Source organism: Achromobacter sp. SD115 (genome assembly GCF_017355315.1).
In the GTDB taxonomy this organism is placed as follows: domain Bacteria; phylum Pseudomonadota; class Gammaproteobacteria; order Burkholderiales; family Burkholderiaceae_B; genus Achromobacter; species Achromobacter xylosoxidans_B.
In genome coordinates this window covers 1-162,809 of sequence record NZ_JADIJM010000017.1, presented here as the reverse complement: position 1 = coordinate 162,809, position 162,809 = coordinate 1, and the positions used below count along the sequence as shown (strand labels likewise).

153 protein-coding genes, 5 tRNA genes and 1 riboswitch are annotated in these 162,809 nt (G+C 65.7%); of the genes, 85 read left to right on the top strand and 73 right to left on the bottom strand.

Going from position 1 to position 162,809, the window contains the following annotated elements; genetic code table 11:
• Together IPU70_RS22710 and IPU70_RS22705 are read left to right on the top strand one after the other, a co-directional pair.
• A partial coding sequence (locus tag IPU70_RS22710; protein ID WP_207470542.1) for a hypothetical protein occupies positions 1 to 236 on the top strand: 236 nt, incomplete at its 5' end.
• A gap of 3 nt (positions 237 to 239) precedes the next feature.
• Positions 240 to 1,139 (top strand): 4-hydroxy-tetrahydrodipicolinate synthase, encoded by a 900-nt coding sequence (locus tag IPU70_RS22705; protein WP_207470540.1) that lies wholly within the window; start codon positions 240 to 242, stop codon positions 1,137 to 1,139.
• On the opposite strand, the gene IPU70_RS22700 is transcribed toward IPU70_RS22705, so the two are convergent.
• From IPU70_RS22700 to icd, 3 genes are all read right to left on the bottom strand, one after another.
• Positions 1,117 to 2,658 carry a methyl-accepting chemotaxis protein gene (locus tag IPU70_RS22700; RefSeq protein WP_207470539.1) on the bottom strand — a complete coding sequence of 514 codons (1,542 nt, stop codon included), beginning with the start codon at positions 2,656 to 2,658 and terminating at the stop codon, positions 1,117 to 1,119. The genes IPU70_RS22705 and IPU70_RS22700 overlap by 23 nt on opposite strands.
• Positions 2,659 to 2,878: 220 nt before the next feature.
• Complete coding sequence (locus tag IPU70_RS22695; RefSeq protein WP_207470537.1) at positions 2,879 to 4,138, bottom strand: O-antigen ligase family protein; 1,260 nt, start codon at positions 4,136 to 4,138, stop codon at positions 2,879 to 2,881.
• A gap of 131 nt (positions 4,139 to 4,269) precedes the next feature.
• Positions 4,270 to 5,526, bottom strand: coding sequence for an NADP-dependent isocitrate dehydrogenase (gene icd / locus IPU70_RS22690; RefSeq protein WP_207470535.1), 1,257 nt, complete (start codon positions 5,524 to 5,526; stop codon positions 4,270 to 4,272).
• A gap of 202 nt (positions 5,527 to 5,728) precedes the next feature.
• Here icd and IPU70_RS22685 point away from each other — a divergent pair, with 202 nt between their 5' ends.
• A complete protein-coding gene (locus IPU70_RS22685) occupies positions 5,729 to 6,154 on the top strand; it encodes a DUF1841 family protein (protein WP_207470533.1) in 426 nt (141 codons plus the stop codon).
• A gap of 72 nt (positions 6,155 to 6,226) precedes the next feature.
• Here the strand turns inward: IPU70_RS22685 and IPU70_RS22680 are convergent, their stop codons facing one another.
• Positions 6,227 to 6,589: a cytochrome c gene (locus IPU70_RS22680; RefSeq protein WP_013391873.1), complete on the bottom strand. Its 363-nt coding sequence runs from the start codon at positions 6,587 to 6,589 to the stop codon at positions 6,227 to 6,229.
• Positions 6,590 to 6,601: 12 nt separating this feature from the next.
• The gene (locus IPU70_RS22675; protein ID WP_207470531.1) at positions 6,602 to 6,955 is read right to left on the bottom strand and encodes a cytochrome c; all 354 of its coding nucleotides are present in this window, start codon (positions 6,953 to 6,955) and stop codon (positions 6,602 to 6,604) included.
• A gap of 175 nt (positions 6,956 to 7,130) precedes the next feature.
• Between IPU70_RS22675 and IPU70_RS22670 the strand changes: the two genes are divergently transcribed.
• Positions 7,131 to 8,012, top strand: coding sequence for a MoxR family ATPase (locus IPU70_RS22670; protein WP_207470529.1), 882 nt, complete (start codon positions 7,131 to 7,133; stop codon positions 8,010 to 8,012).
• A gap of 28 nt (positions 8,013 to 8,040) precedes the next feature.
• Positions 8,041 to 9,213 (top strand): VWA domain-containing protein, encoded by a 1,173-nt coding sequence (locus tag IPU70_RS22665; RefSeq protein ID WP_013391870.1) that lies wholly within the window; start codon positions 8,041 to 8,043, stop codon positions 9,211 to 9,213.
• 20 nt (positions 9,214 to 9,233) lie between these two features.
• On the opposite strand, the gene IPU70_RS22660 is transcribed toward IPU70_RS22665, so the two are convergent.
• The 3 genes from IPU70_RS22660 to IPU70_RS22650 form a co-directional block, all read right to left on the bottom strand.
• Positions 9,234 to 9,791 (bottom strand): GNAT family N-acetyltransferase, encoded by a 558-nt coding sequence (locus IPU70_RS22660; protein ID WP_013391869.1) that lies wholly within the window; start codon positions 9,789 to 9,791, stop codon positions 9,234 to 9,236.
• A gap of 115 nt (positions 9,792 to 9,906) precedes the next feature.
• The gene (locus tag IPU70_RS22655) at positions 9,907 to 10,284 is read right to left on the bottom strand and encodes a hypothetical protein (protein ID WP_207470528.1); all 378 of its coding nucleotides are present in this window, start codon (positions 10,282 to 10,284) and stop codon (positions 9,907 to 9,909) included.
• A gap of 249 nt (positions 10,285 to 10,533) precedes the next feature.
• Positions 10,534 to 11,133, bottom strand: a complete 600-nt coding sequence (locus tag IPU70_RS22650) for a GNAT family N-acetyltransferase (RefSeq protein WP_207470526.1) — start codon at positions 11,131 to 11,133, stop codon at positions 10,534 to 10,536.
• A gap of 123 nt (positions 11,134 to 11,256) precedes the next feature.
• On the opposite strand from IPU70_RS22650, the gene IPU70_RS22645 reads away from it, so the two are divergent.
• Both IPU70_RS22645 and IPU70_RS22640 read left to right on the top strand, forming a co-directional pair.
• Complete coding sequence (locus tag IPU70_RS22645; protein ID WP_207470524.1) at positions 11,257 to 14,013, top strand: pitrilysin family protein; 2,757 nt, start codon at positions 11,257 to 11,259, stop codon at positions 14,011 to 14,013.
• A 286-nt stretch (positions 14,014 to 14,299) separates the two neighbouring features.
• A complete protein-coding gene (locus IPU70_RS22640) occupies positions 14,300 to 14,689 on the top strand; it encodes a DUF4148 domain-containing protein (protein WP_207470522.1) in 390 nt (129 codons plus the stop codon).
• Positions 14,690 to 15,016: 327 nt separating this feature from the next.
• Here the strand turns inward: IPU70_RS22640 and dnaJ are convergent, their stop codons facing one another.
• The 7 genes from dnaJ to hrcA form a co-directional block, all read right to left on the bottom strand.
• Positions 15,017 to 16,147, bottom strand: a complete 1,131-nt coding sequence (gene dnaJ / locus IPU70_RS22635) for a molecular chaperone DnaJ (RefSeq protein WP_013391864.1) — start codon at positions 16,145 to 16,147, stop codon at positions 15,017 to 15,019.
• A 109-nt stretch (positions 16,148 to 16,256) separates the two neighbouring features.
• The gene (dnaK, locus tag IPU70_RS22630; protein ID WP_013391863.1) at positions 16,257 to 18,182 is read right to left on the bottom strand and encodes a molecular chaperone DnaK; all 1,926 of its coding nucleotides are present in this window, start codon (positions 18,180 to 18,182) and stop codon (positions 16,257 to 16,259) included.
• Between the two features lie 80 nt (positions 18,183 to 18,262).
• Positions 18,263 to 18,667, bottom strand: a complete 405-nt coding sequence (locus IPU70_RS22625; protein WP_207470520.1) for a thioredoxin family protein — start codon at positions 18,665 to 18,667, stop codon at positions 18,263 to 18,265.
• A gap of 14 nt (positions 18,668 to 18,681) precedes the next feature.
• The gene (gene grpE / locus IPU70_RS22620) at positions 18,682 to 19,239 is read right to left on the bottom strand and encodes a nucleotide exchange factor GrpE (protein ID WP_013391861.1); all 558 of its coding nucleotides are present in this window, start codon (positions 19,237 to 19,239) and stop codon (positions 18,682 to 18,684) included.
• Positions 19,240 to 19,469: 230 nt separating this feature from the next.
• On the bottom strand, positions 19,470 to 19,703 hold the full coding sequence (locus IPU70_RS22615; RefSeq protein WP_207470518.1) for a hypothetical protein: 234 nt from the start codon (positions 19,701 to 19,703) through the stop codon (positions 19,470 to 19,472).
• Positions 19,693 to 20,808 carry a ferrochelatase gene (gene hemH / locus IPU70_RS22610; protein WP_207470550.1) on the bottom strand — a complete coding sequence of 372 codons (1,116 nt, stop codon included), beginning with the start codon at positions 20,806 to 20,808 and terminating at the stop codon, positions 19,693 to 19,695. Before hemH ends, IPU70_RS22615 begins: the two co-directional genes overlap by 11 nt.
• A 45-nt stretch (positions 20,809 to 20,853) precedes the next feature.
• Positions 20,854 to 21,858, bottom strand: a complete 1,005-nt coding sequence (hrcA, locus tag IPU70_RS22605) for a heat-inducible transcriptional repressor HrcA (protein WP_013391858.1) — start codon at positions 21,856 to 21,858, stop codon at positions 20,854 to 20,856.
• Between the two features lie 140 nt (positions 21,859 to 21,998).
• On the opposite strand from hrcA, the gene IPU70_RS22600 reads away from it, so the two are divergent.
• Together IPU70_RS22600 and recN are read left to right on the top strand one after the other, a co-directional pair.
• On the top strand, positions 21,999 to 22,898 hold the full coding sequence (locus tag IPU70_RS22600; protein ID WP_013391857.1) for an NAD kinase: 900 nt from the start codon (positions 21,999 to 22,001) through the stop codon (positions 22,896 to 22,898).
• 13 nt (positions 22,899 to 22,911) lie between these two features.
• Entirely contained in the window at positions 22,912 to 24,567 is a 1,656-nt protein-coding gene (recN, locus tag IPU70_RS22595; RefSeq protein ID WP_207470516.1) for a DNA repair protein RecN, read from the top strand.
• A 137-nt stretch (positions 24,568 to 24,704) separates the two neighbouring features.
• Here recN and fur read toward each other — a convergent pair whose 3' ends face one another.
• On the bottom strand, positions 24,705 to 25,124 hold the full coding sequence (gene fur, locus IPU70_RS22590; RefSeq protein WP_013391855.1) for a ferric iron uptake transcriptional regulator: 420 nt from the start codon (positions 25,122 to 25,124) through the stop codon (positions 24,705 to 24,707).
• A gap of 152 nt (positions 25,125 to 25,276) precedes the next feature.
• Between fur and IPU70_RS22585 the strand changes: the two genes are divergently transcribed.
• The gene (locus IPU70_RS22585) at positions 25,277 to 25,813 is read left to right on the top strand and encodes an outer membrane protein assembly factor BamE (RefSeq protein ID WP_013391854.1); all 537 of its coding nucleotides are present in this window, start codon (positions 25,277 to 25,279) and stop codon (positions 25,811 to 25,813) included.
• A 15-nt stretch (positions 25,814 to 25,828) separates the two neighbouring features.
• Positions 25,829 to 26,620: a 4-hydroxy-tetrahydrodipicolinate reductase gene (dapB, locus tag IPU70_RS22580; RefSeq protein WP_207470514.1), complete on the top strand. Its 792-nt coding sequence runs from the start codon at positions 25,829 to 25,831 to the stop codon at positions 26,618 to 26,620.
• 63 nt (positions 26,621 to 26,683) lie between these two features.
• Here dapB and murB read toward each other — a convergent pair whose 3' ends face one another.
• Positions 26,684 to 27,730 (bottom strand): UDP-N-acetylmuramate dehydrogenase, encoded by a 1,047-nt coding sequence (gene murB / locus IPU70_RS22575; RefSeq protein WP_207470512.1) that lies wholly within the window; start codon positions 27,728 to 27,730, stop codon positions 26,684 to 26,686.
• Positions 27,731 to 27,959: 229 nt separating this feature from the next.
• Here murB and IPU70_RS22570 point away from each other — a divergent pair.
• The 6 genes from IPU70_RS22570 to IPU70_RS22545 all read left to right on the top strand — a co-directional run bounded on the left by IPU70_RS22570 (position 27,960) and on the right by IPU70_RS22545 (position 33,045).
• A tRNA-Gly gene (locus IPU70_RS22570) sits at positions 27,960 to 28,035 on the top strand.
• Between the two features lie 274 nt (positions 28,036 to 28,309).
• Positions 28,310 to 28,383, top strand: a tRNA-Cys gene (locus tag IPU70_RS22565).
• Between the two features lie 77 nt (positions 28,384 to 28,460).
• Positions 28,461 to 28,694, top strand: coding sequence for a hypothetical protein (locus IPU70_RS22560; protein ID WP_207470505.1), 234 nt, complete (start codon positions 28,461 to 28,463; stop codon positions 28,692 to 28,694).
• An 83-nt stretch (positions 28,695 to 28,777) separates the two neighbouring features.
• Positions 28,778 to 30,238: a catalase gene (locus IPU70_RS22555; protein ID WP_207470503.1), complete on the top strand. Its 1,461-nt coding sequence runs from the start codon at positions 28,778 to 28,780 to the stop codon at positions 30,236 to 30,238.
• 126 nt (positions 30,239 to 30,364) lie between these two features.
• The gene (locus IPU70_RS22550; protein WP_242702646.1) at positions 30,365 to 31,981 is read left to right on the top strand and encodes a thiamine pyrophosphate-binding protein; all 1,617 of its coding nucleotides are present in this window, start codon (positions 30,365 to 30,367) and stop codon (positions 31,979 to 31,981) included.
• 62 nt (positions 31,982 to 32,043) lie between these two features.
• Positions 32,044 to 33,045, top strand: coding sequence for a tripartite tricarboxylate transporter substrate binding protein (locus tag IPU70_RS22545; RefSeq protein WP_207470499.1), 1,002 nt, complete (start codon positions 32,044 to 32,046; stop codon positions 33,043 to 33,045).
• Here the strand turns inward: IPU70_RS22545 and IPU70_RS22540 are convergent.
• Entirely contained in the window at positions 33,042 to 34,007 is a 966-nt protein-coding gene (locus IPU70_RS22540; RefSeq protein WP_207470497.1) for a LysR family transcriptional regulator, read from the bottom strand. The two genes, IPU70_RS22545 and IPU70_RS22540, sit on opposite strands and share 4 nt — an antisense overlap.
• Before the next feature lie 119 nt (positions 34,008 to 34,126).
• Between IPU70_RS22540 and IPU70_RS22535 the strand changes: the two genes are divergently transcribed.
• Positions 34,127 to 35,656, top strand: a complete 1,530-nt coding sequence (locus IPU70_RS22535) for a CoA-acylating methylmalonate-semialdehyde dehydrogenase (RefSeq protein ID WP_207470495.1) — start codon at positions 34,127 to 34,129, stop codon at positions 35,654 to 35,656.
• Between the two features lie 12 nt (positions 35,657 to 35,668).
• On the opposite strand, the gene IPU70_RS22530 is transcribed toward IPU70_RS22535, so the two are convergent.
• The 10 genes from IPU70_RS22530 to IPU70_RS22485 all read right to left on the bottom strand — a co-directional run bounded on the left by IPU70_RS22530 (position 35,669) and on the right by IPU70_RS22485 (position 44,279).
• A complete protein-coding gene (locus tag IPU70_RS22530; protein ID WP_207470493.1) occupies positions 35,669 to 36,418 on the bottom strand; it encodes a sulfite exporter TauE/SafE family protein in 750 nt (249 codons plus the stop codon).
• Positions 36,419 to 36,485: 67 nt separating this feature from the next.
• Positions 36,486 to 37,487 (bottom strand): tripartite tricarboxylate transporter substrate binding protein, encoded by a 1,002-nt coding sequence (locus IPU70_RS22525; RefSeq protein WP_207470491.1) that lies wholly within the window; start codon positions 37,485 to 37,487, stop codon positions 36,486 to 36,488.
• 171 nt (positions 37,488 to 37,658) lie between these two features.
• Positions 37,659 to 38,564: a LysR substrate-binding domain-containing protein gene (locus IPU70_RS22520; protein WP_207470489.1), complete on the bottom strand. Its 906-nt coding sequence runs from the start codon at positions 38,562 to 38,564 to the stop codon at positions 37,659 to 37,661.
• 53 nt (positions 38,565 to 38,617) lie between these two features.
• Positions 38,618 to 39,451, bottom strand: coding sequence for an amidohydrolase family protein (locus IPU70_RS22515; RefSeq protein WP_207470487.1), 834 nt, complete (start codon positions 39,449 to 39,451; stop codon positions 38,618 to 38,620).
• Between the two features lie 51 nt (positions 39,452 to 39,502).
• On the bottom strand, positions 39,503 to 40,183 hold the full coding sequence (locus IPU70_RS22510) for a fumarate hydratase C-terminal domain-containing protein (protein ID WP_207470485.1): 681 nt from the start codon (positions 40,181 to 40,183) through the stop codon (positions 39,503 to 39,505).
• Positions 40,177 to 41,112, bottom strand: coding sequence for a fumarate hydratase (locus IPU70_RS22505; RefSeq protein WP_013391840.1), 936 nt, complete (start codon positions 41,110 to 41,112; stop codon positions 40,177 to 40,179). Before IPU70_RS22505 ends, IPU70_RS22510 begins: the two co-directional genes overlap by 7 nt.
• A gap of 13 nt (positions 41,113 to 41,125) precedes the next feature.
• A complete protein-coding gene (locus IPU70_RS22500) occupies positions 41,126 to 42,865 on the bottom strand; it encodes an L-aspartate oxidase (RefSeq protein ID WP_207470483.1) in 1,740 nt (579 codons plus the stop codon).
• A gap of 1 nt (position 42,866) precedes the next feature.
• A complete protein-coding gene (locus IPU70_RS22495) occupies positions 42,867 to 43,211 on the bottom strand; it encodes a succinate dehydrogenase (protein ID WP_013391838.1) in 345 nt (114 codons plus the stop codon).
• Positions 43,208 to 43,543, bottom strand: a complete 336-nt coding sequence (locus IPU70_RS22490) for a succinate dehydrogenase (protein WP_207470481.1) — start codon at positions 43,541 to 43,543, stop codon at positions 43,208 to 43,210. Before IPU70_RS22490 ends, IPU70_RS22495 begins: the two co-directional genes overlap by 4 nt.
• A 1-nt stretch (position 43,544) precedes the next feature.
• Positions 43,545 to 44,279 carry a succinate dehydrogenase/fumarate reductase iron-sulfur subunit gene (locus IPU70_RS22485; protein ID WP_013391836.1) on the bottom strand — a complete coding sequence of 245 codons (735 nt, stop codon included), beginning with the start codon at positions 44,277 to 44,279 and terminating at the stop codon, positions 43,545 to 43,547.
• Positions 44,280 to 44,333: 54 nt separating this feature from the next.
• Here IPU70_RS22485 and IPU70_RS22480 point away from each other — a divergent pair, with 54 nt between their 5' ends.
• The 3 genes from IPU70_RS22480 (at position 44,334) to IPU70_RS22470 (ending at position 45,412) form a co-directional block, all read left to right on the top strand.
• Positions 44,334 to 44,531, top strand: coding sequence for a hypothetical protein (locus IPU70_RS22480; RefSeq protein WP_207470479.1), 198 nt, complete (start codon positions 44,334 to 44,336; stop codon positions 44,529 to 44,531).
• 79 nt (positions 44,532 to 44,610) lie between these two features.
• Positions 44,611 to 44,686 (top strand) — tRNA-Gly (locus IPU70_RS22475).
• A 111-nt stretch (positions 44,687 to 44,797) separates the two neighbouring features.
• Positions 44,798 to 45,412: a hypothetical protein gene (locus IPU70_RS22470; RefSeq protein ID WP_013391778.1), complete on the top strand. Its 615-nt coding sequence runs from the start codon at positions 44,798 to 44,800 to the stop codon at positions 45,410 to 45,412.
• A gap of 173 nt (positions 45,413 to 45,585) precedes the next feature.
• Here IPU70_RS22470 and IPU70_RS22465 read toward each other — a convergent pair whose 3' ends face one another.
• Together IPU70_RS22465 and IPU70_RS22460 are read right to left on the bottom strand one after the other, a co-directional pair.
• The gene (locus tag IPU70_RS22465; protein ID WP_207470477.1) at positions 45,586 to 48,582 is read right to left on the bottom strand and encodes an autotransporter outer membrane beta-barrel domain-containing protein; all 2,997 of its coding nucleotides are present in this window, start codon (positions 48,580 to 48,582) and stop codon (positions 45,586 to 45,588) included.
• A 185-nt stretch (positions 48,583 to 48,767) separates the two neighbouring features.
• On the bottom strand, positions 48,768 to 49,043 hold the full coding sequence (locus tag IPU70_RS22460) for a hypothetical protein (protein WP_207470469.1): 276 nt from the start codon (positions 49,041 to 49,043) through the stop codon (positions 48,768 to 48,770).
• A 31-nt stretch (positions 49,044 to 49,074) separates the two neighbouring features.
• On the opposite strand from IPU70_RS22460, the gene IPU70_RS22455 reads away from it, so the two are divergent.
• The 14 genes from IPU70_RS22455 to IPU70_RS22390 all read left to right on the top strand — a co-directional run bounded on the left by IPU70_RS22455 (position 49,075) and on the right by IPU70_RS22390 (position 64,324).
• Positions 49,075 to 51,870 carry an ATP-binding protein gene (locus tag IPU70_RS22455; protein ID WP_242702645.1) on the top strand — a complete coding sequence of 932 codons (2,796 nt, stop codon included), beginning with the start codon at positions 49,075 to 49,077 and terminating at the stop codon, positions 51,868 to 51,870.
• Between the two features lie 6 nt (positions 51,871 to 51,876).
• Complete coding sequence (locus IPU70_RS22450; protein WP_207470468.1) at positions 51,877 to 53,121, top strand: EAL domain-containing protein; 1,245 nt, start codon at positions 51,877 to 51,879, stop codon at positions 53,119 to 53,121.
• Positions 53,122 to 53,155: 34 nt separating this feature from the next.
• Positions 53,156 to 55,600: an ATP-binding protein gene (locus IPU70_RS22445; RefSeq protein ID WP_207470465.1), complete on the top strand. Its 2,445-nt coding sequence runs from the start codon at positions 53,156 to 53,158 to the stop codon at positions 55,598 to 55,600.
• 299 nt (positions 55,601 to 55,899) lie between these two features.
• Complete coding sequence (locus IPU70_RS22440; protein ID WP_207470463.1) at positions 55,900 to 56,592, top strand: hypothetical protein; 693 nt, start codon at positions 55,900 to 55,902, stop codon at positions 56,590 to 56,592.
• Between the two features lie 170 nt (positions 56,593 to 56,762).
• Positions 56,763 to 57,281, top strand: coding sequence for a fimbrial assembly protein (locus tag IPU70_RS22435; protein WP_207470461.1), 519 nt, complete (start codon positions 56,763 to 56,765; stop codon positions 57,279 to 57,281).
• 115 nt (positions 57,282 to 57,396) lie between these two features.
• On the top strand, positions 57,397 to 59,607 hold the full coding sequence (locus IPU70_RS22430) for a TcfC E-set like domain-containing protein (protein WP_371819047.1): 2,211 nt from the start codon (positions 57,397 to 57,399) through the stop codon (positions 59,605 to 59,607).
• 25 nt (positions 59,608 to 59,632) lie between these two features.
• Positions 59,633 to 60,319, top strand: coding sequence for a pilus assembly protein (locus tag IPU70_RS22425; protein ID WP_207470459.1), 687 nt, complete (start codon positions 59,633 to 59,635; stop codon positions 60,317 to 60,319).
• 29 nt (positions 60,320 to 60,348) lie between these two features.
• Positions 60,349 to 61,428 carry a hypothetical protein gene (locus IPU70_RS22420; protein ID WP_207470457.1) on the top strand — a complete coding sequence of 360 codons (1,080 nt, stop codon included), beginning with the start codon at positions 60,349 to 60,351 and terminating at the stop codon, positions 61,426 to 61,428.
• 8 nt (positions 61,429 to 61,436) lie between these two features.
• Complete coding sequence (locus IPU70_RS22415) at positions 61,437 to 61,940, top strand: hypothetical protein (RefSeq protein ID WP_207470455.1); 504 nt, start codon at positions 61,437 to 61,439, stop codon at positions 61,938 to 61,940.
• An 88-nt stretch (positions 61,941 to 62,028) separates the two neighbouring features.
• Positions 62,029 to 62,511, top strand: a complete 483-nt coding sequence (locus tag IPU70_RS22410; protein ID WP_242702644.1) for a hypothetical protein — start codon at positions 62,029 to 62,031, stop codon at positions 62,509 to 62,511.
• A gap of 33 nt (positions 62,512 to 62,544) precedes the next feature.
• Positions 62,545 to 63,198: a hypothetical protein gene (locus tag IPU70_RS22405; protein ID WP_207470450.1), complete on the top strand. Its 654-nt coding sequence runs from the start codon at positions 62,545 to 62,547 to the stop codon at positions 63,196 to 63,198.
• Positions 63,199 to 63,332: 134 nt separating this feature from the next.
• A complete protein-coding gene (locus tag IPU70_RS22400) occupies positions 63,333 to 63,968 on the top strand; it encodes a ProQ/FINO family protein (protein WP_207470448.1) in 636 nt (211 codons plus the stop codon).
• A 151-nt stretch (positions 63,969 to 64,119) separates the two neighbouring features.
• Positions 64,120 to 64,195 (top strand) — tRNA-Gly (locus IPU70_RS22395).
• A gap of 55 nt (positions 64,196 to 64,250) precedes the next feature.
• Positions 64,251 to 64,324, top strand: a tRNA-Cys gene (locus IPU70_RS22390).
• A gap of 60 nt (positions 64,325 to 64,384) precedes the next feature.
• Here IPU70_RS22390 and IPU70_RS22385 read toward each other — a convergent pair.
• Both IPU70_RS22385 and IPU70_RS22380 read right to left on the bottom strand, forming a co-directional pair.
• Positions 64,385 to 64,858 (bottom strand): hypothetical protein, encoded by a 474-nt coding sequence (locus IPU70_RS22385; RefSeq protein ID WP_207470447.1) that lies wholly within the window; start codon positions 64,856 to 64,858, stop codon positions 64,385 to 64,387.
• Complete coding sequence (locus tag IPU70_RS22380) at positions 64,855 to 65,829, bottom strand: D-2-hydroxyacid dehydrogenase family protein (RefSeq protein WP_207470445.1); 975 nt, start codon at positions 65,827 to 65,829, stop codon at positions 64,855 to 64,857. Before IPU70_RS22380 ends, IPU70_RS22385 begins: the two co-directional genes overlap by 4 nt.
• Positions 65,830 to 66,043: 214 nt before the next feature.
• Here IPU70_RS22380 and IPU70_RS22375 point away from each other — a divergent pair, with 214 nt between their 5' ends.
• Positions 66,044 to 66,373 carry a hypothetical protein gene (locus tag IPU70_RS22375; RefSeq protein WP_242702643.1) on the top strand — a complete coding sequence of 110 codons (330 nt, stop codon included), beginning with the start codon at positions 66,044 to 66,046 and terminating at the stop codon, positions 66,371 to 66,373.
• 2 nt (positions 66,374 to 66,375) lie between these two features.
• On the top strand, positions 66,376 to 66,966 hold the full coding sequence (locus tag IPU70_RS22370; protein WP_207470441.1) for a DUF2946 family protein: 591 nt from the start codon (positions 66,376 to 66,378) through the stop codon (positions 66,964 to 66,966).
• A gap of 9 nt (positions 66,967 to 66,975) precedes the next feature.
• On the opposite strand, the gene IPU70_RS22365 is transcribed toward IPU70_RS22370, so the two are convergent.
• Both IPU70_RS22365 and IPU70_RS22360 read right to left on the bottom strand, forming a co-directional pair.
• Positions 66,976 to 67,440, bottom strand: coding sequence for a nuclear transport factor 2 family protein (locus IPU70_RS22365; protein ID WP_207470439.1), 465 nt, complete (start codon positions 67,438 to 67,440; stop codon positions 66,976 to 66,978).
• A gap of 96 nt (positions 67,441 to 67,536) precedes the next feature.
• Complete coding sequence (locus IPU70_RS22360) at positions 67,537 to 67,938, bottom strand: DoxX family protein (protein ID WP_207470438.1); 402 nt, start codon at positions 67,936 to 67,938, stop codon at positions 67,537 to 67,539.
• Between the two features lie 129 nt (positions 67,939 to 68,067).
• Here IPU70_RS22360 and IPU70_RS22355 point away from each other — a divergent pair, with 129 nt between their 5' ends.
• The 5 genes from IPU70_RS22355 to IPU70_RS22335 all read left to right on the top strand — a co-directional run bounded on the left by IPU70_RS22355 (position 68,068) and on the right by IPU70_RS22335 (position 72,249).
• On the top strand, positions 68,068 to 69,000 hold the full coding sequence (locus IPU70_RS22355) for a LysR family transcriptional regulator (RefSeq protein ID WP_242702642.1): 933 nt from the start codon (positions 68,068 to 68,070) through the stop codon (positions 68,998 to 69,000).
• Positions 69,001 to 69,010: 10 nt separating this feature from the next.
• A complete protein-coding gene (locus tag IPU70_RS22350) occupies positions 69,011 to 69,592 on the top strand; it encodes an NUDIX hydrolase (protein ID WP_207470436.1) in 582 nt (193 codons plus the stop codon).
• On the top strand, positions 69,589 to 70,362 hold the full coding sequence (gene aat / locus IPU70_RS22345) for a leucyl/phenylalanyl-tRNA--protein transferase (protein ID WP_207470434.1): 774 nt from the start codon (positions 69,589 to 69,591) through the stop codon (positions 70,360 to 70,362). The genes IPU70_RS22350 and aat overlap by 4 nt, the downstream gene beginning before the upstream one ends.
• 41 nt (positions 70,363 to 70,403) lie before the next feature.
• Positions 70,404 to 71,141, top strand: coding sequence for an arginyltransferase (locus IPU70_RS22340; protein ID WP_207470433.1), 738 nt, complete (start codon positions 70,404 to 70,406; stop codon positions 71,139 to 71,141).
• A gap of 67 nt (positions 71,142 to 71,208) precedes the next feature.
• The gene (locus IPU70_RS22335) at positions 71,209 to 72,249 is read left to right on the top strand and encodes a quinone-dependent dihydroorotate dehydrogenase (RefSeq protein ID WP_207470431.1); all 1,041 of its coding nucleotides are present in this window, start codon (positions 71,209 to 71,211) and stop codon (positions 72,247 to 72,249) included.
• Between the two features lie 139 nt (positions 72,250 to 72,388).
• On the opposite strand, the gene phaP is transcribed toward IPU70_RS22335, so the two are convergent.
• Complete coding sequence (gene phaP, locus IPU70_RS22330) at positions 72,389 to 72,967, bottom strand: TIGR01841 family phasin (protein ID WP_013391754.1); 579 nt, start codon at positions 72,965 to 72,967, stop codon at positions 72,389 to 72,391.
• A gap of 381 nt (positions 72,968 to 73,348) precedes the next feature.
• On the opposite strand from phaP, the gene IPU70_RS22325 reads away from it, so the two are divergent.
• Positions 73,349 to 74,326, top strand: a complete 978-nt coding sequence (locus IPU70_RS22325) for a tripartite tricarboxylate transporter substrate binding protein BugD (protein WP_207470429.1) — start codon at positions 73,349 to 73,351, stop codon at positions 74,324 to 74,326.
• A 79-nt stretch (positions 74,327 to 74,405) separates the two neighbouring features.
• Here IPU70_RS22325 and IPU70_RS22320 read toward each other — a convergent pair whose 3' ends face one another.
• The 3 genes from IPU70_RS22320 to IPU70_RS22310 form a co-directional block, all read right to left on the bottom strand.
• A complete protein-coding gene (locus IPU70_RS22320) occupies positions 74,406 to 75,269 on the bottom strand; it encodes an IclR family transcriptional regulator (protein WP_013391752.1) in 864 nt (287 codons plus the stop codon).
• 168 nt (positions 75,270 to 75,437) lie between these two features.
• Positions 75,438 to 76,253 carry a molybdopterin-binding protein gene (locus tag IPU70_RS22315; protein WP_207470427.1) on the bottom strand — a complete coding sequence of 272 codons (816 nt, stop codon included), beginning with the start codon at positions 76,251 to 76,253 and terminating at the stop codon, positions 75,438 to 75,440.
• A 34-nt stretch (positions 76,254 to 76,287) separates the two neighbouring features.
• A complete protein-coding gene (locus IPU70_RS22310; protein WP_207470425.1) occupies positions 76,288 to 77,097 on the bottom strand; it encodes an EI24 domain-containing protein in 810 nt (269 codons plus the stop codon).
• A gap of 63 nt (positions 77,098 to 77,160) precedes the next feature.
• Here IPU70_RS22310 and IPU70_RS22305 point away from each other — a divergent pair, with 63 nt between their 5' ends.
• Positions 77,161 to 77,544: a thioredoxin family protein gene (locus IPU70_RS22305; protein ID WP_207470423.1), complete on the top strand. Its 384-nt coding sequence runs from the start codon at positions 77,161 to 77,163 to the stop codon at positions 77,542 to 77,544.
• An 88-nt stretch (positions 77,545 to 77,632) separates the two neighbouring features.
• Here IPU70_RS22305 and IPU70_RS22300 read toward each other — a convergent pair whose 3' ends face one another.
• The 3 genes from IPU70_RS22300 to IPU70_RS22290 form a co-directional block, all read right to left on the bottom strand.
• A complete protein-coding gene (locus IPU70_RS22300; protein ID WP_207470421.1) occupies positions 77,633 to 79,105 on the bottom strand; it encodes a DEAD/DEAH box helicase in 1,473 nt (490 codons plus the stop codon).
• A 321-nt stretch (positions 79,106 to 79,426) separates the two neighbouring features.
• Positions 79,427 to 79,762: an AzlD domain-containing protein gene (locus tag IPU70_RS22295; protein ID WP_013391747.1), complete on the bottom strand. Its 336-nt coding sequence runs from the start codon at positions 79,760 to 79,762 to the stop codon at positions 79,427 to 79,429.
• Complete coding sequence (locus IPU70_RS22290) at positions 79,759 to 80,508, bottom strand: AzlC family ABC transporter permease (RefSeq protein WP_207470418.1); 750 nt, start codon at positions 80,506 to 80,508, stop codon at positions 79,759 to 79,761. Before IPU70_RS22290 ends, IPU70_RS22295 begins: the two co-directional genes overlap by 4 nt.
• A gap of 196 nt (positions 80,509 to 80,704) precedes the next feature.
• Between IPU70_RS22290 and IPU70_RS22285 the strand changes: the two genes are divergently transcribed.
• From IPU70_RS22285 to IPU70_RS22270, 4 genes are all read left to right on the top strand, one after another.
• Entirely contained in the window at positions 80,705 to 81,625 is a 921-nt protein-coding gene (locus IPU70_RS22285; protein ID WP_207470417.1) for a branched-chain amino acid transaminase, read from the top strand.
• A 76-nt stretch (positions 81,626 to 81,701) separates the two neighbouring features.
• Positions 81,702 to 81,923 carry a zinc-finger domain-containing protein gene (locus IPU70_RS22280; RefSeq protein ID WP_207470415.1) on the top strand — a complete coding sequence of 74 codons (222 nt, stop codon included), beginning with the start codon at positions 81,702 to 81,704 and terminating at the stop codon, positions 81,921 to 81,923.
• Between the two features lie 36 nt (positions 81,924 to 81,959).
• A complete protein-coding gene (locus IPU70_RS22275) occupies positions 81,960 to 82,382 on the top strand; it encodes a nuclear transport factor 2 family protein (protein ID WP_013391743.1) in 423 nt (140 codons plus the stop codon).
• Positions 82,383 to 82,399: 17 nt separating this feature from the next.
• Positions 82,400 to 83,500 (top strand): YheT family hydrolase, encoded by a 1,101-nt coding sequence (locus IPU70_RS22270; RefSeq protein WP_207470413.1) that lies wholly within the window; start codon positions 82,400 to 82,402, stop codon positions 83,498 to 83,500.
• A 33-nt stretch (positions 83,501 to 83,533) separates the two neighbouring features.
• On the opposite strand, the gene IPU70_RS22265 is transcribed toward IPU70_RS22270, so the two are convergent.
• A complete protein-coding gene (locus IPU70_RS22265) occupies positions 83,534 to 85,060 on the bottom strand; it encodes a M48 family metalloprotease (RefSeq protein WP_207470411.1) in 1,527 nt (508 codons plus the stop codon).
• 56 nt (positions 85,061 to 85,116) lie between these two features.
• Between IPU70_RS22265 and galU the strand changes: the two genes are divergently transcribed.
• Positions 85,117 to 85,968, top strand: a complete 852-nt coding sequence (galU, locus tag IPU70_RS22260; protein WP_207470408.1) for a UTP--glucose-1-phosphate uridylyltransferase GalU — start codon at positions 85,117 to 85,119, stop codon at positions 85,966 to 85,968.
• A gap of 25 nt (positions 85,969 to 85,993) precedes the next feature.
• Here galU and IPU70_RS22255 read toward each other — a convergent pair whose 3' ends face one another.
• The 5 genes from IPU70_RS22255 to IPU70_RS22235 form a co-directional block, all read right to left on the bottom strand.
• Positions 85,994 to 86,869: a cytochrome c oxidase assembly protein gene (locus IPU70_RS22255; RefSeq protein ID WP_207470406.1), complete on the bottom strand. Its 876-nt coding sequence runs from the start codon at positions 86,867 to 86,869 to the stop codon at positions 85,994 to 85,996.
• 87 nt (positions 86,870 to 86,956) lie between these two features.
• Positions 86,957 to 88,060 carry a porin gene (locus IPU70_RS22250; RefSeq protein WP_207470405.1) on the bottom strand — a complete coding sequence of 368 codons (1,104 nt, stop codon included), beginning with the start codon at positions 88,058 to 88,060 and terminating at the stop codon, positions 86,957 to 86,959.
• 52 nt (positions 88,061 to 88,112) lie between these two features.
• Complete coding sequence (gene mgtA, locus IPU70_RS22245; RefSeq protein WP_207470403.1) at positions 88,113 to 90,911, bottom strand: magnesium-translocating P-type ATPase; 2,799 nt, start codon at positions 90,909 to 90,911, stop codon at positions 88,113 to 88,115.
• Between the two features lie 422 nt (positions 90,912 to 91,333).
• The gene (locus IPU70_RS22240; RefSeq protein ID WP_013391732.1) at positions 91,334 to 91,687 is read right to left on the bottom strand and encodes a hypothetical protein; all 354 of its coding nucleotides are present in this window, start codon (positions 91,685 to 91,687) and stop codon (positions 91,334 to 91,336) included.
• 440 nt (positions 91,688 to 92,127) lie between these two features.
• The gene (locus tag IPU70_RS22235) at positions 92,128 to 93,132 is read right to left on the bottom strand and encodes a sodium:calcium antiporter (protein ID WP_013391730.1); all 1,005 of its coding nucleotides are present in this window, start codon (positions 93,130 to 93,132) and stop codon (positions 92,128 to 92,130) included.
• A 7-nt stretch (positions 93,133 to 93,139) separates the two neighbouring features.
• Positions 93,140 to 93,374: riboswitch (yybP-ykoY riboswitch) on the bottom strand.
• A gap of 129 nt (positions 93,375 to 93,503) precedes the next feature.
• On the opposite strand from IPU70_RS22235, the gene IPU70_RS22230 reads away from it, so the two are divergent.
• A complete protein-coding gene (locus IPU70_RS22230; RefSeq protein ID WP_207470400.1) occupies positions 93,504 to 94,847 on the top strand; it encodes an aminopeptidase P N-terminal domain-containing protein in 1,344 nt (447 codons plus the stop codon).
• 23 nt (positions 94,848 to 94,870) lie between these two features.
• Here IPU70_RS22230 and IPU70_RS22225 read toward each other — a convergent pair whose 3' ends face one another.
• Positions 94,871 to 95,335 carry a hypothetical protein gene (locus IPU70_RS22225; protein ID WP_207470392.1) on the bottom strand — a complete coding sequence of 155 codons (465 nt, stop codon included), beginning with the start codon at positions 95,333 to 95,335 and terminating at the stop codon, positions 94,871 to 94,873.
• Positions 95,336 to 95,414: 79 nt separating this feature from the next.
• Between IPU70_RS22225 and IPU70_RS22220 the strand changes: the two genes are divergently transcribed.
• The 6 genes from IPU70_RS22220 (at position 95,415) to ruvA (ending at position 100,939) form a co-directional block, all read left to right on the top strand.
• Complete coding sequence (locus IPU70_RS22220; protein ID WP_207470390.1) at positions 95,415 to 96,584, top strand: UbiH/UbiF/VisC/COQ6 family ubiquinone biosynthesis hydroxylase; 1,170 nt, start codon at positions 95,415 to 95,417, stop codon at positions 96,582 to 96,584.
• Between the two features lie 114 nt (positions 96,585 to 96,698).
• The gene (gene dusB / locus IPU70_RS22215; protein WP_207470388.1) at positions 96,699 to 97,724 is read left to right on the top strand and encodes a tRNA dihydrouridine synthase DusB; all 1,026 of its coding nucleotides are present in this window, start codon (positions 96,699 to 96,701) and stop codon (positions 97,722 to 97,724) included.
• Positions 97,725 to 97,760: 36 nt separating this feature from the next.
• The gene (locus IPU70_RS22210) at positions 97,761 to 98,000 is read left to right on the top strand and encodes a helix-turn-helix domain-containing protein (RefSeq protein ID WP_006217670.1); all 240 of its coding nucleotides are present in this window, start codon (positions 97,761 to 97,763) and stop codon (positions 97,998 to 98,000) included.
• Between the two features lie 103 nt (positions 98,001 to 98,103).
• A complete protein-coding gene (gene purH, locus IPU70_RS22205) occupies positions 98,104 to 99,693 on the top strand; it encodes a bifunctional phosphoribosylaminoimidazolecarboxamide formyltransferase/IMP cyclohydrolase (protein ID WP_207470386.1) in 1,590 nt (529 codons plus the stop codon).
• Positions 99,693 to 100,241, top strand: coding sequence for a crossover junction endodeoxyribonuclease RuvC (gene ruvC, locus IPU70_RS22200; RefSeq protein WP_207470384.1), 549 nt, complete (start codon positions 99,693 to 99,695; stop codon positions 100,239 to 100,241). The genes purH and ruvC overlap by 1 nt, the downstream gene beginning before the upstream one ends.
• A gap of 125 nt (positions 100,242 to 100,366) precedes the next feature.
• Entirely contained in the window at positions 100,367 to 100,939 is a 573-nt protein-coding gene (gene ruvA, locus IPU70_RS22195; RefSeq protein ID WP_207470382.1) for a Holliday junction branch migration protein RuvA, read from the top strand.
• Positions 100,940 to 100,946: 7 nt separating this feature from the next.
• On the opposite strand, the gene IPU70_RS22190 is transcribed toward ruvA, so the two are convergent.
• The 5 genes from IPU70_RS22190 to IPU70_RS22170 all read right to left on the bottom strand — a co-directional run bounded on the left by IPU70_RS22190 (position 100,947) and on the right by IPU70_RS22170 (position 106,465).
• Entirely contained in the window at positions 100,947 to 101,855 is a 909-nt protein-coding gene (locus IPU70_RS22190; RefSeq protein WP_207470380.1) for a complex I NDUFA9 subunit family protein, read from the bottom strand.
• Positions 101,856 to 101,957: 102 nt separating this feature from the next.
• Complete coding sequence (locus IPU70_RS22185) at positions 101,958 to 102,923, bottom strand: threo-3-hydroxy-L-aspartate ammonia-lyase (protein WP_207470379.1); 966 nt, start codon at positions 102,921 to 102,923, stop codon at positions 101,958 to 101,960.
• A gap of 120 nt (positions 102,924 to 103,043) precedes the next feature.
• Complete coding sequence (gene ruvB / locus IPU70_RS22180) at positions 103,044 to 104,117, bottom strand: Holliday junction branch migration DNA helicase RuvB (RefSeq protein ID WP_207470377.1); 1,074 nt, start codon at positions 104,115 to 104,117, stop codon at positions 103,044 to 103,046.
• Positions 104,118 to 104,204: 87 nt separating this feature from the next.
• Positions 104,205 to 105,764: an ATP-binding protein gene (locus IPU70_RS22175; RefSeq protein ID WP_207470375.1), complete on the bottom strand. Its 1,560-nt coding sequence runs from the start codon at positions 105,762 to 105,764 to the stop codon at positions 104,205 to 104,207.
• Positions 105,764 to 106,465 carry a response regulator gene (locus IPU70_RS22170; protein ID WP_041652336.1) on the bottom strand — a complete coding sequence of 234 codons (702 nt, stop codon included), beginning with the start codon at positions 106,463 to 106,465 and terminating at the stop codon, positions 105,764 to 105,766. The genes IPU70_RS22175 and IPU70_RS22170 overlap by 1 nt, the downstream gene beginning before the upstream one ends.
• Before the next feature lie 216 nt (positions 106,466 to 106,681).
• On the opposite strand from IPU70_RS22170, the gene IPU70_RS22165 reads away from it, so the two are divergent.
• Both IPU70_RS22165 and recQ read left to right on the top strand, forming a co-directional pair.
• Positions 106,682 to 107,986, top strand: coding sequence for a fimbrial protein (locus IPU70_RS22165; protein WP_207470373.1), 1,305 nt, complete (start codon positions 106,682 to 106,684; stop codon positions 107,984 to 107,986).
• A gap of 93 nt (positions 107,987 to 108,079) precedes the next feature.
• Positions 108,080 to 109,909, top strand: a complete 1,830-nt coding sequence (gene recQ / locus IPU70_RS22160; RefSeq protein WP_207470371.1) for a DNA helicase RecQ — start codon at positions 108,080 to 108,082, stop codon at positions 109,907 to 109,909.
• A 30-nt stretch (positions 109,910 to 109,939) separates the two neighbouring features.
• Here recQ and IPU70_RS22155 read toward each other — a convergent pair whose 3' ends face one another.
• Complete coding sequence (locus IPU70_RS22155) at positions 109,940 to 110,992, bottom strand: cytochrome d ubiquinol oxidase subunit II (protein ID WP_207470369.1); 1,053 nt, start codon at positions 110,990 to 110,992, stop codon at positions 109,940 to 109,942.
• The gene (locus IPU70_RS22150) at positions 110,989 to 112,332 is read right to left on the bottom strand and encodes a cytochrome ubiquinol oxidase subunit I (protein WP_207470367.1); all 1,344 of its coding nucleotides are present in this window, start codon (positions 112,330 to 112,332) and stop codon (positions 110,989 to 110,991) included. The genes IPU70_RS22155 and IPU70_RS22150 overlap by 4 nt, the downstream gene beginning before the upstream one ends.
• 136 nt (positions 112,333 to 112,468) lie before the next feature.
• Between IPU70_RS22150 and IPU70_RS22145 the strand changes: the two genes are divergently transcribed.
• The 4 genes from IPU70_RS22145 (at position 112,469) to minE (ending at position 116,494) form a co-directional block, all read left to right on the top strand.
• Positions 112,469 to 114,235, top strand: a complete 1,767-nt coding sequence (locus tag IPU70_RS22145) for a glutamine--tRNA ligase/YqeY domain fusion protein (protein ID WP_207470365.1) — start codon at positions 112,469 to 112,471, stop codon at positions 114,233 to 114,235.
• A gap of 162 nt (positions 114,236 to 114,397) precedes the next feature.
• The gene (gene minC, locus IPU70_RS22140) at positions 114,398 to 115,276 is read left to right on the top strand and encodes a septum site-determining protein MinC (RefSeq protein ID WP_207470363.1); all 879 of its coding nucleotides are present in this window, start codon (positions 114,398 to 114,400) and stop codon (positions 115,274 to 115,276) included.
• Between the two features lie 141 nt (positions 115,277 to 115,417).
• Positions 115,418 to 116,233: a septum site-determining protein MinD gene (gene minD, locus IPU70_RS22135; protein WP_207470361.1), complete on the top strand. Its 816-nt coding sequence runs from the start codon at positions 115,418 to 115,420 to the stop codon at positions 116,231 to 116,233.
• 3 nt (positions 116,234 to 116,236) lie between these two features.
• Positions 116,237 to 116,494 (top strand): cell division topological specificity factor MinE, encoded by a 258-nt coding sequence (gene minE, locus IPU70_RS22130; protein WP_006217654.1) that lies wholly within the window; start codon positions 116,237 to 116,239, stop codon positions 116,492 to 116,494.
• Positions 116,495 to 116,581: 87 nt separating this feature from the next.
• On the opposite strand, the gene IPU70_RS22125 is transcribed toward minE, so the two are convergent.
• The 4 genes from IPU70_RS22125 to IPU70_RS22110 form a co-directional block, all read right to left on the bottom strand.
• On the bottom strand, positions 116,582 to 116,806 hold the full coding sequence (locus IPU70_RS22125) for a glycine zipper 2TM domain-containing protein (RefSeq protein WP_042796532.1): 225 nt from the start codon (positions 116,804 to 116,806) through the stop codon (positions 116,582 to 116,584).
• Between the two features lie 191 nt (positions 116,807 to 116,997).
• On the bottom strand, positions 116,998 to 117,531 hold the full coding sequence (locus tag IPU70_RS22120; protein WP_013391709.1) for an isochorismatase family protein: 534 nt from the start codon (positions 117,529 to 117,531) through the stop codon (positions 116,998 to 117,000).
• 86 nt (positions 117,532 to 117,617) lie between these two features.
• Complete coding sequence (gene ettA / locus IPU70_RS22115; RefSeq protein ID WP_013391708.1) at positions 117,618 to 119,291, bottom strand: energy-dependent translational throttle protein EttA; 1,674 nt, start codon at positions 119,289 to 119,291, stop codon at positions 117,618 to 117,620.
• A gap of 106 nt (positions 119,292 to 119,397) precedes the next feature.
• The gene (locus IPU70_RS22110; RefSeq protein WP_207470359.1) at positions 119,398 to 120,318 is read right to left on the bottom strand and encodes a DMT family transporter; all 921 of its coding nucleotides are present in this window, start codon (positions 120,316 to 120,318) and stop codon (positions 119,398 to 119,400) included.
• Between the two features lie 99 nt (positions 120,319 to 120,417).
• Between IPU70_RS22110 and IPU70_RS22105 the strand changes: the two genes are divergently transcribed.
• Both IPU70_RS22105 and IPU70_RS22100 read left to right on the top strand, forming a co-directional pair.
• Positions 120,418 to 121,215 (top strand): helix-turn-helix transcriptional regulator, encoded by a 798-nt coding sequence (locus tag IPU70_RS22105; protein WP_207470357.1) that lies wholly within the window; start codon positions 120,418 to 120,420, stop codon positions 121,213 to 121,215.
• 137 nt (positions 121,216 to 121,352) lie between these two features.
• Positions 121,353 to 121,886 carry a hypothetical protein gene (locus tag IPU70_RS22100; protein ID WP_207470355.1) on the top strand — a complete coding sequence of 178 codons (534 nt, stop codon included), beginning with the start codon at positions 121,353 to 121,355 and terminating at the stop codon, positions 121,884 to 121,886.
• 60 nt (positions 121,887 to 121,946) lie between these two features.
• Here the strand turns inward: IPU70_RS22100 and IPU70_RS22095 are convergent, their stop codons facing one another.
• The 7 genes from IPU70_RS22095 to IPU70_RS22065 form a co-directional block, all read right to left on the bottom strand.
• Positions 121,947 to 122,942 carry an ABC transporter ATP-binding protein gene (locus IPU70_RS22095; protein ID WP_013391704.1) on the bottom strand — a complete coding sequence of 332 codons (996 nt, stop codon included), beginning with the start codon at positions 122,940 to 122,942 and terminating at the stop codon, positions 121,947 to 121,949.
• Positions 122,939 to 123,919 (bottom strand): ABC transporter ATP-binding protein, encoded by a 981-nt coding sequence (locus IPU70_RS22090; protein WP_207470354.1) that lies wholly within the window; start codon positions 123,917 to 123,919, stop codon positions 122,939 to 122,941. The genes IPU70_RS22095 and IPU70_RS22090 overlap by 4 nt, the downstream gene beginning before the upstream one ends.
• Before the next feature lie 7 nt (positions 123,920 to 123,926).
• Positions 123,927 to 124,841 (bottom strand): ABC transporter permease, encoded by a 915-nt coding sequence (locus IPU70_RS22085; protein WP_207470346.1) that lies wholly within the window; start codon positions 124,839 to 124,841, stop codon positions 123,927 to 123,929.
• Positions 124,841 to 125,830, bottom strand: coding sequence for an ABC transporter permease (locus tag IPU70_RS22080; RefSeq protein WP_013391701.1), 990 nt, complete (start codon positions 125,828 to 125,830; stop codon positions 124,841 to 124,843). The genes IPU70_RS22085 and IPU70_RS22080 overlap by 1 nt, the downstream gene beginning before the upstream one ends.
• Before the next feature lie 84 nt (positions 125,831 to 125,914).
• Positions 125,915 to 127,486: an ABC transporter substrate-binding protein gene (locus IPU70_RS22075; protein ID WP_207470344.1), complete on the bottom strand. Its 1,572-nt coding sequence runs from the start codon at positions 127,484 to 127,486 to the stop codon at positions 125,915 to 125,917.
• Between the two features lie 187 nt (positions 127,487 to 127,673).
• On the bottom strand, positions 127,674 to 128,171 hold the full coding sequence (locus tag IPU70_RS22070; protein WP_207470342.1) for a MarR family winged helix-turn-helix transcriptional regulator: 498 nt from the start codon (positions 128,169 to 128,171) through the stop codon (positions 127,674 to 127,676).
• Positions 128,172 to 128,372: 201 nt separating this feature from the next.
• Entirely contained in the window at positions 128,373 to 128,561 is a 189-nt protein-coding gene (locus tag IPU70_RS22065; RefSeq protein ID WP_207470340.1) for a hypothetical protein, read from the bottom strand.
• Here IPU70_RS22065 and IPU70_RS22060 point away from each other — a divergent pair.
• The 14 genes from IPU70_RS22060 (at position 128,542) to IPU70_RS21995 (ending at position 145,962) form a co-directional block, all read left to right on the top strand.
• Positions 128,542 to 130,764 carry an indolepyruvate ferredoxin oxidoreductase subunit alpha gene (locus IPU70_RS22060; RefSeq protein WP_207470338.1) on the top strand — a complete coding sequence of 741 codons (2,223 nt, stop codon included), beginning with the start codon at positions 128,542 to 128,544 and terminating at the stop codon, positions 130,762 to 130,764. The two genes, IPU70_RS22065 and IPU70_RS22060, sit on opposite strands and share 20 nt — an antisense overlap.
• Positions 130,765 to 130,777: 13 nt before the next feature.
• The gene (locus IPU70_RS22055; protein ID WP_207470337.1) at positions 130,778 to 132,322 is read left to right on the top strand and encodes an indolepyruvate oxidoreductase subunit beta family protein; all 1,545 of its coding nucleotides are present in this window, start codon (positions 130,778 to 130,780) and stop codon (positions 132,320 to 132,322) included.
• A 26-nt stretch (positions 132,323 to 132,348) separates the two neighbouring features.
• Positions 132,349 to 133,326 carry a PDR/VanB family oxidoreductase gene (locus IPU70_RS22050; RefSeq protein ID WP_207470335.1) on the top strand — a complete coding sequence of 326 codons (978 nt, stop codon included), beginning with the start codon at positions 132,349 to 132,351 and terminating at the stop codon, positions 133,324 to 133,326.
• 22 nt (positions 133,327 to 133,348) lie between these two features.
• Complete coding sequence (locus tag IPU70_RS22045; protein WP_207470333.1) at positions 133,349 to 134,668, top strand: aromatic ring-hydroxylating dioxygenase subunit alpha; 1,320 nt, start codon at positions 133,349 to 133,351, stop codon at positions 134,666 to 134,668.
• Positions 134,665 to 135,156, top strand: coding sequence for an aromatic-ring-hydroxylating dioxygenase subunit beta (locus IPU70_RS22040; RefSeq protein ID WP_207470326.1), 492 nt, complete (start codon positions 134,665 to 134,667; stop codon positions 135,154 to 135,156). Before IPU70_RS22045 ends, IPU70_RS22040 begins: the two co-directional genes overlap by 4 nt.
• 9 nt (positions 135,157 to 135,165) lie before the next feature.
• Positions 135,166 to 136,800 (top strand): AMP-binding protein, encoded by a 1,635-nt coding sequence (locus IPU70_RS22035; RefSeq protein WP_207470324.1) that lies wholly within the window; start codon positions 135,166 to 135,168, stop codon positions 136,798 to 136,800.
• Positions 136,797 to 137,966, top strand: a complete 1,170-nt coding sequence (locus IPU70_RS22030) for a thiolase family protein (RefSeq protein ID WP_207470322.1) — start codon at positions 136,797 to 136,799, stop codon at positions 137,964 to 137,966. The genes IPU70_RS22035 and IPU70_RS22030 overlap by 4 nt, the downstream gene beginning before the upstream one ends.
• On the top strand, positions 137,963 to 139,204 hold the full coding sequence (locus IPU70_RS22025; RefSeq protein WP_207470320.1) for an SDR family NAD(P)-dependent oxidoreductase: 1,242 nt from the start codon (positions 137,963 to 137,965) through the stop codon (positions 139,202 to 139,204). The genes IPU70_RS22030 and IPU70_RS22025 overlap by 4 nt, the downstream gene beginning before the upstream one ends.
• Before the next feature lie 45 nt (positions 139,205 to 139,249).
• Positions 139,250 to 140,035, top strand: a complete 786-nt coding sequence (locus IPU70_RS22020) for a cyclase family protein (protein WP_207470314.1) — start codon at positions 139,250 to 139,252, stop codon at positions 140,033 to 140,035.
• A gap of 50 nt (positions 140,036 to 140,085) precedes the next feature.
• Entirely contained in the window at positions 140,086 to 140,814 is a 729-nt protein-coding gene (locus tag IPU70_RS22015; protein ID WP_207470312.1) for an SDR family NAD(P)-dependent oxidoreductase, read from the top strand.
• Positions 140,815 to 140,989: 175 nt separating this feature from the next.
• Positions 140,990 to 142,141 carry an ABC transporter substrate-binding protein gene (locus IPU70_RS22010; RefSeq protein WP_207470309.1) on the top strand — a complete coding sequence of 384 codons (1,152 nt, stop codon included), beginning with the start codon at positions 140,990 to 140,992 and terminating at the stop codon, positions 142,139 to 142,141.
• Positions 142,142 to 142,382: 241 nt separating this feature from the next.
• Positions 142,383 to 143,423, top strand: a complete 1,041-nt coding sequence (locus IPU70_RS22005) for a branched-chain amino acid ABC transporter permease (RefSeq protein WP_207470307.1) — start codon at positions 142,383 to 142,385, stop codon at positions 143,421 to 143,423.
• A complete protein-coding gene (locus IPU70_RS22000; protein WP_207470306.1) occupies positions 143,420 to 145,213 on the top strand; it encodes an ATP-binding cassette domain-containing protein in 1,794 nt (597 codons plus the stop codon). The genes IPU70_RS22005 and IPU70_RS22000 overlap by 4 nt, the downstream gene beginning before the upstream one ends.
• Positions 145,213 to 145,962, top strand: a complete 750-nt coding sequence (locus IPU70_RS21995; RefSeq protein ID WP_207470304.1) for an ABC transporter ATP-binding protein — start codon at positions 145,213 to 145,215, stop codon at positions 145,960 to 145,962. The genes IPU70_RS22000 and IPU70_RS21995 overlap by 1 nt, the downstream gene beginning before the upstream one ends.
• Positions 145,963 to 145,995: 33 nt before the next feature.
• Here IPU70_RS21995 and IPU70_RS21990 read toward each other — a convergent pair whose 3' ends face one another.
• Positions 145,996 to 146,931 carry a glycosyltransferase family A protein gene (locus IPU70_RS21990; protein ID WP_207470302.1) on the bottom strand — a complete coding sequence of 312 codons (936 nt, stop codon included), beginning with the start codon at positions 146,929 to 146,931 and terminating at the stop codon, positions 145,996 to 145,998.
• A 224-nt stretch (positions 146,932 to 147,155) separates the two neighbouring features.
• Here IPU70_RS21990 and IPU70_RS21985 point away from each other — a divergent pair, with 224 nt between their 5' ends.
• Complete coding sequence (locus IPU70_RS21985; RefSeq protein ID WP_207470301.1) at positions 147,156 to 148,130, top strand: LysR family transcriptional regulator; 975 nt, start codon at positions 147,156 to 147,158, stop codon at positions 148,128 to 148,130.
• Positions 148,131 to 148,232: 102 nt separating this feature from the next.
• Here the strand turns inward: IPU70_RS21985 and IPU70_RS33000 are convergent, their stop codons facing one another.
• From IPU70_RS33000 to IPU70_RS21970, 4 genes are all read right to left on the bottom strand, one after another.
• A complete protein-coding gene (locus IPU70_RS33000; RefSeq protein ID WP_006226408.1) occupies positions 148,233 to 148,361 on the bottom strand; it encodes a hypothetical protein in 129 nt (42 codons plus the stop codon).
• A 227-nt stretch (positions 148,362 to 148,588) separates the two neighbouring features.
• Complete coding sequence (locus tag IPU70_RS21980; protein ID WP_207470299.1) at positions 148,589 to 149,521, bottom strand: sugar kinase; 933 nt, start codon at positions 149,519 to 149,521, stop codon at positions 148,589 to 148,591.
• Entirely contained in the window at positions 149,514 to 150,164 is a 651-nt protein-coding gene (locus IPU70_RS21975) for a bifunctional 4-hydroxy-2-oxoglutarate aldolase/2-dehydro-3-deoxy-phosphogluconate aldolase (RefSeq protein WP_207470297.1), read from the bottom strand. The genes IPU70_RS21980 and IPU70_RS21975 overlap by 8 nt, the downstream gene beginning before the upstream one ends.
• Positions 150,165 to 150,186: 22 nt before the next feature.
• On the bottom strand, positions 150,187 to 150,972 hold the full coding sequence (locus tag IPU70_RS21970; RefSeq protein WP_207470295.1) for an IclR family transcriptional regulator: 786 nt from the start codon (positions 150,970 to 150,972) through the stop codon (positions 150,187 to 150,189).
• A 242-nt stretch (positions 150,973 to 151,214) separates the two neighbouring features.
• Between IPU70_RS21970 and uvrA the strand changes: the two genes are divergently transcribed.
• From uvrA to IPU70_RS21955, 3 genes are all read left to right on the top strand, one after another.
• Positions 151,215 to 156,977 (top strand): excinuclease ABC subunit UvrA, encoded by a 5,763-nt coding sequence (gene uvrA / locus IPU70_RS21965; RefSeq protein WP_207470293.1) that lies wholly within the window; start codon positions 151,215 to 151,217, stop codon positions 156,975 to 156,977.
• 5 nt (positions 156,978 to 156,982) lie between these two features.
• Positions 156,983 to 158,119, top strand: coding sequence for an aminodeoxychorismate synthase component I (locus IPU70_RS21960; protein ID WP_207470291.1), 1,137 nt, complete (start codon positions 156,983 to 156,985; stop codon positions 158,117 to 158,119).
• Between the two features lie 89 nt (positions 158,120 to 158,208).
• Complete coding sequence (locus IPU70_RS21955; protein ID WP_207470289.1) at positions 158,209 to 158,841, top strand: aminotransferase class IV family protein; 633 nt, start codon at positions 158,209 to 158,211, stop codon at positions 158,839 to 158,841.
• On the opposite strand, the gene IPU70_RS21950 is transcribed toward IPU70_RS21955, so the two are convergent.
• Entirely contained in the window at positions 158,838 to 159,740 is a 903-nt protein-coding gene (locus IPU70_RS21950; RefSeq protein ID WP_207470287.1) for a LysR family transcriptional regulator, read from the bottom strand. The two genes, IPU70_RS21955 and IPU70_RS21950, sit on opposite strands and share 4 nt — an antisense overlap.
• Before the next feature lie 211 nt (positions 159,741 to 159,951).
• Between IPU70_RS21950 and IPU70_RS21945 the strand changes: the two genes are divergently transcribed.
• From IPU70_RS21945 to IPU70_RS21935, 3 genes are read left to right on the top strand one after another with little or no spacing between them, the layout of a single operon-like run.
• Positions 159,952 to 161,211, top strand: coding sequence for an aromatic ring-hydroxylating dioxygenase subunit alpha (locus IPU70_RS21945; protein WP_207470285.1), 1,260 nt, complete (start codon positions 159,952 to 159,954; stop codon positions 161,209 to 161,211).
• 2 nt (positions 161,212 to 161,213) lie between these two features.
• Positions 161,214 to 161,687, top strand: a complete 474-nt coding sequence (locus IPU70_RS21940; RefSeq protein WP_207470283.1) for a nuclear transport factor 2 family protein — start codon at positions 161,214 to 161,216, stop codon at positions 161,685 to 161,687.
• Positions 161,688 to 161,704: 17 nt separating this feature from the next.
• Positions 161,705 to 162,016, top strand: coding sequence for a non-heme iron oxygenase ferredoxin subunit (locus IPU70_RS21935; protein ID WP_207470281.1), 312 nt, complete (start codon positions 161,705 to 161,707; stop codon positions 162,014 to 162,016).
• A 9-nt stretch (positions 162,017 to 162,025) separates the two neighbouring features.
• Here IPU70_RS21935 and IPU70_RS21930 read toward each other — a convergent pair.
• The coding region (locus IPU70_RS21930; RefSeq protein ID WP_207470278.1) for a ThiF family adenylyltransferase at positions 162,026 to 162,809 on the bottom strand (784 nt) is incomplete at its 5' end.

Genomic DNA, 162,809 nt, shown 5'->3' with positions numbered 1-162,809 from the left:
TGACCATCAGGATAGACACGCTGGACGCGCTGAACGTGCGGCTGGCGCTGCACCGCGCGCTGGGCGATCGCATCGGCGTCTACGTGCTGTCGGTGGATCACGCCCATGCGCAAAGCGTGCTGCAGCTGCAATGCGAACGCGGACAGCTGGATGCCTTGATGCACGCAGTGATGTCCGGGCTGCCTCGCGCCGAGTTCGGCGCGGTGCGTCCGGCCCCTGCGATGACGGTGCAATAAGCCATGGACATGCCCCGCAAGACCGCATTCGAGGGCCTCTGGCTGCCCATGGTCACGCCAATGCGCGGCGGCTATGTGGACCTGGACGCCGCCCAGGCGCTGGCCCGCTACTACCGCAACGCGGGCATCGCCGGTCTGGTGCTGTTCGGCTCCACCGGCGAAGGCAATCTGCTGAGCATGCCGGAGAAGATCGACATGATAGAAGCCATCTCCAGCGACCCGCACGCGCTGCCGCTGGTGTTCGGCGCGGGCGGTGTCGACACGCGCGGCGTGGCAACCGCGATCCGACGCCTGGACAAGTACCAGCCGGCCGGCTATCTGGTGCCGCCGCCCTATTACCTGGGCCCGTCGCAGGCCGGCATACTGTGGCACTACCGCCAGATCGCCTGGGCCACGGAACGGCCCATCATCCTGTACAACATCCCCAAGCGCGCCGGCGTGACCATGACGGTTGAAACCATGGAAGCGCTGGCCGCGCTGCCCAACTTCAGCGCCGTAAAGGAATGCAATCCGGCGGTGCTGGCGGCGCTGAACCGGCGCAGCGCGCTGGCCCCGCTATGCGGCGAAGACCTGGCGCTGCTGGACCACTTCCTGGCCGGTGGCAGCGGCGCCATCCCGGCCGCCGCGCATATCTACCCCGAGCGCTATGTCGAGGTCATGCAGCTGGCCCGCGACGGCCACGCGGAAGCCGCGCGCGAACTGTTCGAGCCGCTGCGCGGCCTGATTCGGCTGCTGTTTGCCGAGCCCAATCCCGCGCCGATCAAACGCGCCCTGGCCCTGCAGGGGCTGATCGCCGACGAGCTGCGCATGCCCATGACCAGCGCCAGCCGCGAGCTTGGGCAACGCCTGCAACGGGCCATGAGCGCGGTGCAGGGCTCGCCTAGCCGGCTGCAGACAGCCTGAAGACGGACACCGCGTTCGCCAGTTCGCCCGCCTGGTCGCGCAGGGCGGCAGCCGACGCGGCGAACTCTTCCACCAGCGCGGCGTTCTGCTGCGTCACGCCGTCCAGATGCGTCACGGCCTGGTTGATCTGCTCGATACCCACGCTCTGCTCGGCCGAGGCCGTGGCGATCTCGCCCATTAGCGGCGCGCTGGTGGCGGCCGACTCCAGCACGTTGCCCATCGTCGCGCTGGCCTGCTCCACGCGCTGGCTGCCACGCGCCACCGAATCCGCCGACGCTTCGATCAGCGTCTTGATTTCCTTGGCGGCGGTGGCCGAGCGCTGAGCCAGCGCGCGCACCTCGCCCGCCACCACCGCGAAGCCACGGCCCTGCTCGCCGGCCCTTGCGGCTTCCACCGCGGCGTTCAGCGCCAGGATGTTGGTCTGGAACGCGATCTCGTCGATCAGCCGGATGATCTCGTCGATGCGCTGCGAGCTATGTGAAATCTCGCGCATGGCGTCGATGGCATGCTGCGTTTCATCGCTGCCTTGCCGGGCCAGTTGCGCCGCCTGCCCGGCCAGCGCGCTGACCTCGCGCACGTGTTGCGCACTCTGCTGTGCGGTCGCGGTGATCTGCTCCACGCTGGCGGCGGTCTGCTCCAACGCGGCGGCCTGTTTCTCGGTGCGGTCCGACAGGTCCATGCTGCCCGCCGCGATCTGCCGCGAGGCCGCGGCGATCGAGGTGGTGGAATGCACGATGCTGCGCACCGCCCCGTCCAGGCGGTCCTGCATCCGCGCCAGGGCGTCGAACAGGCGGCCGATCTCGCCACGCTGGTTGCGCGGCGCGCTGCCGGACAGATCGCCATTGGCCACGCGTTCGCATACCGCGACGGCCTGGTCCAGCGGACCGAGGACGTGCGAGCGGAAAAAACGCAGCGCCGCCGCCAACAGCAGCACCAGGAGGCTGAGCGTCACGCCGCCCTGCCGCCACAGGGTGGCGTAGAACGCCTGGTCGACGTCGTCCACGTACAGGCCCGTGAACAACAGCCAGCCCCAGTCGGCGTCGTAGGCGGCGTAACTGATCTTGGGCAGCGCCTGTTCCGTTCCCGGCCGCGGGAACAGGTAGCGCGTATAGCCGCCACCGGCCTTGCCCTGGGCGTAGAGGTCTTCGAAGATCGGCTGCCCTGCGCTGTCCTTGACGGACCGGACATTGGTACCGACCAGCTTGGGATCGGGGTGCACCAGCAGGTCGTAGCCGTCACCGAAGGCGCCCACGTAACCGTCCTCGCCATAGCGCAGTTGCGCCAGCCGGCGCGTCACATTGCGTTTGGCCTCCTCCGGGGACATGCCCTCGCGCACGCTTTGCTTGCCGTTGCGCACGATGCTGGATGCCAGATCGAGGACGTGGCGCAATTCGGTCTTGCGCTCGGCCACCATCTCGGCGCGGCGCTCCCAGGCATCCCAGGCGCCCAGGGCCAGCACGGCGGCGCCGACCGCGAACACGAACCACAGCAGCTCCCTGCGCAAGCTGGAATTTTTCATAGTCCTCTTATCCTTGTTCATCCCGTCATGAAACCAATCAAGGCAGAATGTGACGATTCATGTATTTCTTCGTCAGAATAAGGGACAGGACAGTGGCTTTCGGCAAGTCCGCACGGGACGTTTGATCTGGCGCAAGGTCCATAAAAAAAACGCAAGGCGCGCTTGCCTTGCGTTTTTTTTTTGTAGTGGCGGTTCATTCCGCTTTTCGTACAGCGTTTTCCTAGGCCGGCGCCCGAGGGGCGCCTGCGGAGCGCGGCGTGGTCAGCGCGATCAGGGCCACCACGATCAAGGAATACGTAGGTACGCTGCGCATATTTCGGAACATCATTTCAGTCAGGCTGAATGCGCAATAACCCAGGCAGAACAGCAAGCCCAACTGCGCGCCGACACGTATGACACGATCATCGCTGGCCAGCCGGCGCAGGAAAATATAGGCCGGCACCAGATACAGCGCGAGTATGCTCAACAGGCCCAGCAGCCCGTAGCCGGACAGGGCGGCGAGCAGGTCGTTGTGAGGTTCGCCGTAACCTTCGACTACTTCGCGCGACACCACCCCCCGCTTCTCGAGCTCGGCGAGTTCCTTGCGGAAGTTGCTCGGCCCCACACCCACGACAGGGCTCTTCTTGAACATCTCGATGGATGCCCGCCACAGTTGCAACCGGATGCCGAGCGAAGAGTCCCGGTCGGTTGATGTAGTGAAATCCTGCAGATCCGTCTTGACCGCCTGCATGCGGCTGCTGAAATGCCATAGCCCGGCCGCGCTGACGACCAGGGCCGCGCTAACCGCCAGCGCACAGTACGTCTTGTGCCGACGGCTCCAGCCGCGCAGCCCCAACAGGAACACCAGCGCCAGGATGGGAAGCAACATCCAGCTGCTGCGCGTTTGGGAAAGCCAGGTCGCCCACACGCTCATGCCGAAAGCAAGCACCTTGAGACCAGTTGCAAAATGCGGCCAGGGCTTGCTCGGCCCCCATCTGATCGACAACAGCGACATCATGCCAAACAGCAGAGTCATGTTCGCGAAGGCAACGGCGTTGTAGCGCCCTCCGATCTCGACTACCGCCTCGCGGCCCCACAACTTCATGGTGACGATCAGCATCGCCGATCCCGCCAGCGCGCCGATCAAGATGCTCCACTGGATCTGCTTAAGCCAATCTTGCGGCGCTCTCAGCAACAGCCAGAGCACCGGCAACGCCAGCGCGAAGCGGAGCAGCTTCTCCAATTCGGAATCGCTCCATACGCCTCGCACGGCGGTCGTGATGAACATGCACAACAGCGGCAGCAGCAGCGCCAGCGCCATAGGCCACAAGGCCCGGGAATCCATCGGTTCGTAGCGTTTGATCGCGTTGGCGGCAAGCGCCGTCAATGCGATCAAACCGGTCAGATAGGCAATGACCGGTCCACCCACCGGGCTGGTCAACGCCAGCGCGGGAACCAACACCACCAGCCATGTGGCCAAGAAAACGTACAGTCGGGGCACTACACTCAACCTGGTAAAAACGAAACAAGCGCGACACGCGCCATGCAGTTTGATTTGTCAGCTCATCAGACAAAACCCGCCCGCCGTGACGGCGGGCGGGTTTACGGGACTTGCTGGCGGCAAGCCGCAGCTTACATATTATCGATCATCACCTGGCCAAAGCCCGAGCACGACACCTGGGTCGCGCCTTCCAGCAAGCGGGCGAAGTCGTACGTGACCTTCTTGGACAGGATGGATTTCTCCATGCTCGAGATGATCAGGTCGGCGGCTTCGGTCCAGCCCATGTGGCGCAGCATCATTTCGGCCGACAGGATTTCGGAACCGGGGTTCACGTAGTCCTTGCCGGCGTACTTCGGCGCGGTGCCGTGGGTAGCTTCGAACATGGCGACCGAGTCGGACAGGTTGGCGCCCGGGGCGATGCCGATGCCACCCACTTGCGCGGCCAGCGCGTCCGAGATGTAGTCGCCGTTCAGGTTCAAGGTGGCGATCACGTCGTATTCGGCCGGACGCAGCAGGATCTGCTGCAGGAAGGCGTCGGCGATCACGTCCTTGACGATGATCTCGCGACCCGTCTTCGGGTTCTTGAACTTGCACCACGGGCCGCCGTCGATCAGCGTGGCGCCGAATTCCTTCTGCAGCAGCGCGTAGCCCCAGTCGCGGAAGCCGCCTTCCGTGAACTTCATGATGTTGCCCTTGTGCACCAGGGTCAGCGACGTGCGGTCATTGTCGATGACGTACTGCGCCGCCTTGCGCACCAGGCGCTCGGTGCCTTCGCGCGACACCGGCTTGATGCCGATGGACGAGGTGTTCGGGAAGCGGATCTTCTTCACGCCGAGCTTGGTCTGCAGGAACTGGATCAGTTCCTTGGCCTGCTCGCTTTCCGCCATGTATTCAATGCCGGCGTAGATGTCTTCCGAGTTCTCGCGGAAGATCACCATATTGGTCTTTTCGGGTTCGCGGACCGGCGAGGGCACGCCCTTGAAGTACGCCACCGGGCGCAGGCAGACGTACAGGTCCAGCTGCTGGCGCAGGGCCACGTTCAGTGAACGGATGCCGCCGCCCACGGGCGTGGTCAGCGGGCCCTTGATGGACACCACGTAATCCTTGACGACTTCCAGGGTCTCTTCGGGCAGCCATACGTCCGGGCCGTAGACCTTGGTGGCCTTCTCGCCGGCATAGACTTCCATCCAGTGGATCTTGCGCTTGCCGCCATAGGCCTTCTGCACCGCCGCGTCCACGACCTTGATCATCACCGGGGTGATGTCGGCGCCCGTGCCGTCGCCTTCAATGAAGGGAACGATGGGCTGATCGGGCACATTCAGCGAGAAATCAGCATTGACCGTGATCTTCTGGCCGCCAGCGGGAACCTTGATATGTTGGTAGGACATGAATGCTCCATTTGCTCCGAGTGGTTTTTCTGCACGCGCCGGCATCGGGAAGTGTCCGTTCCGGCGGGGAAGATCGCCCACGGGAACCGCGCACTGGATGGCCGATAGCAACCAATTCTATATCGCAAAAAGGCCTGCGCGCCTGACGGGCCGCGCGCAGCGGTAAAATAATGCATCTCCAGCCCGCTTTCCGCCCCCTCAGATGTTCAATCCTTCCCGCGACCAAGTCCGCGAATTTTTTATCGAAACCTGGCGCAAACACCGCGCCTCCGACGTGCTGACGCCGCTCGAGGCCATCGCCCTGGACTGGATCATCGAACATCCCGAGTACCACGGCGACCTGGAAAACCCCGAGGCCATGACGGCCGAATACTCCGTGGAAAAGGGCCGCACCAATCCCTTTCTGCACCTGTCCATGCACCTGGCCATCGCCGAGCAGCTTTCCATCGACCACCCGCCCGGCATCCGGCTGGCATACCAGCAACTGGTGGCGCGCAGCGACGCGCACCAGGCCGCGCATGAAATCATGGAATGCCTGGGCCAGGTAGTCTGGGAAGCGCAGCGGCTGGGTACCCCGCTGGACAGCGATACCTATATCGATCTGATCCGCCAGCGCGCCAGCCGCTGAGCGCGGCGTCCGCCCAAAGAAAAAAAACCCTCGATCGAGGGCTTTCTTCTTTTCGGGACGCGCCAGGACGGCTTACTTGCGCACGCCCAGGTCGCTCGGCTGCGCCGACAGCCATGCCGCCACGTTGGAGATGTCCTGGTCGGACAGTTGGGTCGCGAAAGCGCCCATGATGGGGTTCTTGCGCACGTTGGCGGTGGCCGCGCTGCCGGAAGCGCCGCGCTTGTAGGCCTTCAGGGCGTGGACCAGGTAGTCCGCGTGCTGGCCGGCCAGGGTCGGATAGGCCGGATCAACGGCCGTCTTGGCGTCCGCGCCATGGCAGGAAGCGCAATTGAATTTGTCGAAGACGGCCTTGCCGGCCGCCAGGTCCTGCGCCTGGGCGGCAACGCCCGTCATGGCCAGGGTCGCGCCCGCAAGGGCAAGCATGTAGCGATTCATGTGTTTGCCCCCTTACTTGAGATTCGAGTAGTACGCGGCCAGGTCGGCGATGTCCTGGTCGGACAGGCTGCCGGCGATGGCGTCCATCGTGGGATGGCTGCGCGCGCCTTTCTTGTACTCGTTGAGGGCGGTTTCGATGTACTTGGCATTCTGCCCAGCGATCATCGGCACGTGGTACAGCTCGGGAAACGTTGCCTTGTAGCCTTCGATGCCGTGGCAACCGATGCACATGGAAACCTTGTCGCGGGCGTTCTGGACATTACCGACCACTGCTGCGTCTGCAGCAACAGACTGGCCGGCGATCGCACAGGATGCCAACGCGGCCAACACGGATACCGTGCACTTCAGAGAGGTTCGCAACTTCATTGGAATGGCTCTTCTTGGTATGGCTAAGGACTAGGGCCTGCTCACACGAAAAGGCCCTCGGCAAACACGTTGCGGGTCGAACCCAAAGCAAAACCGCCTGATTGTACGATAATTGCTCAGGATTAATACCTTACGATGGTATTGATCACCGTCAAACCTCAGAAGCCATCAGACCATGTCCGCAGCCCAGTCCGCTACTTCCGCCTCGCCAGACCGCTTCGACGGGACCGACAGCTATGTCGCCACCGATGACCTGAAACTCGCCGTCAACGCCGCCCTCACCTTGCAGCGCCCGCTCCTGATCAAGGGCGAACCCGGCACCGGCAAGACCATGCTGGCCGAGGAAGTGGCGCGCGCGCTGGGGCGGCCGCTGCTGCAATGGCACATCAAGTCCACCACCAAGGCGCACCAGGGCCTGTACGAGTACGACGCGGTGTCGCGCCTGCGCGACTCGCAGCTGGGCGACGAAAAAGTCCGCGACATCCGCAACTACATCGTGCAGGGCACGCTATGGCAGGCCTTCCAGTCGCCGGAGCCGGTGGTGCTGCTGATCGACGAGATCGACAAGGCCGACATCGAATTCCCCAACGACCTGCTGCGCGAGCTGGACCGCATGGAATTCCACGTGTACGAAACGCGCGAGACCATCTCGGCGCGGCACCGTCCGCTGGTCATCATCACGTCCAACAACGAAAAAGACCTGCCTGACGCCTTCCTGCGCCGCTGCTTCTTCCACTACATCCGCTTCCCCGACCGCGAGACCATGCGCGACATCGTGGCCGTGCACTATCCGCACCTGAAGCAGGAAGTGCTGCGCGCCGCGCTGGACACTTTCTTCGCGCTGCGCGACGCGCCGGGCCTGAAGAAAAAACCGTCCACCTCCGAGCTGCTGGACTGGCTGCACCTGCTGCTGGCAGAAGGCTCGACCGCCGCCGAAATCGACGCGCACACGGCCACCGCCGTGCCGCTGATGGCCGGCGCGCTGCTCAAGAACGAGCAGGATGTGCACCTGCTGGAACGCCTGGCGGCCATGACGCGCGGCGGCCAGCGCCGCTGATCCGCCAGCAACCACCGGCGGCCCGCAAATGCTGATCGACTTCTTCTACCACCTCCGGGCGCACAAGCTGCCTGTCTCGGTCAAGGAATACCTGACCCTGGTGGACGCCCTGCGCCAGGACCTCATGGCGCCCACGCTGGACGAGTTCTACTTCCTGGCGCGCGCCACGCTGGTCAAGGACGAGGCGCTCTACGACCGCTACGACAAGGCCTTCGGCGCCTACTACAAAGGCATCGCGGCCGCCCTGCCCCCGGGCAAGGAAATACCGCTGGACTGGCTCATCAAGCAGTTCGAGAAAAGCCTGACGCCGGAAGAAAAAGCCGCGATCGAAAAGCACGGCTGGGACAAGCTGATGGAGCTGTTCAAGGAGCGCCTGGAAGAACAGAAGGAACGCCATGCCGGCGGCAGCAAATGGATTGGCACCGGCGGCACCTCGCCTTTCGGCAACGGCGGCTACCACCCCGAGGGGATCCGCGTGGGCGGCGATTCGGCCGGCAACCGCAGCGCGGTCAAGGTCTGGGACATGCGCCAGTTCAAGGACTACGACGATCAGGTCGAACTGGGCACGCGCAATTTCAAGGTAGCGCTGCGCCGCCTGCGGCGCTTTGCAAGGCAAGGCGCGGAAATGGAGCTGGACCTGGACGACACCATCGCCAGCACCGCGCGCAATGCCGGCCATCTGGACCTGCGCATGGTGCCGGAACGCCACAACACCGTGAAGGTGCTGATGCTGCTGGACGTGGGCGGCAGCATGGACGACCACATCGGGCGCGTCGAGGAACTGTTCTCGGCGGCGCGCAGCGAGTTCCGCAACCTGGAGGTCTACTACTTCCACAACTGCCCGTACGAAAGCCTGTGGCAAAGCAACCGCCGGCGCCAGAACGAGCGCTTCGATACCTGGGACGTGCTGCGCAAGTACAACCCCGACTGGCGCCTGATCATCGTCGGCGACGCCACCATGAGCCCCTACGAAATCCTGCAGCCGGGCGGCTCGGTAGAGCACTACAACAAGGAGCCCGGCGCCGAATGGATGCGCCGCCTGCTGGACGCGTGGCCCAAATCGGTCTGGCTCAACCCCGAGCCCACCGCGTCCTGGCAGTACCGCCAGTCCATCGCGCTGATGCGCGACATCATGCAGGGCCGCATGTATCCCGTGACGGTCGCCGGCCTGGAACAGGCCATGCGCGTGCTATCGAAGTAGGAAGGCCCGGCGGCGAGGGTTCAGCCGTCGACAGGCTGCTCAGGCGTATCCAGTGTCAGCTGATAGAACGCCAGGTCCAGCCAGCGCCCGAACTTGAAGCCGGCCTCGCGGATGGTGCCGGCATGCTTGAAGCCCAGCTTCTCGTGCAGGCGGATGCTGCCCTGGTTGCTCGCATCGATGCCGCCGACCAGCACGTGCACCTGATTGGCGCGTGCCCGCTGGATCAGCACCTGCATCAGCGCCTCGCCCAAACCCAGTCCGCGAAAGCGTCCGTCCACATACACGGAATGTTCCACCGAGTACTTGAAGGCAGGCCAGGCGCGGAAGGTGCCGTAGCTGGCGAAAGCCATCAGCTCGCCAGCGGCGTTCTCGTACCCCACCACCGGGAAACCGCCCTGCTGCTTGGCCTGGAACCAGCCTTGCATCGCCTCGCGCGGACGCGGCTTGTAGTCGTACAGCGCGGTGGAATTGACGATGGCTTCGTTGAGTATGGCCAGGATCTGGTCGGCATGACGTTCATGCGTGCAATCGACCAGGGTTGCGCCATCCGGCGCGCGGGTTTCGGCGTGCGTAGTCATGGCGCAAATTGTAGCGAGCCGCAGGGCCTTGCGGGTATTGGGTTTGCGGCCGCTCCAGGCAAAAAAAACCGGCGGAGCCGCCGGTTCAATCAGGTGTTGCCGCTTCTGGCCACTCTCAGGCGGCGCGGCTCTCCGCAGATCGGTTGGCGGGCGGTTCACGGCGCAAGCCGGGACACTGACGCCAGGCAAGCTCGTCCGCATCCATGTCCAGATCGAACAGGTCGTTGGCGGCGGGCCAGGGATGGCTGCGCGCCGCCGCGCCTTCCATTTCCAGCACATGCCCGGCAAAGCCCCGGGGCGAGCCTCCGCACTCCGCAAAATATCGTTGTGTGCTCAGGTCCACCACATAGGTGGTCATGTCATGGGTCAGTATGGCCACGAATTGGCCGTCATCACTGGCATAGGCGTACTGAAACTGTCCTTTGATCCCGTCGCCGCTCATGGAGCTGCCGGTCAATTGGGACAAGGCACGCGTGACGATCTCGGTCAGCATGGGTCGTTCCTCCGGTAAATGCGCCGGCAGGATGCCGGCGGCGAAGGCGCGAACGACAAGCACCGACGCCGCGTAAAAGGCGGCGTCTGGCGTTGGACGGGAAGCCTGTGGGCGGGCTGTCGCGCATCCCGTCAGCAACTGGTACTGCGTTCTGAAAAGCTTACACCCGCGCGCCGGCAACCCCCAAATCAGCCCGGCAATTCGCCATGCCGCAATGCACCATTCCGGATTAACGGCGCTTCCAGCGCTTTATGCCGCCGCGACCGGCGTGGCGCCTGCATCTGCGTCACCATTTTCTCGTCCACGCCAGTCCTCGCGACCGATCCGGTACAGCACGTGCCGGCGCAGCGGATGTCCCGGCGGGACGGCAGGATGGTCAAAACCATCCGGATCTTCTTTCATGCCCAGGCGGTCCATCACCGCGCGCGAGCGCAGGTTGCCCGTGGCTGTGAAAGCCACGATCTGGTCCAGCCCCACCTGCTCGAACCCCGCCCGCAAGGCTGCCTCGGCCGCCTCGCTGGCGTAGCCCTTGCCCCAGTGCCGCTGCGCCAGGCGCCAGCCTATCTCCACGCCAGGCGCGAATGGCAGAGTGGGCGCCAGCGGCTTGATGCCGACAAAGCCGATGAACGGCGCCACGCCCGGCGCCTCCACCGCCCAGAAGCCCCAGCCGTGCTCGTCGATGCCGGCGGCCAGACGGTCGGCCAGCGCGTCGCTTTCCGACCGGCTCAGCGGCAGCAGGTATTCGGTGACGCGAGGATCCTGGTTCAGCGCCGCGAAAGGTTCACGGTCGGCGGCGCGCCATTGGCGCAGCACCAGGCGTGGCGTTTCGACTTCCAGGGATAGGGACATAGCGGACTTCCTTGCCTTGCGGTCCCGGGCCGTGCGCCGCGATAACGGCCGCTCCGCAGCCCCTGAACCATTGCCAACGTATACACTCCAACGGATTCTGCCATGCCAAAGGAATTGTCTGCCATGCGCCTGTCCCTATCGAAGCTGCCGCGCCCGCTGGGCGTGCTGCTGTTTTCCTCCTTCCTGGCCTTCCAGGCCGGAGCCGCCAGCCTGCCGGCCGGCGTCTCGGAGGCCGCCTCGATTGAAGGCATCACCGAATACCGCCTGGCCAACGGCCTGAGAGTGCTGCTGGTTCCCGACGAATCCAAGCCGTCCACCACCGTCAACATGACCTACCTGGTGGGCTCGCGCAACGAGAACTACGGCCAGACCGGCATGGCGCACCTGCTGGAGCACATGCTGTTCAAGGGCACCTCCACCACCCGCAACGCCATGGGCGAGTTCTCGCGCCGCGGCCTGCAGGCCAACGGTTCGACCTCCAGCGACCGCACCAACTATTTCGCCAGCTTCGCCGCCAACCCCGAAACCCTCAAGTGGTACCTGGGCTGGCAGGCCGACGCCATGGTCAATTCCCTGATCGCCAAGGAAGACCTGGATTCGGAAATGACCGTGGTCCGCAATGAAATGGAAAGCGGCGAAAACAGCCCCTTCCGCATCCTGATGCAGAAGATGCAGTCGGCGGCCTTCCAGTGGCACAGCTACGGCAAGAACACCATCGGCGCCCGCTCCGACGTCGAGAATGTGGACATTGGCCAGTTGCGCGCCTTCTATCATGAGTACTACCAGCCCGATAACGCCGTGCTGATCGTGGCGGGCAAGTTCGACCCGCAGGCGACGCTGGCCGATATCGAGGAAACGCTGGGCAAGCTGCCCAAGCCCGAGCGCAAGCTGCCGCCCGAGTACACCGTCGAACCCGCGCAGGACGGCGAGCGTTCCGTGACCCTGCGCCGCACTGGCGGCACGCCGCTGGTCGCGGCGATGTACCACATCCCGGCCGCCGGCAGCGCCGATTTCGTGCCGCTGGACCTGGCCGCCACCATCCTGGCCGACACGCCCTCGGGCCGTCTCTACCACGCCCTGGTTCCGACCAAGCTGGCCTCCGGCGTGTTCGGCTTCACCATGGAAAACCTGGATCCGGGCCTGGCGATGTTCGCCGCTCAACTCACGCCTGGCAAGAGCCTGGACGCCGCCATGAAGGCCCTGACCGGCACGCTGGAATCCCTGAACAAGAAACCGTTCACCCAGCAGGAACTGGACCGCGCCCGCAGCAAATGGCTGACCGCCTGGGAGCAGACCTATAGCGATCCCGAACAGGTCGGCGTGGCATTGTCCGAGGCCATCGCCGCCGGCGATTGGCGCCTGTTCTTCCTGCAGCGCGACCGCGCCCGTAAGGCCACGCTGGCCGAAGTGCAGCGCGCCGCTACCACCTACCTGGTCCAGAGCAACAGCATCGAAGGCCGCTACATTCCCACCGAGAAGCCCGTACGCGCGCCGCAAGAGCAGCGCGTGGACTTGACGGCCGTCTTCAAGGACTACAAGGGCGACCCCGACTTCAAGGCAGCCTCGGCCTTCGATCCCACGCCCGAGAACATCGACAAGCTGACGCAACGCAAGAAGCTGGACCTGCCCAACGGTACGGTCCAGCTGGCGCTCCTGCCCAAGGCCACCCGCGGCAACCGGGTGCAGGCGCAGATGCTGATCCAGTTCGGCAACGAAAAAGACCTGCTCGGCCAGCGCGTGAACTCCAGCGCCGTGGCCGACCTGCTTACCCGCGGCACGGCCAAGCTGTCGCGCCAGGACATCCAGGACCGCCTGGACAAGCTGCAGGCGGAACTGGGCTTCAGCGGCGGCGGCACCACGCTCAAGATCGCCATGTCGACCAAGGGCGAAAACCTGCCTGAACTCACCGCCCTGGCGCTGGATATCGTGCGCAACGCCAACTTCCCCAAGGAACAGCTCGAGGAATACCAGCGCCAGCTGGAAACCTCGATCCAGAACGCCATGACCGAACCTTCGGCCTTGGCCGGCCGCGCGCTGGCGCGCCAGGACAACCCGTGGCCCGCCAATGACCTGCGCTACGTGCCGACCTTCGAGGAATCGCTGGCCGGCATACGCGGACTGAACCGCGACGCCCTGGTCAAGTTCCACTCCAAGTTCTACGGCGCCGGCGACATTGAGTATTCGGCAGTGGGCGATTTCGAGCCGGCGGCCGTGGAAAACGCGCTCAAGACCGGACTGGCCGGCTGGAAGAAGGCGCCCGCCTACACCCGCGTGCCCAACCCGTACCGCGACATTCCCGCCAAGCAGTTCGACATCGAAACCCCGGACAAGGCCAATGCGTTCTACATCTCGCGCATGCCGCTGAAGCTGCAGGACACGGATGCGGACTACGCCGCGCTGTATCTGGCCAACTACCTGTTCGGCGCGTCCGAAACCTCGCGCCTGTGGAACCGCGTGCGCGAAACCGAAGGCCTGTCCTACAACGTACGCAGCTCGCTGTCGGTCTCGTCGTTCGAACCCTCCGCCAGCTGGACCATGTACGCCATCTACGCTCCGCAAAACCGCGACCGCCTGGAAAAGGCGATCGGCGAAGAACTGGCGCGGGTACTGAAGGACGGTTTCTCGGACAAGGAGATCTCGGATGGCATCACCGCCTTGCTGAACTACCGCAACCTGGCCCGCGCCCAGGATGACGTGCTGGCCAGCACCTGGCTGGACTACATGCAGCGCGGCCGCACTTTCGCCTGGTCGGCCGAGATGGACAAGAAGATCTCCGCGCTGACCGCCGAGTCGGTCAATGCCGCCATGCGCAAGAGCCTGCGCGCGGACGGCTTCAGCACGGCGGTTGCCGGCGACTTCAAGAAGAAGCCCGCGCCCTGAACGACTCCATTTCCCTGCAAAGCCCCGCTACGGCGGGGCTTTTTTTCGCCTGACCGCCCTGGGGCAGCTCACCAAAATTCACAGGGGCACCCCTCGACTATGCCAAAAATGGACGAAATCATAAAAGTGAACATGATTACTCGATTATTTGGAAAGATGTTTTCAAGATATACGGGTTTATCCCAGGTGAGATAACGAGCAGAATTCAGTCATCGGGAACAAACAACGAACCACGACGGAAGGCCGCCGGATTCGGTCCCAAACCAAGACGAATTGGAGGTCCACCATGAAAACCCTAACCACCACCCTGCTGCTATCCCTGGCCCTGGTTGGCGTTGGCGCCCAAGCCGCCGGCGTGGAACAAGCCAAGAGCAGCGCCCAGGTCGCCACCGAACTGCAGCAAGCCAAGATCAGCGGCCAGTACACCTTCGGCGAGCTGGACTATCCGCCCGCCCTGCCCCAGACCACCAGCCTGAGCTCGCAGGAAGTGCAAGCCCAGCTGCAACAAGCCAAGATCAGCGGCCAATACACGTTCGGCGAACTGGAATACCCTGCGGCTGTGTCCGCCCCCGCCAGCGCCATGACGCGCGCTGATGTCCAGCAGGAACTGGCGCAAGCCAAGGCCAGCGGCCAATACACGTTCGGCGAACTCGAGTACCCGCCGATCACCCGGTGAGCTGCTTGCTGTGGCCCGGCCGGCCTCGGACGGCATCATGGTTTGAGGCCGGTTTTTTACCGGCGACAGCAGCGGTCGATGTAGCAGTAGAAGTAGCGGTAGAAGCTGAAGTTTGAAGTTGAAGTTGATGCAGCAGTTGCAGTAACCGCAGTAGCAATAGCAGTGATCGCAGTTGTAGTAGCAGCACCAGGACCGCGGCTCGCGCCGCGGTCTTTTCATTTGCGCACGCCATGCGCACGCCATCTTCCCGCAACGGCGCCTTTGCTTTATCCCAAGACAAAAAAAGGCCGCGACAACGTCGCGGCCTTCTTGCTTGCATCAGGCGATTCAGCTGAAGAATTCCTTCACGCGATCTGTCCAGGACTTGCTTTGCGGCGAATGGCGGTCGCCGCCATCGTTCAGCGAGGCCTCGAACTGGCGCAGGATGTTCTTCTGGTCGTCGCTCAGGCGCACCGGCGTCTCCACCACCACGTGGCAGTAGAGGTCGCCCGGGTAGCTGCCGCGCACGCCGCGGATGCCCTTGCCGCGCAAGCGGAAGGTCTTGCCGGACTGCGTGCCTTCGGGGATCGAGATCTCGGCCTTGCCGCCCAGCGTCGGCACCTGAAGCTCGCCGCCCAACGCCGCCGAGGTGAACGGGATGGTCAGCTCGCAGTGCAGGTCGTCGCCGTCGCGCTGGAAGATCTTGTGCTGCTTGATGTGGATTTCCACATACAGGTCGCCCGGAGGGCCGCCGTTGATGCCCGGCTCGCCGTTGCCGCTGGAGCGGATGCGCATGCCGTCGTCGATGCCGGCCGGAATCTTGACCTGCAGCGTCTTGTTGCGGCGGATGCGGCCCACGCCATCGCAGGCAGGGCACGGATCGGTGATTTCCTTGCCGTTGCCGTGGCAGGTCGGGCAGGTCTGCTGCACGCTGAAGAAACCCTGCTGCATGCGCACGGCGCCGGAGCCGCCGCAAGTGCGGCAGGTCTTGGGCGAGGTGCCGGCCTTGGCGCCGGAACCGTGGCAGGTGTCGCAGTGTTCCCAGCTGGGCACGCGGATCTCGGTGTCGAAGCCGGCCGCGGCCTGCTCCAGCGTGATTTCCAGCGCGTACTTCAGGTCGGCGCCGCGGTAGACCTGCGGGCCGCCGCCACGGCGGCCACCGCCACCGCCGCCGCCGAAGATTTCGCCGAAGATGTCGCCAAAGGCGTCGGCGAAACCGCCACCCATGCCGCCGCCCATGCCGGCGGAATTGGGGTCCACGCCCGCATGGCCATAGCGGTCGTAGGCGGCGCGCTTCTGATCGTCACCCAGGACCTCGTAGGCTTCCTTGGCTTCCTTGAACTTCTCTTCGGCTTCTTTGCTGTCCGGATTGCGGTCCGGATGGTACTTCATGGCCAGCTTTCGATAGGCCTTCTTGAGGTCGTCGTCCGAAGCGTTCTTCGCAACGCCCAAGACTTCGTAATAGTCACGTTTTGCCATGATCCGTGGGCTCGAAAACGAGCCTTCTTTTCAGTGCTACAGAATGAGTACGCCCGGTAGGCGGATTTCTCCGGCTACCGGGCGGCAGAGGCAGGTCAGCGCCCGGCCATTATTGGTCGCGCTTGACTTCCTTGAAGTCGGCGTCGACGACATTATCGTCCACCGGCTTCGCGTTATCGGCCGCTTGCTGCTGGCCAGCGGCTTGCTGCGCCTGCATGTCGGCGTACATCTTTTCGCCCAGCTTCTGCGAAACCGTCGACAGGGCTTCCACCTTGGCGTCGATCGCAGCCTTGTCGCCGTCCTTCAGCGTGTCTTCCAGTTCCTTGATGGCGGCTTCGATGCCTTCCTTTTCGGAAGCCTCGAGCTTATCGCCATACTCGGTCAGCGACTTGCGGGTGGCATGCACCAGCGCGTCGGCCTGGTTGCGCGACTGGGCCAGTTCGGCGACGCGATGATCTTCCTCGGCATTGGCCTCGGCATCCTTGACCATGCGCTGGATCTCGTCTTCCGACAGACCCGAGTTGGCCTTGATGGTGATCTTGTTTTCCTTGCCAGTGCCCTTGTCCTTGGCGGACACGTGCAGGATGCCGTTGGCGTCGATGTCGAACGTGACTTCGATCTGCGGCATGCCGCGGGGCGACGGCGGGATCCCTTCGAGGTTGAACTCGCCCAGGGCCTTGTTGCCCGCGGCGATTTCGCGCTCGCCCTGGAACACCTTGATCGTCACGGCCGGCTGGTTGTCGTCAGCGGTCGAGAAGGTCTGCGAGAACCGGGTCGGGATGGTCGTGTTCTTCTGGATCATCTTGGTCATCACGCCGCCCAGGGTTTCGATACCCAGGGACAGGGGGGTGACGTCCAGCAGCAGCACGTCCTTGCGGTCGCCCGACAGCACGGAACCTTGAATGGCGGCGCCAGCGGCGACGGCTTCATCGGGGTTCACGTCCTTGCGCGGATCCTTGCCAAAGAATTCCTTCACCTTTTCCTGGACCTTGGGCATACGGGTCATGCCGCCGACCAGGATCACGTCGTCGATGTCGGAAACCTTCACGCCGGCGTCCTTGATGGCCACGCGGCAGGGCTCGATCGTACGTTCGACCAGTTCTTCGACCAGCGCTTCCAGCTTGGCGCGCGTGATCTTCAGGTTCAGGTGCTTCGGACCGGAGGCGTCCGCCGTGATGTACGGCAGGTTGATTTCGGTCTGTTGCGTCGAGGACAGCTCGATCTTGGCCTTTTCGGCCGCTTCCTTCAGGCGCTGCAGGGCCAGCACGTCCTTGGACAGATCGACGCCTTGTTCCTTCTTGAACTCGGCAATGATGTAGTCGATGATGCGCTGGTCGAAGTCTTCGCCGCCCAGGAAGGTGTCGCCGTTGGTCGACAGCACTTCGAACTGCTTTTCGCCATCCACGTCGGCGATTTCGATGATGGACACGTCGAACGTACCGCCGCCCAGGTCATACACGGCGATCTTGCGGTCGCCCTTTTCGGTCTTGTCCAGGCCGAACGCCAGCGCCGCGGCGGTGGGTTCGTTGATGATGCGCTTGACTTCCAGGCCGGCGATGCGGCCGGCGTCCTTGGTGGCCTGGCGCTGGCTGTCGTTGAAGTAGGCGGGCACGGTGATGACGGCCTCGGTCACTTCTTCGCCCAGGTAGTCCTCGGCGGTCTTCTTCATCTTGCGCAGCACGTCGGCCGACACTTGGGGAGGCGCCATCTTCTTGCCGCGCACTTCCACCCAGGCGTCGCCATTGTCGGCCTTGACGATGGCATAGGGCATCAGGTTGATGTCCTTCTGCACCGCTTTTTCTTCAAACTTGCGGCCGATCAGGCGCTTCACCGCGTACAGGGTGTTGCGCGGGTTGGTCACGGCCTGGCGCTTGGCCGGCGCGCCGACCAGGGTCTCGCCATCGTCCATGTAGGCGACGATGGAGGGGGTGGTGCGAGCGCCTTCCGCGTTTTCAATGATTTTGACCTGCCCGCCGTCCATGACAGCCACGCAGCTGTTGGTCGTGCCCAGGTCAATGCCAATAATCTTGCTCATGGTCGGTTACCTTGATTGAATCTATGAAAATAGGGAGAAACTTCTTGTCCCCACATAACTGGGGCTGCCCGCAGGGTTTTTCAAGACGCCTGGCCGGAATTTTCTACAGCCGCTTCCTGCAGGCGATGCATGGCCGCGGTGAACTGGGGCAAGCCGGGCCAGCCGGTGATGCGGCCCAGCCGCTTCCCGGCCCGATACAGCACGAAAGTGGGGACGCCATGCAGCGAAAAGCGCCTTCCCAGCGCTTCGTCCGCGTAGACATCGGCCTCGAACCAGGTCAGGCCCAGTCCCAGCAGCGTTTCCTGATGCAGCAGGGCCGCCTGCTTGAAAAGATTGCAGTTGTAGCAATCCTGGCCCCACAGGAACACGCAGCGCAGATCCGTCCCCGGCGCCTGGACCACCGCCGCGTCGAATCCCTCGGTGTCGACATGGCGCATGCCGAACACCTGGAAAACCTGGGCGGGGTCGAACCGGGGTTCCGTCATGGCGCGCAGCCTGTTCAGCCCTGGCCGGCGGACACCACCACCAAGGCCGGGCGCAGGGTCCGGTCGGCGATGGCATAGCCCTTCTGCAGCAGCTGCACCACGGTATTGGCGGGCTGCTCGGCGGGTATGGACGAAATGGCCTGATGCTGGTGCGGGTCGAACTTGTCGCCCTGCACCGGCGCGATTTCCTTGAGCAGATTGCGCTCGAAACCGGCCGTCAATTGCTTGAGCGTCACTTCCACGCCCTCGCGCAGCGTTTCAACGGTCTGGTCAGGCTGGGCCAGCGCGGCTTCCAGGCTGTCCTTGACCGGAACCAGGCTTTCAGCGAAAGACTCGATGCCGAACTTGCGCGCCTTGGACACGTCTTCCTGGGCGCGGCGGCGCACGTTCTCGGCTTCGGCCCGGATGCGCAGAAGCTGGTCCTGCTGCTCGTTGACGGTAGCCTGGGCGGCGTCCAGCTGGGCGCGCAACTCGTTCAGCTCGGCCTGCATGGCGTCCTCGGCGGCGGAGGCCGCATCGGCGTTTTGGCCGACTTCGGGCGTCTGGTCTACAGGCTCGTTGGGTGCCGTCATGGGGAATCCTCCAAAAAGTATGGCTTTCGCAGACATGAATGGGGGCCAATACCCCTATTTCAAGCCCGGGAAAGCAAATATTCCCTGACGGCGCCGGGCAGCAGAGACAGGCGGAATGTAATCAAGAATCCGCCCAATTTCTGCCAAATGCCGTCAAATCTCAGACCGCAAGCATAAATTCGGCGCGTTCCGCTGCCATCCGGCTAACGGCGGACACCTGCCGCCGAAAGCTACTTCTTGTGCGGTTGCGCGGGCGCGACCGGGTCGCTGGCGGGAAAACTGTCCTTCAGGGCGCGGTCCACGGCCCGATCCTCGTCGGGCTCGGGGCTGATCGCGATGGGATCGCTGGCGGGAAAGGTCTCGGCGAGCGCCTCGTCCAGTTCGTGTTCCACCTGATCTTCGTCCACAGGGGTGCTGACCTGCCCCTTTTTGACGACCTTGCCAGTCTTGGGATCATGGTGCATGCGCCTTCTCCTTCAAGTCCGTGATTTGCGTGGGCCACCCCTGCAAGTGGCGTGCCACCAGGTCGGCCAGCCCCGCGATCCAGGCCGGATCGTCGTTGATCGCCGGAATGTAGCGGAAGCGCTTGCCGCCGGCCCCAATAAAGGCGTCGCGGCATTCCAGGCTGATCTCTTCCAGGGTTTCCAGACAGTCTGCCACAAAACCCGGACACACCACATCGACCTCGGTCACCCCTGCAGCGGCCAGCGCCTTGAGGGTGGGTTCGGTGTAGGGTTCCAGCCAGCGGGCGGTGCCGAAACGGCTCTGGAAGGTCACCTCGATCTGTTCGCGCGGCAGCGACAGGCGCTGGCCCAGCAGGCGCGCGGTATCCATGCAATCGCGGTAGTACGGATCGCCCAGTTCGATCGAATAGCGCGGCAGGCCATGGAAGCTCATGACCAGCTTCTGCGGCTTGCCGTGTTCCTGCCAATAGCGCTCGATCCGGCCGGCCAGCGCGTCCAGGTAGGCTGGCTCTTCGTGGAAGCGCTTGATGAAGCGCAGCTCGGGCTGGTCGCGCAGGCGGCCGGCGTGGCGGGTGACCGCGTCCACCACCGTGGCGGTAGTGCTGGCGGCGTACTGGGGATAGAGCGGGACGGTCAAGATGCGTTCGCAGCCCTGCTTGCGCAGGCGCGAGATGGCATCGGGGATCGAAGGATTGCCGTAGCGCATGCCCAGCTCCACCACCGCGTCGATGCCAGCCCCGGCCAGGGCGGCGCGCACGCCGTCGGCCTGCCGCTGGCTGTACACCATCAGCGGCGAACCTTCCTTCAGCCAGACGCCGGCATAGCGCGGCTCCAGCTTCTTGGGCCGCGAGGTCAGGACCAGGCAATGCAGGATGGGCTTCCACAGATAGCGCGGGATCTCGATCACGCGCGGGTCGGACAGAAACTCGCCCAGATACTTGCGTATGTCCTGCTTGCCCGGACTGTCCGGCGTACCCAGGTTCACCAGCAGCACACCGACCTTGCCGGGCCCGCGCGGCGCGGGGTCTTCGTCGAAGGGGTCTTCCTGCTCGGGTTCCGGCAGATAACGCTCAGGCCACAGGTACTTGAACAGGCGAAGAAACACAAACACTCCCCTTCCTCCGCGAGGAGGACGTAGCTTCGGATGGACCTACTGGTTATGGCTGAGGGCGTTGGACAGCAAGCGCGCCGTGATATCCACAATGGGAATGACGCGTTCATAGGACATGCGGGTGGGGCCGATGACGCCCAGCGTGCCCACAACCTTGCCGTCCACGCCATAAGGCGCGGTGATGACCGAGACCTCTTCCATCGGCACCAGCTGCGAATCGCCGCCGATGTAGATCTGCACGCCCTGGGCGCGGGTAGACACGTCCAGCAGCTGCAACAGGTCGGTCTTTTTCTCGAACAGCGAGAACATTTTGCGCAGGCGGTCCATGTCGGAGGCGATGTCGGTAACATCCAGCAGCTTGCGCTCGCCGGAGATGACCATGGCGTCGCCGTCCTCGGCGGCCTCCGCGCTGGCTTCGACCGCGGCCTGCATCAAGCGCGAGATATCCTCACGCAGCTGCGCCAGTTCGGTCGACAGCGTCTGGCGCACCGCGTTGAAGGACTTGCCGGCAAAGTGCATGTTGAAGAAATTGCCGGCTTCCAGCAATTCCGCCTCGGCGTAATCGCGCTGGACAAAAAGAATGCGGTTCTGGACATCGCCGTCGGGCGTGACGATGATGAGCAGCACGCGCTTGTCGGACAGGCGGATGAATTCGATCTGGCGAAAAACCTGGGCGCGCTTGGGCGTCAGCACCACCCCCGCGAATTGGGTCAGGTTGGACAGCAGCGCCGCCGCCGCGTTAACGGCCCGGGTGGGTTCGGCGGCCGCCAGCATCTCGCCCATGTTGTGCGGCTCGAGCTGGTAGGACTGCACCGCCAGCAGCGAATCGACGAACATGCGGTAGCCCCGCGGCGTGGGAACGCGGCCGGCGGAGGTGTGCGGGCTGTGGATCAGTCCTAGTTCTTCGAGATCCGACATCACATTGCGGATCGTGGCCGGGGACAAGTCGAATACTTTCGATAGCGTCCGCGAGCCGACTGGCTGCCCATCGGCGATATAGCGTTCGATCAACGCTTTCAGTAGTGCGCGTGCGCGGTCATCCATAACAAGTATTTTAGGGAATCTTTTTCAATTGAGGCGATTTTTGTCCCGCAAGCGCATATGCGGCCCCATATAATCGGCTAAACCACCCATTCCGGGCTGGTTTCGGCTTTGGGTCCGGCCTTTTTGATACGCAAGCAGCCATGCACTTTCCTACCGTAGCCCTGATCGGCAGATACCAGGATACCGGCCTGGACACACCGCTGAGAGCACTGGCCCACGCGCTGACGCAAGCGGGCCGGCAAGTGCTCATCGATGCGGACACGGCGCGCAATACCGGATTGACCGAATACCCCGTCGCCACGCTCGAGGAAATCGGCAAGACCGCGTCGCTGGCCGTGGTCATGGGCGGCGACGGCACCGTGCTGGGCGCAAGCCGCCACCTGGCGCCGTATGGCATGCCGCTGGTCGGCATCAACCACGGGCGCCTGGGCTTCATCACCGACATCGCGCTGCAGGACGCGCACGCTGCACTGGCGCGCGTGCTCGAAGGCAGCTTCCAGATCGAAGAACGCATGCTGCTGGAAGGCAGCGTGTGGCGCGGCGACCAGAAGATGTATTCCGCCTCCGCCCTGAACGACGTGGTGCTGAACCGCGCGGGACGCGGCGGCATGATCGAAGTGCGGGTGGAGCTGGACGGCGCCTTCATGTACACGCAGCGCGCCGACGGCCTGATCATCGCCACCCCCACGGGTTCCACCGCGTACGCGCTGTCCGCCAACGGCCCCATCCTGCATCCCGGCATGAATGCCATGGTGCTGGTGCCCGTGGCGCCGCAAACGCTGTCCAACCGCCCCATCGTCATCCCCGACTCCGGCGTGCTGAACATGACGCTCACGGCCATGGGCCGCGTCGAAGTCGGCGCCAGCGTGCATTTCGACATGCAGACCTGGTCCGACCTGCAACCGGGCGACCGCATCGTCGTGCAGCGCGCCCCCTATACCATCCGCTTCGTGCATCCCGAAGGCTACAGTTTCTTCTCCACCCTGCGCCGCAAGCTGCACTGGAACCTGATGCCCGAAGCCTCCGACAACGTAGAGTAGTAAGCGCCCCGACATGCTGCGCACCCTGCATATCCGCGACTTCGTCATCGTCGAACAGACCGAGATCCATTTCGGCCCCGGCTTCAGCGTCTTTTCCGGCGAAACCGGCGCGGGCAAATCCATACTGGTGGACGCGCTGGCGCTCGCGCTGGGCGAACGCGGCGACGCCAGCATGCTGCGCGAAGGCGCGCCGCGCGCCGACATCACCGCGGTCTTCGACACGCCCAAGGGGCTGGTCGCCTGGCTGCAAGAGCGCGAGATCGACGCCGACGCAGAGCTGTCCCTGCGCCGCGTGATCGACGCCCAGGGCCGCAGCCGCGCCTACATCAACGGCACGCCCGCCACCGTGGCGCAGTTGCGCGAACTGGGCGACAGCCTGGTCGACATCCACGGCCAGCATGCGCACCAAAGCCTGATGCGCGCCGACGCCCAGCGCGACCTGCTGGACGCTCACGGCGGCCATGGCGAACTGCGCAACGCGGTCGGCCAGGCCTGGAAGCAGTGGCGCGCGCTGGCGCGCCAGCTGGAGTCCGCCGAAAAAGACGCCGCCAGCCTGGCCACCGAACGCGACCGCCTGCAATGGCAAGTCGACGAACTCGACCAGTTGAACCTCGGCCCCGACGAATGGGACGCGCTGCAGTCCGAACACACTCGCCTGTCGCACTCGCAATCGCTGCTGGACGGCGCCACGCAGATCATTGACGCCCTCGACGGCGAAGGCGACTCCGCGCACCACCGGCTCACGTCTGCCAACCATCGCATCCAGCAGATGCTGCGCCATGACCCCGGCCTGCAAGGCGTGCACGATGAACTGGAATCGGCGCGCATCGCCATCAGCGAGGCCGTGTCGGACCTCAACAACTACGTCAGCCGCGTCGACCTCGATCCGCAGCGGCTCGTGACTGTAGAGGCGCGCCTGGGGCTGGTGTTCGAAACCGCCCGAAAATTCCGCGTCGAACCCGATGCGCTCTGCGAACTGCGCGACACGCTGCATGCGCAGCTCGCCGCCCTGCAGGCAGCGGGCGACATCGATGCCCTGCGTGCCCAGGCGCAGGCCGCGCAGGCGCAGTACGACGCTGGCGCGGCGAAATTGACGACGGCGCGCCGCAAGGTCGCCAAGGACCTCGGCAAGCAGGTCACGCAGGCCATGCAGACGCTGGCCATGCAGGGTGGCAGGTTCGAGCCCACCCTGGCCGCATCGGCGCCCTCCGCACATGGCAACGAGCAGGTCGAATTCCTGGTGGCCGGCCACGCCGGCACCACGCCACGCCCGCTCGCCAAGGTGGCCTCGGGCGGCGAACTGTCGCGGATCTCGCTGGCGCTGTCCGTCATCGCCAGCCGCGCCGCGCGCGTGCCCACGCTGATCTTCGACGAAGTCGACAGCGGCGTCGGCGGCGCGGTGGCCGAGGCCGTCGGCAAGCTGCTGCGCGAACTCGGCGAACGCCATCAGGTCCTGTGCGTGACCCACCTGCCCCAGGTCGCGGCCTGCGCCAATAACCAGTTCCTGGTCAGCAAGGCCGAATCGCGCGGCGCGACCCGTTCCAGCATCGAAGAACTGGACGCTCCCGCCCGCGTCGAGGAAATCGCGCGCATGCTGGGCGGCATCAAGCTCACCGCAACCACCCGCGAACATGCCCGCGAAATGCTGGCTGGCTTCGGGCAGGACTGAAAGCCCCGCCCCGCAACGGCACGCGCGGCGGTAACGCCGGATTTCATCACGCAAAAAAAGCCCCTTCAACCTGAAGGGGCTTTGGATCTCGCATACCCGCTGCGAGCGTGGCCGCGGGCTGGACTACCGGACCAGGATCAGCGGCCCTTCATGCAGCTGCCGCAAATGCCGTACAACACCATGGCGTGGCTTTCCAGCGCGAAGGCGTTGTCCTTGGCAATCTTTTGCTGACGCTTTTCGATCTCGGGGTCCGAAAACTCGACCACCTTGCCGCAGTTCGTGCAGATCAGGTGATCGTGATGATCGCCGTCGTTGAGCTCGAACACCGCCTTGCCGCTGTCGAACTGGCTGCGGGCAAGAATGCCGGCCTGTTCGAACTGGGTCAGGACGCGGTAGACGGTAGCCAGCCCGATTTCGACGTTTTCGCCGATCAGGGCGCGATAGACGTCTTCGGCGCTCAGGTGCCGTTGATCCGATTTCCGGAAAATATCAAGAATTTTCAGGCGGGGGAACGTCGCCTTCAAACCCATGTTCTTCAGTTCGCTTTGGTCGCTCATGGTGTAATCGCTCTCCGTCCGCGTTGGCATGGGCAGGATAGGTTCACCGCGAGCCGGCTCACCGAAATCATGCCGCCACGCGGAACTATCCTTATGAAACCTTTATGATAACGGTTTTGTCTGCTTCCAAATAATAGGGGCGCGTAGTGTCCATGATTGCACGAATTCCCTCCCGCTCGCTGAAGACCGGCCTGGCGGTGGCCGCCTTGGCCGTCGCCCTGGCCGGATGCTCGGGGGACAAGTGGGGCTTCCCCTACAAAGCCGGCGTCCAGCAAGGAAACTGGATCACCCAGGAGCAGGTGGCCCTGCTGCAGCCCGGCATGACGCGCGAACAGGTGCGCTTCGCCCTCGGCAGCCCGACGCTGACCAGCGTGCTGCACGCCAACCGCTGGGACTACCCCTACTACTACAAGCCCGGTTACGGCGACGCCCAGGAACGCAAATTCACGGTCTGGTTCGAAAACGACCGCCTGACCCGCTGGGAAGGCGACAAGCAGCCTGACCTGCAGCCGTACCAGATCAATACGCCCAACGCCGTCGCCGACGAAAAGGCGGACAAGCGCCTCACGGAAGACGAAGCCCGCCAGAAGGAAGAGGAAGACCAGCGCAAGCGCGACGCCGCCGCACCGGTCAGCCCCCTCAACCAGTATCCTGGCCAGCCGGGCAACGCCCCCGAGCCGCTCAAGTAACACCAAGGACTATCCATGCGTATTGCAATTGCCGGCGCCAGCGGCCGGATGGGCCAGATGCTGATCGAAGCCGTCCTGAACGCCTCCGGGCTGCAGCTCGCCGTGGCGCTCGACCGCCAGGGCTCGGCCGCGCTGGGCCAGGATGCCGGCGCGCCCTTGGGCAAGCAGACCGGCGTGGCCATCACCGATGATCTCGACGCACTGGCCCAGGCCGACTGCCTGATCGACTTCACCCGTCCGGAAGGCACGCTCGAACACCTGCAGGCCTGCGTCAAGCACGGCGTGAACGCCGTGATCGGCACCACCGGTTTCGACGACAACGGCCGCGCCGAGATCGAAGTCGCCGCCCAGAAGATCGGCATCGTCTTCGCGCCCAACATGAGCGTGGGCGTCAACGCCACGCTCAAGCTGCTGGACATGGCCGCGCGCATCCTGAACTCCGGCTACGACGTCGAAGTGTTCGAAGCGCACCACCGCAATAAGGTCGACGCGCCCTCGGGCACCGCGCTGAAAATGGGCGAAACCATCGCTTCGGCCTGGAACGTGGCCCTGCCGGACGTCGCCACCTGGAGCCGGCACGGCGATACCGGCGTGCGCAAACCCGGCACCATCGGTTTCTCCGTACTGCGCGGCGGCGACATCGTCGGTGACCACACGGTGTCCTTCTGCGGCACCGGCGAACGCATCGAGATCACGCACCGCTCGGCCAGCCGCGCCACCTACGCGGAAGGCGCCCTGCGCGCAGCCCGGTTCCTGGACGGCAAGCACAACGGCCTGTACGACATGCAGTCCGTGCTGGGCTTCTGAGCCGCCCTCGCCGACAAAAAAAGGACCCTGCGGGGTCCTTTTTCTTGCCAGGCCGAAATAGCCTCACACCACCACGGGTTCCGGTTCCAGCCGCACGCCATAACGTTCGGACACCGCTTCCTGGATGGCATGCGCCAGGCCCATGATGTCCGCAGCCGTAGCTCCGCCGCGGTTGACCAGTACCAGGGCTTGGCGCTCGTGCACACCCGCAGCCCCCAGCGTGCGGCCCTTCCAGCCGCACTGGTCGATCAGCCAGCCAGCCGCCAGCTTGTAGCCGCCATCCGGCTGGGCGTACGACACCAGGCCAGGAAAACGGCCGAGCAAGGCGTCGCGCACCTCGGACGATACGATGGGATTCTTGAAAAAGCTGCCCGCATTGCCCGTCACCGCCGGATCGGGCAGCTTGGCGCGGCGGATCTCGCACACCGCGTCGAAGATATCGCGCGCAATCGCCGCGCCCTCTGCCAATCGCGCATGGCGCTGCAGGTCGGGGTAACCCAGCACCGGCCGCCAGGGCCGCGGCAAGGAAAAGCGCACGCTGACGATGACCCACCGCCCCGGCTCATCGTGCTTGAACACGCTGTCGCGATAGGAAAAGCGGCAATCGGCCGCGCTCATTTCGACCAGACGGCCTGCGCGCACATCCCAGGCGGTCAGGCTATGGAAACGCTCCTGCAGTTCGACGCCGTAGGCGCCGATGTTCTGCACCGGGGCCGCGCCCACCGTGCCGGGGATCAGCGCCAGGTTCTCCAGCCCGTCCCACCCCTGGTTCACGCAGGTTTCGACGAAACCGTGCCAGGTCTCGCCACCCGCTGCCTCGACCAGCCAGGCATCCGACCCGGCCTCCAGCAGGCGCACGCCCTTGAAGGCAACTCGCGCCACCAGCCCCTGCACGTGTCGCGGCAGCACCAGATTGCTGCCGCCGCCCAGCACCAGCAGGGAGGACGCCGCGCGCGCCAGTTCCGTTAGCGCCGGCAGCTGCGCCGGATCCTCCAGAGTCACGAAGGTCCCGGCCCGCGACTCCAGACCCAGCGTGTTCAGCCGGGTAAGATCCTGGCTGACGGGGAACAAGGCGGGGGACGGATGGGTTGGGACCGGCAAATTTGACATGGATGCTGCGGATTGCTATAGTTTCTGTCTTCGCTCATATTACTTGATTGAGTGCTTGCCCTGAGTTTCGGGTTTTGTTCGAAAGCTGCTCGCAGTGAACAAAGCCAAAAAAGCACAGGCCAAGACAAGCTCAAAAAAATCATGTAAGATGCGCGCCTTCTGATCGATAACCAAGTTGATCAGAGTGAATAAGAAAACAGGTTCTGGCTGTTTCAAGTGCAGAACCCATGCGGGAGTAGCTCAGTTGGTAGAGCGCAACCTTGCCAAGGTTGAGGTCGCGAGTTCGAGACTCGTCTCCCGCTCCAAATTTTGATTTCCAGATCCTTTCTGGAAATCCTTGAGAAAGGGCCTTCGGGCCCTTTTTTCATTTCCGCGCCCGCATCGGGCCCCTTCCCGCACAGCGCCGCCGCGCCCTCCCCGGCTCACTCCCAAGAGTCCGCGCTCCTCTTCGGCCTATGACGTACATATCTATGTCCTGCGTCATTCATCCTGGACGTTAGGACAATATTCCTGGATTCGCGGAAGTCCACGCCTCGCCCCGCTTGCGTACCATGCATTACGTCCTAGGACAAATCAGATGGCGCGGTGGCAGAGTGGTCATGCGGCAGATTGCAAATCTCTTGAGGTTGGTTCGATTCCAGCCCGCGCCTCCAAGATCGGCCTGGCGATTCTCCCCTTAAAACCGGAATCGCCAGGGCATCCGCCCTGGCGGCATACGAAGGAGATCGCCTTGATTCAAGTCACCCTGTTCCACGACGGCTGCAACCTCTGCCTGAGTATCGATCGCAACATAGCGGCGGTGTTCACGACGCCACAGCATCGCTACGAATCGTTCGACCTCGCGCGGCAACCCGAACACGCCGCACGGGCCAGCGCCCTGGGCATCACCCGCCTGCCATCTCTGGTCATCGACGGCCGCGTGCTGCGCCTGGAAGACCACTCCCCCATCGAGCAATACGCCTGAACCTCACGTGGCCGGATCCGGGGCCGCTGCGATGCACCCGCTCTTGAAGGCCGCTGCCACGTCAACAACGCAAGGAGCCCATCATGAGCAAACTCACCACCGCATTCGGCGCCCCCGTTGCCGACGACGACAACACCATGACCGCCGGTCCGCGCGGGCCTGCGCTTTTGCAGGACGTCTGGTTCCTGGAGAAGATGGCGCACTTCGACCGCGAGGTGATACCGGAGCGGCGCATGCACGCCAAGGGCGCCGGCGCCTTCGGCACGTTCACCGTGACCCATGACATCACGCGCTACACCAAGGCCAGGATCTTCAGCCAGATCGGCAAGCGGACCGACATGTTCGCGCGATTCTCCACCGTGGCCGGAGAACGCGGCGCGGCCGATGCCGAGCGCGACATCCGCGGCTTTGCCCTCAAGTTCTACACCGAAGAAGGCAACTGGGATCTGGTCGGCAACAACACGCCTGTCTTCTTCGTGCGCGATCCGCTGAAGTTCTCCGACCTGAACCGGGCCGTCAAGCGCGATCCGCGCACAGGCATGCGCAGCCCGCAGAACAACTGGGACTACTGGACCCTGCTGCCCGAGACCCTGCACCAGGTGACGCTTATCATGGGCGACCGCGGCATTCCCAAGAGCTATCGCCACATGCATGGGTTCGGCAGCCACACCTATAGTTTCATCAACGCCGCCAACCAGCGGTTCTGGGTCAAGTTCACCTTCAAGACCCAACAAGGCATCCGGAACCTGACGGACGCCGAAGCCGGCCAGGTCATCGCGGCGGACCGCGAAAGCAACCAGCGCGACCTGTACGAAGCGATCGAACGGGGCGAATTCCCGCGCTGGACCCTGTACGTGCAAATCATGCCCGAGGCCGAAGCCAATACCTATCATCTCAATCCCTTCGACCTGACCAAGGTCTGGCCGCACAAGGACTATCCGCTGATCGAGGTCGGCGTCCTGGAGCTCAACCGGAATCCGGAGAATTTCTTCGCCGAGGTCGAACAGGCCGCGTTCAGCCCCGCGGTGATCGTGCCCGGCATTGGGTTCTCACCGGACAAGATGCTGCAAGGCCGCCTGTTCTCGTATGGCGACACGCAACGCTATCGTCTGGGCGTGAACTATCCGCAGATCCCGGTCAATGCGCCTCGCTGTCCGTTCCACAGCTACCACCGCGACGGGACCATGCGCGTGGATGGCAACGGCGGCAGCGCGCCCGCGTACACGCCCAACAGCCATGGCGCCCTGCAGGCGCAGCCGGACTACTCCGAACCGCCACTGGACCTGAGCGGCGCCGCGGCCCGTTGGAACCACCGGGAAGATGCCGACTATTTCTCCCAGGCCGGCGACCTGTTCCGATTGATGGCGGCCGATGAAAAGCAAAGACTATTCGAGAACACCGCCCGCGCGATCCGCGGCGCGTCCGAGGAAGTCATCGAGCGCCACATCGCCAACTGTGCCCAGGCCGATCCGGCCTACGGGCAAGGCGTGCGCGAGGCGATCGCGGCGCAGACCGATAGGGACGGCCCGCGAGCCGCCCTCTAGGTTCAAAAAACATCAACCAACACGCCACGGATAGCCGATACACTGAACTCTCCCATAGCCGGTATAAAAACAGGCGCGCGGCGTTTACCAGCGCGGCCCTCGGAGACACAGGTGCTTGGATCTCAGTTGATTATCCGTACGCTGCAACGCCTGGGCGTCAAGACCATCTTCAGCCTGTCCGGCAATCAGATCATGCCGCTCTACGATGCCTGTATCGACGCAGGCATCCGCATCATCCACGTGCGGCATGAGGCGGCCGCCGTCTTCATGGCGGACGCCTGGTCCCAGATCACCGGCGAACTCGGCGTCGCGATGCTGACCGCGGCGCCGGGCATCACCAACGGCCTCGCGCCCTTGTACTCGGCGTCGCAGGCGGAAAGCGCTGTACTTCTCATTTCCGGCGACTCCTCCGTCGCCGAGGACGGCATGGGCGCATTCCAGGAACTGGACCAGGTCGCCATCACCAGTCCGTTGACCAAGCTTTCGCTGCGTCCGCGGAGCGCGCAGGAACTCTACCCCGCGCTCGAAAGCGCGGTGGCGCAGGCGCTTGCGCCCCGGCGCGGGCCGGTGCATCTGGCCCTGCCCTTCGACCTGATGACCGCCGAGACCGGCTTGGCGGAGCTGCCCGCCGCAGCGCAGAGCCGCGAGGCCGCCCCAGCGGACGCAGCCGGCCTGGAAAAACTCGCCGCGCTGGTGAATACCGCGCAGCGCCCCCTGGTGCTGGCCGGCCCCACGGGCGCGCGCCCCTATATGCGTGCCGTCCGCGAGATGCTGGAAGAAGCGCTTACGGCGCGCATCATCCCCATGGAAAGCCCGCGCGGCCTGAAGGATCCTTCCCTCGGTTCCCTGGCCGCGCTCATGCCGCAGGCGGACCTTATCGTACTGGCAGGCAAGTCCCTGGACTTCACGCTGGGCTTCGGCGGCACGGGCGCGCTGGGCAAGACGGCCCAGGTCGTAGCGATCGACCCGGATCCCGCCATGCTGGAACGCGCGAGCCGCCTGCTGGGCGAACGACTTGCCTTGGCCTTACAGGGCGATCCCTATGTCGCACTGTCCGCGATGCGTGCGACACCAGCTCCGACCGAGCGCGCCCCATGGCGCGCGCGCGTGGACGAAGCGCTGCGCAACCGGACCACACTGAATTCCGCCTCGTCCGCCGCCGGCGCATTGGGACCGCGCGCGCTTTGCGAGACGGTCCAGGCGTTTCTCGCCTCCGTCCCGAATCCCATCCTGGTCTGCGACGGCGGCGAGTTCGGCCAGTGGGCACAGGCCTACTGCCAGGCGCCGGTACGCATCATCAACGGCATGTCCGGCGCAATTGGCGCGGGCATCTGCTACGCGATCGCCGCCAAGCTCGCGCAGCCCGACGCAACCGTGGTCGCGCTCATGGGCGATGGCACCGCAGGCTTCCACCTGATGGAGCTGGACACGGCGGTGCGCGAACAGGCCGCGATCATCGCCGTGATCGGCAACGACCTGCGCTGGAACGCGGAACACCTGATCCAGATGCGCACCTATAGCCCGCACAGGCTGATCGGCTGCGAACTTGCGCCGACCGCGCGCTACCACGACGTCGCCACGGCGCTCGGCGGAACGGGCTTTGCCGCGCAGGATAGCGACGGCCTCGCCAACGCCCTGGGCAAGGCGGCGAACAGCGGGCTACCCGCCTGCATCAACGTTTCCCTGGCGGGCGAGCCCGCCCCGGTATTCAGCGCATCAACGCAGTCCGCGACCGGTCATTGACCTCGAGGCATCGAGCACAGCTGCAGTCCGGTTACGTCCCTTAGCACGACAGGAGACTTCCCATGATCAGCCCTACCGGCCGCTGGCCGGGCGCGTTCGCTCGCGCCGCGATTTGCATGCTCGCCACGCTTCCCGGCCTGGCATACACCCAAACCTATCCCGCCAAGCCAGTCCAGCTCATCGTTCCGTTCAGCGCCGGCGGCGACGCCGACATGGCGGCCCGCAATCTGTCCGCCGCCGCGCAAGGCGTGCTTGGCCAGCCCATCGTCGTGGTCAACAAGGCCGGGGCGAACGGCGCGATCGGCTCGACCGCCGTGAAGAATGCCGCCCCCGACGGCTACACGCTGCTGATGGGCCGGATAGGTTCCCAGGTGTTGCTGCCCGCGCTGCAGCCCAAGACCACGCCCTATACCTCGAAGGACTTCACCTTCATCGGATTGCTGGAACTGAACCCTGTGGTCTGTGTCGTCCACCCGGACAGCCCCTACAAGACGATCCGCGATCTGGCGCAGGCGATGAAGGCACAGCCCGGCAAGCTCAACTACAGCCATTCCGGCCCGGCTACGGTGCAGAACCTCGCGCCCCAGCTGCTGCTCAGCAGTCTCGGCCTGAAGCCCGATGCCGTGGTCAGCGTCCCGTACAAGGGCGGCAATGAGGTCGCGCTGGCGGTCCTCAGCAAGGACGCCGACTTCGCCTGCAACAACCTGAGTTCAATGACAGGCATACTCGCCAGCGGCAAGCTGCGCGCCCTGCTGACGACCACGCCGGAGCGCCTGGCGCAATTCCCCGACATACCGACCGCCCGCGAGCTGGGACTGCCTCAGCTCGAAGCGGTCATAGGCTGGAGCGGACTGTTCGGGCCGCCCGATATGAGTCCCGAGGCCGTGGCCAAATGGGCTGCGGTGCTCAAGCAGATCTCAAAGGATCCGAAATGGATCGCCGGCAACGCCAACTTCGGCGGCATCCCCCACGTCCTGTCGCCCGCCGAGACGGAAAAGTACGTCAACCAGGGCGCCGCGATCTACGCCGACCTGGTGGCCAAGGCCGGGCTGCAGGTCAATTAGCCTGCCTCGCCCCCCGCTCCTGGTGGCCCGCCTAGTCCAGTGGACGCCGGGATCGCCTCGCGCAGGTAGCCGACGAACGAGGATACGGTCAGGGGCACGCGCGGCGTGTAGGGCCTGACCGCATACAGCCGCTCCGCGTAGTCGCCCACGACCCGCCAGCCGTGCAGTACTTCGACCAGGGCTCCGCCGCGCAAGGCCTGATTGGCGCTGAAATCCGGCAGCAGCGCGATTCCCAGGGATCCGGCCGCCACCTCTCTCAGCACTTCGCTGTTGTTGGCCGTGAAGCTGCCGCGTACCGGCACCGCCACGCGCTTGTCCCCGTCACGCGACTCGAACGACCAGGTAGCGCTGCCGCTGCGCCGCAGGTAATGCAGGCAATTGTGGGCCGCCAGATCCATCGGTATCTTCGGCGTGCCGTGCCGCGCCAGGTATTCCGGGGTGGCAACCAGCACGGAGCGCGTCTCGCAGATGACCGAGGCAACATGCGTGTCCGGCACGCCGGCCACGTGCCGGATCGCCAGATCGAAGCCTTCGGTCGCCAGGGACGCCAGATGGTCGCTGAGTTCCAGCTGGATCCGCACGTCGGGAAAGCGCTTCAGGAATTCCGGTATCAGCGGCGCAATGACCTGGCGCCCCAGGGCCACGGGCGCGGTCACGGACAGCACGCCGCGCGGCCCCTCGGACAGATCCCGCACGGCCGAGAAGCCCTCCTCGATGCGCAGGAAAGCCGCCGCGGTCTGGTCGACCAGGCTCTGCCCCGCCTCGGTCAGGCCTACGCTGCGGGTGGTGCGGCGCACCAGGGGCACGCCAGCCGCCTGCTCCAGCTCCACGATGCGCTGGCTCACCGAGGCCTTGCTGATCTGCAGGCGGCGCGCGGCCGCCGTGTAGCTGCCGGTATCGGCCAGCACCCCAAGGCAATGGATATGCGACCACAGATCTTCCAGACGCCTGGTTTTCGTCATGCCCTGCTCCATTGTTCGAAACATCAAACACTGATTCCAGCCCTCTGGTCTCGACGGCCGGACGGCAATGCGCGACATTGCCAGCTCCAGAACACCATGCATGAGCACAGGAGCCAGCCATGACCGCAAGCAATGCCAGCGCCCAATCCCGCGATGCCGGACACTACATCGGCGGCAGCCTCGTCGATGGGACTGGCAGCCGCCAGCCCGTCTACAACCCGGCCACGGGCGTCGTCGCCAAGCAGGTGGCCCTGGCCACGCCCGACGAGGTAAACCGCGCCGTGGCCAGCGCCCGGGCGGCATTTCCGCAATGGGCGGACACTCCTCCCATCCGCCGCGCCCGCGTGCTGTTCAGGTTTCTTGAACTGATGAACAAGCATCGCGATGAACTGGCCCACCTGATTACCGCCGAGCATGGCAAGGTTTTCAGCGACGCGCAAGGCGAAGTCACCCGCGGCATCGACATCGTCGAGTTCGCTTGCGGCGTCCCCCAGCTCCTGAAAGGCGCCCACACGGAGCAGGTTTCCACCGGTATCGACAACTGGACGCTGCGCCAGCCGCTGGGCGTGGTAGCGGGCATCACGCCGTTCAACTTCCCCGTGATGGTGCCCATGTGGATGTTCCCCGTGGCGATCGCGGCGGGCAACACCTTCGTGCTCAAGCCCAGCCCCACCGATCCCAGCGCCTCCCTGCGCATCGCCGAGCTGCTGAGCGAGGCCGGCCTGCCGGATGGCGTGTTCAACGTGGTGCAGGGCGACAAGGTGGCGGTGGACGCGCTGCTGGAACACCCGGACGTGAAGGCGATCAGCTTCGTGGGCTCCACGCCTATCGCCAACTACATCTACGAGACCGGCGCCCGCCATGGCAAGCGCGTGCAGGCCCTGGGCGGCGCCAAGAACCACATGGTCGTGATGCCGGACGCCGACATCGACCAGGCGGTCGATGCGCTGGTCGGCGCCGGCTACGGCTCGGCCGGCGAGCGCTGCATGGCGATCAGCGTGGCGGTGCTGGTGGGCGACGTGGCCGACCGGTTGCTGCCCCGGTTGATCGAGCGCACCAGGACGCTGAAGGTGCTGGACGGCGAGAACCCCGCCGCCGAGATGGGTCCCATCGTGACCCGGGCCGCTCACGAACGCATCAGCGGCTACATCGACCTTGGCGTGCAAGAAGGCGCGCAGCTGCTTGTGGACGGCCGTGGTTTCCAGGGCTCGCAAGCGGGCGCAGGCTGCGGCGACGGCTTCTGGATGGGCGGCACGCTGTTCGACCACGTCACGCCCGACATGCGCATCTACAAGGAAGAAATCTTCGGTCCTGTGCTGGGCTGCGTGCGCGTGAAGGACCTGAAAGCGGCGGTGGACCTCATCAACGCCCACGAGTTCGGCAACGGCGTGGCCTGCTTCACCCGCGACGGCAACGTGGCGCGCGAATTCGGCCGGCGCATCGAAGTCGGCATGGTGGGCATCAACGTGCCCATCCCGGTGCCCATGGCCTGGCATGGCTTCGGCGGCTGGAAGCGCAGCCTGTTCGGCGATATGCATGCCTATGGCGAGGAAGGCGTGCGCTTCTACACCCGGCAGAAGTCCATCATGCAGCGTTGGCCCGAAAGCATCGGCAAGGGAGCCGAGTTCGCCATGCCGACGGCCAAGTAGCAGGCGTCCGCCTCACGGAGGCGAGACCCATCCGCGATAGATGGCGCCCGCGCCAGCTATCGCGAGCAAGAGGAAGATGGCCCGCTTCAGCAGTTCCGGGGAAACCCGGGTCCTGAGGCGGGAACCGCCATACAGGCCAACCAGGGCCACCGGCAGCAACACGGCGGCGGCGGACAGGATTTCCGGCTGCGCGTACAGTCCGGCGGCGCCGAAGGCCGCCGCCCGGATCAGCCCGCTGGCCAGGATGACCACCGAGATCGTGGCACGGAACTGATCCAGCGCATCCAGCCGGCGCGACAGATAGATGGTGTAGATCGGTCCGCCGGTCCCGAACAGCGCGCTGAAGATGCCGCCGAAGACGCCGAACGGCAACGCCCAAAAAGTGTTCAACGGCGCCGTCGTCGTCGCCCGCGCGCCGCGCAGGCCCTTGATGCACACGGCCAGCACGAAGCTGCCCAGCAGTATCAAGGGCCAGCGGGCGCCGGCGTTGTGCAGCAGCGTGACGCCCAGGCCTATCCCGAGCAGCAGCCAGGGAAACAGCCGCTTGAGCTCGACCAGGGACACGCGCCGCCAGTTGCTGCCGCCCACCAGCGCGGTGCAGGCCAGGTCGAACAGCACCACCAGCGGCACGGCGAACTGCAAGGGCATGAACTGGACCAGGACCGGCACGGCCACCATGGCCGCGCCGAATCCCGTCATCCCAAAGACGACGTAGGCGACCAAGACGACGGGAGCGGCGACAACAAGGGAATCGGGCGGCATGATGCGTGCAAGGTGAACATGAAAAGTAAGGGCGGGCCAGTGAGCGCCACAGGCCCGCAACGTAGCCTCAGCTGGCGGTGATCTTCTTTTTCTCCACCAGCGCCTTCCACTTGGCCGACTCCCTGGCGATCTCGTCCCTGAGCTGGGCGGGCGGCACGATGGTCGCGGACATGCCCTGGTCAGCCAGATAGCGCTGCATGTTCGGCTGTTCGACCGCCGTCCTGGCATCGGCCAGCAGCCGGTCGACGGACGTCTGGGGCGTGCCTGCCGGCGCCAGCAGCGCGAACCAACCAGTGAACTCGAAACCCGGCACGCCGTCCTCCGCCGTGGTGGGCACGTCCGGCAGCAGCGCTGAGCGCTCCTTGCCTGTCACCGAAAGCGCCCGCAGGCGCCCGCCCTTGAGCAAGGGGACGATGGCATTGATGTTGCCCACGGCGACTTCGATCACGCCCGCCATCAGATCCGTATAGGCCGGGCCTTCGCCTTTGTATGGGACATGCATGAGCTCGATCCCCGCGGCGTCGCTGAAGGCTTCTCCCGCCATATGCGTCTGGCTGCCCACGCCGGCGGACGAGAAGCTGAGCTTGCCCGGCCTGGCGCGGGCGTATTCGATCAGTTCCCGCGTGTTCTTGACGGGTAAATTGGCATTGACGGTGAGCACCATGGGTCCGTTGGCCACCTTGCCGATGGGGCTGAAGTCAGCCAGCGAGTAAGGCAGCTTGCTGTAGATGAACTGGTTGACCGTGAACATGCTGCCCGACGCCAGCAACAGCGTGTAGCCGTCCGCCGGCGCGCTGGCGACGGCCTGCGCGCCCACGCTGCCGCCGGCGCCCGCGCGATTCTCGACGATCACGCTCTGCTTCAGGCCCTTGCCCAGCTCGGCCGCCAGCGCGCGGCCCAGCAGGTCGGTGGCGCCGCCCGCCGAAAACGGAACGATCATGCGTATGACTTTGTCCGATGGCCATTCGGCTCGCGCTGGCAGGGCCAGAAACGGCGTAAGCGCCAGGCCACAGCCCAGCGTCTTGACGATACGGCGGCGCGCGTTATTGGGTTGAGTTTCGTCTTTCATGGGTTTGTCTCCTTCAGTTCGCGGGACGGCGAAGCCTGCCGGCTCGGGGCCGGCTGACGATTCGCCAGGCAGCAACTGACCCTCGGGCCGATGGCTCGATTTTTTCGGGGCGTTGCGGTGTTTTTCTGCGGACTACTAGGCTGCTGAACTACAGAACTACCAGACTAAGAACTACTGGCCGGGACCGGCCTGCTCCGTGAGGTCGCGCTGGCCGGCGCAGACTGACTTCAATGCATCGAGCAACAACTGCGTAAGATGGGCTCGCGGGTTCTCCTTCGGCGCCAGGATGCCCAGCCGGCGCGTGACCGTCGGCGAGCCGAACGGAATAACGCGGATACCCGGCGGAAACTCGTTCCTGCCGCGGCAGGCCGGCACCACCGAGGCGCCCAGGCCATTGGCCACCATGGCGATCACGCCTTCCAGGTTGTCGATCTCCATGGCCGAACGCACCGTGATACGCCTGCGCACCATCTCTTCCTGAACCAGGTGTCCCACGCGCGCCGAGCGGTTGAAGCGGACATAAGGGGTCTGCTCCAGGATCTCCTGATCGCTGGCGCCCTTTACCGAACGGTGCGCGATGACGACCAGCTGTTCCTCCACGAACGGCAGGAAATCCAGCCCCGAGCGCGGCGCATCGGGTTCGGTCACGATCGCCACGTCCAGCTGGCGGTGGTAGATGGCACGTTCCAGGTCATGCGTAAGCCCGGTGGTGACGTGGACTTCCAGTCCATGCCCCTGCTTCTGCAAGTGGCGCAGGGCCAGCGGCAGCACGCCCGAAACACAGGTATGGACGCTGCCCAGCCTGAGCAGTCCCGAGGAGGTGCCCTTCTTCAGCGCGGCGCTCATGCTTTCCCAGTGGGCGATCAGGTCGCGCGCCCGGTGCACCAGCGCCAAGCCCGTGTCCGTGAGGATCGGCGGACGCCGGCTGCGATCGAAGATCGTGATGCCAAGTTCATCCTCGAGAGCGCGGACCTGCATGCTCACCGCCGACAGCGACAAGCCGATGGTATTGCCGGCCTCGGCGAAGCTGCCGTGGTCTGCAATCGCGATCAGCGTGTAGAGCGTCCGGATATCCATGCAAGGGGGGTCCTGGTGTAGGCGAGCGTTATGGGAAGGAGGAGTATGCCGCGTCAGATGCCTAGCAGCCGCCGCGCATTGCCCCCCATGACTTTCCTGAGATTATCTTCCCGGATCGGCAAGGTCTCGAACCATTCTTTGTACCCCTGCACGGGGCAGAACGGGAACGAGCTGGCGTAGAGCATCCTGTCCGCAAGAAAGCCGTCGGCCGCCTTCACATACTCCTCCCAACCCGGCATGCGGGAAAAATACATATCGGGCGACAGCCACAGATTCTGCCGCCGGAATGCCAGATGCAGGATCTCGTTGACCCAGGGCCACCCGCCATGGGCAATCACGACGTTCAGACCGGGAAAATCCGCCAGCACCCGGTCGGTCCGTATCGGGTCCGAATAGCTCAGGTCGGGGCCCGCCGTGCCTCCGACCATCATGATCACCGGAACGCCCAGGTCCTCGCAGTGGCCGTAGATGGGATAGAGGCGCCTGTCGTCGGCGTACATCGGCACCGGGTAGGAGCCGGGTTCGATATTGACCAGCTTGAAACCGTCCTCGACCGCCTGGCTGATGGTCTGGCATGCGCGCCGCCTGTCGGTGGGATCGATGGAGGCGGCGCCGATGAAGCGGCCCGGGTGCCCGGCGACGATGCCGCGCACATCCTCGTTGGATACGCTGCCCAGCACGCCTGCCAGGCGTCCCACGACCACGCCGCGGTCTATCCCCGCCGCGTCCATCTCCTTGAGCAGCAGCGCCATCGACTGCTGCTGCGCTGCAGCCGAGGGCTCGAAGCCCACTGTCCGGGTAAAGCCGTCGCGGCGCGCTCCCGCCGAGTACATCAGCGTGTCCAGGAAGCCGCCCACAGGCGGCCGCAGCCTAAAGTCGATGATCATCAAAGTATCCCTGTCAGGTACACGGTTGCCGGATCTGGCGCACAGCCGCGCCTACATCACTTCATCCTTGCGGTCGTCGGTCTCGCCATAGCGGTGCAAGGCAGGCGGCTTCAAGCCGGCATAAAGCTTCTCGATGCCCGCATTGATGACTTCGGCATGCTGGGCGAAGAGCGAGTTGCCCTCGAGGTCGCTCTCGACGATGAAGGGCCCGAAGTTCTCGACCTCGAACAGCCACATCGCCTGCGCGATCCCCAACTCATCCAGCCAATGCACTTCGCGCACCCGCTTGATGCCGCGGCCCAACAAGGCGCCCGTGCCATAGCCCACGGTGGTCAGGTAGATCGCGCCGCCCGGCGCCAGCACCTGCTTGTAGTCGTCGGCAGGCATGCCGCCCTTGCCGATCAGGATGCGGCAGCCGGTCTCCTCCAGCCAGCGGGGTATCCACTTGGAGAAGCGGAACGAGGCAGTGGCGGTAACGGCGCCCACGTTGTAGCCGCCGCGGCCATCCGGCGCCGCGGCCGGCGAGCAATGGAAGTTGACGTTGCTGAGGGAGCGCAGGTCCACCGGCAGCGGCAGGCCCTGGTCCAGCACCTTCTTGTAGACGCCTTCGCGGGCCGTGTAGACCACGCCACTCAGATACACGGCCGCGCCGAGTTCGAGCTTGGCGATGTCCTCGCGCTTGGCGGGCAGGTCCAGGTGAAAGACCTTGATGTCGTCGTCGTTGCTTACCATTCGACCGTCTCCCGGCGCAGGTAGGGCGTGAACCACTGGGGATCGGTGCGGTACTCGATCTTCCCGTTGGCATGGATCCGCGCGGTGGCGCGGCGCGAAGACAGGCAGAAGGTATGCAGGCTGATGGGCATGCCCCCGGTATGGGTGTAGCCGCACTCGATATGGCAGTCGACCACCATGCCGGAGCCCACGAACCCCATGGCGCCCATGCCGATGGAATTTCCCAGCTGCATCAGTTCCAGTTCCAGTTCCGCCACCTTGGGGTCCGGGTTGCGGTCCCCTACCGTGCGCAGACAGGCGGCCTGTTTGCCCAGCTGCATGCAGGTGTCCTTGGAGCCGCCCAGCCCGATGCCGACGATGGCCGGCTGACAGGCCAGCCCGCGCTTGCCGAAGGCGATCAGCGTGTCCAGCACGAAGCGCTTGATGCCGTCTATGCCATCGCCGGGAAACAGCATGCGGTAGTCGGTGCCGAACAGGCCGCCCTTGTGCACGGTCGTGATTTCGATCCAGTCGGTATCGGGCTCGAACGACCATTCGACCTCGGGCGCGTTGATGCCGACGTTGTTGTTGTGGTCGGTGCGCCAGAGCGGATGGACGCGGTTGGGCCGCAGCGGAATGCTGAGCGTGGCCTCGGCCGTGGCGTGGCGCAGCGCGCGCTCCACCGCGACGAAGCCACTGTCGACCGAGGCGTTGTTGCCCACCTTGACGTAGTAGCGCGGCAGGCCGGTATCGGCGCACATGGGCCGCCGATCCTGATCGGCGGCCTCCCAGTTGTCCACCATGGCATGGATGACGAAGCGCGGCAGCTTGCCGGTTTCCTTCTTCTGCAGTTCCTGGATGCCTTGCTTATAGTCGGCCGGAATCTCGATGGCCGCGCGGCGCATGATCTCCAACGCCGCCTCTTCGACTTTCTGTACAGGGATGCTCATGGTGGGATGCGCCTTAGTTCTGGGGAATGCCCGCCTCGCCCTCGATGAGCGATTCGCCGGGTTTTACGATGTCGAAGGAAACCGGAACCATCTCCAACGCCACCTCGCCGTCCTGCGCGCTCACGCGCGTGTAGCGGCTGGTGTGCAGGTCTCCAGCGTCGGGAAAGTCCTCGCGGTAATGCGCACCGCGGCTGTTCTCGCGCGCCAGCGCCGAGACCGTGATGACCTTGGAAATGTCGACCAGGCTTTCCATATTGAGCCAGTCGTGCCAGGTGAGGTTGTAGCGGCGGTCGCCGTCCGCCACGCCGATGTCGCGCAAGGCGGCGCGGTGGCCGGCGATGGCGTCCAGGCCATGCTCCATAGCCTCGCGACGGCGCAGCACGCCGACGTCGTCCCACATGGTTTGCGAAAGCGCGTCGCGCAACTCGTGGATGCGCCCAGTTGGCCGGGAAAACGGGAACTCGGCGCGTTCGATGCCGCGCGCGATGATGCGCTGGTCCGCATCGCGCCACTGGCCGGACTTGGCGACATAGGCCGCCATCGCGTCGCCCGCGATGCCGCCGAACACCGTGGAATTGGCCACGCCGTTTCCGCCCAGGCGATTGGCGCCGTGCACGCCGCCGCAGTCCTCGCCAGCCGCGTACAGCCCCGGCGAGGCCGTCGAGCCGTCCACGTTGAATTCGACGCCGCCCATCAGGTAATGGGCGGTCGGCACCACTTCCACCTTGCCGCCCGCCAGGTCAAAGCCGCAATCCTTGCAGCGGTTGACCATGCCGGGGAAGGTCTTGGCCACCTTGTCCGGACCCAGATGACTCATCTGGATATAGACTCCGCCCATCGGGCCCGTGCGACCGGCGCGCATTTCGGCATAGATGCCGCGGCTGACCACGTCGCGCGTGGCGCGTTCGCCGCGCTTGTCGTAGTTGGCCATGAAGCGCTCGCCGTCGCCGTTGAGCAGATAGCCGCCCGCCCCGCGCAGCCCTTCCTCCAACACCGTTCCGGTCATGCGCGTATCCGGCCCGCCCAGCAGGCCGGTGGGATGGAATTGCACCATCTCCATGTCCCGTAGCTTCAGGCCGTAGCGCAGGGCCATGGCCAATCCGTCACAGGTCTTGTCGCCGGAGGGCGTGTGATAGCGGTACATCGTCGGCCCGGCCCCGGTGGCCAGCAGCACGGCCTTGGCCTGGATGAACCGATAGGCGCCCGTCCGCATGTCGATGAACAGCACGCCCGAGATGCCGGAGCCGTCGGCGGCCGGAATCAGCTCGATGGCGCGATGCTCTTCCAGTTCATCGACGTCCAGCGCCCGCACCTGCTCCATCAAGCGGTTGATGATCTCGATGCCGGTCAAGTCGGCCTTGTGCACGGTGCGGTCGAAGCTCTGGCCGGCGAACGCCTTGGAATGCAGCGTGCCATCGGGATTGCGGTCGAAAAAACAGCCGATCTCGTTCTCCAGCTCGCGCACCCGTTCAACCGCGCCTTCGACCAGGCGCCACGCCAGGTCCTGGCGCGGCAGCCATTTGCCACCCTCGATGGTGTCCATGAAGTGGCGTTCCACCGAGTCGCCCGTGGCCAGCGCGACGTTGTAGCCGCCCTGGACCATGCGGGTACAGCCGCACTTGCCCAGCAAGCCCTTCACGGTCACCGTCACCTGCAGCGACGGATTCGCCTTCTTGGCATGCAGCGCCGCGAACAGGCCCGCGCCCCCGGTGCCCAGCACCAGAATGTCCGTCTTGATGTTCTCGATCCGCATTTCAGATCACTCCCGCGATGAAAACCAGGCCCGTCGCCATGGAGACCGCAAAGCCCCACCCGATCCAGGCGACGCGCGCATCCCGCGGCGACTTCCAGGGCAACAGCTCCAGCGCGAGCAGGCGCAGCCCGAAAAACATGTGCAGGGTCAACAGCAGCACCAGCCCCCATTCGCCGAACTTCATCGCCGGCATGTCGGCAAGCTTGAGGAATCCGTCCAGCCGCGCCTGGTCCAGCGCCATCGCCAGCACGTAGAAGTGGGCGGGCAGGAACAGGGCCAGCGCCAGGCCGGAGAGGCGATGTCCGAGGAAGGCCCAGTAGGCCTGATGGTTGCGCGCGGATCTCATGGCATCAGCCCTCCCACCGCCGCGACGGCGCGCACGCCCAGGATGAGCAGTCCCAGACCGAACGCCAGCCCGACGGCGGACGCGGCGCCGCGGCCCAGCCGCAGCCACTCGATCAGGATGTTGCGCACGCCGATCGGCACATGGACCGACACGCTCAGCACGAACAGGCCGTAGAAGACGATCCAGAACCAGTTGCCCTGCGTGCGCGAGAGAATCTCGCCCGCGGTCAGCCCGCCACGCACCGCGTAGATGACCAGGCCCACGTGCACCAGGACAAACGGCGCCATCACCATCGCCGTCAGGCGCTGGAGCGCGAAAAGACGAGCTTCCATGTCAGCCCCCCTTGAGCAGGCTGAAGATGGCGCTGCGCTTCAATCCCGCAATGCTGCCCGTGGGGCTGAGGCTTACCGGACAGTGCTTCATGCAACTGCCCTGGGTATGACAGGAGTTGCAGCCGCTGCCGGAGGTGGCCTTGCGCAGCACGTCCTTGGGGTCTGCGTGCCGTTCGTCGTTGAACAGCGTCCACGCCCGGTTCAGGGCGGCCGGGCCCAGGTAGTCCTTATCCCAGGACACCACGTCACAGGCCGCGTAGCACACGCCGCAGTTGATGCACTCGATGGCGGCGTCGGCCTGCTTGCGCTTCTTGCTCTGAGGCGACACCAGTGCCGGCGGATCATTGCGCGTGGCCGTGCCGACGAAGGTATTGCCGGCGCGCGCCCACTTCTGGAAGAACTCGCTCATGTCGACGACCAGATCCTTGATGCGCGGCATGTTGCGCAAGGGTTCGATCACGATCACCCCGCCTTCCTCGACGCGGCTGACATGCGTGCGACAGGTCCAGCGGGGCTTGCCGTTGACCGTCATGGCACAGGACCCGCAGACGCCGACGCGACAGGCGTAGCGGTACGAAAGGTTCGGCTCCTGGGTGCGCTGCACTTCGGTCACCACATCCAGAACCGTCTGGTTCTCGCGCCACGGCACCGAATAAGTGGAATAGCTTCCGTCCTCGGTTCCCCGCGAGATGCGGACCGTGAGTTGTCTCTGATTCGTGGAGTTCTTGGTATCCATTTTCCGCCCTCGGACGACACCTTGCGTCCATGAACAGAATTCTGGATCTCGCGTATGAGTGAAGCAATATGGATTTGGTTGATATTTTTTGAAGTTATTTTCGGCTCGTCCAGAGGGTGCGCGGTGCGATCCGGCGACTGCCGCGCCGCGGCATCTTCAATGGATGGCGATCACTGGACGCAACAGGGCCGCCGCCAGGCAGGAACCGAGGCTGGTCGGCAGGGCTCAATCGCCCTAAAAAGCATCTTTTGAAAAATTGGGTATACTGCGCCCTCGCTTGCCGGCACCGCCCCAGATCGCGACGATCGCGGATGGCGCAAGACAAGCAAATGCGGGAGTAGCTCAGTTGGTAGAGCGCAACCTTGCCAAGGTTGAGGTCGCGAGTTCGAGACTCGTCTCCCGCTCCAAATTTTGATTTTCAACCTCCTTCGCGGAGTTCTGGAAATCCTTGAAAAAGGGCCTTCGGGCCCTTTTTTCATTCCGGTTTGTGCCGCTTGGGAAATGAAGGAACACAGGCAATGGATATTGCATTGATCCTGCTGGTGCTTATCGCGGCATGGCAGGTGCTGCGCGTGCGCTATCAGCGCGCCCGCATTGCGTTGCTGGGGCGTCATCTGGGCGGTTTGCAGCTGGAGCGCCACATGGAAACACTGACGCAAGGCTACACCCGCGCCATCCGCGAAGACACCGAGAACCGCCAGCTACAGGTGCTGGAAACCTTCGCCCAGACCGAACGCGCCGTGGCGGCACAAGTGCAGTCGCTGGCCGATGCCATGCAAAAGGAAAGTCCACAGGCCACCCGCGTGTCCACGCTCTCGTTCTGCGTGCCATACATCGAGCGCTTTCTTCCCGCGATGACACGGGATTTTCGTGAGCTGCTGCACATCCATGCACTCGGCTTGCGCCATGTCGTGGACAACGAAGGCCACTGGGACGCAAGAGAGCGCGCGTACCACCTCTCGGCGGAGTTGTATCTGCTGCAGCACAGTTGCCATTGGTTCTGCAAATCCCGCGCCGTGGCCGATGCACGGCTGATGCTGCGGCATCAGGTCAATCACCGGAAAGTCCTGGATTCAGTGTCTGCTGTTACCCGCTCGGCTTATCTGCGCTGGCAGGGGGACGATAAACACTAAGACCAACGGCGCCTCGTCCGTTCTGGCCCCGCTCAGCGAGCATTCTTGAGCAAGTCCTTGAAAAAGGGGCGAATCTTTCGATTCGCCCCTTTTTCATTTGTTCTCGATTCCAGCCCGGCGCTGGCGCAGCAAGCGTCATGAACGCGACCCTTGCTGCGCCTGTCGGCGCCTGATCAGAAGCGCACGGCCAGCTTGAGCACGCCCGACTGCTGCCGGTTGCCGCCGCCGAACTGCGCGTCGTAGGCGATGCCCGCCGTCGTGTTGCGCGTGATGGCCATCTCGGCGCCCAGGCCCAACACCGCGGCGTTGCGCGCGATCGGCACGCCCGTCACCGAGAACGTGCTGCCGCCTTCGAAGGCCAACTGCTGCTTGGGCTGCACATCGCCCATGGCATGGCGCCAGCCCAGCGACGCGGTCAGGCGGCCAGGCGCGCGGTCGGAACCGAACTCCCAAGAGCCACGCAGTCCCAGCGTGGTGCTGGTCACGTCGTCGGAATTGCTGGACCCGTGCAGGGCCGCCGTGCCGCCGGACTCTTCGAAGCCGCGCGTGCGCAGCTGGTTCCACGCCAGGCCCGCAAACGGTTCAATGGTGTAGGCATCGCCCAGCGGCAGGTTGTAGCCGAGCTCGGTGAACACCTGCGTCGACGAGGCGTGATACGACGACTCGAGCCGCTGGTTCAGGCTGCCGGCCGCCACGTCGCGTTTCGCGTCGATGTCATGCCAGGTGTAGGCCGCGCCGGCCATGAAGCGGATGTGGCCGGGACCGGCCTGGAAATTCCGCCCGCCGAACAGGGTCGCCGTATAGCTGTCGACATTGGTGCGCGAGGACGTGTCGTCGATCGAGTTGTGGCTGCCGATGTAGCCGACCGCGCCGCCCAGACGCCAGCCGCCGCCCACCGCGCCATCGCCGCCGACGAACAGGCCGCCCGACGATTGGCTCAGGCTGGACGCGTTGCTGTCGCCGTCGAACTTGCTCCAGTTGCCGAACGCTTGCGCCCAGACCGGCGATGCGCCGCTTTGCGGCATGGCGTCGGACGAGGGGGCGCCCAGTTGGGCGGTGGGACGTCCGGCCAGCACCGGCGCGTCGAGGTTGCCGCGCAGATGCGAGAGCGGCAGCGTGCGCACCGTGTCGCCCTGGCTCAGCAGTACGCTCGCGGTGCTGCCGTAGACTTCGCCCGAGAGCATCCTCAGGGCCGATCGCGCTTCATTCGGAGTCATGGCGAGCACGGCAGTAGCCACCTGGCTGGCGCCAGTGTTCTTGCCTGCGGCGATGCCGCTGTCGACCAGGGAAGAGCCGCTGCCGGTGGGCGGCGTTTCGTTGCCGGCGGTGGACGAGCCGTTGCCTGTCGAGGTCGAGCCATTGCCCGCCGAGGACGAACCGTTGCCCGTCGACGTGGAGCCGTTACCCGTCGAAGACGAACCGTCGCCCGTCGACGAAGAGCCGTTGCCCGTCGACGAGGAGCCGTTGCCGGTCGAAGACGAGCCGTTGCCCGTTGACGACGAGCCATTGCCGGTCGAAGACGAACCGTTGCCCGTCGAAGACGAACCGTTGCCCGTCGCGGGCGGTTCCTCTTTGTCCAGCGCTCCGCCCACGCTGCTCTCGTTGCCCGAGCCGCCGATGCTGCCGATAGGCACATCATTGCGCGTCAGCGTCATGTACGCATTCTTCGGGTCATAGCTGAGCGTGGGCGTCAGGAAGGCATAAGCGCTCGAAGCGCCGGTGAACTGGCCCTGGATGCCGCCATCCGCCGTCAGGATGTTGTAGGTCGTGCGCGGCGCGTAGTTGCCATCGGGCCCCACGTGCGCCACGGTGCCGTCGAGGTAGGCAACGCCGGTGACGTGGATGCGGTCGCTGAGGGTGCTGGCCGGATCGGCATGCACGCGGTAGATGGTGTTCTGGCCAAAGGTCAGGTTGCCGTTGACCGTGAGCGTGCCCATGGGCGTGCCATCGTTGCCGGGAGAGATCACCGCGGTGGGATACAGGTTGGTGGTCCCCACCTGGCCCACGCCCGCCAGCACGACCTCGCGGCCGATGTCCATCGGACCGTTCAGCTTGCCGTCGATCTCCAGGGCGCCGTCGGCGATCAGGATGGGACCGGTGAGGCCGCTGCTGTCCGCCGTCAGGATCACCGATCCCGGACCGGTCTTGACGAAGCCCTGCGTGCCTTGCAAGGGATTGTCGATGGTGTCGACGAATTGGCCCGAGGCATAGGTCCCATCGCCGACCACGATGGCGGGCGGATTGCCGCCGCTGCCAACCAGGGTGATGGGCGCGCCCTGCAGGCGATAGCGGTCGGTGGCGAACTGGATGCCCGACACGCGCACCGGACCTGCGCTGCCGTCCACGGTCACCGTGCCGGCCGCGCCAGTGAAGATCGCGTAGCCGCCATCGGGCAGCGCGCCGTTGGCATTGCTCGGGCTGTTCCAGTTCGTGCCGGCCGCGCTCCAGGTGCCGTTGCCGCCGCCCGAGCGGGTCGCGGATGCCGCGCCGTTGCCGTTCCACAGGTTGGTGGTACTCGGCCCCAGGATGAGATTGATCTGCTTGTCGCCGGTCAGGTTCTGGATGGTGGCGGCCGGCGCCGAATCGCCCGAGACCGAGCCCAGCGTCAGGCCGTTGCCGCTCAGGTTGCCGCCATACGACAGAATCCGGTAGTAGCCGGCGTTGACGCCCAAGGTATTGACCGTGACGTTCAGCGTGGTGTTGTTGATGGCGGCATTGCCGCGCACGGTGATGTTGTCGCCAGTGCCGGGCTGCGTGATCGGCAGCCCCGCATAGCCGGTCTCGAAGTTGAACACCGCGTTGTTCATCGACAGGTTGCCGTTGACGACCAGGTTGCCGTTGGAGACCCCCGTCGGCGTGCCAACTTCATACCCGGGCGCCACGCGCGCGCCGGATACGTTGAGATCGCCATTGATCGAGCCAAAGCCCGCGACGGTCCCGTTCGAATTCGCATTGACGTTGCCGCCGAGCGTGACGCCCGAGCCGCCGCCGTTGCCGCCGATCACCAGCGTGCCGCCGTTGACATCCACCCCCCCGGGGAAATTGGCCGAGCCGTCGAACACCTGCGTATTGCCCGACGTCACCGTCAAGTCCGCAGCCGTGACGCCACCGCAGTAGGACGCGCTCAATGCGAGCGTCGCCGTCAGCCATTTCTTCGTGTCATGTATCAACGTAAATCCTCCCTATGTCGATTAATTAATCTGATAAACCCAAGGCATTACCGGATCGCTATAAAAGTATTATTAAGTAACCGGGCAATCCAAATGGGCGAAACATGTTTCTCGAAAAAAGGAGGCAATTTATACCCCTTTTTTTTCAATACCAAAAATTAATTAATAGATACCATCTTTATTATTTAAATCAGCAACTTGGATACCATCCTAAGGCGCATTTTTGATATTCGGATACCATCCTTAGAATAAAAATAGTCAATAAAGACAATATCCAAATTATCTATTTTTGGATAATGGATACCATCCATTCCAATACGCTCGGGCTTGTTTCCGCGGATTTTCAACACGCCGGGGAAACAAATTGACATGCCGAGTGGCGTAAACGCGGCCTGGCGTGGTCCTGCTTCCAGAATTTTCTTATCCGTGCAGATCGGCCCGGCCCATACCATCGTTTGCATGATGGCCGCCCCCAGTCTCCCCGACGGATACATGCCGGCAACCCGGTTGCCGATGATCCTGTTGCACCTGCTCGCCATGGCGCTGCTGGCCTGCATACTCGTCGGGACGATGCTGTCGATGTATTGGTCCTTCAGCGACGAGGTCTCCAGCTACCGCCGCCGCATGAACGCCGCCGCCGACCGGGCACAGATCTTCTTCGACCAGCGCGAAACGCTGCTCCGGGCGGTGGCCGCCTCGTCGGTACGCAACACCGACCGCGTACCGGCCCAGCAAACACCCAGGACTTTCGGCCAGACTGGACAGATCAACGTGATCCCGCTGACGAACGGGGCGGACGCCTACGAGTGGGCGCTGATCCTCACCCGCCGCAATCGGGCGGACGTGGCGGCCGCCAATGCGCGCATCGTCTACACCACGCTGGCCGAACCCGGCTCGACGCATCTGGCGCTGGACGACACACGGCGCAGCAGCCACGCCCTCTCGAGGGACACCGAGAAATGGCTCTACGAAACCCTGGCCGCGCACCACGCCACACCGAATCCTGAGGACGGCCGCGCGCCCGTCGTCTGGATCCGACCCCTGACAGACTCCCACGATCATCTGTTTCTCTATACCCCGCTGGACACGACAGGGCGCGAGCAGACCTGGGTCGGGCTGGAGGTTGACGACATCGCATCCGTGATCACTGCGGAGCACGCCAGCGACGGCGCGAGCTATGCGCTTTACGACAGCGACAGCCGGGTGGCCTTGCAGGGCGGGTCCGACCCGGCCGCCAGCGACTCGATATCGGCACGACTGGCGCGCGACTCCTTCGGCTTCCAGGGCCAAAGCTGGCTGCCCCATAGCCTGGCGCTCAGCAAGGCCGTCGGCGAGGCCGGCTGGCGGCTGATCTACTATGTGCCAACGCAGGATGTGCTGCGACATGGCGCATCCGCCTTCTGGGCCGTGGGTGCTATCGCGGCCGGCCTGAGCGCCGTGGTCCTGCTGGGCGTACGCCACATCAGGGAAAAGCTGGTCTCGCCGGCGATGAGGCATCAGATGGCGCTCATCGACAGCCTCGCCTTGAACCGGAAGATCATCGAAGTCGCGCCGATCGGGCTCAGCCTGGTCCGCCCCGCCGACGGCACCCAAGTCATATCAAACGAGGCCGCGCGCCATCTGCTGGACGCGCACGACAGCTGGCGCGAGGACACGCGCGCCGCAGGCGACCAGACCGGCCGGCATGAGTATCAGCTCGGCGACGGGCGCACCGTCAGCCTGACGTACGCCGCGACCAGCTACCAATCCGAGAATGTAGTGATATGCGCCATCAGTGACATTTCCGCCCAGAAGGAAGTGGAACGCACCCTGCGCAATGCCAAGCAGGCCGCCGACCAGGCGAACGATGCGAAGACCTTGTTCTTCGCCACGATCAGCCATGAAATCCGCACGCCGCTGTACGGCATCCTCGGCACGCTGGAGTTGCTCGCGCTCACGTCCATGACGAGCCAGCAGCAGCAATACCTGCACACCATGCAGCAGTCGTCTTCGACTTTGCTGCGCACCATCAACGACACGCTGGACCTGTCACGCATGGAGGCCGGCCACGAGGACTTGATCCTGTCTGAGTTCTCCCCCACGGAGATGCTGGCAGGAGTCGTGGCCAACTATGCCGCCCGCGCCCAGGGCAAGGGACTGCAGATATTTGCGATCGCCGGCATCGGCATGCCGGCAATGGTGCAGGGAGACCCGACCAGGCTGCAGCAGATCCTCAACAACCTGGTGAGCAACGCCGTCAAATTCACCGAGGCGGGCCGCGTCGTACTGCGTGCAAGCGCGAGCGCGGTCGCATCGGGCAGAGTGACGCTGCGCTTCCAGGTCGCGGATACCGGCGTGGGCATACGCGCGGAATCGCAAACCCAGCTGTTTGAACCCTATTTCCGCGCGCATTCCGGCCTGGTCCAGGACGCGACCGGCACCGGCCTGGGACTGGCCATCAGCCGGCGCCTGGTCGATCTGATGGGGGGCGACCTATCCCTGGTCAGCGAGGTCGGCCTGGGCACCAGCATCACGTTCGCCATCACGCTGGATGTAACCGAGATGGATCCGGCATCGCCCATACAGCTGCGGCGCAGCGCAGTCTACGTCAACGGCGCCATTCCCGAAGTCGTGGCGAACGCATGCGCGTGGCTGAACAAATGGGGGGCCATCGCCATGCCGTATCGAGGACAGGGCCATGTGCCGGAAGCCGACAGCGCCGTCCTGCTGCAGACCTGGCCTCCCGGACAGCCTGACGCGTCCTGGACCGGAAGCAAGGTCCGCGTGCTTGCCCCGGGCGCGGAGCACGCTTCCATTGCATCGCGCGGCGGCCGCCTCGGCATCATGAGCCAGGGCAATCCGTTCAGCATCGGCATCGCGGTACAGATGGCCCAGCATGGCCGCGAACAAACCTTGCTGCCCCCTCCCCGCGCGCAACGCCTGTCGCTGGGACAGCGGATCCTGGTGGTCGAAGACAACGCGATCAACCAGGCCATCCTGCGGGAGCAGCTTGAACACCTGGGGTGCTCGGCCAGCATTGTCTTCAATGGCCGCGAGGCGTTGCAGCGCTGGAACCCTGAAAAATTCGACGCGGTCATTACCGACATCAACATGCCGATCCTGGATGGCTACGAGCTGGCGCGCGCCCTGCGCGAGCTCGGCTACCAGGGAACCATACTGGGCGTGACCGCCAGCGCCGCGCCCGAGACCATCACCAAGGGGCTGGAAGCCGGAATGAACCAGGTGCTGCTGAAACCCCTGCCTATCCTGGCCCTGACCGCAACCCTGCATGCATACGCAAAAGGCTGAAAACAAATGCTGTCCAAACTCAAGGTACTGGTCCTGGACGATCACGCCTACCAGTGCGTCCTGCTGAAAGACATGCTCGAAGAGACGGGCTTCGTGCACGTCGACACGACGCTGGACGCGCACGATGCGCTGGAGCGGATACGAAAGGAAGGCCATCAACTGGTACTCATGGACGTGGACATGCCGGGCATGGACGGCGCGCAGTTCATCCATGAACTCGCCTGTCGCGATCTGAATCCGATACTGGCGATCGTCACGGGATGTTCCCGCCGGATGAGCAACAGCATCGGCCTCATGGCAAAAGAGCGCGGATTCGCCGTGCTGGGATCGTTCATCAAACCCGTTACCACAGAGCAGATCGGCAGTCTGGCGACCGGCCTGTTGAGAAAGCCGCCCACCCAGCCACTCGGCCTGCCACCCGCGCGGCCCCACGCCTGCGCCACCCCTGCCCGGCCGCTGCTCGACCGGCGCATGCTTGAAAGCGCGCTACGCGACGGCAGTATCCACGCCTGGTTCCAGCCGAAGAAGTCACTCGTCTCCGGCAACATCGTCGGCGCCGAGGCGCTGGTCCGCTGGCAGCACAAGGAACTGGGCCTGATGCTGCCGTCCTCGTTCCTGGCATCGCTGCGCGCCTGCGACCTGGATCACGAACTGCTCCTGCGCATGCTGGACGACGGCCTGAAAGCCTATTCCCTCTGGCGCGAGCTGGGACACCGCATCCCCATTTCGGTCAATCTTTCCGCCAGCCTGCTGGACCTTCCGCAACTGCCGGACGAGCTCCATGCCATGGTCGCCAGGCTGGACGTTCCCGCCTCGGACGTGACCTTCGAGCTGCTGGAAGACGCGATGCCGACACTCGCGGGCCAGTTCCACATGGGGGCAAGCCGCCTGCGCCTGAAGGGTTTCGGCCTGTCGCAGGATGACTTCGGCAAGGGTTACAGCTCGATGTACAGCCTCATCTCCACGCCCTTCACCGAATTGAAGATCGATCGGGCATTCGTCAACGGCGCCGCAACGGACGAGGTCCTCGCGGCCGCCCTGGTGGCCTCTGTCCAACTGGGACGGCAACTCGGCCTGCAAGTGACGGCCGAGGGCGTGGAGACGCTGGAGGACCTGCAATTGCTGCGGCGGATCGGCTGCGATGTCGCGCAGGGATTCCTGATCTCCGCCGCGGTCAATGTCGCGACCTTCTGCGAATTGCTGGCCTACGAGCCCAGTTCCTATTTCACCCCCTTGTCCCCGCCCCACTAAGGCCGGGCCTGTCGTCATTGCTCCGATACTGGATATGCCGCTGAAGAAAAAAAACGGCGGCGCGCGCCGCCTGAGTATCGCGTTCCTCTATGCCTTTCCCCTCGCCCTGTTCTGCGCCGCCGCGCTCTACTGTGGACAACAACAGTTCCAGCGGCGACATGCAGAATTGCTGAGGCTCGACTTCCCGACGCTCGTGCACGCCAATGCCTGGCTTTTCGCCTGCGCCTTGCTGCTGCTCGCGGCCGGACTCTATGCGTGCGCCATCTTCTGGTACTGGTGCAACCGTTACATCGTCCAGCCAGCGAGTGCAGCGCGGCAGGCGCTCGCCGAATGCGAGGCGCTCAGCCGGACGATGCTCGCCACGGTACCCTGCGCGCTATGCGCACTCTCCCGCGCCAACGGCCGACTAGTCTTCAGCAACGCCCTGGCTCTGCAATGGCTGGGAGCGGGCGCCGGCCAGACGCTGCCGGATACGCCCGATGTCAGGCGCCTGTTGCAGCAGGCCCTGGATGCAACGGAACCAGGCAACATCGAGGCGTTCAACGCCCATGATGGCCGCTCGCTGGCGGTAGCCTATGCCCCCACGCAATACCGCAGGCAGGACGTGGTGCTGTGCGCCTTCGCCGACACCAGCGCGCGCGCCGAGATGGAGCATCTGCTTGGCCTCGCCAAGGCCCAGGCCGACAAGGTCCACGAGTCCGGGGCCGGCATACTGTCCAACATCACCCGCGAGATCCGCGCGCCGCTGTACGGGCTGCTGGGTACTCTCGAAGTGCTGGGCATGACCGCGCTTGACGAGGAGCAACGGCAACACGTCGGCCGCATCCAGAACGCCTCCCTCGTACTCGAGCAGCTCATCGGCGACCTGCTCGACATCGCCAGGATAGAGTCCGGCCAGTTCGCCCGGGAGGCCGGCGCTTTCGACCCGCGGGAGCTGGTCGAAAGCACGCTGGCGGCCCATGCCCCGATGGCCGAACAGAAGGGACTGATCATCTACGGCTGCCTGGACACCGCGGTGCCGGGCTGCGTCCACGGCGACGCCGGCCGCATCCGGCAAATCCTGAGCAATCTGCTGAGCAACGCCATCAAGTTCACGGATTCCGGTCACGTCGTCGCCAGGCTGCGAGCCCAGGCAATGCCCGACGCCAAAGTCCGTCTCGACCTGCAGATTGCCGATAGCGGCATCGGCATCTCCCCGTCCGAACAGGCCATGCTGTTCAAGCCTTTCCATCAAGCCGGCGCCGGCCCTCGGGCTGGGCGCGGCGCGGGCCTCGGCCTGGGCCTGTTCCTGTGCGCCCGCCTGGCGGCGTTCATGGGGACCCGCATCCAAGTCATCAGCGAACCGGGGCTGGGCAGCAGCTTTTCCGTTTCCTTCGTGCTGGACCAGGCGGACGAACCCTCCGGCGCGTCCCCCCAGTTGCAGGGCCTGCACGTGCTGGTGCGTTGCGCCCGCAAGGAAGCGGGCGAAAGCGTGGCGCAGTGGCTGCGACACTGGGGCGCCCAGTCGAGGACAGTGCCAGCCGGCGTCGTCGTAAACGACGGCGGGGACGGCATGCTGATCGATCTGGCGTTGGACGGCAATGCTGAACATGCGCCATGGAAAGGTCCACGCATCGTGGCGGGGACCGCGCGCAGCGGCGCCAGCGCCGTCCTGGTGAACCGGCACTCCGCGCGCCAGATAGGGTATGCCGTGCAGGATCTGATGCGGGGCGGGTCCGGCCCGCAGCCAGACAGCCCGCGCCCTGTCCATGGCCTCCTCAATCTTCGGACCCTGGTCGTGGAGGGCAATCTCATCAACCAGGCGACGCTGCACGACCAGCTCATGCGCCTGGGTTGCCACGTCACGCTCGCATCGGACGGGACCGAAGGACTGGCATTGTGGAACGTACGTCCCTTCGACCTGGTGCTGGCGGATGCCGACATGCCCGGCATGAACGGCTATGCGCTCGCCAGGACCCTGCGCGCCCAGGGCGCCACAGTTCCCGTCATTGCCCTGGTCATGAGCGCGACCCAGGCGGAGGAACAGCGGTGCGGGGCGGCCGGCATCAACGGCTGGCTCGCCAAGCCCATCGGCTTGCGTGCGCTCAGGCAGGGGCTCCAGGCGTACGCCGCCGCGCCTCACCCAAAGCCAGAGATCCCGGCCGCAACGCCCCGGATTGCAACGGAATCGCCACGGAGCGGCACGCCGGCGGTCCCTGCCAAATATCAGGCCATCTTTCTGGAAACCATGGACCAGGATCTCGTACGGCTGGAAGCCTCGCTGAAGAACGGCGACAGCGCGGATGTCCGCGCCTTGCTGCACCGGATACGCGGGGGGTTGGCTGCCGTGCACATGGCCCCCCTGCTGAATATGGCCGACGATCTTGCCTCCCTGCTGCGCAAAGAGGGCGTGGGTGGCTCGATGCCTCAGCAGTTCGCCGCGTTCATCGCACAGCTACGCGGCAAGATGCGCGAAATCGAAAATGATGGCAGCGGTTGACCTCAAGCCGCCACATTTCCGCAACGGCCGCTGGATCAGATGCGATTCCATCGGGGGCAATTGAGAATATTCCCATGGCCCATGCCTCTTGTGATTTCTAGAATCACACGTTGCAAACAGAATGCATGCCATGCGCACAAACGTCGTCGCCATCCTGGCCGGCAGCGCGCTGGCCTGCGCCCAAAACAATGGAATCTCTTCCCGGCGGCGGCGCCGATTCCCGCCCCGCATTTCGGTCATCGACACAAGCCGGTTATCAACCCGTCTTTTCCGCGGATGGCCGGGTATGCGAATACGCATTGCCCGATCTGCCGCCAGACCAGTCCTTCCAACGACTCGACAGCCATCCCGCCGCGCACGAACTCCAGCATGCGCTATACCTCTTCCGGCAGGGCAATCAAGGCATACCTCTGTCACTCACCTATGCGCGCGATACCGCCGGCTTCCCTTGGTCTGCGCACAGCGTGTGCGCGGAGCTGAACCTGTCGCTGGATCAAAACCGCCTGCGCTTGCAATCCGGCCAAGCCGAAGATGGCGCGACGGGTCCGAGCTATCCGGCATCGCTGGTCACGCTCAACATCCCCATGACATGGGATCTGCTGCCGGATGCCGAACTCCACAAGAGCCGGCACGATTTCAATGCCGGCCTGAGAGTGAGGATCAGCCCGACGCTGGTGGAAGGCCGGCCGGTCCCGCACGGCGCGCTGCGCGTCGTGGGCCTGCACCTGAAGATCCCCGAACGGCTCTCGGCGCATCCCATGCTGCATGGAAGGTTCTTCACGCTGTTGCAGCGCGCGCAGGCGTTCAAGCTGCCGGTGCTGGTCATGAACATCAATGACGCGACCGATTTTCATTGGATGCGGTCGTTTCCCAACCTGACGTTCCAGGGAGACCTGCTGTCCACGCGCATCGGCGCGGACAGCCTGGAATTGCTGCTGACGATGGGGGGAGACAGGTGGCGCGACTTCAAGGTGGGAGGCCGTGCGCGCTAGGCGCGCATGAGCGGGATTTTTTCGGCATAAAAACAAGAAATTTCTCAGCCCTGGGGAAGCTTCGAACAAGGATGATGCATGGGGTCGGACGCACACGAGGCGTCCGCTACACAACCCCGCCTTCAACAATCTTCGAAGGCATTCATTCAACATCAACTCCAGGTTTTCATATGAAACTGAACAAGATCCTGATCGTGATGGGATTGGCCGGCGCGTTTGCCGGGGCTGCACACGCCGCCAACCCCATTTCCAAGGCCATCACTCTGACGGCCCAGATCCACGACGCACTTTACGTCTCCAAGCCCGACGGCACCTCGTGGTATAGCAACGAATCACTCGAGCCCACCAGTTCCTCGCAGCAGGAATTCACCAAGACCCTTCCTATCCGCGTGTGGTCAAAGTCCAACGCCTTCACTGTTGCGCTGGTGAAACCGTTTGAACTTGTCGGCACCAACTACACCATGCGGAACACCACGGTGAGCATCACGCACGCCAATTCCGGCGGCACGCCGGTCGTGATATCCAACAGTCCGCAAAAGGTTGGTCAGGGCACCGTCAACACCGCCATTGGCGCCTACGACGACTTGCACGATCTGAAGATCTCTGTAAAAGCCCCCACTCCCACCCCAGCCGGCAACACCAACGGCAGCTATAGCGGTGACCTGGTCTTGATGTTCGAGCCCGCCTAAGCCCGTCAGGCTCCCTACATCAAGGGCCCGATTCGGGCCTTCATTCTCCTCTGGAATACCGGGCATGTACGCTTTGTGGGTTGGTTGTTGCCTGAAAGTATCCTTGGCGTGCACGTTGGCACTTGCATCAGCACAGGTACTTGCGCAAGCAAGAGTCTCCTACGGCATTCCGGAGGGCTTCAGCGCGGTCGAAATGGATAACAGCGCCAGCTACGTCTCCAGCATCAACGGGAAGACCCTGCCAGGATTGATTTCCTATTCTTCGACTCTGAATCAGCTTACCTTCGATTCGATGAAGTACGCCGAAAACGGCGTGACACAGGAAGAAATAGAAGCCATCCGCCAAGTAGTTTCCGGGATCGACTACAAGCAATGCGTCGACGGCTGCGATCTGCGCGTAGCGGACTACCACGTGACCATCGACAAGGTCCGCCGCACACTGCAGATGAGAAGCTCAGGCGACGATTACCTGCTCCCGGTGACGACCTGGGGGTTGATCAACAATCAATCGCTGGACCTGCGCGGCTCGTCCGACAACTATCGCGCCATGAACGTCAGCGGCGCGACGTGGCTGGGACTGCCGATGCGCAGCTTCGCCTACATGAGCTGGTACGGCAGCCGCCATCGCATGCGCGGCGAAAGCCGTCGCGCTCAGGGCATATCATCCTACTTCCTGCAGAAGAACTTTCAAAGCACCTATGTGCGGGCGGGCAAGCAGAACAACCTCGACTATGCCTCCGGTTCGGTCAGCACGATGCTGACGCCTAGCTTCGACCAGTTTTTCACGATCGGAAGCCAGGATCATTTACGCGCTGACCGCGACACGGGCTCGCTAGTGCTTTATTCCACCGCGGAAGGGAACTACGAGTTCTACCGCAACGACCGTCTCATCCTGAAGCGGCCCGCCATACTCGGCCGCAATGAGATCAGATTCATCGACCTGCCCGGCGGCTACTACCCGGTGGAGATCCGGCTGGTGGACCGCAACGGGAATCTGATCAACCGCGAAACGCGTGATGTCAACAACCTGAATTTCAATGGTGACGGCGGCAACTCCTGGCACATGACCGCGGGTAAGGAAATGGGCGAAGGCGGGCAACTGTTCCAGGCCGCCCTCAGCCGCAACCTGAGCCAGTTCTACCTGAACACCTCGGTCCTCAGCGGCGACCGATCACGCTGGGCGGCCGAACTCAATCTTTCGCGTCCCTCCCGCATCGGCTCGGCGGACCTCCTCCCCACGCTGGGGTTGCTCCGCGGCGAACTCGGAACGGGCGGCTACATCAACCTGTCGGTAAACGATCCGGTGCTGGGCGGTCTCTCGGCGAGTCGCTACCAGAGCACCCGCGTATCGCGCTTCTACTGGGGTGCGCCCAGCACCAGCCTGTCGTACAGCAGATTAGTGAGCGGGGTTGTGCTGGGCTACAACTACAACAAGCACAGCCGCGGCGAAATACAACAGGCCGAAGCGCGCTGGAACTACCGTCCCAACGGTCTATGGTCGACCTTCTCGGTAGGCGTCCAGAAAGGCGGCTACAGCAGGCGCGATGACGGCTACGCCGTGTACTTCAACATGAGCTGGACCCTGGACAAGACACAGGCCAGCTTCCGCGCAGCCCGCCAGGGGGGGGAGACCCAGCTCAGCGGCGACTACCGCAAGGAGTTTCAGGACAGTTATGGCACATCGACCGCCGGCGTGACGGTCAACCGAAGCGGCAGGAACGACAGCGCCAGCCTCCAGGGCAGCCGCTCCGGCACGCTCGGCGATGTCTCCCTCAATCTTGGCCACGGCGACGGCGGCAGCAACGCGGATTTCAATTACCGCGGCATGCTGGCCGCCAGCGCAGACGGTCTGGCGTTGGGCCGCTATAGCGGCAGCGGCAGCGCCATGCTGCTGAAGACACCGGACGTCCCGGGCACGCCCTATGGCTTCAACGTGGAGGGCCATCCGGTGGCAGGCGGCGGTACGTATGCCGTACCGCTGAACAACTACAACGATGTGCCGTTTGCCCGGGTACTGAGCAATAGCGCGGACATGGACATGAACATCGAGGTCCCAGCCAATATCGTCCGCGCCCATCCTGGTCAGGTATACGCGGCGCAAGCCAAAGTGGCGATCCACATGGTCTATAGCGGCATTCTGACGGACCCTTCCGGCAAACCCGTGGGCGGGAGCATCCTCGAGACTGGAGACTCCGCGTATCCCAACGGGTTGTTCTCAATCGCCAGCAAGACCGTGCTCCGCGTGATCACGGTGGCGCAGCCTGGCCGCCGCTATCGCTGCGACCTCACGAACACCTACAACGGCGGTTACTACCGCTGCCAGTAAGCGAGCACGAAACCAGGAGAAAACCATGATGCTACGCACCGCCCTACCCTCAGTATTCTGCCTGATGCTGCTGGCGGCGCCGCTGGCGCGAGCCGACGGCGAACTGATGGTGATGCCGGCCCGCCTGAAAGTCTTCAATGGCCATGAGTACGGCGTGACCGTCAGGAACGTGGGAGACGCGCCGCTCTATCTATCGATCTCGCTACTGAAGGTCATGAATCCTGGCCAGCAGCCAGAAGAAAAAGTGCCGCTGAGCCAACTCGAACACCCCAGCGTGCTCGCCAATACCGACAAGCTGACATTGGGGCCGGGCCAGAGCCGTTCGATCGGTCTGAAGTCGCTGGCGGTGCCCGTATCGGAGGAGATGTATCGCCTGTATATCGTTCCGGTGAAAGCCATGCATGTCGACGAAGCCCCTCAGGACAAGATCACGGCCCCGATGTCCGTCGCCATCGCTTATGGCGTGCTGATTCAGCACATGCCGCCTCCCGCCAACCAGCGGGCGAGTTGGTCGCATCGCTGCGAGAAGGAGGGCGTGACATTAGAGAACACTGGCAATGTCCGCATCTTCCTTTCGGATGTCTCCTCGCCAGGCAATAAGCAGGAACGGGACCAGATGGCGTTGTACCCAGGCATCACGCAACACTTCCCGGCCAAGCCCCTGACGATGAGAATCGACGACTCGCCACAGACGTTCAATTGCCGCGGATGAATGCAACCACCATCCAAGAGCGACGAAGAATGGCACTCCCACCCCGTTTCAAGATTCCGCTGCTGGCGTTGTTCTTTTTCCTGACGCTGGCGTCGGGTTTGACGAATGCGTCCGAAACGCCCGAAAAGCTCGACGGTTTCGGCCTTTTTTGCAGGATTTTCCCTTCGAAATGCGGCAATCCTCCCCCAACAAGGACGGATCCCGACTACCAGGACATCAGCCTTGTCCAGGGTTATCGCGATTGCTCGTACAAGGATCTGGGCAACGGCGTGGGTCTGTTCCGGGTTACCTTCGATCTAACAGGAGTTCCCAGCGGCAGCTTCCAAACTCGAGCAATCCTGGTCCAGCTCTATGACCAAGCCGGCAACCTGCAGGCCCCCGCCCATGTTGCGGATCAGGTCACCCTGAATGGCGCGCCGTCATCCGACTTACTCTCGATTGCAGGCTTCAATCTGTACTCAGGAGAAAGAAATGGAGGGAGTTGGGTAAACGCGTCCGCGCACGCCGCAAGAGTGGAAATCCGTCTTCGAAACCAACTCCTCCAATCCTGGCCTGCCATTGGCGTGAGAACCGCCGCGCTACAGAGGGTTGGAAGCCCCTTGCTTCGCGACGTCAAGACAGTCTCAATCAGCACGACCGATGATTCAGGCAATTGCAACACGGGAGATCCCACGAGGCCTCAGCTACAAGACACCAAAATCACCATGACAGCGCCAAACTGGGACCTGGGGGAATTGGAGCAGGGAGTGTCGGTGCCGAAGCGGTTTCCCGACGCATCCGGACAGCTATGCTTCACCCACGACGACCAGAAATCGACAGGACTGCGTTACGCCATCAACGCCACCAACCAAAACGGACTTTCCAGCAACGGCTCTTACCAGCTCAAGCACCTTACCTCGCCTGCCGACGCGGTGTCGTACCGGCTCGTGTTGCAGAACGCGCTGACGCTCACCGATGTCGAGCTGCCCAATACCCGCAATATCGTCTTTGCCCTGGGCAATAGCGGTCGCGAGTGCTTCACACCCACGTTCACCGCCACCACGCCGCAGGGCGCGAAAGAAGGCGACTATGCCGACGTGCTCACATTCACGGTCGTTGCGCGGCCCTAGTTCGTGCCATGAGCCTTCGCGCCCTCGCCCGGCCGTTCGCCTGCCGCGCCACGTTTATCTTTGCCGTACTCGCCCTGCCCTGGCCCCAGCACGGTCTGGCGGCTGGCGTCCTGCATCTGCCGCGCGCCGAGCTGCGGCTGGACCCCGGCAAGGCGCCGGGCGAACTGCTAGCGGAGAACCTCGGCGACAGCGCCCTCTATCTGGATGTGGAGCAGCAGCTGTTGCTCAATCCCGGATCGATGCCGGAAGTGCTGGTGCCGGTTGGCAAGACCGAACAACCTAGCTTGCTGATCACGCCCAACCGTCTGATCCTGGCGCCGGGGCAAAAGTACCGGATGAGCCTGCGTATCTTGAATACGCCTGCCCGCACGCAGGTTTGGCGCGTCACCTTCCGGCCACGAGAGCGCGTAATTCTAAGTACCGATAAGGTCGATAGAAGCGCCGCTCCCTTGATCATCAACATGGCGTACGGCGTGCTGATCTATCAGATCGCGAAGAACGCTCAGCCTTGAATCCCATGAGAACCGACACATGAACACAATTCCGGCTCACGTCTGCCTGCTACTGGCCCTTGGAATGCTCCCCGCAGCAGTCCCCGCCATGGAGATCTTCGTGACCGGCAAAACCACGAGCCACATTACCGCCACGGTCAAGGCAGCCAACCGACTGCTGGTCACGAACGACAAAGGCGGTTGGTTCGACCAGGGTTTGCCCATGCAGCAACTGCGAGGCTGGGACTCGCCGTATGAGACCCAGGCGCGCTTGCGCATCGTGTCCTCGACCGGCGCATTCCTGGTGCGCATGGACCGGCCACTGGAAATTCGCAACACGGCAAACACGGCCCAGATGTTCCGCCAACCCGAGGTTTTCCTGGCAGCGGAAGGCGGCGAGCGGAAAGCCCTGGCGGTCGGTCAGGACACCAAATTCCAGAATCCGCCGGCTCCCGTTGCGGGCGAAGATTCCATTGGCTACTACCGCCTGGCGATTTCGGCCTACCCGCCCCAAGGCAATTTCAAGGAGACAGCGGGCAACTATATCGGCGAGTTGTCGTTGGTCTTTGAACCGGTAGCCTGGGTTCCCTGACGCGCGGCGCTGTCGATTCTCGAAGAGAAACAGATGAAATCCTATCGCCGCCTGTCGCTACTCCTGGCGCCCTGGCTTGCTGCGCCAGCGCTCGCGCATGTCGACGTGACTCCCAAACTCGCCATCGTACAAGGCAAGCCCACCTCGGTCCGTATCGCCAATCAGGGAGATCGCGCGGAATACGTGTCCATCGCCCTGTCGCGCCTGCTCAACCCTGGCATCGAGATCGAGCAGGAACGCCTGGAACCCGTCGCGCAAACTGAGCGGCCCAGCCTCTACGTCTATCCATTCCGGCTTTCGTTGGCGCCCGGACAAAGCAAGGCCGTCACCCTCAAACCCCTGGTGGACGTGACGCAGGAACAGGTTTACCGGCTGGACATCAAGCCGGTCGTCAACCTGCTGGATCGCGGAGGACAAGGCACCTCCGGCAACGTAGTCGTCACCCTTGCGTTCAGCACCCTGGTACGACTGCTGCCGCAAAGCGAGACCTCGGAACTGTCGCTGCGCTGCGAGGCGGAAGGCGCCTGGCTGGCCGCGTCGGGCAATGTGCGCTATCAGGTGAAGGACGCCACGGTCGATGGCCGGCCGGTGGATCCCTTTCACGTGTATCCGGGCTCGCCCATCCTGTTGAAAGGCCGCGCGGTACAGGTTCCCGGGCAGCCGTCCTGCCCGACCGCCGGACGTTGATTTCCGGCAAATTCGCACACGGCGCCGGCAACGGCCATGGCGTCGCCGCCACACATACGCCCGTTCGACAGTGCTGCATTCGCGCACTTGCGGTAACCTTCAGCCTGAACAAATCTGAGGTGTTGGAAATAACAATGGGTTTTGAAAAACTTGCCGACCTGCGCGAGCAGCTGCGGGCACAGGCTCAAAAGGCGGTGCCGGTCCAACCGAAGGCGGCAGGCCGGACAAAGAAGCGGGAGCCTGATCAAGCGAAGGCTACGGCGCGGCCGCAGCAAAAGCGCGAGTCTGGTCAAGCGAAGGCTGCCGCCCGCCCGCAGCAAAAGCGCGAGCCCGTCGACCCCGCTGTCGAGGCCATCTGGCGCCTGCAGAAACACTTCCCGCAGGCATTCCCCAAGAATCCCGCGCCGAAGCTGCCGCTCAAGCAGGGCATCCTGGCCGACGCCGCCCAGCATCTGGAAAAACTGGGCATGACGGAAGAACAGCTCAAGCAGGCCATCGCCACCTGGTGCAAGGGCAGCCGCTACTGGGGCAGCATGGTCGCGGACGCGGCCCGCGTCGACCTGCAGGGCCAGCCGGCAGGCACGGTGACGGCTGAGCAAGCCGCCTATGCGCGCCGCCAGGCTTCGCGCCGGCCGGCCGGCAAGGCTCGTCCCGCGAAGAACGCCGCCGCGCCGGCCTCGTCGCCGGCCGAGGCGCCTGCTGCCGCGCCCGTGCCTGATTCCGTGCCCGACGCTGCGGCCGCCACGCCCGCCCCCGGCGACACCGCCTGACGGCCCGCATAGCCCGGCAAGCGGGGACTTTTTTCACCTCCCCGCCTTGCCAGGCTACACAAGCCCTAATTTCTGTGTATAATCGCTGTCTTTGGTGGACACGGCCTTCTGAAAACCAAATCAGAAATCACACCAAAAACGCAGTACCCCTGCGGGAGTAGCTCAGTTGGTAGAGCGCAACCTTGCCAAGGTTGAGGTCGCGAGTTCGAGACTCGTCTCCCGCTCCAAATACAAAAAGGAAGCAACGGCCTACACCGCGCTTCCTTTTTTCTTGCAAGTGCTGGCGCAATGGCAGAGTGGTTATGCAGCGGATTGCAAATCCGTGTACGTCGGTTCGATTCCGGCTTGCGCCTCCAGCGATTTCTTAAAACCCGCAGCTAACGCTCTGCGGGTTTTTTGTTTTCCGGAGCGGTCAACTATGGCGCAGGATGCGATTCAGCCTCGCGGGTAGCCAACGAAGCCAGACATTCCGCTTGCCAGGCGAACTCCGGCTCGAACGACTCGGGATCTGAAACAGCGCCATAGCCGCCCTGACCGTAGACTGCGGCATAAGCCGCATATTCAGCCGCCCGCAGCGCCTTGCCGGCCAGGGCGCTGGCGACGGCGTAGGTCGCAGACACGGCGGCATGGCCGCAGCCGTCTATGGATTTCGATCCCTGATGCTGGTTCGCCAGGCGCGAGACCTGGGTACCAGCCTGCTGCAGCCGTCCATGGCCGATTGCGCCGTCCAGATACCGGCCGAGAATCGCCAGGCAATCCACGACTTCCTGCTCTTCAAGCAAATGCTCGACCCGAAGCGCACAGGCATGACCAAATGCCAGACGCAGGCGTTCATTGCGGCCGGCGTCCAGATCAAGCTGTTTCGCGAGGCGTTCCAGGGATGCGTTCATGGCGCCGCCACCTGCGGATTCACCATGTTTACCGGCGCCCCCGCCGCAAACGCGAGAATCTGATTGAACACGTCCTTGAATTGCAGATCCCATTCCTCGTAGGTCACGTATCCGATATGGGGCGTGCACACGACGTTGGGCATCTGCAAAAGCGGATTCGACGTGTCGGTCAAGGGCTCCTGCTCGAACACATCCAGCGCCGCCATGGCCGGGCGTTTGGCCAGCAGCGCCGGCACCAGGGCGCCGGCTTCGATGAGGCCTGCGCGGCTGGTGTTCACGAGCAGCGCCCCCTCTTTCATGGCCGCGAGATCCGCCGCGCCGACGATGCTCTTGGTGGCGGGAACCAGCCGCATATGCAGCGACAGCACGTCGCAGGATGAAAAGAACTCCGCCTTGGAGGCCGCGATATCGTAGCCATCCTCACGCGCGCGCTGCAGCGACTCGGGACGAGCCCAGACCAGCACCCGCATGCCGAATGCCCGCGCATAGCCCGCTACCACCTGGCCGATGCGTCCGTAGCCGAAGATGCCCATGGTCTTGCCACGGACGGTGTGGCCCACTCCGCATTGCCAACCGCCCTGGCGCATGGATTCAACTTGTTGCGGCAGCTGGCGCATGGCGGCCAGCACCAGTGCCCAGGTCAGCTCCGCGGCGGCATACGAAGGCGTGTCCGCGTGCAGGTCCGAGCACACCAGGACGCCATGATCGGTACATGCGGCGACGTCGATGTGCGGGTAGACGCTACGCTGGCTGATCAACCGCAGCTTGAGCAATCGCTCGATCAATTCGCGCCGTATCGTGGTGCGCTCGCGGATCAGTACCAGTGCTTCCGTATCGGCCAGACGCTTTGCCAGCACATCGGTATCTTCCACGTGATCCGTCCAGACGGTGACCTCGTGATCGCGCAGCAGCGAGTAACAAGGCAGGCGGCGCAGCGTGTCGAACCAGTCGTCGAGAATAGCGATCTTCATAGGTCGGAACCCGCCGGGTAGAAGTTAACGCTCACGTTTTACGCCGCCCGCGGCTTCCCGTAAATCAGAATCGCGGAAAGACCGGAGCCCGGGATCGAAAATGAGGATCTCAGGTACGATTGCGGCCTGCCCTCCAGCATCTCGTTACGCATCACTACGCGCCGTCAATCAAATGATTGCTATGGTGACGCCGTTTGCAACTGACGACGATTCCATGCGCACTATTCCGAACTCTCGAGCCCGCTCTTCCTCCGCGCTGCTGACGCTGTCCACCGCGGCCTTGCTCACGCTGGCCCCGCTTGCGGCGCAGGCGGATTCGGACAAGCACCGCCATCGCCACGGCCGCGAGTATAAAGAGCAATATTGGGACGGCGCCTGTAAGGTCGAGCGCAAATGGAAGCGCAACGGCGACTACCAGGAAAAGCGCAAGTGCCGGGACGACTACCGCCATGGCTACGTGCAAATGCCGCAGCCGGTGGTGGTGCCCGCGATGCCGGCGCCCGCCATCATCATCAACCCTCCTCCCATCATCATCCGGCCCTGAACATGGATCAATCGGTGAAGGACGCGCTAGCGCGCTGGCCCGACGTGCCGGCGGTATACGGCTGGCTGTCGCTGGACGCGCGCGGTCGCTGGCGCCTGCACCCGCAAGGCCAATCGGCCGCGGGCGGTCCGGGCGAGTCCATCACCAACACGCAGATCCTGGAATTCATCAACCGCAACTATGAACACGACGACGCGGGGCGCTGGTTTTTCCAGAATGGCCCCCAACGCGTGTACCTGCGCCTGGACGCGGCGCCCTATGTGCTGCGCTTGAGCGACGACAATAGCAACCTGCTCACGCACACGAATCAGAGGGTCGATTCGGTGGCCGCGTGGAAGCTGGACGATGCGGGCCAGCTGTATGCGATGACGCCATTGGGAGCAGGCATCGTGCTGGACCGCGATCTGCCGCCGCTGCTGGAAAAGATGGCTACGGCGGACGGAGAGCCGCTGCTGGACGCGCTGGCGCAACTCTCGCCCGGCGGCACGATACAGGCCGTTCTACCCGGAACCTATGCCGCCGCGCCGCTGGCGCTGATCGCGCAAAAGGATGTGGCGCGGGAATTCGGCTTCGACCCGGAACCCCGCGCCTGACCGGCACGTTCAGAACATGCCGTTGGGATTGGCGGACTGCTCGGGGATGGGCTGCACCGCGTCCCAATGCTCCACGATCTTGCCCTGCTCCAGGCGGAAGATGTCGATGATGGCGCTGCCACGGTCACCGGGCTGACGCACCGCGTGCACATGCAGGATCACATAGTCGCCGTCGGTGAGGACACGTTTGATTTCGCTGCGCGATTGCGGAAACTTGTCGCGCAGGAAGGCGATGAATTTGCGGAAACCCTCGGGGCCGTCTGCCGCATTGGGGTTGTGCTGCACATAGCGGTCGCCCACGTATTTCAGCGCCGCATCCGCGTCCTTCTGGTTCAGGCCCTTCTCGTAGAAGGCCAGCACGGCCGCCTTGTTGGCGGCTTCCTGTTCAGCGGACGCATGGACGGCGGGAGACAAGGCCAGGGCCAGCATGGCCGCAGCGGCGGCGCGCTTGAAGTACGACTTCGGGAAGAACATGGAAACTCCAGAAATGGAAAACGGCCGGGCCATTCTAGGGTCCGGCCGTCCTGTCGGCCACGTCCGTGGCGGTAGACAGTCTGGTGCGCGCAGCGATCAGCCGCGGCCGCTCTTGACCAGCGCGTACTTGCCGTCGCCCAGCAGCGCCAGCACAGCGGCCGCCACGGTCAGGAAGATCGGATATTCCCAGCCGCCGCCGGCATTGCCGAAGCCCCAGCCATTGGGAAAATGCACCGTCGACGCCACGAACAGTTGCACCACGGCAATGGCGGCGACCCAGCGCGGCACGATCCCCAGGATCAGCAACACGCCGGCGCCGACCTCGAAGAAGGTCACCGGATACGCCAGCCAACCGGCGAAGCCGATCTTGGCGAAGAACTGCGCGGTGCCGGGCAGCGTGAATACCAGCAGCTTGGTCAGGCCGTGGGCCAGAAACATGACGCCGAGCGCCACGCGCAGCAGCAGCGCGGCATAGGGCGCGGTACGGGTATCAACCATTGCACTCTCCTAGAGCGGTGGGGAATCGCCCAGGATGGGAAGATTCTTGATGAGCGCTATTTTTGCGATTCCAAAAACAAAGATAAACATGCAGAATTGCAAATTATTGTTCCCCGATAGGAAACAATCTTGGACACGCATACCGCCATGCAGACCTATGCCAAGGTCGTGGAATTGGGTTCGTTCGCGGCCGCGGCCGACAAGATGGGCCAGGCCCGTTCCGTGGTCACGCGCCAGATCGCCTATCTGGAACAGAAGTACGGCGTGCGCCTCCTGAACCGCACCACGCGCAAGCTGAGCATGACCGACGCCGGACGCGCCTTCTATGAACGCGTGCGGCCCATCCTGGCCGAGGTGGCGGACCTGGAGCTGTCGTTGCAGGCCGAGGGCCAGCGTCCCAGCGGCCGCCTGCGGGTGAGCGCGCCGGTGTCGTTCGGCATCCTGCACCTGGGACCCGCCATTGCCGAGTACCTGCAGCGCTATCCCGACGTGGTCATCGACCTGGACCTGAACGATCGCGTGGTGGACCTGGTGGAAGATGGCTACGACGTGGCGGTGCGCATCGGTCCGCTGCAGGATTCCTCGCTGGTCGCGCGGCCGCTGGCGCCGCAGCAGCTGCTGGTCTGCGCCGCCCCCGAGTACCTGCGGCGCCACGGCACGCCGCAGACGCCGGAAGAACTGAAGCAGCACCGCTGCCTGCATTACGCCTACGCCAGCACCGGCAACGAATGGCACTTCGAGAAGGACGGCGTGACCCATCTGGTGCGCGTGAACGCGGCCCTGCGGGCCAATAACGGCGACGTGCTGCGGACCGCGGCCCTGGCCGGCCACGGCATCATCCTGCAGCCCGATTTCCTGGTGGGTGAGGACATCCGCGCCGGTCGCCTGGTCGCGCTGCTGACCGATTACGCCCACACCTCGATCTCCATGTACGCCGTCTACCCGCATCGGCGCTTCCTGTCGCCCAAGGTACGATCCTTCGTGGAGCATCTGGAGGGCCGCTTCGGCGCCCCCTCCCCGGCCGTTCCAAGCCGGCGCGCCAGCCCCCGCCGCAGCCGTTAGAATCGTACCCATGACCGCAAAATCGCCCCTCGAATACTTCCCCGCGCCGCGCCGTTCGCATTTCTGCAGCCAATGCGGCTCGCCCATCAGCCGCCGGGTTCCCGAAGGCGACAACCGCGAACGCGACATCTGCGATCACTGCGGCGCAATCCATTACCAGAATCCGAGGCTGGTGGTCGGTACCCTGCCGGTCTGGGAAAACCGGGTGCTGCTGTGCCGGCGCGCCATCGAACCGCGCTACAACACCTGGACCCTGCCGGCCGGCTTCATGGAACTGGGCGAAAGCACGGCGCAGGGCGCCGCCCGCGAAACGCTGGAAGAATCCGGCGCCCGCATCAAGCTGGGCGAACTCTATACCGTCATCGACCTGCCCCAGATCGATCAGGTGCATGTGTTCTACCTGGCCGAGGCGCTGTCGGCCGAGCTCGACCCGGGCCCCGAAAGCCTGGAGGCCCGCTACTACGACGAGTCCGAGATCCCCTGGGACGACCTGGCGTTTCGCACCGTGGCCACGACGCTGCGCCACTACTTCGACGACCGCAAGCAAGGCGTGTTCTCCCCCCATCACTACACCCTAGAATCGCACCGTTGAAACTGCCCTGGCTAGCCGTCGACACGCCCTTTCCGCCTGCGGAGTTTGCGCTAGCGGATCCCGACGGCCTGCTCGCCGCGGGCGCGGACCTGTCGACAGCCAGGCTGATCGAGGCCTACTCCAACGGCATCTTCCCGTGGTATTCCGAGGGCGAGCCGATACTCTGGTGGAGCCCCGATCCGCGCATGGTGCTGGGCATCAAGGACTTCGCGCCCTCGCATTCGCTGCGCAAGCTGCTGCGGCAGATCGCCGGCCAGGAGCATGCCGCCGCGCCGCGTGTGCAGGTGCGGGTGGACACCGCCTTTGCCGAGGTGATGGCGCAATGCGCCGCCCCGCGCGACGGCCAACCGGGTACCTGGATCACCGCGGCCATGCAGCAGGCCTATCGCGCCTGGCATGAGGCCGGCTACGTGCACAGCATCGAAACCTGGATCGACGGCGAACTGGCCGGCGGCCTCTACGGCATCGGGCTGGGCCGCATGTTCTTCGGCGAATCCATGTTCACCCGCGCGCCCAATGCCTCCAAGATCGCCCTGTCCTACCTGGTGCGATACCTGGCCGCGCAAGGCGTGGAGCGCATTGACTGCCAGCAGCAGACGCGCCACCTCGCCAGCCTGGGCGCGCGCCCCATCCCGCGCGCCGCCTTCCTGCAGCATGTGCGGGCAGCCACGGCGCTGCCCGCCATCGCGTGGAGCCGCGGCACGCTGGACAGCGCCGGCCGCTTGCATCCCGACACAGCATCGGGCCCGGGGTTCGGCGTTAATATGTAGCCAGCCCCTTGCGGGCCTGCCGCCGCAACGCGGGACCTCCGATGAGCCAGCTCAAAGAACTCCCTTTCTCCACCCTGCAGTTCTACGCCACCGCTCCCTACCCTTGCAGCTATCTGCCGGGTCGCCAGGCACGGTCGCAGGTCGCCGCGCCCGGCCACCTGATCAACGCGGGCACGTATTCACAACTGGTGGAGCAAGGCTTCCGGCGCAGCGGGCTGTTTACTTACCGGCCGCATTGCGACAACTGCCATGCCTGTATCCCGGTGCGCGTGGATACGGCAAACTTTGCGCCCAACCGCAGCCAGCGCCGCGCCTGGCGCGACCACCAGGGCCTGCAATCGTTCGTGGCGGAGCTGGCCTGGTCGCCCGAACACTACCGGTTGTACACGCGTTACCAGCAGGGCCGCCACCCGGGCGGCGGCATGGACGAAGACAGCCGCACCCAGTATGCGCAATTCCTGCTCACCAGCCGCGTCAATACCCGCCTGGTCGAGTTCCGCGACGAGACCGGCGCGCTGGTCATGGTGTCCATCATCGACGTGCTGGACGACGGCCTGTCCTCCGTCTACACCTTCTACGATCCCGACCTCGCCGGCAGCCTGGGCACCTACAGCATCCTGTGGCAGATCGAGCAATGCCGCAAACTGAACCTGCCCAGGCTATACCTGGGCTACTGGATCGCGGACAGCCGCAAGATGTCCTACAAATCCAGCTTCCACCCCGCTCAGTACCTGGTCGATGGCGTGTGGGGCGAGCAGCCCGCGCCGCCGTCCGCCTGATCCTGACCTCCCCGCGGGCGCCAGGCGCGGCGCAGGGCCGGCAAAATTCGCTCTACAATTCCGCCCCATGTCTATCCTCTTCCACGCCTATCCCCTGGCCCGCCCGGCACTGTTCGCCATGGACGCGGAAACCGCCCACGAAGTCACCCTGTCGGGCCTGCAACGCGCCTATGAATGCGGGGCGACGCGCAAGCTCATGCATGCGCAGCCGAAGGCGCCCAGCACGCTGATGGGCTTGCAGCTGGCCAACCCGATCGGGCTGGCCGCCGGCCTGGACAAGAACGGCGCTTATATTGACGCGCTGGGCAACCTGGGATTCGGCTTTATCGAGGTAGGCACGGTGACTCCGCGCGCCCAGCCCGGCAATCCCAAGCCGCGCATGTTCCGGCTGCCCCGCGCCAACGCGCTGATCAACCGGCTGGGCTTCAACAACCAGGGACTGGACGCCTTCCTGGCCAATGTGCAGCGCAGCACCTGGCGCAAGCAAGGCGGCGTCCTGGGGCTGAACATCGGCAAGAACGCGGATACGCCCATCGAGCGCGCCGCGGACGACTACCTGATCGGACTGGAAGGGGTTTATCCGCACGCCGACTACGTGACGGTGAACATTTCCTCGCCCAACACCAAGAATCTGCGCGCGCTGCAAGGCGGCGACGAGCTGTCGGCCCTACTGGCGCAACTGGCGGACAAGCGCCGCGCGCTGGAAGATCAATACCAACGGCGCGTGCCCATGGCGGTGAAGATCGCTCCCGATCTGACGCACGAGCAGATCGATTCCATCGCGGAGACACTGCCGCGCCATGGCATCGACGGCGTCATCGCCACCAACACCACTCTCTCGCGGGATGCCGTCACCGGTCAGCCGCATGCCGAGGAAGCGGGTGGCCTGTCGGGTGCTCCGGTGCATGAACTGTCGCTGGCCGTCATCCGACGCCTGAAGGAAAAGCTCGGCGGCAGCCTGGCCATCATCGGCGTGGGCGGAGTGATGTCGGGCCGGCAGGCGCGCGAGAAAATGGACGCGGGCGCCGACGCCGTGCAGCTCTATACCGGCCTGATCTACCGCGGCCCGGCCCTGGTGGGTGAGTGCGTGCGCGCCGTGGCGCGCTGACCCGAAACGCCGCCGGCAAAACAGGCAAAAGACAGGCAAAAAAAAGGGGCCACCCGGTGGGTGGCCCTAATTCCAGCTCTGCTCTGTCACTCAACAGTACTACATAACTGCGGTTTGCGCAGCACTGCGCGCCAAAAACTTAGGCGCTGCGGCGGCTGCGGCTGGCAACCTTGGTGGCGGCGTCGGCAGCGTCCGAGGCAGCCTTGAAGGTCGCGTTGGCGGCGGCGTTCAGGTTCGACTCGGCGACTTCGGCAGCCTGCTTGGCAGCCTTGGTCATGGAATCGTAGGCGCTGGTCGCGGTGGCCAGCGAGGACTTGATCAGGGCAACGGCGCTCTCGGAGCCGGTCGGGGCGTTCTTGGAGAACTGGTCGACGGCTTCGCTCAGCTGCTGCTGGCCTTCGGCGATCTGTTCTTCGGTCAGCTTGACCAGGCTGGTCTGCACGCCGGCGACGATGTCATACACGTGCTTGGTGTAGGCCATGGCCTTCTCGGCGCCCGGCTGCAGCAGGCCCGAGGCGAAAGCGGCGGCTTCCTGCGGATCCTTGACTTCAGCGGCTTGCTGCGACTTCTGAGCGACTTCGTCCAGGGTGGCGCGGACGACCTTCAGGTTCAGTTCGACCAGCTTTTCGAAGCCGGCGAAAACAGCGGTCTGGGCGGCCACGATGGTGTTGATGCTGGCCTTTTGACGGTCCAGGACTTGTTGCGGAATAGCGCTCATAGAATGCTCCTTTAGGGGTAGCCGGAGGCTGTCCGGCAAGTAAGGATGGTTGTCTGCGACGAACTATAGAAACGTGCGCGGAAACTGGTACTACAAGCTACCGCCGGCCCGTTTGATGCACTGCACAATTCACATTCTAGACTGGCAAAAAAACTTGTCAAGGAGTTTTTGTGCAACGCAACAAAGAATTGCACTTTGACGGTGCACGCCTGATCCGGGCTTGATCCAGCACAAAGATTTCCCAGGATTCAGGAAATACCCGAAGTGACGTCGTATCAATTGTTTTCTAAACTGCTTTCACGCTGATGACAGACAAATAAACCCACAAGTCAGCGCGCAACAATGACATCGCAGCAGCAAAACCCTGCAATTGGAGACTCCATGACCCTCATCCCCCGCACGCTTTCGGCCTTGCTCGCGGTCAGCGCCATGCTCGCAGCCGGCGCCGCCCAAGCCGAATATCCGGATCGCCCCATCAATATGGTGGTGCCGTTCGCCGCAGGCGGCCCGACGGACAACGTCGCGCGTTCGCTCGCGGAAGCCATGCGGCCGAGCCTGGGCCAGACGGTCGTGGTCGAGAACAAGGGCGGCGCCGGTGGCACCATCGGCACCACCCAGGTGGCGCGCGCGCAGCCTGACGGCTATTCCGTCCTGCTGATGCACGCCGGCTTCTCGACGGCGCCCTCGCTGTACAAGAACCCGGGGTACGACCCCTACAAGAGCTTCGAACCCATCGGTCTGGTGGTCGACGTGCCGATGACCATCATCGCGCGTTCGGACTTCCCGCCCAACAACATCAAGGAACTGGCCGAGTACGTCAAACAGAACAAGGACAAGGTGTCCCTGGCCAACGCCGGCATCGGCGCCGCCAGCCATCTGTGCGGCACCATGCTGGTCGAGGCGCTGGGTGTGCAGCTGCTGACCATCCCCTACAAGGGCACCGCGCCGGCCATGAACGACCTGCTGGGCAAGCAGGTGGACCTGCTGTGCGACCAGACCACCAACACCACCCAGCAGATCGACAGTGGCAAGGTGAAGGCCTACGCCGTCACCAGTCTGAAGCGCGTCCCCACGCTGCCGAACCTGCCGACCATGGACGAATCCGGCTACAAGGGTTTTGAAGTGGGCATCTGGCATGGCATGTGGGTGCCGAAGGGCACGCCGAAGCCGGTCGTGGACAAGCTGGTCAAGAGCCTGCAGGCCGGCCTGGCCGATCCCAAGTTCCAGGACCGTATGAAGCAGCTGGGCGCCACGGTGCTGACGTCCGACGCCAATCCGCAATCCCTGGAAGCCAAGGTCAAGCAGCAAGTTCCGCAGTGGGGCGAACTGTTCAAGAAGGCTGGCGTCGAACAGCAGTAATCCGAACGGGCGCCTTTACGGCGCACCTGGAAGAAAAGCCCCATCAGGGGCTTTTCTTTTTTGGCCGGGCGGCCTTGGACTACGGGCGCAGGGCCTCTGCCGCCATGCCCAGGCCGTTGAAGCCGGAGGATACCGAGGGCTCGTAGCCCAACGCTTCGGAAATGCTGGCGGCGGTGTCGACCAGGGCCTTGATCCAGTCGTCCTGCAGTCGTTCGGCCGGAGCCGAGATGGACAGGCCCGCGACCAGCTTGCCGGTGTCGTCGAAAATGCCCGCGGCGATACAGCGCACGCCGAGTTCGAGTTCCTCATTGTCGCGCGCATAGCCGTGGCGCCGCACCAGCGCCAATTCGCGTTCCAGGCGGTCCAGGTCGGTCAGGCTGTTGCGCGTGTGGCCGGCCAGGCCGGTGCGCAACGCGTAGGCGCGGACCTGGCGCGCATCGGCGGTGGACAGGAACAGCTTGCCGGTGGAGGTCAGGTGCAGCGGCGCGCGGCCGCCGATGGCGCGGACCACCTGCATGCCCGAGCGTTCGCTCCAAGCGCGCTCGATGTAGACGATCTCATCGCCCTGCTGCACCGACAGGTTGATGGTCTGCCCGGTCAGCTTGTGCAGCGAGCGCATGGCGGAAATGGCCGCCTCGCGCACGTTCAGGCGCCCCTTGACCAGCGACCCCAGCTCCAGCAGGCGCATGCCCAATTGATACAAGCCGTTGTCGACGCGTTCGACATAGCGGCCCACGACCAGGTCATTCAGGATGCGGTGCGCGGTGGACGCATGCAGGCCGGTGGTCGCGGACAGTTCCTTCAGCGTTACCGGATCCGGCTGCGCGGCCAGGGCGTCGAGCAGACGCATGGCGCGTTCGATCACCTGGATAGCGATGGGATGGGCGGAGGCGCCTTCGGTCTCGGCGTCCAGGGCATTGCGGGTAGTGGGGAGACGGGACATGGAAAGGGGAGCGAGGACAGCCGCGCCGCCTGTAGGGCCCCACCTTCGGGAACCGGACTTGCGGCATCGCAGCAAACAGTTCTTTCCCGTATTGTGAAATTTACTGGCGCGTTTGGCAACCGGTTTTTGTATCAAAAAAAGGGCCGCGCATATTGGGCGGCCCTGGCTTCACGCTGCTGGCGGGGGCGCCAGCTTGCCTCCCAGGCGCAGCACCTCGGCCCGCAAATACTCCAGCGCTTCAGCGGCCGCAGCCGGCTCGCCCTTCACGCCGAGGTCGATATGCGGCGTGCCGCCGGCCTCGCCCACGCTGGGCAGGCTGAACGCCCGCACGCCGGGCCAGCGCGTTTCCACGGTCTGCATGGCCGGCGTGATGCGCGATTCAGGCATGCTGAACACCAGGAAGGAATGTTCCGCATGGGCGCGCACATGCTGCAGCGCACGATAGCGCGTATCCAGCGTCCATTCGAGCATGGGCCAAGCCATGACGGGAAAGCCCGGCACGAAGGTGTGGTCCTTGATGAAGAAGCCGGGGATGCGGTTATAGGGGTTCGGCACGACCTCGCAGCCTTGCGGAAACACGCCCATCTGCAGACGCTGCTGGTTTTCCGGCGCGCTCATGTCGGCGGCGCCCTGCCCCTTGGCGGCCATTTCGGCCGTGCGCAGGGCGATGGCCTGCTCGGCCTCGGGATGCAACGCCAGCGGCAGGCCCAGCGCGGCCGCGGCGGCCTGGCGGGTGTGATCGTCGGGCGTGCCGCCGATGCCGCCACAGGAAAACACCACGTCGCCGGTGGCGAAGCTGCGCTTGTAGGTGGCGATGAGCGTATCGCGGTCGTCGGGCACGATTTCGGCCCAGCCCAGCTGCATGCCGCGCGCGCCCAGAAGCTCGACGACCTTGGAAAAATGCTTGTCCTGACGGCGGCCCGAGAGGATCTCGTCTCCCACGATGATGAGGCCGATGCGGCGGGCGGCGGATTCTGCGGCCATGTCCGATTCCAAAAGTTGAGAGGGATGACGCCGGTCAGACGTCGATGACGCGGTCCTCGCGCAAGCGCTTGAGCGCTTCCAGACCGTAATGGGCATAAACCAGGGCCGAAAACACCGGCAGGATGACCCAGGCGGGCGGCAACAGGTTCAGCAGCGAACAGATCAGGCCTATGGTCCAGAAGCCGCCGTTGTTGCGCTCCAGGATGAGCTTGCGCTCGGCGGGGCTGGCATGTTCGACGATGGCATCCACGCGCATCATGCGCGAAAACGCGAACGCCCACCAGAAGATCGACAACACGATGGCCATGGGCGGCACCAGCCATAGCGGCAGCGTCAGCAGCCAGCCCGCGGCAAACGCCAGCGACACCCAGATCGCGTTCCACACGCTGACCGCGGTCGCGTGCTTGCCTTGCGGCGTGACGCCCACGTATTCACGCTTGCTGACGTGACGCAGCACCAGCGGCATCACGAAGACCGCGGCAATCGCCAGGCCCAGGATGCCCGAGACCGGCAGCAGGATGGCCACCGCGATCACGGGAATCATGTAGACCTTGAGCGAGAACAGCCCCATCGCCAGCATCCAGTCTTCCGCCCGATTGACGAAATCCCAGCGCGCCGCCTCGGCCGCCAGCCATTCATTGAGCGGCGTCCAGAACAGGTACAGCAACAACAGGGCCCCCACCAGCGCAATCAGGAACGGCAGCAGCACCGCGAACAGCATGGTGGGGTGACATTGGGACACCAGGGCGCGTTTGAACGCCTGGCCCACGCTGACGGCGCCAGAGCCGGCAGCGGAAAATCGGCCGTTTTCAGGCGGGACGGAATCAGTGCGCAAAGCGGTCATGGACGAGGAATGAGGGGGTAGACATCCCGGGTATGATAGTCAAACACGCCTCGATCTGCCCACATGTCTCTACTTGTACCCGATACCGATCTGGCCGCGCTGCGCGCGCGGCTGGGCTCATCGCCCGACGCCTGGCTGGTAGCCTGCTTCTGCGCGGCCTGGTGCGATACCTGTGAGCAATACAAGCCCAAGCTGCAAGCGCTGGCCGACGCCCTGCCCCAACACGTCTTCGCCTGGATCGACATCGAAGACCACGCTGAACTGCTGGGCGACGAAGACGTGGAGAATTTCCCCACGCTGCTGGTGCAGATCGGCCCGCGGGTGGTGTTCTACGGCCCGATGCTGCCGCATATCGGCCACTTGGAACGCCTGCTCGAAAGCCTGAATGAAAACAGTCCCGCCGTTGCCGCGGCATTGCCGGACCTGCCGCGCTTGCTGGCCGCCTGAGCAACAAATTGCCTGCGCGCCCCGCGCGCGGGCCATAAAAAAACCCGCAAGGCCCAAAGGCTTGCGGGTTTTTTCATGCGGGCCCGGTTCAGGGCTTGCGGCTGCCGCCCAGCAGGACGGCGATCTGGCGCTTCGGCCCGGAAGATGCGCCGTTGCTCCTGGGCGCCGGCTCGTCGGCCGGCGCGGAGGGGGCCGAAGGCTCGTAGGGCTTGAGGAAGAAATCATCCACGGGCTGGCGCGACGTGCCGGACGAGTAGCCGGAACGGCGGTCGGACGAACGGCCGCGATCACCGCGGCTGTCGCGGCCTTCACGGCCTTCGCGCGAAGACGAACCACGGTGCTCGTCGCTGCGGCGGTGGCTGCGCGCGACCAGTTCGGCCGGCACGTCGAGGGTGCCGCGCGGCACTTCGCGCTTGATGAGTTTTTCGATGTCGAGCAGGAAACGCTCTTCGTCGGGCGTGAACAGGGCGATGGCCTCGCCCGAGGCGCCGGCACGGCCGGTACGGCCGATACGGTGCACGTAGTCTTCGGCGTTGTACGGCAGGTCGTAGTTGATGACGCAGGGCACGCCGGCCACGTCCAGGCCGCGCGCGGCCACGTCGGTGGCCACCAGCACTTCCAGTTCGCCGGCCTTGAAGGCTTCCAGCGCCTTCATGCGGTCGGCCTGCGTCTTGTCACCGTGGATGGATTCGGCCTTGACGCCATCGCGTTCCAGGTCGCGGGCCAGCCGCGCCGTGCCGATCTTGGTGTTGGAGAACACGATGACCTGGTTCAGGCCGCGCGACTTCACCAGGTGCACGACCGCGGCGCGCTTGGCGTCGCTGGGCATCTTGTAGGCGATCTGGGTGATCGTGTTGGCGGTGGCGTTGCGCGCCGCGACTTCGATTTCGACCGGATGATTCAGGTACGAGCGGCCGAGCTTGCGGATTTCATTGCTGAACGTCGCGGAAAACAGCAGGCCCTGGCGCTGCGCGGGCAGCAGGCGGATGATGCGTTCCAGGTCGGGCAAAAAGCCCATGTCCAGCATGCGGTCGGCTTCGTCCAGCACCAGGATGCCGACCTGACTCAGGTTCACGTTCTTTTGCTCGACGTGGTCGAGCAGGCGGCCGGGCGTGGCCACCAGCACTTCGCAACCACGGCGCAGGGCTTCCTTCTGCGGACCGATATCCACGCCGCCGAACACCACCGCCGAACGCAGCGGCGTCTGCTTGCTGTAGCGCTTGACGCTTTCGTAGACCTGGTCAGCCAGCTCGCGCGTGGGCGTCAGGATCAGCGCGCGCACCGGATGGCGCGCGGGCGATGCGCTGGTGTTGGCCAGCGGCATCAGGCGGTGCAGGATGGGCAGCGTGAACGCGGCCGTCTTGCCGGTGCCGGTCTGGGCCGCGCCCATGACGTCGCGCCCTTCCACCACGACGGGAATGGCCTGGGCCTGAATGGGCGTGGGGGTGGTGTAGCCGGTTTCGGCGATGGACTGCAGCAGCAGGGGATGCAGACCAAAATCAGTGAACGTCGGCGCGGGTGCGTCAGCGGCGGGTGCTACGGATTGAGTGGATTCAGTCATCAGGGTTAGGCAGATACCGGGACCAGTGAAAAAGAACAAAACGAGAGTGCTACGCGCACTGCACTACATATGCATCGGAACAACCTGAACACGCGCAATCAGCATCCTGCCTTGCAGGGCAGGCGGCGCATTCTGGATTCGATACTTATGAGGGCAGTACCAGGCCCGGATTGCTGTGGATAACATGATTTTAGCGCAGCCGCATTACCACACGGTCCGGTCCGCGTTCGAAAGGCATTGCAAACGCCTTCCGGCGGCCGCCAGGAAGCGCCCGCCGGGCATACCCACAGCGTCCACCAGATGGACGTTTTGGCAAAACCGTCAGCCGGCCAGCCAGCGCAGGCCCCACAGGGCCAGCATGCCCACGATGATGACCAGCACCGCGCTGCGCGTGCGCAGGAAAACCAGGATGGCGACCACGCCGGCGACCAGCTTGTAGTCGAATACCGGCCCCAGGCCGGCCTTCCAGGGCAGCAGGTCCGGCACGATGATGGCGGTCAGGGCGGCGGCGGGCGCGTAGCGCAAGGCGCGCCGCACGCCCTCCGGCAAGGGGATGTAGTCGCCGAACAGCATGAAGCCGGCGCGCGTCAGCACGCTGCACAGCGCCAGCAGCAGGATGGCGGAATAGACGTAGATCTCGGCGGGCCAGAGGGTCATGCGCGGGCCTTGAAGTAGCGTTCCGCCCAGATGCCGGCGACCACGCCCGCCACGACGGCGGCCGCCAGGCCGAGACGCAGCGGCAGGACCTGCCCGGTCCAGGCGACCACGCCGGCGGCCAACATGGAAATCAGCATGGGCTTGGTGTTGGCCAGCGGCACCGTAATGGCCAGCAGCGCCAGCACCGCGGCGAAGTCCAGCGACCAGCCCGTGGGCACCATGGTGCCCAGGTAAATGCCGACGATGGAAGACGTCTGCCAGACGAACCAGCCCGGCGCGATGGCGCCCAGGAAGAACCAGAGCTGTTCGCGCGTACCGCGCACGGCCGCATCGCCATAGCGCGGCATGAACAGCACGAAACCCATGTCGGTCGTGAAATAGCCCAGCCCAAGCCGCTTGGGCCAGGAAAGGTGGCGGAAATAGGGATGCAGCGCCGCGCCGAAAATGAGGAAGCGCAGATTAACGACGCAACCGGCGGCGAAGATCAGCCAGAGCGGCGCGCCGGTGGCGATGAGCGGCAGGGAAGTCAGCTGGGCGGAACCCGCGTACAGCAGCAGGGTCATGGCCAGCGCCATGGTCTCCGTCAGGCCGGACTTGACCATGGCCACCCCGGTGACCAGCCCCCAGGTGGCGGTGGCGATCAGGGCGGGCACGATGGCGTGGACGCCAGCGCGGAAGGCGGTGACGCGTTCCTGGCGGACCGCAACGGGGTCTTCGGTTTCAGGAAGCGCGGATTCAGAGGACAACGGCAGGCCCCTGGCGATTCGGACAGGACGACATGGAAACTCTAAGGAAAAGGAACGCACGACAACCCGTTCGCCCGCCGGGATCATTACGCGCGGGCCTGGCGGCGCCGCGCCGGGGCGCGAATAGGCGCGTATTGTAACCTCGCTGCTTGATACAATATGGGCCTCGAGATTCTTGGGCTCTTGGGAGTAGACCATGTCGATGGCAGACCGCGACGGCTTCATCTGGTATGACGGCAAGCTCGTACCGTGGCGAGACGCGACCACGCACGTCCTGACGCACTCCCTGCACTACGGCCTGTCGGTATTCGAAGGCGTGCGCGCCTACCGCTCCGAGATCGGCACCGCCATCTTCCGCCTCGAAGACCATACCAACCGCCTGTTCAACTCGGCGCACATCTACCAGATCCCCATGCCCTTCGATCGCGACACGATCAACCAGGCACAGCGGACGGTCGTGCGCGAGAACCAGCTGGAAGCCGGCTACCTGCGCCCCCTGGTGTTCTACGGCCCCGAGAAGATGGGCGTGTCGCCCAAGGGCGCCCGGGTGCACGTGGCCATCGCCGCCTGGCCCTGGGGCGCCTACCTGGGCGAAGAAGCGCTGTCCGCGGGCATCCGCGTCAAGGTGTCGTCGTTCGCGCGCCAGCACGTGAACGTCACGATGCCGCGCGCCAAGGTCGCCACCACCTACGCCAACTCGATCCTGGCCAATACCGAGGCCCTGCAGGACGGCTACGACGAAGCCCTGCTGCTGGACACCGAAGGCTTCGTGGCCGAGGGCTCGGGCGAAAATCTCTTCATCGTCAAGGACGGCGTGCTCTGCGAGCCGGAGATCGCTTCCGCCCTGACCGGCATTACCCGTTCCACCATCCATGCGCTGGCCGCCGACCTGGGCCTGCGCGTGGTGACCAAGCGCCTGACGCGCGACGACGTCTACATCGCCGACGAGGCGTTCTTCACCGGCACGGCCGCCGAAGTAACGCCCATCCGCGAAGTGGACAACCGCCAGATCGGCACTGGCCGGCGCGGTCCGGTCACGGAGAAACTGCAGAACGCATTTTTTGACGTGGTGAATGGCCGCAACCCGAAGTACCATCACTGGCTGAGTAAAGTCTGATCCGCGCGGCCCGGTCCCTGACCAGGCCGCATCATTGCCCCAACCTGCCGTTTACCGGTTTTTTTCAGGAATATCCATGACCGCTGCTGCTCCGGCCGCCGTCCCCCACTCCCACGAAGTCATCGAGGTCGGCGCCGACGACCTGCCCGTGTTCTGTCCGGGCCCCAAGGCGCCGCTCTGGAGCATGCACCCGCGCGTGTTCCTGGACGTGGCCCGCAGCGGCTCGGCCAGCTGCGCCTATTGCGGCGCCGAATACCGCCTGAAACCCGGCACCGTACTGCACGGCCACGGGCACTGAGTTACCCGCTCCACAACGTCACCCGTTTCCGCCATCATGTTCGCCACGCCCGAAGAAGCAGAGCACGCATTCTACGAAGCCCTCGAGCAGGCGGACGTCGTTCGCCTGATGCAAGTGTGGGCGGACGACGAGGAAGTCGTCTGCATCCACCCGGGAGGCCTGCGCATCGTCGGCCACTCGGCGGTACACGACTCCTGGCAACAGGTTCTGACCAACGGCCCCCTGCACGTGCGACCTTTGCGTCCGCTGGTCATGCTGAGCATGATGTGCGCGGTGCACGTGCTGGTGGAACAGGTGGCGGTGCAGACGCGGGAAGGCACGCAATTCGCCAATTGCTATGCCACCAACATCTACCACAAGGGTCCCACCGGCTGGCGCATGGTCATGCACCATGCCTCGCCGGCGCCCACGGAAGCCGGGGTGCTCGACTTGCACGACGTACCCGACATGCTGCATTGAATCGGGTGGATTTTTAGTTGGCCGCTGCTCGTCTTGATACAACGCCCTGTCCCGTTCCCTCCTGGTTGCCCGGAGGCGACAGTCAGACGGTTTATGCCGCCCTGTTCGCGCAGTACCACCGCATCGCGTTCGTGCGCGAACGGGTGGACACGCCCGATACCGATTTCGTCGAATTCGACTGGACCGGCCCGGGCCTGTTCCCGCACAAGTCCGCCGACGGCGCGCCCCTCAGCGGCCAGCGTCCGGTCGCCAACGGCAAGACCGCCGCGGCCAGGTGGATGACGGACGCGGACTGGAAGTCCCTGCCGCATACGCCCGACACCCCCGCCCTGATTCTGTTCCACGGCCTGGAAGGCGGCAGCAACAGCCGCTACGCGCAATCCATCGCACATCACTTCCGCGCGCGCGGCTGGATCGTGGTGATCGCGCATTTCCGCGGCTGTTCGGGCGTGCCCAACCGCCTGGCCCGCGCCTACTACTCCGGCGATTCAGCCGAGGTCGGCTTCATGCTGGAAACCGTGCGCCAGCGCATCCCGCATGCGCGCTGGCATGCGGTCGGCGTATCGCTGGGCGGCAATGCCCTGCTCAAGTACCTGGGCGAGCACCAGGAAGACACCGGCTGGCTGACCGCCTGCGCGGGCGTCTCCGTGCCGCTGGACCTGGTGGCTTGCGGCAAGACGCTATCCACCGGCATGTTCAACCGCCGGGTCTACACCGCCCATTTTCTGAAGACGCTCAAGCACAAAGTGCTGGAGAAGGCACACCGCTATCCCGGCGCCGTCGACGTCATGCGCATCGCCCATGCGCATGACCTGCGCGAATTCGACGACACCTACGCCGCGCCCATGCATGGTTTCCGCAATGCGCTGGACTACTGGACGCGCGCGTCCAGCAAGCCCTGGCTGCCGAAGATATCCGTGCCGACGCTGGTGCTCAATGCCCGCAACGACCCGTTCGTGCCGGCGGCCTCGCTGCCGACGCCCGAGGATTGCTCGCCCGCCATCCTGTTGCACCAGCCCACGGACGGCGGCCATGCCGGTTTTCCGACGGGCAGCTTCCCGGCCCATCTGAACTGGCTGCCGCAGCGGCTGGGACGCTTCTTCGAAACCGGCCAGTAGGGCGCCTGCGCCCTACCCCACCCGGCCCGGCGCTCAGCCCGACTTGAAGCGTTCCAGCAACTGGCGTTCTTCGGCCAGCTTGTCCTTCACTTCCTTGATCTGCACATCGATCTGCGACTGCTCGTAGAAGTCGGTGGACATGTTGCGCGCCTGCTGCAGCTGCGATTCCGCGGCTGCGTAGGCGCCGGTCATGACGTAGTAGCGCGCCTGGTCGCGGCGCGCAGCCACCGGCTTGCCGTTGCGGTCTTCGCTCTGCGCCAGCATCTGGTAGAGGCTGGGCTCGTCGCTACCCCACTGCTTGATCTTGGCCCGCAGGTACTCCTGCGCGTCCGTGTGGCGGCCGACGCTTTGCAGCGCCTGGGCGTAGGCGATGCCCAGGGCCCGGTGGCCAGGCCAGCGCTTGGTGCCGGCCTGGGCCAGCTCCAGCGCTCGGGGGTACTCCTTGCGCGCCAGGGCGATATCCACGCTGAGTTTGGCCAACTGGGCCGAGCTGCGGCCGTCCGCCGACGCCAGGTTCCAGTTGCGCTCGGCCTCTGCCAGGTTGTTGCGCTGGAACGCCTGCAGCGCCAGGCCGTAGTAGGCGGCCGACTTGCGCACGCCCGACAGCGCCTGGGCCTCATCCTGCAACTGCTGGCCGGCGGTGCGCAGGCTGACCGCGTCGCGGCCCTGCACCACGCGCATCTTGGCGCGTACGTACCAGAAGTCGTCGCTGTCCACGTGGCGCGTCACGGGAGACTGGTTGCGCACCCGATTCTGCACGTCCGACATGCGCTCGATGGAGAGCGGGTGGGTGCTGGCCCATGAACCGCCGCCGGCGCCTTCATTCAGCCGCGAAGCGTTCATCAGGCGCCCGAACATCTGCGCCATGCCTTCGGCGTCGTAACCCGCCTTGGTCAGCATCTGCAGCCCGGCGCGGTCGGCTTCGCGTTCTGCGTCGCGCGAAAAGCCCAGTTGACGGTTGATGGCCGCGGCCTGGCCGAAAGCCGCCACGCCCACCGCCAGATTGCCGCCGCCCCCGGCCAGGGCCGCCAGCAGCGCGCCGGCGAGGCTGGCCAGCATCATCATGCTGTTCTGGTTCTGCTGGGTCATGCCGCGGGCGATGTGCCGCTGCACGACGTGGCCGATTTCGTGCGCCAGCACCGCCGCCAGTTCGGACTCGCTGGCGGAAGCCACGATCAGCCCCGTATTGACGCCGATGAAACCGCCCGGCATGGCAAAGGCGTTGATCTCGGGGTCGCGCACGCCGAACATCTCGACCTCGGGGACCGCGCCGGGCGCGAACGCCGCCAGCTTGCGTCCCATGGTCGTGAGGTACTGGCTGAGCTCGGAATCGTCCACGTAGGTCGGGTCGCGCCGCCCCTGGGCCATGATGGCCTCGCCCAGGCTGCGCTCCAGCATGGGGGACAGTTCGGCCGCGGATGCCGCCCCCATGGAGGGCAGGCCCACGGGCTGCGCCCAGGCAGCAATGGGGAGAGCGGGCACGGTCAGGGCCACGGATAGCCCGACGATTGCACCCCGTTTCGCAATCGAGCAAATGGATGGCATTTTCCTGCGGTTCATAAGCCTATGATAGCGATGCGCTTAAAATGTTTCATCGATAGCCCAAAGAGGTCTCAATGCGTCCTGTCCGTAAAGCTGTTTTCCCTGTCGCCGGCATGGGCACGCGCTTCCTGCCCGCCACCAAGGCCATGCCCAAGGAAATGCTGCCCGTGGTCGACAAGCCGCTGATCCAATATGCGGTGGAAGAAGCCGTGGCAGCCGGGATCACCGATCTTATTTTCGTGACGGGACGCAATAAGCGCGCCATCGAAGACCACTTCGATTCCGCGCCGGAACTCGAATCGGACCTGGAAAGCAAGGGCAAGCATGAGCTTCTGGCCATGGTGCGGGGCATTCTACCCGCGCATGTGAATTGCCTCTATATCCGCCAATCGGCCCCGCTGGGGCTGGGACACGCGGTGCTGTCCGCCGCGCCCGCCGTGGGCGATGAACCCTTTGCCGTGCTGCTCGCCGATGACCTGATCGACTCCGATCAGCCGGCGCTGAAGCAATTGATCGACGTGGCCGTGGGGCAGAACGCCAGCGTGCTGGGCGTACAGGACGTGCCGCGCGCCGACACCCGCAAGTACGGCATCGTGGCCACCCGCCAGGGAGATGCCAGCGCCAACGGCCGCACCGAACGCGTCACCCATATCGTGGAAAAACCGGATCCCGAAGCCGCGCCGTCGACGCTGGCCGTGGTGGGCCGCTACGTGCTGGAAGCGGCGATTTTCGACCACCTGCGCTCGACCAAGATGGGCGCCGGCAACGAGATCCAGCTGACCGACGGCATTGCCTCGATGATGCGCGAGCGCGCCGTGTATGCGCACCGCTATGAAGGCGTGCGCTATGACTGCGGCAACAAGGCCGGCATGTTCCAGGCCACCGTGGCACTGGGCAAGAAGTACCACGGCCTGCTGCCGGAATAGCCGCAAACCTGCGGTGGCCCGCCCCCTAGGCGGACACCTCGCGGGCCTTCGCCCTGGCCCGCGCCTGGGCATCGCGGTCCGCCTTGCGCAGGCGTCCCTTCGCCGACAGGCGCATCAAGGTCCCCAGGGCCACCATCAGGCCGATCACCTCGACCAGCGCAGCCGGAATCCACATGGTCAGGCCGCCTATGGTCTGATCGGTCTGGGCCGACATGGCGATGGCCCGGCCGCACAACTCGAACAGCGGGTAGATATCGCTTTCGGTGAACGCGATGATGGCCCCCGCCACCATCTGCGGCAACATCGTCAGCACGGGCGAAATGACCCGGCCGCCCGGCGTCATGGCCGCAGGCGGCGCGGGCCTGCGGTCCAGGATCAGGTTCCAGTACATGAAGCCGCTGATCACCACCGACCAGTTCATCAGGCGATACAGGCGCCAGTCCAGCATGGAGTAGAACTGCACCGACGGGATCAGCCAGACGATCACCAGGAAGACGAATAGCGCCGGCACGAAGATCTTGTGAGTCAGCAGCGTCACCGTGGCGCGGCCGGCGCCGGTGCGCAGGAAATCACGCAGGCGGACGCGCCAGCTCATGGGCAGCCCCGCCCGCATCACCTGCCCAGGAAACGCCGCCATGACCAGCAGCGGCCCCAGATGGTGCAGCACCAGATGCTGGATGCGGTGGATGAAGAACATGCGCTCGGCGTAGTAGTCCAGCCGGGTATGCATGGACAGGTACAGCAGCACCATCCCCGTCCAGAACAGGATGCGGCGGGCGGCGGTCACGTGATGGACTTTTTGGCCGCGCACGAACAGCGCGATGGCCACCAGGAAGGAGGCCACCAGCGTGGGAGAGAACTCCCAGGGTATGAGCCATTCGAGACTATCCATGCAAACCATCCGGAAAACGTCGGGGCTGTACGAGGACGGGCGCCATGCGCCGCACCCGCCGATTGTAGTTGACCCCGGCCCGCCCCGCCCCGGCGCTCAGAAACGGTGTGAAATGCCCGTGCCCACGCGCGTGGTATGGGAATGGGCGGGATCGAACTGGTCGTCCAGCGTGTAGTTCGACGCATAGCCGGCAAAGGCATAGAGCGTCGTGCGCGGGGACAGGCCGTAGGTATAGCCCAGAGTCATCACCTGCGCATTGCGCGCCGTCATGCCATTGTCCCAATGCCAGTCCGGCCGCGCCAGCGACCATTGCAGCAGCACCGTGCCCGGCCCCACCGGCACGCTGGCGCCGACCAGCCAGGCGTTGACCGTGCCGCCGCGCACGAAGGCGGCGGGTCCCAGGCCCATGCCCAGCCCGTCCGGATCGCCGCCGTCCAGCCCGACATCGCCGTTGCGTTGGCGCGACCAGGCCAGGGACAGCTTCAGCACCTCGAAATCATACGAGGCGCCCAACTGCACCGCCTGCGGCCGGCCGTTGCTGCCCGGCGGGGCTTCGGCCAGGCGCAGCTGGTCCCAGGTGGCGACCGCCAGCAAGGGTCCATCCTCGTATTTCAGCCCCAGGCTGAGGGCGCGGTTATTGTTGGCGGTACGGAAGCGGTTGCGGTCGTCGGCGTCGAAGGAATAGCCGATACCGGCCTGAAACCCCTGCCAGACGGGCGTGTAGTAATTGACCAGGTTGCTGAACTGGTAGTTGTCGGACGCCTTGAAGGTGGCGCCCATCCCCATTTCCTTCCAGGAGGCGATTTCCAGGGAGTTGCCGTAGACCTGGCCTATGGTGTGCTGGCGGCCCAGCCGCAAATCGCCATAACTGTCATGGGCCAGGCCCACCCAGGCGGCGTAGTTGAAGAGGCGGTCGTCGTCGGCCCGCTTGCCCGACGAGGGATCGAAGCCGCTTTCCAGCTGGAAGCGGGCGTTCCAGCCGCCGCCCATGTCTTCCGCCCCCGTCATGCCCCACAGCGAGTCGGTCAAGCCGCCATTGAGCAGCCCGCTATGGCTGCCCTGCCCGGACACATTGGTGACGGCCACGCCCGCGTCGACCACACCGTACAACGACAGCCCCTGTGCGGTATCGGCGCCGCGCGCCGCCAGGGGAAGAGCCAGGCCGGCCGCCATCAGCGCGGCAAAAGTAGCGATTCTCATGCGTTTCTCCTGATTGCGCGGCGGGCATGCGCCCGCCGCGGTCCTCATCTACTTATTGCCAGCCATAACGGCGGACCCAGATTCCCTTCAACAACTGCGTCAGCGTGCAGTAGGCCAACAGAATGCCCACCAGCCAGGGGAAATAGCTCCATGGCAGCGGCTGCAGCTGGAGGTATTCCGCCAGCGGCGAGAACGGCAGCAGCAGCCCCATCGCCACCACCATCAAGGTCATGCCCATCAGCGGCCAGGCGGCGCGGCTTTGCAGGAACGGGATCTTGCGCGTGCGGATCATATGGACGATGAGCGTCTGCGACAACAGGCCTTCGACGAACCAGCCCGACTGGAACAGGGTCTGGTGTTCCGGCGCATTGGCCTGGAATACGTACCACATGAGCGCATAGGTAGCGATATCGAATATGGAACTGATCGGACCGAAAAACACCATGAAGCGGCCCAGGCCGTCGGGGTCCCACTGCTGGGGCTGCTTCAGCAGCTCTTCGTCGACATTGTCGAATGGAATCGCCGTCTGGGAAATGTCGTACATCAAATTCTGCACCAGCAGATGGATGGGCAGCATCGGCAGAAACGGCAGGAAGGCGCTGGCCACCAGGACCGAGAAAACGTTGCCGAAGTTCGAGCTGGCCGTCATCTTCAGGTACTTGAGCATGTTGCAGAAGGTCTTGCGGCCTTCGATGACGCCGTCCTCCAGCACCATCAGGCTCTTTTCCAGCAGGATGATGTCGGCCGCCTCCTTCGATATATCGACCGCCGAATCGACCGAAATGCCCACGTCCGCCGCCCGCAAGGCCGGGGCATCGTTGATGCCGTCGCCCATGAAGCCCACAGTGTTGCCCTGGGCCCGCAGGCTGTGCACGATGCGCTCCTTGTGGGCCGGCGTCAGGCGCGCGAACACATTGGCCTCGCGCACGGCCGCGGCCAGTTGCGCCTCGTCCATCGCCTCTATCTCGGCGCCCAGGTAGACCTTGCGCACTTCAAAATCCACCTCGCGGCAGACCTTCTGGGTGACCAGTTCGACGTCGCCCGTCAGCACCTTCACTTCGATGCCGGAGTTCCTGAGCGCCTTAAGCGCGGGAGCGGTGGATTCCTTGGGGGGATCCAGGAAAGCCATGTAGCCGACCAGCACCAGATCGGACTCGTCGGCCACGCCATAGGTTTGCTGGGTCGGCGGCATTTCCTTGACCGCGACCGCGATGACGCGCAGGCCGTCGCGGTTCAGGTCCGCCGTCACGCGGCGGATGTCGGCGCGGCGGGCATCGGTCAACAGATGCTCTTCGTGGCCCACGCGCAGGCGGGTGCAGGCCGACAGCATTTCTTCCAGCGCGCCCTTGCAGATCAATTCGTGATGCTCGCGGCCGTTCTCGGTCTCGTTCACCACCACCGACATGCGGCGCCGGGAAAAGTCGAAGGGAATCTCGTCGACCTTGCGGTACTTCGCCGCCAGATCGAGCTTGCGCTCGACCTCGGCGTGCTGCAGCACCGCCACGTCCAGCAGATTCTTCAAACCGGTCTGGTAGTAGCTATTGAGATAGGCATAGGCCAGCACGTCGTCGCTGCTGGCGCCGTACACGTCCGTGTGGCGTTCCAGCACGATGCGGTCCTGCGTCAGGGTGCCGGTCTTGTCGGTGCACAGCACGTTCATCGCGCCCAGGTTCTGGATGGCATCCAGCCGCTTGACCACGACCTTGCGGCGCGACATGCGCACCGCCCCCTTGGCCAGCGTGGCCGTGACGATCATGGGCAGCATTTCGGGCGTCAGACCCACGGCGATGGCCAACGCGAACAGCAGCGCCTCCATCCAGTCGCCCTTGGTAAAGCCGTTGATCAGCATGACGATGGGCGCCATGACCAGCATGAAGCGGATCAGCACCCAGCTCACCCGGTTGATGCCTTGCTGGAACTGGGTTGGCGCCCGGCTGGTCTGCGTGACGCGCCCGGCCAGCTGGCCGAAATAGGTACGCGAGCCGGTGGCCACCACCATGGCGCTGCCGGAGCCGCTGACCACGTTGGTGCCCATGAAGGCCATGTTCTCCAGTTCCAGCGCGTTGGCGGTGTCCGTGCGCTGCGTGGCGTATTTTTCGACGGGCAGGGATTCGCCCGTCAGCGCGGCTTGCGCGATGAACAAGTCCTTGGCGCCCAGGATGCGGCAGTCGGCGGGAATCATGTCGCCGGCGGACAGGAGCACCACGTCGCCCGGCACCAGTTCCGTCAGCGGCGCCTCTACCTGGCGCGAGCCGCTGACATGCAGCGTCACGCCAAAAAAGCGGCGGGCGTCGCCTTCGGCCTGAGTGGCGGGATCGCTGCGCAGCACGGTGGCGGTGTTCTGCACCATGGCCTTGAGCGCCTCGGCGGCGCGGCTGGAGCGCTGCTCCTGCGCAAAGCGCAACACGGTGGAGATGAGCACCATGGCGCCGATGATGAACACCGCCGTCCAGGACTGGTCGTCCGGGACGGCCATGTGCACGTCGGTGAGCCAGGACAGCGCCGCCAGCGCGGTCAGGAGCAGGTTGAACGGATTGCGGTAGGACAGCCAGAGATGGGCAGGCCAGGAGAGCGGCTTTTCATGGTCGACCTCGTTGGCGCCGTAGCGTTCGCGCGCGGCCTGTGCCTGGGCTTCCGACAGCCCGCCACGGCTGCTGCCGAACAGCGCAAACACGGCGCCGAAGTCCATGCGCGACAGGTCCAGCATCTGGCGGTTGGCGTGGCGCGCGGTGTCGGAGGCTGCGGCGGCGGCCGCTGCGCCTTGTTCCGGCAGGGGCGAGCGGCGGAAGTGCCTTGCGGTTTGCCGCAGGCCGGCCGCGGACGTAAAGAAGGACTTGAGGAACTTGAACATGGGAGTGCTCCGGTTGTACGTATCGTTGTCGGAGACACGGACGACCCTGCCCGCCGCGCCCGCGCGCAGGCAGCAGCAGGCCGCGGCTTTCGCGCAGAAAGCCGTCAAGCCGCCGCGTACAGGCGTGCGCAGGCGCCGGAGCAATGTTGCCGGTGTCCGGATCGCATGAAATGCGCCGGGTGCGGAAAACGGAAGGGAGCTAGCGGGGGAATCGATACCGGCGGCAAGGGCGCACAAGGCGTGGGCCAGGCCGGGGATTCTTGGCTGCGGACTCCGTACGGGCCAGGATGACTATCCTGCCTGCCGGCTCGCAGCGAGTAGACAGATCAGACAGGCATGCCGGCGCCGCGCACTGGGCGCAATCGAGGCTCGGGGTCTAAGGCACTAGGCATGATCTCTCCTGTGGAATGAATCGGCTGCCGTCAGGCCAGCGCGGCTTGCGCGGCGGCTTGCGTGGCTTGCGCGCCGAAATGGACGTGGCGCACGGCGGGATTGGCGCTCAGGCGGCGCGCCTGCGACATCAATTCGCCGCGCAGCTCCGGCGGGCAATTGACGGTGATGCAGGCCGATGCCATGCCAGGGTCCCGACCCTGGTCGATCTGCACTTGCGAGACGTCCAGGCCGGCGGCGCTGAAGTCCAGGCAGATCTGCTTGCGCAAGGCGCCCAGCTCGTCGCGCGGACAGATGACCGTCAGGCGCGAAGTACCGCGGCGGCGGCCCAGGGCGGTGGCGCGGTCCACGCCGGCGCGGCGTAGGAACAAGTCGAAGAAACGCATAACGACCTCCATTGCAAGAATGGGGAGCGTGATCGCGAATACGCGCGCACTCGCACGGCGCCCGGCGGACTGGCACGGGAAAACGTGCACGAACGCTGACGCTGCGGATGGCGGCGGTTCTGGCGGTTTACGTTGGGGAGGTTCCCGGCAAGCCGCTGGCTTGCGCGATTGCCCGGGCTTGCGCCTGGAGCTTGGGATACAACCGCAACCTGTTCAACAGGCTGCGGCAGACGGAGTTCTGCGTGGACCTGTTAAACAGCGACGTCGATGCAAGATCGACTACTTTCGCCGGAATCGGTATTCACGAAGACTGCTCCTGGGATGGATAACAGGCAGGATTTTACGCGGGTTTCCACTTATGGACAAGGTTTTTGCCGCTAAATCGGACTTGAATGCGGCAAAAACCGGCGCAGGGCCGCAGCCCCGCGCGCAAACCACCGTCAGACATAGAAATGCCAGCCCAGATAGGCGGCGAACACGGCATATAGCCCGCCCACCGCCGACAAAGCCGGCACGCTCATGGCCGAGCGGCGGAAACGCAGCCACAGGAGACCGATAGACAACATGGTGAACAGTCCGGCCGCCAGCAAGGGCGCGTCCAGCAGCCACGGCGTCATGAAAATCCCCAGCGCGCTGGGTATGGTCGCCTGGATCATCATGGCGCCCGAGATGTTGGCCAGCGCCAGCCGCTCCTTGCCCTGGCGCACCCAGATCAGCGCATTCATGATTTCCGGCAATTCGGTCGCCACCGGCGCCAGCAACAGGGCGGCAACGTGAGGCGATGCGCCCATGGCCACGCCCAGCAACTCGATCTGGTTCACGAACACGTGCGATGCCCCGGCGATGACCACCAGGGCCAGAAGCGTCTGCGCAACTGCCCAGAACATGGCCGGGTCTTCATCGCGGGGGCGCAGCTTCAGAGGCTCCAGCTCCTCGGCATCCAGGCTGGCCTCGTCGCGGCTGAGCTCGCGCTTGACGTAGAGGCCGTAGGTGGCCAGGAACAGGATGCCCAGCCAGGGCTTCCAGGCAAAGGCCAGCAGGCCCAGGCCCACCTTGAAGATGAAGATGCCCATGAACCAGGCCTGGTCGCGGGCCAGCCGGCGCTGGTCCGCGTTGATACAGTCCGCCTGCGTGGCCTGCCCGCGCCGAGCGCGCCACAGGGCCAGGCCCACCACCGCGTACGCCAGCGTCGCCAGCACCAGCGGGCCGCCCATGGCGGCGCCGACGCCGATGTCTTTTTGCTCAGGGGTTTCGCCGAACACAACGGCCATGAAGGTCACCGCGCTTTCCGGCAAGGCGGTGCCGAACGCGGCAAGCACGGTGCCGGTGGCGGTGGCGCCGAGCTGAAAGCGATGACCGACCCATTCGACGCCATTCACGAAATATTCGCAGGCGAAGTAGATCACTGCCGCTGACAGGAAAAACAGGAACAGGGTGAGAAACATATAGGCGAGCCGGACGAGCAGAAACCAATTGGCGCGACGTCGCGGCTCGCCCGGCTGGGGTGAACGCAACGCGGCCAAAGGTCTCGCCTGGCTAATCCATGCGGCGGGCTTGCCGACGTGCATGGATACCGCTACTAGCGCCATGGAGTTCTAGCGGCTGCTGCGCAGCGCTGAACCACCAAGTCTGTTGACGCTAGCTCCTTTGAGGGGACAAAGGATGGCTACTCCCCAATGACAGAGCGGCGATTGTAGCAGCTTGCCCCGCGCGGTCCAGCGAATTCCGCGCAGTCTGCATGGGGTGTCGTATCCGGGGGATGGCGGGTAAAGTAAACGGCATCCTCACCTTGCCGGGGTTCGCGCCCCAGTCCGCCATGAGCCTGCCTCCCGACGACATCGCCCCCTACGCCGCACGGCGCCAACGCCTGATGGAGCAGATGCGCGCCGACGGCGGCGGCATCGCCATACTGGCGACCGCCCCGGAGGCCACGCGCAACCGCGACGCGGAGTATCCATACCGGCACGACAGCGATTTTTTCTACCTGACCGGGTTCACCGAACCCGGTGCCTGGCTGGTGCTGAGCGCGGGCGCGACCGACCGCGCCATACTGTTCTGCCGCCCGCGTCACATCGAACATGAAATCTGGGAAGGCAAGCGTTTCGGCCCCGAAGCGGCGGCGGCGTATTTCGGTTTTGACGACGCGCATCCGCTCGACGCGCTGGACGAACTGATGCCCGCGCTGCTGCAGGACCACGCCACCCTGTACGCGCCCTTGGCGGGCGACAAGCGCAGCGACGGCCGCCTGCACCGCTGGCTGGCCGCGGCGCGCGAAGCCAGCCGCGGCGGCCATGCCCCGCCATCCCGCCAACAGGACGTCCGCGCCCTGCTGGCCGAGATGCGGCTGATCAAGGACGCCACGGAGATCGCGGCGATGCGGCGCGCGGCCAAGATCTCCGCCGGCGCCCACGTGCGCGCGATGCGCGTCGCCCGCGCCGGCATGCGGGAGTACGAGATCGAGGCCGAACTGCTGTACGAGTTCCGCCGCCACGGCGCGCAATCGGTGGCCTACAACAGCATCGTGGCCGCGGGCGCCAACGCCTGCGTGCTGCATTACCCGGCTGGCGAGGCGACGCTGCGCGACGGCGACCTGGTGTTGATCGACGCGGGCTGCGAGGTCGACAGCTATGCCAGCGACATCACCCGGACCTTTCCCGTGAACGGCCGCTACAGCGGTCCGCAACGCGCGCTGTACGACCTGACGGTGGCCGCGCAGGATGCCGCCGCCCAGGCCACGGCTCCCGGCCGCAGCTTCAACGACGGCCACCAGGCCGCCCTGCGGGTGCTGGCGCAGGGCATGCTGGACCTGAAGCTGTTGAAGGGTTCCCTGGACGGCGTGCTGGAATCCGGCGACTACAGCCGCTTCTACATGCACCGCACCGGCCACTGGCTGGGCCTGGACGTGCACGACGTGGGCGACTACCGCCAGCCCGGCCCGGCCCACGGCGCCGAACGGCCCTGGCGCAAGCTGGAAGCGGGCATGATGCTGACGATCGAGCCCGGCATCTACGTGCGGCCCGCCGATGACGTGCCCGAGGCCTACTGGAACATCGGCATCCGCACCGAGGACGATGCGCTGGTCACCGACGAAGGCTGTGAGCTCATCACCCGCGGCGTGCCAGTACAGGCGGGTGAAATCGAAGCGCTGATGCGCGAATAGGCGGGCAACGCGCCCGGTCCGCGCTAGAAGACGTAGCCGTCCAGCCAGCCCATGGCGATCCAGGTGTAGACCACCACCATGGCGATGGCGAACATGGAGACGATGGCGCCGACCAGGCAGGCCAGAATGGCGACCAGCACCGGCCCCCAGCCGGTCCGGGTCGGCCTGCCCAGGCCGTCGTTATAGAGACGGTCGAATTTCTCGTCCGGCATCAGCGAAAACACCGCGCTCTCGATGAACCCGTCGACCATGGGAATGAACACCAGGAAGAAGGCGGGGTTGTCGTACCAGACGGGATAGAAGCTGAGCGCGCAGAACAGGCTGACCACGGTGTACGCGGTCACCAGCCAGGCGTGGCGCCGGCCCAGATACCACCAATGCGCCCCTACCGCGCCGAACAAGCAGGCCAGCAGCCCCACCGCGACTTTGCCGCGCGGGCGGCGGGCGGTAGCGGCGGACAGCGGAGAGGAAGCCTGGAGCTGCGTCATGTCGATCGACCGGAAAGGAAACCACGGCGCCAAGACGCGCCGGCTGCTGCGGATTGTAGTGGACGGTTAAAATCCGGGCATGACTTCATCCGCCTTCGACATTGCGATACTCGGCGCGGGCCCGGTGGGCCGCGTGCTGGCCCTGATGCTGGCCCGCGTGGCGCCGGACCCGGCGCGCATCGCGCTGCTTGCGGGCAGCGCGCCCGCTCCGGCCGCGCCGTCGGCGGCGGTGCCCGCCACCGATCCCCGCGTGCTGGCCATGAACCACGGCAGCCGGGTATTGCTGGAGTCGCTGCATGCCTGGCCAGAACGCTCGGCCGACATCCGCAACATCCATGTGTCGCAACGCGGCAGGCTCGGACGCACCCTGATCCAGAACACCGATTTCGGCGTGCCGCAGCTGGGCAGCGTGGTCGCCTATTCCGGTCTGCACGCCAAGCTGGATGAATGCGTCGCCGCCTGTGGCGTTACCGTGCTGCAAGGCCCGCCCGCGCGGATCGGCCGGCAGGACGCCGACGGCGTGCGCGTCGAACAAGGCGACGCGACGCTGCTGTGCCAGGTCGCCGTGCAATCCGACGGCGCGGGCGCGACCGACCTGCGCCGCGACTACGACCAGCACGCTGTGCTGACCACCGCCCACGCCACCCTGCCGCGCCGCGGCTGGGCCTGGGAACGCTTCACCGCCGAAGGGCCGTTGGCACTGCTGCCGCACCCGCAGACCCCGGACGCCTATTCGGTGGTCTGGTGCAGCGCCCCCGAACGCGCCGCCGAACTGGCCGCGCTGGACAACGCCGCCTTTTCGCGCGCGCTGTCCATGGCGTTCGGCGACCGCCTGGGGCGGCTTTCTAGCCAGGCGCCGCGGCATGTCTTTCCGCTGGCGCTCAGCGCCCGCCGCGCCCAGGTGCACGGCCGCGTGGCGGCTATCGGCAATGCGGCGCAGACCCTGCATCCGGTCGCGGGCCAGGGCCTGAACCTGGGCCTGCGCGACGCGGCCCGCCTGGCCCAGACCCTGGGCGGCTGGCTGGCCCATCCCGACGCCAATCCCGGGGCCGCCCTGGCGGAATTCGCCGGCGCGCGCCACCTGGACCGCTTCCTCACCGCCGGCCTGACCGACCTGATGCCCCGCATCTTCTCTACCGGCTTGGCACCGGTAGAGCACGCCTGCGGCCTGGCCTTATTGGGGATGGATCTGGCCTCGCCTCTGCGCGCGCCGCTGGCGCAGCATCTGTTGCAAGGTTTCCGCGCCTGAATTCCACCCGTTCCGTCCCGATAAAGGGGCGGATTGTCTGTTTTCGCCTTCCTCTGTTACGAATTGTTCTCCCGGTGACAAAGGGGGCGCGATCGAGCCGGTTAAAATGTGAGCATGCGCATAGGTCAATGGACCCTTCCCAACAACGTGCTGGTCGCGCCCATGGCGGGCGTGACGGACCGTCCTTTCCGCCAACTTTGTAAGAAGCTGGGGGCGGGCTACGCCGTGTCGGAAATGGCCGCCAGCAATCCCAAGCTATGGGATAGCGTCAAAACCTCCCGGCGCCTGAACCACGACGGCGAGATCGCCCCCATTTCCGTGCAGATCGCGGGCGCCGATCCCGCCATGATGGCGGAGGCGGCGGTGTTCAACGCCAGCAAGGGCGCCCGGATCATCGACATCAACATGGGCTGCCCGGTCAAGAAGGTCTGCAACGTGGCCTCCGGGTCGGCGCTGCTGCGCCATGAAGACCAGATCGCCCGCATCCTGGACGCGGTGGTGTCCGCCTGCGCGCCCCTGGGCGTGCCGGTGACGCTGAAGACCCGCACCGGCTGGGACCGCGAAAGCCGCAATGCCCTGCGGGTGGCGAAAATGGCCGAAAACGCCGGCATCGCCGCCCTGACCCTGCACGGGCGCACCCGCGCCGACCTCTATACGGGCGAGGCGGAATATGACACTATCCGCGCCGTCAAGGCCGAGCTGAAAATCCCCGTTGTCGCCAACGGAGATATCACGACGCCCGAAAAAGCCAGGCACGTCCTGGATTACACTGGCGCCGACGCGGTCATGATCGGCCGGGCGGCTCAAGGCCGTCCCTGGATTTTCCGCGAAATCGACCACTACCTGCGCACGGGCGAAACACTGGCCCCTCCCTCCTATGGGGAAATGCGCGAGCTGCTGCTCGAACATCTCGACGACCACTACCGGTTCTATGGCGAGCACACCGGCGTACGCACGGCGCGCAAGCACATAGGCTGGTATCTGGACGGCCTGCCGGGCGCGGATTCGTTCTGCGCCCGCATGAATCTGATCGACAACACCCGCGACCAGTGGCGGGCCGTGTCGGACTGGTTCGATCTCATCTCGCGCGACGGCGGACCCCATCCGACGCCGGTCGCAGAAGCCCTGCTGGCGGCATAACCGCCTCAACACCAACATAAAAATATCTGTACTCAAATGAGCAAGAAAGATGTCCTGGAAGAATGCGTGCGCGCCAGCCTGGAGCGCTATTTCGAAGACTTGGGCGAATCCGAACCCCACGACATGTGGGACATGGTGATGCGCTGCGTGGAGCGCCCGGTGCTGGAAGTGGCGCTGGAACGGTCGGGCGGCAACCAGTCGCGGGCATCCGAAATGCTGGGCATCACCCGCAACACCCTGCGCAAGAAGTTGCTGGCGCACAATATCCAGGTATAGCTTTCGCGCGCGGGCGGCAAGCGCATCGCGCCGCCCGCTCCCCCCAGATTTCCCATCCGACCTGAACGAGAAAGGCGCTCCCGCCCCACTCCCGTCCCTCACCATGAAAATCGAAACCGCCCTGCTTTCGGTGTCCGACAAGACCGGCATCGTTGAATTTGCCCGCGCCCTGGCCGCGCGCGGCGTGCGCCTGCTGTCCACCGGCGGCACCGCCAAGCTGCTGGCCGACTCCGGCCTGACCGTCACCGAAGTGGCGGCCCACACGGGTTCGCCCGAAATTCTCGATGGCCGCGTCAAGACGCTGCACCCGAAGATCCACGGCGGCCTGCTGGCGCGCCGCGACAGCGCCGAGCACATGGACACCATCAAGGCGGCGGGCATCGACCGTATCGACATGCTGGTGGTCAACCTGTATCCGTTCCGCGAAACCGTGGCCAAGCCGGACTGCACCTTCGCCGACGCCGTCGAGAACATCGACATCGGCGGCCCGGCCATGCTGCGCGCGGCGGCCAAGAACCACGGCACCGCAGCCGGCGGCGTCACGGTGGTGATCGACCCCGTTGACTACTCGCGCGTGCTGTCGGAAATGGACAAGGGCGGCAACACCTCCTACGGCCTGCGCCTGGCGCTGGCCTCCAAGGTCTACGCCCACACCGCCGCCTACGACGGCGCCATCGCCGCCTACCTGACCAGCCTGGCCGACGCCGAGCCCAAGCAGGAAGCCGTGCCGGCCCGCAACGAATGGCCCGGCACCCTGACCCTGCAGGTCAAGCAGGAGCAGGCCCTGCGCTACGGCGAGAACCCGCACCAGACCGCCGCCTTCTACGTCGACGCGCAACGCCAGGCCGGCCTGCTGGGCAACTACCGCCAGCTGCAGGGCAAAGAACTGTCCTACAACAACATCGCGGACGCCGATGCCGCCTGGGAATGCGCGCGCAGCTTCGAAGCGCCCGCCTGCGTCATCGTCAAGCACGCCAACCCCTGCGGCGTGGCGGTCGCGGCCGACACGCTGGGCGCCTACCAGCAAGCCTTCAAGACCGACCCGACCTCGGCCTTCGGCGGCATCATCGCCTTCAACCGTCCGGTGGACGCCGCCACGGCCGAAGCCGTGAGCGCGCAGTTCCTGGAAGTGCTGCTGGCGCCCGCCTATGACGGCGCCGCGCTGGCCATCCTGGCCGCCAAGAAGAACGTGCGCGTGCTGGAAGTGCCGATGGGCACGGGCCAGAACGCCTTCGACATCAAGCGCGTGGGCGGCGGCTGGCTGGTGCAGAGCCCGGACGCCTACAACGTGCCGCGCGACGCGCTCAAGGTGGTCAGCAAGCGCCAGCCCACCGAAGCTGAAATGAACGACCTGGCATTCGCCTGGAAGGTCGCCAAGTACGTCAAGTCCAACGCCATCGTGTTCGTGGGCGGCGGCATGACCCTGGGCGTGGGCGCCGGCCAGATGAGCCGCATCGATTCGGCCCGCATCGCCTCGATCAAGGCGGAAAACGCCGGCCTGACCCTGAAGGGCTCGGCCGTGGCGTCGGATGCCTTCTTCCCGTTCCGCGACGGCCTGGACGTGGTGGTGGCGGCGGGCGCGACCTGCGTGATCCAGCCTGGCGGCAGCGTGCGCGACGATGAAGTCATCGCCGCGGCCGACGAGCACGGCATCGCCATGGTGCTGACCGGCACCCGCCACTTCCGCCACTGATGCGCGTCCTCGGCATCGATCCCGGCTTGCGCCGCACCGGCTTCGGTGTGATCGATGCCGATGGCCCGCGGCTGCGCTATGTGGCCAGCGGGACCATCGTGGTCCCGCCGGCGCTGGCGCTGTCCGAACGCCTCAAGGTCATCCTGGACAATCTGCGCCAGGTGGCGCGCGACACGCAACCCGACGTGGCCGCGCTGGAAATCATCTTCCTGAACACCAACCCCGCTTCTACCCTGCTGCTGGGCCAGGCGCGCGGCGCCGCGCTGTGCGCGCTGGCCGACAGCTCGCTGGCGGTGCACGAGTACACCGCGCTGCAGATCAAGAAAGCCGTGGTCGGCACCGGCCGTGCCGCCAAGGAGCAGGTGCAGATGATGGTGCAGCACCTGCTGGCGCTGGACGGCGCGCCCGCGCCCGACTCGGCCGACGCGCTGGCCTGCGCCATCTGCCATGCCCACGCCGGCCCCATGCAGGACAAGCTGGAACGCCTGGGCGCGAGTTTGCGCATGAGCGGCAAGACCCGCATACGCAACGGCCGCCTGGTCGGCTGACCGCCTGATTCACCGCGATTTGCCGCAGGGCGGGACCGCTTCCCGCCGATTGCGCGCCCGCGCGTATAGAATCCCCGCATCCGCCGCGCATTCAGCGGCCTCACCATTGCCAGGCCACCATCACCATGATCGGACGCATCACCGGAACCCTGATCGAAAAACTCCCGCCCACCATCTGCGTGGACGTGGGCGGTCTGGGCTATGACATCGACGTGCCCATGAGCACGCTGTATTCGCTGCCCGACACCGGCGCCCGCGTCACGCTCTACACGCACCTGACGGTGCGCGAGGACGCCCACATCCTGTATGGCTTCGCTTCCGCCAGCGAGCGCAGCGCATTCCGCGAACTGATCAAGGTCAGCGGCATCGGCGCGCGCACCGCGCTATCGGTGCTGTCGGGCCTGTCGGTGGCGGATCTGGCCCAGGCCATCACCTTGCAGGAATCAGGCCGCCTGACGCGCGTGCCCGGCATCGGCAAGAAGACCGCCGAACGCCTGCTGCTGGAAATGCGCGGCAAGCTGGGCGCGGACATCGGCGCCTCGCCGCACGCCACGCCCGACAACCAGTCGGACATCCTGAATGCGCTGCTGGCGCTGGGCTACTCGGAAAAGGAATCGCTCTCGGCGCTGAAGACCCTGCCGGAAGGCGTGGGCGTATCCGACGGCATCAAGCAGGCCTTGAAGGCGCTGGTGCGCTGAGCCAGGCTTACAGGTAGCGCGGCGCCACGGCTTCCAGGCCGGTCGGCACCACATGCAGTTCGGGCGCTATCGGTCCGGTGCAGATGTTGTCGCGGCGCAGGGAATCCAGGTTGTCGCGCGACATCAGCGGCGTGCCGGGCAGGCATTCGAACAGCCGGGCCTGCATGCGGCCCACGCCCATCGGCATGTTGACGACTGGACGGGGATGGCCGCCCCAGGCGGCGCACAGGCGGGCGATCTCGCCCAGGGTGTAGACCTGGGGGCCGCCCAGTTCGTAGGTCTTGCCGCAGGTGTGCGTATTGCCCAGCGCCGACACGATGGCGGCAACCACATCGCCCACATAGACCGGCTGCATGCGCACGTGCGCGCCCGCCAGCGGCAGCGCCGGCAGCCAGCGCGCCAGGCCGGCAAACATATTGGTGAATTTGTCGTCGGGTCCGAAGACCACCGACGGCCGGAAGATGGTCCAGCCGCCTTCTTGCCAGCCCTGCAATTCCTGTTTGATGGCAGCTTCACCGTCGCCCTTGGAGCGCTGGTACATGCTGTCGCCGTTGGAATCGGCGCCCAGCGCGCTGACGTGCAGCAGCCGGCGCACACCCTGCCGGCGGCAGGCTTGCGCGATGCGCTGCGGCAGCAGCACGTGCGCCCGCGCGAACTCCGAGCCATAGGGCCGGCCGGCGTTGCCGTGCAGGATGCCGACCAGGTTGACGACCGCGTCGCAGCCCTGCGCCAGGCCGTCCAGCGTGGCGTCGTCATGCACGTCGCATTCGAGCAAAGTAACAGTGGGAAGAATCTGCAGGTCGCGCCCGCGGCTGTAGAGCCGGGTGGGCACGACGATCTGATGTTGATCCGCGGAAAGCCGCGCTACCAGATGACGGCCGATGAAACCGGTGCCGCCGATGACAAGGATACGCATGTCGCAGCCCCTGTTCGTCAGGATTCAGTCCCGATTCTGCCCTGCACACGCGACAACCGCAAGCGCGCATCGGCGGCCCCGTAAAGAGGCCGTCCGCGGGTATCAGGCCGCCAGCAGCTTGGCGTAGGCCGGAAGATCGACGTTGCCGCCGCTGATGATGACGCCGACCCGCGCGCCGCGCACCGGCACCACGTTCTGCATGACGGCGGCCGCGCCCAGGCAGCCGGTGGGTTCGACCACCATCTTCATCCGTTCGGCGAAGAAGCGCATGGTGGTGACCAACTGCTCGTCGGTCACCGTGACGATGTCGCGCACATGCTTCTGGATGAGCGGGAAGGTCAGGTTGCCCAGATGCGTCGTGGCAGCGCCGTCGGCCAGGGTCTTGGGCGCCGGAATTCGGACGATTTCACCCTTGCGCAAGGACTGCTGGCCGTCGTTGCCAGCCTCGGGCTCGACGCCGTAGACCAGGCAGCGCGGGCTCAGCGCGTAGGCGGACAGCGCCGACCCCGACAGCAGGCCGCCGCCGCCCAGGCAGACGAACAGGTAATCCAGCTCGCCCACTTCCTCGAACAGTTCCTTGGCGGCAGTACCCTGGCCGGCGATCACGTCTTCGTGATCATAGGGCGGGATCAGGGTGGCGCCGGTTTCCACCTCGATGCGGCGGGCGATCGCTTCGCGATCCTCGGTGTAGCGGTCATAGGTGACGATCTTGCCGCCATAGCCCTCGGTGGCGGCGCGCTTGGCGGCCGGCGCGTCCAGCGGCATGATGATGGTGGCCTGCACGCCCTGCAACCTGGAGGCCAGGGCGATGGCCTGCGCATGGTTGCCCGACGAGAACGTCACCACGCCCGCGGCGCGCTGTTCAGGCGTCAGGCGCGCAATGGCGTTGTAGCCGCCGCGGAACTTGAAGGCGCCCATGCGCTGGAAGTTCTCGCACTTGAAGAAGACCGACGCGCCGCTGATCGCGTCGGCGGTGGCCGAGGTCAGTACGGGCGTGCGGTGCGCGTTGCCGGCCAGGCGCTCGCTGGCGCGCACGACATCATCATAGGTGGGCAATTCGGGCTGCATGGGATGGGGTCCTTTGATCGCGAAGGGAAATCAAAACCTTCGGATGATAAACCCGCGGCGCAGTCGCGGCGCCAATCGGGCGCCGTTCGATGCACGGCCCCCGTCCGATTGGTCCGCCGCCTACTTGCCGAAGAGGTCGCCAGAGCCCGTCGTGGTGCCAGCCGGCGGGGTCAGCCCCAGGTGACGCCAGGTGGTCAGCGTGGCGGTGCGGCCGCGCGGCGTGCGCTGCAGATAGCCGTGCTGGATCAGATAGGGCTCGATCACGTCCTCGATGGTGTCGCGCTCTTCGCCGATGGCGGCGGCCAGGCTGTCCACGCCGACGGGGCCGCCGTCGAACTTGTGGATGATGGCCTCGAGCAGCTTGCGGTCCATCAGGTCCAGGCCCTGCGGGTCCACCTCCAGCATGGCCAGCGCGCGGCCGGCGACCTCGGCGTCGATGGTGCCGCCGGCCTTGACCTCGGCGTAGTCGCGCACCCGGCGCAGCAGCCGGTTGGCGATGCGCGGCGTGCCGCGGGCGCGGCGCGCCACCTCGGCCGCGCCTTCCGGCGTGATGGCGGCGTTCAAGAGGCCGGCGCTGCGCGTGACGATGTGGCCGAGATCGGCGGCGTTATAGAACTCCAGGCGCGACACGATGCCGAAGCGGTCGCGCAAGGGATTGGTCAGCATGCCGGCGCGGGTAGTGGCGCCGACCAGGGTGAACGGCTGCAGGTCCAGCTTCACGCTGCGCGCCGCAGGCCCTTCGCCGATCAGGATGTCGATCTGGAAATCCTCCAGCGCCGGATAGAGGATTTCCTCGACCACGGGCGACAGGCGGTGGATTTCGTCGATGAACAGGACGTCGTTCTTTTCCAGGTTGGTCAGCAGCGCCGCCAGATCGCCCGGCCGTTCCAGCACCGGGCCGGAAGTCTGGCGCAGCTGCACGCCCATTTCATGCGCAATGATGTGGGCCAGCGTGGTCTTGCCCAGGCCCGGGGGCCCGAACAGCAGCACGTGGTCCAGGGCTTCGCCGCGCTTCCGGGCCGCGGCGATGAAGATCTCCAGCTGCTCGCGGGCGCGCTGCTGGCCGACGTACTCACCCAGCGCCTTGGGCCGCAGGGCGCGTTCGATCGACTCCTCGTTGGGCGACACCGGCTGCGGCGCCACGATACGGGGGGCGTCGGGACGGGAGGAAAGCGAATCGGACTGGATGGCCATGGTGCGGAAACAACAAAGTACTGAGCAGGATGCATCGTACCGTAGGGCGGCCTGCCCCGGGGGGCGGCCGCCCTTGCCCGGACGGTCCTAAGGCGTTTCCGACAGCGGCAGCCTGACCCGCACGCACAGCCCGCCGGATTCCGCTTGCAACAGCTCCAACGACCCGCCGTGGGCGCGCGCGATGGCCTCGGCCAGCGCCAGGCCCAGACCCACGCTGCCGGTGCGCGTGCGCGCATCGTCCAGGCGGCTGAACGGCCGCAACGCTTCCTGACGCCGCTCCGGCACGATGCCGGAACCGTGGTCGGCCACGTCCAGCACCGCATGGCGGCCCTCGTGCCGCAGGCTGACCTCGACCGGCGGCGCGCCATGGTTCAGCGCATTGCCGATCAGGTTGTCCAGCAGGCGGCCCAGCGCCACGGCGTCCGCCTGTACCACCAGGGCCGCGACGTCGTCGCCGGCCCGCAGGCTGATGTCGGTGCCGGCGCCCTGCCAGGCGCCGACGCGCTCGGTCAACCAGTCGGACAGGACCATGGAAGCGTAGCGGTAGGCGGCAGGATCCGTGCCGCGCACGAAGCCGATGAACTGGTCGACCATGTGCTGCATGTCCTGCAAGTCCGCGCGCAGCCCCTCTTTCAGTTTGGAGTCGTCGGCCAGCTCGATCCGCAGCCACATCCGCGACAGCGGCCCCTTCAAGTCGTGCGGCAGGCCCGACAGCAGGGTGCGGCGCACCGAATCGGATTCGGCCAGCGCATCCAGCATGGCGTTGAAGCGTACGCCCAGCACCCGCGTTTCGTGCGGGCCCGACGGCTCGACCCGCTGCGGCTGCCCCGCCGCCAGCCGGTCGGCCGCGTCGGCCAGGCGGGTGATCGGACGCGTGATATGCCAGGAGAAGCCCACCGCCAGCAACAGCAGCAGCCCCAGGCCGCCCAGCCAGGCGGCGATGAAGGGCGTGGCGACCGGCGGGTCCAGACGGTCCAGCGGGATGACCAGCCATTCGCGCAGGCGCGGCGCGTCCTCGCTGGCGGGATTGGGCGCCAGCGAAATGAAGATTTCCGGCGTGGGCCCGCGCGACAGCGCCACGCGCGTGCCGTCGTTCAGGCGCTCATTGAGCTGTTGCACCAGCACCCGCAGGTCGCGGCGGATGTCGTCCGGCTCGGGCTGGTAGCGGCGGCTGTGCTCCTCGCGATCACGCGCGCGCTCGCCTTCCCGCGCGCTGGCGCGTTCATCGCCGTGCTCCTCGTCGCGCACTTCCGGGGGCGGCGGCGCTGGCGGGCCGTGTATCTGCATGTCCGCGGGCGGCCGCGGCGGTGGCGGCTTCGGAGCGGTCTTCGGCGGGGGACGGCGGCCATTGAAGCGCTGCAGCTTGGCCTCGGCGGGCAGTACCCGCGACCACAGCCGCCACTGGTTCTGCGAGGCCGTGCGCACGAAGTCGGCGCGTTCCTCCGCCGGCACCTGCGACACGGCGGCGCGCAAGGTGCGGATGGTGGTGACGATGTAGCCGATGGCCACGTCTTCCATGAACTTGTGCCGGAAGTACGACACCGTCACCAGCGTGGCCGCCTGCGTCAGCAGGACCGAACCCAGGATCAGCAGGATCAGCCTTGCCCGCAGCGACCGCGGCACCAGGAAACCAGGAGCAAAGCGCATCAGGGCGAGAACCGGTAGCCGATGCCCCAGACGGTCTGGATCCAGCGCGGCTGCTTGGGATCTTCTTCGATGACCCGGCGCAGCCGCAGGATGGCGATGTCGATGGCGCGGTCGTTGCGTTCGCCGGCGTCATCGTCGCGCGCCAGCGCCAGCAGGCGTTCGCGCGACAGCGGCTTGCCGGCATTGCGCACCAGCGCTTCCAGCAGATTGATCTCGCCGCCGGTCAGCTTGACCACCGTGCCCTCGCGCGACAACTGGCGGGTGGAGGGATCGAACACGAAGGGGCCAAACGAGACCGGCGCGTCCTTGGTCAGCGCCGACGGGCCGCGCTTGCGGCGCAGCACGGCCTCGATGCGGGCCAGCAGTTCGCGCGGGTCGAAGGGCTTGCCGACGTAATCGTCGGCGCCAGCCTCCAGGCCGATGATGCGGTCCACCGCCTCGTCGCGGGCGGTCAGCAGGATGACGGGAATGTCCTCGCCCTGCTCGCGCAGGCGGCGGCAGGCGTCCGCGCCGTCGCCGCCGGGCAGCATGCGGTCCAGCACCAGCAGGTCGGGGGCGTAGCGGGTGATGCGGGACGACAGGTCGGTGGCGTCCGGCGCCAGCAGGGTGTCGTAGCCGTGCCGGTTCAGGTAATCGGCCAGCAATTGCCGTAAGGCAGGATCGTCGTCGACGACCAGCAGCTTGGTGTGGGGATTGTCCATGGATGCCATAGTGCGGCCCGGCGGGCCCCGCCGCAAGAGGCGGGAAATCAACTGAAATATACCTGTTGCACGATGTTGAGCGTGTTTGCCAGCGCTTTCCCGCCGCGGCGCCGCGCCGGTCCGGACTGGCCCTAAAATGGAATCCGGCCCGCCTTCTGTCCGCTTTGCTAAAAATCGTTTACAGGCAAGGCAGCGCCCCCTCTCTACACTGTATCTATGATCGCCCCTGCATTCATCTGGCGAAACCGACTGTCGCGCGCCGCGCTCGCGGTCGCCATGGCCTGCCCGATCGCCCCGGCCCTGGGCGAGCCGGTGGCTACGTCCCCTTATATTCCGGCCCCGCCCTCGGCGCGCGGCATCGGGGTGCTGTCCGCGGTTCAGCCTATCCCCGTGCGCCCCGCGGCGTCCATGGAATCGCGCGCGGTGCCGCTCGACCCGTCCCCTTGCGACATGCAGACCATGGAACCGGCGCTGGACACCAGCGTGCACGGCCCGGCCGACGCCGACCTGATCCCCGGCACCGGACTGGGGCTGTCCGGCGACGCCCAGCCCGCCCCGGTCCCCCTGGATTGCGGCGTGCTCGCCACCCCCGAAGAAGCCGCGCCGGACTACTCCTTCGTCCTCCAGGACGGAGATCTGCCGCGCGTGCCCGTGGTCATGATTTCCGGCGTGTCGCGCGCCTCCCGCCCATGGTTCGCCTCCGCCAACAGCCAGGATGGCCTGCGCTACGGCGGCAGCCGCAACTGGGTCTACCGCAACACCTCGGGTCCCTCCGTCGCCGTCGGCAACATCGACTCCAGGGCGCCCGCCTGGGGCAGCAGCGCGCCGGTGGGCGGGTTGCAGATATCGAACTGGGCCGGGTCCGGCGCCACGGCGCCGGAAGGCAGCTTCGGCTATTCCTCATCGCTGGGCCGCCTGAACCGCATGGACCCGGCGGCCAATTCCGGCGCGGTGGACTACGGCGACACGGTAGGCAGCGGCAGCGTGCGCTACGGACTCACGCCCGCGCTGACCGTGGAGGGGCAGGTGCAGAGCGCGCCCTCGCTCACGACGCGCGGCATGGGCACCACCTATGCCGCCGGCGAGTACGGCACCTTCCGCGCCGGGGCCACGCAAAGCTCGTTCGACGCGGCCAGCGCCTGGCGCTACCGCTTCGACTACAACGTGGCCGTGGCCGACGCCGTCAACCTGGGCTATTCCAACGAGCAGGTCGGCGCGGGCTATGGCGACCTGTCCAGCTACGCGGGCGGCGGAGCCTCGGCCGCGCACACCCGCAACACGCTGTCGGCCGGCGTGCCCATCACCGGCTGGGGCGTGCTCAGCGGCACCTATTCGGGGCTGCGCGAAGGCTCCGAGCTGGCCGAGCAGCGCGTGGGCCTGTCGCACAGCATGTTCGTGGCGCCCAAGGTCAAGCTGGCGGTGGGCGCGGACCGCGACATCATTTCCGGCAACTACGAATGGCGCGCCAACCTGAGCATGCCGGTGGATACTTTCATGCGCGGCACCTGGCTGAGCTGGTAGGCAGGCCGCGGCAGGGACGGAAATCTCCCCCTGGAAAAGGTCCGCCGGAATTGCGGCTTAAAATCCCTGCCATGATGCTCCCGGCCTACCCCCATGTCTGACGCGCGCGCCCTCGGCGTGTTGCAACGCGTTTTCGGTTACGAATCCTTCCGCGGCGACCAGCAAGCCATTGTCGAACAGGTGATCGACGGCGGCGACGCGCTGGTCCTCATGCCTACCGGCGGCGGCAAGTCGCTCTGTTACCAGATTCCCTCGCTGGTCCGCGAAGGCACCGGCATCGTCGTGTCGCCGCTGATCGCGCTGATGCAGGACCAGGTCGACGCCCTGACCGAACTGGGCGTGCGCGCGGCCTTCCTGAATTCCACCCAGGAGTGGCGGGTTGCCCGCGAGGTCGAGCAGGCCTTCCTGGCCGGCGAGCTGGACCTGCTGTACGTGGCGCCCGAGCGCCTGCTGACCGACCGCTGCCTGCAATTGCTGGAACGCGGCCGCATCGCGTTGTTCGCCATCGACGAGGCCCACTGCGTGTCCCAATGGGGCCACGACTTCCGTCCCGAATACCTGGGCCTGTCGATGCTGCACGAGCGCTGGCCCGACGTGCCGCGCATCGCGCTCACCGCGACCGCCACCGCCGACACGCGCCGCGAGATCGCCCAGCGCCTGTCGCTGGACGACGCGCGCCACTTCGTTTCCAGCTTCGACCGCCCCAATATCCGCTACCGCATCATCGAAAAGAACGAGGTGCGCAAGCAGTTGCTGGACATGATCCAGACCGACCATGAAGGCGAATCCGGCGTGGTGTACTGCCTGTCGCGGGCCCGCGTCGAAGAAACCGCGGAGTTCCTGTGCAACCAGGGCATCGACGCGATGCCCTATCACGCCGGCCTCAGCGCGCAGGTGCGCGCCGCCAACCAGTCGCGCTTCCTGCGCGAGGACGCCGTGGTCATGGTGGCCACCATCGCCTTCGGCATGGGCATCGACAAGCCCGACGTGCGCTTCGTGGCGCACATCGACCTGCCCAAGTCCGTGGAAGGCTACTACCAGGAAACCGGCCGCGCCGGCCGCGACGGCCTGCCGGCCACGGCCTGGCTGGCCTATGGCTTGCAAGACGTGGTGCAGCAGCGCCGCATGATTGACGAATCGCCCGGCGACGAGTCCTACCGCAGGCGCCTGGGCCAGCAGCTGGACGCCATGCTGGGGCTGTGCGAAACGGTGGAATGCCGGCGCGTGCGCCTGCTGGCCTACTTCGGCCAACAGATCACGGCTTGCGGCAATTGCGACGTCTGCCTGGAACCGCCCCAGGCCTGGGACGGCACGGTCGCTGCGCAAAAGGTGCTGTCCGCCGTCTACCGCCTGTGGAAGGAACGCGGCCAACGCTATGGCGCGGGGCACATCATCGACATCTTGCGCGGCAAGATCACCGACCGCACCAAGCAGCACGGCCACGAAACGCTGAGCGTGTTCGGCGTGGGCGCGGACCTGAGCGATACCGCCTGGCGCGGCGTGCTGCGCCAATTGCTGGCGCAAGGCCTGCTGACGGTGGACCACGAAGGCTACGGCACCCTGGCCCTGACCGAAGGCAGCCGGGCCGTGCTCAAGGGCGAACGACAGCTGATGCTGCGCCGGGAATCCGAAAAGAAGCCGCGTTCGGGCAAGACCGGCAGCGGCCGCCCCAAGGCGGCGGCCATCGACCTGCCGGCCGAACTGCAACCCGTATTCGAGGCCCTGCGCGCCTGGCGCGGCGAAGTGGCCAAGAGCCACGGCGTGCCGGCCTACGTCATCTTCCACGACGCCACGCTGCGCGAGATCGCGCTGGCCCAGCCCGAATCAATGGACGACCTGAGCCACATCAGCGGCGTGGGCGCCCGCAAGCTGGAAGCCTACGGCGAAGAAATCCTGCAGCGCGTGGCCAAGCCGGTCTTGTGAAGCCGGCCCCGGCCGGGCATCCCGGCCGGATCAGCCCGGCGGCGGCAGCAGCGGCACCGGCGCGCGCTCCTTGCCGAACACCGAACGGTAGGCCAGGATGTTGAACACCAGCACCACCGGAATACCCACCACCGCGCCGGCCAGCACCAGGCGCATCGAGCCCAGCGCGCCCGCGCCGTCCCACAGCGTCATGTCGTCCAGGATCAGGTAGGGGAACAGGCTGTAGGCCAGGCCGCTGAGCATCAGCAGGAACAGGGCCACGCACAGCACGAACGGCAGCCAGCTGAAGCGGTCGGCCTTCCCGGGCAGCCGCGCCAGCAGCATTTCGGCCGCCACGAAGCCCGCCAGCATCAGCACCCAGACCGTGGCCGCCAGGCTCAGGTGGGCGATGTTGCTCCACTTGTAGAAGATGCCCGCGTTGGCCAGGCCCAGCGTGACCGCGATGGCCACCATGCCCACCGCCGTCCAGCGGATGGCGTGGCGGGCCCAGTTGGCGGCGCGGCGCTGCAAATCGCCGTCCACCCGCATGACCAGCCAGGACGCGCCCAGCAGCACGTAGGCCGCCACCGCGCACAGGCCCACGAACATGGAGAACCAGCCATAGCCGGCATCGGACTGGTAGCCGGTCGCAATGCGGCCCAGCAGCATGCCCTGGCCGAACGCGGCGATCAGCGACCCCGCCCAGAAACCGAAGATCCAGCGCGGCTTCATGTCGTTGCGCGCGCGGATGCGGAATTCGAACGAAACGCTGCGCAGCACCACGCCCAGCACCATGCAGGTGAGCGGCCCGTAGAGCTTGCCCAGCACCGCGCCCCAGGCGAACGGGAACGCCGCCGCGAACAGGCCCATGCCCAGCAGCAGCCAGAATTCATTGGCGTCGCGCCACGGGCTGAGCAGGCTCATCATGCGGCCGCGCTCATGTTCCGGCGCCAGCTGCAGCAGAATGCCCACGCCCAGATCGAAGCCGTCCAGCACCATGCCCGCGGCGATCACCACGAACAGCAGGGCCATGAAGGCCAGCGGCATCCAGAACGAAGGATCGTCGGGGTTCAGGCCCTGGGAGGCGGCCAACATGGCGATCATGGCGTACCCCCGCCCAGTTTGCGCACAGGCACGACGCCGTAGCGCGCCGCGTGGAACAGCATGCCGACAAAGGCCGCGAGCAGCAGCAGGTACAGCACGCCATAGGCGATCAAACCATACAGCACGGTGCTGGAGGCCACGATGCCCAGCACCTCGGATTGCGTGATGGTGCCGTTCACCGCGAACGGCTGCAGCCCCAGGATGGATACCCACCATCCGGCCACGACGGCGATGGCGCCGGAAAACATCATGCCGCACAGGACCCGCTGCCACCACTGCGGCAGCGTGGACGGATCCAGCCCGCGCCGGAACGTCCACAGGAAGGTCACGCAGGCCACGGCCAGCATCAGCAGGCCCAGTCCGGCCGCCACGCGCAGCGACCAGAAGGTCAGCGCCACCGGCGGCAGCATGCCCGAGTACTTGTCCAGGCCGCGGTAGGTGCCGTCCTGGTTGCGGTGCAGCCACATCCCGCCCGTATTGCGCAGGGTCAGGTCGGCCACGTTTTCGTGGGCGCGCGCGTCGGGCCAGGCAAACAGCACCAGCTGAGGCTCCGCGCCGCTTTCCCAGTAGCCTGCGGCAGCCGCCGCCTTGGCCGGTTGCAACTTGGCGGTCATCTGGCCGGCGCCGGTCGCGACCGGCAACTGCATGAAGGCCGCCACCACGGCCACCACCAGGGCGGTCTTGAAGGTATTGCGCTCGCCGTCGCCCAGCGGGCGCCGCAAGGCCTGCAGCGCGGTCACGCCCATCATCAGGAACGAGGCGGCCAGGGCCGCTCCCACCACCACCACCGCCATGCGCCAGCCCACCGACGGATTCAGCACCACCGCCATCCAGTCGTAGACCTGGTAGCGGCCGTCGACCAGCAGCGCGCCGTCCGGCGTCTGCATCCAGGATTGCAGTGCCAGCACCCAGAACACCGCCACCAGCTGGCCCACCGCCACCATCAGCACGGCCAGCGTATGGGCGCCATCCGACACGCGGCGCTGGCCGAACAGCATGACGCCCAGGAAACAGGACTTGAGGATGAAAACCGAGAGAATGCCGTAGCCCAGCAAGGGGCCGGCCACGTTACCGATCTTGTCCATCAGGCCCGCCCACAGGCTGCCCAGCTGGATCAGCACCGGCACGCTGGCCGCCAGCGTCAGCACAAAGGCCAGCGCGAAGATGCGCACCCAGAAGCGATACGCGGCCGTCCAACCGCCATGGCCGGACCAGCGCGCCCTGATCTTGAAGAACAGCAACACCCAGGCAAGCGCCAGGGAGAAGGCCAGGAAGAACGCCAGGAAGCTCAGGCTGGCCACGAACTGCGCGCGGGCCAGGGATAACGTGGATATGTCCATGATGGCCCGTAGTGTAGAGCCAGTTACATCACTGTGGGGACAGTTTGAAACCGGTTGCACCGGCCGCGAAAAGGCCTCTCCTGCGGAACGTGGCAAAATTGACTCTTTGTCGCTGCTTTTTCCTATTCTTTCAAGAATGACCTCCGCCACGACGCCGACCCCTGCCGCATCAAATTTCCTGCTCAACATCGTTCAAGACGACCTCGAAGCCCAGCGCTTCGCAGGCAAGCGTTGGGCGGGCAAGCCTGGCCCGGCGGCCTTGCAAGAGCAGGGCGGACTGGATCCGGCCCGCATCCGCACGCGCTTTCCGCCGGAGCCCAACGGCTACCTGCACCTGGGCCACGCCAAGAGCATCTGCGTGAACTTCGGGCTGGCGCGCGACTTCGGCGGCGTCTGCCACCTGCGCTTCGACGACACCAATCCTGAAAAGGAAGACCAGGAATATGTCGACGCCATCATTGAGGCCGTGCACTGGCTGGGCTTCGACTGGAAGGCCGACGGCAATGACAACCTGTACTTCGCCAGCGACTACTTCGGCTATATGTACGAGTTCGCCGAGGCGCTGGTCGAAGCCGGCCACGCCTACGTCGACGAGCAAAGCCCCGAAGAGATCCGCGCCAACCGCGGCACGCTGACCGAACCCGGCACCGACTCGCCCTGGCGCAACCGCCCGGCCGCCGAGTCGCTGACGCTGCTGCGCGAAATGCGCGACGGCAAGCATCCGGACGGCAGCCTGGTGCTGCGCGCGAAGATCAACATGGCTTCGCCCAACATCAACCTGCGCGACCCGGTCATGTACCGCGTGCGCCACGCCCACCATCACCGCACCGGCGACCAGTGGTGCATCTACCCGATGTACAGCTGGGCGCACCCGGTCGAGGACGCGCTCGAAGGCATCACGCACAGCGTCTGCACGCTGGAATTCGAAGACCAGCGCCCGTTCTACGACTGGATCCTGGCGCGCCTGGCCGAACTCGGCAAGCTGGCGCAGCCGCTGCCGCACCAGTACGAATTCGCGCGCCTGAACGTGAGCTACGTCGTCACCAGCAAGCGCAAGCTGCTGCAACTGGTGCGCGAAGGCCACGTGGACGGCTGGGACGACCCCCGCATGCCGACCCTCTTCGGCCTGCGTCGGCGCGGCTACACGCCTGCTTCGATCCGCCTGTTCTGCGACCGCACCGCGGTGTCCAAGTCCGATTCCCGCATCGACTACAGCCTGCTCGAGCAGGCCGTGCGCGACGATCTGGACCCGATCGCGCCGCGCTCGGTGGCCGTGCTGGATCCGCTCAAGCTGGTCATCACCAACTACCCGGAAGGTCAGACCGAGATCTGCACCGCGCCGCGCAACCCGCACGATCCGGAAGCCGGCGTGCGCGAGTTCCCGCTGTCGCGCGAACTCTGGATCGAGCGCGACGACTTCCGCGAAGAAGCGCCCAAGAAGTACTTCCGCCTGTTCCCCGGCAACACCGTGCGCCTGAAGTACGGCTACGTGGTGCGCTGCACCGGCTTCACCAAGAACGAAGCCGGCGACGTCATCGAGGTCCAGGCCGAATACCTGCCGGAAACCAGGAGCGGCACGCCAGGCGCCGACAGCGTCAAGGTCAAGGGCAACATCACCTGGGTCAGCGCGGCCCACGCGGTACCCGCCCAGATCCACCTGTACGACCGCCTGTTCGCCGACGCGCGCCCCGACGGCGGCGACAAGGATTTCCTGGCCTGCCTGAACCCGAACTCCAAGCTGACCGTGACGGCCTGGCTGGAGCCGGGCACCGTCGCCACGCCGGGCGCCACCTGGCAGTTCGAGCGCCTGGGCTACTTCACCGCCGACCTGAAGGAATCCACCGCCGCAGCGCCCGTGCTCAACCGCATCGTGACCCTGCGCGATTCCTGGGCGCAAGGCTGACGCGCCTGGCGTCCGCATTGCCGGGAAAAGGCGCCGAAAGGCGCCTTTTTCTTTGGATCCGCCGCCCGCGCATGCTGCCCCTGGGCGGGTTATCATCCCCCGAACCCCGCAGCCGGTCGAGCGCGCCGTTTCCCGGCCCCAAGACCGCCAGCCACAATCAAGATGAACACTGAATCCCTAGCCCTGGACTTCAAAAGCGCCACCCTTTACGCCATCCGGGTGGTCCTGCACAGCGCCGACCCTGACCGCCTGAATGCCGCCCTGGCCAAGCGCATGGCCGATGCCGGCAGCTTCTTCGAAAACGAACCCGTGGTCGTGGACGCCAGCCGCGTCGAGGAAAAAATCGATTGGACCGCCCTGGTGGCGGCATTGCGCGGCCACAACCTGCCTCCGATCGGCGTGGTCGCCGAAGGCGCCAACCTGGAAGCCGCGCGCGCCGCGGGCCTGACCCCGGTGGAACTGTCCACCCCCGCGGCCCGGCCCGCGCCCGTGATCGATACCGCGCCGCCCAACGACGTCTCCACCCCGGTGCCCTCGGTGCCTGCCGCCGCGATCGAAACCGCGCCCGCGCCCACTGAAGTTTCCACCGAAGCTGCCGCCGAGCCGGAAGCGCCTGCCGGCAAGCCCGCAGGCGAACCGCTGCCCGCGCGCGCGGCCAGCAACACCACTTCGGCGTCCAGCCCCACGCCCGCCGCGCCGCACTCGTCGTCGGCGCTGGTCATCACCAAGCCGCTGCGTTCCGGCCAACGCGTCTACGCGCGTCACACGGACCTGGTGGTGATCGGCATGGTGAGCCAGGGCGCGGAAGTCATTGCCGACGGCAACATCCATGTCTACGGCCCGTTGCGCGGCAAAGCCATGGCCGGCGCCCGCGGCGACACCTCGGCGCGCATCTTCACGACCCACCTGGACGCTGAACTGCTGGCCGTGGCCGGCGTGTACCGCGTAGTCGAGGACAAGCTGGACCGCACGCTGCATAACCAGCCCGCGCTGGTCCGCCTGGACGGCGAGACGCTGCGCATCGAAGCCCTCAAGGCTTGATAGCCGGCAAACCAGCGCCGGCTGCGGCCCGCGCGGACGCACGGACACCCGCGCAAATTTCCACACATCCTGTAAGAAGCCTTACAAGGGCTTTTTGCTTTACGATAACGCGATTTATTCGAACATAAGGGTTTGATCGTCATGACACGCATTGTTGTGGTGACTTCCGGCAAAGGCGGCGTGGGCAAAACCACGACCAGCGCCAGTTTTTCTGCAGGACTCGCGATGCGAGGCCACAAGACCGCTGTCATCGACTTCGATGTCGGCTTGCGCAACCTCGACCTGATCATGGGCTGCGAACGTCGCGTCGTGTACGACTTCGTCAATGTGATCCAGGGCGAAGCCACGCTCAACCAGGCTCTCATCAAGGACAAGCAGCTCGAGAACCTGTTCATCCTGCCCGCCTCGCAAACGCGCGACAAAGACGCGCTGACGCAAGAAGGCGTGGAAAAGGTCATCAATGACCTCAAGGGCATGGGCTTTGACTACATCGTCTGCGACTCGCCCGCCGGCATCGAAACGGGCGCGCTGATGGCCGCCTACTTCGCCGACGACGCGCTGGTCGTGACCAACCCGGAAGTCTCGTCGGTGCGCGACTCCGACCGCATCCTGGGCATCCTGGCCGCCAAGTCCAAGCGCGCCGTGGACGGCGACGAGCCGGTCAAGGAATACCTGCTGCTCACGCGCTACAGCCCCAAGCGCGTGGTCGATGGCGAAATGCTGTCGCTGGGCGACATCGAGGACATCCTGCGCATCAAGCTGATCGGCGTGATCCCCGAATCCGAAGCGGTGCTGCAAGCGTCGAACCAGGGCCTGCCGGCCATCCACCTGCGAGACACCGACGTCTCCGAAGCCTATAAGGACGTCGTGGCCCGCTACCTTGGCGAAGACAAGGCCCTGCGCTTTACCGATTACGAAAAGCCCGGTTTCCTGAAACGCCTGTTCGGAGGCAAGTAAGCAATGTCCTTCCTGTCGTTTCTGCTCGGTCAAAAGAAAACTTCCGCATCCGTCGCCAAGGAACGGTTGCAGATCATCCTGGCCCACGAGCGGGGCCGCGGCGATTCGCCCGACTACCTGCCGCAGTTGCAGCAGGAGCTTATCGCCGTCATTTCGAAATACGTGAAGATCAACCCCGAGGACATCAAGGTGCACCTGGAACGCCAGGACACGCTGGAGGTCCTGGAGGTGAAGATCGAAATGCCGCAGAACGAGACCTGATGCGGCTGCGCGCCGCCCCTGGCGCGCACCACGGTCAAAAAAATGCCCGGCGATGCCGGGCATTTGGTTTCTGGAGCAGCGCAAGCCTTAACGTTTGCCGACCTGGTCGCCGATGACGCCGCCGATCGCCGCTCCGCCCACCGTTCCGAGGATGCCGCCGTTGGTGATCACGGCGCCTGCCACGCCGCCCAAGGCAGCGCCGCCGACGGCGCTCTTCTGGCGATGGCTCATGCCGTCCCAGGAAGAGCAGCCGGCCATGGCGGCGGTCATCGCCAGCGCGACACAGATTTTGGAGAGGGATGCGATTTTCATATTTGTGGTTCCTATTCTCGTACCCGAGAACCGCGCATGAAACTGGATGCGAGCGCGCGGTACCCATATGGGCCTGGAACCTTCAGGATCGCAAAATATTCTTGCCCTGGCTGTGAAGTTTGCCCATGAATTGTGTCAAAGGGCGAGTTAATCTTTGCGCGCCCCAGGGACATTGTTGCAGCACGCTGCTGCTATTTGACCAGACGTAACACCTCGCGGAAGCGCGGGTGTTCGCAAGTGCGCATCCACTCGAATATCGCCATCTCGGACGTGACGATTTCAGCGCCATGCGCACGCGCGCGGCGCAGCGCCGCGTGATGATCAGCAGGCTTGCGCGAGCCGGCCGCATCCGACACCAGCACCGCGTGATAGCCCAGGTCGATCAAACCGATCACGGTCTGCAGCACGCAGATATGCGCCTCGCAGCCCGCCACCAGGATGGTCTTGCGCGCGGCCGGCAGCCAGGCCTCAAAACCCGGCTCCAGCGCCGAAGAGAAGTGCATCTTCTGGAACGTGGTCTGAATCTGCTCGCGCAGCGGCTCCACGGTCGCGCCCAGCATCTTGGCGTGATGCTCGGTGGCGGCCACCGGCACATCCAGCAGGCGCGCGGCCTGCGCCAGCTTGTGGGCGGCGTTGAGCACCGCCTCGTGGTCATGGATGACGGGCATCAGGCGCCCCTGCATGTCGACGATCAGCAGGGTGGAATCGGTGGCGGACAGCAGCATGGCGTGGAGACTCCTGAAAGAAGTCTCTAGCATAACGCCGGCAAAAAAAATCCCGGCGCGGAGCCGGGATTCTTGTCGGGCGCTGATTACTTCAGCGCCTTGTAGCGCAGGCGCTTGGGCTTGGCGCCCTCTTCGCCCAGGCGGCGCTTCTTGTCCGCTTCGTATTCCTGGTAGTTGCCGTCGAAGAACACGACTTGCGAGTCGCCTTCGAAGGCCAGGATGTGCGTGGCGATGCGGTCCAGGAACCAGCGATCGTGGCTGATGACCATGACGCTGCCGGGGAACTCCAGCAGCGCATCTTCCAGCGCGCGCAGCGTTTCGACGTCGAGGTCGTTGGACGGTTCGTCCAGCAGCAGCACGTTGCCGCCAGCGATCAGCGTCTTGGCCATGTGCAAACGGCCGCGTTCGCCGCCCGACAGCTGGCCCACGACCTTGTTCTGGTCGCCGCCCTTGAAGTTGAAGCGACCCAGATAGGCGCGCGAGGACATTTCGAACTTGCCCACGGTGAGCAGGTCGGCGCCGTCGGCCACCGCGTCGAACACGGTCTTCTTGTCTTCCAGCGCGTCGCGCGACTGGTCGACGTAGGCCAGCTTGACGGTCTGGCCGATATTGACCTCGCCCGAATCGGGCTGCTCGCGGCCGGCGATCATGCGGAACAGCGTCGACTTACCGGCGCCGTTGGCGCCGATGATGCCGACGATGGCGCCAGGCGGCACCTTGAAGCTGAGGTTGTCGATCAGCAGGCGGTCGCCATAGGCCTTGCTGACGTTATTGAATTCGATGACCTCGTTGCCCAGGCGCTCGCCCACCGGAATGAAGATTTCCTGGGTTTCGTTGCGCTTCTGGTATTCGTAGGACGACAGTTCCTCGAAGCGGGCCAGGCGCGCCTTGGCCTTGGCTTGGCGGCCCTTCGGGTTCTGGCGCACCCACTCCAGTTCTTTCTTGATGGTCTTCTGGCGGGCGGATTCGGACGACTCCTCCTGCTTCAGGCGGTCTTCCTTCTGCTCCAGCCACGAGCTGTAGTTGCCCTTCCAGGGAATGCCGTAGCCGCGGTCCAGTTCCAGGATCCATTCGGCCGCGTTGTCGAGGAAGTAGCGGTCGTGGGTCACGCCCACCACGGTACCCGGAAACTTGTGCAGGAACTGCTCCAGCCATTCCACGCTTTCGGCGTCCAGGTGGTTGGTGGGCTCGTCCAGCAGCAGCATGTCGGGCTTGGACAGCAACAGGCGGCACAGCGCAACACGGCGCTTTTCGCCGCCGGACAGCTTGCCGACGATGGCGTCCCAGGGCGGCAGGCGCAGCGCGTCGGCCGCGATTTCCATCTGGTGTTCGATATCGTCCGCGCCGCTGGAGGCGGCGGCGGCGATGATGGCTTCGAGTTCGGCCTGCTCAGCGGCCAGCGCGTCGAAATCGGCGTCCGGCTCGGCATAGGCGGCATAGACCTCGTCCAGGCGCTTCTTGGCGGTGACGACGGCGCCCAGGCCCTCTTCCACCGACTGGCGCACCGTGTGCTCGGGGTTGAGCTGCGGTTCCTGCGGCAGGTAGCCGATGTTCAGGCCCGGCATGGGGATGGCTTCGCCCTCGATTTCCTTATCGACGCCGGCCATGATCTTCAGCAGCGTCGACTTGCCCGAGCCGTTCAGGCCCAGCACGCCGATCTTGGCGCCAGGAAAAAACGAAAGCGAGATATCGCGCAGGATCTGCCGCTTGGGCGGCACGATCTTGCCGACGCGGTTCATGGTGTAGACGTATTGGGCCATGGGCTCGTAGGAGTGATATAGCTGATGAACCGTTGATTGTAGGCCGGAACCCTGACCCGCGTGTGTCCGTGGCCGGATACCCGGCCTGCGCGCCCCGTCCTGGCCGTCAGGCGACCTTGGGCCGCGCCGTCCGGGCCCCTGTACCCGTCTGCGCCAGCATCACCCCGGCCAGCGCCATCGCGCCGCCGACGATGTGGAACAGGTGGGGTTTTTCGTCCAGAAACACGGCCGCGATCGCCACCGTGGCCACCGGCATGACATTCAGGAAAATGCTGGCGCGGTTGGGTCCCAGGTGCTTCACGCCCTGCATCCACAGGAAGGGCGCGAACAGCGACGGAAACACCGCCGCGTACAGCACCAGCGGCAGGTTGTCGCCATTGAGCGGCGACGGCGGCGCCATCAGGAAGGCCGGTAGCTGGAACAGCACGCCGAAAGCCACCTGCACATACAGCGACTGCCACGGCCCCACGGGCAAGGCCCAGCGGCGCAGTAGCACCCCATACAACGCATAGGCCAACGCGCCTATGCCCATCAGCAGGTCGCCGCGGTTGGCGCCCACTTCCAGCAGGCGCGCGGGGTCGCCCTCGCCGATCAGCAGGGCCAGGCCCGCCAGCGACAGCAGGCCGCCCAGCATGGCCATGACCGAGGGCAGTTCGCGCAGCAACAGCGCCACCACCGCTATGGTCATCAGCGGAATCATCGCGGTGATGATGCCCATATTGGTGGCCGTGGTGCTGGCCGCCGCCACATAGGCCAGGCCCTGGTACAGCGCCATGCCCAACCCGCCCAGCACCGCAAGCTTGGGCAGGTTCGCCAGGATCTGGCGGCGCTGCGCCCAGACGCCCGGCAGCACGAAGGGCGTCAGCGCCACGCCGGCCAGGGCCCAGCGGTAGAAGCCGATGGCGGCCGGCGCGATGGCGCTGGCCGCCATCTTGGTGACGATCATGTTGACCGACCAGATCAGGGCCGCCAGCAGCGGGTACAGCAGGTAACGGGCGGGAATATGCGGGGTGGAGACGCGCGTCATGGGGGCAATGCACAGGCAAGAAGAAGAGGAGAGCAGTGTAGGTTCTGTCCGACTTGATGTATATAATGAAAAACAGACAAAACCAAACGAAGTTCCGACATGTCCGCCGCCGACTCCGCGCCCGCGCTGGCCAGCCACCTGCCCTACCCGCTGGCCTGCCGCATCCTGCATTTCACGCCGAATTCCCGCATGAAGCGCCACAGCTCGCCCTGGGCGGAACTGAACCTCGCCATCTCCGGCATCATGGAAATCGGCATAGGCGACATCACCTATCTGTCGCCGCCGCAGTACGCCATCTGGATACCGCCGCATGTCGAGCATTGCTGCCAGAACGAGGGCGAGGTGCACTACGCCTGCATCGACATCCCCGCCGCGGCCTGTGCCGGCCTGCCCAAGGAACCGTGCACGCTGGAGATCAGCCCGGTCATGCGCGCCATCCTGGGCGACTTCGAGCGGCGCGGCATCAGCTATCCGGATACGCCGGAAGACCGGCGCATGGCGCAGATCGTCATCGATCAGATCCGCCAGGCGCGGGCCTACGCCAGCTACCTGCCCGCCACCGCCGACCCGGTGCTGGCGCCCATCCTGTCAGCGCTGCAGCACAGCCCGGGCGACAAGCGCGGCGCCGCGCACTGGGCCGCCACCGCGAACATCACTGAACGCACGCTGCTGCGCCACTGCCAGCAGCACCTGGGCATGTCGTTCAATGAATGGCGCCTGAGGCTGCGCGTGGTCAGCGCCCTGGGCATGCTGGACGCGGGCCGGCCGGTACAGTCCGTGGCGCGCGAACTGGGCTACAGCACGCCCTCGGCCTTCATCGCCATGTTCCAACGGCTCACCGGCGAATCGCCCGACAATGCGCGCAGGCGCAGCCAGGGCGGCGCGCCCGCGCCATGACCCCGGGAAACCGCGTCATCCAAGCGCCTGATGCAAGGCGCGGCCGATCGCGAGACAATACGGCTGTAGCCAGGGCCTGTAGCAGGCCCGTATCTTGCCGTGCCGTCGCGGCTTCATCGCGCCCAGGAACCCTCTTCATGTCTGCCTCCGCCACTCCTCCCGCCTCCTTGACCCATTTCAGTACCGCCGAACTGGACATGCTGGCCAAGACCGCCGACGCCTTGAGCGCCTATCTGGGCAAGCCCGTGCTGGCCGAAGTGGTGCTGGGCGATGACGGCACCGAATGGGTGACCTTTGGCGTGCCCATGGATGAAAACGCCAAGCCCGACGAAGACCAGACCCATGTGCAGCTGGGCGGCCCCGGCGCCCGCCTGCTGGGCAACCGCGGCGGCCTGCCCCAGTCCGATGACGACACCTACGACTGCCTTTACCTCTGGGCCGTCGAGATCTCGCTGAACGAAGGCGAGCGCTTCATCAAGCTGGACCACGACGGCGAAGAGTCCGCCTGGTCCGACAATCTGGAAGACGTGCTGCCGTTCGCCCTGACCGAAGAGCCCGTGCCGGCGGACCCGGACGCGGAGGATGACGAAGATGAGGAAGATGAGGACGATGAGGACGAGGCGGACGGCCACGACCACGATCACCCTCACGACCACAACCACCGCCACTGAAGCGGCGCCGGACGGCGCGTTGCGGCTGGCCTGGCGCCAGGCAACCGCGCCGTCCACGGATCAGACGGAGATCCGCCCTTCCTGCACGGCGTGGCAGGCCACCACCGACACTCCCGCCGCCATCGCCGCTGGCGCCTCGGCCTTGCAGCGCTCATTCGCATGCGGGCAGCGCGGATGGAAGGTGCAGCCTGAAGGCGGGTTCAAGGGATTGGGCACTTCGCCCGCCACCGCGGTGCGCGGCTTGCCCGCGCCGTTGATGTCGGGAATGGCTTCCAGCAGCATGCGCGTGTACGGATGGCGCGGCCGCGCGAACAACTCGTCGCGCGGCGCCACTTCCACCATGCGGCCCAGGTACATCACCCCTACCCGGTCGGCCACGTGGTGCACCACCGCCAGGTTGTGGGAAATAAACAGATAGGTCAGCCCCAGGTTGCGCTGCAGGTCCTTCATCAGGTTCAGCACCTGCGCCTGCACCGACACGTCCAGCGCCGAGGTCGGCTCGTCGCACACCAGGAACTCGGGATTCACCGCCAGCGCGCGCGCAATCGAAATGCGCTGCCGCTGGCCGCCTGAAAACTGGTGCGGATAGCGGCCCTGGTCGGCCGGATCCAGGCCCACCTGCTTGAGCAGTTCGCCCACGCGCGCGCTGCGCTCGTCGGCCGTCATGGCGGTGTGGGTCAGCATGGGCTCGGCGATGATGCGGCCCACGCGCCAGCGCGGATTCAGGCTGGCATAGGGATCCTGGAAGATCATCTGCAGGCGCTTGCGCAGGGCGCGGCCGCCCGGCTCCGACATGCGCGACAAGGGCTGTCCGTCAAAACGTATGTCGCCGCGGGTCAGGCCGTACAGGCCCACCAGCATGCGCGCCACGGTCGACTTGCCGCAGCCCGACTCGCCCACCAGCGCCAGCGTTTCGCCGCGCGCGATCTCGAACGAGACCCCGTCCACGGCACGCAGCATCACGCGCGGCTTGCCCGCGAGCTTGCGCTCCAGCCACGGCGGCGACACATCGAACCAGCGCGCGGCGTCCTTTACTTCTACCAAGGGCGTCGTCATGCGGCCACCTTATCGTTGTTGTCGTGCAGCCAACAGGCCGCGCGCGAGGTGCCGGCCGCCATCAGCTCCGGCCGCTCCACGCCGCAGCGCGGCAAACGCTGGCCGCAGCGCGGATTGAAGGCGCAGCCCGGCGGAATGGCGTTCAGGCGCGGCATGCTGCCGTCGATCTGCACCAGCCGCTCGGAATGTCCCTCCAGCGACGGGATCGATCCCATCAGCCCCGTCGTATAGGGATGGCGCGGCTTGTGGATCACATCCGCCACCGGGCCGATCTCGGCCACGCGGCCCGCGTACATTACTGCGACGCGGTCGGCGGTCTCGGCAATCACGCCCATGTCGTGCGTGATCAGCATCACGGCGGTGCCGTTCTCGCGGCACAGGCGCTTGAGCAGCTCGATGATCTGCGCCTGGATCGACACGTCCAGCGCGGTCGTGGGTTCGTCCGCCACCACCAGCTTGGGTTCGGCCGCCAGGGCCAGCGCGATCACCACGCGCTGGCGCATGCCGCCGGAAAACTGGTGCGGATAGTGATCGATGCGCTCGCGCGCGGCCGGGATGCCGGTCGATGCCAGTAATTCCACCGCGCGGTTGCGCGCCTGGGCCCAACTCAGGTCCAGGTGGGTCACGATGGTTTCCGCCAACTGCCGGCCCACCGTGTACAGCGGATTCAGCGAGGTCAGCGGGTCCTGGAACACGGCCCCGATCTCGCGGCCGCGCACGCGGCGCATCTGCTCGTCGGGCAGATTGTCGATGCGGCGGCCCGCCAGCAGGATCTCGCCCGCGGCGATGCGCCCGGGGGGCTCCAGCAGACCGATGATGGATGCGCCGGTCAAGGATTTGCCGGCGCCGGATTCGCCCACTACGCCCAGGACTTCGCCAGCCTGGATGGAAAACGACACGTCGTCCAGGGCGCGCAGCGTGCCGCGGCGCGTAGGGAACTCCACGCGCAGATTGCGGACTTCTAGTAATGCGCTCATGTAAACCTCAATTCAGGCGGGGGTTAAGCGCATCGCGCAGCCAGTCGCCCAGCAGGTTGACCGACAGCACCAGCAGCACCAACGCCGCGCCCGGGAAGATGGTGATCCACCATTCCCCTGAAAACAGGAAGTCGTTGCCGATGCGGATCAGCGTGCCCAGCGACGGCGCCGTCGGCGGCACCCCCACGCCCAGGAACGACAGCGTCGCTTCGGTGATGATGGCCGTGGCCAGATGCACCGTGGCCAGCACCAGCACCGGTCCCAGCACATTGGGCAGCACGTGGCGGAACATGATGACGGGCGAGGCCACGCCGATCACGCGCGCCGCCTGCACGTACTCGCGGTTCTTCTCCACCAGGGTGGAGCCGCGCACCGTGCGCGCGTACTGCGGCCAACCCGCCAGCGCGATCGCGCCGATCAGCACCGGGAACGCGATCAGCTCGTGCAGTTCGCGCGGCACCGCCGCCCGCGCCACGCCGTCGATCAGCAGCGCAATCAGGATCGCGGGGAACGACAGCTGCACATCGGCGATACGCATGATGAAGGCGTCGATGCGCCCGCCCGCGTAGCCCGAGATCAGCCCCAGCACGATGCCGATCAGCATGGACAGCAGCACCGAAGCCAGGCCGATCAAGAGCGACACGCGAGTGCCGTACAGGATGGCCGAGTACAGGTCGCGGCCCTGGCTGTCGGTACCCAGCAGATAGGTCGGCAGGCCGTTGGCCTCCCAGGCCGGCGGCAGCAGCGCGTCCAGCAGTTCCACCTTGGTCAGGTCGAACGGGTTGTGCGGCGCCACCCAGCCGGCCCCGAAGGAGCCGATCAGCAGCAGCGCCAGCATCACGGTGGCGATGATGGCCACGGGCGCCCGGCGCCAAGCCCAGGCGATGTCGCTGTCCCACAAGCGTTTGAGTACGGCGCGCATCAGTGAGCCCCCCCGCCGCGGGTCAGCCCGGAACGCAGGCGCGGGTCCACGACAAAATACAAAAGATCGACGATCAGGTTGATCACCACGAATACCAGCGCGATCAGGCACAGGTAGGCCGCCATGACAGGCACATCGGCGAACTGCACCGCCTGGATGAACAGCAACCCCATGCCCGGCCACTGGAACACGGTTTCCGTGACGATGGCAAAGGCGATGATGCCGCCCAGCTGCAGGCCGGTAATGGTGATGACCGGCACCATCGTGTTCTTCAGCGCATGGCCGAAGTGGATGGCGCGGCGCTTCAGGCCGCGGGCGCGGGCGAACTTGATGTAGTCCGAACGCAGCACCTCCAGCATCTCCGAACGCACCAGCCGCAGCACCAGGGTCATCTGGAACAGCGACAAGGTGATGGACGGCAGGATCAGGTGCTTCCAGCCCGTGGCGGTGAATAGTCCCGAGGACCACCAGCCCACGCTGACGGTGTCGCCCCGCCCGTAGCTGGGCAGCCAGCCCAGCTGCACGGAGAACACCAGGATCAGCAGGATGCCGATCAGGAAGGTGGGCAGCGACACGCCCAGCAAGGAGCCCGCCAGCAACAGCTGCGACACCAGGCTGTTGCGCTTGAGCGCGGTGTACACGCCCAGCGGCACGCCCACCAGCAATGCCAGCAAGGCAGCCACCATCGACAGCTCCAGCGTGGCTGGCAGGCGGGATTTCAGCAGGGTGGAAACGGGTTCGCTCTGGCGCAGGGAGATGCCGAAATTGCCCTGCAGGGCGTTGGCCACGAAATGGCCGAATTGGACGATGGCGGGCTCGTTCAGCCCCAGGCGCTCACGCAGTTCGATGCGCTCGGCATCGGTGGCGTCCTGTCCCAGCATGATGGTGACAGGGTCGCCGACGTATTGAAAAAGCACAAAGGCCAGTAGCGCGACGGTGAGCATCACCGCTACGGCCTGCAACAGGCGACGCAGTATGAAAGCAAACATAGGCGGAAAAGGCGTAACAGCGAAAGCCCGCCGGCCTGTTCAGCATGAACAGGCCGACGGGCTGCGCCGTTTGATTAGCCTGGATCAGTCAACCTTGACCCAATCGGCAACGAGGCGATTGTCGGCACGGTGGACGACCGTGACGTTCTTGCGCATGGCCCAGGGAATGACCTGGTCGTGCAGCGGGATGTGGCCGAAGTCCTTGGCGTGCCCTTGCAGCACGGTGATGATGTCGGCGTCGCGCTTGGCCGGATCGGTCTCGGTCTTGATCCGGTCGATGATGACGTCCAGTTCCTTGTTGCTGTAGTTGCCCAGGTTGTACATGCCGTCCGCGCCCTCGCCCTTGGTGCGGATCAGGTTCTGCAGCGTGTACATGGCGTCGAACGTGGGCACGCCCCAGCCGAACAGGAAGGCGCTGGTGTCGAACGACTGCACCTTGGGGAAATAGGTGGAGCGCGGCATGGCGTTCATGGTGGCCTTGACGCCGACCTTGGCCCACATGCCGACGACCGCCTGGCAGATGGCTTCGTCGTTGATATAGCGGTTGTTCGGGCAATCCAGCGTGAAGTTCAGCGTGCCGTCATAGCCGGCTTCCTTCAGCAGGGCGCGCGACTTTTCCGGATCGTAGGGCACGCGTGCCTGCAGGGTCTGGGCCCAGCCATGCACCTGCGGCGCGATCATCGTGCCGGTGGGCGCGGACAGGCCGCGCATCACGGCGCGCTTGATCGCGTCCACGTCGATGGCGCGGTACAGCGCTTCGCGCACGCGGATATCCTGGAACGGGTTCTTGCCCTTGATGTTGGAGTACTGGAGTTCCGGACGCTTCTGGTCCAGGCCCAGGTAGATGGTGCGGTACTCGTTGCCTTCCACCACCTTGGCCGACTGGCGCAAGCGCTCCAGGTCCTGGGCCGCCGGATCCAGCACGAAGTCGATTTCGCCCGACAGCAGCGCCGCGGTGCGCGTGGCGTTCTGCTTGATCGGCGTGAACACGACCTCGGTCACGTTGCCGACCTTGCCGGCCTTGTTCCACCAGTCTTTGTTTTCCTCGAACACCGTGCGCACGTCCACTTCGCGCGACTTCAGCTTGTAGGGGCCGGTGCCGTTGGTGTTGCGCGCGGCGTAGGTCTCTTCCTTGTTGACGAAGTCCTGCGGCTTGGCGGCGTTGTTCTTTTCCGACCAGGCCTTGTTCATGATGAACACGTTGGTCAGCTGGCGCAGCAGCACGGGGTTGGGCGCCGACGTTTCGATCTCGACCGTCAGGTCGTCGATCTTGCGCGCTTCCTTGATGCCGGTGGTGTAGGCCTTGTAGTTCGAGGTGGGCGCCATGGCGCGGTGGATCGAGAACACCACGTCGTCGGCGGTAAAGGCGGCGCCGTCGTGGAACTTCACGCCGGGGCGCAGCTTGAAGCGGTACAGCGTGGGCGACACCTGCTCCCATTCCGTGGCCAGGCGCGGGTTGATCTTGAAGGACTTGTCGTAGTCCACCAGCGGTTCGTAGACATAGCTGTTGGCGGCGATCGTCATGCCTTCGTTCTGCGAGTGCGGATCGAAGGTGAGGATGTCGCCCTGGGCGGCCCAGCGGAAGGTCTTGGCCTGCCCGATCGTGGGCAAGGCGACGGCGGCGGCGATCGCGATAGCAATCAAAGTGCGGCGCATAGGTTCAACTCCTGACTGTAGTCTGAATACCGGCGCGATATTGCCTAGCCGCAAGACCTCCGTCAATTGAGGGTTTATGCGTACCGTAGGGGGTTTTCACAGAGGGAAAACCTATTGGGGACACATAAGCTTGTAACAAAATAATCGAAGTAAACAGCGTTGGGTACGGCTGGCCGCGCCTACCCGGCTATTCCTCGTCCGGCACCGACAGTTCCAGCGGCACGTGCTCCGTCATCAGTACCTCGAGCATGTCGATCAGCATCGCGGCTTTTTCCTCGCCGAAAGGCGCGAGCACGGCCTTCTGGTGCTGCAAGGCCTGATCGCACAACGCCGCGATCAGATTGCTGCCCTTGGTGGTGATGCAGACCCGGGTCTGGCGCCGGTCCGCGCGCACGCCAGTGCGCGCCACCAGGCCTTCGGCCTCCATGCGCTGTACCACCTTGCTCAAGGTCGGCTGCTTGGTGATGGCCAGCACCGCCAGCATGCCTATGGTTTCGCCCGGGCTGCCCTGCAGGCTGGCCAGCACCCGCCATTCGGTCACCGACAGGCCGGCCGCTTTCACCTGCAGATGGAATTCCGCAGAAATGCGCTGGCTGGCCTGCGCCAGCAGATAGGCCAGGTAACCATCGACGAAGCGGGCCTTGTGCGCCGCCGCGTCCGTGTCCCGCTGCTTGTCCAACCGCATGTTGCTTTGCTCCCACGCACCGGAATCCAGGGCCTGCGCCGGCCCGACGAAATGCGCATTGCACCACGCTGGCGCAACCACGCGCCATGATGTGCCGCAATGCTGTCGCGCAGCACAGGGTATACCCGGAATCGCAACCCGTTTTTGCACCATCGAAGCGCCTGAATCGCGCTGCGAACTAGAGAACAACGAGTATATACGTCATTGTTTTAGCGTGATATTTTTTGTTTTCCATGAAATTTCATCTTTTTTGTTGACAGCTAAAACGTTGACTCCTAAAGTATTTTTAAGACGAGTTTTTCCTGACGTGACGATGCTGCGCAGCAGCAACCATTGAGGACCCGCAGGCCGGGCCGCGAAGGAGTGCCAGATGGCTGAAAGGTCTTTCAAAAAAGAAGTCCAGCAATTGCGCATCGGCGCGGGCGAAGAGTTCCGCGGAGAAGGCATTCTTGCGGTCACCAAGGCCTTGCTGCAGTCCGGCGTGGGCTACGTCGCGGGTTACCAGGGTTCGCCGATCTCGCACTTGATGGACGTGCTGGCCGACGCCAACGACATCCTCCAGGAACTGGGCGTGCACTTCGAGGCCAGCGCCTCCGAAGCCACGGCGGCGGCCACGCTGGCCGCCTCGGTCATGTACCCCATCCGCGGCGCCGTCACCTGGAAATCCACGGTAGGCACCAACGTCGCGTCCGACGCGCTGGCCAACCTGGCTTCCGGCGGCGTCACGGGCGGCTCGCTGGTGATCGTGGGCGAGGACTACGGCGAAGGCTCGTCCATCATGCAGGAACGCTCGCATGCGTTCGCCATGAAGTCGCAGATCTGGCTGCTGGATCCGCGCCCCAACCTGGAAAGCATGGTCAAGGCCGTGGAAGACGGCTTCGAGCTGTCCGAGGCCAGCAAGACGCCCGTGATGCTGCAGCTGCGCATCCGCGGCTGCCACGTGCACGGCCGCTTCATCGCCAAGGAAAACAAGCGACCCGCCTTCTCGCTGGCGCAGGCGCTGGAAAGCCCGGCGCGCGACACCAGCCGCATCGTGCTGCCGCCGGCCTCCTTCCTGCATGAGCAGGAAAAGATCAAGGAGCGCTGGCCCGCCGCCATCCGCTACATCAAGGAACACAAGCTCAATGAGCACTTCGACGGCGACCAGGACGATATCGGACTGATCCTGCAAGGCGGCCTCTACAACGGCGTGATCCGCGCCCTGCAACTGCTGGGCCTGGCCGACAACTTCGGCAACAGCCGCATCCCGCTGTACGTCATGAACGTGACCTACCCCGTCATCGAGGACGAGGTCATAGCCTTCTGCCGCGGCAAGCGCGCCGTGCTGCTGCTGGAAGAAGGCCAGCCGGACTACATCGAACAGAACCTGCACGCCGTGCTGCGCCGCGCCGGCATCGACACCAAGCTGTCCGGCAAGGACGTGCTGCCGATGGCGGGCGAATACACCACCCAGGTCATGCGCGACGGCCTGCGCGAATTCCTCAAGCGGCAGCGCCCGGAATCGCTGCAGACGCATCCCGCCGCCGCGGCCGATGCCGAAGCCGCCGCCAGCCAGCTCCAGATCACCGAGGTGGCGCGCCCCAAGCCCGCCCGTCCGGTCGAACAGCCCATCACCTTCCACAAGCACGTCGAGGGCCTGGCCGCCGTGGTGCCGCCACGCCCCGCCGGCTTCTGTACGGGCTGTCCGGAACGGCCGATCTTCTCGGCCCTGACCCTGGCGCAGGAAACGCTGGGCCAGCACCACATCTCCTGCGACATCGGCTGCCACCTGTTCTCCATCCTGCCGCCGTTCAACCTGGGCGCCACCACCATGGGCTACGGCCTGGGCGCCTCCAGCGCGGCGGCCTTCAACGTGCCCGCCGCCAAGCGCCCCATCTCCATCATGGGCGACGGCGGCTTCTGGCATAACGGGCTGTCCTCGGGCATCGGCAACGCGGTGTTCAACAAATACGACGGCGTCATCGTCATCGTCGACAACTTCTACGCCTCGGCCACGGGCGGCCAGGACATCCTGTCCTCCCGCGCGGAAAATCCGGACCGCTCCACCAACAACCCCATCGACCAGGCCGTGCGCGGCGTGGGCGTGAAATGGGTGCGCACGCTGGACCGCACCTATGACGTGGCCAAGGTGCGCGCCACCATCGAAGAGGCGCTGACCACCGACATCAAGGGCCCCAAGGTCATCATCGCGCAGTCCGAATGCATGCTGAACAAGCAGCGCCGCATCAAGCCGCTGTTCAACAAGGCGGTCAAGGAAGGCAAGCGCGTGGTGAAGGAACGCTTCGGCGTGGACCCGGACGTCTGCACCGGCGACCACGCCTGCATCCGCCTGTCGGGCTGCCCCTCGCTGACGGTCAAGGACAGCGGCGACCCCTTGAAGGAAGACCCGGTGGCGCACGTGGAAAGCAGCTGCGTGGGCTGCGGCAATTGCGGCGAAGTCGCCCATGCCGCGGTGCTCTGCCCGTCCTTCTACCGCGCCGACATCGTCCACAACCCGACCGGCCGCGACCGCTTCCTGGCGCGCATGCGCACCGCCGTCATCGGCTTCCTGCAACGCCGCCGCGCCGCGCGCCTGGCCCACTACGCCCTCTGAGGACAACCGTTCCATGAACCCGGCCGCTATGCAACAAGCCAACCCGATCAAGATCGCCATCCTGGCCATGGGCGGCCAGGGCGGCGGCGTACTGGCCGACTGGATCGTCGACATGGCCGAGCACGCCGGCTGGTGGGCCCAGACCACGTCGGTGCCGGGCGTGGCCCAGCGCACCGGCGCCACCATTTATTACCTGGAGCTGCTGCCCGAATCGGAGGTGCAACGCGCCGGACGGCAACCCGCCCTGGCGCTGATGCCGACCCCGGGCGACGTCGACCTGGTGGTCGCCGCCGAACTGATGGAAGGCGGCCGCGCCATCCAGCGCGGCCTAGTCACGCCGGAACGCACGGTGCTGCTGACTTCTTCCCACCGCAGCTACGCGGTCAGCGAAAAATCCGCGCCCGGCAACGGTATCGCCGATCCGAACAAAGTGCTGGAAGCCGGCCGCGCCGCGGCCAAGCGCTTCCTCTGCTTCGACCTGCAGGATCTGGCCGACCGCGCCGGCAGCGTCATCAGCGCCAGCCTGTTCGGCGCGGTGGCCGGCAGCGGCGCCCTGCCGTTCTCGCGCGACGATTTCGAAGCCACGGTGCGCCGTGCCGGACTGGGGGTGGAAGCGAGCCTGCGCGCCTTCGCGCTGGGCTACGAATCCGCCGACCAGGCGCCCGCACAGCCTGCCCCCATCGATCTGGCGCGCCCCGTGCCGGCCGTGCCCGAACGCGCCGCCAGCCCCAAGGCGCAGGCCCTGCTGGATACGATCAAACACGACTTCCCCGCCTGTGCCCAGCCCATGCTGACTGCGGGCGTGCGCCGCCAGATCGAATTCCAGGACCTGGCCTACGCCACCGAATACCTGCGCCGCATGAAGGTCATCCGCGACCTGGACGCCGCCCACGGCGGCGAGGCCCGGCAATGGGCGCTGACCTGTGCCGCCGCGCGCTACGTGGCCACGGCCATGGCCTACGACGACGTGATCCGCGTCGCCGACCTGAAGACCCGCGCCACCCGCTTTGACCGCGTGCGCCAGGAAGTGGGCGCGCGTCCGGACCAGCTGGTCTACACCACGGAATTCATGCACCCGCGCCTGGAAGAGATCTGCGGCACCTTGCCCGCCGGGCTGGGCCGCTGGCTCGAAGGCTCCAAGGCCTTCGGCGGCTTCGTCGAGCGCCGCCTGGGTCATGGCCGCCGCATGCAGAGCGGCACGCTGGGCGGCTTCCTGATGCTGTACACGCTGGCCGGCATGCGGCGCTTCCGCCGCAGCACGCTGCGCCACCAGGCCGAAGCCGCCGGCCTGGTGCAGTGGCTGGACCTGATCGCCCGGCTGGCCCCGCGCGACTACGCGCTGGCCGTCGAAACCGTGAATTGCCGCCGCCTGGTCAAGGGCTATAGCGACACGCATGTGCGCGGCGGCGGCAAGTACCGCCAACTGCTCGCCGCGGCGGAACAGCTGGCCGGCCGGCCCGACGCCGCCGAAACGCTGCGCGCGCTGCGCGAAACCGCGCTGGCCAACGAAAAATGCGGCCCCATGGAACGCCAGCTGGCTGACAAGCTGGCGGCCTGAGACAAGTCAAGATAGGGACAAACGCCGTGCAGACACTGAAACTCATCGTCCGGGAAGTCCGGCAGGAATCGCCGCTGATCCGTTCGTTCCGGCTGGCGCGCGAGGACGCCGGCCCCCTGCCCGCCTTCGGACCGGGCGCGCATCTGAAGGTGACGGTGCCGGGCCTGCGCGAGCCGCGCTGCTATTCGCTGGTGCAACTGGCGCCCGAGGCCGGCAAGTTCGCCCAGCCGGCGGAATACCGGCTCGGCGTGCGCCTGGAAGAAACCAGCCAGGGCGGATCGCGCCACATGCACGCGCTGGCCGAGGGCGACACGCTCACGGTCGAAGGCCCGAAGAACGATTTCCCGCTGCACGAATCGCCCGCCGGCGACGAGCCGGTGGTGCTGATCGCCGGCGGCATCGGCATCACGCCGGTGGCTTCCATGGCAGCCGCGCTCAAGGCCGCCGGCCGCGCCTTCCATCTGCACTATTGCGGCCGCAGCAAGGACCAGTTGGCCTTCCTGCCCGAGCTGCAGGCCCTGGCCGGAGACAGCCTGAGCCTGCACGCCGACGACGATCCGTCCTGTCGCTTCGACCTGCAGGCGCTGCTGGAATCGTCATCGCCGCGCCAGCACCTGTACGTCTGCGGCCCCAAGGGCCTGATCGACGCCGTCATCCAGGGCGCCCACGCGCGCCACTGGCCCGATGCCCATATCCATTTCGAGCTCTTCGCCACCGCTGCGCCGCAGGCCGGCGACCAGCCCTTCGAGGTCGAGCTGCGCCAATCCGGCCGGGTGCTGACCATCCCCGCCGACAAGACCATCATCGACGTCATGGAAGAAGAAGGCTGCGACCCGATGTACGACTGCAAGCGCGGCGAATGCGGCGTCTGCCAGGCCACGGTGCTGGAAGGCGAACCCGACCACCGCGACTACTACCTCTCGGACACCGAGAAGGCCAGCGGCAAGATCATCCAGATCTGCATCTCGCGCGCGAAATCGGCGCGCCTGGTGCTGGACCTGTAGCCCGACGCAAGGAAGCGCCACCATGGCCAAATACCGCGACAATCCCGACGCCATCCGCGCCCTGCTGCGCGACACCGAGGTGCACAAGGACCTGTTCATCGACCAGGAGCTGTTCGAGCTGGAGATGGAACGCCTGTACGCCAACACCTGGGTCTATGTCGGCCACGACAGCCAGGTCCCCAACCCGGGCGACTACGTCACCACCACGGTCGGCAACCAGCCGGTGGTGATGGTGCGCCACAGCGACCGTTCGGTGCGGGTGCTGCACAACCGCTGCCCGCACAAGGGCACCATGGTGGCGGGCGATGCCTGCGGCAACACCGGCAAGTTCTTCCGCTGCCCCTATCACGCCTGGACTTTCAAGACCGACGGCAGCCTGCTGTCCATCCCGCTGAAAAAGGGCTACGAGAACACCGGCCTGGAAAACTGCGAAGCCAGCCAGGGCATGGCCGCCGTCAAGGACGTGAAGAACCATCGCGGCTTCGTGTTCTGCCGCCTGAACCCGGAAGGCCAGTCCTTCGAGGACTTCTTCGGCGAGTCGCTGTCCACCCTGGACAACATGGTCGACCGTTCCCCCGAGGGTCGGCTGGAAGTCGCTGGTGGCGTGCTGCGCTACATGCACCGCTGCAACTGGAAGATGCTGGTCGACAACCAGACCGACACCTGCCACCCGATGGTGGCGCACGAATCTTCCGCAGGCACGGCCGTCAAGGTCTGGGAACAGGCGCCGGAAGGCACGCCCAAGCCCATGGCGGTGGAACTGTTCGCGCCCTTCATCTCGCCCTATGAATTCTTCGAGAACATGGGCATACGCGTGTGGGAGAACGGCCACGGCCATACCGGCGTGGCGGATTCCATCCATGCCTCGTACTCCGGCGTGCCGGGCTACTGGGACTCCATGGTCGCCGCCTACGGCGAAGAGCGCGCCAAGCAGATCCTGGGCGACGTACGCCACAACACCGTGTACTTCCCCAACATCATGGTCAAGGGCCCGATCCAGACGCTGCGCATCTTCAAGCCGATCGCCGCGGACCGCACCCTGGTGGAGTCCTGGACCTTCCGCCTGGTGGGCGCGCCCGACCTGCTGCTGGAACGCACGCTCATGTACAACCGCCTGATCAACGCGCCGACCTCGGTGGTCGGCCACGACGACCTGGAAATGTACGAACGCGCGCAGGACGGCCTGCAATCGCGCGCGCGGGACTGGGTCAACGTGGGCCGGCTGTACTCGCCCGATGAAGTCGGCCAGAAAAACGTCACCACCAATGGCACCAATGAATGGCAGATGCGCAACCAGTACCGCGCATGGGGCCGCTACATGACCGGACCGGAGTCGGTATGAGCGCAAGCGACCGCGAGTTGATCGATTTTGTCTACACCGAGGCGCGCATGCTGGACGAGCTGCGCTTCGAGGACTGGCTGAACCTGTATACCGAGGACGGCTATTACTGGATGCCGCTGGCTCACGGCCAGGCCGATCCCAAGCTGCACGCCTCGCTGATGTACGAAGACAAGCTGCTGCTGCGCGTGCGCGTCGAACGCCTGGCGGGCCAGCGCACTTTCTCGCAGCAGCCCAAGAGCCGCTGCCATCACCTGCTGCAGGCGCCCACGGTGGAACACGGCCATCCCGACGCCGCGCCCGCTGAAGGCCGCCACGTGGTGCGCACCGCCTTCCATTACGTCGAAACGCGGCAGGATGCGCAGACGCTGTACGCGGGCTGGGCCACCCACCACCTGGTGGAACAGGATGGTGCCTTGCGCATCCGCCTGAAACGCGTCGACCTCGTCAACTGCGATTCGGCCTTCGGCAATATCCAATTGTTCATGTAGGAGCGGCTTGTGAGCACCACGGTCCATCAGGCATTCCGCGACACCGCGGCCCGCTACGGCGCCCAGCCCTTTCTGTGCATCCTGCCGGAAACGGCGCAGGCCTACGGCATCGCCGCCGGCGAACTGAGCTACGCCCAGGCCGACGCGGCCATCGAAACCCTGCGCGCGGCCTATGCCCGCGCCGGCTACGGCCACGGCCACCGCGCCGGCCTGCTGCTGGAGAACCGCCCCGCCTTCTTCCTGCACTGGTTCGCGCTGAACGCGCTGGGCGTGTCGGTGGTGCCCATCAACCCCGATCTGCGCGCAGCGGAACTGGAATACCTGACGGGGCATTCCGAGATCGCTTTGGCCGTTGCCCTGCCCGAACGCCACGCCGACCTGCTGGCCGCCGCGCAGCGCGCCGGCCGCGAACTGCGCGTGATGGGACCGGACGATGCGCCGCCCGCCGCGCCCTTTGCCGCACCGCTGGCGGACAGAGAACCCGATGTCCTGAGCGAATGCGCCCTGCTCTACACGTCCGGCACCACCGGACGGCCCAAGGGCTGCATCCTGCCCAACCGCTATTTCCTGCACGCCGGCGGCTGGTACGCCCGCATCGGCGGCCTGTGCGAACTGCGCCCCGGCCAGGAACGCATGCTGACGCCGCTGCCTCTGGTCCACATGAACGCCATGGCGTATTCGGCCATGGCCATGGTGCTGACCGGCGGCTGCCTGATCCCGCTGGACCGCTTCCATCCCAAGACCTGGTGGGACAGCGTGCGCGACTCCGGCGCGACGGTGTTGCACTACCTGGGCGTCATGCCCGCCATCCTGATGAAGGCCGAACCCTCCGCACGGGACAAGCAGCCTGCCATCCGCTTCGGCTTCGGCGCCGGCGTGGACCGCAAGCTGCACCAACCCTTTGAAGAGCGCTTCGGCTTTCCGCTGCTGGAAGCCTGGGCCATGACCGAGACCGGCGCCGGCGCGGTCATCATCGCCAACCACGAACCGCGCCACATCGGCAGCAGCTGCTTCGGCCGCGAGGAAGACGACGTGCTGGTGCGCATCGTCGCCGACACCGGCGCCGAGGCCGCGGCGGGCGAACCGGGCGAACTGCTGGTGCGCCATGCCGGCGAAGATCCCCGCTACGGCTTCTTTGCCGGCTATCTGAAGGACGAGGAAGCCACTTCCCAAGCCTGGGAAGACGGCTGGTTCCATACCGGCGATATCGTGCGCCGCGATGCCGACGGCGCGCTGCGCTTCGTGGACCGCAAGAAGAACGTCATCCGCCGCAGCGGCGAAAACATCTCCGCGGTGGAGGTGGAAAGCGTGCTGTTGCAGCATCCGCTGGTCAAGGCCGTGGCGGTCGCCGCCGTGCCCGACGCGGTGCGCGGCGACGAGGTGCTGGCCTGCGTGGTGCCCGAGAGCCTGCCGGCCGAGGGCGACGCCATGGAGCAGGCCGCGCGCAGCATCGTGCAATGGAGCCTGGAACAGCTGGCCTATTACAAAGCGCCCGGCTATGTCGCCTTCGTCGACAGCCTGCCGCTGACCACCACCAACAAGATCCAGCGCGGCGAAATGAAAGCCCTGGCGCCCACGCTGCCCGGCACGGCCCGCTGCGTGGACACCGGCCACATGAAGAAACGCCAGGAGCCCGCGCGATGAGCCGCCTCGGCTACGACGGCGTGGTGGCGGCCCTGCCCGTCACGATTCCGTACGAACGCTATTCCACCCATGCCGCCCACTGGTGGCTGGGACGAGCGCTGGGCGCGCTGATCCGGCAGGCCGGCATCGCCAAGACCGACGTGGACGGGCTCTGCGTGTCCAGCTTCACCCTGGCGCCCGACACCGCCGTCGGCCTGGTGCAGCACCTGGGCATGAGCCCGCGCTGGCTGGACCACATCCCCATGGGCGGCGCCAGCGGCGTGGCGGCCTTGCGTCGCGCGGCCCGCGCGGTGCAAGCGGGCGATGCAAGCATCGTGGCCTGCATCGCGGGCGACACCAACCACGTGGACTCGTTCCGCAACACCGTCAGCCAGTTCTCGCGCTTCGCCCAGGACGCGGTCTATCCGTATGGCGCGGGCGGCCCCAACGCCAGCTTCGCGCTGCTGACCGCCAACTACATGCGCACGACCGGCGCCACCCGCGAAGACTTCGGCAAGCTGTGCGTGGCGCAGCGCGACAACGCCCTGCGCTATCCGCACGCGCTGATGAAAAAGCCGCTGACCTTGGCCCAGTACCTGGACGCCCGCGTCATCACCGACCCGATCCATCTGTTCGATTGCGTGATGCCCTGCGCCGGGGCCGACGGCTTCCTGGTCATGAGCGAGGAGCGGGCGCGCGCCCTGAACCTGCCCTACGCGCGCATTCTCTCCACCATCGAACGCCACAACGCCTGGATCGAAGACCCGATCCAGACGCGCGGCGGCTGGACCATGGACCTGGACGAGCTATATGGCCAGGCCAACTCGCAGCCTGCCGACATGGATTTCCTGCAGGCCTATGACGACTATCCAGTCATCAATCTGATGCAGATGGAAGACCTGGGCTTCTGCCAGAAAGGCGCAGCTCCCGACTTCGTGCGCAACAACACCTTCACCGTGGACGGCAGCTTTCCCTTCAATACCAATGGCGGTCAGCTGTCGGTGGGTCAGGCCGGCGCCGCCGGCGGCTATCTGGGACTGATCGAAGCACTGCGCCAGCTGAGCGGCACGGCCGGTGGCACGCAGGTGGCTGATGCCCGCCTAGGCATGGTCAGCGGCTTCGGCATGATCAATTACGACCGCGGCCTGTGCACCGCCGCGGCCATCCTGGCTAGGAGCGACGCATGACCGAACCCTTGGCCAAGCCGCCCCGCAAAAATCCGATCGCCCGCACCCGCCAGCCGACCCTGCCGCCGGGCTGGCGCAGCCGTAGCGCGCTGGGGCTGACCGCCGCCGCGGCCGAGGGCCGCTTCGACCTGCAGACCTGCGCCGATTGCGGCGCGGTCCAGTACCCGCCGCGCGAAGTCTGCGGCCACTGCCTGTCCGAGCGCTTGCCCTGGCGCCCCGCCGATCCGAGCGGCGTGCTGCTGGTCAGTACCACCCTGCATCACAGCAACGACCTGTATTTCCGCGAACGCCTGCCCTGGCGCGTGGGCACGGTGCGCATGACCGCCGGCCCCTCGGTGGTGGCGCACGTGCACCAGGACTGCGCCGACGGCGCCCGCGTGCGCCTGGCGCTGAAGCTGGACCGCAGCGGCCAGGCCGTGATGATCGCCCTGCCTGAAAGGAACACGCCGAACATGGAAGACGACAAGACCCTGCGCGAAACCTCGTGCGATCCGAAATTCCGCCGCGCGCTGGTCACCGACGGCAAGTCGGCGGTGGGCCAGGCCGTGGCGCGCGCCCTGCTGGACGCTGGCTGCCCGAGCGTGTTCCTGGGCGACCCGCAAGCCTGGAAGCGCGACGCCGCCTACGACGCGCTGGCGGCCGACCCGCGCGTGCAGGCGGTGGTGCTGGACGTGACCGATACCGATTCGGTCGAACGCGTCGCCGCCTCCATCGGCGGCAAGGTCGAGATCCTGGTCAACACCGCCGACCTGGAACGCGAAGGCGGCCTGCTGAACCGCAAGGACGTGAACACGGCGCGCGACGCCATGGACGTGAACGTGCTGGGGCTGATGCGCCTGGCGCAGAGCTTCGGCCCGGCGCTGTGCGGCCGCGCCGCGGACGGCGTCAACAGCGCCACGGCCTGGGTCAACGTGCTGTCGATCTACGCCCACATGAACCTGCCCTCGCGCGGCATGTGGTCGGCATCCAAGGCGGCCGCGCTGTCCCTGGCGCAATGCCTGCGCGCCGAGATGCGCGGCGCGGGCGTGCGGGTAGTGAACGTGTTCCCCGGACCGGTGGATCACGAATGGGAGCAGCGCACGCCGCCCCCGCGCGTGGCGCCTGCGGCGATCGCCGCCGCCATTGTGCGCGCATTGAAGGAAGGCATCGAGGACGTCTATGTCGGCGATGTCGCGCAGGAATTCCGCGCCCGGCTGGCGGAAAACCCCAAGGGACTGGAACGGGAGCTGGGAGCCTGACGGCCCGCCCCGCTTCGACAACGCACGAACCTAGAGGAACAGCACATGAGCCAAAACATTCTTGCCCAATTCATGGCCGAACTGATGTCCGGCCGCATCCGCGTGGTGGACCTGACCGAGACGCTGACGCCGGAGTTCCCGACCATCGTGCTGCCGCCGGAATTCGGCCAGGCCTGGCCGTTCCGCATCGAGGAAATCTCGCGCTACGACGAACGCGGCCCGGCCTGGTACTGGAACAACTTCTCGTGCTCCGAGCATACCGGCACCCACTTCGACGCGCCGGCCCACTGGGTCACGGGCAAGGACCAGCCTGACAACACCGTCGACACCATTCCGGTCGAGGCCTTCATCGCCAGCGCCTGCGTCATCGACTGCTCGGCCGAATCCCGCGACAACCCCGACTTCCTGCTGACCGTGGACTTCGTGAAGAAATGGGAAGAGCGGCACGGCCGCATCCCCGCGCGTTCCTGGGTACTGATGCGCACCGACTGGTCCAAGCGCGCCAAGCCCGCCGACTACCTGAACCTGCAGGAAGACGGCGCGCACTCGCCCGGCCCCGATGCCGAGGTGGTGCCCTGGCTGATCAAGGAGCGCGACGTGCACGGCTTCGGCACCGAGTCGGTCGGCACCGATGCGGGCCAGGCGCAGCACCTGGATCCCCCCTATCCCTGCCACTACTACATGCACGGCAACAACCGCTACGGCCTGCAATGCATGACCAACCTGGACCAGTTGCCGCCCACCGGCGCGGTGATCTTCTCGGCGCCGCTCAAGATCCGCAGCGGCTCGGGCAGCCCGCTGCGCGTGCTGGCGCTGGCGCCCAAGACCTGAGCCGGCCGCGCCTGAGCCGGCCGCACCACAACGACAACAGGGGGAATTCCATGACGCATACCAACGTCGCCATCGTCACCGGCGGCAGCGCCGGCATCGGCGCCGAAATCTGCCGCAGCATGCTGGACGCGGGCTACGAAGTGATTTCCATGGCGCGCCGCGCCGCCGACTTCAGCCACCCGCGCCTCCATAACATGCAGGTGGATCTGCTGGACGCCGAGGCCACCGCGCAGGCGGGCGCCGAAGCCGCCGCCAGGTTTCCCATCAGCCACGTCATCCACAACGCCGGCGTCATCTGGCCCAACCTGCTGCCGCAGGTCACGCAGGAAGAACTGCACGGCCTGACGCAGATCCACCTGGGCGCCGCCATCAGCTTGGTGCAGGCCGCCCTGCCCGGCATGCAGGAACGCAAGTTCGGCCGCATCGTGATGATGTCCTCGCGCGGCGCTTTGGGCCTGCCGACCCGCACGGCGTATTCGGCCACCAAGGCCGGCATGGTGGGCATGGCGCGCACCTGGTCGCTGGAGCTGGCGCCCTATGGCATCACGGTCAACGTAGTAGCCCCAGGCCCGATCCAGACCGATATGTTCTACGAGGTGATCGAGCCCGGCAGCGAACGCGAAAAGCAGCTGGCCGCCGGCATCCCGGTCAAGCGCCTGGGCCGTTCGGACGACGTGGCGCGCGCCGTCATGTTCTTCTCGGATCCGGCCAACAGCTTCGTCACCGGCCAGACGCTGTTCGTCTGCGGCGGCGCCAGCGTCAGCTCCATCACCATCTGAACACGCTTCGGGTTTTGACGGATAGGTAAGCACTGCGGACCGGGTCTACAGTGCGAGCCTGCGCACAGAAAGTTTAAGCAACAAGTATTAGAGCAAACCAAGCAAGCACAGAAGCACCCGTTTTCTCCGTTTTCCAGCCGCACCCCCACCCTGCTCCCTATCCGGAGGTTTTGCCATGCTGTCGAAGAAACTCCCCCTGGCCGCTGCCGCCGCGGTAGCCGCGCTGTTCGCCCTGCCCGCCCTGGCCCAGGTCAAGGTCGGCGTCGTCACCTCGTCCACCGGCCCCACGGCCCTGGTCGGCATTCCCCAGAAGAACACCGTGCCGCTGCTGCCGAAGAAAATCGGCGACCTGACCGTGGAATACATCTCGCTGGATGACGCCAGCGATTCCACCAACTCGGTGACGGCCTTCAAGAAGCTGATCTCGGAGCAGAACGTGGACGCGCTGATCGGGCCGTCGGGTTCGCCCAACGCCATGGGCGTGATCCAGTTCGCGGCCGAGGCCGGCGTGCCGATGCTGGCGCCGGTGGGCACCGCCGCGGTCGTGCTGCCCATGAACGAGCAGAAGAAGTGGGTCTTCAAGACCACCCAGAACGACGACATCATCGCGCGCGCGCTGGTCGACCACATGGCCAAGACCGGCATCAAGACAGTCGGCTTCATCGGCCTGAACGATCCCTACGGCGAGAACTGGTCCAAGGTCTTCGCGGGCCTGGCCGCTGAAAAGGGCATCAAGATCACGGCCAACGAGCGTTACCTGCGCTTCGACAGTTCGGTCACCGGCCAAGCGCTGAAGATCCTGGCCGCCAAGCCGGACGCCGTGCTGGTGGCCGCCCCCGGCGCCGCCAGCGTACTGCCGCAGACCACCCTGTTCGATCAGGGCTACAAGGGCAAGTTCTACCAGACCCACGGCGCGGCCCTGCCCGACTTCCTGAAGCTGGGCGGCAAGAAGGTCGAAGGCACGGTGCTGGCCGCCAGCCTGATGCTGGTGCTGCCGGAAATGCCGGACAGCAACCCGTCCAAGAAGGTCGCCGCCGACTACATCGCCGCCTACGAAAAGCTCAACGGCTCCAAGCCCGCCACCTTCGGCGCCAACGTCTACGACGCCGGCCTGCTGCTGCAACAGGCCGTGCCGATCGCCGAGAAGGCCGGCAAGCCGGGCACCAAGGAGTTCCGCAACGCGCTGCGCGATGCGCTGGAACAGACCAAGGAGCTGGTCGGCACCCAGGGCGTCTACAACATGACGGCCGCCGACCACAGCGGCTTCGACGACCGCGGCCGCGAACTCATCACCGTCAAGGACGGCGCCTGGACGCTGGTGAAATAGTCCCCCCCCCGAAGCGCTGCGCGCTTCCCCCCCTGGGGGGCATGCCTGCGGACCGGCGGAGCCCGGCTCCGCGGCATCCCGCTAGGGATGCACAGAGCCTGCTTCGTGGCATCTCGATCGAGTGCGCAAAGCCGGCTCCGCGGCATCCCGATAGGGTGCGCAGTCCGTAGCATCCTGGCGGGCGCGCGCGGATGGGGAATGAGGTGCCTGGCTTGCTTGTCTGTCTTACCCGGAATTTCGCATGAATGCTCAGATTGCCCTGATACTCGGGCAGGACGGCATCACCAACGGCGCCATCTATGCGCTGCTGGCCTTGTCCATCCTGCTGGTCTTTACCGTCACCCGCGTGCTGTTCATCCCGCAAGGCGAGTTCGTCGCGTTCGGCGCGCTGACCATGGCCGCGCTGCAGGCCGGCAAGCCGGTGCTGCTGGTGTGGCTGCTGTTCGCCTTCGCAGTGGCCGAGGTCGGCGCCGATCTGCTGGCGCGGCGCAAGCGGCCGGGCCGCAATCGCGGCGCCTGGCGCATGGCCGTCAAGCTGGCCTATCCGCTGGTGCTGGCCGCGCTGTTCTACAAGCTGCCGCTGGCCCAGCTGCCGATGGCGGCGCAGGCGCTGCTGACGCTGCTGTTGCTGGTGCCGATGGGCCCCCAGCTGTACCGCTTGTTCTACCAGCCCATCGCGTCGGCCTCGACGCTGGTGCTGCTGATCGTCTCCATTGCCGTGCACCTGGCGCTGGTCGGCCTGGGGCTGCTGGCCTTCGGCGCGGAAGGCGCCCGCACCGCGCCCTTCAGCGATGCCAGCCTGGCGCTGGGACCGTTGAACGTCAACAGCCAGGCGCTGTGGGTGGTGGCGGTGTCGGCCCTGCTCATCATCGTGCTCTACCAGTTCTTCGAACGCTCGATGTACGGCAAGGCGCTGCGCGCAGCCGCCTTCAACCGGCTGGGCGCGCGACTGATGGGCATATCGCCGATCTTCGCCGGCAAGGCCACGTTCTTCCTGGCCGCGCTGATCGGCACGGTCTCGGGCATCCTGATCGCCCCCATCACCACCATGTATTTCGACTCTGGCTTCATGGTCAGCCTGAAGGGCTTCGTGGGCGCCATCATCGGCGGCCTGGTGAGCTATCCGCTGGCCGCGGCCGGCGCCATCCTGGTGGGCCTGATCGAAGCCTTCTCCTCGTTCTGGGCCAGCGCCTACAAAGAAATCATCGTGTTCACGCTGATCATCCCCGTGCTGCTCTGGCGCTCACTGAAAAGCCATCACGTCGAGGAAGAAGACGAATGAACCCGCGCCACATCCTCCTCGCCTTCCTGGCGCTGCTGGCCCTGGCGCCGCTGGCGCTGCCGCCGTTCTATGTCACGCTGCTGAACTACATCGGCCTGTACGCCATGGTGGCGCTGGGTCTGGTGCTGCTGACCGGCGTCGGCGGCCTGACCAGCTTCGGGCAGGCCGCCTTCGTGGGCGTGGGCGCCTACACCACCGCACTGCTGACCACCCGCGCGGACACGCTGCCCTCCTGGCTGGCATGGCTGGGCGCCTCGCCCTGGCTGACCTTGCTGGCCGGGCTGGCGCTGACCCTGGTCATCGCCTACCTGCTGGGCGCGATCACGCTGAAGCTGTCGGGCCATTTCCTGCCGCTGGGCACGATCGCCTGGGGCCTGTCGCTGTACTTCGTCTTCGGCTCCGTCGAGGGCCTGGGCGGCCATACCGGCATTCCGGACATTCCCGCCATCAGCCTGTTCGGCTGGACGCTGAACCAGGGCGACAATATCTACTACCTGATCTGGGCCTTCCTGCTGGTGGCCGTGTGGTCGACGCAGAACCTGCTGGATTCGCGCGAGGGCCGCGCCATCCGCGCGCTCAAGGGCGGCCGCGTGATGGCCGAATCCATGGGCGTGGACACCGCCCGCTCGCGCATGGTGATCTTCATCATCGCGGCGCTGCAAGCCTGCGCCTCGGGCTGGCTGTATGCGCACATGCAGCGCTTCGTGAACCCCAACCCCTTCGGTTTGCAGATGGGCATCGAGTACCTGTTCATGACCGTCATCGGCGGCGCGGGACAGGTCTGGGGCGCGCTGGTCGGCGCGGGCGTGTTCACCGTGCTCAAGCAATGGCTGCAAGACTGGATGCCCAAGCTGCTGGGCCAGACCGGCAACTTCGAGGTCATCGTGTTCGGCTTCGGCATGGTGCTGCTGTTGCACCGCGCCCGCAGCGGGTTGTGGCCGGTGCTGACACGCTGCGTGCCGGTGAAGAAGCAACCGCGCAAGCTGGACATGAACGCTGAGCCGCTGCCGCGCAAGCCCATGCCGCCACGCGGCGAAGTGGTGCTCAAGGCCGTGGACGTGACCCGCAAGTTCGGCGGCCTGGTCGCCAACAACGCCATGAACCTGGAAATCCGCGCCGGTGAAATCCTGGCGTTGATCGGGCCCAACGGCGCGGGCAAGAGCACCATGTTCAACCAGATCTCCGGCGTGGACACGCCGACCTCGGGCACGGTGACGCTGCTGGGCCAGTCCGTGGCCGGCGCCGGCGCGCGCCGCATTGCGCGGCTGGGCCTGTCGCGCACCTTCCAGCACGTGCGCCTGCTGGGCCGCATGAGCGTGCTGGAAAACGTGGCCATCGGCGCGCACCTGCGCGGCCACCGCGGCGTGCTGCCGGCCGCGTGGCGGCTGGACCGCGCCGAAGAGGCGCGCCTGCTGGCTGAAGCCGCGCGCCAGGTCGAGCGCGTGGGCCTGGGCAAGCACCTGAACGATGAAGCCGGTTCGCTGGCCCTGGGGCAGCAGCGCATCCTGGAGATCGCCCGCGCGCTGGCGTCCGATCCCTGCATCCTGTTGCTGGACGAGCCTGCCGCCGGCCTGCGCTACCAGGAAAAATGCGAGCTGGCCGAGTTGCTGAAGAAGCTGCGCGCCGAGGGCATGGCCATCCTGCTGGTTGAGCACGACATGGACTTCGTGATGGGGCTGGTGGACCGCGTGGTGGTCATGGACTTCGGCGAAAAAATCGCCGAGGGCCTGCCCGGCGAGATCCAACACAACCCCGCAGTGCTTGAAGCCTATCTGGGCGGAGTGGAATGATGAGCGCGAATTTGCTGGAAGTGCGCGACCTGCGCGTGGCCTACGACAAGATCGAAGCCATATCGGGCGTCAGTCTGGCGGTGGGCGAAGGCCAGATCGTGACCGTGATCGGCCCCAACGGCGCCGGCAAGACCACCCTGCTGTCGGCCATCATGGGCGTGCTGCCGTCCAGCGGACAGATCGTCTTCGGCGGCAAGCCGCAGGAACACGCCGAGATCGAGGAAATGGTGGCGGCCGGCATGAACCTGGTGCCCGAAAAGCGCGAACTGTTCGCCGAGATGACGGTGGAAGACAACCTGATGCTGGGCGCGTTCCATCGTTTCCGCTGCGGCTTGCGCGACCAGGACCAGACGCTGGCCGAAGTCTATGAGCTGTTTCCGCGCCTGAAGGAACGCCGAGCCCAGTTGTCCGGCACGCTGTCCGGCGGAGAACGCCAGATGCTGGCGGTGGGCCGCGCGCTGATGGCCAAGCCCAAGCTGCTGATGCTGGACGAGCCCAGCCTGGGCCTGGCGCCGCGCATCGTGCGCGAAGTGTTCCGCATTGTCGCGCGCCTGCGCGAAATGGGCGTGTCGATCCTGCTGATCGAGCAGAACGCCCGCGCCGCGCTGCAGGTGGCCGACTACGCCTACGTGCTGGAAACCGGCGCCGTCACGCTGGAAGGCCCGGCCGCCCAGGTAGCGGAGGATCCGCGCGTGGTTGAGGTATATCTGGGACTGGGGCATGGGGCGCCGGCAGCCGCGCCCGCATAAAACGCCCTAAGGAGCCTGCCCGCGCGGCAGGCCCTAGGCGACGCCGCGGCGCCTGTCGCGGCGGTACAGGGCATAGCCCAGCGGCCACATGGCCGCGACCATGAATTTCGCCGCCGGATTGGTCAGCTTGTAGGCCTGCACCGCCGTCGCCACCCCGGAGTGCTTCAGATGCAGCCGGAAGCGGGTATAGCGCGCCGCGGCCATGATGAACTCGCGCGGCCGGTAGCGGAAGAATTCCAGATGGTGCTGCAGCATGTCCCAGGCCAGCAGGTACAGGCCCTGGGCATTGTTGCCCACCGAGACCGCGCCCTGGCTCAGGCCGCCGGGCGTGTCGTGGTAGGTACGCACTACGCGGTTGATGAAGCGGCTGAGATAACCTGCGCGCGCGATCGCCCACCACACCAGGCTTTCTGGCACGAAGCCTGCGACGTCCTCGGGGAAGGGATACTTCCTGAGGATGTCGGTGCGCATACAGCCGAACTTCTCGCCCTTGATGCGATAGCGGAAATAGACGTCCACGGCCGTGCTGTCGAACACGTCCTGCGGGTAGCGGTCGCCAACGATGCTGCCGTCGGGACGCGCGCACAGGCCGGTCACGGCCACGTAGGATTCGCGCCGCGCCGGCGGAATGCTGTCCCAGGCCGCCTTGAACGTGGCCAGGGCGTCGGGCGGCATCTCGTCGTCGCTGTCCAGGCCGACGATGAGTTCGCCGCGCGCCTCGCGCACGCCGCGGTTGAAGGCGGTTTTCTTGTGGCGATTGTTCTGCCAGAAATAACGGATCGGAAAATCGGCGCGCGCCTGCCACTCCAGGATCGATTCGTGGGTATTGTCGGTGGAACCGTCGTCCACCACCACCCATTCGAAATCCCGGAACGTCTGCCGGGAAAGGGATTCATATACCCGATGGAGCGTGCCCGCCCGGTTGTAGGTGGGCGTTAAAACGGTGAAAAAAGTTGGTGTGTCGGTCATGCCCACTGAGCCCCTTTGCGATGCATCGTGCAAACGCTGCGGTCTTGGTTTTGGTGTTTTCGCCTGAAGTTTAGGGGATATGCCCGCGCGAACCGGCCCCGAGACGCTCAAATTTGCAATCAAATCTGACAAAAACGACGGTTCGTACGATAAGGGGAAGCCACAGCAATCTTCGGACGCATACCGTAGTGGCGTACACTCGGGCGGCCAAAACCGGAATGCCTATGGAAGCGTCGACCGTCCAGCTCAATGACATCGCCTTGTTCGTCGAGGTCGCCAAGCGTAAGAGCTTCAGCCTGGCGGCGCGCGCGCTGAACATGCCGACCTCGACTTTGTCGCGTCGGATCAATGAGTTGGAACGCGCCATCGGCTTGCGCCTGATCAACCGCAACACGCGCCGCCTGGATCTCACGGAGGCCGGCGCGGCCTATATGCGGCGCTGTCAGGGCCTGATCGACGAAGCCCGCCTGGCGCATGAGCAACTGCAATCGCTGTCGGGGGGCCCTTCCGGCAACCTGCGGGTATCCATGCCCTACAGCCTGGCGATGTGGTTGTTGCCGGAAACCATCAATGACTTCACTGACCGCTACCCGGAAGTGGAGTGCGAGTTCGACCTGAGCATGATGACGGCGTCCGACGCGCAAGGCACCCCGTTCGACGTGGTGCTGCGTTTCGGCAACGATGCCCATCATCCCCGGACGTCGGCGGACACCGGTTACGACAACGGCAATGGCAATAGCGCCATGCCTAGCGGCGTCGTGGTGCAGGAGCTGGTTTCCTTGGACAGTTACCTGTATGCCTCCGACCGCTACCTTGCGCGTTACGGCGAACCCGAGGTTCCCGCCGATCTCACCCGGCATCAGTGCCTGCGCACCGCCATTGATGCCGCGCATTCGCATTGGACGCTGCACCGCGGCGCCGTCAGCGAACGCGTGCCGGTCAGCGGCCACCTGGCGGCCAACAATATGAGCATCGCCGGCACGCTGGCGGGCCTGGACCTGGCGATTACGCGCATGCCGCACTGCCACGCGCTCGCTCCCATCATCAAACGCAATTCGCTCAAGCGCGTGCTGCCGGGCTGGAAGGTGGATCCGATTTCGATCTATGTGGTGTATCCGTCCAGCATCCAGCCGGCGAAAACCCGGGCTTTCATGGATTTCATCCTGCCCAAGCTCGGCCCCCCACAGGACCACGAATAGGCATTTCGTCTGCCTGACGTCAGGCAGACGAAAAAAAACCCGCGCGGCGCACCGGCGGGTTTTTTTGATCAGACCGGGGAAGACCCCGGCCAGACACGTCGCTTAGACGCGCTTGATCTTTTCCAGCATCTTGAAAACACCCTTGGGCGACTTGACGAACAAGCGCTTGAAAGCCTTGCCCAGGCAACGGCGTTCCAGGGTGTTGCGACGCACGCGTTTGCGTTCAGCCATGTTGATTCTCCTGTTGAATTTGCGGTAGTGAAGCCCGCACAACCGGATACTGGGCTGGCGGAAAATTCGGGTAACTTGGCATTTTAGCCTGAAATGCACGCGGCACGCCAACGGCGCGAAAATGCGGCGTTTCCGCCACGCTCCAATCCCATGCGATGCAATAAGGGGCGGATCACGCCGCTTCCGCCCTGGGGCAGGCAACAACCCTGCCCCGACCGCATCCTGGATCAGCCCGAAATGCTCTTCAGCCGTTCCAGGACCTGCTCCTTGCGCGGCAGCGGATCCACCGCGCCGTATCCCAGGGTGGACAGGGCCGCAGCCGCGTTGGCATAACGCACCGCATCCTCCCAGGAGTCGCCCTGGCAGCGGCGCGCCAGCAGGCTGCCCGCAAAGCAGTCGCCCGCACCGGTCGCGTCCACCGCTTCCACGCGCAAGGCCGCCACCGGGATACGCTGGCGGCCGTCGTCGATGATGGACCCATCCTTGCCCAGCTTCAGCACCACCACGCCAGTGGCGCCGGCGTCGCGGATCCAGTCCAGCGTGCGTTCCGGATCGTCGTTGCCGGTCAGGTGCTGCATGTCGTCCATACTGGGCAGGAACAGGTCGGCCGTGCGCATGGTCTCGCGCAGCACGGCGCGGGCGCGGTCCACCGGCCACAGACGCAGCCGCAGGTTCGAATCCAGGCTGACCTGGACCCCGGCCGCATGCGCGCGCTCGATGGCGGCGAAGACGGTGTCGCAGGCGCTGGTGCTGATCGCCAGGCTGATGCCCGACACGTGCAGGTAGCGGGCGCGTTCGATCAGGCCCGAGTCCAGGCTGGCCGGCGTCATCAGGCTGGCGGCGGAACCGCGGCGCAGATAGCTGAAAGCATGGCCGTCCGGGCCGTGCTGCACGAAGTACAGGCCGGTGTGCGCCTGGTCGTCCACCTGTACACCCGAGGTGTCCACGCCCTCGGCCTGCCACAAGTCGAGGAACTGCTGACCGAAGGCGTCGTTGCCGACACGCGTCAGATAGGCGCAGCTTGCGCCCTGCCGCGCCGCGGCGATGACGGCGTTGGAGGTGTCGCCGCCGAAGCCTTGCAGATACTGGCGCTGGTCCTGGTGCGTCTGGTTCAGTTCGACCAGCGGCTCGCCCAGCGCGACGATATCGAAATCAGCCATGGGCGGCCTCCCGGGTGCGGACGATCTGCGCCACCAGCGCGGCGGTGTCGCGGGCGGCGAAGGCCGCCTTGTCATAGAGGTTGCTACCGATGCCGACGATGGCGGCGCCGGCGGCGAAGTACGCGCCCATGTTGTCCTGGGTGACGCCGCCCGTGGGGCAGAAGATGGTGTCCGGGTAGACGGACTTGAGCGCCGCCAGGTGCTTGGGGCCACCCGTGTCCGCCGGGAAGATCTTCACCACGTCCACGCCCGCGCGGCGCGCCGCCAACACTTCGGTGGGCGTGAAGGCGCCCAGCAGGCAGAGCGCGTCGGCTGCGTGCGCCAGGTCGACGATGTCGGTGGCCAGCGCCGGCGACACCAGGAAGTCCGCGCCCGCGACCAGGGCCTCGCGCGCCTGCTGCTCGTCCAGCACCGTGCCCACGCCCAACAGCAGCGCGCTGCCGTGCTTGTCGCGCAGCGCCCGCAGCAGGTCGGTGACGCCGGGGATGGTCCAGGTCAGCTCCAGCGTGGTGCAGCCGGCGGCCACGGCGACTTCGGCCGCATAGGCGGCGGTGGCGGCGTCCGTGTAGCGCAGCACGGGGACGACCCGGGCGGCCAACAGGGTGGAGAGCTTGGAGGCGAGAGGGGCTGCGGTTGCGGTCATGGCATTCCTTGGAGGCAGACGATCAGGCGCCGCCGGGCGATACCGGCAGGACGGCGAGTTTGGCCGCGGCGGCATCACGCAGCCGCAGCAAGGGTTCGATATAGGCGGCTTGCGGGTCATCGCGCCGCCGGAACAGCAAAGTGCTGACGCTGACGCCGGCGACAGGCCGCCCGGCGGCGTCGCACAAGGCCACGCCATAGCAGACGATGCCGGACTCGTTTTCCTCGTCGTCGGTGGCGTAGCCGCGCGTAGCGGCCAGGTCCAGCACGGCGCGTAGTTCGGGCAGGTTGGTCACGGTGCCGGGCATGCGGGCGGTCAGGGGCAGATCGTGCAGCAGGCGCTCGCGCGCGGCGGCGTCCAGCGCCGCCAGGTAGGCCTTGCCGACGGCGCTGGAGTGCAGCGCCACGGAGGCCCCGACGCGCGAGGCCATGCGTACCGGGCCGGGGCTCTCCAGCTTGTCGATATAGGTCATTTCCAGCCCGGCCGGCACGGCCAGGTGCACGGTTTCGCCGGTTTCGTCGCGCAGCGCCTGCAGGTCGGGCGCCAGCGCCGCGCGCAGGTCGAACTGCGACCAGGCCCGGCTAGCCAGCGACATCAGGCGCGGCCCCAGACGGTAGGCGCCGCCGGTTTCGGCCACCATGCCCTGCTCGGCCAGGGCGGCGACGATACGGTAAACCGTGGGCCGGGGATAGCCGCAGCTGCGCGCCAGCGACGCGGCCGTGGGCGGTTGGGGCGCATCCGCCACCGCCTGCAGCACCGTCATGAACTTGGCGAACGCCGCAGCGCCCGGGACCTTGGTTTCCAGCAAGTATGTCTCCAACTAAGGGCGGCAAGCCTTTAGCAATGAATCAGCAGAATGTGCAAGCCGAGCAGCGCGAATCTCAGACGAATCTGCGATACTGTTTATTTGTACAGCTAGTGAGCCCCATAAATGTCCATATATTGGACACGTGACTCACAATATAGTCAATTATTCCATATCGCCGCGCTCGGAACCAGCGATGGGTTGTCGCTCGGGCAGGCCTCTCCCCTCAGGCTACGATACCGTCCATGAGCTCCCAAATTCGCATCGTTGGCGCCCGCCAGAACAATCTCAAGAACCTGGACCTGACCATCGCCACCGGCGAACTGGTCGTCGTAACCGGCGTGTCGGGGTCCGGCAAAAGTTCGCTGGCCTTTGACACCTTGTACGCCGAGGGCCAGCGGCGTTATGTGGAAACCTTCTCGCCCTATGCGCGCCAGTTCCTGGACCGCATGGACAAGCCGCAGGTGGACCGCATCGAGGGCATCCTGCCCGCCATCGCCATCGACCAGACCAACCCGGTGCGCAGCTCGCGCAGCACGGTCGGCACGATGACGGAACTGAATGACCATCTGAAGCTGTTGTTCGCGCGCGGCGCCAAGCTGTACTGCCGCGGCTGCGGCAAGGTAGTGCGGCGCGACACGCCGGATTCCGTCTACCACTCGCTGGCCGAACGCGCCGCCGCTGCCGGCGACCCGCGGCTGGTGGTGACCTTCCCCATCGCCGTCCCCTCCAACTTCACCGAAGAGGAGGTGCGCGGCTTCCTGGAGCAACAGGGCTACACCCGCGTGCACGCCGAGGAAACCGCCGCCCCGCGCGCGGCCGCACCGGCCAAGGGCGCCAAGAAGACCAAGGCCGCGAAGGGCAGCACCGAATCGCGCCGCATCCTGCACGTGATCCAGGACCGCTTCCGCTTCGCCGGCACCGAACGCGAACGCATCATGGAAGCGCTGGACACCGCGCTGCGCATGGGCGCCGGCCACCTGGCCGTGTACGTCATGGACGCCGAAGGCGGCAACGCCCACATCTGGAAGTACAGCGACCGCCTGCATTGCGCCGACTGCGACATCGAATACACCGATCCCCTGCCCAGCAGCTTCTCGTTCAACTCGCCCTTGGGCGCGTGCGAAGCCTGCCGCGGCTTCGGCCGCGTGATCGGCATCGATTTCGGCCTGGTCATCCCGGACGAGAACAAGACACTGCTGGAAGGGGCCATCAAGCCCTGGACCACGCCGTCGTACAAGGAATGCCAGGACGAACTGCAAAAGTACGCGCCCAAGGCCGGCATCCCGCTGGGCGTGCCCTGGAAGAGCATGAGCGAGGAGCACAAGCGCTGGGTACTCTACGGCACGCCCGACTGGAAGGGCGGCAACGACGCCTGGAAGCACCAGTGGTACGGCGTGCAGCGCTTCTTCGACTGGCTGGAAACCAAGGCCTACAAGATGCACGTGCGCGTGCTGCTGTCGAAGTACCGCAGCTACACGCCCTGCCCCACCTGCAACGGCGCGCGCCTCAAGCCCGACGCGCTGCTCTGGCGCCTGGGCACCCGGGAGGAAGCCGACACCGTGCTGCCGCCGGCGGACGGCCGCTACAAGCGTTTCATGCCCGTGGGCGCCAACTGGAGCCGCGAGCAGCTCGAAGGCCTGGGCGGCCTGTCCATCCATGACGTGATGCTGCTGCCCATCGAACGCGTGCGGATCTTCTTCGACACGCTGTCGTTCTCGGGCGCGCTGGACGCCGCCACCGACCTGCTCATGACCGAGGTGCGTGCGCGGCTCAAGTTCCTGTGCGACGTGGGCCTGGGCTATTTGACGCTGGACCGCCAGAGCCGCACGCTGTCGGGCGGCGAGGTGCAGCGCATCAACCTGACCACGGCGCTGGGCACCTCGCTGGTGAACACCCTGTTCGTGCTGGACGAGCCGTCCATCGGCCTGCATCCGCGCGACATGCACCGCGTCGTCGAAGTCATGCACCGCCTGCGCAACGCCGGCAACACCCTGGTGGTGGTGGAGCACGACCCGCAGGTCATGGTGGCCGCGGACCGCATCATCGACATCGGCCCCGGCCCCGGCGAACGCGGCGGCCAGATCGTCTTCGATGGCACGCCGGCGCAACTGCGCGCGGCGCGCACGCTGACGGGCGACTACCTGGGCGGCCGCCAGCGCGTGGAAGCGCCGCGGCCCATGCCGGTGGCGGCGAACACGCCGCGCCTGCTGCTGGAAGGCGTCAGCGCACACAACCTGAAGAACGTCTCCATCGAACTGCCGCTGGGCCGACTGGTGTGCGTGACCGGCGTGTCGGGCTCCGGCAAGTCCACGCTGGTGCAAGACGTGCTGTACCCCGCCCTGCTCAAGCAGAAAGGCAAGCCGTCAGAATCGCCCGGCGCCTTCGACCGCCTGCTGGGCGCGGAGCAGATCGCCGACGTGGTCATGGTGGACCAGACCCCCATCGGCAAGACGGCCCGCTCCAACCCGGCCAGCTACGTGGGCGCGTTCGACGCGATCCGCAAGCTGTTCGCCCAGGCGCCGCTGGCGCGCGAACGCGCCTATACGGCGGGCACCTTCAGCTTCAACGGCGGCGATGGCCGCTGCCCCACTTGCGGCGGCACCGGCTTCGAGCACGTGGAGATGCAGTTCCTGTCCGACGTATACCTGCGCTGCCCGGACTGCGACGGCAAGCGCTTCCGCCCCGAAGTGCTGGAAGTGCGCGTCGAACACCTGGGCAAGAGCGCGTCCATCGACGAAGTGCTGGAGATGACGGTCAGCGAGGCGCTGGACTTCTTCAAGGGCCTGCGCGACGTGCAGACCGGTCTTGCGCCGCTGGCCGACGTGGGCCTGGAATACGTGCGGCTGGGCCAGCCCGTGCCTACCCTGTCGGGCGGCGAGGCGCAGCGCCTGAAGCTGGCCGGCCACCTGGCCGAAGCGGCGCGCAGCGGCATTTCCACCGCCAAGGTCGCCAAGAAGGGCAGCCTGTTCCTGTTCGACGAACCCACCACCGGCCTGCACTTCGACGACGTGGCGCGGCTGATGCGCGCGTTCCGCAAGCTGCTGGCCGCCGGCCACACGCTGCTGGTGATCGAGCACAACCTGGACGTGATCCGCGCGGCCGACTGGCTGATCGACCTGGGCCCCGAAGGCGGCGACGCCGGCGGCCTGGTCATCGGCACCGGCACGCCGCAAGACCTGATGGACAACCCCAAGTCGCACACCGGCGCCGCCCTGCGCGACTACGAAGTCAGCATCCTGCCGGCCGACGTGGTCGTGAGCAGCGACGCCGATGCGCAGGAGGTCGAGCAGGCCGGGCTGACGGCCCGTATCGCCGAACCGGGCGAAGCCTACGTCGCGGAGGTGGGCCGCCCGCTGCAATCTCTCGTGCGCGAACGCCGCCAGGCCAATATGGCGATCGAGATCCGCAACGCCCGCGAGCACAACCTGAAGAACGTCAGCGTGGAGATTCCGCGCGACAAGTTCACCGTCATCACCGGCGTGTCCGGCTCGGGCAAGTCGACGCTGGCCTTCGACATCCTGTTCAACGAAGGGCAGCGCCGCTATCTGGAATCGCTCAACGCCTATGCCCGCGCCATCGTGCAACCGGCTGGCAAGCCGGACGTGGACGCCATCTTCGGCATCCCCCCCACGGTCGCCATCGAACAACGCACCAGCCGCGGCGGACGCAAGTCCACCGTGGCCACGATGACCGAAATCCATCACTTCCTGCGCCTGTTGTACGTCAAGCTGGGTACGCAGTACTGCCCCGACTGCAACGTCGCGGTGGAACCGCAGAACACGGACCAGATCGTGGCGCGCCTGCTGCGCGAGCACAAGGGCGTGCACATCGGCCTGCTGGCGCCGCTGGTCACGGCCCGCAAGGGCTATTACACGGACCTGGCCAAATGGGCCGGGTCCAAGGGCCACTCGCACCTGCGCGTGGACGGCGAGTTCATCCCCGTCGCCCCCTGGCCGCGCCTGGACCGCTACAAGGAACACACCATCGAGCTGCCGGTCGCGGACGTGGTGGTCGACCCCGCCAACGAAGCCGAGCTGCGCGCCGCGGTCAAGAGCGCGCTGGAAAACGGCCAGGGCGTCATGTCCGTGGTCTGGCCGGTGAACAAGCTGCATGAGGCGCTGGACAGCGACCTGCAGCAGCAACACTTCTCGGTCAAGCGCGCCTGCCCGTCCTGCGGCACCAGCTTCCCCGAGCCGGATCCGCGCCTGTTCTCGTACAACTCCAAGCATGGCTGGTGCACCGGCTGCTTCGGTACCGGCCTGCAACTGCAAGGCTTCGACGAAGAGCAGACCGGCGAGGAAACCGCCTGGAACGCCTGGTACGAAGGCGAGGCCAAAGCCTGCACGCAATGCGACGGAGAGCGCCTGAACCGGGTGGCCCGCGCCGTGCGCTGGCGCGACAAGTCCATCGCCGAACTGGCCTCGCTGCCGGTGTCGGACGCGCATACTTTCTTCACGGGGCTGGTGGCGCGCGGCCGCGAAGGCGAGATCGCCCGCGACATCCTCACGGAAATCCGCGGACGCCTGAACTTCATGCAGGAAGTGGGGCTGAACTACCTGGCGCTGGACCGGGCTGCGCCCACGCTGTCGGGCGGCGAGGCGCAGCGCATCCGCCTGGCCGCGCAGCTGGGCTCCAACCTGCAGGGCGTCTGCTACGTGCTGGACGAGCCCACCATTGGCCTGCATCCGCGCGACAACCGCATCCTGCTGGACGCGCTGGCGCGCCTGGAAGGCAACGGCAATACGCTGGTGGTGGTGGAGCACGACGACGACACCATCCGCCGCGCCTCGCACATCATCGACATCGGACCGGGCGCGGGCATCCGCGGCGGCCGCGTGGTGGCCCAGGGCAGCGCGCAGGATCTGATCGACGCGCCCGAATCGGTCACCGGCCGCTATCTGGCCAAACCCTTGCAGCATCCGCTGCAAGGCCGCCGTCCGGTCGAGGCCGACACGCCCATGATCGAGATCAAGGGCGCCCGCCTGCACAATCTGCGCAGCGTGGACGCGAAGATTCCGGTGGGCCGCCTGAGCGTGGTGACCGGCGTGTCCGGCTCGGGCAAATCCACCTTGGCGCGTGAAGTGCTGCTGGACAACCTGATGCAGGCCGTCTCGCAAGGCAAGTCGCCGGGCTGGGCGGGCTGCGAGAGCATCAAGGGTTGGGAAGCCATCGACCGCGTGCTGGAAGTGGACCAGACGCCCATCGGCAAGACGCCACGCTCCTGCCCGGCCACCTACGTGGGCTTCTGGGACGACGTGCGCAAGCAGTTCGCCGATACCCGCGAAGCGCGCATGCGCGGCTGGACGGCGGCGCGCTTCTCGTTCAACACCGGCGACGGCCGCTGCCCGATCTGCGAAGGCCAGGGCATGCGCACCATCGAGATGAACTTCCTGCCGGACGTGAAGGTGCCTTGCGACGCCTGCAACGGCGCGCGCTTCAACCACGACACGCTCAGCACACAGATGCGCGGCAAGAATGCCGGCGAACTGCTGTCCATGGAAGTGGACGACGCCATCGGCTACTTCGCGGCGCACCCCAAGATCCATCGCCCGCTGCAGCTGATGCAGGACGTGGGCCTGGGCTACCTGACGCTGGGACAGCCCTCGCCCACCCTGTCGGGCGGCGAAGCGCAGCGCATCAAGCTGGTGACCGAGCTGTCCAAGGCCCGCCTCACCGACGGCCTGATCAAGACCGGCCGCGCCTCGCGCATCCCGCACACGCTGTACGTGCTGGACGAGCCCACCGTCGGCCTGTCGATGGCCGACGTGGAGAAGTTGATCCACGTGTTGCACCGTCTGGTGGAAGCCGGCAATACGGTGGTGGTGATCGAGCACAACCTGGACGTGATCGCCGAAGCCGACTGGCTGCTGGACCTGGGACCCGAAGGCGGCACGGGCGGCGGCAAGCTGGTGGGCGAAGGCTCGCCCGAACACGTCATGACCCTGAGCGACCATTCCCACACGGGCCGGGTCCTGAAGGAATTCCTGGCCCATCAACAGCAGTAAGAAGCATGCAATGTCGTTTTGAAGACCGGCTGGCCGGCCGCGCGCTGCGGTTCGAGGGCTTGTGCTCGCGGATCGAGGCGCGCTGCGCCGCCGAGGTCGCCCCCGCCCTGGCCGCCATCGAGGCGCAGCGGCGGCAGGGCCGCTGGATCGCCCTGTTGCTGGACTACGAGCTGGGCGAATGGCTGCTGCCCGAGGCTGCCATGGCGCCGCCCGCCGGCCCCTGGACACCGCCGCGCGATGACGGCAAACCGCGCCTGACCGCGCTGGTGTTCGAACACAAGCAGGACGAAGCGCCCTGGGACGCGCCGGAACCCGGCAGCGCGCCCGCCGCCATCAGCCTGCCCGCGCCGCGCATGACCGAGGCGGACTACGTGCGCCAGATCGGCGCCATCCGCGGTCTGATCGGCGACGGCGAGCTGTATCAGGTGAACTACACGCAGCCGCTGGACCTGCAGTTCCAGGGCGACGCGGCCATGCTGTACCGGCGCATCGCGGCCCGCAACCCGGTGGCGCACGGCGCGTTCATCGAGGACGGCGAGCGCACGGTGCTGTCGTTTTCGCCCGAACTGTTCGTGCGCCGCGACGGCCCGCGCCTGACCACGCGCCCGATGAAGGGAACCGCCCCGCGCCACGCCGATCCGGCCGAGGACGAACGGCTGGGCCAGGCGCTGCTCGCCAGCGAAAAGAACCGCGCCGAAAACCTGATGATCGTGGACCTGCTGCGCAACGACCTGGGCCGGCTGGCCGAGCCGGGCTCGGTGCGGGTCGACGCCCTGTTCACGCTGGAGCGCTATCCCACCGTCTGGACCATGACGTCCACGGTTTCGGCGCTGGCGCCGCGGGCTACGCTTGCAGACGTGCTGCGCGCGCTGTTTCCCTGCGGCTCCATCACCGGCGCCCCCAAGGTGGCGGCCATGCGCCGCATCCGCCAGATGGAAACGGCGCCGCGCGGCCTGTATTGCGGCAGCATCGGCTGGCTGGCGCCCGACGGCGACTTTGCGCTGAACGTCGCGATCCGCACCCTGGTGCTGGACCAGGCGGGTCACGGCGTCTACAGCGTGGGCGGCGGCATCGTGCACGATTCCGACCCGGCCGAGGAATGGCAGGAATGCCATTGGAAGGCCCGGATCCTGCGGGCCTGAAGCGGCTTGCCCTGGGACCCGCGCCACCGGCGCGGACATCGGTAGTAGGATAGAGCGCGCCCGCAGCATCTACACACCAGGAGGCTCCCATGCAACCCGAACTGATCGAGACCATCCTGGTCGATGCCGAACGACGCGTGCCGCTGCTGGCGCGCCACCTCCAACGCCTGGAAACCTCCTGCAAGGCCCTGGGCTATGGCTGGGGCGGCCGGGCCGTCGAGGCCGACATCATGATCACCGCGCTGGGCGTATCCACCCCCGGACCGCACCGGCTGCGCCTGCTGGTGGCGCGCGACGGCAGCCGCAACATCCAGACCGCGCCGCTGCCGTCCTTGCCGGCCGTGCAGGAAGCCATGCTGGCGCCTGAAGCGCTACGCTCTTCCGAGCCGCTGCTGCGCTACAAGACCACCTACCGCCCCTGGTACACCAAGACCATCGAATGGCTGCCCTCGCATCCGCACATCTTCGATCTGCTGTACCTGAACGAGCGCGGTGAACTCTGCGAAGGCAGCCGCAGCAACGTCTATCTGCGCCTGGACAGCGACTGGTACACGCCGCCCGTGGACAGCGGCTGCCTGCCGGGCGTGCAGCGCGCCGAACTGCTGGAAACGGGCCAGGTGGAGGAACGCGTGCTGACCCTGGCCGACCTGCACGCCGCCGAGGAAATCCGCCTCTCCAACGCGCTGCGCGGCTGGCTTCCCGTCACGCTGCGCGAGGCTTAATCCGCGAATTCGTCGACCACCACCTGCCGCAGCCACTGGTTGGCCGGTTCGCGGTGGTTGCGGGCGTGCCAGAACACATTGATGACCGACTCCGGGATCTTCACCGGACAGGGCGCGGTCGCCAGGCCGAACGGGCCGCAGGCGCAGTCGGCAAAACGCTGCGGCACCACGGCGATCATGTCGGTGGCAGCCAGCACCGGCCCCACCGCGATGAAGTGCGGCACCGTCAGGCGCAGGCGCCGGCGGATGCCGGCCTGCCCTATCACCTGATCCACCACGCCGTGGCCCGTGCCTTCCGACGCGATGGCCACGTGCTCGGCAGCGCGGAACTGGCGGGCCGACACGCCGGTGCGCGCCAAGGGATGATCGCGGCGGAAGATGCAAACATAGGGCTGGCGGAACAGCAGGCGCTGGAAGAAGCCGCTATTCAGATCGGGCAGGAAGCCCATGGCCAGGTCGATGCGGCCACGCTCCATTTCGTCCTTCACGTCGATCGAGGTGGTGCGCACGGTACGCACCGTGACATTGGGCGCGGCGCGGTCCAGCGCGCGCATCAGCCGCGGCAGGAAGTAGCTTTCGCCCACGTCGTTCACGCCGATCACGAAGGCGCGCCCGCTGTGCGCGGGGTCGAACGCGGCGCGGGCGTTCAAGGTGCTGTGCAGCGCCTCCAGCGCGGCGGCGATGGGCTGCGCCAGGTCCTGCGCATAGGGCGTGGGCACCATGCCGCGCGAGGTCCGCAGGAACAGCTCGTCGCCCAGCAGCTTGCGCAGCCGGCCCAGCGCGTTGCTGACGCCGGGTTGCGAGATGCCCAGGCTATCGGCCACGGCGGACACCCGACCGTGCTTCCAGAGCTCATTGAAGACCACCAGCAGGTTCAGGTCCACGTCTTGCAGGTTCATGCGCTTGTCTCCACCAATATTGATTTTGGTGATTTATCTCATCATGCAGATTCTATTTATTTATTTCACAAGCTGCCCGATGATGCAACAAACGCCAGCGCCCATGCCGCGCCGGCTCTGCCGGACCGCCCCCGCGGCCCGCCGAACCAAGGAGACCAGCCATGCGTACCTGTACGCTGCCCGCCGCCGCGCCCTGTAGCCGGAGCGGATCATGAATGCCCTCGAGCAACCCATCGAATTCGCCCCGCGCTGGCAAACCGACGGTTCCCACCGCATCCCCTTCGGCGTCTACACCGACGCCGCCCTGCACCAGCGCGAAATGGAGCGGTTCTTCTATCGCGCGCACTGGAGCTATGTGGGCCTGGAAGCCGAGATCCCCAACCCGGGCGACTTCAAACGCACCGCCGTGGGCGAACGCTCTGTCATCCTGCTGCGCGACAACGACGGCCAGGTGCGCGTGGTGGAAAACGTGTGCGCCCACCGCGGCGTGCAGTTCTGCCGCGAACGCTCCGGCAACCGCAGCGAATTCGTCTGCCCCTACCACCAGTGGAACTACGACCTGCAGGGCAACCTGATCGGCGTGCCGTTCCGCCGCGGCGTCAAGCAGGACGGCAAGATCAACGGCGGCATGCCGCCCGACTTCAAGCCGGAAGAGCACGGCCTGACCAAGCTGGCCGTGGCCTGCCGCAACGGCGTGGTGTTCGCTTCGTTCGACCACGACGTGGAGCCGCTGGAGGACTATCTGGGGCCGGACATCCAGCATTACTTCGACCGCGTCTTCGATGGCCGCGAACTGGTCATCCATGGCTACAGCCGCCAGCGCATCCCGGGCAACTGGAAGCTGATGCAGGAGAACATCAAGGATCCCTACCATCCTGGCCTGCTGCACACCTGGTTCGTCACCTTCGGCCTGTGGCGGGCGGACAACCGCTCCGAGTTGAAGATGGATCAGCACTTGCGCCACGCCGCCATGATCTCGACGCGCGGCCAGGGCGGCAAAGGCAGCGTGACCAGCGGCGTGTCCAGTTTCAAGGAACAAATGTCGCTGAACGATGACCGCTTCCTGGACATCGTGCCGGAACCCTGGTGGAACGGCCCCACCGCCGTGCTGATGACGCTGTTTCCCAGCGTCATCATCCAACAGCAGGTGAACTCGCTGTCCACGCGCCACATCCAGCCGGTGGGCCACGACGCCTTCGACTTCGTCTGGACGCATTTCGGCTTCGCCGACGACACGCCCGAGATGACGCGCCGCCGCCTGCGCCAGGCCAATCTGTTCGGCCCGGCGGGCTTCGTGTCGGCGGACGATGGCGAGGTCATCGAATTCTCGCAATCGGGCTTTGAACAAAAGCCCTGGCACCGCAGCGTGGCGGAACTGGGCGGTAAAACCGCCGAGAACACCGACCACATGGTCACGGAAACGCTGATCCGCGGCATGTACGCGTATTGGCGGCGGGTCATGGAGGCCTGACGATGCTGGACTTTCCTCTCTACTACCAACTGACCTGCCTGTACAACGATTACGCGGCCGCGCTGGACGCGGAAGAATGGGAGAAGTGGCCCGAGTTCTTCCTGGAGGACTGCGTGTACAAGGTGCTGCCGCGCGAGAACCACGAGCGCGGCTATCCGCTGGCGACCATGGCGTTCGAAAGCCGCGGCATGCTGAAGGACCGCATCTACGGCGCCACCGACACCATCTTCCACGATCCCTACTACCAGCGCCACGTGGTGGGCGCGCCGCGCGTGCTGTCGGTGCAGGGCGACCGCATCGAGTCCGAGGCCAATTACGCCGTGTTCCGCACCAAGCCCAGCCAGCTGACCACGGTGTTCAACGTGGGCCGCTATCTGGACGTGGTTCAGCGCGGTCCGGACGGGCTCAGGTTCGCATCGCGGCTATGCATCTTCGACAGCGAGCTGGTGCCGAATTCGCTTATCTACCCTATCTGACCGAGGACATGACTGTTATGAGCACGCAATGGATCAAGACCATCGCGCGGGATGAAGTGCCTGAGGAAGACGTCATCGCCGTGCAGGCCGATGGCCGCGAGATCGCGCTGTACGGCGTGGACGGAGAGGTCTACGCCACCGCCAACCTCTGTACGCACGGCAATGCGCGGCTGTGCGACGGCTTCTTGATGGGGCATGAAATCGAATGCCCGCTGCATCAGGGACGCTTCGACGTGCGCGACGGACGCGCGCTCTGTTCGCCGCTGCGCGAGAACATTGCCACTTATCCGGTCAGGATCGAGGACGGCGTGGTGTTCGTGGCGCTGTAGGGTCGTTGTTCAGACGGCCAGTCGCAGGGCCTCGTTGGCCGCCGCCATGCCCATGGCGGCCGTGACGGTCACGACCGAGCCATAACCGGCGCAGGACAGGCCTTGCGGCGCCAGGGCCTGGCCCGAGGCGCCCATGTCGTCCTCGCCTTCGGTGGGGCGGGTCCAGGCGTCGGGCAGGATGGCGGGCTGGTCGAACCACAGGGCGTGGATGCCCATTTTCGGCACGCGCTTCAGTGCTTTGCCGTTCTGGTCGGAGGCCCGCGGAAAGCCATGTTCGCGGCGCAGCTTGTTGCGCAGCTTGGACAGCAGCGCGTCGTTGACCGCGGCGGACAGGTCGCCAGCGCGCAAGGCCAGCGGATCGGTCTTGCCACCCGCGCCGCCGCACAACAGCATGGGCACGCCGATTTCCCGCGCATGCAGGATCATCGCGATCTTGGCCGCGGCCTGGTCGGTGCAGTCGATGATGACGGAGTACGGGCCGGGCAGGACCTGGGCGACGTTCTCGGGTGACACGAAGTCATCTACCCGAGTCAACCGGCATTCCGGGTTGATGGCCAGCACGCGTTCGGCCATGGCGTCGACCTTGGACTGGCCCAGCGTGGCGGTCAGCGCGTGGATCTGGCGGTTGACGTTGGATTCGGCGATGTGGTCCAGGTCGATGAGCGTCAACGCGCCTACCCCGCAGCGGGCCAGGGCTTCGACGGTCCAGGAGCCTACGCCGCCCAGGCCTGCGATTGCCACGTGGGCGTTGCGCAGGCGGGTCGGGGCTTCGGGGCCGTAGAGGCGGGAAAGG

Excerpts from the sequence above, each read along its gene's own strand:
- IPU70_RS22705 (WP_207470540.1), top strand. The coding sequence starts at position 240 with ATGGACATGCCCCGCAAGACCGCATTCGAGGGCCTCTGGCTGCCCATG.
- IPU70_RS22700 (WP_207470539.1), bottom strand. The coding sequence starts at position 2,658 with ATGAAAAATTCCAGCTTGCGCAGGGAGCTGCTGTGGTTCGTGTTCGCG.
- icd (WP_207470535.1), bottom strand. The coding sequence starts at position 5,526 with ATGTCCTACCAACATATCAAGGTTCCCGCTGGCGGCCAGAAGATCACG.
- IPU70_RS22685 (WP_207470533.1), top strand. The coding sequence starts at position 5,729 with ATGTTCAATCCTTCCCGCGACCAAGTCCGCGAATTTTTTATCGAAACC.
- IPU70_RS22680 (WP_013391873.1), bottom strand. The coding sequence starts at position 6,589 with ATGAATCGCTACATGCTTGCCCTTGCGGGCGCGACCCTGGCCATGACG.
- IPU70_RS22675 (WP_207470531.1), bottom strand. The coding sequence starts at position 6,955 with ATGAAGTTGCGAACCTCTCTGAAGTGCACGGTATCCGTGTTGGCCGCG.
- IPU70_RS22670 (WP_207470529.1), top strand. The coding sequence starts at position 7,131 with ATGTCCGCAGCCCAGTCCGCTACTTCCGCCTCGCCAGACCGCTTCGAC.
- IPU70_RS22665 (WP_013391870.1), top strand. The coding sequence starts at position 8,041 with ATGCTGATCGACTTCTTCTACCACCTCCGGGCGCACAAGCTGCCTGTC.
- IPU70_RS22660 (WP_013391869.1), bottom strand. The coding sequence starts at position 9,791 with ATGACTACGCACGCCGAAACCCGCGCGCCGGATGGCGCAACCCTGGTC.
- IPU70_RS22655 (WP_207470528.1), bottom strand. The coding sequence starts at position 10,284 with ATGCTGACCGAGATCGTCACGCGTGCCTTGTCCCAATTGACCGGCAGC.
- IPU70_RS22650 (WP_207470526.1), bottom strand. The coding sequence starts at position 11,133 with ATGTCCCTATCCCTGGAAGTCGAAACGCCACGCCTGGTGCTGCGCCAA.
- IPU70_RS22645 (WP_207470524.1), top strand. The coding sequence starts at position 11,257 with ATGCGCCTGTCCCTATCGAAGCTGCCGCGCCCGCTGGGCGTGCTGCTG.
- IPU70_RS22640 (WP_207470522.1), top strand. The coding sequence starts at position 14,300 with ATGAAAACCCTAACCACCACCCTGCTGCTATCCCTGGCCCTGGTTGGC.
- dnaJ (WP_013391864.1), bottom strand. The coding sequence starts at position 16,147 with ATGGCAAAACGTGACTATTACGAAGTCTTGGGCGTTGCGAAGAACGCT.
- dnaK (WP_013391863.1), bottom strand. The coding sequence starts at position 18,182 with ATGAGCAAGATTATTGGCATTGACCTGGGCACGACCAACAGCTGCGTG.
- IPU70_RS22625 (WP_207470520.1), bottom strand. The coding sequence starts at position 18,667 with ATGACGGAACCCCGGTTCGACCCCGCCCAGGTTTTCCAGGTGTTCGGC.
- grpE (WP_013391861.1), bottom strand. The coding sequence starts at position 19,239 with ATGACGGCACCCAACGAGCCTGTAGACCAGACGCCCGAAGTCGGCCAA.
- IPU70_RS22615 (WP_207470518.1), bottom strand. The coding sequence starts at position 19,703 with ATGCACCATGATCCCAAGACTGGCAAGGTCGTCAAAAAGGGGCAGGTC.
- hrcA (WP_013391858.1), bottom strand. The coding sequence starts at position 21,858 with ATGGATGACCGCGCACGCGCACTACTGAAAGCGTTGATCGAACGCTAT.
- IPU70_RS22600 (WP_013391857.1), top strand. The coding sequence starts at position 21,999 with ATGCACTTTCCTACCGTAGCCCTGATCGGCAGATACCAGGATACCGGC.
- recN (WP_207470516.1), top strand. The coding sequence starts at position 22,912 with ATGCTGCGCACCCTGCATATCCGCGACTTCGTCATCGTCGAACAGACC.
- fur (WP_013391855.1), bottom strand. The coding sequence starts at position 25,124 with ATGAGCGACCAAAGCGAACTGAAGAACATGGGTTTGAAGGCGACGTTC.
- IPU70_RS22585 (WP_013391854.1), top strand. The coding sequence starts at position 25,277 with ATGATTGCACGAATTCCCTCCCGCTCGCTGAAGACCGGCCTGGCGGTG.
- dapB (WP_207470514.1), top strand. The coding sequence starts at position 25,829 with ATGCGTATTGCAATTGCCGGCGCCAGCGGCCGGATGGGCCAGATGCTG.
- murB (WP_207470512.1), bottom strand. The coding sequence starts at position 27,730 with ATGTCAAATTTGCCGGTCCCAACCCATCCGTCCCCCGCCTTGTTCCCC.
- IPU70_RS22555 (WP_207470503.1), top strand. The coding sequence starts at position 28,778 with ATGAGCAAACTCACCACCGCATTCGGCGCCCCCGTTGCCGACGACGAC.
- IPU70_RS22545 (WP_207470499.1), top strand. The coding sequence starts at position 32,044 with ATGATCAGCCCTACCGGCCGCTGGCCGGGCGCGTTCGCTCGCGCCGCG.
- IPU70_RS22540 (WP_207470497.1), bottom strand. The coding sequence starts at position 34,007 with ATGACGAAAACCAGGCGTCTGGAAGATCTGTGGTCGCATATCCATTGC.
- IPU70_RS22535 (WP_207470495.1), top strand. The coding sequence starts at position 34,127 with ATGACCGCAAGCAATGCCAGCGCCCAATCCCGCGATGCCGGACACTAC.
- IPU70_RS22530 (WP_207470493.1), bottom strand. The coding sequence starts at position 36,418 with ATGCCGCCCGATTCCCTTGTTGTCGCCGCTCCCGTCGTCTTGGTCGCC.
- IPU70_RS22525 (WP_207470491.1), bottom strand. The coding sequence starts at position 37,487 with ATGAAAGACGAAACTCAACCCAATAACGCGCGCCGCCGTATCGTCAAG.
- IPU70_RS22520 (WP_207470489.1), bottom strand. The coding sequence starts at position 38,564 with ATGGATATCCGGACGCTCTACACGCTGATCGCGATTGCAGACCACGGC.
- IPU70_RS22515 (WP_207470487.1), bottom strand. The coding sequence starts at position 39,451 with ATGATCATCGACTTTAGGCTGCGGCCGCCTGTGGGCGGCTTCCTGGAC.
- IPU70_RS22510 (WP_207470485.1), bottom strand. The coding sequence starts at position 40,183 with ATGGTAAGCAACGACGACGACATCAAGGTCTTTCACCTGGACCTGCCC.
- IPU70_RS22505 (WP_013391840.1), bottom strand. The coding sequence starts at position 41,112 with ATGAGCATCCCTGTACAGAAAGTCGAAGAGGCGGCGTTGGAGATCATG.
- IPU70_RS22500 (WP_207470483.1), bottom strand. The coding sequence starts at position 42,865 with ATGCGGATCGAGAACATCAAGACGGACATTCTGGTGCTGGGCACCGGG.
- IPU70_RS22495 (WP_013391838.1), bottom strand. The coding sequence starts at position 43,211 with ATGAGATCCGCGCGCAACCATCAGGCCTACTGGGCCTTCCTCGGACAT.
- IPU70_RS22490 (WP_207470481.1), bottom strand. The coding sequence starts at position 43,543 with ATGGAAGCTCGTCTTTTCGCGCTCCAGCGCCTGACGGCGATGGTGATG.
- IPU70_RS22485 (WP_013391836.1), bottom strand. The coding sequence starts at position 44,279 with ATGGATACCAAGAACTCCACGAATCAGAGACAACTCACGGTCCGCATC.
- IPU70_RS22480 (WP_207470479.1), top strand. The coding sequence starts at position 44,334 with ATGAGTGAAGCAATATGGATTTGGTTGATATTTTTTGAAGTTATTTTC.
- IPU70_RS22470 (WP_013391778.1), top strand. The coding sequence starts at position 44,798 with ATGGATATTGCATTGATCCTGCTGGTGCTTATCGCGGCATGGCAGGTG.
- IPU70_RS22460 (WP_207470469.1), bottom strand. The coding sequence starts at position 49,043 with ATGCAAACGATGGTATGGGCCGGGCCGATCTGCACGGATAAGAAAATT.
- IPU70_RS22455 (WP_242702645.1), top strand. The coding sequence starts at position 49,075 with ATGCCGGCAACCCGGTTGCCGATGATCCTGTTGCACCTGCTCGCCATG.
- IPU70_RS22450 (WP_207470468.1), top strand. The coding sequence starts at position 51,877 with ATGCTGTCCAAACTCAAGGTACTGGTCCTGGACGATCACGCCTACCAG.
- IPU70_RS22445 (WP_207470465.1), top strand. The coding sequence starts at position 53,156 with ATGCCGCTGAAGAAAAAAAACGGCGGCGCGCGCCGCCTGAGTATCGCG.
- IPU70_RS22435 (WP_207470461.1), top strand. The coding sequence starts at position 56,763 with ATGAAACTGAACAAGATCCTGATCGTGATGGGATTGGCCGGCGCGTTT.
- IPU70_RS22425 (WP_207470459.1), top strand. The coding sequence starts at position 59,633 with ATGATGCTACGCACCGCCCTACCCTCAGTATTCTGCCTGATGCTGCTG.
- IPU70_RS22420 (WP_207470457.1), top strand. The coding sequence starts at position 60,349 with ATGGCACTCCCACCCCGTTTCAAGATTCCGCTGCTGGCGTTGTTCTTT.
- IPU70_RS22415 (WP_207470455.1), top strand. The coding sequence starts at position 61,437 with ATGAGCCTTCGCGCCCTCGCCCGGCCGTTCGCCTGCCGCGCCACGTTT.
- IPU70_RS22410 (WP_242702644.1), top strand. The coding sequence starts at position 62,029 with ATGGAGATCTTCGTGACCGGCAAAACCACGAGCCACATTACCGCCACG.
- IPU70_RS22405 (WP_207470450.1), top strand. The coding sequence starts at position 62,545 with ATGAAATCCTATCGCCGCCTGTCGCTACTCCTGGCGCCCTGGCTTGCT.
- IPU70_RS22400 (WP_207470448.1), top strand. The coding sequence starts at position 63,333 with ATGGGTTTTGAAAAACTTGCCGACCTGCGCGAGCAGCTGCGGGCACAG.
- IPU70_RS22385 (WP_207470447.1), bottom strand. The coding sequence starts at position 64,858 with ATGAACGCATCCCTGGAACGCCTCGCGAAACAGCTTGATCTGGACGCC.
- IPU70_RS22380 (WP_207470445.1), bottom strand. The coding sequence starts at position 65,829 with ATGAAGATCGCTATTCTCGACGACTGGTTCGACACGCTGCGCCGCCTG.
- IPU70_RS22375 (WP_242702643.1), top strand. The coding sequence starts at position 66,044 with ATGCGCACTATTCCGAACTCTCGAGCCCGCTCTTCCTCCGCGCTGCTG.
- IPU70_RS22370 (WP_207470441.1), top strand. The coding sequence starts at position 66,376 with ATGGATCAATCGGTGAAGGACGCGCTAGCGCGCTGGCCCGACGTGCCG.
- IPU70_RS22365 (WP_207470439.1), bottom strand. The coding sequence starts at position 67,440 with ATGTTCTTCCCGAAGTCGTACTTCAAGCGCGCCGCCGCTGCGGCCATG.
- IPU70_RS22360 (WP_207470438.1), bottom strand. The coding sequence starts at position 67,938 with ATGGTTGATACCCGTACCGCGCCCTATGCCGCGCTGCTGCTGCGCGTG.
- IPU70_RS22350 (WP_207470436.1), top strand. The coding sequence starts at position 69,011 with ATGACCGCAAAATCGCCCCTCGAATACTTCCCCGCGCCGCGCCGTTCG.
- IPU70_RS22340 (WP_207470433.1), top strand. The coding sequence starts at position 70,404 with ATGAGCCAGCTCAAAGAACTCCCTTTCTCCACCCTGCAGTTCTACGCC.
- IPU70_RS22335 (WP_207470431.1), top strand. The coding sequence starts at position 71,209 with ATGTCTATCCTCTTCCACGCCTATCCCCTGGCCCGCCCGGCACTGTTC.
- phaP (WP_013391754.1), bottom strand. The coding sequence starts at position 72,967 with ATGAGCGCTATTCCGCAACAAGTCCTGGACCGTCAAAAGGCCAGCATC.
- IPU70_RS22325 (WP_207470429.1), top strand. The coding sequence starts at position 73,349 with ATGACCCTCATCCCCCGCACGCTTTCGGCCTTGCTCGCGGTCAGCGCC.
- IPU70_RS22320 (WP_013391752.1), bottom strand. The coding sequence starts at position 75,269 with ATGTCCCGTCTCCCCACTACCCGCAATGCCCTGGACGCCGAGACCGAA.
- IPU70_RS22315 (WP_207470427.1), bottom strand. The coding sequence starts at position 76,253 with ATGGCCGCAGAATCCGCCGCCCGCCGCATCGGCCTCATCATCGTGGGA.
- IPU70_RS22310 (WP_207470425.1), bottom strand. The coding sequence starts at position 77,097 with ATGACCGCTTTGCGCACTGATTCCGTCCCGCCTGAAAACGGCCGATTT.
- IPU70_RS22305 (WP_207470423.1), top strand. The coding sequence starts at position 77,161 with ATGTCTCTACTTGTACCCGATACCGATCTGGCCGCGCTGCGCGCGCGG.
- IPU70_RS22300 (WP_207470421.1), bottom strand. The coding sequence starts at position 79,105 with ATGACTGAATCCACTCAATCCGTAGCACCCGCCGCTGACGCACCCGCG.
- IPU70_RS22295 (WP_013391747.1), bottom strand. The coding sequence starts at position 79,762 with ATGACCCTCTGGCCCGCCGAGATCTACGTCTATTCCGCCATCCTGCTG.
- IPU70_RS22285 (WP_207470417.1), top strand. The coding sequence starts at position 80,705 with ATGTCGATGGCAGACCGCGACGGCTTCATCTGGTATGACGGCAAGCTC.
- IPU70_RS22280 (WP_207470415.1), top strand. The coding sequence starts at position 81,702 with ATGACCGCTGCTGCTCCGGCCGCCGTCCCCCACTCCCACGAAGTCATC.
- IPU70_RS22275 (WP_013391743.1), top strand. The coding sequence starts at position 81,960 with ATGTTCGCCACGCCCGAAGAAGCAGAGCACGCATTCTACGAAGCCCTC.
- IPU70_RS22265 (WP_207470411.1), bottom strand. The coding sequence starts at position 85,060 with ATGAACCGCAGGAAAATGCCATCCATTTGCTCGATTGCGAAACGGGGT.
- galU (WP_207470408.1), top strand. The coding sequence starts at position 85,117 with ATGCGTCCTGTCCGTAAAGCTGTTTTCCCTGTCGCCGGCATGGGCACG.
- IPU70_RS22255 (WP_207470406.1), bottom strand. The coding sequence starts at position 86,869 with ATGGTTTGCATGGATAGTCTCGAATGGCTCATACCCTGGGAGTTCTCT.
- IPU70_RS22250 (WP_207470405.1), bottom strand. The coding sequence starts at position 88,060 with ATGAGAATCGCTACTTTTGCCGCGCTGATGGCGGCCGGCCTGGCTCTT.
- mgtA (WP_207470403.1), bottom strand. The coding sequence starts at position 90,911 with ATGTTCAAGTTCCTCAAGTCCTTCTTTACGTCCGCGGCCGGCCTGCGG.
- IPU70_RS22240 (WP_013391732.1), bottom strand. The coding sequence starts at position 91,687 with ATGCGTTTCTTCGACTTGTTCCTACGCCGCGCCGGCGTGGACCGCGCC.
- IPU70_RS22235 (WP_013391730.1), bottom strand. The coding sequence starts at position 93,132 with ATGTTTCTCACCCTGTTCCTGTTTTTCCTGTCAGCGGCAGTGATCTAC.
- IPU70_RS22230 (WP_207470400.1), top strand. The coding sequence starts at position 93,504 with ATGAGCCTGCCTCCCGACGACATCGCCCCCTACGCCGCACGGCGCCAA.
- IPU70_RS22225 (WP_207470392.1), bottom strand. The coding sequence starts at position 95,335 with ATGACGCAGCTCCAGGCTTCCTCTCCGCTGTCCGCCGCTACCGCCCGC.
- IPU70_RS22220 (WP_207470390.1), top strand. The coding sequence starts at position 95,415 with ATGACTTCATCCGCCTTCGACATTGCGATACTCGGCGCGGGCCCGGTG.
- dusB (WP_207470388.1), top strand. The coding sequence starts at position 96,699 with ATGCGCATAGGTCAATGGACCCTTCCCAACAACGTGCTGGTCGCGCCC.
- IPU70_RS22210 (WP_006217670.1), top strand. The coding sequence starts at position 97,761 with ATGAGCAAGAAAGATGTCCTGGAAGAATGCGTGCGCGCCAGCCTGGAG.
- purH (WP_207470386.1), top strand. The coding sequence starts at position 98,104 with ATGAAAATCGAAACCGCCCTGCTTTCGGTGTCCGACAAGACCGGCATC.
- ruvC (WP_207470384.1), top strand. The coding sequence starts at position 99,693 with ATGCGCGTCCTCGGCATCGATCCCGGCTTGCGCCGCACCGGCTTCGGT.
- ruvA (WP_207470382.1), top strand. The coding sequence starts at position 100,367 with ATGATCGGACGCATCACCGGAACCCTGATCGAAAAACTCCCGCCCACC.
- IPU70_RS22190 (WP_207470380.1), bottom strand. The coding sequence starts at position 101,855 with ATGCGTATCCTTGTCATCGGCGGCACCGGTTTCATCGGCCGTCATCTG.
- IPU70_RS22185 (WP_207470379.1), bottom strand. The coding sequence starts at position 102,923 with ATGCAGCCCGAATTGCCCACCTATGATGATGTCGTGCGCGCCAGCGAG.
- ruvB (WP_207470377.1), bottom strand. The coding sequence starts at position 104,117 with ATGGCCATCCAGTCCGATTCGCTTTCCTCCCGTCCCGACGCCCCCCGT.
- IPU70_RS22175 (WP_207470375.1), bottom strand. The coding sequence starts at position 105,764 with ATGCGCTTTGCTCCTGGTTTCCTGGTGCCGCGGTCGCTGCGGGCAAGG.
- IPU70_RS22170 (WP_041652336.1), bottom strand. The coding sequence starts at position 106,465 with ATGGACAATCCCCACACCAAGCTGCTGGTCGTCGACGACGATCCTGCC.
- IPU70_RS22165 (WP_207470373.1), top strand. The coding sequence starts at position 106,682 with ATGATCGCCCCTGCATTCATCTGGCGAAACCGACTGTCGCGCGCCGCG.
- recQ (WP_207470371.1), top strand. The coding sequence starts at position 108,080 with ATGTCTGACGCGCGCGCCCTCGGCGTGTTGCAACGCGTTTTCGGTTAC.
- IPU70_RS22155 (WP_207470369.1), bottom strand. The coding sequence starts at position 110,992 with ATGATCGCCATGTTGGCCGCCTCCCAGGGCCTGAACCCCGACGATCCT.
- IPU70_RS22150 (WP_207470367.1), bottom strand. The coding sequence starts at position 112,332 with ATGGACATATCCACGTTATCCCTGGCCCGCGCGCAGTTCGTGGCCAGC.
- IPU70_RS22145 (WP_207470365.1), top strand. The coding sequence starts at position 112,469 with ATGACCTCCGCCACGACGCCGACCCCTGCCGCATCAAATTTCCTGCTC.
- minC (WP_207470363.1), top strand. The coding sequence starts at position 114,398 with ATGAACACTGAATCCCTAGCCCTGGACTTCAAAAGCGCCACCCTTTAC.
- minD (WP_207470361.1), top strand. The coding sequence starts at position 115,418 with ATGACACGCATTGTTGTGGTGACTTCCGGCAAAGGCGGCGTGGGCAAA.
- minE (WP_006217654.1), top strand. The coding sequence starts at position 116,237 with ATGTCCTTCCTGTCGTTTCTGCTCGGTCAAAAGAAAACTTCCGCATCC.
- IPU70_RS22125 (WP_042796532.1), bottom strand. The coding sequence starts at position 116,806 with ATGAAAATCGCATCCCTCTCCAAAATCTGTGTCGCGCTGGCGATGACC.
- IPU70_RS22120 (WP_013391709.1), bottom strand. The coding sequence starts at position 117,531 with ATGCTGCTGTCCGCCACCGATTCCACCCTGCTGATCGTCGACATGCAG.
- ettA (WP_013391708.1), bottom strand. The coding sequence starts at position 119,291 with ATGGCCCAATACGTCTACACCATGAACCGCGTCGGCAAGATCGTGCCG.
- IPU70_RS22110 (WP_207470359.1), bottom strand. The coding sequence starts at position 120,318 with ATGACGCGCGTCTCCACCCCGCATATTCCCGCCCGTTACCTGCTGTAC.
- IPU70_RS22105 (WP_207470357.1), top strand. The coding sequence starts at position 120,418 with ATGTCCGCCGCCGACTCCGCGCCCGCGCTGGCCAGCCACCTGCCCTAC.
- IPU70_RS22100 (WP_207470355.1), top strand. The coding sequence starts at position 121,353 with ATGTCTGCCTCCGCCACTCCTCCCGCCTCCTTGACCCATTTCAGTACC.
- IPU70_RS22095 (WP_013391704.1), bottom strand. The coding sequence starts at position 122,942 with ATGACGACGCCCTTGGTAGAAGTAAAGGACGCCGCGCGCTGGTTCGAT.
- IPU70_RS22090 (WP_207470354.1), bottom strand. The coding sequence starts at position 123,919 with ATGAGCGCATTACTAGAAGTCCGCAATCTGCGCGTGGAGTTCCCTACG.
- IPU70_RS22085 (WP_207470346.1), bottom strand. The coding sequence starts at position 124,841 with ATGCGCGCCGTACTCAAACGCTTGTGGGACAGCGACATCGCCTGGGCT.
- IPU70_RS22080 (WP_013391701.1), bottom strand. The coding sequence starts at position 125,830 with ATGTTTGCTTTCATACTGCGTCGCCTGTTGCAGGCCGTAGCGGTGATG.
- IPU70_RS22075 (WP_207470344.1), bottom strand. The coding sequence starts at position 127,486 with ATGCGCCGCACTTTGATTGCTATCGCGATCGCCGCCGCCGTCGCCTTG.
- IPU70_RS22070 (WP_207470342.1), bottom strand. The coding sequence starts at position 128,171 with ATGCGGTTGGACAAGCAGCGGGACACGGACGCGGCGGCGCACAAGGCC.
- IPU70_RS22060 (WP_207470338.1), top strand. The coding sequence starts at position 128,542 with ATGGCTGAAAGGTCTTTCAAAAAAGAAGTCCAGCAATTGCGCATCGGC.
- IPU70_RS22055 (WP_207470337.1), top strand. The coding sequence starts at position 130,778 with ATGAACCCGGCCGCTATGCAACAAGCCAACCCGATCAAGATCGCCATC.
- IPU70_RS22045 (WP_207470333.1), top strand. The coding sequence starts at position 133,349 with ATGGCCAAATACCGCGACAATCCCGACGCCATCCGCGCCCTGCTGCGC.
- IPU70_RS22040 (WP_207470326.1), top strand. The coding sequence starts at position 134,665 with ATGAGCGCAAGCGACCGCGAGTTGATCGATTTTGTCTACACCGAGGCG.
- IPU70_RS22030 (WP_207470322.1), top strand. The coding sequence starts at position 136,797 with ATGAGCCGCCTCGGCTACGACGGCGTGGTGGCGGCCCTGCCCGTCACG.
- IPU70_RS22025 (WP_207470320.1), top strand. The coding sequence starts at position 137,963 with ATGACCGAACCCTTGGCCAAGCCGCCCCGCAAAAATCCGATCGCCCGC.
- IPU70_RS22020 (WP_207470314.1), top strand. The coding sequence starts at position 139,250 with ATGAGCCAAAACATTCTTGCCCAATTCATGGCCGAACTGATGTCCGGC.
- IPU70_RS22015 (WP_207470312.1), top strand. The coding sequence starts at position 140,086 with ATGACGCATACCAACGTCGCCATCGTCACCGGCGGCAGCGCCGGCATC.
- IPU70_RS22010 (WP_207470309.1), top strand. The coding sequence starts at position 140,990 with ATGCTGTCGAAGAAACTCCCCCTGGCCGCTGCCGCCGCGGTAGCCGCG.
- IPU70_RS22005 (WP_207470307.1), top strand. The coding sequence starts at position 142,383 with ATGAATGCTCAGATTGCCCTGATACTCGGGCAGGACGGCATCACCAAC.
- IPU70_RS22000 (WP_207470306.1), top strand. The coding sequence starts at position 143,420 with ATGAACCCGCGCCACATCCTCCTCGCCTTCCTGGCGCTGCTGGCCCTG.
- IPU70_RS21995 (WP_207470304.1), top strand. The coding sequence starts at position 145,213 with ATGAGCGCGAATTTGCTGGAAGTGCGCGACCTGCGCGTGGCCTACGAC.
- IPU70_RS21990 (WP_207470302.1), bottom strand. The coding sequence starts at position 146,931 with ATGACCGACACACCAACTTTTTTCACCGTTTTAACGCCCACCTACAAC.
- IPU70_RS21985 (WP_207470301.1), top strand. The coding sequence starts at position 147,156 with ATGGAAGCGTCGACCGTCCAGCTCAATGACATCGCCTTGTTCGTCGAG.
- IPU70_RS33000 (WP_006226408.1), bottom strand. The coding sequence starts at position 148,361 with ATGGCTGAACGCAAACGCGTGCGTCGCAACACCCTGGAACGCCGTTGC.
- IPU70_RS21980 (WP_207470299.1), bottom strand. The coding sequence starts at position 149,521 with ATGGCTGATTTCGATATCGTCGCGCTGGGCGAGCCGCTGGTCGAACTG.
- IPU70_RS21975 (WP_207470297.1), bottom strand. The coding sequence starts at position 150,164 with ATGACCGCAACCGCAGCCCCTCTCGCCTCCAAGCTCTCCACCCTGTTG.
- uvrA (WP_207470293.1), top strand. The coding sequence starts at position 151,215 with ATGAGCTCCCAAATTCGCATCGTTGGCGCCCGCCAGAACAATCTCAAG.
- IPU70_RS21960 (WP_207470291.1), top strand. The coding sequence starts at position 156,983 with ATGCAATGTCGTTTTGAAGACCGGCTGGCCGGCCGCGCGCTGCGGTTC.
- IPU70_RS21955 (WP_207470289.1), top strand. The coding sequence starts at position 158,209 with ATGCAACCCGAACTGATCGAGACCATCCTGGTCGATGCCGAACGACGC.
- IPU70_RS21950 (WP_207470287.1), bottom strand. The coding sequence starts at position 159,740 with ATGAACCTGCAAGACGTGGACCTGAACCTGCTGGTGGTCTTCAATGAG.
- IPU70_RS21945 (WP_207470285.1), top strand. The coding sequence starts at position 159,952 with ATGAATGCCCTCGAGCAACCCATCGAATTCGCCCCGCGCTGGCAAACC.
- IPU70_RS21940 (WP_207470283.1), top strand. The coding sequence starts at position 161,214 with ATGCTGGACTTTCCTCTCTACTACCAACTGACCTGCCTGTACAACGAT.
- IPU70_RS21935 (WP_207470281.1), top strand. The coding sequence starts at position 161,705 with ATGAGCACGCAATGGATCAAGACCATCGCGCGGGATGAAGTGCCTGAG.